The organism is Sphingopyxis sp. C-1 (genome assembly GCF_001047015.1).
Lineage (GTDB): Bacteria > Pseudomonadota > Alphaproteobacteria > Sphingomonadales > Sphingomonadaceae > Sphingopyxis.
This window is the reverse complement of the sequence record NZ_BBRO01000001.1, coordinates 2348057-2574411: the sequence shown is the minus strand read 5'-3', so window position 1 is coordinate 2574411 and position 226355 is coordinate 2348057. Positions and strand designations below refer to the sequence as shown.

Annotated in this window: 211 protein-coding genes, 7 tRNA genes, 1 other RNA gene and 2 pseudogenes (2 of these 221 running past the window's edge); 98 read left to right on the top strand and 123 right to left on the bottom strand. The window is 62.7% G+C overall.

Translation table 11 applies throughout. The annotated features are described in order from the left end of the window. Positions 1–1568, bottom strand: partial view of a S9 family peptidase gene (locus SC1_RS12135; RefSeq protein ID WP_202966797.1) — the 5' portion only. The gene continues 565 nt to the left of window position 1, outside the view; 1568 of the gene's 2133 nt are visible here — the first part of the coding sequence; it begins with the start codon at positions 1566–1568; its stop codon lies off the left edge, out of view. A 294-nt stretch (positions 1569–1862) separates the two neighbouring features. Here SC1_RS12135 and SC1_RS12130 point away from each other — a divergent pair, with 294 nt between their 5' ends. After that, positions 1863–4052: a TonB-dependent receptor gene (locus SC1_RS12130; RefSeq protein WP_062181928.1), complete on the top strand. Its 2190-nt coding sequence runs from the start codon at positions 1863–1865 to the stop codon at positions 4050–4052. A 51-nt stretch (positions 4053–4103) separates the two neighbouring features. Here SC1_RS12130 and SC1_RS12125 read toward each other — a convergent pair whose 3' ends face one another. The 3 genes from SC1_RS12125 to SC1_RS12115 are packed head-to-tail and all read right to left on the bottom strand — an operon-like array spanning position 4104 to position 6639. Beyond that, positions 4104–5111: a histone deacetylase family protein gene (locus tag SC1_RS12125; protein ID WP_062181925.1), complete on the bottom strand. Its 1008-nt coding sequence runs from the start codon at positions 5109–5111 to the stop codon at positions 4104–4106. Further along, complete coding sequence (locus SC1_RS12120; RefSeq protein WP_062181922.1) at positions 5108–5686, bottom strand: FMN-binding negative transcriptional regulator; 579 nt, start codon at positions 5684–5686, stop codon at positions 5108–5110. Before SC1_RS12120 ends, SC1_RS12125 begins: the two co-directional genes overlap by 4 nt. Then, entirely contained in the window at positions 5683–6639 is a 957-nt protein-coding gene (locus SC1_RS12115) for an alpha/beta hydrolase (RefSeq protein ID WP_062184053.1), read from the bottom strand. Before SC1_RS12115 ends, SC1_RS12120 begins: the two co-directional genes overlap by 4 nt. 176 nt (positions 6640–6815) lie before the next feature. On the opposite strand from SC1_RS12115, the gene SC1_RS12110 reads away from it, so the two are divergent. Next, positions 6816–7571: a helix-turn-helix domain-containing protein gene (locus SC1_RS12110; RefSeq protein ID WP_062181919.1), complete on the top strand. Its 756-nt coding sequence runs from the start codon at positions 6816–6818 to the stop codon at positions 7569–7571. 13 nt (positions 7572–7584) lie between these two features. Here SC1_RS12110 and SC1_RS12105 read toward each other — a convergent pair whose 3' ends face one another. Further along, on the bottom strand, positions 7585–8067 hold the full coding sequence (locus SC1_RS12105; RefSeq protein WP_083435814.1) for an Lrp/AsnC family transcriptional regulator: 483 nt from the start codon (positions 8065–8067) through the stop codon (positions 7585–7587). A gap of 188 nt (positions 8068–8255) precedes the next feature. Between SC1_RS12105 and phhA the strand changes: the two genes are divergently transcribed. Genes phhA through SC1_RS12065 form a run of 8 tightly spaced genes read left to right on the top strand, consistent with a single transcriptional unit; the run spans position 8256 to position 15725 of the window. Then, on the top strand, positions 8256–9128 hold the full coding sequence (gene phhA / locus SC1_RS12100) for a phenylalanine 4-monooxygenase (RefSeq protein WP_062181913.1): 873 nt from the start codon (positions 8256–8258) through the stop codon (positions 9126–9128). Continuing rightward, positions 9125–10030, top strand: coding sequence for a tryptophan 2,3-dioxygenase (locus SC1_RS12095; protein WP_062181910.1), 906 nt, complete (start codon positions 9125–9127; stop codon positions 10028–10030). The genes phhA and SC1_RS12095 overlap by 4 nt, the downstream gene beginning before the upstream one ends. After that, on the top strand, positions 10027–10656 hold the full coding sequence (gene kynB / locus SC1_RS12090; RefSeq protein WP_062181906.1) for an arylformamidase: 630 nt from the start codon (positions 10027–10029) through the stop codon (positions 10654–10656). Before SC1_RS12095 ends, kynB begins: the two co-directional genes overlap by 4 nt. Beyond that, on the top strand, positions 10653–11894 hold the full coding sequence (gene kynU / locus SC1_RS12085; protein ID WP_062181903.1) for a kynureninase: 1242 nt from the start codon (positions 10653–10655) through the stop codon (positions 11892–11894). Before kynB ends, kynU begins: the two co-directional genes overlap by 4 nt. Further along, entirely contained in the window at positions 11891–12904 is a 1014-nt protein-coding gene (locus tag SC1_RS12080) for a carbon-nitrogen hydrolase family protein (RefSeq protein WP_062181900.1), read from the top strand. Before kynU ends, SC1_RS12080 begins: the two co-directional genes overlap by 4 nt. Further along, entirely contained in the window at positions 12904–14037 is a 1134-nt protein-coding gene (locus tag SC1_RS12075) for a cupin domain-containing protein (RefSeq protein ID WP_062184051.1), read from the top strand. Before SC1_RS12080 ends, SC1_RS12075 begins: the two co-directional genes overlap by 1 nt. A 16-nt stretch (positions 14038–14053) precedes the next feature. Next, positions 14054–14962: a fumarylacetoacetate hydrolase family protein gene (locus SC1_RS12070; protein WP_062181897.1), complete on the top strand. Its 909-nt coding sequence runs from the start codon at positions 14054–14056 to the stop codon at positions 14960–14962. Positions 14963–14972: 10 nt separating this feature from the next. Continuing rightward, positions 14973–15725 carry an Asp/Glu racemase gene (locus tag SC1_RS12065; RefSeq protein WP_062181894.1) on the top strand — a complete coding sequence of 251 codons (753 nt, stop codon included), beginning with the start codon at positions 14973–14975 and terminating at the stop codon, positions 15723–15725. Here the strand turns inward: SC1_RS12065 and SC1_RS12060 are convergent. The 5 genes from SC1_RS12060 to SC1_RS12040 all read right to left on the bottom strand — a co-directional run bounded on the left by SC1_RS12060 (position 15719) and on the right by SC1_RS12040 (position 20548). Next, complete coding sequence (locus SC1_RS12060) at positions 15719–16975, bottom strand: dicarboxylate/amino acid:cation symporter (protein WP_062181891.1); 1257 nt, start codon at positions 16973–16975, stop codon at positions 15719–15721. The two genes, SC1_RS12065 and SC1_RS12060, sit on opposite strands and share 7 nt — an antisense overlap. Positions 16976–17054: 79 nt before the next feature. Beyond that, positions 17055–17825, bottom strand: a complete 771-nt coding sequence (locus SC1_RS12055; protein WP_062181888.1) for an ABC transporter ATP-binding protein — start codon at positions 17823–17825, stop codon at positions 17055–17057. An 11-nt stretch (positions 17826–17836) separates the two neighbouring features. Continuing rightward, positions 17837–18682 carry an ABC transporter permease gene (locus SC1_RS12050; RefSeq protein WP_062181885.1) on the bottom strand — a complete coding sequence of 282 codons (846 nt, stop codon included), beginning with the start codon at positions 18680–18682 and terminating at the stop codon, positions 17837–17839. Then, complete coding sequence (locus tag SC1_RS12045; protein WP_062181882.1) at positions 18679–19662, bottom strand: ABC transporter substrate-binding protein; 984 nt, start codon at positions 19660–19662, stop codon at positions 18679–18681. Before SC1_RS12045 ends, SC1_RS12050 begins: the two co-directional genes overlap by 4 nt. Positions 19663–19675: 13 nt before the next feature. Further along, positions 19676–20548, bottom strand: coding sequence for a TauD/TfdA family dioxygenase (locus tag SC1_RS12040; RefSeq protein WP_062181880.1), 873 nt, complete (start codon positions 20546–20548; stop codon positions 19676–19678). Between the two features lie 693 nt (positions 20549–21241). Here SC1_RS12040 and SC1_RS12035 point away from each other — a divergent pair. Further along, entirely contained in the window at positions 21242–21862 is a 621-nt protein-coding gene (locus tag SC1_RS12035) for a PilZ domain-containing protein (protein ID WP_062181878.1), read from the top strand. 4 nt (positions 21863–21866) lie between these two features. Here the strand turns inward: SC1_RS12035 and SC1_RS12030 are convergent, their stop codons facing one another. After that, positions 21867–22511, bottom strand: a complete 645-nt coding sequence (locus SC1_RS12030) for an FABP family protein (RefSeq protein ID WP_062181875.1) — start codon at positions 22509–22511, stop codon at positions 21867–21869. 135 nt (positions 22512–22646) lie between these two features. Here SC1_RS12030 and SC1_RS12025 point away from each other — a divergent pair, with 135 nt between their 5' ends. Next, positions 22647–23420 carry an alpha/beta fold hydrolase gene (locus SC1_RS12025; protein ID WP_062181872.1) on the top strand — a complete coding sequence of 258 codons (774 nt, stop codon included), beginning with the start codon at positions 22647–22649 and terminating at the stop codon, positions 23418–23420. 9 nt (positions 23421–23429) lie between these two features. On the opposite strand, the gene aguB is transcribed toward SC1_RS12025, so the two are convergent. The 3 genes from aguB to SC1_RS12010 all read right to left on the bottom strand — a co-directional run bounded on the left by aguB (position 23430) and on the right by SC1_RS12010 (position 27175). Then, positions 23430–24281 (bottom strand): N-carbamoylputrescine amidase, encoded by an 852-nt coding sequence (gene aguB, locus SC1_RS12020; protein WP_062184048.1) that lies wholly within the window; start codon positions 24279–24281, stop codon positions 23430–23432. Between the two features lie 107 nt (positions 24282–24388). Beyond that, positions 24389–25372 (bottom strand): agmatine deiminase family protein, encoded by a 984-nt coding sequence (locus SC1_RS12015; RefSeq protein ID WP_062181869.1) that lies wholly within the window; start codon positions 25370–25372, stop codon positions 24389–24391. A 117-nt stretch (positions 25373–25489) separates the two neighbouring features. Next, positions 25490–27175, bottom strand: coding sequence for a M28 family metallopeptidase (locus SC1_RS12010; RefSeq protein WP_062181867.1), 1686 nt, complete (start codon positions 27173–27175; stop codon positions 25490–25492). 190 nt (positions 27176–27365) lie between these two features. Here SC1_RS12010 and SC1_RS12005 point away from each other — a divergent pair, with 190 nt between their 5' ends. Continuing rightward, positions 27366–29282 (top strand): S9 family peptidase, encoded by a 1917-nt coding sequence (locus tag SC1_RS12005; RefSeq protein WP_238586669.1) that lies wholly within the window; start codon positions 27366–27368, stop codon positions 29280–29282. 65 nt (positions 29283–29347) lie between these two features. Here SC1_RS12005 and rpsD read toward each other — a convergent pair whose 3' ends face one another. Further along, positions 29348–29959 carry a 30S ribosomal protein S4 gene (gene rpsD / locus SC1_RS12000; RefSeq protein ID WP_062181860.1) on the bottom strand — a complete coding sequence of 204 codons (612 nt, stop codon included), beginning with the start codon at positions 29957–29959 and terminating at the stop codon, positions 29348–29350. A gap of 201 nt (positions 29960–30160) precedes the next feature. Between rpsD and SC1_RS11995 the strand changes: the two genes are divergently transcribed. Beyond that, a complete protein-coding gene (locus SC1_RS11995; protein WP_062181857.1) occupies positions 30161–30475 on the top strand; it encodes a chorismate mutase in 315 nt (104 codons plus the stop codon). A gap of 10 nt (positions 30476–30485) precedes the next feature. Here the strand turns inward: SC1_RS11995 and SC1_RS22255 are convergent, their stop codons facing one another. From SC1_RS22255 to rpiB, 7 genes are all read right to left on the bottom strand, one after another. Next, complete coding sequence (locus SC1_RS22255; RefSeq protein ID WP_193749163.1) at positions 30486–30710, bottom strand: hypothetical protein; 225 nt, start codon at positions 30708–30710, stop codon at positions 30486–30488. Between the two features lie 65 nt (positions 30711–30775). Further along, positions 30776–31492 carry an RNA methyltransferase gene (locus tag SC1_RS11985; protein ID WP_062181849.1) on the bottom strand — a complete coding sequence of 239 codons (717 nt, stop codon included), beginning with the start codon at positions 31490–31492 and terminating at the stop codon, positions 30776–30778. Positions 31493–31520: 28 nt separating this feature from the next. Further along, on the bottom strand, positions 31521–31763 hold the full coding sequence (locus SC1_RS11980) for a hypothetical protein (protein WP_062181846.1): 243 nt from the start codon (positions 31761–31763) through the stop codon (positions 31521–31523). Between the two features lie 136 nt (positions 31764–31899). Further along, positions 31900–32361, bottom strand: coding sequence for a transcriptional regulator NrdR (gene nrdR / locus SC1_RS11975; protein WP_062181843.1), 462 nt, complete (start codon positions 32359–32361; stop codon positions 31900–31902). Positions 32362–32364: 3 nt separating this feature from the next. Beyond that, a complete protein-coding gene (locus tag SC1_RS11970) occupies positions 32365–32583 on the bottom strand; it encodes a hypothetical protein (protein ID WP_062181840.1) in 219 nt (72 codons plus the stop codon). 4 nt (positions 32584–32587) lie between these two features. Further along, on the bottom strand, positions 32588–33895 hold the full coding sequence (glyA, locus tag SC1_RS11965) for a serine hydroxymethyltransferase (RefSeq protein ID WP_062181837.1): 1308 nt from the start codon (positions 33893–33895) through the stop codon (positions 32588–32590). After that, a complete protein-coding gene (gene rpiB, locus SC1_RS11960) occupies positions 33892–34344 on the bottom strand; it encodes a ribose 5-phosphate isomerase B (RefSeq protein ID WP_062181834.1) in 453 nt (150 codons plus the stop codon). Before rpiB ends, glyA begins: the two co-directional genes overlap by 4 nt. Positions 34345–34456: 112 nt before the next feature. Here rpiB and SC1_RS22250 point away from each other — a divergent pair, with 112 nt between their 5' ends. Beyond that, positions 34457–34621: a hypothetical protein gene (locus SC1_RS22250; protein ID WP_193749162.1), complete on the top strand. Its 165-nt coding sequence runs from the start codon at positions 34457–34459 to the stop codon at positions 34619–34621. Positions 34622–34664: 43 nt separating this feature from the next. Here SC1_RS22250 and SC1_RS11955 read toward each other — a convergent pair whose 3' ends face one another. After that, entirely contained in the window at positions 34665–35321 is a 657-nt protein-coding gene (locus tag SC1_RS11955; RefSeq protein ID WP_037510410.1) for an alpha/beta hydrolase, read from the bottom strand. Between the two features lie 228 nt (positions 35322–35549). Here SC1_RS11955 and SC1_RS11950 point away from each other — a divergent pair, with 228 nt between their 5' ends. The 12 genes from SC1_RS11950 to SC1_RS11895 all read left to right on the top strand — a co-directional run bounded on the left by SC1_RS11950 (position 35550) and on the right by SC1_RS11895 (position 46001). Next, a complete protein-coding gene (locus tag SC1_RS11950; protein ID WP_062184045.1) occupies positions 35550–36641 on the top strand; it encodes a cysteine desulfurase family protein in 1092 nt (363 codons plus the stop codon). Continuing rightward, positions 36638–36976, top strand: coding sequence for a 2Fe-2S iron-sulfur cluster-binding protein (locus SC1_RS11945; RefSeq protein ID WP_152682382.1), 339 nt, complete (start codon positions 36638–36640; stop codon positions 36974–36976). The genes SC1_RS11950 and SC1_RS11945 overlap by 4 nt, the downstream gene beginning before the upstream one ends. Next, the gene (bla, locus tag SC1_RS11940; protein ID WP_193749161.1) at positions 36976–37854 is read left to right on the top strand and encodes a class A beta-lactamase; all 879 of its coding nucleotides are present in this window, start codon (positions 36976–36978) and stop codon (positions 37852–37854) included. The genes SC1_RS11945 and bla overlap by 1 nt, the downstream gene beginning before the upstream one ends. A gap of 41 nt (positions 37855–37895) precedes the next feature. Beyond that, positions 37896–37993, top strand: an RNA gene (gene ffs / locus SC1_RS11935) — signal recognition particle sRNA small type. 164 nt (positions 37994–38157) lie between these two features. Further along, positions 38158–39876, top strand: coding sequence for a DNA polymerase III subunit gamma/tau (locus tag SC1_RS11930; RefSeq protein ID WP_083435812.1), 1719 nt, complete (start codon positions 38158–38160; stop codon positions 39874–39876). Next, the gene (locus SC1_RS11925; RefSeq protein ID WP_062181825.1) at positions 39873–40208 is read left to right on the top strand and encodes a YbaB/EbfC family nucleoid-associated protein; all 336 of its coding nucleotides are present in this window, start codon (positions 39873–39875) and stop codon (positions 40206–40208) included. Before SC1_RS11930 ends, SC1_RS11925 begins: the two co-directional genes overlap by 4 nt. Before the next feature lie 137 nt (positions 40209–40345). Continuing rightward, complete coding sequence (gene lon, locus SC1_RS11920) at positions 40346–42742, top strand: endopeptidase La (RefSeq protein ID WP_062181822.1); 2397 nt, start codon at positions 40346–40348, stop codon at positions 42740–42742. Between the two features lie 172 nt (positions 42743–42914). Further along, positions 42915–43187 (top strand): HU family DNA-binding protein, encoded by a 273-nt coding sequence (locus tag SC1_RS11915; protein WP_037510426.1) that lies wholly within the window; start codon positions 42915–42917, stop codon positions 43185–43187. Positions 43188–43360: 173 nt separating this feature from the next. Further along, positions 43361–43435: transfer RNA gene (locus SC1_RS11910), tRNA-Val, on the top strand. Between the two features lie 87 nt (positions 43436–43522). Beyond that, positions 43523–43831, top strand: coding sequence for a hypothetical protein (locus tag SC1_RS11905; RefSeq protein WP_062181819.1), 309 nt, complete (start codon positions 43523–43525; stop codon positions 43829–43831). Positions 43832–43931: 100 nt separating this feature from the next. Beyond that, positions 43932–44597 (top strand): response regulator transcription factor, encoded by a 666-nt coding sequence (locus tag SC1_RS11900; protein WP_039573238.1) that lies wholly within the window; start codon positions 43932–43934, stop codon positions 44595–44597. A gap of 99 nt (positions 44598–44696) precedes the next feature. After that, on the top strand, positions 44697–46001 hold the full coding sequence (locus tag SC1_RS11895; protein ID WP_062184039.1) for a HAMP domain-containing sensor histidine kinase: 1305 nt from the start codon (positions 44697–44699) through the stop codon (positions 45999–46001). A gap of 575 nt (positions 46002–46576) precedes the next feature. Here the strand turns inward: SC1_RS11895 and SC1_RS11890 are convergent. Both SC1_RS11890 and SC1_RS11885 read right to left on the bottom strand, forming a co-directional pair. Then, positions 46577–47272, bottom strand: coding sequence for a glutathione S-transferase N-terminal domain-containing protein (locus SC1_RS11890; RefSeq protein ID WP_062181816.1), 696 nt, complete (start codon positions 47270–47272; stop codon positions 46577–46579). Then, positions 47269–47556, bottom strand: a complete 288-nt coding sequence (locus tag SC1_RS11885; RefSeq protein ID WP_062181813.1) for a chorismate mutase — start codon at positions 47554–47556, stop codon at positions 47269–47271. Before SC1_RS11885 ends, SC1_RS11890 begins: the two co-directional genes overlap by 4 nt. A gap of 108 nt (positions 47557–47664) precedes the next feature. Here SC1_RS11885 and SC1_RS11880 point away from each other — a divergent pair, with 108 nt between their 5' ends. The 4 genes from SC1_RS11880 (at position 47665) to SC1_RS11865 (ending at position 51882) form a co-directional block, all read left to right on the top strand. Further along, on the top strand, positions 47665–48678 hold the full coding sequence (locus SC1_RS11880; RefSeq protein ID WP_062184036.1) for a polyprenyl synthetase family protein: 1014 nt from the start codon (positions 47665–47667) through the stop codon (positions 48676–48678). Between the two features lie 7 nt (positions 48679–48685). After that, positions 48686–49072: a DUF1801 domain-containing protein gene (locus tag SC1_RS11875; protein WP_062181810.1), complete on the top strand. Its 387-nt coding sequence runs from the start codon at positions 48686–48688 to the stop codon at positions 49070–49072. Beyond that, on the top strand, positions 49072–51534 hold the full coding sequence (gene hrpB, locus SC1_RS11870; protein WP_062181806.1) for an ATP-dependent helicase HrpB: 2463 nt from the start codon (positions 49072–49074) through the stop codon (positions 51532–51534). The genes SC1_RS11875 and hrpB overlap by 1 nt, the downstream gene beginning before the upstream one ends. Positions 51535–51603: 69 nt before the next feature. Next, positions 51604–51882 carry an ETC complex I subunit gene (locus SC1_RS11865; protein WP_062181803.1) on the top strand — a complete coding sequence of 93 codons (279 nt, stop codon included), beginning with the start codon at positions 51604–51606 and terminating at the stop codon, positions 51880–51882. Positions 51883–51976: 94 nt separating this feature from the next. On the opposite strand, the gene SC1_RS11860 is transcribed toward SC1_RS11865, so the two are convergent. From SC1_RS11860 to SC1_RS11840, 5 genes are all read right to left on the bottom strand, one after another. Next, a complete protein-coding gene (locus SC1_RS11860; RefSeq protein ID WP_062181800.1) occupies positions 51977–52192 on the bottom strand; it encodes a DUF4170 domain-containing protein in 216 nt (71 codons plus the stop codon). 82 nt (positions 52193–52274) lie between these two features. Continuing rightward, positions 52275–52631 carry a hypothetical protein gene (locus SC1_RS11855; RefSeq protein WP_062181797.1) on the bottom strand — a complete coding sequence of 119 codons (357 nt, stop codon included), beginning with the start codon at positions 52629–52631 and terminating at the stop codon, positions 52275–52277. Then, on the bottom strand, positions 52615–53007 hold the full coding sequence (locus SC1_RS11850; RefSeq protein WP_062181793.1) for a hypothetical protein: 393 nt from the start codon (positions 53005–53007) through the stop codon (positions 52615–52617). Before SC1_RS11850 ends, SC1_RS11855 begins: the two co-directional genes overlap by 17 nt. After that, a complete protein-coding gene (locus SC1_RS11845; protein WP_062181790.1) occupies positions 52991–53455 on the bottom strand; it encodes a phage holin family protein in 465 nt (154 codons plus the stop codon). The genes SC1_RS11850 and SC1_RS11845 overlap by 17 nt, the downstream gene beginning before the upstream one ends. A 7-nt stretch (positions 53456–53462) precedes the next feature. After that, positions 53463–54011: a hypothetical protein gene (locus SC1_RS11840; protein ID WP_062184033.1), complete on the bottom strand. Its 549-nt coding sequence runs from the start codon at positions 54009–54011 to the stop codon at positions 53463–53465. A 203-nt stretch (positions 54012–54214) separates the two neighbouring features. Here SC1_RS11840 and eno point away from each other — a divergent pair, with 203 nt between their 5' ends. From eno to SC1_RS11800, 8 genes are all read left to right on the top strand, one after another. Then, complete coding sequence (gene eno / locus SC1_RS11835) at positions 54215–55489, top strand: phosphopyruvate hydratase (RefSeq protein ID WP_062181786.1); 1275 nt, start codon at positions 54215–54217, stop codon at positions 55487–55489. Then, entirely contained in the window at positions 55486–55947 is a 462-nt protein-coding gene (locus SC1_RS11830) for a hypothetical protein (RefSeq protein ID WP_062181783.1), read from the top strand. The genes eno and SC1_RS11830 overlap by 4 nt, the downstream gene beginning before the upstream one ends. A gap of 70 nt (positions 55948–56017) precedes the next feature. Further along, positions 56018–56344 carry a septum formation initiator family protein gene (locus tag SC1_RS11825; RefSeq protein ID WP_062181780.1) on the top strand — a complete coding sequence of 109 codons (327 nt, stop codon included), beginning with the start codon at positions 56018–56020 and terminating at the stop codon, positions 56342–56344. Between the two features lie 138 nt (positions 56345–56482). After that, positions 56483–57553 carry a pyruvate dehydrogenase (acetyl-transferring) E1 component subunit alpha gene (gene pdhA, locus SC1_RS11820; RefSeq protein ID WP_062181777.1) on the top strand — a complete coding sequence of 357 codons (1071 nt, stop codon included), beginning with the start codon at positions 56483–56485 and terminating at the stop codon, positions 57551–57553. A gap of 1 nt (position 57554) precedes the next feature. After that, positions 57555–58934: a pyruvate dehydrogenase complex E1 component subunit beta gene (locus tag SC1_RS11815; RefSeq protein ID WP_062181774.1), complete on the top strand. Its 1380-nt coding sequence runs from the start codon at positions 57555–57557 to the stop codon at positions 58932–58934. 120 nt (positions 58935–59054) lie between these two features. Next, complete coding sequence (locus SC1_RS11810; protein ID WP_062181771.1) at positions 59055–59696, top strand: hypothetical protein; 642 nt, start codon at positions 59055–59057, stop codon at positions 59694–59696. Between the two features lie 84 nt (positions 59697–59780). Then, positions 59781–60494, top strand: coding sequence for a serine O-acetyltransferase (cysE, locus tag SC1_RS11805; protein ID WP_062181769.1), 714 nt, complete (start codon positions 59781–59783; stop codon positions 60492–60494). Next, positions 60494–60841: a DUF2794 domain-containing protein gene (locus SC1_RS11800; protein ID WP_062181766.1), complete on the top strand. Its 348-nt coding sequence runs from the start codon at positions 60494–60496 to the stop codon at positions 60839–60841. Before cysE ends, SC1_RS11800 begins: the two co-directional genes overlap by 1 nt. Here the strand turns inward: SC1_RS11800 and SC1_RS11795 are convergent. The 3 genes from SC1_RS11795 to SC1_RS11785 form a co-directional block, all read right to left on the bottom strand. Beyond that, positions 60819–61892, bottom strand: a complete 1074-nt coding sequence (locus SC1_RS11795; protein ID WP_062181763.1) for a hypothetical protein — start codon at positions 61890–61892, stop codon at positions 60819–60821. The two genes, SC1_RS11800 and SC1_RS11795, sit on opposite strands and share 23 nt — an antisense overlap. 77 nt (positions 61893–61969) lie before the next feature. Then, positions 61970–62626, bottom strand: coding sequence for a DUF4328 domain-containing protein (locus tag SC1_RS11790; protein WP_062181761.1), 657 nt, complete (start codon positions 62624–62626; stop codon positions 61970–61972). Between the two features lie 55 nt (positions 62627–62681). Further along, complete coding sequence (locus SC1_RS11785; protein WP_062181758.1) at positions 62682–63584, bottom strand: SDR family oxidoreductase; 903 nt, start codon at positions 63582–63584, stop codon at positions 62682–62684. A gap of 201 nt (positions 63585–63785) precedes the next feature. On the opposite strand from SC1_RS11785, the gene SC1_RS11780 reads away from it, so the two are divergent. After that, positions 63786–65147 (top strand): OprO/OprP family phosphate-selective porin, encoded by a 1362-nt coding sequence (locus SC1_RS11780; RefSeq protein ID WP_062181756.1) that lies wholly within the window; start codon positions 63786–63788, stop codon positions 65145–65147. A gap of 164 nt (positions 65148–65311) precedes the next feature. On the opposite strand, the gene phoB is transcribed toward SC1_RS11780, so the two are convergent. The 10 genes from phoB to SC1_RS11730 all read right to left on the bottom strand — a co-directional run bounded on the left by phoB (position 65312) and on the right by SC1_RS11730 (position 73874). Continuing rightward, the gene (gene phoB / locus SC1_RS11775) at positions 65312–66010 is read right to left on the bottom strand and encodes a phosphate regulon transcriptional regulator PhoB (protein ID WP_062181753.1); all 699 of its coding nucleotides are present in this window, start codon (positions 66008–66010) and stop codon (positions 65312–65314) included. Further along, positions 66010–66732, bottom strand: a complete 723-nt coding sequence (gene phoU / locus SC1_RS11770) for a phosphate signaling complex protein PhoU (RefSeq protein ID WP_062181750.1) — start codon at positions 66730–66732, stop codon at positions 66010–66012. The genes phoB and phoU overlap by 1 nt, the downstream gene beginning before the upstream one ends. Positions 66733–66757: 25 nt before the next feature. Further along, positions 66758–67540, bottom strand: coding sequence for a phosphate ABC transporter ATP-binding protein PstB (gene pstB / locus SC1_RS11765; RefSeq protein WP_062184030.1), 783 nt, complete (start codon positions 67538–67540; stop codon positions 66758–66760). 5 nt (positions 67541–67545) lie between these two features. After that, positions 67546–68802 carry a phosphate ABC transporter permease PstA gene (gene pstA, locus SC1_RS11760; protein ID WP_062181747.1) on the bottom strand — a complete coding sequence of 419 codons (1257 nt, stop codon included), beginning with the start codon at positions 68800–68802 and terminating at the stop codon, positions 67546–67548. Further along, positions 68795–70171 (bottom strand): phosphate ABC transporter permease subunit PstC, encoded by a 1377-nt coding sequence (gene pstC / locus SC1_RS11755; RefSeq protein ID WP_062181744.1) that lies wholly within the window; start codon positions 70169–70171, stop codon positions 68795–68797. Before pstC ends, pstA begins: the two co-directional genes overlap by 8 nt. 163 nt (positions 70172–70334) lie before the next feature. Continuing rightward, positions 70335–71384, bottom strand: a complete 1050-nt coding sequence (locus tag SC1_RS11750; RefSeq protein ID WP_062181739.1) for a substrate-binding domain-containing protein — start codon at positions 71382–71384, stop codon at positions 70335–70337. A 194-nt stretch (positions 71385–71578) separates the two neighbouring features. Further along, complete coding sequence (gene dcd / locus SC1_RS11745) at positions 71579–72133, bottom strand: dCTP deaminase (protein WP_062181736.1); 555 nt, start codon at positions 72131–72133, stop codon at positions 71579–71581. Between the two features lie 39 nt (positions 72134–72172). Beyond that, positions 72173–72622, bottom strand: a complete 450-nt coding sequence (locus SC1_RS11740) for a cytidine deaminase (protein WP_062181732.1) — start codon at positions 72620–72622, stop codon at positions 72173–72175. Then, the gene (locus SC1_RS11735; protein ID WP_152682381.1) at positions 72619–73374 is read right to left on the bottom strand and encodes a GH25 family lysozyme; all 756 of its coding nucleotides are present in this window, start codon (positions 73372–73374) and stop codon (positions 72619–72621) included. The genes SC1_RS11740 and SC1_RS11735 overlap by 4 nt, the downstream gene beginning before the upstream one ends. 2 nt (positions 73375–73376) lie before the next feature. After that, positions 73377–73874 carry a UPF0262 family protein gene (locus tag SC1_RS11730; protein WP_062181727.1) on the bottom strand — a complete coding sequence of 166 codons (498 nt, stop codon included), beginning with the start codon at positions 73872–73874 and terminating at the stop codon, positions 73377–73379. Positions 73875–74001: 127 nt separating this feature from the next. Between SC1_RS11730 and SC1_RS11725 the strand changes: the two genes are divergently transcribed. Next, entirely contained in the window at positions 74002–75513 is a 1512-nt protein-coding gene (locus tag SC1_RS11725) for a replicative DNA helicase (RefSeq protein ID WP_062184027.1), read from the top strand. A gap of 6 nt (positions 75514–75519) precedes the next feature. Here SC1_RS11725 and SC1_RS11720 read toward each other — a convergent pair whose 3' ends face one another. From SC1_RS11720 to astD, 6 genes are all read right to left on the bottom strand, one after another. Further along, positions 75520–76320, bottom strand: a complete 801-nt coding sequence (locus tag SC1_RS11720; protein WP_062181726.1) for a phosphoadenylyl-sulfate reductase — start codon at positions 76318–76320, stop codon at positions 75520–75522. Next, positions 76313–76726 (bottom strand): DUF934 domain-containing protein, encoded by a 414-nt coding sequence (locus SC1_RS11715; protein WP_062181723.1) that lies wholly within the window; start codon positions 76724–76726, stop codon positions 76313–76315. Before SC1_RS11715 ends, SC1_RS11720 begins: the two co-directional genes overlap by 8 nt. Then, entirely contained in the window at positions 76719–78350 is a 1632-nt protein-coding gene (locus SC1_RS11710) for a nitrite/sulfite reductase (RefSeq protein ID WP_062181719.1), read from the bottom strand. The genes SC1_RS11715 and SC1_RS11710 overlap by 8 nt, the downstream gene beginning before the upstream one ends. A 1-nt stretch (position 78351) precedes the next feature. Further along, positions 78352–78648 (bottom strand): DUF2849 domain-containing protein, encoded by a 297-nt coding sequence (locus tag SC1_RS11705; RefSeq protein WP_062181716.1) that lies wholly within the window; start codon positions 78646–78648, stop codon positions 78352–78354. Continuing rightward, a complete protein-coding gene (gene cobA / locus SC1_RS11700; protein WP_062181713.1) occupies positions 78645–79442 on the bottom strand; it encodes a uroporphyrinogen-III C-methyltransferase in 798 nt (265 codons plus the stop codon). The genes SC1_RS11705 and cobA overlap by 4 nt, the downstream gene beginning before the upstream one ends. A gap of 177 nt (positions 79443–79619) precedes the next feature. After that, positions 79620–81065, bottom strand: coding sequence for a succinylglutamate-semialdehyde dehydrogenase (gene astD / locus SC1_RS11695; RefSeq protein ID WP_062181710.1), 1446 nt, complete (start codon positions 81063–81065; stop codon positions 79620–79622). 150 nt (positions 81066–81215) lie between these two features. Here astD and SC1_RS11690 point away from each other — a divergent pair, with 150 nt between their 5' ends. The 3 genes from SC1_RS11690 to SC1_RS11680 all read left to right on the top strand — a co-directional run bounded on the left by SC1_RS11690 (position 81216) and on the right by SC1_RS11680 (position 84787). Beyond that, positions 81216–82121 (top strand): alpha/beta fold hydrolase, encoded by a 906-nt coding sequence (locus tag SC1_RS11690; protein ID WP_062181707.1) that lies wholly within the window; start codon positions 81216–81218, stop codon positions 82119–82121. Beyond that, positions 82118–83299 (top strand): glycosyltransferase, encoded by a 1182-nt coding sequence (locus tag SC1_RS11685; RefSeq protein WP_062181705.1) that lies wholly within the window; start codon positions 82118–82120, stop codon positions 83297–83299. The genes SC1_RS11690 and SC1_RS11685 overlap by 4 nt, the downstream gene beginning before the upstream one ends. A gap of 84 nt (positions 83300–83383) precedes the next feature. Beyond that, complete coding sequence (locus SC1_RS11680) at positions 83384–84787, top strand: nitronate monooxygenase family protein (RefSeq protein WP_062181702.1); 1404 nt, start codon at positions 83384–83386, stop codon at positions 84785–84787. Positions 84788–84808: 21 nt separating this feature from the next. Here SC1_RS11680 and SC1_RS11675 read toward each other — a convergent pair whose 3' ends face one another. Next, on the bottom strand, positions 84809–85807 hold the full coding sequence (locus SC1_RS11675) for a D-glycerate dehydrogenase (protein WP_062181700.1): 999 nt from the start codon (positions 85805–85807) through the stop codon (positions 84809–84811). A gap of 126 nt (positions 85808–85933) precedes the next feature. Between SC1_RS11675 and SC1_RS11670 the strand changes: the two genes are divergently transcribed. Next, positions 85934–86392, top strand: coding sequence for an SH3 domain-containing protein (locus SC1_RS11670; RefSeq protein ID WP_062181696.1), 459 nt, complete (start codon positions 85934–85936; stop codon positions 86390–86392). 42 nt (positions 86393–86434) lie between these two features. Here SC1_RS11670 and SC1_RS11665 read toward each other — a convergent pair whose 3' ends face one another. From SC1_RS11665 to SC1_RS11655, 3 genes are all read right to left on the bottom strand, one after another. Continuing rightward, positions 86435–86833, bottom strand: coding sequence for a hypothetical protein (locus tag SC1_RS11665; protein WP_062181692.1), 399 nt, complete (start codon positions 86831–86833; stop codon positions 86435–86437). A gap of 129 nt (positions 86834–86962) precedes the next feature. Next, complete coding sequence (locus SC1_RS11660; RefSeq protein WP_083435811.1) at positions 86963–87433, bottom strand: hypothetical protein; 471 nt, start codon at positions 87431–87433, stop codon at positions 86963–86965. 282 nt (positions 87434–87715) lie between these two features. After that, positions 87716–88903 carry an acetyl-CoA C-acyltransferase gene (locus SC1_RS11655; RefSeq protein ID WP_062181690.1) on the bottom strand — a complete coding sequence of 396 codons (1188 nt, stop codon included), beginning with the start codon at positions 88901–88903 and terminating at the stop codon, positions 87716–87718. A gap of 160 nt (positions 88904–89063) precedes the next feature. On the opposite strand from SC1_RS11655, the gene SC1_RS11650 reads away from it, so the two are divergent. Both SC1_RS11650 and SC1_RS11645 read left to right on the top strand, forming a co-directional pair. Then, on the top strand, positions 89064–90518 hold the full coding sequence (locus SC1_RS11650) for a coniferyl aldehyde dehydrogenase (RefSeq protein ID WP_062181688.1): 1455 nt from the start codon (positions 89064–89066) through the stop codon (positions 90516–90518). Between the two features lie 65 nt (positions 90519–90583). Then, a tRNA-Leu gene (locus SC1_RS11645) sits at positions 90584–90668 on the top strand. Positions 90669–90687: 19 nt separating this feature from the next. On the opposite strand, the gene SC1_RS11640 is transcribed toward SC1_RS11645, so the two are convergent. From SC1_RS11640 to SC1_RS11630, 3 genes are all read right to left on the bottom strand, one after another. Further along, entirely contained in the window at positions 90688–91857 is a 1170-nt protein-coding gene (locus SC1_RS11640) for a benzoate/H(+) symporter BenE family transporter (RefSeq protein WP_062181686.1), read from the bottom strand. Positions 91858–91887: 30 nt separating this feature from the next. Next, positions 91888–94893: a DUF2339 domain-containing protein gene (locus SC1_RS11635; protein ID WP_062181684.1), complete on the bottom strand. Its 3006-nt coding sequence runs from the start codon at positions 94891–94893 to the stop codon at positions 91888–91890. A gap of 129 nt (positions 94894–95022) precedes the next feature. Next, entirely contained in the window at positions 95023–95859 is an 837-nt protein-coding gene (locus tag SC1_RS11630; RefSeq protein WP_062181682.1) for an alpha/beta fold hydrolase, read from the bottom strand. A 362-nt stretch (positions 95860–96221) separates the two neighbouring features. Here SC1_RS11630 and SC1_RS11625 point away from each other — a divergent pair, with 362 nt between their 5' ends. The 3 genes from SC1_RS11625 to SC1_RS11615 all read left to right on the top strand — a co-directional run bounded on the left by SC1_RS11625 (position 96222) and on the right by SC1_RS11615 (position 98839). After that, on the top strand, positions 96222–97739 hold the full coding sequence (locus tag SC1_RS11625) for a sensor histidine kinase (protein ID WP_193749159.1): 1518 nt from the start codon (positions 96222–96224) through the stop codon (positions 97737–97739). After that, on the top strand, positions 97736–98374 hold the full coding sequence (locus tag SC1_RS11620; RefSeq protein WP_062181676.1) for a response regulator transcription factor: 639 nt from the start codon (positions 97736–97738) through the stop codon (positions 98372–98374). The genes SC1_RS11625 and SC1_RS11620 overlap by 4 nt, the downstream gene beginning before the upstream one ends. Positions 98375–98461: 87 nt before the next feature. After that, a complete protein-coding gene (locus SC1_RS11615; RefSeq protein ID WP_062184021.1) occupies positions 98462–98839 on the top strand; it encodes a response regulator transcription factor in 378 nt (125 codons plus the stop codon). A gap of 45 nt (positions 98840–98884) precedes the next feature. Here the strand turns inward: SC1_RS11615 and SC1_RS21880 are convergent, their stop codons facing one another. Together SC1_RS21880 and SC1_RS22460 are read right to left on the bottom strand one after the other, a co-directional pair. Further along, positions 98885–99598: a sugar transferase gene (locus SC1_RS21880; RefSeq protein ID WP_152682449.1), complete on the bottom strand. Its 714-nt coding sequence runs from the start codon at positions 99596–99598 to the stop codon at positions 98885–98887. A 670-nt stretch (positions 99599–100268) separates the two neighbouring features. Further along, positions 100269–101531 (bottom strand): cell wall hydrolase, encoded by a 1263-nt coding sequence (locus SC1_RS22460; RefSeq protein ID WP_083435809.1) that lies wholly within the window; start codon positions 101529–101531, stop codon positions 100269–100271. Between SC1_RS22460 and SC1_RS21875 the strand changes: the two genes are divergently transcribed. Together SC1_RS21875 and SC1_RS11600 are read left to right on the top strand one after the other, a co-directional pair. Next, positions 101521–101745 (top strand): hypothetical protein, encoded by a 225-nt coding sequence (locus SC1_RS21875; RefSeq protein WP_152682380.1) that lies wholly within the window; start codon positions 101521–101523, stop codon positions 101743–101745. The genes SC1_RS22460 and SC1_RS21875 overlap by 11 nt on opposite strands. Continuing rightward, complete coding sequence (locus SC1_RS11600; protein ID WP_152682379.1) at positions 101736–103091, top strand: glycosyltransferase; 1356 nt, start codon at positions 101736–101738, stop codon at positions 103089–103091. The genes SC1_RS21875 and SC1_RS11600 overlap by 10 nt, the downstream gene beginning before the upstream one ends. 8 nt (positions 103092–103099) lie before the next feature. On the opposite strand, the gene SC1_RS11595 is transcribed toward SC1_RS11600, so the two are convergent. The 5 genes from SC1_RS11595 to SC1_RS11575 form a co-directional block, all read right to left on the bottom strand. Next, positions 103100–104008 carry a hypothetical protein gene (locus SC1_RS11595; RefSeq protein WP_238586668.1) on the bottom strand — a complete coding sequence of 303 codons (909 nt, stop codon included), beginning with the start codon at positions 104006–104008 and terminating at the stop codon, positions 103100–103102. 161 nt (positions 104009–104169) lie between these two features. Then, entirely contained in the window at positions 104170–104883 is a 714-nt protein-coding gene (locus SC1_RS11590) for a CpsD/CapB family tyrosine-protein kinase (protein WP_062181664.1), read from the bottom strand. 61 nt (positions 104884–104944) lie between these two features. After that, positions 104945–106450, bottom strand: coding sequence for a Wzz/FepE/Etk N-terminal domain-containing protein (locus SC1_RS11585; protein ID WP_062181661.1), 1506 nt, complete (start codon positions 106448–106450; stop codon positions 104945–104947). Further along, on the bottom strand, positions 106447–107475 hold the full coding sequence (locus SC1_RS11580) for a hypothetical protein (protein WP_152682377.1): 1029 nt from the start codon (positions 107473–107475) through the stop codon (positions 106447–106449). The genes SC1_RS11585 and SC1_RS11580 overlap by 4 nt, the downstream gene beginning before the upstream one ends. 124 nt (positions 107476–107599) lie before the next feature. Beyond that, positions 107600–108133, bottom strand: coding sequence for a polysaccharide biosynthesis/export family protein (locus SC1_RS11575; protein WP_370568748.1), 534 nt, complete (start codon positions 108131–108133; stop codon positions 107600–107602). Between the two features lie 463 nt (positions 108134–108596). Between SC1_RS11575 and SC1_RS11570 the strand changes: the two genes are divergently transcribed. The 4 genes from SC1_RS11570 to SC1_RS11555 all read left to right on the top strand — a co-directional run bounded on the left by SC1_RS11570 (position 108597) and on the right by SC1_RS11555 (position 113717). Then, a complete protein-coding gene (locus SC1_RS11570) occupies positions 108597–109319 on the top strand; it encodes a WecB/TagA/CpsF family glycosyltransferase (RefSeq protein WP_238586666.1) in 723 nt (240 codons plus the stop codon). A 188-nt stretch (positions 109320–109507) separates the two neighbouring features. Continuing rightward, the gene (locus SC1_RS11565) at positions 109508–110476 is read left to right on the top strand and encodes a hypothetical protein (protein WP_062181652.1); all 969 of its coding nucleotides are present in this window, start codon (positions 109508–109510) and stop codon (positions 110474–110476) included. Positions 110477–110616: 140 nt separating this feature from the next. Next, complete coding sequence (locus tag SC1_RS11560; RefSeq protein ID WP_152682375.1) at positions 110617–112146, top strand: hypothetical protein; 1530 nt, start codon at positions 110617–110619, stop codon at positions 112144–112146. After that, positions 112146–113717 (top strand): O-antigen ligase, encoded by a 1572-nt coding sequence (locus SC1_RS11555; protein ID WP_062181646.1) that lies wholly within the window; start codon positions 112146–112148, stop codon positions 113715–113717. The genes SC1_RS11560 and SC1_RS11555 overlap by 1 nt, the downstream gene beginning before the upstream one ends. A gap of 106 nt (positions 113718–113823) precedes the next feature. On the opposite strand, the gene SC1_RS11550 is transcribed toward SC1_RS11555, so the two are convergent. Beyond that, positions 113824–115197 (bottom strand): oligosaccharide flippase family protein, encoded by a 1374-nt coding sequence (locus SC1_RS11550; protein WP_238586665.1) that lies wholly within the window; start codon positions 115195–115197, stop codon positions 113824–113826. A 5-nt stretch (positions 115198–115202) separates the two neighbouring features. Continuing rightward, complete coding sequence (locus SC1_RS11545; protein WP_083435807.1) at positions 115203–116423, bottom strand: glycosyltransferase family 4 protein; 1221 nt, start codon at positions 116421–116423, stop codon at positions 115203–115205. A gap of 181 nt (positions 116424–116604) precedes the next feature. On the opposite strand from SC1_RS11545, the gene SC1_RS11540 reads away from it, so the two are divergent. The 7 genes from SC1_RS11540 to SC1_RS11510 all read left to right on the top strand — a co-directional run bounded on the left by SC1_RS11540 (position 116605) and on the right by SC1_RS11510 (position 132464). Next, positions 116605–117429, top strand: coding sequence for a 2OG-Fe(II) oxygenase (locus tag SC1_RS11540; protein WP_062181636.1), 825 nt, complete (start codon positions 116605–116607; stop codon positions 117427–117429). Between the two features lie 39 nt (positions 117430–117468). Then, complete coding sequence (locus tag SC1_RS11535; RefSeq protein ID WP_062181633.1) at positions 117469–118623, top strand: glycosyltransferase family 2 protein; 1155 nt, start codon at positions 117469–117471, stop codon at positions 118621–118623. After that, complete coding sequence (locus tag SC1_RS11530; protein ID WP_062181632.1) at positions 118620–119537, top strand: glycosyltransferase family 2 protein; 918 nt, start codon at positions 118620–118622, stop codon at positions 119535–119537. Before SC1_RS11535 ends, SC1_RS11530 begins: the two co-directional genes overlap by 4 nt. A gap of 111 nt (positions 119538–119648) precedes the next feature. Further along, the gene (locus SC1_RS11525; protein WP_062181628.1) at positions 119649–124295 is read left to right on the top strand and encodes a MupA/Atu3671 family FMN-dependent luciferase-like monooxygenase; all 4647 of its coding nucleotides are present in this window, start codon (positions 119649–119651) and stop codon (positions 124293–124295) included. A gap of 3 nt (positions 124296–124298) precedes the next feature. Continuing rightward, entirely contained in the window at positions 124299–130760 is a 6462-nt protein-coding gene (locus SC1_RS11520; protein ID WP_062181625.1) for a type I polyketide synthase, read from the top strand. Next, complete coding sequence (locus SC1_RS11515; RefSeq protein ID WP_062181623.1) at positions 130757–131740, top strand: glycosyltransferase family 2 protein; 984 nt, start codon at positions 130757–130759, stop codon at positions 131738–131740. Before SC1_RS11520 ends, SC1_RS11515 begins: the two co-directional genes overlap by 4 nt. 28 nt (positions 131741–131768) lie before the next feature. Further along, positions 131769–132464: a 4'-phosphopantetheinyl transferase superfamily protein gene (locus tag SC1_RS11510; RefSeq protein WP_193749157.1), complete on the top strand. Its 696-nt coding sequence runs from the start codon at positions 131769–131771 to the stop codon at positions 132462–132464. A gap of 29 nt (positions 132465–132493) precedes the next feature. Here SC1_RS11510 and SC1_RS21610 read toward each other — a convergent pair whose 3' ends face one another. From SC1_RS21610 to SC1_RS11495, 3 genes are all read right to left on the bottom strand, one after another. Continuing rightward, entirely contained in the window at positions 132494–132751 is a 258-nt protein-coding gene (locus SC1_RS21610; protein WP_083435804.1) for a response regulator transcription factor, read from the bottom strand. Between the two features lie 556 nt (positions 132752–133307). After that, positions 133308–133964 (bottom strand): class I SAM-dependent methyltransferase, encoded by a 657-nt coding sequence (locus tag SC1_RS11500; protein WP_062181618.1) that lies wholly within the window; start codon positions 133962–133964, stop codon positions 133308–133310. Continuing rightward, the gene (locus SC1_RS11495) at positions 133954–134976 is read right to left on the bottom strand and encodes a DUF535 family protein (RefSeq protein WP_083435803.1); all 1023 of its coding nucleotides are present in this window, start codon (positions 134974–134976) and stop codon (positions 133954–133956) included. The genes SC1_RS11500 and SC1_RS11495 overlap by 11 nt, the downstream gene beginning before the upstream one ends. 383 nt (positions 134977–135359) lie before the next feature. On the opposite strand from SC1_RS11495, the gene SC1_RS11485 reads away from it, so the two are divergent. Then, complete coding sequence (locus SC1_RS11485) at positions 135360–136007, top strand: class I SAM-dependent methyltransferase (protein WP_083435802.1); 648 nt, start codon at positions 135360–135362, stop codon at positions 136005–136007. A 75-nt stretch (positions 136008–136082) separates the two neighbouring features. Here the strand turns inward: SC1_RS11485 and SC1_RS11480 are convergent. From SC1_RS11480 to SC1_RS11465, 3 genes and pseudogenes are all read right to left on the bottom strand, one after another. After that, positions 136083–137294: pseudogene (locus SC1_RS11480) on the bottom strand (IS3 family transposase). Between the two features lie 775 nt (positions 137295–138069). Further along, a complete protein-coding gene (locus SC1_RS11470) occupies positions 138070–138618 on the bottom strand; it encodes a hypothetical protein (RefSeq protein ID WP_370568742.1) in 549 nt (182 codons plus the stop codon). 725 nt (positions 138619–139343) lie between these two features. After that, on the bottom strand, positions 139344–139913 hold the full coding sequence (locus SC1_RS11465) for an SOS response-associated peptidase (protein WP_238586664.1): 570 nt from the start codon (positions 139911–139913) through the stop codon (positions 139344–139346). Between SC1_RS11465 and SC1_RS22455 the strand changes: the two genes are divergently transcribed. Together SC1_RS22455 and SC1_RS21870 are read left to right on the top strand one after the other, a co-directional pair. Next, positions 139863–140066 carry a hypothetical protein gene (locus tag SC1_RS22455; protein ID WP_238586663.1) on the top strand — a complete coding sequence of 68 codons (204 nt, stop codon included), beginning with the start codon at positions 139863–139865 and terminating at the stop codon, positions 140064–140066. The two genes, SC1_RS11465 and SC1_RS22455, sit on opposite strands and share 51 nt — an antisense overlap. Positions 140067–140122: 56 nt before the next feature. Beyond that, a complete protein-coding gene (locus SC1_RS21870) occupies positions 140123–140314 on the top strand; it encodes a hypothetical protein (RefSeq protein WP_152682374.1) in 192 nt (63 codons plus the stop codon). A 45-nt stretch (positions 140315–140359) separates the two neighbouring features. On the opposite strand, the gene SC1_RS11460 is transcribed toward SC1_RS21870, so the two are convergent. The 9 genes from SC1_RS11460 to SC1_RS11420 all read right to left on the bottom strand — a co-directional run bounded on the left by SC1_RS11460 (position 140360) and on the right by SC1_RS11420 (position 147881). Next, entirely contained in the window at positions 140360–140785 is a 426-nt protein-coding gene (locus SC1_RS11460) for a hypothetical protein (protein WP_062181601.1), read from the bottom strand. Positions 140786–141135: 350 nt separating this feature from the next. Continuing rightward, positions 141136–141669 (bottom strand): hypothetical protein, encoded by a 534-nt coding sequence (locus SC1_RS22240; RefSeq protein WP_062181598.1) that lies wholly within the window; start codon positions 141667–141669, stop codon positions 141136–141138. Continuing rightward, positions 141653–141844: an excalibur calcium-binding domain-containing protein gene (locus SC1_RS11450; RefSeq protein WP_062181595.1), complete on the bottom strand. Its 192-nt coding sequence runs from the start codon at positions 141842–141844 to the stop codon at positions 141653–141655. Before SC1_RS11450 ends, SC1_RS22240 begins: the two co-directional genes overlap by 17 nt. Positions 141845–142153: 309 nt before the next feature. Continuing rightward, positions 142154–142229, bottom strand: a tRNA-Lys gene (locus SC1_RS11445). A 123-nt stretch (positions 142230–142352) separates the two neighbouring features. Next, positions 142353–143459 carry a rod shape-determining protein RodA gene (gene rodA, locus SC1_RS11440; RefSeq protein WP_062181593.1) on the bottom strand — a complete coding sequence of 369 codons (1107 nt, stop codon included), beginning with the start codon at positions 143457–143459 and terminating at the stop codon, positions 142353–142355. Further along, positions 143456–145363: a penicillin-binding protein 2 gene (gene mrdA, locus SC1_RS11435; protein ID WP_062181590.1), complete on the bottom strand. Its 1908-nt coding sequence runs from the start codon at positions 145361–145363 to the stop codon at positions 143456–143458. Before mrdA ends, rodA begins: the two co-directional genes overlap by 4 nt. A gap of 18 nt (positions 145364–145381) precedes the next feature. After that, positions 145382–145903: a rod shape-determining protein MreD gene (gene mreD / locus SC1_RS11430; protein ID WP_062181587.1), complete on the bottom strand. Its 522-nt coding sequence runs from the start codon at positions 145901–145903 to the stop codon at positions 145382–145384. Further along, the gene (mreC, locus tag SC1_RS11425; protein WP_062181584.1) at positions 145900–146817 is read right to left on the bottom strand and encodes a rod shape-determining protein MreC; all 918 of its coding nucleotides are present in this window, start codon (positions 146815–146817) and stop codon (positions 145900–145902) included. Before mreC ends, mreD begins: the two co-directional genes overlap by 4 nt. 17 nt (positions 146818–146834) lie before the next feature. Further along, entirely contained in the window at positions 146835–147881 is a 1047-nt protein-coding gene (locus SC1_RS11420) for a rod shape-determining protein (protein ID WP_062181581.1), read from the bottom strand. A gap of 191 nt (positions 147882–148072) precedes the next feature. Between SC1_RS11420 and mutL the strand changes: the two genes are divergently transcribed. Further along, entirely contained in the window at positions 148073–149899 is a 1827-nt protein-coding gene (mutL, locus tag SC1_RS11415; protein WP_062181578.1) for a DNA mismatch repair endonuclease MutL, read from the top strand. A 1-nt stretch (position 149900) separates the two neighbouring features. Beyond that, positions 149901–150431 carry a hypothetical protein gene (locus SC1_RS11410; RefSeq protein WP_062181575.1) on the top strand — a complete coding sequence of 177 codons (531 nt, stop codon included), beginning with the start codon at positions 149901–149903 and terminating at the stop codon, positions 150429–150431. Here the strand turns inward: SC1_RS11410 and SC1_RS11405 are convergent, their stop codons facing one another. From SC1_RS11405 to SC1_RS11395, 3 genes are all read right to left on the bottom strand, one after another. Beyond that, entirely contained in the window at positions 150432–151616 is a 1185-nt protein-coding gene (locus tag SC1_RS11405; protein WP_062181572.1) for a nucleotide pyrophosphatase/phosphodiesterase family protein, read from the bottom strand. 40 nt (positions 151617–151656) lie between these two features. After that, positions 151657–153225, bottom strand: a complete 1569-nt coding sequence (locus SC1_RS11400) for an alkaline phosphatase (protein ID WP_062181569.1) — start codon at positions 153223–153225, stop codon at positions 151657–151659. A 78-nt stretch (positions 153226–153303) separates the two neighbouring features. Then, positions 153304–154050, bottom strand: coding sequence for a MauE/DoxX family redox-associated membrane protein (locus SC1_RS11395; protein WP_370568741.1), 747 nt, complete (start codon positions 154048–154050; stop codon positions 153304–153306). Between the two features lie 32 nt (positions 154051–154082). Here SC1_RS11395 and SC1_RS11390 point away from each other — a divergent pair, with 32 nt between their 5' ends. Continuing rightward, positions 154083–154484 carry a MerR family DNA-binding protein gene (locus SC1_RS11390; protein WP_062181563.1) on the top strand — a complete coding sequence of 134 codons (402 nt, stop codon included), beginning with the start codon at positions 154083–154085 and terminating at the stop codon, positions 154482–154484. Between the two features lie 110 nt (positions 154485–154594). Here SC1_RS11390 and SC1_RS11385 read toward each other — a convergent pair. The 3 genes from SC1_RS11385 to moaA form a co-directional block, all read right to left on the bottom strand. Continuing rightward, positions 154595–154669: transfer RNA gene (locus SC1_RS11385), tRNA-Asn, on the bottom strand. Between the two features lie 61 nt (positions 154670–154730). Beyond that, complete coding sequence (locus SC1_RS11380; protein WP_062181560.1) at positions 154731–155501, bottom strand: NAD kinase; 771 nt, start codon at positions 155499–155501, stop codon at positions 154731–154733. A gap of 43 nt (positions 155502–155544) precedes the next feature. Then, entirely contained in the window at positions 155545–156561 is a 1017-nt protein-coding gene (gene moaA / locus SC1_RS11375; protein ID WP_062184013.1) for a GTP 3',8-cyclase MoaA, read from the bottom strand. A gap of 60 nt (positions 156562–156621) precedes the next feature. Between moaA and SC1_RS11370 the strand changes: the two genes are divergently transcribed. Then, complete coding sequence (locus SC1_RS11370; protein ID WP_062181558.1) at positions 156622–157818, top strand: GGDEF domain-containing phosphodiesterase; 1197 nt, start codon at positions 156622–156624, stop codon at positions 157816–157818. A gap of 97 nt (positions 157819–157915) precedes the next feature. On the opposite strand, the gene mfd is transcribed toward SC1_RS11370, so the two are convergent. Together mfd and SC1_RS11360 are read right to left on the bottom strand one after the other, a co-directional pair. Beyond that, entirely contained in the window at positions 157916–161413 is a 3498-nt protein-coding gene (gene mfd, locus SC1_RS11365) for a transcription-repair coupling factor (RefSeq protein WP_062181555.1), read from the bottom strand. Then, on the bottom strand, positions 161410–161670 hold the full coding sequence (locus SC1_RS11360; RefSeq protein ID WP_062181552.1) for a succinate dehydrogenase assembly factor 2: 261 nt from the start codon (positions 161668–161670) through the stop codon (positions 161410–161412). The genes mfd and SC1_RS11360 overlap by 4 nt, the downstream gene beginning before the upstream one ends. A gap of 204 nt (positions 161671–161874) precedes the next feature. Between SC1_RS11360 and recG the strand changes: the two genes are divergently transcribed. Then, positions 161875–163941 (top strand): ATP-dependent DNA helicase RecG, encoded by a 2067-nt coding sequence (gene recG, locus SC1_RS11355; RefSeq protein WP_062181549.1) that lies wholly within the window; start codon positions 161875–161877, stop codon positions 163939–163941. On the opposite strand, the gene SC1_RS11350 is transcribed toward recG, so the two are convergent. After that, entirely contained in the window at positions 163938–164279 is a 342-nt protein-coding gene (locus SC1_RS11350) for a PilZ domain-containing protein (RefSeq protein ID WP_062181546.1), read from the bottom strand. The two genes, recG and SC1_RS11350, sit on opposite strands and share 4 nt — an antisense overlap. Before the next feature lie 75 nt (positions 164280–164354). Further along, positions 164355–165581, bottom strand: a complete 1227-nt coding sequence (gene tyrS, locus SC1_RS11345; RefSeq protein WP_062181543.1) for a tyrosine--tRNA ligase — start codon at positions 165579–165581, stop codon at positions 164355–164357. Positions 165582–165622: 41 nt separating this feature from the next. Here tyrS and SC1_RS11340 point away from each other — a divergent pair, with 41 nt between their 5' ends. From SC1_RS11340 to SC1_RS11330, 3 genes are read left to right on the top strand one after another with little or no spacing between them, the layout of a single operon-like run. Next, positions 165623–166171: a DOMON-like domain-containing protein gene (locus tag SC1_RS11340; protein ID WP_062181540.1), complete on the top strand. Its 549-nt coding sequence runs from the start codon at positions 165623–165625 to the stop codon at positions 166169–166171. Between the two features lie 2 nt (positions 166172–166173). After that, a complete protein-coding gene (locus SC1_RS11335) occupies positions 166174–167373 on the top strand; it encodes an exo-beta-N-acetylmuramidase NamZ domain-containing protein (RefSeq protein ID WP_062184010.1) in 1200 nt (399 codons plus the stop codon). 14 nt (positions 167374–167387) lie between these two features. Then, on the top strand, positions 167388–168635 hold the full coding sequence (locus SC1_RS11330; RefSeq protein ID WP_062181538.1) for a Xaa-Pro peptidase family protein: 1248 nt from the start codon (positions 167388–167390) through the stop codon (positions 168633–168635). Positions 168636–169001: 366 nt separating this feature from the next. Here SC1_RS11330 and SC1_RS11325 read toward each other — a convergent pair. From SC1_RS11325 to SC1_RS11310, 4 genes and pseudogenes are all read right to left on the bottom strand, one after another. Beyond that, a pseudogene (locus SC1_RS11325) lies at positions 169002–169778 on the bottom strand (DUF817 domain-containing protein); the annotation flags it as partial. An 80-nt stretch (positions 169779–169858) separates the two neighbouring features. Beyond that, positions 169859–170218, bottom strand: coding sequence for a VOC family protein (locus tag SC1_RS11320; RefSeq protein WP_062181535.1), 360 nt, complete (start codon positions 170216–170218; stop codon positions 169859–169861). Between the two features lie 42 nt (positions 170219–170260). Then, positions 170261–171067, bottom strand: a complete 807-nt coding sequence (locus SC1_RS11315; protein WP_083435800.1) for a lipid II flippase Amj family protein — start codon at positions 171065–171067, stop codon at positions 170261–170263. A gap of 117 nt (positions 171068–171184) precedes the next feature. After that, a complete protein-coding gene (locus SC1_RS11310; protein WP_062181532.1) occupies positions 171185–172363 on the bottom strand; it encodes a VWA domain-containing protein in 1179 nt (392 codons plus the stop codon). 882 nt (positions 172364–173245) lie between these two features. Between SC1_RS11310 and SC1_RS11305 the strand changes: the two genes are divergently transcribed. Then, a complete protein-coding gene (locus tag SC1_RS11305; RefSeq protein ID WP_238586662.1) occupies positions 173246–174643 on the top strand; it encodes a methyl-accepting chemotaxis protein in 1398 nt (465 codons plus the stop codon). On the opposite strand, the gene SC1_RS11300 is transcribed toward SC1_RS11305, so the two are convergent. The 4 genes from SC1_RS11300 to SC1_RS11285 all read right to left on the bottom strand — a co-directional run bounded on the left by SC1_RS11300 (position 174634) and on the right by SC1_RS11285 (position 177239). Next, a complete protein-coding gene (locus tag SC1_RS11300) occupies positions 174634–175059 on the bottom strand; it encodes a GFA family protein (RefSeq protein ID WP_062181527.1) in 426 nt (141 codons plus the stop codon). The two genes, SC1_RS11305 and SC1_RS11300, sit on opposite strands and share 10 nt — an antisense overlap. Next, positions 175059–175904, bottom strand: coding sequence for a MoxR family ATPase (locus tag SC1_RS11295; RefSeq protein WP_062181524.1), 846 nt, complete (start codon positions 175902–175904; stop codon positions 175059–175061). The genes SC1_RS11300 and SC1_RS11295 overlap by 1 nt, the downstream gene beginning before the upstream one ends. 105 nt (positions 175905–176009) lie before the next feature. Then, on the bottom strand, positions 176010–176681 hold the full coding sequence (locus SC1_RS11290) for a hypothetical protein (RefSeq protein ID WP_062181522.1): 672 nt from the start codon (positions 176679–176681) through the stop codon (positions 176010–176012). A 261-nt stretch (positions 176682–176942) separates the two neighbouring features. Next, positions 176943–177239, bottom strand: coding sequence for a PspC domain-containing protein (locus tag SC1_RS11285; protein ID WP_062184004.1), 297 nt, complete (start codon positions 177237–177239; stop codon positions 176943–176945). Between the two features lie 601 nt (positions 177240–177840). Between SC1_RS11285 and SC1_RS21865 the strand changes: the two genes are divergently transcribed. Continuing rightward, complete coding sequence (locus tag SC1_RS21865; RefSeq protein ID WP_152682373.1) at positions 177841–178080, top strand: hypothetical protein; 240 nt, start codon at positions 177841–177843, stop codon at positions 178078–178080. Positions 178081–178128: 48 nt separating this feature from the next. Here SC1_RS21865 and ychF read toward each other — a convergent pair whose 3' ends face one another. Further along, the gene (ychF, locus tag SC1_RS11275) at positions 178129–179226 is read right to left on the bottom strand and encodes a redox-regulated ATPase YchF (protein WP_062181516.1); all 1098 of its coding nucleotides are present in this window, start codon (positions 179224–179226) and stop codon (positions 178129–178131) included. A 142-nt stretch (positions 179227–179368) separates the two neighbouring features. On the opposite strand from ychF, the gene SC1_RS11270 reads away from it, so the two are divergent. Both SC1_RS11270 and SC1_RS11265 read left to right on the top strand, forming a co-directional pair. Then, the gene (locus SC1_RS11270) at positions 179369–180025 is read left to right on the top strand and encodes a CAP domain-containing protein (protein ID WP_062181513.1); all 657 of its coding nucleotides are present in this window, start codon (positions 179369–179371) and stop codon (positions 180023–180025) included. A 68-nt stretch (positions 180026–180093) separates the two neighbouring features. After that, positions 180094–181245, top strand: a complete 1152-nt coding sequence (locus SC1_RS11265; protein WP_062181510.1) for a serine hydrolase — start codon at positions 180094–180096, stop codon at positions 181243–181245. Between the two features lie 43 nt (positions 181246–181288). Here SC1_RS11265 and SC1_RS11260 read toward each other — a convergent pair whose 3' ends face one another. From SC1_RS11260 to SC1_RS11220, 9 genes are all read right to left on the bottom strand, one after another. Then, positions 181289–183163, bottom strand: a complete 1875-nt coding sequence (locus SC1_RS11260) for a PhoX family phosphatase (protein WP_062181507.1) — start codon at positions 183161–183163, stop codon at positions 181289–181291. 144 nt (positions 183164–183307) lie between these two features. Further along, a complete protein-coding gene (locus SC1_RS11255) occupies positions 183308–183736 on the bottom strand; it encodes a GNAT family acetyltransferase (protein ID WP_062181505.1) in 429 nt (142 codons plus the stop codon). Next, entirely contained in the window at positions 183733–184302 is a 570-nt protein-coding gene (pth, locus tag SC1_RS11250; RefSeq protein WP_062181502.1) for an aminoacyl-tRNA hydrolase, read from the bottom strand. Before pth ends, SC1_RS11255 begins: the two co-directional genes overlap by 4 nt. A 69-nt stretch (positions 184303–184371) precedes the next feature. Continuing rightward, a complete protein-coding gene (locus SC1_RS11245; protein ID WP_062181500.1) occupies positions 184372–185007 on the bottom strand; it encodes a 50S ribosomal protein L25/general stress protein Ctc in 636 nt (211 codons plus the stop codon). A gap of 153 nt (positions 185008–185160) precedes the next feature. Further along, on the bottom strand, positions 185161–186012 hold the full coding sequence (locus SC1_RS11240; protein ID WP_238586661.1) for a TraB/GumN family protein: 852 nt from the start codon (positions 186010–186012) through the stop codon (positions 185161–185163). 44 nt (positions 186013–186056) lie between these two features. Further along, entirely contained in the window at positions 186057–186983 is a 927-nt protein-coding gene (locus SC1_RS11235) for a TraB/GumN family protein (protein WP_062181494.1), read from the bottom strand. A gap of 55 nt (positions 186984–187038) precedes the next feature. Next, positions 187039–187476, bottom strand: a complete 438-nt coding sequence (locus tag SC1_RS11230) for a hypothetical protein (RefSeq protein ID WP_062181491.1) — start codon at positions 187474–187476, stop codon at positions 187039–187041. Continuing rightward, complete coding sequence (locus tag SC1_RS11225; protein ID WP_062181488.1) at positions 187469–187681, bottom strand: helix-turn-helix transcriptional regulator; 213 nt, start codon at positions 187679–187681, stop codon at positions 187469–187471. The genes SC1_RS11230 and SC1_RS11225 overlap by 8 nt, the downstream gene beginning before the upstream one ends. Before the next feature lie 253 nt (positions 187682–187934). Next, a complete protein-coding gene (locus SC1_RS11220) occupies positions 187935–188261 on the bottom strand; it encodes a UrcA family protein (RefSeq protein WP_062181485.1) in 327 nt (108 codons plus the stop codon). 275 nt (positions 188262–188536) lie between these two features. On the opposite strand from SC1_RS11220, the gene SC1_RS11215 reads away from it, so the two are divergent. The 8 genes from SC1_RS11215 to SC1_RS11180 all read left to right on the top strand — a co-directional run bounded on the left by SC1_RS11215 (position 188537) and on the right by SC1_RS11180 (position 197634). Next, positions 188537–189418 (top strand): glycine--tRNA ligase subunit alpha, encoded by an 882-nt coding sequence (locus tag SC1_RS11215; protein ID WP_062184001.1) that lies wholly within the window; start codon positions 188537–188539, stop codon positions 189416–189418. Between the two features lie 116 nt (positions 189419–189534). After that, positions 189535–189888 carry an endonuclease domain-containing protein gene (locus tag SC1_RS11210; protein WP_062181481.1) on the top strand — a complete coding sequence of 118 codons (354 nt, stop codon included), beginning with the start codon at positions 189535–189537 and terminating at the stop codon, positions 189886–189888. Then, on the top strand, positions 189885–191975 hold the full coding sequence (gene glyS / locus SC1_RS11205; RefSeq protein WP_062181478.1) for a glycine--tRNA ligase subunit beta: 2091 nt from the start codon (positions 189885–189887) through the stop codon (positions 191973–191975). Before SC1_RS11210 ends, glyS begins: the two co-directional genes overlap by 4 nt. Before the next feature lie 112 nt (positions 191976–192087). Further along, positions 192088–194748 carry a pyruvate, phosphate dikinase gene (gene ppdK, locus SC1_RS11200; protein ID WP_062183998.1) on the top strand — a complete coding sequence of 887 codons (2661 nt, stop codon included), beginning with the start codon at positions 192088–192090 and terminating at the stop codon, positions 194746–194748. A 5-nt stretch (positions 194749–194753) separates the two neighbouring features. After that, positions 194754–195329, top strand: a complete 576-nt coding sequence (locus tag SC1_RS11195; protein ID WP_062181476.1) for a DUF1214 domain-containing protein — start codon at positions 194754–194756, stop codon at positions 195327–195329. A gap of 1 nt (position 195330) precedes the next feature. After that, on the top strand, positions 195331–195858 hold the full coding sequence (locus SC1_RS11190) for a DUF1254 domain-containing protein (protein ID WP_062181473.1): 528 nt from the start codon (positions 195331–195333) through the stop codon (positions 195856–195858). A 44-nt stretch (positions 195859–195902) separates the two neighbouring features. Further along, a tRNA-Arg gene (locus SC1_RS11185) sits at positions 195903–195979 on the top strand. Positions 195980–196182: 203 nt separating this feature from the next. Then, positions 196183–197634, top strand: a complete 1452-nt coding sequence (locus SC1_RS11180; RefSeq protein ID WP_062181470.1) for a CHAD domain-containing protein — start codon at positions 196183–196185, stop codon at positions 197632–197634. An 86-nt stretch (positions 197635–197720) separates the two neighbouring features. Here SC1_RS11180 and SC1_RS22560 read toward each other — a convergent pair whose 3' ends face one another. Both SC1_RS22560 and SC1_RS11170 read right to left on the bottom strand, forming a co-directional pair. Continuing rightward, positions 197721–200573 (bottom strand): TonB-dependent receptor, encoded by a 2853-nt coding sequence (locus SC1_RS22560; protein WP_062183995.1) that lies wholly within the window; start codon positions 200571–200573, stop codon positions 197721–197723. A 173-nt stretch (positions 200574–200746) separates the two neighbouring features. Beyond that, positions 200747–200837: transfer RNA gene (locus SC1_RS11170), tRNA-Ser, on the bottom strand. Positions 200838–200914: 77 nt separating this feature from the next. On the opposite strand from SC1_RS11170, the gene SC1_RS11165 reads away from it, so the two are divergent. Next, positions 200915–201931 carry a peptidylprolyl isomerase gene (locus SC1_RS11165; RefSeq protein ID WP_062181467.1) on the top strand — a complete coding sequence of 339 codons (1017 nt, stop codon included), beginning with the start codon at positions 200915–200917 and terminating at the stop codon, positions 201929–201931. A 4-nt stretch (positions 201932–201935) separates the two neighbouring features. Beyond that, a complete protein-coding gene (locus SC1_RS11160; RefSeq protein ID WP_062181464.1) occupies positions 201936–202250 on the top strand; it encodes a DUF1905 domain-containing protein in 315 nt (104 codons plus the stop codon). Here the strand turns inward: SC1_RS11160 and SC1_RS22555 are convergent. After that, positions 202240–202368, bottom strand: coding sequence for a hypothetical protein (locus tag SC1_RS22555; RefSeq protein ID WP_274520245.1), 129 nt, complete (start codon positions 202366–202368; stop codon positions 202240–202242). The genes SC1_RS11160 and SC1_RS22555 overlap by 11 nt on opposite strands. Before the next feature lie 117 nt (positions 202369–202485). Between SC1_RS22555 and SC1_RS11155 the strand changes: the two genes are divergently transcribed. Further along, positions 202486–202560, top strand: a tRNA-Thr gene (locus SC1_RS11155). A 198-nt stretch (positions 202561–202758) separates the two neighbouring features. Beyond that, a complete protein-coding gene (locus SC1_RS21860; protein WP_152682372.1) occupies positions 202759–204423 on the top strand; it encodes a hypothetical protein in 1665 nt (554 codons plus the stop codon). Between the two features lie 11 nt (positions 204424–204434). Here the strand turns inward: SC1_RS21860 and SC1_RS11145 are convergent, their stop codons facing one another. Then, positions 204435–205313, bottom strand: coding sequence for a LysR substrate-binding domain-containing protein (locus SC1_RS11145; RefSeq protein ID WP_062183992.1), 879 nt, complete (start codon positions 205311–205313; stop codon positions 204435–204437). A 153-nt stretch (positions 205314–205466) separates the two neighbouring features. Between SC1_RS11145 and SC1_RS11140 the strand changes: the two genes are divergently transcribed. Further along, entirely contained in the window at positions 205467–207788 is a 2322-nt protein-coding gene (locus SC1_RS11140) for a CDC48 family AAA ATPase (protein ID WP_062181458.1), read from the top strand. On the opposite strand, the gene SC1_RS11135 is transcribed toward SC1_RS11140, so the two are convergent. Further along, entirely contained in the window at positions 207785–209104 is a 1320-nt protein-coding gene (locus tag SC1_RS11135) for an MFS transporter (protein WP_062181456.1), read from the bottom strand. The genes SC1_RS11140 and SC1_RS11135 overlap by 4 nt on opposite strands. Positions 209105–209251: 147 nt before the next feature. On the opposite strand from SC1_RS11135, the gene SC1_RS11130 reads away from it, so the two are divergent. Next, the gene (locus tag SC1_RS11130) at positions 209252–209890 is read left to right on the top strand and encodes a class I SAM-dependent methyltransferase (protein ID WP_152682371.1); all 639 of its coding nucleotides are present in this window, start codon (positions 209252–209254) and stop codon (positions 209888–209890) included. Between the two features lie 10 nt (positions 209891–209900). On the opposite strand, the gene SC1_RS11125 is transcribed toward SC1_RS11130, so the two are convergent. After that, positions 209901–211091: a phosphatidylserine/phosphatidylglycerophosphate/cardiolipin synthase family protein gene (locus SC1_RS11125; protein WP_062183986.1), complete on the bottom strand. Its 1191-nt coding sequence runs from the start codon at positions 211089–211091 to the stop codon at positions 209901–209903. 139 nt (positions 211092–211230) lie between these two features. On the opposite strand from SC1_RS11125, the gene rpoZ reads away from it, so the two are divergent. Then, the gene (gene rpoZ / locus SC1_RS11120; RefSeq protein ID WP_062181454.1) at positions 211231–211575 is read left to right on the top strand and encodes a DNA-directed RNA polymerase subunit omega; all 345 of its coding nucleotides are present in this window, start codon (positions 211231–211233) and stop codon (positions 211573–211575) included. Between the two features lie 53 nt (positions 211576–211628). Here the strand turns inward: rpoZ and SC1_RS11115 are convergent, their stop codons facing one another. From SC1_RS11115 to SC1_RS11080, 8 genes are all read right to left on the bottom strand, one after another. Beyond that, entirely contained in the window at positions 211629–212234 is a 606-nt protein-coding gene (locus SC1_RS11115; RefSeq protein ID WP_062181451.1) for a DUF3800 domain-containing protein, read from the bottom strand. A 9-nt stretch (positions 212235–212243) separates the two neighbouring features. Then, positions 212244–212726, bottom strand: coding sequence for a DUF11 domain-containing protein (locus SC1_RS11110; protein ID WP_062181448.1), 483 nt, complete (start codon positions 212724–212726; stop codon positions 212244–212246). Positions 212727–212763: 37 nt separating this feature from the next. After that, a complete protein-coding gene (locus SC1_RS11105) occupies positions 212764–213087 on the bottom strand; it encodes a hypothetical protein (RefSeq protein WP_238586660.1) in 324 nt (107 codons plus the stop codon). Between the two features lie 124 nt (positions 213088–213211). Then, complete coding sequence (ftsH, locus tag SC1_RS11100; protein WP_062181442.1) at positions 213212–215155, bottom strand: ATP-dependent zinc metalloprotease FtsH; 1944 nt, start codon at positions 215153–215155, stop codon at positions 213212–213214. Between the two features lie 84 nt (positions 215156–215239). Further along, positions 215240–216244 carry a tRNA lysidine(34) synthetase TilS gene (tilS, locus tag SC1_RS11095; protein ID WP_083435798.1) on the bottom strand — a complete coding sequence of 335 codons (1005 nt, stop codon included), beginning with the start codon at positions 216242–216244 and terminating at the stop codon, positions 215240–215242. Next, positions 216198–217148 carry a tol-pal system YbgF family protein gene (locus SC1_RS11090; RefSeq protein ID WP_062181439.1) on the bottom strand — a complete coding sequence of 317 codons (951 nt, stop codon included), beginning with the start codon at positions 217146–217148 and terminating at the stop codon, positions 216198–216200. Before SC1_RS11090 ends, tilS begins: the two co-directional genes overlap by 47 nt. A gap of 116 nt (positions 217149–217264) precedes the next feature. Continuing rightward, a complete protein-coding gene (locus SC1_RS11085; RefSeq protein WP_062181436.1) occupies positions 217265–218128 on the bottom strand; it encodes a helix-turn-helix domain-containing protein in 864 nt (287 codons plus the stop codon). 123 nt (positions 218129–218251) lie between these two features. After that, positions 218252–219664 (bottom strand): ISL3 family transposase, encoded by a 1413-nt coding sequence (locus tag SC1_RS11080; RefSeq protein ID WP_083435797.1) that lies wholly within the window; start codon positions 219662–219664, stop codon positions 218252–218254. Between the two features lie 755 nt (positions 219665–220419). On the opposite strand from SC1_RS11080, the gene SC1_RS11075 reads away from it, so the two are divergent. From SC1_RS11075 to SC1_RS21600, 5 genes are all read left to right on the top strand, one after another. Then, positions 220420–221100: a hypothetical protein gene (locus SC1_RS11075; RefSeq protein ID WP_152682370.1), complete on the top strand. Its 681-nt coding sequence runs from the start codon at positions 220420–220422 to the stop codon at positions 221098–221100. A gap of 201 nt (positions 221101–221301) precedes the next feature. Continuing rightward, a protein-coding gene (locus SC1_RS11070; RefSeq protein ID WP_370568740.1) for an IS5 family transposase occupies positions 221302–222154 on the top strand; the annotation gives its coding sequence in 2 pieces (ribosomal slippage) (positions 221302–221459 and positions 221458–222154; 855 coding nt in all). Between the two features lie 358 nt (positions 222155–222512). Then, positions 222513–222653, top strand: coding sequence for a hypothetical protein (locus SC1_RS22235; RefSeq protein ID WP_193749156.1), 141 nt, complete (start codon positions 222513–222515; stop codon positions 222651–222653). Positions 222654–222709: 56 nt separating this feature from the next. Then, complete coding sequence (locus SC1_RS11065; RefSeq protein WP_238586658.1) at positions 222710–223360, top strand: lasso peptide biosynthesis B2 protein; 651 nt, start codon at positions 222710–222712, stop codon at positions 223358–223360. Continuing rightward, the gene (locus SC1_RS21600) at positions 223360–225081 is read left to right on the top strand and encodes an asparagine synthase C-terminal domain-containing protein (protein WP_083435796.1); all 1722 of its coding nucleotides are present in this window, start codon (positions 223360–223362) and stop codon (positions 225079–225081) included. Before SC1_RS11065 ends, SC1_RS21600 begins: the two co-directional genes overlap by 1 nt. Before the next feature lies 1 nt (position 225082). Here SC1_RS21600 and SC1_RS11050 read toward each other — a convergent pair whose 3' ends face one another. Further along, positions 225083–226355, bottom strand: partial view of a prolyl oligopeptidase family serine peptidase gene (locus tag SC1_RS11050; protein ID WP_062181417.1) — the 3' portion only. It continues 908 nt past the right edge of the window; only the last 1273 of its 2181 coding nucleotides appear in the window; its start codon lies off the right edge, out of view — the gene reads right to left on this strand; it ends in the stop codon at positions 225083–225085.

The window sequence follows — 226355 nt, the reverse complement described above, 5'->3', positions numbered from 1 at the left end:
CGCCCTTTTTCGGATCCACCGCGCACATGCGCGATCGCATAGCGCCAGCCGCGATCGACAAGCGCGAGTGCGGGAATCGAAAATTCGGGATCGCTCGGCACGCCATAGGAGCCATAGCCATATTGCAGCAGCGGTGCCTTGCCGTCCTTTGGTGCGCCGCGGCGCGAAAGCAGCGTGATCGGCACCATTTCGCCATCGGGGGCAGGGGCGAACAGGCGCTCGACCTCATAATCGCCGGGGTCGAAGTTTGTCACCTTCTGTTGCTGCAGGATGGTCTGTTTGCCGCTCGCAAGGTCGACGCGAATCCAGCGCCGCGGCGATTTGGGTGATTGGTGGACGATCATCACTGATGAGGCGGCATAGCTTTGCTCGGGCGGGAGCTCGATCGCATAGGCGGGATCGTCGAAGCCGATCGCCTGTTCGGAGCCGTCGGGGCGAAGGATCACAAGCCGGTGGAGGCCGTCGACACGTTCGAGCCGCACCAGCGCGCGCTTGAAAGGCTGGATTTGCAGAATCGGTGTTCCCGCGCGGTGTGGCACGAGCGTCGCCGCGGTGTGGAAATCGCTCGGGTCCAATCGCACCAGCGTCATGTCGAATGCGCCGTCGATGTCGGTCAGCGCGATCAGACCGCCGTTCCACTCTTCGATGTCATAGAGAACCCCGGCCTTGCGGGGCCAGACTATGATCGGAGCGGCGGTTTCGTCGGTGGCGGATACCAGCCGGACTTCGGCGGTCTCGGGACCGGCGAGGGTCAACGCGACGAAGCCGTCGGCCGCCGTGCGCTTCACCTGCATGAAGATCGCAGGATCCTTTTCCTCATAGACAAGGTCGGTCACCTTGCCGTCGACCGAAGTGCGGTAGAGGCGCGTTGGACGGTTACGCGCGTCGCGCCATATCCAGAACAGCCAAAGCGAAGAGGGCGCGAAGGCGAGCCCGCCATAGCCATAGGCATCCTTGTCGACGATCGTGCGCACCTCGCCGGTCAGATTGTCGCGGATACAGATACGGTGGCGGTCGTTGCCGATGACATCTTCGGCCCAGGCGAAATAGCGATGGTCGGGGCTCGGCTGGTGCCCCGTACTGCGGAAATAGGGTTGGCCTTCCGCGCGCGCTGCCTCGTCGATCAGTTGCTCCGGTTTTCCGCCCTTCCGGCTGCGCGTGTAGATCGCATGGGCCGCCCCGGCGGGGCGCACCGATCCATAATCCCAGCCGTCGCGTTCGAGCGCCGGGGCCGCCATGTCACCCGACGCGCGTGCGAGCATCGCGTCGAGCAGTTTTGCGCGTTCGCCGGTTAGCGGCGCAAGGATCGCATCGGCATAGTCGTTCTCGGCCTTCAACATCGTGCCGACCGCTTCGGGCAGATTTGCACGCGTGCGCTCTCCCGCAGCGGGAATGAATTTCATCCAGCTATAGGCGTCGTCGCGCGTGCGGCCGAGTTGCTCGATCACATGCGAGATACGCGGCGATCGCGGTGGCGCTATCTTTGGCCAGCGTGGGGTAGTCCCGTTATCTGTCGCCCAACTCGCGCGATTTCCAAGCAGGAGTGCCGCGAGCGCGACGCTGCTCATGAACATTCTCCGGCTCTTGTTCTCGATGTCTTGCATGCGACCCTCTCTCGCCCGGTGGGGATGTCGCGTCCAGTGTATGTCGCGGCGATTGGCTTACTGCGCCGATCAGGCCGCCCAATCCACCGATCGGGCAATTTGGTCTCAGCTTCCCGCTAAACGGCGGTTTCTTGCGCGAACGCGCTGGCCCGATCCAACTGGAATATGGCCCGACCATCGCCGACACGCCAGCTTCGCATGATAGCTTGAGCATCGGATTTTCCTACCAATAGGCAATATCAAAATAGGGAGGCAAAAATGGGCTTTGCATCGATCAGGCGGGTCGCCGCATGTGGCATCTCGATCCTGGCGTTGGGTCAGGCATCGGGCGCGTTGGCGCAGGAGGTCGACGACAATGAAATCGTCGTCACCGCGGCGAAGCGCGAACAGTCGGTTCGCGATGTCAGCGGTTCGGTGTCGGCGGTCAGCGAAGCGACGCTGCAAAAGCTCAACGCCCAAAGCCTCTCCGACTATATCACCCGCGTCCCGGGCGTCGTGTTCAACGACTATCAGCCGGGCAATTCCGAAGTCGTGATCCGCGGCATCGCCTCGACCACCTATCATGAAGCGAACCAGGCGACGACGGGCTATTATCTCAACGAACTGCCGCTCGGCGAACCGGGCTTCCCGCTCGTCATTCCCGACATCGACGCATTCGACATCAGCCGCGTCGAGGTGCTGCGCGGACCGCAGGGTACATTGTTCGGATCCTCGTCGCTCGGCGGCGCGATCAATTATGTCGTGAATGAGGCCGACCCGTCGAAATTCGACGCAGGTTTCGAAGGCATGGTGTCGACCACCAAGCGCGCGGGCGAGGCGAGCTATGCGGTGAAGGGAATGGTCAATGCCCCGCTGGTGACGGACAAGCTCGCGGTGCGCCTCGTCGCGCTCCAGCGCGTCGACGCCGGCTATCTGAACAGCCCCGGCATCGGCGACAAGGGCAGCAACGATTTGCGGGTTCGAGGCCTGCGCGGGTCGATCGTCTTCACTCCGACCGAGACGACGCGCATTTCAGCGCTCAGCATGTATCAGGAATATGATCTCGACGATCAGACCTATGTCTTCATCATCCCGGGCACCCGCAACTATACGCGGCCGAATACCGAGCGCGAGTATCAGGACAGCGATTTCCAGATGCACAGCCTGCGCGTCGAGCAGGATCTGGGGTTTGCGACGCTGACCGCGGTCGGCAGCTACACGAAGAAAAAGGCTAGCTCGCTGTTCGATTATGGTCTCGGCGCCTTTGATCCGCGTACCGGGACGCCGCTTGTTGGCATCGGCTTCGGCAATTCGAACACTCGCTATGCCGAGGTCCGTCTCGCCTCGCCCGATGGCGGCCGTTTCCGCTGGCTCCTTGGCGCCAATTACACGCGCCTGAAGGGCTATGGCAACGATCGGCTGCGGTTGGAAGGCATCGCCGATTATGTCGATGCGAACCCCGGCGAGTTCGGCGGCCAGCCGAGCAGCGTGATCACGCCCGAAGATTTCACCAGCCGCTCGACCTATCGCAACCATGTTACCGAAAAGGCGATTTTCGGTGAAATCAGCTATGACATCATCGACCAGCTGACGCTGACCCTCGGTGGCCGCCTGTTCGAATATCGCACACGGGCGGAGGCGACTCTGGCGCCGAATATCGATCTTGTCCCGGCGTTCGACTATGCGCCGGCGGCGGACAAGCAGTCCGACTTCATTCCCAAGGCGTCGCTGACTTACAAGCCGAACGACGACTTCATGGTCTATGCGCTCTATTCGGAGGGCTTCCGTATCGGCGGGCTCAATGTCTTCGCATTGCCCTATCCCGACCTGCCGCAGTCGTTCGGCAGCGACACGACCAAAAACTATGAAGTCGGCACGCGCTTCGACCTGATCGACGGCACGCTGTCGGTCGATCTCACCGCCTATCACATCGATTGGGGCAATATCCAGGCACGCCTCTTCACGCCCGATATCCGCGCCTATACCGTGAATGGCGCCGGGGCGAACATCGACGGGGTCGAACTGAGCCTGACGATGCGCCCGACGCGCGGCCTGACCTTCACTTCGAACGTCTCGTACAATGATGCGCGGCTGTCGTCGCTGTTGCCCGACAGCTTCGCGCCCGGCGGCGGTTATGCCAAGGGATCGCGGTTGCCCGGTGCATCTGAATGGATTCTGTCGAACTCGGTCGATCTGACCCTCCCCGATTCGCCGCTGAAGCCGCGGATCGGCCTGTCGCACCGTTATATGTCGAGCGCCCCGGTGGCGTTCGGCGCGACGCTGGAAAAGGGCGATTTCCACGTCATCGACCTCAATGCCTCGGTGACGGTGAGCGACCGGATAGAACTCGGCCTGTTCGCGAAAAATCTGTTTAACCAGTATGGCATCTTGAACGCGCCTTTCTCGTTCGCGGGATCGGTCGCCCGTCCGCGCACGATCGGTGCGAGCGTAAGGTTTAGCCTGAACTGAGAATGAGAAAGGGCCGCCCTGCTCGGTCGAGCGGGGCGGCCTTTTTTGTCTTCAGAAACCTGAGAGGAAAGCGGCGACGTTCTTGCCGAGATCGCCGACGGCATAGCCGCCTTCCATCACGATCAGCGTCGGAATACCAAGGGCTGAGATACGCCCCGCCAGCCCGACATAATCCTCACGCTCGAGCGCGAAACTCGAAATCGGGTCGCTGCTGTGCGTATCGGCTCCGAACGACAGGACGAGGAACTTCGCCCCCCAATTCGAAATCGCCGCCAGCGCGGTGTCGAGTGCGGGAGCATAGCTGTGCCCGTCGGTGCCGCGGGGGAGGGGGTGGTTTTGGGTGGTGCCATGGCCTTCGTTGTCGCCTATTTCGTCGGCGTGGCCCCAATAGAAGGGATAGTCGGTGCGCGGGTCGGCGTGGATCGAGGCGAAGAAGATGCTGGGATCTTCGTAGAAGATGTCCTGCGTGCCATTGCCGTGATGATAGTCGATGTCGAGGATCGCGACCGGCCCCAGCCCCCGATTATGCGCCTCGCGCGCGGCGATCGCCGCGTTGTTGAGGTAGCAATAGCCGCCCATATAGTCGCGCCCGGCATGATGGCCCGGCGGACGGCACAGCGCAAAGGCATGAGCATCGCCGCTGGTCGCGAGATGATCGAGCGCGGTGAGCGCGCCCTGCGCCGACCAATAGGCCGATTCCCACGTGCCCGCCGCAATCGGCGTTCCGGCGTCATAGCTGTAGGCGCCGAGATCGGCGTCGATGCGCCCGAAGCCCAGTGGACGCCGGCGCCGGATCGGGAAGGTGTAGCCGATGGCGTCGCCATTGCGTCCGGCGGCGAGCCAGTCGCGATGCGCGCGTTCGAGGAAGGCGAGATAATCGGCGTCATGCACCGCAAGCAGCGGTGCCATGCCGAAATCGCGAACAGGGTTCCAGTCGGCGAATTGTTCGACGATCGAGCGCGGCCGTTCGACATTCTCGGCATAGGGCACCCAGTCGCCGTTGTGCAGTTCGCGCAGCGGTGCGTGGGCGGTCTGACGATCATCGAAGAAAAGCTTCACGTCCGGGCCTGTCCTTCCATCCATTCCACCAGCGTCCGGTCGGCGTGACCTGCGACGATTTCACCAAAGCCCTGCGGGCTTTCATCCTGACCCAGCTTGAAGCTGTGCTCCGCCGAACGGACGTGAGCGCGAAAGGCGATGATCTGGTCGAGCATCGTCTCATAGCGTCCGCCAAGGCTCGCTGTCGACCAGGCGCCATCCTCCAGCTTTTCGACGAGCCGCTCGATTGCAGTGCTCGTTTCGCCCTCGACGAACTCGATGTCGACGGTGAAGCGCAGCACCGCATAATTCCAGGTCGGCGCCCAGTCGGGTTTCGACAGCAAATTCGTCGGCACGTAGCCGGCGGGCCCGTTGAAGAGGATCAGCCCGCGCGGATCGGCGGTAAAATCGGCGACGAGCGGATTGCGGCGCGCGCAATGGCCGAAGAGCGCGACGACCGCGCCGCTGTCGTCAGTCTCGGCGATCAGCGGCAGCGGGCTCGCGTGGAAATCGCGCGAGACGAGCCAGGCGAGCGGGTAGTCGGCGACCAACTGCGCGATGTCGGCAGCGCCGCGCGGGGAGTAGAGGCTTGTCATGCCCCGACGATATCACGGATCCAGGCGGCCTGCTCGTCGAGCGCGCGGCCCGCGAGCGGGGCGATCGATGCGGCTTCCAGAAAGCTGTGCGTGGCGCCGCGATAGGTGACGGCGCGCGTCGGCACGCCGGCGGCTTCAAGTTTGCTTGCGAAGGCGTCGTTGCAGTCGGCGAGGATGTCGCAGTCGGCAATGGCGAGGAAGGACGGAGGCATGCCCGACAGATCGGCGCGCAGCGGGGCGACGAGCGGATCGGCGAGCTGGTCGGGCGTGTCGATGTAGTTGGCCCAGAATATGTCCATCTCGTCGGCTTCCAACGAATAGTCCCCTGCGCCGAAGCGCGCGTAGCTGGGGGTATGTTCGGGGGCGAAGGCGCCATAGTTGAGCAGCATGGCGATCGGGAGCGGGCGCCCGCGCTGGCGCTGCAAAAGGCAGGTCGCGGCCGACAGGTTGGCGCCGGCGGAGTCGCCGCCGATCAGGACGCGCCCGGCATCGAGGTTCAGCGCGTCCGCCTGGGCCGCGATCCAGTCGAGCGCCGCCGCGCATTCTTCGAGCGCGACCGGGAACTTGCTCTCGGGCGACAGGCTGTAATCGATGCCGAGCACCGCGATGCCCGCGCGCGCGGCATATTCGCGCATCAGCCGGTCGTGCGTGTCGATGCTGAACAATGTCCAGCCGCCGCCATGAATATAAAGCATGACGGGCAACTTCACGTCGGCGACCGGCCGGTGAAGCCGCAGGCGGACGCCGCCCATGTCGATTTCGCGACGCTCCGCCATTATCGGGCCACCCTCACGCCATGGTTTGCGGACGCGTTCGGCGACGGCGCGCCGCGCGGCCATGCTCGCGCCTTCGGGCGCGCCATGCTCTGCATAAGCGGCGTTGATCGCGTCGACAAAGCGCCGGATATCGGGGTCGGCCATGTCGTTCTGCATGGCATCCAGGCCCTTTGACATATTTCGCAAATCCTTCTCGAAACGATCCTTGATCGCCTGATAGCTGCTACGCACACGCATCTATCGCACGTTCGGGCCAATCACCGCGCCGGACAGGCCAGTGGACGCATCGCCGCTGGTCAGGGGCACGCGCGGCCTATATTGTACATTTGACTAAGGCTTGCGAGAATTGGGCCATGAAGCATAGTGTCGATGTTCTGACGAACGACCGTCCGGTCATTGCGCTGCAGGATGAATATCCTGCGGGCTTCGTCGATCCAATGCACAGCCACGACCATATTCAGATCCTCTATGCCTCGGCCGGAGTCATGTCGGTCCGTACGCCCGAAACCAGCTTTGTGATCCCGCCGCAGCGCGCGGTATGGCTGCCCGCGGGAACAAGGCACGAAGTCGCGTGCCGCGGCCCGGTGTCGCTTCGCACGCTTTACCTGCCGTGCAGCGGCGAGACCGGGCACGAGTGCCGCGTCTTTGAAGTGTCCAACCTGGTGAAGTCGTTGATCCTCGAGGTTGTCGATTTCCCCGCACTCTATGACGTCGATGGGCGCGAGGGGCGGATTATCGGCCTGCTGCTCGACGAAATCGGCCGCATGCCGAACGCGCCCTATCAGGTTTCGATGCCGTCGAACCCGCGCCTTCTTCGCGTTTGCAACGCGATCATCGCCGACCCGTCGGACCCGCGCGACATCGACGATTGGGCCGCGCTCGCGGCGATGGGGCGGCGCACTTTCACGCGCAGTTTCAAGCAGGAAACGGGAATGGGGCTTGCCGTCTGGCGGCAGCAGGTCCGCCTGATGGAGGCCTTGTCGATGCTCGCCGCGGGCGCGTCGATCACGCAGGTCACCTATGACGTCGGCTATGACAGCCCCAGCGGGTTCGCCGCGATGTTCCGCCGCGCCTTTGGCGTGCCGCCGAGCCAGTATCTGAAACACTGACGCCGCTCCGGCGTCAGGAGGACAGGGGGGCACGCTTCTCGGTCGTTCGCGCCCACTCGGCAAGGTGCCCATGCCGTTTGATCGTCTTGAGGCAGACGACCGTCTTTAACCGCTGGACACCGGGAAGCTTCGACAGATTGTGACGCAGCAATTCGTCGAGATGGTCCGCCGAGCGCGCGAATATCTTGAGCAGATAGTCGCTCTCGCCCGCAGTCGTGTGGCATTCGACGACGGCAGGGTGCGCGAGTACCGCCGCTTCGAACTCGATGTGCGCGTCGAAGCGGATCTGTACCTCGACGAAACTTTGAACCGCGAGTCCGATCGCGATCGGATCGACCCGCGCGGCATAGCCCTCGATCACGCCGCTCTCTTCGAGATTCTTGACCCGCGACCAGCAGGGCGATTTTGACAGGCCGATCTGCTCGCCCAGGTCGGCGTAGGATTGCCGACCGTCGCGTTCGAGTTCAGCAATGATCTTCCAGTCCAGCTTGTCCATGCGTTCCGCCCTGAATCGGTTTTTGACGATAATCAGGATAGACCATCCTCATGTTAAGAACAATTTCCTGACATTTTTATATTTTGAAGAACGATTGCCAATTTTCCGTGATCTCTTCGCGTGAAATCCGCACAATGTTCGCGCGGCGCCGCGCTATCTCTTCGATCCGAAGGTTTGGAGAGAGACCGATGGCCGCGACACATATTTTCGATGCACCGCCCGAAGGTGTCGCGGCCGATTGGACGATGCCGCAAAACTGGCGTGGCTTTACCGCCGGGCAGCATGAAACCTGGCGGACCCTGTTCGACCAACAGTCGGCGGCGCTGGATGGCTATGCATGTCGGTCGTTCCTCGAAGGCCTTGAGATTCTGCGCGAGCTGAAGCCGGGAGTTCCCGATTTCGCCGAACTCAACGCGTTGCTGAAACCGGCATCGGGATGGGAGGTGGTCGCGGTGCCGGGCTGGATCCCGAACGAACCCTTTTTCGAGCATCTTGCCAACAAACGCTTTCCCGCCGCCAATTTCGTCCGCCCGCCCGAGCAGATCGCGTACAGCGAAGAACCCGATATGTTTCATGACATATTCGGGCATATTCCAATGCTGACCGATCCGGCGTTTTCAGATTTTCTGGTCGCTTATGGCCAAGCGGGGCTACGTGCCGAGAAGCTGGGGGCGGCGGATTATCTTGGGCGCTTGTGGCTCTATACGGTCGAGTTCGGCCTGGTCGTCGAAGACGGCGAGCTCCGTGCTTTTGGCGGCGGCCTGATGTCGAGCCTTGCCGAGACGGTGTCGGCGCTGACGTCGCCCGAACCGCAACGCATCTGGCTGGATATCGAACGCGTGATGCGTACGCGGTACAATTTCGATGAATTCCAGCAGACCTATTTCGTCGTCGAGGGTTTCGAGGCGTTGCTGCGCGCGACCGAGGAAACCGACTTCGCCGGCATCTATCGGAAAATTGCCGGCGAACCGGCGCTTGACCCTGGGGATGCCTGGCGCAGCGATGTCGCCTATGAAGGGGATCGGCCGGCCGCGCCGGCAAGCGGAGAGGCATCCCTATGATCAGGCAGACGAGCGACGGCGGCACCGATATTTTCGAAACCGAGATCGACGGCGAGACGATCCAGTGGGACAATGGCCTGACCTATGCGCGGCACCTGCAGACCGCGCAATTGCTGTCGGCGCAAGTGCCGGTGTCGGACAAGCCCGACGAGATGCTGTTCATCATCATGCACCAGACGATGGAGCTGTGGCTGAAGCTGGTACTGCACGAGGGGCGGCTGGTTTATGATGCGATCAAGGCCGACCGGCTGGAGATTGCGGGCAAGGGGCTCGACCGGATCGCGACGATCAAGCGGCATATGATCCATAGCTGGGAAGTGCTCGCGACGTTGACCCCGCACGATTTCCTGACCTTTCGCGGTTTCCTGCGCCGCGCCTCCGGGTTCCAGTCGCAGCAATATCGCGAGCTTGAATATCTGCTCGGCAACAAGCGCGAGGATATGATGATCGTCCACAAGGACGATCCGCAAGCGACCGCGCGGTTGCGCGCCGCATTCGAGGCGCCGTCGCTCTATGACGAGTTGCTGAAGCTGCTCGCGCGGCGCGGGTTTGCCATTCCCGCCGATCATCTGGAGCGCGACTGGACCAAGCCCTACGAAGCCTCTGATGCGGTCGAGAAGGCGTGGCTTGCGATCTATACCGATCCCGAGCGACATTGGGATCTCTACACGCTCGCCGAGAAGATCACGGCGCTCGAATATTATTTCCAGGAATGGCGCTTCAAGCACATGAAGACCGTCGCGCGTGTGATCGGGCACAAGCCGGGGACGGGTGGCTCATCGGGAGTTAATTATCTCGTCAAGGCGCTGAGCCTCAGCTTCTTTCCCGAGCTCTGGTCGATGCGAACGGAGATGGCCGCGCCGCGTGAGGGCGGTGATTATGCCGAAGGGAAGGGCGCATGAGCCGGATCTGGGATATTTCACAGCCGCTGCACGACGCGGTGCCGGTGTGGCCGGGCGAGCCGGCCTTTGCGCTCCACAGTCATGCGGTGATCGGCGACGGCTGTCCGGTCAATGTCGGCGGCATGTTCACGCCGCTGCACGCCGGGACGCACGGCGATGCGCCGCTGCATTATGCCAATGACGGCGCTTCGTCGGCCGATTGCGATCTTGATGCCTATATCGGCCCATGCGTGCTGCTCGACATGCGTCATGCGCGCGGACGGGTCGAGATTGCCGACGTGAACTGGAGCGCGATCGACGGCGCCGAGCGCGTGTTGCTGCGGACCTATGAGCAATTCCCGCACGACCATTGGGATTCGGATTTCACCGCCATCGCCAGCGACGTGATTGCGCGGCTGGGTTCGATGGGGGTGCGGCTGATCGGCACCGACGCCGCCTCGCTCGACCCCGAACAGTCGAAGACGCTCGATGCGCATCAGGCGGTGAAGGCGGCCGACATGCGGATATTGGAAGGACTGGTGCTCGATGACGTGCCGCCCGGCCGGTACGAGCTCGTCGCGCTGCCGCTCCGCATCGTCGGCGCCGACGCCAGTCCGGTGCGCGCCATCCTGAGGGAAATCGCATGACCGACACGATGTTTGCCGCCGATGTATCGGCGCTCGACGCGGCCGATCCGCTTGCGCCGTTCCGTGAGCGCTTCCATTTGCGCGAAGGGTTGATCTATCTCGACGGCAATTCGCTGGGTGCATTGCCCAAGGCGACGGGCGACCGGCTGGCCGAGGTTGTCGGCAGCGAATGGGGCGAGGGGCTGATCACCTCGTGGCTCGGGGCCGAATGGTCGACAGCGCCGCGGCGCATCGGGGACAAGATCGGGCGACTGATCGGCGCGAAGCCGGGTGAGATCGTCGCGACCGATTCGACTTCGGTGAATATCTTCAAGGCATTGACGGCCGCTCTTTCGTTGCGGCGTGAACGGACGGTGATCCTGTCCGAAGCCACGAACTTCCCGACCGACGTCTATATGATGCAGGGCATCGAGGCCTTTTCGGGCGGGCGCGTGAAGGCGGTGACCGTCGCGCCCGACGATATCGTCGAGGCGCTGAACGCGGATGTCGCGGTGCTGCTGCTCACGCAGGTCCACTATAAGTCGGGGCGCGTGCGCGACATGGCGGCGATCACGCGCGCTGCGCATGATGCGGGCGCGCTCGTCGTCTGGGATTTGAGCCACAGCGCGGGCGCGATCCCGGTCGACCTCAATGGCACGAATGCGGATTTCGCGATCGGGTGCGGATATAAGTTTTTGAACGGCGGCCCCGGTGCGCCCGCCTATCTGTTCGCGGCGGCGCGGCATCATGCGGCGACGCCGGTGCTGTCGGGCTGGTTCGGGCACGCGCGGCCGTTCGCTTTCGAGGAAGATTATGACCCCGCCGCCGGGATCGAACGCTTTCAGTGCGGTACGCCGCCGGTGCTCGGGCTGTCGGCATTGGAAGTCGGCGTCGACCTGATGCTCGAAGCCGACATGGCCGAAATCCGCCGCAAGTCGCTCGCGCTGGGCGATCTTTTGATCGAGCGGATGCAGCCGCTTTGCGACGCCTATGGCTTTGAACTGGTCAGCACGCAGGGGCATGCGGAGCGCGGCAGCCAGGTCGCTTATGCGCACCGCCAAGGCTATCAGATCGTGCAGGCGCTAAAGGAATATGACGTGATCGCCGACTTCCGCGCGCCCGATATCCTGCGCTTTGGGCTGACGCCGCTTTACCTGCGGTATCAGGACATTGTCGAAACCGTCCGGCGGCTGGAAAAGGTCTGTACGACGCGGGCGTGGGACAAGCCGCAATATCATCAGCGGGCGGCGGTGACATGAGCGACGTGTCGGCACCTTTCCTGCCCAAATCGAGGGTGGCCGCGGTGCAGGCCGCGCCGGTCTTCCTCGACACCGCGCGCACGGTCGACAAGGCGTGCGCGCTGATCGCCGAGGCGGCGGGGAATGGCGCGCAGCTTGTGGCGTTCCCTGAGGTGTTCGTGTCGGCCTATCCCTATTGGAACTGGCTGATGACGCCGATCGAGGGCGCCGAATGGCATGAGCGCTTGTATCGCACTTCGGTGCTTGTCGAGGGGCCCGAGGTCGCCGCGCTGTGCGCTGCGGCGCGGGATCATAGCTGCACCGTCGTTATCGGGATCAACGAGCGCGATTCGGTGAGCGTCGGGACGCTCTATAACACCAACCTCATCATCGGCGCCGACGGCAGCCTGCTGGGGCGCCACCGCAAGCTGGTGCCGACCTGGGCGGAGAAGCTGACCTGGGCGGGCGGCGACGGCAGCTCGATCCGCGTCTATGACACGCCGGTCGGGCCGCTCGGGACGCTGGCGTGCGGCGAGAACACCAACACGCTCGCGCGCTTTGCGCTGCTCTCGCAGGGCGAGCTGGTGCATGTTGCCAATTATATCGCGCTGCCCGTCGCGCCCGCGTCATACAATATGGCCGAGGCAATCAAGATCCGCGCGACCGCGCACAGTTTTGAGGGCAAGGTTTTCACGATCGTCGCCTGTTCGGCGGTGAGCGCCGAAATCATCGACGCGATGAGCGCCGACCGGCCGCAGAACCGTGACCTGCTGTCGCGGCCGAACAGCGCCTTTTCGGGCATCATCGACCCGCACGGCAATCTGGTCGGCGAGGCGCTGATCGACGACGAGGGCATTGTTTATGCCGATATCGATCTTGGCGAGTGCATCCGGCCCAAGCTGATGCACGACATCATCGGCGGCTATAACCGCTTCGACATCTTCAACCTGACGGTCGACCGGACCACGCGCGCGTCGGCCCTGTTCGTCGACGAGCCGCGGCCCGTCGATCCCGACGAGGAGACGTCATGATGACAGTAAACAGCACGATCATCGACCCGCGCGACGATGTTCTTGGGCGAGCACGCGTCACCGACACGCCCGAACTAGAAGCTTTTTATCAGGAGCTTGCGGGACATAATGCAGGCGCCTTCTGGAAGCGTGCCAATGCGATCGAGCCGTGGGAGCCCGAGACGCGCTATCGCCCGACGCTGTGGCGCTATGCCGAGATGCGCGACATGTGCCTGCGCGCGCTCGACCTGGTGAAACCCGAGGAGGCCGGGCGCCGCGTCGTGACCCTGCTCAACGACAGCGATGCAGGGCGCGAGAATGTCGCGGTGTGCGGCTGGCTGTTCAGCGGGATGCAGGCGATGCGGCCGGGCGAAATCACCCCCGCGCACCGTCATACCGCGTCGGCGCATCGCTTCATCATGGAGGGGAAGGGCGCCTATACCGTCGTCGATGGGCACCACATCACCTTGGGCGCCAACGACTATGTGCTGACCCCGAACGGCGCCTGGCACGACCATGGCGTCATGGCCGAGGGCGAAGTGTCGATCTGGCAGGACGGGCTCGACATCCCGCTGATGAACAGCCTCGAGACCAATTTCTACGCGGTCTATGACCAGCCTGCCCAGACCGCCGCCTTTCCCGCCGACGACCTGCCGCTGAGCTATGGCGGCGCGGGGCTGCGGCCCGAGGGCGTGCCGGCGTGGGAGAAGCCCTATTCGCCAGTGATGGTCTATCGCTGGCAAGCGACGCGCGACGCGCTGTGGAACCTCGCGAAAGTGTCCGACGGTACCCCGTTCGACGGGCATATGGTGCGTTACTCGAACCCGCTGACCGGCGGCTGGGCACTCCAGACGATGGGCGCGCATATGCAGATGCTGAAGCCCGGGTTCCGAGGCAAGGCGCACCGCCACACGGGCAATGTCGTCTATAATGTCGCGGGCGGACGCGGCTATTCGATCATCGGCGGCGAGCGCTTCGACTGGGGCACGCACGACATTTTCTGCGTGCCCGCGTGGGTTTGGCACGAACATGTCAATCTCGACGCGTCGGAGGAGGCCTTCCTTTTCTCGTTCAACGATTTCCCCGTGATGGAGGCGCTCGGCGTCCGGATCGAGGAGCCCTATTCCGAAAATGGCGGTCACCAGCCCGCCTGAACAGACAGGATTATCTATGCGCTTCGTGACTTATCGCACGCTCGAGACCGAATCGCGGCTCGGCCTTCTCCACGACGGGATGGTGATCGACGTCGAATATTTCGGCGATGCGATCGGCAATGATCTGCCTTCGACGATGCTCGATTTCATCGACCTGGGCCCGATCGCGCTTCGCTTCCTGAAGGAAGCGGTAGCAGCGGCGACCACCGCCGACCTGATCGGCACCTCGCTGCCTGTGGGCAATGTCAGCTTGCTCGCGCCGATCCCGCGCCCGCGCAAAAATATCTTTGGAATCGGTCTCAACTATACCGAGCATATCGCTGAATCGGCGCGCTCGCTCGATACGTCTAACGATCTGCCGCAGCAGCCGGTGATCTTCTCCAAGCCGCCTACCGCCGTCGTCGCGTGGAACGACCCGATCCGTCACAATGCGAAGGTGACGCAGCAGCTTGACTGGGAAACCGAACTGGCGGTGGTCATCGGCAGCACCGCGCGCCGCGTCGCCGAGGGTGACGCGCTGAACCATGTGTTCGGCTATACCGTGATCAACGACGTGTCGGCGCGCGATTGCCGCCGCGCGGGGCAGTGGATCGTGTCGAAGGGGCAGGATAGCTTCGCCCCCATGGGGCCGTGCATCGTGACACCCGACGAAATCGGCGATCCGCACAACCTCAACATCCTGACGCATGTGAATGGCGTCGAAAAGCAGAACAGCAACACGCGCTTCATGCTGTTCAACGTGCCCCAACTGATCGCCGACATTTCGAGCGTGATGACGCTTGAGCCGGGCGATATCATTGCGACGGGCACTCCGGCGGGCGTTGGTGCGGGGCGTGAGCCGCAAGAGTTCATGTGGCCGGGCGATGTCGTCGAATGCACCGTCGAGGGCATCGGCACCCTGCGCAACCCGATCATCGCGGTCTGAGGCGCGCGATATGACACGACCCATCCGCATCGGGCAGATCGTGCCCAGTTCGAACGTCACGATGGAAACCGAGATTCCAGCGCTGCTCCGCGCCCGCGAAACCATCGCGACCGAACGCTTCACGTTCCACTCGTCGCGCATGCGGATGAAAAAGGTAACGAAGGAAGAACTTGCGGCGATGGACGCCGATTCCGATCGCTGCGCGCTCGAACTGTCCGACGCCGCGGTCGACGTGCTCGGCTATGCCTGCCTGGTCGCGATCATGAGCATGGGAAAGGGGTATCATCGCGTATCGGAAGCGCGGCTGCACCAACGCACGGTCGATAATGGCCGCGCCGCGCCCGTCGTCACCAGCGCCGGCGCATTGATCGAGGGGCTGGCGGCACTGAAGGCGAAGCGCATCGCGCTCGTCGCGCCCTATATGAAGCCGCTGACGCAAATGGTCATTTCCTACATTCAGGATGAGGGTGTCGAGGTAAGCGACTGGCTTGCGCTGGAAATTCCTGACAATCTGGAAGTCGCGGCGCAGGATCCGGCCAACCTGCTCGATCATTACAAAAGGCTGGACCTGACCGGTATCGACGCGCTGGTGCTGTCGGCGTGCGTCCAAATGCCCTCGCTGCCGTCGGTGCAGAAGATCGAGGATGCAATCGGCTTGCCCGTCGTCTCCGCGGCGATCTGCACCGCGCACCAGATGCTCACACGGCTGGGGCTGTCGACACAGGTTCCGGGCGCCGGGGCGCTGCTGTCCGGCCGCTATTGATCCGCCGCGACGGGCGGCGCAATGGTTGCCGCGGCGGCGACATCATGCGTCACATTGGCGACCGTGCGGAACATGTCGGGGATGACGTCGATCGCGAGCAAAATCGGTAGCAGTTCGATCGGCGCGCCAATTGCGATGGCAGTCGGTGCGACCGACGCATAGAAGCTGATCTGGCCCGGCATGCCGAGGATCGCCAGCGACGACAGCACAGCGAGCGGCAAGGCGACCGCGAGTTGCAGCGGCGAGACTTCGACGCCCGCCATCCACGCGAGCGCCAGCGCCATCATCACCGTGTTCGACGGAGCCGTAATCTTGAACGTCGCGACCGCCATCGGCAGGATCGCCGCGGCGTTGCGCTCCTCGATGCCGACGCGATCGGCGCTGACCATCATCGCGGGCAGTGTCGCGATCGAGGATTGGGTGCTCGCGGCAATCGCCTGCGCCGGGGCCATGGCGCGCGCAAAGCGGCCGAGTGGAATGCCTCCGGCGAAGCGGGCGATAGCATAGCCGAGGACGATCAGCACCAGCGTCACCGATATCGAGATGGCGAGATATTGGGCGAGGATCGCGAGCACCGCGGTGCCGACGGTCGCGCCGATCGCCAGTGCGAGCGCGAAGATGCCGATGGGCGCGACGCGGAGCACCCAGCCGACGACGACGATCATCGCATCGGCAAGACCGCGGAGCGGCTGGATGACCGCCTCGGCGCGGTCGCGGTCGATCTTGCCGACCGCAAGGCCCAGCACGAGCGCGAAAATGACGAGCGGCAGGACCGCGCCTTCGGCCGCCGACGCCACGACATTGGTCGGGATCATTGCGCGTACCGTCTCGGCCGCTCCGGGAACCGCTGGCGCGGGCGGCGCCGGGAAGAGGGTGCGAAGCGCGGCGATATCGGCGGGTGCGATCGCGACGGCGCCGAGCAGCGGCGGGACCATCAGGGCGCCGATGACCGCCGAGACGATCAGCAGGCCGATCAGCACCAGCGGCAGGCGGCGCCCGAGCCGTGCGGCTTTATGATGGTCGCCCATGCCAAGGCTGGCGACGCCGGTCGCGACGAGCGCGAAGATCAGCGGGACGATCGTCATGCGCAGCCCGTCGAGCCAGATGCCGCCGACCAGTTGCGCCGCCTCTACCACCGGCGAAGATGTCGCAACGAAGGTGCCGATCGTGAAACCCGCGACGAGCGCGACGATCATCCAGCCCGATCCGGGCATGCGCGTGGCCCAGGCCCGCGCGCGCGAAATTACCATGAGTCGAAATCCCCCTGACCCCAGCATGCCGATGCATGCTGGGGCGGTCAAAGCCTTTGCTGTGTTCGGTAGCCGAGCGTCAGTGCGCCTGCGGCACGCCCAGTTCGGCGAGCAAAGTATCGCGCAGCGCATCGAACTCGTCGCCGCCCGCGCGGCGCGGATGCGGCAGGCGGACGCGCGTGTCAAAGCCGATCTGCCCTTCCTTTAGCACGAGGATGCGGTCGGCGAGCAGGATGGCTTCCTCGACATCGTGCGTGACGAGCAGCGTCGCGGGGCCGTGCGCCTGACATAGTTCGCCAATCAGCCGCTGCATCTTGAGCCGCGTCAGCGCATCGAGCGCCGCAAAGGGCTCGTCGAGCAGCAGCAGACGCGGTTCGCGCACCAGGGCCCGCGCCAGCGCGGCACGCTGCGCCTCGCCGCCCGACAGCGTCGCGGGCCAGGCATCGGTGCGATGGTCGAGCCCGACCTCGGCGAGCGCGGATTCGGCGCGTTCGCGCGACGCGTCGTTGCCCGACAGGCCGATCACGACATTCCTCCACACGCTCTTCGACTGGACGAGGCGCGGTTCCTGGAACACGACGGTGCGCGCCTCGGGAACCCAGGCTTCGCCGCCGTCGGGGGCATCGAGCCCGGCGAGAATGCGCAGCAAGGTCGTCTTGCCGCTGCCCGATGCACCGAGCAGCGCGACGAATTCGCCGCTGTGGATCGTCAGGTTCAGGCTATCTAGGACGTTGGCACCGGTGAAATTGCGGCTGACGTCGCTGACCTCGACCGCAACCGGGCGGTGCGAAAAGTCGGGAGCGGCGACACGCTCGGCGGCGGCGAAATCGATCGAGAGAACGGCGGACATCGATAAGTCTCCTATCGGATTGCGACACCCGCGCGCCACGGCATGAACAGCCGTTCGAGCGAGCGGACGATCAGGTCGGCGCTGAGGCCGAGCACTGCGTAGATGGCGATGCAGATCAGGATGACGTCGACCTGCTGGTACATTTGCGCACTGTTGAGCAGGTAGCCGAGGCCGGCCGAGGCATTGATCTGTTCGGCGGCGATCAGAACGAGCACCGAGACCCCGAGCGCAAAGCGCAGCCCGGTGAAAATCTGCGGCAGCGCGAGCGGCAGCACGACTTCGAAGATCAGGCGGCCGCCCCCGAGACCGAAGCTGCGCATCGCCTCGATCACCTTGCGGTCGACGTTGCGCACTCCGGCATAGGTGTTGAGATACATCGGGAACATCGTCGCGAGCGCGATGAGGAGCAGCTTGGGCGCCTCGCCGATCCCGAACCAGACGATGAACAGCGGGACGAGCGCGAGAAAGGGGATGGTGCGTAGCATCTGGAGCAGCGCGTCGAACAGTTCCTCGCCGAGCTTCGACAGGCCGGCGATCGTCCCGAGGATGAGCCCGAAGATGATGCCGACCGCGCCGCCGACGAGCGCGCGGGTGAGCGACGTCGCAATCTGTGAGGCAAGCGCTTGTTCGGTCCACAATTGCTGCCACCCCGCCACGAGCCCGGCGGGTGAGGGGAGGATCGACGGATCGATCCACCCTGCGCTGGTCGAGACTGCCCACAGCGCGACGATGATTAGCGGGCCCGTTGCGCGGCGCGCGAAGGAGAAGCGTTCCGAGCGGGTTCCGGCCTTGCGGACAACCGGCTGTACCAGCCTGCCGGGATCGCCGGCGAGGGCGATGGGCGTGGGCGCGTTCACTTCGCCGCCTCCTGCGCTATGACAATATCGTCGTAGCGCTTGTCGAAGATTTGCGAGGCGTCGAGCTTCTTGCGGATCAGCCCTTCCTTGAAGAACAGATCGGCCTCGTCCTGATGCGCCGCGATGATCGCGTCGCTGATCGGCGCATAGCTGGCGGGGGCGCGCGTGATGATCTTTTCCGCGATCTTTGCGTCGACATTGTAGCGTTTGGCGAGGGCGGGCGCCGCCTTGACGGGATTCTCACGCTGCCAGCGGGTCGCGCGCGCGGCGCGTGCGACAAGGTCGCCGATCGCCTTTGCCTTCACCGGATCGGCGAGCGCTGCGTCGGATGCAACGAGGTAGAAGAACCCCGGCGTGTTGGGCGGCGCGCCGCTGGCGAGCACGCGCACCTTACCGGCGTCGAGCGCCTGCGTCAGATAGGGCTCGCCGATCGTGATGGCGTCGGCCGAACCCTTGTCGAGCAGCCCGGTGCCGAAGCCGGTCGCCTGCACTGGCTTGATGTCTTTCAGCGACAGGCCTTGTTTATCGAGCAGCCGCGCGACGAAATAATGCAGCACCGTGCCCTTCATGAACGACACCGACTTGCCTTTGAGGTCGGCGATGCTGCGGATCGGCGAGTCCGGTTTTACCACCAAAGCATATGGCGATCCGCCGCCGTCGACGGTCTTGCTGACCGCGACGACCTTTACCGGGCTGCCCGCGGCCTGCGCAAAGATCAGCGGGGTTTCGGCCATCCAGCCCACATCGAGCGATCCGCCCGTCTGCGCCGCGATGATCGGCGGGCCGCCGACGAAATTGGCCCATTCGATCTTGTAATCGGTCGGCTGGCCTTCGCCCGAAACGTCGAGCGAGGATTTGAGCGCGTGGAGCTGGTCGCCGATCTTGATCGTCGTGCCGCCATCGGGCGCGCCGCCGCAGGCCGCGAGCGACAGGAAGGCGCCCGCGACTAGCGTGCGAAAGGGGGTGAGGGAGAGTTTCATCTGGGGCGCCGGATCAGGCCGCACTCGGGCCGACCGGGCGGTCGCCGACGATCGTCACACGCTCCATGTGGCGCGCTTCGCTATAGTCGGGGACGGCATAGTGCTGCGTTGCGCGATTGTCCCAGAAGGCGATCGATCCGGGCCGCCAGCTCCACCGCACCTGGAATTCGGGACGCTTGACCTGGTCGAACAGGCGCGTCAGCAGAGCCTTGCTCTCATCCTCGGGCAGTCCGACGATGTAGCGGGTGAACACCGAATTGACGTAGAGCACCTTCTCGCCCGTTTCGGGATGGATGCGCACGACGGGGTGTTCGACCGGCGGGAAGCTGTTGCGCAGGGCGTCCTTTTTCTCCTCGGTATCGAGAAACTGGATGAAGACGCTTGGATCATGGATCGCGGTGAGGCCGTCGATCCGTGCCTTCGTCTCCTCATCGAGCGTCTCGTAAGCCGCGACGGCATTGGCAAACACCGTATCGCCGCCGAGCGAGGGAGAGACGCGCTGGATCAGGATCGACGCCGCCGAGGGTTCGGTGCGGAAGGTCGTGTCGGCGTGCCAATTGCTGTCGGTCGACTGGCGGTACTTGCCCTTCAGTTCCTGCGAGATCAGCGGCAGGATTTGCGGATAGTCGGGCAGCGAAAAGACCGGATGTTCCTCAAGGTCGCCAAAGGCCGCGCCGAGCGCGATATGCTGTTCGCGCGTCAGATTCTGATCGCGGAAAAAGAGCACCTTATACTGGAGGAGCGCGGCGCGCAGCGCGTCATAGGTCGGGCGGTCGAGTAGCTCTGTGAGGTCGATTCCGCTGATTTGCGCGCCCAGGCTCGGCTGCAGCGGAGTGATGTCGAAGAGGGTGGTGGCGGTGTCATGCTCAAGCGTCTGGACTGTCATGGATTTATCCTCGTTGCGGGATGGCGCCGGCGGGGCGCGCGAAAGGGGCGGCGGTCGCGCGGCGGCGATGCCGGGAGAAGGCTGGGCTATGGCGAGCGCTCAGGGCGAGAGTGGCGCGCCTTTGTCGGCTCGCGGTCGCTATCGCGGCTGGAAATATTGCATCGTATCGCCTCATCGAATGAGGGGAACACGATACCTGGCGCTGTCGCCTGAGCATCGCGCGCTTTAGCCGTTGGTAACGCGGAGCAAGCTGCTTCCCGGTCAAAAGCCGCGGATCCCGGGAAAAATGCGCTGCCGGTCGGGATCAGAGCCGGCAACTCAACTTGATCGGTAGAGTTGTTGGCGTCAAGCGTAGTTTCGCTTTCATGGCGAAAAGCGCCGCTCGGTTCGACCGGCCTGTCGCGATGGGGGTGAAGGGCCTCGATCCCACCATCTGAAAGACGTCATTTTGGCACTTAATCCGGGCGGGATCGCACCGTAAATTGTGTAAATACGAAAACTTCGCTGTCTAACGACCACCGGGACCGCGGATGCTTTCGTATTTTTCTGACCGAGGTGGGGTTAACTATGATCCGCGCTATCATTGAATTATAAGTCTAATTCAAGTAATGCGGCGTGGTGGGGATTGTGTATTTCGCAGTATAGATAGGAAGTTTTGCTTCCGTTCGGTGCTGCTTCGATAAGGTATATGACATGAACCAACGTCGCTTCTCCGATCCGATTGAGGAGCAGCAGAGCGAGGCGGACGGCGATCGTCGTGGCGGCGATCGTTATCGTACCGTCTGGCGGATCGCCAAAGTGGTGCGCAACGGCGATGCAGGATTGTGGCGGGTGCGGAATATTTCCGACAAGGGCATGATGCTCGCCGCCGACGTTCCGATCAATATCGGCGAAAAGCTTGAGATATCGCTGTCGGATACGGTCGTGATACGCGGCGAAGTCGTCTGGTCCGATGCCGGCCGCTGCGGCGTTGCGTTCGACAAGGAAGTCGATGTCGCCGACGTGCTGAAGCAATTGGCGGCCGAACAGCGCGGGTCCGGCTATCGCCAGCCGCGTCTGCCGGTCAGCACAAGAGCGCAGGCGATCAACGACGAGGGCACGAGCCAGATCGAACTCGTCGATCTCTCGCAAAATGGTGCGGGCTTCATCCACGACGGCCATCTGGAGGTCGGCAAGGAGTTCGACCTGGTGCTCGCCGGCGGGGTCAAGCGCCGTGCGATCGTCCGCTGGTCACGCGCCGGGCGCGGTGGATTGTGGCTGACGCAGCCACTCGACCGCTCCGACTTGGAAAGTATCCACCGCTTCGACGGCTGATGCCTCAGGCGGCGCCCCGGACGATCTTCGCCCAGGGATTGAGATCGGGCTCGGCGACCTTCACCAGCATATTGCGGTCGCGATGCAGGAAAGGCTCGTCGCGGCCCTTCACCATCAATGTCGTATCCGACACATAGCTCCACGATCCGTCGTCGTGGAAATCGATCATCAGCTGATAGGCGTCGGTGCGAAAGGCGAGGTCGAGGAAACTCGTCGAGCAGATGCCATATTCGGTCTGGCCGCGCTCCGCCTTGACGACGAGCCGCTTCGCGTCGGGCTCGGCATGTCCCGACGCAATCGCGATCTGGCCGCGCGGGATCGCCAGCGTCTGCAAGATCAGCCCCGTCGATGCTTCATAGAGCCAATAGCCGACCTGGTCGTGGAAGCTGATGTCTTCTTCGCGCGTGTTGACGTGTTGATGGTAGCGCAGGCCATAGAATAGCTGGGGCCCGTTCGCCTGCGGGTCGATCGGCTGCATTTCGATCCGTTCGTAATATTTCCGCGTCTCCGGACCGTCCGCCTTGGGATTGATATCGACGCCGCGCTCGCCTTCCCAGATTCCCGCAAGCCGCGCGAGCGGACCGAGATTTGCCAGCGTCTCGGGATCGACGTCCTCGGGCTCGGTGAAGATGTCTTCCGGAATATCCATGTTGTTTCCCCGCTCTTGTCTCCATCCGCTATTGCCCGCGTCGGCGGCTAAAGCAAACCAAACCAAGGTGTGGGTTCGCAGGAAAGGTGCCGCCGTCTATCCCGTCCATATCGATCGTGCGTCGGGAGAGAGGCCATGATGAACCGCCGTGATTTTTCCGCTGCCGTCATCGCCGGTGCGGCTGCCCCGCTCCTGATGGGGGCCACGCGAGGGGCCACGCCGCCCGGGGTCAAGGCACTCAATATCGTGTTCGTTCATGGGCTCTTTGCCGACGGCTCCTGCTGGACCGACGTGATATCGCGGCTGCAGGCGCTGGGCTTCAACACGACCTCGGTGCAAAATCCGCTGACGACGCTCGACGAGTCGGTCGCTGCCGCCGAACGCGTTCTGGCGCGGCAGGACGGGCCCACGGTCCTCGTTGGCCATAGTTTCGGCGGCATGCTCGTGACGCAGGCCGGCGTGCATCCGAATGTCGCTTCGCTGGTCTATGTCGCGGCGCGGGCGCCTGACGCGAACGAGAATTATGCCGCGCTGGCGAAGGAATATCCGACGCCGCCGGCGACGGCAGGCATCGTCTATGACGGTGACGAAGGGCGGTTGAGTGAAGCGGCATTCCTGCGCGATTTTGCCGGCGATCTGCCGGAAGCGAAAGCGCGGCTGCTCTATGCGGTGCAGCAGCCTTTTCAGCGGGCGTTGCTGAGCGGGCAAGTCACGCAGGCGGCTTGGCGGTCGAAACCCAGCTTCTATGCCGTGTCGAGCGAGGACCGCACGATCAATCCCGATCTCGAACGCTTCATGGCGAAACGGATGGGTGCGAAGACGATCGAACTCAAGGCGAGCCACCTGTCGATGATTTCGCAGCCTGAGGCGATCATGAGGCTGATCGTCGAGGCCGCGAGCGCCGCCTGACGCCGCGGGTCAGATGTCCTCGACCAGCCGGCCGTAGAGCTGTGGTCGGCGGTCGCGGAAAAAGCCCATGCCTGCGCGATGCTTCGCTGCGCGGTCGAGGTCGATCGTCTGGGTCAGGACTCCGGTTTCGGCCGCACCGAACGCTTGCGTCATGTCGCCCCATTCGTCGGTGATGAAGCTGTGGCCATAGAAATTGGCGTCACCCTCTGGCCCGATGCGGTTTGCAGCAATCACCGGCATGCAGTTCGACACGCTATGCCCCTGCATCGCGCGGCGCCACATGCGGCTGGTGTCGAGGTCCGCGTCATAGGGCTCGCTTCCGATTGCGGTCGGATAGAACAGCAATTCGGCGCCCATCAGCGCCATCGCGCGCGCGCATTCTGGATACCATTGATCCCAGCAGACGCCGATGCCGATGCGCGTCCCGAAAACGTCCCACACCTTGAAGCCGGTATTGCCGGGGCGGAAATAATATTTTTCCTCATAGCCCGGACCGTCGGGGATGTGGCTTTTGCGATACGTCCCCATGATCGCCCCGTCGGGGCCGATCATCGCGAGCGTATTGTAATAATGCGGCCCGTCCTTTTCGAAATAGCTCGTCGGGATCGCGACCTTCAGCTTTGCCGCAAGCGCCTGCATCGCGAGGACGCTGGGGTGCTCGGCGGTCGGTCGGGCGTTGGCGAACAGCTCTTCTTCCTCGACCTGACAGAAATAGGGGCCTTCAAAGAGTTCGGGCGGCAGGATGACTTGTGCGCCCTTCGCGGCCGCTTCCTCGACGAGCGCGGTGACGGCCTCGATATTGGGCTCGACGGGGCCGGGCAGGGGAAGCTGCAACGCGGCGACGGTGATGGTGCGGGTCATGGGGCGGATATAAGCGAGCCTGCGCATCTTGCCAGAGCAAAAGCTGCGTTCGGGCGCCACCTTCTCCCGTCATCCCGGCCTTCGCCGGGATGACGATGAGAATGATATCAGCTTGGAAGCTGCTGGCTCGAGCAATGGAAGCTGCCGCCGCCGACGATGATCCCGCGCGCCGGCACACCGACAGCGCGGCGGTCGGGAAAGAGTGCCGCGAGCGTATCGACCGCGGTTTGGTCGCTCGAAACGCCATAGGTGGGCACGACCACGACGCTGTTGCCGATATAGAAATTCATATAGCTTGCCGCCGCGATCTCGCCGTCCACTTCGACGCGACCGGGCGAGGGCAGGTCGACGATTTCTACCCCGCCGAACGCCGCGGTCCGCGCGCGCGCATCGGCATAGATATGCACGTTGGGGTCGTCCGCTCCCGCCGCGACAGGCAGCGCGAGGCGACCCTCGCCGACAAAGCGCGCGAGATTGTCGACATGACCATCTGTGTGGTCACCGACAAGCCCGTTGCCGAGCCACAGCAGCCGGTCGATGCCGAGCGACTGGTGCAGCCGCACCGCGATATCCTCGCGCGTCAGCGTCGGGTTGCGGTTGGTGTTGAGCAGGCATTCCTCGGTGGTGACGCAGAGGCCGGTTCCGTCGACGTCGATGCCGCCGCCTTCGAGCACCCAGTCCTGATCGTCGACCGGCAGGCCCGATCCGGCCGCCAGCGCCGCGCCAACCTCCTGATCGCCCGGCATCACGAATTTTTCGCCCCACCAGTTGAATTCGAAATTGCGTGCGCGGCGTGCTGTGCCCGTCCCGGCGATGATCGGCCCGGTATCACGCAGCCAGATATCGCCCAAAGGCTGGATCAGGATGCGGACGCCCGGATCGACGAGCGCGGCGGCGATGTCCGCCTGCCGTGCGTTGTTGACGACCAGCCGCACCTCTTCGCCGCGGCCGCCGTCATGGACGGCGTTGGCAAAGGCGGCGACGTCGCGCCGCCCTTCTTCGATCGCGCCCGCCCATTCCTCGGCGAGGTGGGGGAACCCGATCCAGACGGCATCGTGCGGCGCCCATTCGGCAGGCATGCGTAGGCTCACGGCGCTTGTCCTTTCTCTCGTCATTGCGAGGACCCCGGCGAAAGCCGGGGGACGCGGCAATCCAGAGCGGCTCAGAACCGCTCTGGATTGCTTCGCTTCGCTCGCAATGACGAAACCTTATTTGGCCGCAGCGCGCGACTTGTCGCGGGCGGCGCGGAATTCGTCGCCCTCGACCCAGTTCGGCCATGCGTCGGTCATCGCAAGCATGCGGCCCGCAGCGTAATAGAGGCGAAGGTCGGACATCATGCCGCCCCAGTTGGTGATCGCCTCATATTCGTCGCCCGGCGCGTGGTAGCGGTTCTTTTCATAGTCTTCCGACGCCTTCTTGCCGGCTTCGACGCCACCCTCGACCAGATCGTCGCCACTGCCGAAGTTGAACATCGGCACGCCGAGCTTGGCGAAGCTGAAGTGATCCGAACGATAATAGAAGCCCTTTTCGGGCGTCGGCTCGTCCTTGATCACGCGCTTGTCCATCTGCGCGAGCTTGGCGACATAGGCATCGAGTTCGGACTTGCCGCGGCCAACGACCACGATGTCCTTCGTCGGGCCGATCGCGTTGAGTGCGTCCATGTTCACGCCGCCAACGGTCTGCGCGAGCGGGAAGATCGGGTTTTCGGCGTAATATTTCGAACCGAGCAAGCCCGATTCCTCGGCGGTGACGGCAAGGAACACGATGCTGCGATCCGGCGCGCCCGCTTTGTGGAACGCCTGCGCCAGCGTCACGAGGCCCGCGATGCCGCTCGCATTGTCGACCGCGCCGTTGCAGATGTCGTCGCCCGCGACGGGCGTGCAGCGGCCGAGGTGATCCCAGTGGCCGGTGTAGAGCACATATTCGTCGGGACGCTTGGCGCCCGGCAGAATGCCGACGACGTTACGCGACATCTTCTTCGCAATCTCGTTATCGAAGCCGAAGTTCGCCTTCACGCCGGTGAGCGCGACAGGCTTGAAACCCTTCTTGCCCGCAGCGGCGCGCAGCTTGTCGAAATCCTGTCCGGCGCTGGCGAAGAGTTCCTTTGCCTTGGGGAGTTGGATCCAGCCGTTCGCGACGGTCTGGTCGGCGCCGCCATTCTTGCTTTCGGCCAGATATTGCGTGCCGGTGTTGCTGCTTTCAACGACGTTCCAGCCATAGGCGGCGGGTTTGGTATCGTGGACGATCAGCACTGCCGCTGCGCCCTGCCGCGCGGCTTCCTCATATTTATACGACCAGCGGCCATAATAGGTCATCGCGCGGCCGTTGAATTCGCCCTTGGCTTCCTTCGTCTGCCAGTCGGGGTCGTTGACGAGGACGACGACGGTCTTCCCCTTCACATCGAGCCCGGCATAATCGTTCCAGCCCTTTTCGGGGGCATTGATGCCGTAACCGACGAAAACGACGTCGCTGTCCTTCACCTCGGTCTTCGGCTGGACGCGCCAGCTGAACGCGACATAGTCCTTCGCATATTGCGCGGTTACCGGGGCCTTGCCGCCGGTGAAGCTGATCGGCGTCGCGTTCTTCGCGGTGATCTCGACCAGCGGCACGTCCTGCGTCCACTTGCCGTTGTTGCCGGGCTTCAGCCCCGCTTCCTCATATTTCTTGATGATATAGGCGATGGTCTTTTCCTCGCCTGCCGTACCGGGCGCGCGGCCCTCGAAGGCGTCCGACGACAGTTCCTTCGTCACCTCCTGCAGCGTCGCGAGCGACAGTTCGGGAATCTGGACGTCGGGGATGGCGACCGGAGAAGTCGCCGCCTTGTCGGAGCTGTTGCATGCCGCAACGGTCAGGAGGACCGCAAGGGCTGCGGTCGAGCGGGGGAAACGAAGCATGGAATGTCCTTGGATATGGGAATTCGACGGACGGGTTTGTGCCAGTCCGCCGGGCCTACGGCAAGTATCGCGTTGCAACTGAAACCAATTTCGCTTGGCAACAGAAAAAGCGCAATTTAGCTATTGAAACCAGGCAATAATACGGGGGGACGGGATGAAGGGGCGATTGTTACTGCTTATTGGCGCTTGCGTGACCGCACCGGTTGCGCATGCGCAGAATGACGACGTCGCGCGGCGGTTCGGGACATTGGCGGGCGCGACGCAGGTCAGCCTGTCGCCCGATGGCGAGAAGCTGGCATTTCTAGCGCCCAGCAAGGGCCAGGGGAACGACCTGTATATCGTCGACATCGGCGAGGGGGCGGTGCCCCGGCGCATTTTGCGTTCGAGCGGCGATCCCGAAATCCTGTTCTGGTGCAAATGGGCGACCACCGCGCGTCTGGTCTGCGAAATCGGTGGCCGGGAAAATGTCGGCGGCGACATCATGGGCTTTACGTCGCTGCTGGGTGTCGACGCGTCCGGCGGCAATGTGAAAACGCTCAGCGCGCGACGCGGGGCGAACGCGATCGGATATGATTTCCGGGGCGGCGAGGTGATCGACTGGCAGCCGAGCGCTGAAGGGGATTTGCTTATAACGCGCAGCTACGTTCCGGAAGCCGGCTCCACGGTGATCCGGAAAGACGGCGAGGGACTCGGCGTCGATCTGGTGAAGGCTACCGACGGATCGGCCAAAACGGTCGAAAAACCGCGCCGGGATGCGATAGAATATGTATCGGACGGGAAGGGGCAGGTTCGGATCATGGGCCTCAATAGCCCGACCACATATCGCGGCTATGCAGACCCGCTGGTGCGCCACATGTTCAGGCGTAAAAATAGCCGGGATTGGGAACAATTGTCCTCGTACGACACCCTGTCAAGGAAGGGCTTTTATCCCTATGCTGTTGATATCACCACGGATCGTGCGATTGGATTCGCGAACGTCGACGGACGTAGAGCCATCGTTGCGCTAAGTCTGGATGGAACCGGAAAGACCGAGGCACTGTTCCGCCATTCCGAAGTGGATGTCGACGAACTGGTTCGCGTCGGCCGCGATCAACGCGTTGTCGGGGCGACTTATGTCACCGAGCGGCGCCACATGGAAATCACCGACCCGAAAGTGGCGGCAATGGCGAAGTCGTTGTCTGGTGCTCTTGGCGGAAAGGACGTATATTTCATCGATGCCTCGGCTGATGAGGCGCATTGGTTGGTTTGGGTCGGCTCCGACATCGATCCAGGCAGATATTATCGTTATACCCCATCGTCGAAGCAGCTTCGTCCGCTGCTTGACGAGCGGCCTTTGCTCGCGGACCAAGCCCTGTCGCCGGTGAAGCCTATCCGGTATCCCGCATCGGACGGCACGATGATCCCCGGCTATCTGACGCTGCCGCTTGGTAAGGTCGATGCCAAGGGGCTGCCAGCAATCGTCATGCCGCATGGCGGACTAGCTGCGCGCGACGAATGGGGATTCGATTGGCTTGCTCAGTATTTCGCCCGGCGCGGCTTCGCCGTGGTCCAGCCCAACTATCGGGGGGCGGCGGGTTATGGCGATCAATGGTATATGGATAATGGCTTCCAGTCGTGGCGAACGGCTATAGGCGACGTGAACGACGCGGGGCGCTGGTTGCTGACCGAGGGGGCGGACCCTGCGAAGCTGTCGATCGTCGGCTGGCACTATGGCGGCTATGCCGCGCTGCAGTCGGGAGCGACCGAGCCCGGCCTGTTCCGCTCGATCGTGGCGATCGCGCCGATTACCGATCTTGCGCAGTTTAAGAGCCGGGCGATGAAATTTGCATCAGGCGCCGTTCTTCGCGATTTTGTCGGTTCGGGGCCGCATATCCGCGAAGGGTCGCCGGCGCAGAATGCTGCTAACATCAAGGCGCCCGTGTTGATGTTCCACGGCACTTTCGACCAGCGCGCCAATATCGAGCAAGCGCGGATCATGCGCCGTGCGCTTGCCGACGCGGGTAAGTCGGTCGAACTGATCGAATATCCTGGACTGGCAACCAGCCTGAACGACAGCGAGGCACGCACCGCTATGCTGGCACGGATTACGCAGTTCCTGCCGCACTGACGCGCAAAGAAAAGGGGGCGGCCCGTTGCCGGACCGCCCCCTTTTGAATTCGATAGCGAACTCGATCAGCGCGAATAGAATTCGACGACCAGGTTCGGTTCCATCTTCACCGGATAGGGCACTTCGTCGAGCGTCGGGACGCGGACATAGGTTGACTTGGTGCCGTCGACGGCCAGATATTCGGGCAGGTCGCGCTCGGGCAGGCTCTGGGCTTCGGCGACCAGCGCCATTTCCTGTGCCTTCTTGCCGAGGGTGATTTCATCGCCCGGCTTCACGAGGCGGCTGGCGACGTTGCACTTCACGCCATTCACATAGACGTGGCCGTGGCTGACGAGCTGACGCGCCGAGAAGATCGTCGGGGTGAACTTCGAGCGATAGACGACGGCGTCGAGGCGGCGCTCGAGCAGGCCGATCAGGTTCTGGCCGGTGTCGCCCTTCATGCGCGATGCTTCGAAATAGTTCTTCTTGAACTGCTTTTCGGTGATGTCGCCGTAATAGCCCTTCAGCTTCTGCTTCGCGCGGAGCTGGATGCCGAAGTCCGACATCTTGCCCTTGCGGCGCTGACCATGCTGGCCGGGGCCGTATTCGCGGCGGTTGACGGGGCTCTTGGGGCGACCCCAGATGTTTTCACCCATCCGGCGGTCGAGTTTATACTTGGCGCTCTGGCGCTTCGACATATGTCGTCTCCAATATGCTGTGTGCCGAAGGATTTCGGCTTGTTCCCGGGTCGCACCATATGGAGATTTCCATATGCGACCGCCGCTTCACCGGGGTGCGGGGTCCATTGCGAAGGCGCGCGGTTAGACGGGCAGGGGCGTAAAGTCAAGCATCGAGCGGCCCGCTCGACAGCGGCGAAAAAGCCGCTAAAGGCAGCGCGCATGACGTCCGCCAAACTTCCCGAACAATGCGAAACGATGATCGATGTCCGCGCCGGCGTCGACGAGGTCGACCGCGCGCTCGTCGCGCTGCTCGTCCGCCGCTTTGGCTATATGGATGCCGCAGCGCGCATCAAGCCCGATCGCAGCGCCGTCCGCGACGAAGTGCGCAAGGCCGAGGTGCTCGACAATGTCGCGCGCGCGGCCGAGATTGCAGGGCTGGAGCCCGAGCGGCTCCGCGCGGTGTGGAACGAACTGGTCGAACAGTCGATCGCCTATGAGGCGGTCCGTTGGGAACAGCTTCGCGCCGATAGCTGATCTGTCCAGCTTAGTCGGTGTTGCTTGCCGCCGGCTTTTCGCTGCTTGCCTCTACAGCCTCTTCTTTCGGCTTCGCCGGTTCGACGACACGGCATACACGCTGCGAGAGGCGACTGCCTATGCCGCCTTCCACCTGCTCGCAGACCTTTCTGGGCTTTGCGGGCTTGGCAGGGGGTTTGTCGGTTCCGTTCGCTGAGGCCGATGCCATCGCCAGCGAAATTAATATGGAGAACATAGGGTTATTCGCTCCTTAAAGGATGCGACTTTCTATGCGCATTTTGGGGCGCGGCCAAGAGGCTGTTATCGCGCCCTTGGCGTGCGGCCCAGCGATGTAATGATCCCGTGCATCATCCGGATGTCGTTATACGACCAGCCGGTCTTGGTGAGCGCGGTGCGCAATGTGCGGAGCGTCATTTCCTTGCGCTCGGGCGGGAAAAAATAGCCGCTCTTGTCGAGGTCGCGCACCAGATGCCCGATCAGTTCTTCCATTTCGGCGTGCGGCGCGGGCGGGTCGAGCGGCACTTCGGGCGGGCTGGCAAGCGCGACGCCCTTCGACCATTCATAGGCGAGCAGGATCACCGCTTGTGCGAGGTTGAGCGAGGCGAATTCGGGATTGATCGGCACGGTCACGATCTTGTGCGCCAAGGTAACATCGTCGGTTTCGAGCCCCGAGCGTTCGGGGCCGAAGATATAGGCGGAGCGCCCCGCGCTGGCGTGCACCTCGCGCGCGGCGGCTTCGGGGGTCAGCACCGGCTTGGTCACGCCGCGCTTGCGCACTGTGGTCGCATAGATGGTCGTGCAGTCGGCGACCGCGTCGGCGAGGGTGTCGAAAACCTGCGCCTCGGCCAGTACGACATCGGCGCCCGACGCTGCCGGCCCCGCATCGGGATTGGGCCAGCCGTCGCGCGGGGCGACGAGGCGCAGTTCGGTCAGCCCGAAATTGAGCATCGCGCGCGCTGCTTTGCCGATATTCTCACCCAATTGCGGGCGAACGAGGACAATCAGGGGTTTTTGCATGGCGGGACTCAGGACAGCCGTCGGCCTGTCAGTGCGAATTGCGCGTTTGCGGTGCGCGTGTCCGTTCATAATCTTTGCGCGCTTCCTCTTTCTCCGCCTCCCATTGCGCGCGGGTCCGGCACACACGCTTCGAGCGGGCGGGTGAGCCCGTCACGACAGATTTGGTGCAGATCAGCTTTTCCTCTTTTGCAGGCGGCGTCTCGCCCGCTTCGGTCGGCGCGGCGGCTGGGGTGGTGGCCGCCGTCATCAGCGCCAGAAAATATATGATCATGAAAAATTCCCGCGCTCGAAAGCGAATGCAAAAAAGATGAGGCCCAATCCTGATGGGACGCCGTTTAACGCAATATGAGGCGTGATGAAATCGGCCAATCCGCAGGAAATAGCGTTCCTATGTCGGGCGCCCCCGCTTAACCGTTACCGAGATCGCCGACCTGACTTGCAAAATCCTCGAAATCCTTGGCTTCGGTAAAGTCCCGATAGACACTGGCAAAGCGGATATAGGCCACATTGTCGAAGCCTTTGAGGGCCTCCATCACCATCGCGCCGATCTGCTGCGCGTGCACTTCGCTCTCGCCCGATGTTTCGAGCTGGCGCTGGATGCCCGACACCAGTCGTTCGATGCGCGCGCCGTCGATCGGACGCTTGCGGCACGCGATCTGGACGCTGCGCATCAGTTTCTCGCGGTCGAAGGGCTCGCGCCCGCCGTCGGCTTTCAGCACCGCAACTTCGCGCAGTTGGATGCGCTCGAACGTCGTAAAGCGCGCGCCGCAATCCTCGCACTGGCGCCGCCGGCGAATCGCTGCGCCGTCCTCGGTCGGACGGCTGTCCTTCACCTGACTGTCTTCATGTCCGCAATAGGGGCAGCGCATAAGTTAGCGTTTCACCCGCATCAGCAATGCGATGAGCGCGCCGCCGAACAGGCCGACGGGCCAACTGAGCGCGTCGAGCAGCAAGCCGATTGCCGCGCCGACCGCACCGCCGATCAGCACCGGACGCGTCGAGGGATGGGCCATGCCTTGCTTGCCCATCGCCTTGATCTCTTCGATCGAAAGTTCGACCAGCGTCGGTTCCTCGGGGTGCTGCCGCGCCATCGCCCTATCCCTGATAAATGGGGAAGCGTTCGCAAAGTGCGCGAACGCGGCCGCGGACATTCGCCTCGACATCGGCGTCGCCATGTTCGCCCTTGTCGCGCAGCGCTTCGAGCACGTCGGCGACCATGTCGCCGATTGCTTCGAATTCGGCGATGCCGAAACCGCGCGTCGTGCCGGCGGGCGAACCGACGCGAATGCCGCTGGTCTTAACCGGCGGCAGCGGATCGAAGGGGATGCCGTTCTTGTTGCAGGTGATCGCGCTGCGTTCGAGCGCCTCGTCGGCGTCGCGGCCGGTGACGCCCAGCGGGCGCAGGTCGATCAGCGCGAGGTGCGTGTCGGTGCCGCCGGCGACGACATCGGCGCCGCGCGCCTTGAGCCGGTTTGCGAGCGCCTGCGCGTTGGCGATCGTCGCCTTGGCATAGTCCTTGAACTCCGGGCGCAGCGCTTCGCCGAACGCGACTGCCTTTGCCGCGATGACGTGCATCAGCGGACCGCCCTGCAGGCCAGGGAAGACCGCCGAATTGATGCGCTTCGCGATCGCTTCGTCATTGGTCAGGATCATGCCGCCGCGCGGACCGCGCAGCGTCTTGTGCGTCGTCGTGGTAACGACATGCGCATGCTCCATCGGCGAGGGATGCGCCCCGCCAGCGACGAGGCCGGCAAAATGGGCCATGTCGACCATCAACAGCGCACCGACATCGTCGGCAATCGCGCGGAAACGTGCAAAATCCAGCGTGCGCGGATAGGCGGAGCCGCCTGCGATGATCAGCGTCGGGCGATGTTCTTTCGCCAGCGCTTCGACCTGGTCGAAATCGACGAGATGGTCGTCGGCGCGCACGCCATATTGCACGGCATTATACCATTTGCCCGACATGGCGGGCGGCGCGCCATGGGTCAGGTGGCCGCCGGCGTCCAGGCTCATGCCCATGATCGTCGCGCCGGGCTTGGTCAGCGCCAGCATGACCGCGCCGTTCGCCTGCGCGCCCGAGTGCGGCTGAACATTGGCATAGCCGCAGTCGAAGAGCTGCTTTGCGCGGTCGATCGCGAGGGTTTCGACCTCGTCCGACGGCGCGCAGCCCTGATAATAGCGGCGGCCGGGATAGCCTTCGGCATATTTGTTGGTGAAAACGCTGCCCTGCGCCTCAAGCACCGCCTTGGAAACGATATTCTCCGACGCGATTAGTTCGATCTGATATTGCTCGCGTTCGAGTTCATGCTTCATCGCCGCAGCGACTGCGGGGTCGACAGTGCCGACGCCGTCGGTGAAATAACCGGCCGATTTGATGGGCTTGTCGAGCGTTTCGGTGGTCATCGGCTGGTCTCCAGTTGCGGCGGGTTGGAAAGTTTGTCGACGCGGCGCGCATGGCGGTCGTCGGCGAATTCGGTGGTAAGGAAGGCGTCGAGGCAGGCCTTGGCCATGTCGATGCCGGTCAGGCGCGCGCCCATCGCGATGACGTTCGCGTCATTATGCTCGCGCGACAATTTTGCCGACAGCGGCTCCGACACGAGCGCGCAGCGTGCGGCTGGGTTGCGGTTGACCGAGATCGAGATGCCGATACCCGATCCGCAAAGCGCGACGCCGCGTTCCGCGCGGCCGTCGGCGATCGCTTCACCGAGCTTGTAGCCATAATCGGGATAATCCACGCTTTCGGGGCCGTTGGTACCGAGATCTTCGACCTCATGCCCCTTTTCGCGCAGCCAGTCGGCAAGCACTGCTTTCAGCTCGTAAGCGGCGTGGTCGGAGGCGATGGCGATGCGCATGGTGCGGCTCCCGCGGGGTCTAAGGGAATCGATGTCGGCCCTTTAGGCGAAGCCGCACGGATTGGCCATAAGCGAGGTGGCAAATTTGTGACTGCGCCGATAAAGGCCGGCTATGTCCGACACGATCATCTCCATCCTGATGCTGACCGGCGTGCTTTTGACCGGCGGCGCTGTCATCGTTTTTCGCAAGGGCGACCGTCGCCGCGCGCTGCTGATGCTCGTCGCGGCGTTGGTGATGTTCGCGAATGTCGCGATCTGGCTGGTGCCGGTAAAATAGCAATGCCCGCCGCCCCCGCGAAGGCGGGGACGACGGGTTTGTCTCAGCGGATCGGCGAGTCGGGCGCGAGCCGCATATCCAGATAGTTATCGAGCGACTTCATCAACTGGTCGAGCTCATGCTCGAAAAAGTGATTGGCGCGCGGAATCTCGTCGTGATGGATCGTGATGCCCTTTTGCGTGCGCAGCTTGTCGACCAGCTTCTGCACCGCGCTGGGCGGCACGATCTCATCCTGCCCGCCCGCGACGATGATGCCCGACGAGGGGCAGGGCGCGAGGAAGCTGAAGTCATACATGTTCGCCGGCGGCGCGACCGACAGGAAGCCGCGGATTTCGGGGCGGCGCATCAAAAGCTGCATGCCGATCCACGCGCCGAAGCTGAAGCCCGCGATCCACGTTGTCTGCGCTTCGGGATGGATCGACTGGACCCAGTCGAGCGCCGATGCGGCATCGCTCAGTTCACCGATGCCGTTGTCGAACGTGCCCTGGCTGCGGCCGACGCCGCGGAAATTGAAGCGAAGCACCGCAAAACCGCGCGCGACGAAGCTCTTGTACATCGCCTGCGTGATGCGGTCGTTCATCGTGCCGCCGCCCTGCGGATGCGGGTGAAGGATCAGCGCAACTGGCGCGCGCGGACGCGGCGGCGGCGAGAATCGGCCTTCGATGCGGCCTTCGGGGCCGGGGAAAATGACGTCGGGCATGGGCGCACCTTTATGTTTTGAGGCTTGCCACCGATTCGCCGAAGGGCGGGGTGGCGGAGCGAAGTTGGCGCCTATACAGATAAAAGGTCGCAATATGCAACTTTTGCGAATGATTCGCAATAAGGCGTTCAATCCCTCCCTCTCAATCGTCACCCTGAGCTTGATCCGGGGTGACGATGATGTCGAGCGCCGCTCGACATCCGCGGCTTTAGCGGGCAGATGCGGCGGATGATTTATCTCGATTATCAGGCCACGACGCCGCTCGCTCCCGAGGCACGCGAGGCGATGCTGCGCTGGCTGGAGGAGCCGGGTGAGGGAGAGGGGTTCGCCAACCCATCAAGTACGCACAAGGCTGGCCGCGCCGCGGCCGCCGCGGTCGAGGTCGCACGCGATCAGGTTGCGGCGCTATTACCCAAAGGAGGCCGCGTTTTCTTCACTTCGGGTGCGACCGAAGCGCTTAACTGGGCGCTACTGCGCGGGGCGGATGCGATGCCGGGCGGTGTCGCGGGTCTCAGCATCGAACATGCCGCCTCGCTGCAATGTCTTGAACGGCTGAACGCCACCATCCTGCCCGTCGATGGCGCTGGGCTGGCGCTGCCGCCCGATGACGCGTTGATCCCCGAGGGCGGCATCGTCGCAACGATGCTCGTGAATAACGAGGTCGGGACGATCCAGCCGGTCGACGACTTCGCCGCTGCCGCGCATGCAAAGAACAGCCTGCTGCTCTGCGACGCGGTGCAGGGTTATGGCCGCGTCGCGATTCCCGAAGATGCCGACCTGATCGCCATCTCGGCGCACAAGATCCACGGGCCGAAGGGGATCGGCGCGCTGTGGATCAAGGATGGCGTCGACCTGCCGCCGCTGATGTTCGGGGGAGCGCAGGAGCAGGGGATGCGATCGGGAACCGTGTCGCCCGCTCTGTGCGCCGGTTTCGGCGCAGCCGCGGCGCTTGCGGCCGAACGCTTCGATGCCGATGCGGCGCATGTTGAGCGACTCTGGTCGCTTGCACTCGACATGCTCCCCGAATGGACGATCAACGGCGATGCGACCCGCCGTTATCACGGCAATCTCAACGTCCGGCGCAAAGGCGTGAACGGCCTGCGCCTTATGTCCGATGCGCGCGAAATCGCCTTCTCGCTTGGCAGCGCATGCGGCAGCGGGTCGGGCAAGGTGAGCCATGTGCTGCGCGCGATGGGGATCAGTGAAGCCGATGCCCGCGCCTCGATCCGTCTCGGCTGGGGGCGTTATACGAGCGAACAGGAATTGCGCGATGGTCTCACCGCGATCCGGGAAGCCGCACGGCTGCAGGGTGTGAACTGATGCGCGTCACCTTCATCCACGCCGACGGCAAGGCGCGCACGGAAGCCGAGGCCGAGCCCGGTTCAATCCTGCTCGACGTCGCGCAGGCGCATATGATGCCGCTTGAGGGGACCTGCGAGGGTCAGATGGCCTGCTCCACCTGTCATGTCATCGTCGCCAAGGAGGATTTCGACCGCCTACCGCCCGCAAGCGAGATGGAAGAAGATATGCTCGACCTCGCCGCCGGCGTGCGGCGCACGAGCCGCCTGTCGTGCCAGATATTGCTGACCGCCGACCTCGACGGCCTCACCGTGCACATTCCCCCCGAAAGCCGCAATATGCAGGGACCCCGATGATGCGGATGACGCTCGCGGCAATTGCGCTGCTCGGCTTATCCGGCTGCGCCACGGTGCCCGGCGAACCACTGGGCGATTCCGTGATCGCCGCCAAGGCGATCCGCGATGTCGAACGGCGGAGCGGCGGTCGGCTCGGGATCGCGGTCGTCGATGCTCGCGGAAAGCTTGTTTCGGCGGATCGCGGACACGAACGCTTCGCCATGTGTTCGACGTTCAAGCTGCTGCTGGCGGGGCAAGTGTTCGAGCGTGCGGCCGAGGGCGTATCGTTGCGCACACCGCTGCCCTTTGAGCGCGGCGAGCTTGTTTCCTATTCGCCGGGAACCGAAAAGCTGATCGGGCCGGACGGGAAGGGGGAGCAACGGCTCGGCTTTGCTGCGCGCGATGCCGTGGTTCTCAGCGACAATATGGCAGCGAACCTGATCCTGGAGCAGATCGGCGGTCCCGCCGCTTTCACGGCGGCGCTGCGCCGTTCAGGTGACGCGGTGACGCGGCTCGACCGGATCGAGCCCGATCTCAATGAAAATGCGCCGGGCGACGAGCGTGACACGACCAGCCCGATCGCGATGGCGACGAGCGCTGCGGCCTATATCTACGGCAGCCGGCTGAAACCCGACCATCGCACGCAATTGCGCGGATGGATGATCGAGAGCGCGACCGGGTTGAAGCGCATTCGTGCAGGATTGCCGCAGGGCTGGATCGCCGGTGACAAAACGGGCACATGCGGCACCGCTTACAATGACGTCGCCTTTGTCGAGACGCCCGGCGGGCGAAAATATGTCATTGCCATCTATCTCGATCGTCCGGCGGTCGAGGGCGATGTCGCCAGTGCGGTCATCGCCGAGGCGACGCGCATCGTTGCGGCCGATCTGCCCAACTGAGCAGGCCGCTTGCATTTCACGGCATCCGCCGCCATATGCGCCGCGGGAGTCGGGCGGACGCAGTCTTCGCCAACCCGGTCAGGTCCGGAAGGAAGCAGCCGCAACGAATTCGCTGCGGGTCGTTCCGGCTCCCACCCTAACCATATCATCGCGTTAATTCGCATCGTCACCCTGGACTTTATCCGGGGTCGCGCTTTTCCGACTTCGCTGAGCGGGACCCGGATCAAGTCCGGGGTGACGCGATATTGGAAGCTTTTGTATTCCCCTTCGACAAGCGCGCTGGTGCCTCCTAATACGGACAGCATGAGCGATTCCGCCGACGACGAAACCCCGATGCTGGGAATGGACCTGCCCGAGACGGCGCCGCAGCCGTCGAGTGGGCCATACCGCGTTCTTGCCCGCAAATATCGCCCGCAAACCTTTGCCGAACTGATCGGGCAGGATGCGATGGTGCGCACGCTTGGCAACGCGATCGCGCGCGACCGGCTGGCCCACGCATTTCTGATGACCGGGGTGCGTGGGGTCGGCAAGACATCGACCGCGCGCTTGATCGCCAAGGCATTGAACTGCATCGGTCCGGACGGGCAGGGTGGTCCGACAATTGACCCGTGCGGCGTGTGCGAGCCGTGCCGCGCGATTACCGAGGGGCGCCATATCGACGTGATCGAAATGGACGCCGCATCGAACACCGGCGTGGATGACGTGCGCGAGATTATCGAGGCGGTGCGCTATGCGGCGGTCTCGGCGCGCTACAAGATCTACATCATCGACGAAGTGCATATGTTGTCGCGTAACGCGTTCAATGCGCTTCTGAAAACGCTCGAAGAGCCGCCGCCGCACGTCAAATTCCTGTTCGCGACGACCGAAGTCAACAAGGTGCCAGTGACGGTGTTGTCGCGCTGTCAGCGCTTCGACCTACGCCGCATTACCCCCGACATGCTGTTCGCGCATTTCAGCGCGATTCTGCAGAAAGAGGGCGTCGAGGCAGAGGCGCCTGCGATCTGGCTGATCGCGAACGCCGCGGAGGGCTCGGTACGCGACGGGCTGTCGATCCTGGATCAGGCGATTGCCCACGCGGACCTCGATGGCGGCGGGATGATCGGCGCGGCGCAGGTGCGCGTGATGCTCGGACTGTCCGATCGCACGTCGATCGCGCAGTTGATGGCAACGATATTGGAAGGCGATGCGGGCGGCGCGATCGATCTGGCGCGTGCACAATATGCGCTGGGGATCGAGCCGGTTGCGATGGTGCGGGGACTGATGGACCTGACCCATGCGATCACTCTCGCCAAAGTCTCACGCCACGACGATCCAGCGCTTGCCGAGGCCGACCGCGAACGCATTGGCGACTGGGCGAAAAAACTAGGTTTCGCGCCGCTCAACCGGCTGTGGCAATTGCTGCTCAAGGGGCATGACGAAGTGCTCCGCGCGAATAATCCGCTCGAACATCTCGAAATGCTGTTGCTGCGCGTGATCTACGCCGCTGCGATGCCCGATCCCGGCGAGCTTGCAAAATTGCTCGAAAAGGGCGGGGTGCCGACGATGCCGCTCGCCGCGCCGGCGGCACCAGCGTCGCAGGAAAACATGGCGGCCGAACCCGTCGCTGCGGCCCCCATGCCGACGGCCGACACGGCCCAGGTGCCCGCCTCGGCACTGACCGTCGCGCAGATTCACCAGCTCCTCGAAAGCACCGGAAATCATCGTCTTGCGGTCGATGTCTATGATCATATGCGAATCATCAGCCTCGAACCCGGAAGCCTCATTTTTGCCCCCGTCGCGGCGCTCGGCGCGGCGTTCGCGCGCGATCTGGGTGAGGCGTTGCTTGCGGCGACGGGCAGCCGTTGGCAGGTTCGCGCAGGCGAAGGGGAAGGGCGGCCGAGCCTTGGCGACGTGCGCACCGCGAAACTGGCCGACAATGACGCGCGAATTCGCGAATTGCCTGTCGTAAAGGCCGCTTTGGCGGCTTTTCCCGACGCAAGGCTTGTCGAGGACGACGACAATCGGCATAGGTCGAACCCATGAAATCGATCGAAGAAATGATGAAGGCGGCGCAGGAAGCCGCAGCCACCGTGCAAGCGCAGATGCAGGAGGCGCAGGCGAAGCTCGACAGCGTCGAGGTCGAAGGCGTTTCGGGCGGCGGTCTTGTGAAAATCACCGCGACTGCGAAAGGCCGCATCAAGGCGATCCACATCGACGATAGTCTCATGGTTCCCTCGGACAAGCAGATGCTTGAAGACCTACTTGCCGCCGCGTTCAATGACGCGCGCGAAAAGGCCGATGCGGCGAGCAACGAGGAAATGGGCAAGATGACGAGCGGCTTGCCGCTCCCCCCGGGCTTCAAGCTGCCGTTTTGAGCCGGCCCCCGAATCCCTCTGGGCCCGCGCTGTTCAGCGCAGTGACATTGAATGCGTGCGAAGTTACGCCATATTAGCGATGAACCACCTATAAGAAGGGCGGTGCGCCCGGTCGCGGGGCCCGTCCAGGAGCCGTAATGACGCAATCTTATCCCCTTCTTCCGCTGCGTGACATCGTCGTTTTCCCGCACATGATTGTGCCGCTCTTTGTTGGACGCGACCGTTCGGTCGCCGCGCTTGAAGCCGCGATGGAATCCGACAAGGAAATCTTTCTCGTGGCGCAGCTCGATCCGGGCGAAGACGATCCGCAGCGCGACGATCTTTATGATGTCGGCGTGATCGCCACCGTGCTCCAGCTTTTGAAGCTGCCCGACGGCACCGTCCGCGTACTCGTCGAAGGCAAGGAGCGTGCGAAACTGCTCGGCCTCGCCAACGAAGACAAGGCCGTGATGGCAAGCGTCAAGCCGATCGGCGACACGGTTGACGACAGCGTCGACACCGCCGCACTGATGCGCTCGGTCGTCGACCAGTTCGAAAATTACGCCAAGCTCAACAAGAAGATGCCCGCCGAAACCGCGGTGCAATTGTCGCAGATTGAGGATGCCTCGCGTCTTGCCGACTCCGTTGCAGGCAATCTCAACATCAAGGTGTCCGACAAGCAGGCACTGCTCGTCGAGGATGCGCCGTCGAAGCGGCTCGAGATGGTCTTCGCGTTCATGGAGGGCGAGCTTGGCGTTCTGCAGGTCGAAAAGAAGATCCGCGGCCGCGTGAAGCGCCAGATGGAAAAGAGCCAGCGCGAATATTATCTCAACGAACAGTTGAAGGCGATCCAGCGCGAGCTCGGCAACGATAATGGCGAGGGCGGCGACGATCTGGCCGAGCTGCAGCTCAAGATCGACAGCCTCAAAATGTCGAAGGAAGCCAAGGCCAAGGCGAACGCCGAACTCAAGAAGTTGCGCGCGATGGCGCCGATGTCGGCCGAAGCGACCGTTGTCCGCAACTATCTCGACACGCTGATCGGCCTGCCGTGGGGCAAGAAGTCGAAGCTCAAGAAGGATATCGCGAAGGCGCAAGCCGTCCTCGACGACGACCATTATGCGCTCGAAAAGGTCAAGGACCGGATCGTCGAATATCTGGCGGTTCAGGCGCGTACGAACAAGCTGAAGGGGCCGATCCTGTGCCTCGTCGGCCCTCCGGGCGTCGGCAAAACCTCGCTCGGCCGGTCGATTGCGAAGGCGACGGGCCGCGAGTTCGTGCGCCAGTCGCTTGGCGGCGTGCGCGACGAGGCCGAGATTCGCGGCCATCGCCGCACCTATATCGGCTCGCTGCCGGGCAAGATCGTGACGAACCTCAAAAAGGCCGGCACGATGAACCCGCTGTTCCTGCTCGACGAGATCGACAAGCTGGGCCAGGATTTCCGCGGCGATCCGGCATCGGCGCTGCTCGAAGTGCTCGACCCCGAACAGAATGGCAAATTCCAGGACCATTATCTGGAGGTCGATGTCGACCTGTCGGACGTGATGTTCGTCACGACCGCCAACTCGCTGAACCTGCCGCAGCCGTTGCTCGACCGCATGGAGATCATCCGGCTCGAAGGCTATACCGAGGATGAGAAGGTCGAGATCGCGAAGTTGCATCTGATCGCCAAGCAGGTCGAGGCGCATGGCCTGAAAGCGGGCGAATTCGAGCTGACCGAAGAAGGGCTGCGCGACCTCATCCGCTATTACACCCGCGAAGCCGGCGTCCGCACGCTCGAACGCGAGATCGCGCGTCTCGCGCGCAAGGCGCTGCGCCGCATTCTCGAAGGCAAGGCCGAAACCGTCACCGTGACGCCGGAGAATCTCTCCGAATTCGCGGGCGTGCGCAAATTCCGCCACGGCATGGGCGACCTGGAAGATCAGGTCGGCGCCGTGACAGGGCTTGCATGGACCGAGGTCGGCGGCGAATTGCTGACGATCGAAGCCGTGACCGCGTCGGGCAAGGGGCAGGTGCGCACCACCGGCAAGCTTGGTGAAGTGATGACCGAGTCGGTACAGGCCGCGCTGTCGTTCGTGAAGGCGCGCGCGCCGGCATACGGCATCAAGCCCAGCCTGTTCGCGCGCAAGGACATCCATATCCACTTGCCCGAGGGTGCGGTGCCAAAGGATGGCCCGTCGGCCGGCGTTGGTATGGTCACCGCAATGATTTCAACGCTGACCGGCATTGCGGTGCGCCGCGACGTTGCGATGACCGGTGAAGTCACGCTGCGTGGCCGCGTGCTTGCGATCGGCGGGCTCAAGGAAAAGCTGCTCGCAGCGCTGCGCGGCGGCATCAAAACGGTGCTGATCCCGGAAGAGAATGAGAAGGACCTCGTTGAAATTCCGGCGAATATCACGAGCGGGCTCAAGATCATTCCGGTCAGCCATGTCGATCAGGTCCTTGCCGAGGCGTTGGTCTCACCCGTTGTGCCGATCGAATGGACCGAGGCCGACGAACTGGCGGCATCCCCGCCGATCGCGTCTGGAAACGACCCCGAAACGACGATTCGTCACTGAGTCGGCACCGCTTCACGGTAATTCGCCCCAAATTCGTCGCAAAATCGACGTTTTGGGGCGTTTTTCGTCCTTTTTTGCTTTGACAAGGCGGGGTCAAACATCGTTAGTGACGCGCCATGGCTTCGGGCCATGAGAATCATTTAACCAACCATAATGCAGGGGTTCCTTAGGCATGAACAAACAAGACCTGATCGCCGCCGTCGCTGACTCGAGCGGCCTGACCAAGGGTGACGCGAGCAAGGCCGTTGAGGCCGTGTTCGACGCAATCACCGGTTCGCTGAAGAAGGGCGGCGAAGTCCGTCTCGTTGGCTTCGGCACCTTCGCGGTCAGCAAGCGCAAGGCATCGACCGGTCGCAACCCGCGCACCGGCGAAACGATGACCATCGCGGCGTCGAACCAGCCGAAGTTCAAGGCCGGTAAGGCCCTTAAGGACGCCGTCAACTAAGTTGACAGGCACCTTCTGGTGAATACATTTCGGGCCGTGGCGTAAGCTGCGGCCCGATTTGTATCCGCCGGATGGATTGTGCGTGAAGATTGAACAAATGTCCGTTGCAATCACCGTCGCAGCGGCTATGGACGTCCGACTTTCGGACGCCGGGCTCCCGGCATGCACCGGACGGGCGCGTAGCTCAGCGGTAGAGCACACCCTTCACACGGGTGGGGTCACAGGTTCAATCCCTGTCGCGCCCACCATGGCTTCCCGGCCATGGCGGAAACCGAAACCGGGGCTGACCCGGCCATTCATCGCCTATTCAATGCCTTCGCGTTAGAGAAGCGGCCATGATCCGTACCTTGACCCTTTCCCTCGTTTCCGCGCTGCTGATATCGGCAGGCGCGCCCGCCTTCGCGCGCGGCGATCGTGACCAGGACAATCTGCGCGAAGCGGCGGCGCAGGGACAGGTCATTCCGCTCAACCGGCTGATCGCCGATGTCCGTTCGCGCGCGCCCTATAACGAGATGACCTATCTTGGCGGCCCGCAGTTCGATGCAGGACGGATGATCTATGCCCTGAAATTCATGGACGGCAGCCAGGTGGTCGTTGTCTATGTCGACGCCCGCACCGGCCGGATCGTGGGGCGGAAACCCTGACATTTTGCCCGCAACGACATTTTGCGATGATCGTTCGGACTTGATACACAGTCGATACATGCGGCCGACATCGTGCGGCGCGCAAAGGAAAGGCGCCTGAATGCGGATTTTGATTGTCGAAGACGAACCCACGCTGGGCCCGCAGCTAAAGGCGACGCTGGAAGGCGCTGGCTATGCCGTCGACCTTGCGACCGATGGTGAGGACGGCCATTTTCTAGGCTCCACTGAAAATTACGACGCGGCGATCCTCGATCTCGGCCTGCCCGAAATCGACGGGCTGACGGTGCTCGACCGCTGGCGCCGCGAAAAGCGCAATTTTCCCGTGCTCGTTCTCACCGCGCGCGATAGCTGGTCGGACAAGGTGGCGGGGCTCGATGCCGGCGCGGACGACTATCTGGCCAAACCCTTTCAGACCGAAGAGCTTATCGCCCGGTTGCGCGCGCTGATCCGCCGCGCCGCGGGCAATGCGTCGAGCGAACTCATCGCGGGCCCGGTTCGGCTCGATACGCGCTCGGGCCGTGTCACGCTCGACGGTGCGCCGGTGAAGCTGACCGCGCAGGAATATAAACTGCTGTCGTATCTGCTCCACCACAAGGGCAAGGTCGTGTCGCGAACCGAGTTGATCGAGCATATCTATGATCAGGATTTCGACCGCGATTCGAACACGATCGAGGTTTTCGTAACCCGCATCCGCAAAAAGCTCGGCGCCGATATCATCACGACGATCCGCGGGCTCGGCTACCAGCTCGACGATCCGCAGGGTTGATCCGTGGCGGAGGCCGACGCCCCGGCCGTCGTCGCGGATACCGACGCGGACAAGCCGCAGGCGCTGACCAGCCGTATCACCGGCTCGCTTGCGCGCCGCATGATCGCGATCGCGGCGCTGTGGATTTCAGTGCTGCTGATCGGCGGCGGCTTCGCGCTCGACCGGGTGCTGACCGGCGCTATCACGCGCAACTTCGATTCGAGCCTCGAATATGTGCTGATTGCGATGATCCGCTCGTCGGAGATCGGCCCCGACGGAGAGGTGCGGCTGGTCGAACCGCTAGGCGATCAGCGTTTCCTCGAACCCTATAGCGGCCTTTACTGGCAGATCAGCGGCGGCAATCAGGAACCCTATCGCTCGCGTTCTCTGTGGGAGCGCACGCTGAAGGCGCCGGTGCCGCATATCGACAACCAGATCCACACCTATGACAGCAATCAGTTTCCCGAGGAGGAACTGCGCGTACTCGAACGCAACGTCATCCTGCCGGGCAGCAAGACCAACTGGCGGTTCCAGATCGCCCAGTCGCGCGAAGCGCTCGACACCCAAAATCGTGCGGTGCGCGCCACGTTGATCCCCAGCCTTGCGCTGCTTGGGCTCGGGCTGATCATCCTCGCGGCGCTCCAGACCTTTTACGGGCTTTGGCCGCTCCGACATATTCGTCGCGCGATCGCGGCGATGCGCGGCGGCCAGAATCGCAGGGTCGATGCGCCCCTGCCGCTCGAAGTGCAGCCGATGGTCGACGAGCTGAACGCGCTGCTCGCGCATAACGAGAAGCAGGCCGAAGAGGCGCGGCTTCACGCGGGCAATCTCGCGCATGCGCTGAAAACCCCGCTCACCGTGCTCGTCAACAGCGCGACGAGTTCGACGTCGGAGCTTGCCGAAACGGTGCGGCGCGAGGCGGCGACGATGCAACGGCAGGTCGACCACCACCTCGCGCGCGCGCGCGCCGTCGGGCGCCGCGGCGCGGCGCAGGCGAGGGCGGTCGTCTGGGACAGCGTCAACAGCGTGTCGCGGGCCGTCGCCGCGCTCTATCCCGATGCGCGCCTCGACGCCGAGGGCGACAAGACGCTGATCGTGCGCGTCGAGCGGCAAGACCTTGATGAGCTTGTTGGCAACCTTCTCGAAAATGCGGCCAAATATGGCGGCGGCAGTGTCTTCGTCACCGTCCAGCGCGATGGAAATATGGCCGAAATACTGGTCGAGGACGACGGTCCCGGCATCTCGCCCGACGACCGGGTCCGTGTGATCGATCGCGGAGTGCGGCTGGACAGCGGCAAGCCGGGAACCGGACTTGGCCTTGCTATCGTACGCGACGTCGCCGAAATCTACGGCGGTAGTGTCACGCTGGAGGAGAGCGAGGATCTCGGCGGCGTGATGGTGCGGTTGAGATTGCCGGCGGGTTAGGGGTGAATGCGGCTTTGGGGTCTGAGCTGTCGTTGCCCTCTTTGAACATCGCCCGGCTGGCTCTGGGATCGGAACGGCGCAAGGGCCGCGCAATATTTCAAAGTTCAGGAAAGTTCAGCCCTATGCGCGCCCCGATTTGCAAGTCGCGGAGCGCTGGATGTGCGCGGCACGTCCGATCGTGGTCGTACCCGTAAGCCAGGCAGCGACCACCTTTTTTGTTCACCGAATGAAAGAGCCGGATGAAGGCTGACACAGCCGGATAATGTAGGAAAGACCTATTTGAAGGCGATGTCTGTTTTAGGGTGGTGAGCTGTCGCTCGATCCCCACCCTCGTCACCCCGGACTTGATCCGGGGTCCATGACGATGGTGCGGTTATGGATCCCGGATCAAGTCCGGGATGACGAAGAAGGATGGGGGGCTTTCGGTCGATACCGACCTTCCGTCATCCTGGGCTTGACCCGGGATCCCGCTTTTTCGACGTGCTCACGGACTTCGACTTCAAGCGGGACCCCGGATAAAGTCCGGGGTGACGATGCAAGAAAGGGCAGCTTCCGGCCGAAAGCCGTCGCTTGCCTTAAGCCGCCGTTACTTCCAGGCCACGCTGTACGCCGGGACGTGCCAAGCCGGCATCGAGCCAGCGCTGGACATGACTGAACCGGTCGAAGCCGACGATCTCGCGCGCGTCGTAAAAGCCGATCAGATTGCGTACCCAGCCGAGCAGCGAGATATCGGCGATGCTGTAGTCGGCGCCCATGACCCACTCGCGCGTCGCCAGCCTTTCGTCGAGCACGCCGAGCAGACGCGCCGATTCCGCCGCGTAACGATCCCGCGGGCGCTTGTCCTCATATTCGCGGCCGGCGAATTTGTGGAAGAAACCGAGCTGGCCGAACATCGGGCCGACGCCGCCCATCTGCCACATGACCCACTGGATCGTCTCGTACCGCTCCGCCGGATCGGCCGAAAGAAACTGCCCGCTCTTGTCGGCCAGATAAATCAGGATGGCGCCCGATTCGAACAGCGCGAGCGGCTTTCCGCCGGGGCCCTGCGGGTCGTAGATCGCGGGGATCTTGCCATTGGGGTTGAGCGCGAGGAACGCCGGGTCATGACTTTCGTTCGCCATGATGTCGATCCGGTGCGGTTCGTACGCGAGACCCGTTTCCTCCAGCATGATCCCCGCCTTGACCCCGTTCGGCGTCGGCGCAGAGAAAAGCTGTATCCGGTCGGGGTGCTTTGCCGGCCAGCGCGCGAAGATCGGATGGGCCGTGCTCATGCGTCCTGCTCCCGCTTGGCTTGCTGGTGGTGGCGGATTACTTCGTCGATGATGAAGCGGAGGAATTTCTCGGTGAAATCGGGATCGAGATCGGCGTCGCGCGCGAGTTCGCGCAGCCGTCCGATCTGGCGTTCCTCGCGGCCGGGGTCGGCGGGGGGCAGGCCTTCGCGGGCCTTGAGTTCGCCGACCGCCTTGGTCACCTTGAACCGTTCGGCGAGCATATAGACGAGCGCCGCGTCGATATTGTCGATGCTCTGGCGGTAGCGGCTCAGTTGGTCGTCCATGGGTGCGCGATTCCTCTCTTCTCCGGCACGCTTGGCACCGGGCGGGGCTTCAAAGCAAGCCGAAAGTCGTTGCAAAATCGCGACCGCGGCGCCAAGGCTCGCCGCGTTATGACTGCGGAAATCCATCAGCTCCACGGCGACCGGCCGCCCTCGCTCGACCCGATGATGGCGCTCGTCGCCGCCGATATGAACGAGGTGAATTCGGTCATTCTCGACCGTATGCAGTCCGAAGTTCCGCTGATCCCCGAACTCGCGGGGCATCTGATCGCGGGCGGCGGCAAACGGATGCGCCCGATGCTGACGCTCGCGTGCGGCAAGCTGCTCGACTATCCGGGCCGCCGCCACTGCAAGCTCGCCGCCGCGGTCGAGTTCATTCACACCGCGACGCTGCTCCACGACGATGTCGTCGACAAGTCGGACCTGCGCCGCGGCCGCAAGACCGCGAACATCATCTGGGGCAACAGCGCCTCGGTGCTCGTCGGCGATTTCCTGTTCAGCCGCGCGTTCGAAGTCATGGTCGAGGACGGATCGCTGAAGGTGCTCAAGATCCTGTCGCGCGCCTCGGCGGTGATTGCGGAGGGTGAGGTCAATCAGCTCTCGGCGCAGCGCCGGATCGAGACGAGCGAGGACCAGTATCTCGCGATCATCAATGCCAAGACCGCCGAACTCTTCGCCGCCGCGTGCAAGATCGCAGCGGTCGTTGCCGAGCGTGACGAGGCGACCGAAGCTGCGCTCGACGCCTATGGCCGCAACCTCGGCATTGCGTTCCAGCTCGTCGACGATGCGATCGACTATGTTTCGGACGCCGAAACGATGGGCAAGGGTGTCGGCGACGATTTCCGCGACGGCAAGGTTACGCTGCCCGTCATCCTCGCTTATGCGCGCGGCAGCGCGGAGGAACGCGATTTCTGGAAGCAGGCCATCGTCGGACATCGTACGTCGGATGAGGATCTCGCCTACGCCACGTCGCTGCTCCACAAACATGACACGATCACCGACACGCTTGCCCGCGCGCGCCACTATGGTCAGCGCGCCGTCGATGCGATCGGGGGTTTCAGTGCCAGTCAGGCGAAGTCGGCGCTGACCGAAGCGGTCGCGTTCGCGGTCGCGCGCGCCTATTGAGGCGGACATGGCGATGATGGGCCCAGCGGCGGAAAGCCCCGGCGCCTATATCGCCGCGCTGTCAGGCTGGCAGCGCGAACGCTGCGAAATGATGCGCGCGACAATCATGGCCGCGGCACCCTTTGAAGAGACGATCAAATGGACCAACCTTGTCTTCATGACGAATGGTCCGTGCATCCTGATCCGCGCCGAGGAGCATCGGGTGCTGCTCGGTTTCTGGCGCGGCAAAAGGCTGCGCGAGCTGGAGCCGCGGATCAAGGCGAGTGGCAAATATGAACTCGGCAATCTGGTGATGACCGAAAGCACCGAGGTCTCGGCCGAAACGGTCGCGGCGCTCGCCGCCGAGGCTTTTCGCCTGAACGCCCAACTGGGCAACCCTGCGGCGCGCACCTGATGCAATCGCTTCCGATCGATGTCGTGCTGCCCGATATCATGGCGGCCCTGGTGCTAAAGCCCAACGCCGTCGTCGTGGCACCGCCGGGGGCTGGCAAGACGACGCGCGTGGCGCCCGCGATACTCGACCAACCGCGGTGCAAGGGCGCGGTGTGGTTGCTCTCGCCCCGCCGCCTTGCCGCACGTGGCGCGGCCGAGCGCATCGCCGAGGAAATGGGCGAAGCGGTTGGCGGCAAGGTTGGCTATGCCACGCGGCTCGACAGCAAGCAGTCGGCGGCGACGCGGCTGCTGGTGATGACTCCCGGCCTGTTCCGCAACCGCATCCTCGCGGATCCCGAGCTTCGGGGCGTGTCGGCAGTCCTCTTCGACGAAGTCCATGAACGCAGCCTCGACGGCGACTTTGCGCTCGCATTGGCGATCGATGCGCAGCAGGGTCTTCGCGACGATCTTCGCCTCGTTGCGATGTCGGCGACGCTTGACGGCGTGCGCTTTGCCGCCCTCCTTGGCAATGCGCCGGCGGTGAAGAGCGAGGGCAAGATCTGGCCGCTCGAACTGCGCCATATCGGTCGCCGCGCCGAGGACCGGCTGGAGGCTTCGATGCTCGCGGCGGTGCGGCAGGCGCTGGTCGACGAGGTTGCGGGCGACATGCTTGCTTTCCTGCCCGGCGCCGCCGACATCGAGCGCACTGCAGCCGCAGTCGAAGAGGCGCGCTTGCCGCTCGTCGTCCATCGCCTCCACGGCCAGATCGATCCGGCGCTACAGCGCAAGGCGCTCGTCCGCGATGCTGATGGACGGCGCAAGTTGATCCTCGCGACGAGCATCGCGGAAACCAGCCTGACGATCGACGGCGTGCGTATCGTGATCGACGCCGGCCTGTCGCGGCGTCCGCGCTTTGACAAGGCGGCGGGCATCGCGCGCCTCGTCACCGAGCGCGCGAGCCAGGCGTCGGCGACGCAGCGCGCGGGCCGCGCCGCGCGGCAAGGGCCGGGCGTTGCCTATCGATTGTGGGAAGCCGCGGCGACCGCAGGCATGCCGCCGTTCGATCCCCCTGAAATCCACGAAAATGATCTGATGCCCGTCGTCCTCGATTGTGCGAGTTGGGGCATCATCGACCCGCGCCAACTGGGCTGGCTCGACCCCCCATCGCCCGCCGCCATTTCGGAAGCGAAAAGCCGGCTTCAGGCGATTGGGGCGCTGGCCGACGATGGCCGCATCACCGCACACGGCAAGGCTCTCGCCGCGATCCCGCTTCCCGTTCCGCTCGCGCACATGCTGCTCGACGCGGCGCGCGCGGGGGAGGCGGAGATGGCGGGGCGGCTTGCCGTGCTGTTGACCGAGCCGGGACTTGGCGGGCGCGGCGTCGATGTCGAAGCGCGGCTGTCGCGTTGGCGTGGGCAACGCAACGAACGCTCCGACGGCGCCTGGCGTCTCGCGCGGCGGCTCGCGACCATCGGCGAGAAGCTGGCGGCAGAGACCGATAGCGTTCCAACGCGCTCGATCGGCGGTTGGATTGCGACCGCGTGGCCCGACCGCGTTGCGCGGCAGCGAGCAGGGCAGCGCGGCGAGTATCTCAGCGTCGGCGGACGCGCCTATCGCATCGACCCGGTCGATCCGCTCGCGGGCAGCGAATGGCTCGCGATCGCTGACGCGCAGGGCCATGCCGCGGGGGTGCGCATCCTGGCCGCGGCGCCAATCGAACAGGCCGAGGTCGAGGCACTCTTCGCCGACCGCATCGTCCAGCGTTCGGCAAGCAGTTATGACGGCGCTAACGACCGCGTCGATCATCGCCGCGAACGGCGGCTTGGTGCGATCGCACTGACGAGCGGGCAGGCCGGGCGCAGCGAAAATTCGGAGGACGATATCGCGGTACGCATGGCTGCGGTGCGCAGCAAGGGACTGGGACTGATCGGTTGGGGACCGGCGTCGCAGGCGCTGCGCCAGCGCGCTTCCTATGCGGGGATCGACGCGCTCTCGACCGGCGCGCTCGCCGATAGTCTCGAACTCTGGCTGGAGCCGTTGCTTTCGGGATGCCGGGGCCTTCGCGATATCGGCGATCGCAAGCTGACCGATGCGTTGATGGCGACCCTCGACTGGCCGGCGCGGCAGTTGCTCGAAAAGCACGCGCCCGCCGACTATGCGACACCGGTCGGCGGCCGGCATCCGATCGACTATGGCGCCGACGGTGGGCCGACGGTCAGCCTTCGCGTGCAGGAATTGTTCGGGCTGGCCCGCCATCCGACGATCGGCGATCCGCCGGTGCCGCTGGTGCTCGCCCTGACCTCTCCCGCGCATCGACCGATTCAGACGACGCGCGACCTCGTATCCTTCTGGAGCGGTAGCTGGCATGATGTGGCGCGCGAGATGCGCGGGCGCTATCCCAAGCATAATTGGCCCGACGATCCGGCAAATGCGCGGCCGAGCCTGATGACCAAAGCGGCACAGGCGCGCCGCGATGCGCAATAGGCCCCTTTTCGCAGGCGCCGCTTGGCGCTAAGGCGGCGGCTCAGGCCCCGGTTAAACAGGACGACCCCGATGAAAGCGCGTATTTTCCAGAAGCCCAAAAATGCCATGCAGTCGGGGCGTGCCGGGACGCAGCGTTGGGTGCTTGAATATGCGCCGGTCGAAGCGCGCAAGGCCGATCCGCTAATGGGTTGGGCCGGCAGCGGCGACACGCAGCGCCAGCTCCGCCTTGGCTTCGCGAGCCAGGAAGAGGCCATTGCTTATGCCGAGCGTAACGGCATCGAAGTCGAAGTGACCGCGACGCCGGTGCGGACGCTCAAGATCCAGGCTTACGCCGACAATTTCCGGTAAAGCGTCGCCCCCGCGAAGGCGGGGGACGCTGGCAATCTCGCGCTACGTCGATAGCGGCCCCACATCTTCGCGGAGGGCCGACGATCCTTCTCGATTATTCGCTGTCGGGCTGCAGCAATTTGTGCAGGTGGACGACGACATATTTCATTTCGGCGTCGTCGACCGTGCGCTGCGCGGCGCTGCGCCATGCCTTTTCCGCCGACTTATAGTCGGGATAGAGGCCCACGACGTCGAGGTTGTGGAGGTCGACGAAATCGAGACCCTGCGGGTCGGCGACGCGTCCGCCGAACACGAGATGCAATTTGCTCATGGTTGCTTTCCTTGCGGGTTAGCGCGGGGGAGGGGAGAAGCCGCGGCCCCTACCAGCGCTTAGCCCCTACGGCAAGTGCGGCTCAGTCTTCTTCCTTGCGGCCCTTCGGCAGCAGCGATCCGAGCAGCGCGCCGATTGCGACCGCGCCCGCGACGAGCGCCAGCGGCTGCTTTTCGGCAACGTCTTTGAGTTTGCTGTTCGCGCGTTTGGCCTGCGCCTTGCCCTTTTCATAAACCTCGCCAGCCGCTTCGCGGGCGACGCCGGCTTGCTCGCTGGCCTTCGCCGCGAGATCTTCGGTCGCGGCGCGGGCGCGACCATAGCCGTCCTGAATGCGCGCCTTTGCCGCTTCGGCGGTCAACCGGGCATTTTCGGCGGTTTTCTCCGCAAGTTCACTCGCTTTTGCACGCGTATCGCGGGCGGTTTCACCGAACGGCTTCATTATCTTCTTCCTCCAGAGTTTCGATCTCATCTTCGTCCGCCGGATCGTCGGTGGACCGAAAATGATCGGCGACGTCTGCCGCCAGGTCCTGAATCTTTTGCACCAGACGCGGGGCATGTTCCTTGATCGGTTCGCGCAGCAACCAGGCGACGCCCGCCGCAGCGGCGATCGCGATCGGAAGGCGGTTGCTGCGAAACTGTTCCTGTACGGCATGCGCAGTATCGTCGACGACCTCGCCAATCCGGTATTTGCCGCGATCAACGAGCGCGCCGGGTTTGAATGCAGCGCGCGCGACGTCGAGCCGGCGGTACAGTTCGGCGCGCTGGAGCATCGAGCGGCGCGCAGCGACGATCAGGCGATTACGCGTCCGCGGCATCGTCGATCCCTTCGTTCGTAAGGTCGCGCCGCAGCGCGGTGCGAATGTCGCCATAGCTGCGCTGCGCGCGCCACCCGGCAAAGGCGGCGATGATGAGCAGAACGGCGACGACAATCAGGGTTGCGACAAACGGGCCGACATGCGGCGCGAGCGCCAGGATCGCCCCGAACGCCAGCGCAAGCATTGCGATGCCCAAAGCCGAGGCGGCAACGGCGCCCCAGCCCGCCGTCCAGGACACGCCGTGCAGGGCGAGTTCGGTACGGGCTTCAAGCAGCGCAAGCTCCGCCTTGGCCGTCGCCGAAAGATTGTCGACGACATCGCCGACGATCTTTTCGAGCGGAACGGGAGGCGGGGCAAGCGGACGTCCGTCGGGAGCGTAACCGTGACTTATGCCGTCAAAGCTGCGCGCGTCGGACGCTGGCGGGATCTTCGGATCGGAAGGTGGCAAGGCCCTGTCAATCGTTCGAGTTGCCCTTGAGCATCCGGGCAAGGACGAAGCCGATCACCGTGGCGGCACCAACGGCGATCGCGGGGTTCTTTTTGACCATGTCGCGCGTCGAGGCAGCAAGCTCGTCGAGATCTTTCTTGTCGAGCGTCGTGGCCAGGCCGGCAACGGTGGTCGCGGCCGAGCGGGCATAGTCGCCATATTGTTTGCCGAACTTGCTGTCGACGGTGCCGGCGCTGTCCTCAAGCAGCTTGGCGAGGCTGCCGACGGCTTCGGCGGCCTTGTCCTTGCCCTTGTTCGCGGCGTCGCGCGCCTTGGTCGAGGCTTGATTCTTGAGCGTCGTCGCTTCCTGTTTCAGCGACGCAGCCTTTTTGGACGCTTCGGATTTGATGGTGTCGCGCGTCGCGGCGATCTGGTCGCGGATCGGATGATCCTTGGCGGCGGCCTTCACGGTGGCGGGCTTGCGGGCGGGCGCGGCCTTGGTGGCTGCGGCCTTCGCGGGGGCCTTGGGACGGGGAGCTGCGGCTTTCTTCGTCGCGGGAGTAGCGGCTTTGGCCATCATTTAGTCCTCTTCTGTCGTGTCGGGCGCCGCGCGAGCGGGCGGCCTCTCTTGGTCCTGTCAGAATATATAGCAAGGCGAGCCGAATGGTTCCATCCCTCCGCAAAATTCCTATGCAGCGGTTGCACTAACGTCACCCTCCCGATAACAGGCGGGCGCCTTTCTCCATCGGCCAATTTGCGGCCGCCAGCAGGACATTATCCATGACCGCCATCATCGACATTCACGGCCGCGAAATCCTCGACAGCCGCGGCAACCCGACCGTCGAAGTCGATGTGCTTCTGGAAGATGGCAGCTTCGGCCGTGCGGCCGTGCCCTCGGGTGCCTCGACCGGCGCACATGAAGCGGTCGAACTGCGCGACGGCGACAAGAGCCGTTATCTCGGCAAGGGTGTGATCAAGGCGGTTGCTGCGGTCAACGGCGACATCGCCGAAGCGCTGATCGGCCTCGATGCAGAGGATCAGCGCGAACTCGATTCTGCGATGATCGACCTCGACGGCACGCCGAACAAGAGCCGCCTCGGCGCCAACGCGATCCTCGGCGTCAGCCTGGCCGCCGCCAAGGCCGCGGCGGACGCGCGTGGCCTGCCGCTTTATCGCTATGTCGGCGGCGTCTCGGCGCGCACGCTGCCGGTGCCGATGATGAACATCATCAACGGCGGCGAGCATGCCGACAATCCGATCGACGTGCAGGAATTCATGATCATGCCCGTCGGCGCCGGCAGCATTGCCGAAGCAGTCCGTTGGGGCAGCGAAATCTTCCACACGCTGAAGAAGGGCCTGTCGGCCAAGGGGCTCGCGACCGCGGTCGGTGACGAGGGCGGCTTTGCGCCGAACCTGGCCTCGACGCGCGCTGCGCTCGACTTCATCGCCGCGTCGGTCGATCAGGCGGGCTTCAAGCTCGGCACCGACGTCGTCCTCGCGCTCGATTGCGCGGCGACAGAATTCTTCAAAAATGGCAAATATGAAATCAGCGGCGAGGGGCTTTCGCTGAGCCCTGAACAAATGGCCGAATATCTTGCCGCGCTGGTGAACGACTATCCCATCAAGTCGATCGAGGATGGGATGAGTGAGGATGATTTCGTGGGCTGGAAGGCGCTCACCGACCTGGTCGGCGACAAGTGCCAGCTCGTCGGCGACGATTTGTTCGTCACCAACCCGCTGCGTCTGGAGCAGGGGATCAAGGACGGCCTCGCCAACTCGCTGCTCGTCAAGGTCAACCAGATCGGCACGCTGTCGGAAACGCTCGACGCCGTCGATATGGCGCACCGCGCACGCTACACCGCCGTCATGTCGCACCGTTCGGGCGAGACCGAGGATTCGACGATCGCCGACCTGGCGGTCGCGACCAACTGCGGCCAGATCAAGACCGGCAGCCTCGCGCGTTCGGACCGGCTCGCCAAGTACAACCAGCTGATCCGCATCGAGGAAGAGCTGGGCGATATGGCGCGCTATCCGGGATCGTCGATCTTCGGGTGACCGATTGGTCCCGAATATCTTCTGCCTTTGAGAAGGACGGTTCGCTCCGGGATATCTATATCTTGGACACCTCGCTTGCCGAGTGGGAAAAGACATGGGCGTTTCTGCTGGGGCGGCGGGCGAGCTTGACGCTGCGAGTTGGCGGCGAACCGGTTCCGTTGCCAAGCCATGCGGAGCAGATATTCGTCGCCCGTGACCGCGGGGACACTGCGACATTGTCGTGCCTGCTCGGCGGCGTCACATTGAACTGCCACTTTTTTGTAAAGGAAGAGGTGGAGTTTGATGTCGATCCAGCAGAGGTCGAGGATGCAAGAGCCGCAAATGAGGTGGCACGGTTCATGGTTGGGTTATCCAAAGCGACCGGCAGGGAGGTCCTGCTGACGGCCGAAAACAATCGCGACGGGGTTGTCGCAAAGGTTGAACCCGGCGATGGAGACGTGAGTTGGCATCCATTGTGATGCGGTGAACTGTTGAAAACCGGAGCCTGACGCCTTGACGCCGCGAATCAACTCTGATTCAAGGGCCGGAATGACGCAGCGCCACAAATTCCGCAAATCGATGCACCGGGCCGCCGGCCCCGCCATCGCGGTGATGGTGGTGCTGGCGATGATCGGCTATATCATTTTCGGCCCGACCGGCCTGTATGCCTGGGGCGACTATGGCCAGTCGGTCGAGAAGCAGCGCGTTATCCTGAGCGAACTCACCAAGAAGCAGACCGAATTGCAGAACCGCGTCAACCTGCTCGATCGGCGCCGCGTCGATCCCGATCTTGCCGAAGAATATGTGCGCGAGAAGCTTGGCGCCTATCACCCCGACGAGGTGATCATTCCGATGGAACCCGACGCGAAGCCCTGAGCTTTCGCCGCAGCGTCGCTGCGCCCATGCTGCATACGTAAGTTGGCATAACGCCCGCCCATGGTGGGCGTTGCCAAGTACGTCGCGGCTCTCCTATATGGCGGCTTGCCGTAACGGCTAAATGCAAAGGAACCCGTCTTGGCCAAAGCACCTGCGCGAACCTCCCCCGCGCCCAAAAAGACTGCATCCACCCCGGCCGCCGCGACCAATCGCGAGCAACCGCGCGACCCCGTCCCCTATGACGCGACGCCCGAAGAGCTGGAAAAATTCTATCGCGAGATGCTGCTCATCCGCCGCTTCGAAGAGAAGGCGGGGCAGCTTTACGGCCTCGGCCTGATCGGCGGTTTCTGCCACCTCTACATCGGCCAGGAAGCCGTTGCGGTCGGGCTGCAGTCGGCGCTCGACGGCGACAAGGACAGCGTGATCACCGGCTATCGCGACCATGGCCACATGCTCGCTTACGGCATCGATCCGAAGGTCATCATGGCCGAACTGACGGGACGCCAGGCCGGCATCTCGAAGGGTAAGGGCGGCTCGATGCACATGTTCAGCGTCGAGCATAAATTCTATGGCGGCCACGGTATCGTCGGCGCACAGGTGTCGCTTGGCACCGGGCTGGCCTTCGCGCACAAATATCGCGGCGACGGCGGCGTGGCGATGGCCTATTTCGGCGACGGCGCCGCGAACCAGGGTCAGGTCTATGAAAGCTTCAACATGGCCGAGCTGTGGAAGCTGCCGATCATCTTCGTGATCGAGAACAACCAATATGCGATGGGCACGTCGGTCAACCGTGCGTCGGCCGAGGATCAGCTCTATCGCCGCGGCGAAAGCTTCCGCATCCCCGGCATGCAGGTCGACGGCATGGACGTTCTCGCGGTGCGCGGTGCGGCCGAAGCTGCGCTCGAATGGGTGCGCGCGGGCAAGGGCCCCGTGCTGATGGAGCTCAAAACCTATCGCTATCGCGGCCACTCGATGTCCGACCCCGCCAAATATCGCAGCCGCGAGGAAGTGCAGGCGGTGCGCGACAAGAGCGACGCGATCGAACATCTGAAAAAGCTGATGACCGACGCCGGCATCGGCGAGGACAAGTTCAAGGATATCGACAAGGAAATCCGCCAGATCGTGGCCGAGTCAGCCGACTTTGCAGAAAGCGCGCCCGAACCCGAACTTCATGAACTTTATACCGACGTGCTGGTGGAGCAATATTGAGATGGCCATCGAATTGAAAATGCCGGCACTGTCGCCGACGATGGAAGAGGGCACGCTCGCCAAGTGGCTCGTCAAGGAAGGCGACACGGTGAAGTCGGGCGACATTCTTGCCGAGATCGAAACCGACAAGGCGACGATGGAATTCGAAGCGATCGACGAAGGTACGATCGGCCAGATCCTGGTTGCCGAGGGCACCGACAATGTGAAGGTCGGCACCGTGATTGCGACGATCACGGGCGATGGCGAGGAAGCTGCCGCTCCGGCGCCTGCAGCCGCACCGGTTGCTGCTCCCGAACCGAAGGCCGAAGCACCGGCTCCGGCGCCCGCTGCTGCTCCGGCTGCAGCCCCCGCGGCGGCCGAGCGCGCTTCGGATCCCGCAATCCCCGAAGGCACCGCGATGGTCCGCCTGACGGTCCGCGAAGCGCTGCGCGACGCGATGGCCGAGGAAATGCGCAAGGACGACCGCGTCTTTGTGATGGGCGAGGAAGTCGCCGAATATCAGGGCGCGTACAAGGTCACGCAGGGCCTGCTCCAGGAATTCGGCGCGCAGCGCGTCGTCGACACGCCGATCACCGAATATGGCTTTGCCGGCCTGGGTGCGGGCGCGGCGATGGGCGGGTTGAAGCCGATCATCGAATTCATGACCTTCAACTTCGCGATGCAGGCGATCGACCACATCATCAACTCGGCTGCCAAGACCAACTATATGTCGGGCGGCCAGATGCGTTGTCCGATCGTTTTCCGCGGACCGAACGGCGCCGCGGCGCGCGTCGGTGCGCAGCACAGCCAGAATTATGCGCCCTGGTATGCCAGCGTCCCCGGCCTGATAGTGATCGCGCCCTATGACGCCGCCGATGCCAAGGGGCTGATGAAGGCCGCGATCCGTACCGAAGACCCTGTCGTCTTCCTCGAAAACGAGCTGCTCTATGGCCGCAGCTTCGACGTGCCAGAGGTTGAGGATTTCGTCCTGCCGATCGGCAAGGCGCGGATCATGCGGCAGGGCAGCGACGTCACGATCGTCAGCTATTCGATCGGCGTCGGGCTCGCGCTCGAAGCCGCCGACCAACTGGCGGGGGAGGGGATCGACGCCGAGGTGATCGATCTGCGCACGCTGCGTCCGCTCGATACCGCGACGGTTCTCGCGAGCCTCAAGAAGACCAATCATCTGGTCATCGTCGAGGAAGGCTGGCCGACCTGTTCGATCGCCAGCGAACTTGCGATGGTCGCGATGGAGCATGGCTTCGACGATCTCGACGCCCCCGTCATGCGCGTGTGCAACGAAGATGTGCCGCTGCCCTATGCGCATAATCTGGAAAAGGCCGCGCTGGTCGACACGCCGCGCGTTGTCGCAGCCGTGAAGGCGGTTCGCAATCGGGCTTGATCTCTTTCACCTCGTCATTGCGAGGAGCGATGCGACGAAGCAATCCAGGGCTGTGTAAAGCCGCTCTGGATTGCTTCGCTCCGCTCGCAATGACGGCATGGTGATGCTAGCCGCCTGCATATGACCACTGAGGCCGATCTCGAAACCAGCTTCTATCCCGACCTGCGCGATCCGCGCGTGATGGTCTCGGTGCCGCACGCGCGGCGTGCCGCGATGTCGGCGCTGTGGGGATTGGCGGCGCGGCTGACCAAATTGCTGATCGATGCGCGCGAGCCGTTGATCGGCCAGATCAAGCTTGCCTGGTGGCGCGACATGGCGGCGATGATCGAAAAGGATCCCGGGGCGTTGCCGAAGGGCGAGCCGCTGCTCGCCGAACTTCAGGCAACGTGGGCCGGAAGGACCGGTCTCGACGCGCTCGTCGATGCGGCCGAGGCGATGCTGCTTGCGGAAAGCGATGCCGAACGGCGCGCCGCATCCGAGAGCTTTGGCGGGCATCTTTTCGGGCTGTCCGGCGGCGACGAAGCGGGTGGAAAACGCTGGGGCCTTCTATGGGGCGCGGGCGTCGAGGATAATGAGCGCGAGGCGCGGGACCTTCTGGGTCATGCAAAGAGTCTTGCGCCGTCACCGCGCCGGCTTTTCGCCGGAAACCGATCGCTTCTGATGCTCGATCGCTGGGCCGCCGCGATTGCAGGTCATGACGGCGAGAGGCACCTGCGCGGTGAGGGTCTGCTGCTGTTGCGCCTCGGCCTTTTCGGCCGCTGACGACTAAAAGCGCGTCGGGGGTGGAAATACCCCTTCCAAACAACTATCTTCACCAGAACAAACGGGGTCGCAGGGGATAATGCGATGTTCAATGGGCTGGTCGCCTATCTCGATTCGATCAAGGCGCGCGACCCTGCGCCGCGGTCGCGTTGGGAAATTCTGCTTTATCCGGGTCTGCTGGCGGTCGGCATGCACCGCATCGCACATTGGCTGTTCGAGGCGCGGCTGTTCTTTCTTGCGCGCTTCGTCAATCATCTCTCGCGCTTCCTGACCGCGATCGACATTCATCCGGGCGCGCAGATCGGCGAGCATCTGTTCATCGACCATGGTTTTGGTGTCGTGATTGGCGAAACCGCCGAGATCGGCGACAATGTCTCAATCTATCAGGGTGTGACGCTCGGCGGGACCGATCCGGCAAACGGTATCGGCGGCAAGCGCCACCCGACGCTTGCCAATGACGTGATCGTGGGATCGGGCGCGCAGATCCTCGGCCCGGTCACCGTCAATGCGCGCGCGCGCGTGGGCGCGAACGCCGTCGTGACGAAGGACGTGCCCGAGGGTGCCGTGATGGTCGGTATCCCGGCGCGCTCGACCCTGCTCGACGCGAACGAATATGCGCGCGAGTTTGTGCCTTATGGCACGCCGTGCAGCGAAACCTTCGACCCCGCGACGCAGAAGATCGAACTGCTGCAATGCCAGCTCGACCAGATGCAGAAGCAGTTGAAGGCATTGCTCGACGAACGTGATGTCGCCGAGGAACAGGCGCCGCGGCGCAAAGGGAGCCGGACCAGCGCCTGATGGGAACCGTGACGCCCTTGCCGTTCGCAGGCCGTACGGTATCGCAGCAGACCGGTTTCGAGCGCCCCGAACTTATGCGTATCCTCGACCTCTATGGCCGGATGGTCGCGGCGGGACACTGGCGCGACTATGCGATGGATTTCCACCGCGACGCGGCCATTTTTTCGGCCTTCCGCCGCGCCGCCGAGCGGCCCGAATATCGCATAGAAAAACGCCCCGCCTTGCGGAGCAGGCAGGGCATGTGGGCCCTTGTCTCCGAAGCCGGGGCGATTTTGAAGCGCGGAGACGAGCTTTCCAACGTGCTCGCCCCCGTCGAACGCAAGCTTATGAAGTTGGTTGGAGACTGACCGTACGGGTCGTCGCGGGCAGTTGGTTCGCGAGATTGTCAGGCAGGAAGCCGACCACCACCGCCCGTGCATTCTGCCAGAAGGCAGACAGCAGCAGCAGCGCCGAGCCGATCACGAACGCCGTCAGCGCGACATTGAGCTCGACCGCGCCAAAGGTGTTGAATAGCTGCGTCATCGCGAACAGCACATAGGCGAGGGCGGAGACGAGCAGGGCGCGGCGGTCGATCGCGAGCGCAATCAGGCCGAACAGGACATAGACGCCGATCACCATGACCGCCGCGGCGCTGCCGATGTCGTCACCGCGCGTAACGCCGAGCAGATGGAAGATCGGGTGCGCGATCATCGGCGCGGCGAGCAGGTGGAGCCAGAAGGCGACGTCGCTGCGGCGCGTCTGACGCACGCGGTCGCTGCGGTCCCACCACATCGCGAGGGTGAAGACGCCGAGCCCGGCAATCAGCACCAGCGCCATCGGCAGCGTGCCGTCGGGGCTGGGCATTCCGGTGATGGCGAGCACGAGCGCGACCGCGGTCGCAGCGAGTGCGGCGGTGCCGGCGGCAACGGTGATGGGCACCATGAAACGCTTCCAATGCGCCCATGTCGCTGCAGCCGTGACGAGCGCCATCGATCCGATCAGGATTGCGCCGGTCGTTTCGCCCGGGTCGTTGCCGAAGATGGACTCGCCATGCTTGACGAGAACGCCGACCATCGTCGCAAAGACACCGCCCGAAAAGGCGAGAACAAGGACGATGCTGGGCAGCGCCATGCGGCGTTTCCGCGTGAAATATTCGGCGAGGAACCACGCCGACGCGGCGACGAAAGCGCCGCCGAGCGCGGGATGGATCGAGGCGCCGATCCAGCCGACCGCGACGAGCAGGATGACCGCCGCGATGCTCACGAAAATATCGTTGAAACCCGTGATGAGGCGAAATGATTCCTCATCCGCTCCGGGGGTGGCGCGCACCGATGCGATATGCGACCGGAAAGCCAATGCGGCCTCCGGCGTGAGTATCTTTGCATCGACCGCGGCTTGCAGGTCGCTTTCACTGTACATCGGGGTCGTCCTTCTGTCCGATCCCCTTGCCCCGAAGCGGTTGTAGCAGCGCTGTATTAGTGATGCAACACAATAAGTCAGGAGAAGATGTGGGCGGAGGTCAGCCGCTCGCGCTGCGCGGCAGTGATCCGGTCGACTAGGCGGTACGCCGCTGGATAAAGCGCAAGGCTGACGAGCGAAGCAAAGATACCGATCTGTTGCCCGGTCTCGAGTTCGGCGGGCGAGGCGGGGTTGATCGTCAACCGCAGCGCGATGTTCGATGCGATGTTTGCGAGAACCCACGTCCCCCACCAGATGGCGAGAAGGCCTTCCGGACGCTCAAGCTCGTCTCCCTGTCCGCCGTGACTGGCGTTCCAAATCTGCCGCATCGCGGCATAGGGTTTGAAAAGGTTGGCGATGGGGACGAAAAACCACCCGACTGCCCAGCCCGGCGTATAGTCGAAGCCGATCGTCCCCGCGGCGACAATGTTCGCCGCGGCACGGTAAATCCACATGCTGAAAAAAACGACCGTGACGAGTGTCAGCAACAGGTCTGCCAGTCCGGCCGCGATGTAAGCCGCCGCTGCCCCGGTAAGCGGGGCGCTCTCTTCGAGTGAAATTGTACCGCGAAGCTCGGCGATCTGGCCGACGAGACTTGCCGCAATCACGGCGAGCCCCACGATCAGCAGGAATTTCAAGAGCTTTGCGCGCTGCGCCAGCCGTTCGATCCCCTCGGCAAGCCCCATGATCGCCATATCATTCCCCCACGGGGACGCCGCCCCGGCGCACCCGTGGGGAAGTGTATCAGGCTCAGCCCAGTGCCATCAATGCTTTCATGACGTTCATCGACTGCTCGCTGCCCGACTGGGGCACGGTTTCGCCGTTGCGGTCGATGATCTTCTCCCATGCCGCGGCGACCCCCTCGGGAGTGCGCTCACCTTCGGGAAGGGCAACGCCAGGCGTCATCGTGACATAGGCGGCGTGGAATGCACCCGCGCCCGCGCCGACGATCATGTTGGTCGGAGCGTCCTCGCTGACCAGATAGAGTGCGGCCGGAACGACATTTTCGGGGGTGAACTTCTCGAACAGTTCGGCGGGGAAGATGTCTTCGGTCATGCGCGTGCCCGCGACCGGTGCGATCGTGTTGCAGCGGATGTTATATTTCGCGCCTTCAAGGTGAAGCGTCTTGGTAAGGCCCGCGAGGCCCAACTTTGCCGCGCCATAATTGGCCTGGCCGAAATTGCCGTAAAGGCCGGTCGACGACGCCGTCATCAGGATGCGGCCATAGGCCTGTTCGCGCATCAGGTCCCAGCATGCCTTTGTCACATTGGCGCTGCCGCTGACGTGCACCTTCAGCACCAGATCGAAATCGGCGGGCTCCATCTTGGCGAAGCTCTTGTCGCGCAGGATTCCGGCATTGTTGATCAGGACGTGGACGCCGCCCCATTCTTCCTTCGCTTTCGCCACCATTTCGACCATCTGCTCATATTCGGTGACGCTGCCTCCGTTCGAGATGGCGGTGCCGCCCGCAGCGCGGATTTCCTCGACGACCTGAAGTGCGGCGTCGGAATGGCCGGTGCCATCGCGCGATCCGCCGAGGTCGTTGACCACGACCTTTGCCCCGCGCCGCGCGAGTTCGAGCGCATAGGCGCGGCCAAGCCCGCCGCCGGCGCCGGTAACGATAGCAACGCGGCCGTCAAATTTGATCGTCATGATGGTCTCCCGAAAGGGGCTGCCCCGAAAGATAGGTTGCCCGAAAAAACTGGACCGTCCTTAGCCGTTCGCGCCTTGCTGGCAAGAGGGTGAAAAAATGACGATTGAAACATAAATGTCACGCAAATGACGTGCATATGTCACGTAAGCGTCATAGCAGCGCCTCGAGCTTGTCACCTTTCGCAACGGAGCAAATCCATCATGCGCCATGCCTTCACCATCGCTCTGCTGGCGACGTCGATGTTCAGCCTGCCGACGGCGGCCCGCGCCCAGGCGATGACTGCCGAAGAGGCAGCGCAGCTTCGCGCCGAACTTGCTGCGCTGAAGGCGCAGGTGCAGGTGCTCGAAACGCGGCTCGATGCCGCGACCGCCCAGCAGCCGGCACCCGCGCCGGTCCCGACACCCGCGCCGCCATCGGTGACCGCGAAGCCGGCGACCGAAATTAGCTGGAAGGGCGCCCCCGAGATCAAGACAGCCGATGGCTGGAGCTTCAAGCCGCGCGGGCGGATGCAGTTCGACGTGGCCAGCATCGATGCGCCCGCGGGCGTGATGGGAACGCACGGCGGTTTGACGACGGAAATCCGACGCGTATTCTTGGGGGTAGATGGCAAGATTCCGGGCGGTTTTTCGTACCGGGTCGAAGCCGACTTCGCCGGTGGCTCGGCTGAACTGACCGACGTCTATCTGACTTATGGCCAAGGGCCGCTGTCGGTCACGGTGGGGCACATAAGACATTTCACCTCGCTGGAAGATGTAACCAGCGACTTGTTCACCAGCTTTACCGAGCGTGCGGCCTTTGTACCGGCCTTTGGCTTTGAACGCCGCGTCGGATTGGGAGTACAATATAAAGGGAAGCAGATCCTCGCGCAGGCGGGCGTGTTCGGCGACAATGCAAACGATCTTCTGAACGATGCGAACAACAGCATCAGCGCCGACGGGCGGTTAGTGTGGATGCCCAAATTCGGCAAAACCCAACTGCATCTGGGCGGGTCGGCCCATATTCGCGATTTCAACGACCAGTCGCCCACTGCACGCTATCGCGCTCGGCCCTATGTTCACACGACCGACGTACGTCTGATCGACACCGGCAACATCGATGCCACGGGTGAGCGTGGTTATGGGCTGGAGGCTGCGGTGGTATCGGGGCCGTTCCATGCATCGGGTGAAGGTTTTTGGCAGACGATGAAGCGCCCCGGCGTCACCGACCCGACCTTCTTTGGCGGTTATGCAGAGGTCGGCATGGTGCTGACCCCTGGGGATAGCCGCAGTTACAGGGATGGCGCCTTCGACAGGCTAAAGCCGTCGAAATCCATCACCGACGGCGGCATCGGTGCGATCGAGATCAACGCGCGCTACGACCATCTAGATCTCAACGACGCCGGAATCGTTGGCGGTCAGCAAAGGGCGGCGTTGATCGGCATCGTCTGGGCGCCGATCGACTATATCCGGATCACCGCCAATTACGGTAAATTGTGGATCGACGACGCGCGTATTCCGACCGCGGCGGGTGATCGCAGTTATACCGCCGATACGTTCGGGCTGCGCACGCAGATGGATTTCTGATCGCGGCGTTCGTTTTGGGGTAGGGGACTGGCTCCCTTTTTAGTCATCCCGGGCTTGACCCGGGATCCCGCTTTTTGACGCATTTACTGACGTCGACATCGAGCGGGACCCCAGATCAAGTCCGGGTGACGATGAAAGATAGGCCGCTTGCCCCGTCGTCTGGATCAGATGCTCTTGCCTGCATCCAGTGCATAGCCCGCCGACCGCACCGTCCGGATGATATCGCTCGTACCGGGCAGGTTGATCGCCTTGCGCAGGCGGCGGATATGGACGTCGACGGTGCGCAGTTCGATATCGCTGTCCTGGCCCCAGACGCTGTCGAGCAACTGCCCGCGTGAGAAGACGCGGCCCGGATGCTCCATGAAATGGCGGAGCAGGCGGAATTCGGTCGGCCCCATCGCAACGATCTGGCTGTTGCGCACGACCTTGTGCGCCACCGAGTCCAGTTCGATGTCGGCATAGGTCAGCATCTCGCCGGCGAGCGCGGGGCGCAGGCGGCGGAGCACCGCCGATACGCGCGCGACCAGTTCGCGCGGGCTGAACGGCTTGGTGACATAATCGTCGGCGCCCGTTTCGAGGCCGCGGATACGGTCCTCTTCCTCGCCGCGCGCGGTGAGCATGATGATCGGGACGTTCGCCGATTTCGGGTTGCGGCGCAGGCGCCGGCAAACCTCGATGCCCGGCAGGCTCTCGATCATCCAGTCGAGCAGGACGATGTCGGGCACGCGTTCCTCGACCAGGACGAGCGCCTGCTCGCCATCGGGAGTCTGGCGGACCGAAAAGCCTTCGCGGGCGAAATGCCAGACGATGAGCTCGGCAATCGCCTCGTCATCTTCGATCAGCAGCAAATCGGGCTGTGGCATCAGCCTTGCTCCTGCTCCGCTGACGCGGCGCCTTCCGGAGTCTCGCCGCGTTCGCGTTCCTCCATATGGTCGCCGGTGACGACATAATAGACCATCTCGGCGATGTTCGTCGCATGGTCGCCCATGCGCTCGAGGTTCTTGGCGACGAACAGCAGATGCGCGCTTTCCGAGATATATTTCGGATTTTCCATCATGAAGGTGACGAGCGTGCGGAAGATGCTGTTGTAGAAATCGTCGACATTCTTGTCGCGGACGGTGACGCGCACCGCGAGTTCGGCGTCGCGCGCCGCGAAGCTGTCGAGCGCGTCATGGATCAACTCGACGACGATGTTCGACATCGACATCAGCAGCGGGATCGCCTCGATCGAGCGCGTCTGGTCCATCAGTGCGACGCGCTTGGCGATGTTCTTCGCATAATCGCCGATGCGTTCGACCACCGACACGATCTTCAGCGCCGCAATCATTTCGCGGAGGTCGTCGGCCATTGGGGCGCGGAGCGCGATCGTCTGGACCGCGAGTTGTTCGACTTCGCTTTCGAGCGCGTCGATCTTCTTGTCGTCGCGCACGACCTGCGCCGCGAGTTCGAGGTCACCCATATTGAGCGCGGTCATCGCCTGGAGCAGCGCCTGTTCGGCGCGCCCGCCCATTTCGCTGATCAGTCCGCGCAGGCGGTTCAGATCCTCGTCGAAAGCCTTGACGGTATGATCGTTGACTACTGCCATCGTTCTTGTCCTTTTGCGCTGCGGCTTAACCGTAGCGGCCGGTGATATAATCCTTGGTGCGTTCCTGCTTCGGGTTGGTGAAGATGTCGGTCGTCTTGCCGTACTCTACCAACGTTCCGAGGTGGAAAAAGGCGGTGCGCTGCGACACGCGGGCCGCCTGCTGCATGTTATGCGTGACGATCACGATAGCATATTTACCGCGCAGTTCGTGGATCAGTTCCTCGATCTTCGCGGTCGCGATCGGGTCGAGCGCCGAGCAGGGCTCGTCCATCAGGATGACTTCGGGGTCGACCGCGATCGCGCGGGCGATGCACAGACGCTGCTGCTGGCCGCCCGACAAGGCGGTGCCGCTTTCCTGAAGGCGGTCCTTGACCTCGTCCCACAGGCCCGCACGCACCAGCGCACGCTCGACGATTACATCGAGGTCGGCCTTGTTCGGCGCGAGGCCGTGGATGCGCGGGCCATAGCCGACATTGTCATAGATCGACTTGGGGAAGGGGTTGGGTTTCTGGAACACCATGCCGACGCGAGCGCGGAGCTGCACGACGTCCATCGAGGGCGCATAAATGTCCTCGCCGTCGAGTTCGATCTGCCCCGTAACGCGCGCGCTGGCGACGGTGTCGTTCATGCGATTCAGCGAGCGCAGGAAGGTCGACTTGCCGCAGCCCGAGGGGCCGATGAAGGCGGTGACCAGGTCGGTGCCAACGTCGATAGACACGTCGTTGATCGCCTGTTTTTCGCCATAGAAGACGTTGACGCCGTGCGCCTTCATCTTGGGGTCGGCGATGGTAAGATCGTCTTGGGTCATGAAGGTCACCAGCGTTTTTCGAATTTGTTGCGAAGATAGATCGCAAAGGCGTTCATCGACAGCAGCACGATAAGCAGCACGATGATCGCGGCGGAGGTTTTCTCGACAAAGCCCCGGTCGACTTCGTCCGACCAGAGGAAAATCTGCATCGGCAACACGGTCGAGGGCGAGCAGATACCGCCCGGAACGTCGCCGATAAAGGCACGCATTCCGACGAGGAGCAGAGGTGCGGTCTCGCCCAGCGCGCGCGCCATGCCGATGATCGTGCCGGTGAGGATGCCGGGGAGGGCGAGCGGCAGGACATGGTGGAACACGACCTGTACCGGGCTGGCGCCGACGCCGAGCGCCGCGTCGCGGATCGACGGTGGCACCGATTTAATCGCGTTGCGGCTGGCGATCACGATCACCGGCATCGTCATCAGCGCGAGCGTCAGGCCGCCGACGAGCGGGCTTGCCTGACACAGCCCGAACCAGTTGATGAACACCGCGAGCGCGAGCAGGCCAAAGATGATCGAGGGCACCGCGGCAAGGTTGTTGATCGACACTTCGATAAGGTCGGTCCAGCGGTTCTTCGGCGCATATTCTTCAAGATAGAGCGCCGCGAGCACGCCGGTCGGGAAGGCGATGAGGAAGGCGATGAAGATCGTCAGCACCGAACCCTTGAGCGCGCCCCAGATGCCCGCAACCGCGGGGTCGGTGGCGTCGGCGTTCTTGAAGAAGGGCCAGTGGATGCCGGTCGACAGCTTGCCGTCCTTCTCCAACGCATCGACCTTCGCGCCGAGTGCGCCCTTCGCGCCTTCCTTGGCGGCGATGTCGACTTCGGACGAAGCGGGCAGCTCGAACACCGTCTTGGCGTTAAGCAGTTCGGGATCGTCCTTGATCGCGCTGCGCACTTCCTTCCACGCATTTTCGGAAATCAGCTTCGATCCGTCGGTCCCCAGCGCCTCGTCGGCGGCAAAGGCGACGATGTCGGCGAGCCCTGCATTCGCGATCACCTGATCGGCGTCGGCATCGCCGAGGCGCGAGGTATCGATCGTCAACGGCATCGCCTTGAAATCGACGGGCACCGCGACATGCGTATACATGAATCCACGCGCGCCGTTGCCGACCATCACGAAGAGCAGGAAGGCGAGGAAAGCGCCCGAGAGCAGCACCGCGCCCAGCCCCATCAGCTTGAAGCGGCGTTCGGCGGCGTAGCGCTTCGCGATGCGGGTCTGCATCACGGAGCCTTTCCAGTCGGTGGGGGCGGTCTGCCTATTCATAAGCTTCACGATACTTTTTGACGATGCGCAGCGCGACGATGTTGAGGAGCAGCGTAACGATGAAGAGGACGAGGCCGAGCGCGAAGGCGGCAAGCGTTTTCGCGCTGTCGAACTCCTGGTCGCCGGTGAGCAGCTTGACGATCTGTGCGGTCACCGTGGTGACGCTGGCAAAGGGGTTGGCGGTCATGTTGGCCGACAGCCCTGCGGCCATCACGACGATCATCGTCTCGCCGATCGCGCGGCTGACCGCGAGCAGGATGCCGCCCATCACGCCCGGAAGCGCGGCGGGGATCAGCACCTGGCGGATCGTCTCGTTCGGCGTTGCACCGAGAGCCAGCGATCCGTCGCGCATCGCCTGCGGTACCGCGTTGATGCTGTCGTCGGCCATCGAGGAGACGAAGGGGATGATCATCACACCCATCACGATACCCGCCGCAAGTGCGCTTTCGGTGCTTGCGTTGGGAATGCCGAGCATCACCGCAAATTCGCGCAGGGCCGGGGCGACGGTCAGCGCGGCGAAATAGCCGTAAACCACCGTCGGCACGCCGGCGAGAATCTCGAGCAGCGGCTTCACCCATTTGCGCACCGTCGGCGCGGCATATTGGGTAAGGTAGACTGCGGTCATCATGCCGATCGGAATGGCGACGATCATCGCGATGATTGCGCCGATCAGGATCGTACCCCAGAACAGCGGAATGCCGCCGAATGTGTCGGGCTGCGGCGCGCCGCTCGTCGGCGCCCATTCGGTGCCGAACAGCAATTCGGCGGGCGAGACGAGGCGGAAAAAGCGGATCGATTCGAACAGCAGCGACAGCACGATGCCAAAGGTCGTGAGGATCGCGACCAGCGACGCGAGCAGCAGGAACAGCATCACGATCTTTTCGACGCGGGTGCGTGCCCGGAAATCGGGTTTGATCCGCGTGAAGGCGTAAAGTCCGCCCGCCAGCGCCAGCGCCAGCATCGCGGCTATGCCGATCCACGCATATTTGTGGCTCGCGTCGGCGTAGGGCTTCACCAGCGGCGCGGCGGAGGGCAACCGCACCGCGGCCTGCTTGCCCTCGGCAACGCTGCGCGCGTCGGACAGGATTGCACCGCGCTCGAACCCGAACGACGGCAGCGATTGCGCCGCCTCGGTCGCGAGCACCTGGTTGGTGATCAGTGCGGGTGAGACCGACGACCAGACGGCAAGGAAAAGCGCGGCAGGGGCAAACAGCCACAGCGCGACATACCAGCCATGATATTGCGGGCGCGAATGGAGCTTTTCGCCGGCGCGGCCGGCCAGCAGGTTCGACCGCGCGCGGCCGGCCAGCCAGCCGATCAGCGCGAGACCCGCGATCAAAAGCAAAAGGGCGGCGGCGTTGAAGGTCACGCAGTCCTCATTAAATCATTCCCGTCATTGCGAGGAGCGAAGCGACGCGGCAATCCAGAGTTTGCGTATACCGCTCTGGATTGCTTCGCTTCGCTCGCAATGACGATCAAGAAAAGACGGTGGCCGGTAGGGAAAACCCGCCCGGCCACCAGCGGGAGGAAACTTACTTGAGCTCGGCGCCGTTCAGCGCGGTCATGCCCTTGCCATTCGCTGCCGCCGTCGCCGCGATGTCCTTCGGCGACACGATCAGGCCCTTGACGTTCAGATAACCGCCTTCGCCCGCGCCCTTCAGAAACTCGGCGACATATTCGGCGAGGCCGGGGACGACGCCGACATGCGCCTTCTTCACATAGATGAACAGCGGACGCGAACCGGGATAGCTGCCGTCGGCGATCGCGGCATAGGTCGGGGCGACGCCCTGAACCGGGACTGCCTTGATCTTGTCCTTGTTCGCATCGAGATAGCTGAAGCCGAAGATGCCGAGGCTGGTCGGATTCTTGTCGAGCTTCGAGATGATCAGGTTATCATTCTCGCCCTGCTCGACATAATAGGGCGCGCCGCGCAGCGTGGTGCAGGTCGCCTCATGCTTTTCTTTGTCGCTGTCCTTCAGCGCCTTCATCTCTGCATTGGCGTCGCAGCCCTTGCCGAGGATCAGTTCCTTGAACGCGTCATAGGTGCCGCTGGTCGACGGCGGGCCGAATACCGAAATCGCGACCGCTGGGAGGGCGGGGTTCACGTCTTTCCACGTCTTTGCGGTGTTGGGCTTGCCATAGGGGTTCGCCGCAAGTGCCTTATAGACATCTTCTTCCGACAGCTTGAAGCCGGGGCCGCGCTGCGCTTCGCCAAGTGCGATGCCGTCGATGCCGACCTGGATTTCGACGATGTCTTTCACGCCATTCTTGGCGCAAGTGTCGAATTCCTTCTTCTTGATACGGCGCGACGCGTTCGCGATGTCGGGGGTGTCGCCGCCGACGCCTGCGCAGAAGCGCTCGAAACCGCCGCCGGTGCCCGTGCTGTCGATCTTGGGGGTCTTGTTGCCGGTCGCTTCGGCGAACTTCTCGCCGACCGCGGTCGCAAAGGGATACACTGTGGACGAACCGACCGCGCTGATATAATCGCGCGCCCCGCCGCCCGAAGACGCCTGATCCTGACACGCGGAAAGCGCCAGCGCGCAAGTGGCGGCGCCAGCGATAAGGGCGAATTTCTGCAGCATGGGGTAATCCTGTCGGGGGTCGTTACCGAACCAAGCCGCCACCCCCGCGGCGACTCGCTGAGCCGCCAATGAGGGAGTTGTGTGACGCGTTTGTGACATTTGATGTCATATAAGTGTAACGGTCGGTCGCGGCCAAAGCTGCTGGCACGGTCCCCGCGCATAGCCTCGACTTTTCGACGTCGAGGACGAGCGGCTTAGAGCTTGGGCAGCGTGACGCCCTTTTGCCCCATATATTTGCCCGCGCGGTCGGCGTAGCTGGTCTCGCACGGCTCATTGCCCTGCAAGAAGAGGAACTGGCACGCGCCTTCATTTGCATAGATTTTGGCGGGCAGGGGGGTCGTGTTCGAAAATTCGAGCGTCACATGGCCTTCCCAGCCGGGTTCGAGTGGGGTGACGTTTACAATGATGCCGCAGCGCGCATAGGTGGACTTGCCGAGGCAGATCACCAGCACGTCGCGAGGGATGCGAAAATATTCGACTGTCCGCGCCAATGCGAAGCTGTTCGGCGGAATGATGCAGACGTCGGTTTCGCGATCGACGAAATTCTTCGGGTCGAAATCCTTGGGATCGACGATCGTCGAATCGACGTTGGTGAAGATTTTGAACTCCGGGGCGACGCGCGCGTCATAGCCGTAGGACGAGAGGCCATAGCTGATGCAGCCATCGCGGCGCTGCGCCTCGACGAACGGTTCGATCATACCCTGCGTCTGGGCGGCTTCGCGAATCCAGCGATCGGAAAGAATGCTCATGCGTGTCTCTTGTCGGTCCTGCGGGGGTTGCGCAAGCGGTCAGTCGATGAGGCCGAGGTCCTTGGGCCCGAAAGCCGCGGGGAGCAGTTCGCTGAGCTTGTAGGTCCGCACCGCGCTGCCGTCGCCGGAGGCGCAATGGACGAGGATGTCGGTCCGCGACCGCTCGGCCGCTTCATTGAGGATCTGGCGGCAGCGTCCGCAGGGATTGACGGGCTCGGTGCCGAGCAAGGCATCGCCGTCGGGGCGTCCGCCGACGATCGCGACCTCGACAAGCTCTCCGATCCAGCCCTCGTTCGCAATCTTGGCCAGCGCTGCGGTCTCGGCGCAGAGGGTAAGGCCATAGCTTGCATTCTCGACATTGGCGCCGGTGACGACATCGCCGTTCTTAAGCAGCAACGCCGCGCCGACGTGAAAGCCCGAATAGGGTGCATAGGCGCGGCTCGCGGCATCGCGCGCGGCGTCGATCAGGGCATCTCGAGTGTCGGTCATCGCATATCTCCTTTCGGGCGCAGCGCGTTCCAGCCGACGGTGCCCTCGGCACCCGACAGGCGGACATAATCATTCGCCTGCCACATCGCCCAGGGATGTGCGCCATAATCGGGTTCGAAAAAGTCGCGGCGCAGCCAGGTGGTGCGCGCGATCCCCTGTGTCACCCTGTAATCGCTCTCGAACGCCGGCCCCGGTGCGATCACGCTCTGCTTACCCATATGCGCCTCGATCTGCGCGAGAAATGTCGCGAGTTCGGAAAGCAGAAGCGCGCGCGTCGGGCGGTCGGGGCAGCGATCGTCATAGTCGAGCCAGACGACGGCGGGCAGCGCGTCGGCGCGGCGCGGCACATGGCGGATGAAATTGGCGGCCTGATCGGTCGCAAGCTGGCAGAGGCTGTAGCGGTGGATGGCGCCCGCCTGTACGCCAGCTTCACGTGCGGCGGTCATATTGCGTGCGAATTTCGGGTCGACCGCCGAAGAGCCGTCGGTGCCCATGATATAAGCGAAATCGGCGCCCGCCGCTTTGATCGAACCCCAATGGACATCGCCATTGCGCGCGTCGATCGTAACACCCTGCGTCGGATAGAGGGCGCGGTCGGGGATCCAGCGCGCGGCCCACCATAATGCGAGGCCCGCCGCGAGCAGTAGCAATACGAGGGCGGCGCCGATCTTGCGCAGCGTACGCGCAATCGCGGCGCGCCAATCGCCGCCGGCTTTCCCCGGTCGTTTGCTTCTGATTGCCCCCGTCGCCATCATCAGCCCTTGATGTGCAGCACGCAGATCAGCGTGAACAGCCTTCGTGCAGTCGCGAAATCGACGGCGATCTTGCCGTCGAGCCGATCCATCAGCATTTCGGCCGCTTCGTTGTGCAATCCGCGACGCGCCATGTCGACGGTTTCGATTTGCTGCGCGGTCGAGGTCTTGATCGCCTGATAATAGCTGTCGCAGATCGCGAAATAATCCCGGATCGGACGACGGAAACGGCCGAGGCCCAGAATGATGGCTTCGAGCGGCGAGCCATCTTCGCGGCTGATTTCAAATATCAACCGGCCATCCTCGACGCGCAACATGAGGCGGTATGGGCCGGCATAGCCATCCTCATGCCCGCGCTGCGGTACGAATTTATTCTCCTCGATCAGGTCGAAGATCGCGACGCGACGTTCCTGCTCGACATCGGGATTGCGCCAGACGATCGAACCCTCGTCGAGTTCGATCGAAATGATCCGTTGTTTCGAAGGGTCTGCGTCGGCCATGCTGTTCGTGCTTCTACTTGGCCGGGGGCGAAGGGCAAGCCGACTTATTCACAGCATTCCACAGTTATGATATGCCGGACGACATAGCCGGTTGCACCGATGGGGTCGCGGCCGCATGAAGACAGCGATGCCCGAACTAGCCCTTATCCCGACCGCCGTCGCCAGTGGCGACGAGCGCCAAATGCCGCGCAATATCGAGGCCGAGGCCGCGTTTCTCGGCGCGATCCTGATCGACAACCGAGTCGTCGAAGATTTGCCCGTGGCGCTCAGCCCCGACCATTTCTTCGAACCGCTGCACGGCCGGATCTTCCAGCAGACAATGGCGCTGATCGAACGGAACAGCATCGCGACGCCGGTGACGCTCAAGCCCTATTTCGAGGCCGACGAGGCGATGAAGGCGGTCGGCGGCGTCGGCTATCTTGCGCAGCTCACCGGCAGCGGTGCAGGGCTGATCGGCGCGCGCGACTTCGCGCGACAGATTTTCGATCTCGCGCTGCTCCGCGAACTGGCGGGTGTCGGGCGGACGCTCGTCGACAATGCGCTCGACACGAGCGAACGCGTCGACCCGCAGGCACAGATCGAGGAGGCCGAAACCGCGCTCTATCGCGTCGCCGGCGGTGAGGCCGAGATGGGGTCGGTCAAGAATTTCAGCCAGGCGAGCCTTGTCGCGCTGCAGGCGGCCGAGCGCGCGCTCAACTCGGGCGGTCATCTGTCGGGTATCACGACCGGCATTGCGAGCATGAATGCCAAGATCGGCGGCATGCACAATTCGGACTTGATGATCCTTGCCGGACGTCCGGGCATGGGCAAGACCTCGCTGGCGACGAATATCGCATATAACGCAGCCGAGCGTTTCCGCCGCGACGAAGATGACGGCATCCCGCCCGAAAAAAACATGGGTGCGAAGGTCGCGTTCTTCAGCCTTGAAATGTCGGCCGACCAGCTCGCGACGCGTGTGCTCGCCGAACAATCGGGGGTGTCCGGCGAAGCGCTGCGCATGGGCAAGATCAGCAAGGAACAGTTCCAGCAATTGAGCCGCGCTGCGCAGCAGCTCCAGACCTTGCCTTTGTTCATCGACGATACGCCGGGCCTGACGATCGCGGGTCTGCGCACCCGCGCGCGGCGGTTGCAGCGGCGCCACGGCATCGGCTTCATCATCGTCGACTATCTCCAGCTCTTGCAGGGCTCGTCGAAAAGCGGCGACAATCGCGTGCAGGAAATTTCGGAAATTTCGCGCGGTTTGAAGACGCTGGCCAAGGAGCTTCATGTGCCGGTGATGGCGCTGTCGCAGCTTAGCCGTCAGGTCGAAAGCCGCGAGGACAAGCGTCCGCAGCTCTCCGACCTTCGCGAATCGGGCTCGATCGAGCAGGACGCCGACATGGTGCTATTCGTGTTTCGCGAAGATTATTATGTCGCGGCGAAAGAGCCCAAGCGGCCGGTCGAGGGCGACGATGTCAAGATCCACGCGCAACATGAGGAATGGGCGGCCGAAATGGAGCGCGTCTTTGGTTTGGCCGAAGTGATCGTCGCAAAATCACGCCACGGCTCGACCGGCAAGATCCGCATGCACTTCGAGGCGAAGACGACGAAGTTCAGCGACCTCGCCGACGACAGCATGGCGTTCGAGGATTATGAATAAGGCGCTTTAGAAAGCGGGGTCGTTCGCCGGATCGTCGTCGATCGGCGTGACCGCGGTGTGGATGCCGCATTCGGTCTTGTCCCAGCCGCGCCAGCGACCCGAGCGCGGGTCTTCGCCCGGCTTGACCTTCGATGTGCAGGGCGAGCATCCGATCGAGGGATAGCCCTCGGCCTCCAGCGGGTGGCGCGGCAGGTCGTGAGCCTCGAAATAGGCGTCCAGTTCCTCGCGCGTCCAATTGGCGAGCGGGTTGAATTTGAGGCGGCCGGTATTGCCGTCGAGTTCGAAGCGCGCGAGGCCCTGGCGTGTCGAAGACTGGAAACCCTTGCGGCCCGTGACCGAGGTGTCGAAATCGGTCAGCGCCTTTTCGAGCGGCTTGACCTTGCGGATTTCACAGCAGCCGTCGGGATCGTACGACCAGCGCAGCTCAGTCGCGTCCTTCGCGGCCAGTTCATCTGCATCGGGCGTCAGGTTGACGATATTGAGACCGAGCTTCGCCGCCAGTTCGTCGCGATAGGCGAGCGTTTCGGGAAAATGCTTGCCGGTATCGAGAAACAGCACAGGCATGTCGGGTGCGGCACGGCTCACGAGGTGCAGCAGAACCGCGCTTTCGGCGCCGAAGCTCGAGACGATTGCAGTTTCGCCGAGCAGCCCCGCACCGATCACGCTCGCGACCACCTCGGCGGCATCCTGGCCGCGGAAAAGGTTGTTGAGGCGGATGACGTCGGCCTGCGTAAAGCGCGGCGCCACGTCGATCCGGTCGCGGGTGCGATCACCAGCTTGAGAGGGAGAGGCTTTCACGTCAGCCATGCCTTAATTTCCATATCGGCACCGCGCCGTCGGCGGCGCCTTGATAATGTTCAGGCCAACGCGTCAGCGCCGCCTCTACATCGGCAGGATTGAGCTCCTTTTCGGGCGCGAACGTGTCGAAGCCGCAGCGCTTCATATAAGCGATCTGGTCTACCAGAACGTCGCCCTGCGCGCGCAGTTCGCCCGTGTAACCCGCCTCGCGCAGGATGCGCGCCGACGAATAACCACGGCCGTCGCGAAACTTTGGGAAGGCGACTTCGATCAGCGCGAGCCGGTCGAGATGCGGGATCAGCGCGCGCGCATCCTCATCGGGTTCGAGCCGCACCGCAGTCGCGTTCGATTGCTGGAGGAAGGCGTCGAGCGTAACGCAGGGTTCCTCGCCGTCGCTGTGCAGATGCTCAACCATAGATCGCCTCCTTGAAGGGGGCCATGCCGACGCGGCGGAAAGTATCGACGAAACGCTCGCCCTCGGTGCGCTCGGCGAGATATTTGTCGGTCACGCGCTCGATCGCGTCGACGATGCCATCCTCGTCGAAACCGGGGCCGGTGATCGTGCCCAGGCTGACGTCCTCCGCGCCCGACCCGCCGAGCAAAAGCTGGTAGTTTTCGGTACCTTTTCGGTCGACGCCGAGGATGCCGATATGTCCGGCATGGTGGTGCCCGCAGGCGTTGATGCAGCCCGAAACCTTGAGTTTCAGCTCGCCCAGTTCCTTCTGGCGGCCGAGGTCCGAGAAGCGCGTCGCGATCTTTTGGGCGACCGGGATCGAGCGCGCATTCGCGAGGCTGCAATAATCGAGCCCGGGGCAGGCGATGATGTCGCTGATAAGATCGAGGTTCGGCGTCGCGAGTTCCGCGGCGTCGAGCGCCTGCCAGATCGCATAGAGATCGGCCTTGCGGACGTGCGGAAGCACAATGTTCTGGGCGTGGGTGACGCGCAGTTCGTCATGGCTGTATGTCTCGGCAAGATCGGCCATCAGGTCGATCTGCGCCGAGCTGGCGTCGCCGGGGATCCCACCGACAGGCTTCAGGCTGATGTTGACGATCGCATGGCCCGGCACCTTGTGCGCGGCGACATTCTGGTCGACCCAGACCGCGAAGTCGGGGTCGCTGCGGTCGATGTCATCGGGCGCCGAGGCGTCGAGCGCGGGCGGAGCAAATTGCGCCGCGATGCGGTCGAACTCGGCCTTCGGCGGGTCGATGCCGAGCGATTTTACATGCGCATATTCTTCCTCGACCTGGCGGCGATATTCGTCGGCGCCGAGTTCGTGGATCAGGATCTTGATGCGCGCCTTGTAGATATTGTCGCGGCGGCCATGGCGATTATAGACCCGAAGGCATGCCTCGGCATAGCTCAGCATATCTTCGAGCGGTACGAAATCCTTGATCAGCGGCGCGATCATCGGGGTCCGGCCCATGCCGCCACCGACGTAGAAAGCGGCGCCATGGACGCCATCGCGCTCGACGATCTGGATGCCGATATCGTGGAGGCGCATTGCGGCGCGATCCTCGTCGGCGGCGATCACCGCGATCTTGAACTTGCGCGGCAGATAGCTGAATTCCGGGTGGAAGCTCGACCATTGGCGGAGCAGTTCGGCCCATGGACGCGGATCGGTAATCTCGTCGGCGGCCGCCCCGGCCCACTGATCGGAGCTGATGTTGCGGATGCAATTGCCGCTCGTCTGGATCGCGTGCATCTCGACCGATGCCAGATCGGCGAGAATCGCGGGCGCGTCCTCCAGCTTGATCCAGTTATACTGAAGGTTCTGGCGGGTGGTGAAATGGCCGTAGTCGCGGTCATATTTGCGTGCGATATGCGCGAGCATCCTCATTTGACGGCTGTCGAGCGTGCCGTAAGGCACCGCCACACGCAGCATATATGCGTGAAGCTGGAGATAGAGGCCGTTCATCAGTCGCAGCGGCTTGAACTGGTCCTCTGTGATTTCCCCGGCGAGGCGGCGGCGCACCTGGTCGCTGAATTCGGCAACGCGGGCGTCGACCATCTGCTGGTCATATTCGTCATATTTATACATGTCAGATCACCCAGTCGCCGGCCGCGGGATCGGCGGGTTTCAGTGTCAGGTCGGGGCGCACGGTCGGACCCAAGGCGCGGATGCGGTCCTTGATGTGCGCGGGTCGCGGGCCTTCGGCGGTTGCTTCGCCTGCGATGATATAGGGGGCGTTGACGCGGCGCGCGCCTTCCTCGGCGGCGAGGATCGCTTCGCCATGCTCGCCGACGTCGGCTGCGTCTTCGATGTGCAGCGACCAGTCGGCGCCGGTCCACCAGGTGACAAATCCTGTTTTCAGGTCGTTGCCCGTGAGCAGTTTCATGTGAAGTCCCTTATGTTTTCGATGTTTTCAGCGACGCCTGGCGTGCCGAGGCAGTCGAGCGCATCGGCGCGCGCTGCAACCTTGCCGACGATGATCAGCGCCGGACTGGCGACCTTCTCGCGCGCAACGAGGTCGCCGAGATCGGTCAGAAGCGTACGCAGCACCCGCGCGTCGGCGGTGGTCCCGCGTTCGACGATGGCAACCGGCAGATCGGGCGACACGCCGTCGGCGATGAGCTTGTCGGCGATGGCGTTGGCCGTCGCGAGGCCCATATAGATAACCAGCGTCCGGCCATGGCCTGCGAGCCCCGACCAATCCTGATCGGTCAGATCCTTGCACTGCCCCGCGACGAAGCTGACCGCGCTTGCATCTTCGCGGTGGGTCAGGGGGAGGCCCGCCTGCGCGGCGCAGCCCGCCGCAGCGGTGATGCCGGGGACGACCTCGACCGCAGCGCCGGCTTCGCGTGCTGCGTCGAGTTCTTCGCCGCCGCGGCCGAAGATGAAGGGATCGCCACCCTTCAGGCGCACGACCTGCTTGCCGGCCAGCGTTTCGCGGACGATCAATTCGTTGATGAGTTTCTGCTTCATCGTGTGGCGACTGCGCTGCTTGGCGACGCTGATCCGTTCGACATTGGGCGGGATCAGCGCCAGCACGCCTTCGCCGACCAGCCCATCGTGCACGACGAGGTCGGCGCTTTCCAGCAATCGCGCGGCGCGCAGCGTCAACAGGTCGGGGTCGCCGGGGCCGGCGCCGACGAGCCAGAGCTTGCCCGCAGGAGGAAGAGTCTTTGCCATGCAGGATAGATGATCGCGGCGGTCGCGATTGGCAAAGCAGGCTTTATTGACGCTGGTGAAGGTAAAATTGGGTGGCCAACATCACTTCGTCATTGCGAGCGGAGCGAAACAATCCCGAGCAATCCGCGCACGCTCTGATTACCGCGTCGCCTTCGGCTCCTCGCAATGACGAGTGGGCTATAGATATTTCTTCGTCACCAGCTGTGACCCTTCGGGATCGCGCAGGCCGACACCAATCGACGCGCGGATCGAATCGCTTTCGGCCGATGCCACCGGATAGGCGCAATAGTCGGCTGCATAGAAGGCGCTGGGCCGATGATTGCCCGACAGTCCGATGCCGCCGAACGGAGCCGCCGACGAGGCGCCGTTGGTCGGTCGGTTCCAGTTGATGACGCCCGCACGCGCATTGGCCCAGAACTGGTCGTAAAGTTGCGGTGTGCCGCCGATCAGCGATGCCGACAGGCCAAAGGCAGTGTTGTTCGCCTCGGCGATTGCCGCCTCGAAGCTGTCGACGCGAACAACCTGCAAAAGCGGACCGAACAGCTCGATATCGGGACGTTCGCGCATGGCGGTGACGTCAATGATACCGGGCGTCAGGAAGGGGCGCCCGGCGATCGGCCGCGTCATATGGCGGATCACCTTGCCGCCGTTCGACATCAGGATCAGGAAGCTTTCGGTCAGACCGTCGGCCGCCTCATTGTCGATCACCGGCCCCATATAGGGTGATGGATCGGCGTGCGGATGGTCGACGATCAACCGGTTCGCGATCTGGCAAACCTCGTCGACCAGCGCATCGGCGAGACTGTCCCTGACGATCAGCCGGCGCGCATTGCTGCAGCGCTGCCCGGCGCTGAGAAACGCCGACTGGACGACGATGATCGCGGCGGTGCGGATGTCGGCGGTGTCCCACACGACGATCGGGTTATTACCCCCCATTTCGAGCGCGAGCATCTTGCCCGGCTTGCCCGCAAACTGACGATTGAGCGCAAGTCCGGTGCGCGCCGATCCGGTGAAGAGCAGCCCGTCGATGCCTTCATGGCCCGCGAGCGCCTTGCCCGTTTCGGGGCCGCCGATGACGAGGCGAAGCACCTCCGGCGGGACGCCGGCGCTGTGAAACAGTTCGACCAGCTTCGCGCCGACAGCGGGCGTCTTCTCCGACGGTTTGAACAGCACCGAATTTCCGGCGATCAGCGCGGGGACGATATGGCCGTTGGGCAGGTGTGCAGGGAAATTATAGGGGCCGAGCACTGCAAGCGCGCCGTGCGGCTTGTGCCGCACCGCGTTGCGGAGCCCCATCGCGCCCTCGATCCGCCGGTTGGAAGTGCGTTCGGCATAGGCTTTGACCGAAATATCGACCTTGTTCGCGACCGATTCGACTTCGGTTCGCGCTTCCCAAAGCGGCTTGCCGGTTTCGCGGGCGATCAGATCTGCAAATGCTTCACCCTCGGCCTTTACGCGGTCGACGAAGCGGCGGAGTGTTTCGGTACGGAAGGTGACGGGTTTCGCCGCCCATTCAGGCCAGGCGCGACGGGCAATTTCGACCTCGGTATCGATGTCGCTGACCGGCCCGCGCCAGAGCTCTTCGCCGGTTGCGGGTTCGAAGGAAATCAAGGGCTCGCTCATGGTCGTCCGCGTCTTATCGGTGAAAGCGGGCAGGGGCAACCTGCGCCGCGTCGGCGCCACGGATTGCTTGCGCCGCGCGGCGCGGTTGGCGATAGACGGGGGCGAGTCCCGCGTCGGGGCATTTGAGACGAAGCAAGGGGACGTGCCATATTGGCCCAGCAGGATGCAAAGCAGGATGGGCGCCGCGACTGGTCGGACCAATATTGGTGGTCGCACGACGGCGTCCGGCTGCACGCGCGCGTCTATGCAGGCCCCGACGGCAGCGAAACTGCTCCGCCGGTGCTGTGCATGCCCGGGCTGGCACGCAACGCGCGCGATTTCGAGGCGCTGGCCCCGCATGTCGCACAATATCGCAAGGTAATCGTCATCGAGTTTCGCGGGCGGGGCGAGAGCGCCTATGCCAAGGATCCGATGACCTATGTCCCGCTGACCTATGTGCAGGACGTGGTCGCGCTGCTCGACGAACTCAAGATCGTGCGTTTCGCGGCGATCGGCACGTCGCTCGGCGGACTGGTCGCGATGCTGATGGCCGCGACGCTGCCGGGGCGTCTTGTCGGCGTGGTACTGAACGACGTCGGTCCCGAACTCCAAGCGGCCGGGCTCGAGCGCATCCGCGATTATATCGGCGCCGGCGGCAGCCAGCCGACGTGGATGCATGCTGCCCGGGCGTTCGCCGAACTTAACGGTTCGGTCTACCCGGGCTATGGCATCCACGACTGGCTGCGGCTGACCAAGCGCACGCACAGACTTACGCCCGAGGGCAGGATCGTCACCGATTATGACAAGCAGATCGCGGCGCCGCTGCGCGTGCCGAACGGTGGCGATGCCGGGGTCGATCTGTGGCCCGCATATCGCGCGCTCGGCGACGTTCCGCTGCTGATCCTGCGCGGCGCGCTTTCGGACATATTGGCGCGCCCGGCGGGAGAGAAAATGGCAGCCGAATTGCCGCGCGCACGGCTGATCGAAGTGCCGGGCGTCGGTCATGCGCCGACCATGGACGAACCCGAGGCGCGTGCGGCGATCGACGCGTGGGCCGCGGAGCTTCCGCAGGCGTGAGCGCGGACGAGCCTGCGCCACCCTGGCCGATCCGCATTTTGCACCTCCATTCGAGTTTTTCGCTTGGCGGAAAGGAGGCGCGTGCCGTCCGGTTGATGAACCTGATGGGGGACCGCGCGCATCACACGATCCTCTCGGCAATGCCCGAAGCGCTCGGCGCGCGAGAGGCGATCGATCCTCGAATTGTGGTCGATTTTCCGAAGGATGCGCCGCCCCTTCACGGCAAGCCCTCGCTCGGCCGATACCGCGACCTCGCGCATTACATGCTGAATTTCGAGCTGGTGCTGAGCTATAATTGGGGGGCGATGGATGGGGTGATGGCGCATCGCCTCCATTGGAACCGACTGTGGGACCATATGCCGCCCAGCCTTATCCATCATGAGGACGGGTTCAACGAGGACGAAAGCGTCCGGCGCAACTGGAAACGCAACCTGTTCCGCCGCGCGGCGCTGAAACACACGCTCGGCGTCGCGGTGCCCTCGACAATTTTGCAGCGGATCGCCGCCGATGAATGGGGCGTCGGACCCCGCACCCACCTGATCCGCAACGGCATAGACGTCGCGGCTTACGCGACGGGGCCTTCGACGCGGATCCCCGGTTTCCAACGTCGCGACGGGGAGGTCGTGATCGGCACGGTGGCGGGGTTGCGCAAGGTCAAGGATTTGCCGAGGCTGGTGCGCGCCGTAGCGACCTTGCCGCCGCATGTCCGGCTGGTAATCGTCGGAGAAGGTCCGGAGCGCGCGGCAATCGAAGCCCAGGCAAGGGCGTCGGGCATGGCGGATCGGCTGGTCATGCCCGGCTTCATGGCGGAGCCTGCGCGCTGGATCGGGCATTTCGACTTGCTCGTGCTATCATCGCTGAGTGAACAGGCGCCGATCGCGGTGATCGAGGCGATGGCCGCGGGGCTGCCTGTCGTGAGTCCTGTGGTTGGTGATGTTGCGACGATGGTGTCGGATGCGAACCGGCCATATATCGCTGGCGACGAGGGCGCTTTTCGTGTGGCGCTCGCGGAAGTTGTAGAAAGTGCCGCGCATCGTGCCGATGTCGGCGCCGCGAACCGGCGGGTGGCGGCGGAACGGTTCGACGAATCTATTATGGTCGACGCTTATGAAAAGCTCTATGCTCGCGCGCTTGAAGGTTATGGGCCGTTCAGCGGCGGATGGGTCGGCTTCGATTGACAAAAGAGCCGAATTTCCGCTTACGCAAGCGGCAACGGGGGCCGGTTCGCAGGCGCGGATCGGCGGAGAGAGAGAAGGTCTAGAGTGTTCAAAGGTTTGAAGCCCATCCTTTATGGCGGGCGTGAAGTCTGGCCGCTGGTCGAAGGCGGCAAGGGCGTGTCGGCGACCAACCATATGTCCAGCGGCGCCTGGGCCGCGGCGGGCGGGATTGGCACCGTGTCGGCGGTGAACGCCGACAGCTATGACGCCGAAGGCAAGATCATTCCGCAAATCTATCGCGCGCTGACGCGCAAGGAGCGTCACGAGGAGCTGATCCAGTACGGGATCGAAGGTGCCGTCGCACAGGTCAAGCGCGCGTATGACGTGTCGGGTGGCAAGGGTGCGATCAACATCAACGTGCTCTGGGAAATGGGCGGCGCGCAGCAGATTCTCGAAGGGGTGCTGGAACGGACCAAAGGTCTTGTCGCAGGCGTCACCTGCGGCGCAGGCATGCCGTACAAGCTGAGCGAAATCGCCGCGCGGCACAATGTGCTGTATCTGCCGATCATCAGCTCGGCGCGCGCCTTTCGCGCGCTGTGGAAGCGCGCGTACAGCAAGGTTCCGCATTTGCTTGGCGCGGTGGTGTACGAAGATCCCTGGCTTGCTGGCGGGCATAACGGCCTGTCGAACGCCGAAGATCCGCTGGTGCCACAGGACCCCTATCCGCGCGTCGCCGCGGTGCGCGAAACGATGCGTGCCGAGGGGATTGCGGACGATGTGCCGATCGTGATGGCGGGCGGCGTCTGGTATTTGCGCGACTGGGAAAACTGGATCGACAATCCTGAACTCGGTCAAATCGCGTTCCAATACGGCACGCGGCCGCTGCTGACCGAGGAAAGCCCGATTCCGCAACAGTGGAAGGATCGCTTGCGCACGCTCGACGACGGTGACGTGCTGCTGCACCGCTTCTCGCCGACGGGTTTCTACTCGAGCGCGGTGCGCAACCCGTTCCTCCGCGATCTCGAAGCGCGGTCGGAGCGGCAGATTCCCTATTCGAAGCAGGAAGCGGGCGATCACATCGTCCAACTTGACGTCGGAGTGAAGGGCAAGAATTTCTGGGTCACCCCGCACGACCGCGCCCGCGCGCGCGACTGGTTCGCCGAGGGCTACACCGAAGCGCTTAAGACCCCCGACAACACGGTAGTCTTCGTGACCGAGGTGGACAAGGCGATGATCCGCAAGGATCAGACCGATTGCATGGGCTGCCTCTCGCATTGCGGTTTTTCGTCATGGAAGGACCATGACGATTACACCACCGGCTATCTCGCCGACCCCCGCAGCTTCTGCATTCAGAAGACGCTGCAGGACATCGCGCACGATGGCGATACCGAGCAGAATTTGATGTTTGCGGGCCATGCCGCATTCAATTTCAAGACCGATCCCTTTTATTCGAACAACTTCACGCCGACGGTGAAGCAACTCGTCGATCGGATTTTGACGGGCGATTGATGGATTTGGGAGGGGTGGGGCTCAGGCCCAACCCTCCAGCACCTGATCGGGCGGACGGTGGCCGTCGCACCAGGCGCGGATGTTGGCGATAACCTTTTCGCCCGACGCCTCCCGACCCTCGATCGTCGCCGAACCGAGGTGCGGGAGCAGCACGACATTGTCGAGCGCGAGCAAGGCCGGGTCGACCGCGGGCTCATGCGTATAGACATCGAGCCCCGCGCCGGCGATGCGGCCGGTCTGGAGCGCCGCGACCAGCGCCTTTTCATCGACGATTTCGCCGCGCGCCGTGTTGATCAGATAAGCGGTCGGCTTCATTGCGCCGATCCGCGCCGCATTGACCATCTCGTGCGTCTCGCTGGTGTGCGGGCAGTGGATCGTGACCACGTCGCTGATCCTGAGCAGCGTGTCGACGCTCGCATGATAGCTTGCGCCGAGTTCTTCTTCGATCGCTTCGGGCAGGCGGCGACGGTTGTGATAATGGATCGACAGGCCGAACGCGCGGGCACGGCGTGCGACCGCCAGGCCGATACGGCCCATGCCAATGATGCCGAGCAATTTGCCGCCGACGCGGTGCCCGAGCATCGCGCTCGGCGCCCAGCCGGCCCATTGGCCCGAACGCATCAGTTTCTCACCTTCGGCGAGCCGGCGCGGGACGCTGAGGATCAGCGCCATCGTCATATCGGCGGTATCTTCGGTGAAGACGCCGGGCGTATTCGACACCATGATGCCCTTTGCCCGCGCGGCGGCGAGGTCGATATGATCGACTCCCGCGCCGAAATTGGCGATCAGCTTCAGCCGGTCGCCCGCGGAATTGATGATATCCGCGTCGATCTCGTCGGTCACCGTAGGTACGAAGACGTCGCAGTCGGCGACGGCCGCCTTCAACTGGTCGCGCGTGAAAGCCTCATCGCGCGCCGACAGCGACACGTCGAACAATTCGGCCATGCGGCCTTCGACGTGCGGCATCAGTTGGCGGGTGACGATGACGCGCGGGCGTTTGGGACGTGATGAATCGGGCATGGCGCCGATAGAGCGCGCCGCGCCATGGCGGTCAAGAGCGTCCGAGATGAAAAAGGCTGGGGACGAACGCAGCCTTTTGCACGGCGAACGGTTGAAATGCGGGTATGAGTTTGACAAGGCAGAGCGATGACCTGCCGCCATATCTTGATCGCCGCCGTGCTGATGGCCACCGTGGGACCGGCCACAGCCCAATCCGACGTCGAATTGCCCTATTGGGCGTCGATCAACGTCGACGAAGCGCGGATGCGCAAGGGACCATCACCCGATGTGCCGGTAATCTGGGAGTATCGCCGGAAAGATTTGCCCGTAAAGGTCGTCGCGCGATTCGAAACATGGCGCAAGATCGAGGATCCCGACGGGACGCAAGGCTGGATGGCAGCGCGGCTCCTAAGCCGGACACGCACCGCGATAGTGATCGGTGAAGTCCGTCCGATGCGCGAAGACGCGAGTGCGTCGGCGGCGGTCGCCTATCGCGCCGAGCCCGGCGTGGTCGGTCGGATTACCGACTGCAAGAACGGCTGGTGCCTGTTCGACGTGAAGGGCCGCAAGGGCTGGATCCAGACCGACCATATCTGGGGCGACTGATCGCTCCCGGATATTCGGCGAATACCGCTTCCTGACGATTGTTTAGCTCTTCTTTGGTGTAACCGTTACAGCGGTTCCGTCGGGTGCCGTAGCGGTGAAGCTGCCGTCGGCAGCAACGGGCGAGAGCGCCCAGCATGCCTCAGCCTCATCGCCGTCGGGATCAAAACAATCCTTGCCGTCCTTGTGCGCGAACTTGCCCTTTTTGACGGTTTTTCCGGCCGCGTCGGTGTCGACATAGGTTCCGTCGGCGTTGATGACCGTCGAAGCCGTCGTGCCGTCGGCCATTTTGACGTCATAGCTGCCCGGAGCGGTTCCCGGATTGGCTGCGGGTGCAGGCGCTGCGGTTTCAGTCGGGGTCGCTGCGGGTTCTTTCGACTTCTCGGTTTTTTGCGAACAGGCCGACAGCGTCGCGAGCGTGGCTAGCAGAACCAGTTTTTTCATGTCGATTTCTCCCCACAAGAACGGCCGCAGGCTATGCCCTTCGCGGCCAAGTCGCAACGACAATCGCCGACCGCAAAAAGGGCCGATGGTTGCCCATCGACCCTCTTTGAAACGAAAGGATATTATCGTTTAGCGGCGCCAGTTGAAGTGGTTCCGGTAAACCTTGACCACCCGGCCATTCCGCTCGTTGACGAGCAGCAGGTCGTTGTAGTGGCGCACGTAAGTCAGGTTGCGACCGGCGCGCGGCACACCCCAGCGGCTGTCCCAGGTCGGGCGATAGCTGGGCGCGTAATAGTTCGAACGCAGGGTCGAACCGACACGGAACGACTGATATTTGAACGGCGCGCGATAATTCTGGTAGCGCGTGTCGCGGCGCCAGTCGCGCTGGCTTTCGCGCAGGTCCTTCCGCGCGTCGCGGACGTCATGGCGGGCATCGCGGACGTCGCGGTGGTCGCCGTAACGCTGAGCGTTACGCAGGTCGCGCTGTTCTTCGCGCAATTCCTTGCGATCATTACGGATTTCGCGATTCTGCGCCTGCGCGACAGCCGGAACCATCATCGCGGCGATCAGGCCGGCGGTGAGAAATTTCATCTTCTTCATTGTGCCATTCCTTTGCATCGTCAGGGGGGAGGGGATTTCGCCCGATGACAGGAATGGTTTAGGCGAGTCGGTTTGAACCGAACCGGAATGCCGCGTTTATTTTCAGGTCATTAGTGTCGCAAATTGTCGCCGGAATGCGATCGGGCGTCGTACTTGCGGGTTTGATGCCGGGAACGCTTCAATTTCGTCATTGCGAGCGGAGCGAAGCAATCCAGGGCGGTGTGGTCACCGCACTGGATTGCCGCGTCGCTGCGCTCCTCGCAATGACGAGGAGTGATAGGTTCAGACGAGTTCGATCGCCACCGCGGTCGCTTCGCCGCCGCCGATGCAGAGGCTCGCGATGCCGCGCGTCTTCCCGTGACGCTGGAGCGCCGCGATCAGCGTCGTGATGATGCGCGTGCCGCTGGCACCGATTGGATGACCGAGCGCGGTTGCGCCGCCATGGACGTTGATCTTTTCATGCGGGATGCCGAGGTCGTGCATCGCGAACATCGCGACGCAAGCGAAGGCTTCATTGACTTCGAACAGGTCGACATCGCCGATCGTCCAGCCGGCCTTTGCCAGCACCTTGTTGATCGCGCCGACGGGCGCGACGGTGAAATCCTTGGGCTCCTGTGCATGCGCGGCGTGCGCAACGAGCTTTGCGACCGGCTTCGCTCCCTTGGCTTCGGCAACCGACTGGCGCGTCAGCACGACGGCTGCGGCGCCGTCCGAAATCGATGAGCTGGTCGCTGCGGTGATCGTGCCATCCTTGGCAAAGGCGGGCTTCAGCGTCGGAATCTTGTCTGGCATGCCCTTGCCGGGCGCTTCGTCGGTGTCGACGATCACGTCGCCCTTGCGACCCGAGATGGTGACGGGTGCGATTTCATTGGCGAAAGCACCGTCGGCGATCGCGGCCTTGGCGCGGCTCAGCGATTCGATCGAATAGTCGTCCTGCGCCTGCCGCGAGAGCTGGTATGCGTCGGCGGTGTCCTGCGCGAAGGTGCCCATCGCGCGGCCCGCTTCATAAGCGTCTTCCAGTCCGTCGAGGAACATATGGTCATAGGCGGTGTCGTGGCCGATGCGCGCGCCGCCGCGATGCTTCTTGAGCAGATAGGGGGCGTTGGTCATTGATTCCATGCCGCCCGCGACGACGAGGTCGATGCTGCCAGCGGCGAGCGCCTCGGCGCCCATGATCACGGTCTGCATGCCCGAACCGCACACCTTGTTCACGGTCGTTGCCTGAACCGACTTGGGCAGGCCAGCCTTGATCGCGGCCTGACGTGCCGGTGCCTGGCCAAGCCCCGCGGGAAGCACGCAGCCCATATAGATGCGCTCGATATCGTCGCCCGACACGCCCGCGCGCTCAACCGCCGCCTTGACCGCGGTCGCGCCGAGATCGGTCGCGCTGGCGTCCGAAAGGCTGCCCTGCATGCTGCCCATCGGGGTGCGCGCGTAGGAAAGGAAAACGACGGGATCAGTTGCGGTCATATCGAGAGACTCCGTAGGGGAAAGATACGTCGGCGGGTCGCTTAGCGCCTTTGCTGCACTTGCGAAAGAGGTACGGCCTAGATGGGCGGCCGGTTTCATCTTGCAACCCGCCGCGCGGCATGATCAAACGACGGCCGAACAGATATAGGGGAGACGGGTCATGGCCACCGCAATCAAGCAGGACATCGCCGGCGAAACGGCACGGATGCAAGAGGTGCTCGCAGCGCAAAAGGCGAGCTTTACCGCCGCCATGCCCGAAAGCCTGAGCGTTCGCACCGACCGCATCGATCGGGCGATCGCGCTGCTCGTCGACAATGCGGAAGAATTCGCGAAGGCGGTTAGCGAAGATTTCGGCCACCGCAGCCGCGAACAGACGCTGATGACCGACATCATGCCCTCGGTCAGCGCGCTCAAACACGCGAAAAAGCATATGGCGAGCTGGTCCAGGGGCGAGAAGCGCAAACCGACCTTTCCGCTCGGGCTTCTGGGCGCCAAGGCCGAAGTCGTCTATCAGCCGAAGGGTGTCGTCGGCATCGTCGCGCCGTGGAATTTCCCGGTCGGCATGGTCTTCGTGCCGATGGCGGGCGTGCTGGCGGCGGGCAACCGCGCGATGATCAAGCCGTCGGAATTCACCGAAAATGTCTCGGCGCTGATGGCGCGGTTGGTGCCCGACTATTTCGACGAAAGCGAGATGGCGGTGTTCACCGGCGATTCCGACGTGGGGGTTGCCTTCTCGAAGCTTGCCTTCGACCATATGATCTTCACGGGCGCGACGAGCGTCGGGCGTCACATCATGCGCGCCGCGGCAGACAATCTGGTCCCGGTGACGCTGGAACTCGGCGGCAAATCGCCGACCTTTATCGGGCGCAGCGCGAACAAGGATCTCGTCGGCCAGCGCGTCGCGCTCGGCAAGATGATGAACGCCGGGCAGATATGCCTTGCTCCCGACTATCTGCTCGTCGCCGAGGATCAGGAAGGCGAAGTGATCGACAGCGTCACGAAGGGCGCGACCGCGCTCTATCCGACCTTGCTCGCCAACGACGACTACACGTCGGTTGTTAACACGCGCAATTATGATCGTTTGCAGAGCTACCTCGCCGATGCGCGCGAGAAGGGCGCCGAGGTGATCGAGGTCAATCCCGGCGGCGAGGATTTCGCCAGCTCGAACGGGCACAAGATGCCGCTCCATATTGTGCGCAACCCGACCGACGACATGAAAGTGATGCAGGAAGAGATTTTTGGCCCGATCCTGCCGGTCAAGACCTACAAGACGATCGACGACGCGATCGACTATGTGAACGCGAACGATCGCCCGCTCGGCCTTTATTATTTCGGACAGGACAAGAGCGAGGAGGATCGTGTGCTGACGCGCACCATTTCGGGGGGTGTCACGGTCAACGACGTTCTCTTCCACAATGCGATGGAGGATTTGCCCTTTGGCGGCGTTGGGCCGTCGGGGATGGGCAATTATCATGGGGTCTACGGTTTCCGCACCTTCAGCCATGCGCGCGCCGTCTATCGCCAGCCCAAGCTCGACGTTGCGGGTCTTGCGGGGTTCAAGCCGCCCTATGGTAAGGCGACGGCAAAGACACTTGCGAAAGAGCTCAAGAAATAGCTTGGCAAGATGCGGCGCTTCGCCCTAGGGGATGCGCCGCGCTTTTGCGCGCCCGTGTTTTCGGGGCCCCTGTGGTGAAATTGGTAGACGCGCTCGACTCAAAATCGAGTTCCGCAAGGAGTGCTGGTTCGAGTCCGGCCAGGGGCACCAACTGATAACCGGCAAATCTTCAGGCGCGCGCGGCCAGCCATCTGCCCGCGGCTAGCGCCAGAAATCCGACAACGAGACCCCAGAAAGCCGAACCCAGCCCAAACAGGGTCAGCCCAGATCCGGTCGCCAGAAATGTCAGGATGGCCGGATCGCGGTCCGCCTTTGCAACGAACATCGCCTCCATCGCGCCGAGTAGCGCCGGGATTAGCGCCACGCCGGCCAGCGCCGCGATGACCGTGGGCGGCAGGGCCAGAAAGACACGGACGAGCAGCGGCGAGAAGATCGCCAGCAGCAGATAGAAGCCAGCATAGAGCATGCCGACGATCCACCTTTTCGCACGATCGGGATGCGCTTCCTCGGCCGTGCAGATCGCCGCCGTGATCGCCGCGAGATTCAGGCCGTGGGCCCCAAAAGGCGCCGCGGCGAGCCATGCGACACCGCTGCCGATGATCAATGGGCGCGGCGGCGGTGCGTAGCCGGCGCTGCGCAGCACGACGAGGCCGGGCAGGTTCTGCGACACCAGCGTAACGAGGAACAGCGGCACGCCGACGCTGAGAATCGCGCGGACGTCGAAAGCTGGTGCGACGGGCACGAGCGTACCGAACGTCGCGCCAGGCGCCAGCGGGCCGATGTCGCCGCGCAGCAGTGTAAGCGCCATGCCCGCCGCAAGCGCAAGGAGCAGGGCGTAGAGCGGAAAGCGCGCCCGCGCCGCGACAAAGATCGCGACGAGCAGCGCAACGAGCAGCGGGTCGGCGGCGCCAAGGGCGAAAAGCTTGAGGCAAAAGGGCAGGAGGACGCCGGCGAGCATCGCCGAGGCGATCGAGGGCGGGATGCGCTCGGCAAGCCTCCCGAGCGCCGGTACTATGCCGAGCAGGATCATCATCAACGCGGCTGACAGGAAGATGCCGATCGCGACCGGCCACGACAGGCCCGATGCCGTGGCGGCGAGCAGCGCCGCGCCCGGAGTCGACCAGGCGAGCACGACGGGCATACGCAGCCGCCAGGAAAGCGCCGCGCCGGCGAGCGCGATGCCAAGGCATAGCGCCGTCACCGCCGATCCCGTCTGGCCGGCCGAAGCCCCGAGGTTGCGCATGGCCTGGACGACGAGCGCGATTGTCCCGCCGAAGCCCACGAGTGCGGCGATGAGCGCCGACGACCAGGCCGGGACGGGGGGAATGCTACGCAGCATTATTTCTCATTCTATGATTATTCGCGCGCTTCAGGTCGAAGCGGGGGCGGAATTGTCGCGGTCGGGGGCAAGCTGGCGACTATAGAGCCAGCCGATCCCGATCAGGCTGAAACCGAGCGCGACGAACGAACCGATCCGCGCAAGCCCCTCGAGCCCCGATGCGTCGAAGAGGAAGACCTTGCCCGCGGCACCGATCATCAGCACCAGCGAAGCGATGCGCCAGTCGTGGCGCCTGGTCCGGATACCCCACAGAAGGAAACCGAGTGCAAGCGCAAGGATGAGGATCGAGCGCAGGATATTCTCGGCCTCGGTGACGCCCGGCTGGGCGAGGAGCGACCCGTGGAAAAGCTGGCGAAGCGTTGCCCAGGCGAAGCCCGCGATGAGGAGCATCGACCCGATCTGGACCGCGCGCTCGATCGGAGCGGACGTCTTGCCGAACAGCATGGGAAGGCGTGTCAGCCCCAGCCATGGCAACAGGTACAGCGGGACGAGCAGATTGATAAGCGGCCAACTGCCCACTGCCTGCGCCGACCACAAGGGATTGTGGAGTATCAGGCCATAGAACAGGGCATGCGCCGTACCGGCAACGATCAGCGGACGCGCCGCGGCGATCATTCCACGGGTCATGGCGGACCATCCCGCGCCGATCAATAGCGTCTCCCAGATCAGCCGCTGAAGAATGCCCGTCGCGGCGAAGTCCGTGCCCGCCGTTGCGGCGAAACCGAGACGATAGAGCGAATGGATAGCGATGCCGGCGATCAGCGCGGCGAGGGTGATCGCAGCGATCCATAGCCAGCGGGGCAGCGTGTCGCGGATCAGCCACGTCGGCACGCCGAAAAGTACCGCGGGAAGCAGCAGGCGTAGCAGCAGCGGTTCGGCCATGATCGGTGCTGCATCGAACTGCATCGGAATGGCGACAAGCGACAGCAGGGCTTTCGTCGACCATATGAAAAGTGGAAGCGCGGCCCACGCGAGGCTGGCCGCCGCAAGGGTTGCTGCGGCTGCGTCTATTCGGCCGAATGGAACGCGCCTTGTGGCAAGAAGCGTCGCCGCTCCGCCTAGTGCCGGGACAAGCATCAACGCGCCGGCCGATATGATCTGCGCAAAGGCCCCATATGCGAGCACGGCTGCGGCGACCTGGCCGAGCCGGCGCATGACGGCGCCTTCGCCGCGAACCGCGAAAAGCAGCGCGGCGGCCGCGAGACCTGCCCAGCGCAGGATCGCCAATCCATCGGGGCTGTCCGCGCCCTCGACCAGCCGCGGCAGTTCGGCAAGGGCTCGTGGCGGTGCGACCAGCGCGACGAGCGCGGCGCCGACGAATCCCGCCGCGACGCGTTCGATACGCCGATCATGTGCGGCTTTCCCAAAGAAGAAGAGTAGCGTTGTGACCGCCGCGATAACGAGCGGTGCCAGCCAGGCGGGCAGGACAAGCAATAGAGCGAGCGCGAACAACCCGCCCGCTGTCGCGGCCAGCCATGCGACGCGACTGTCATCTGTGCGTCCCTCTACGCTCCAGCCGCGCGCGATAACGGCTGCGGCCAACAGCGCGCCGCCCAGCGCCACCAGTGCGAGCGATCCGTCGGCGATGCCCCAAAAATGCCATTTGGTGAGCGGGACGCCCGCGATCGCGATGACGCAGAACTCGAGCGTCGGGCGCAGCTTTTTGGGGATCGCCCACATCCGAACGAGGAGCGGAGCGGCATGGATAACGAGGAGCGACAGCCCGATCAGCGCGAACCAGAAGGGCGTGGGATCGGGCCAGGCGACCAGCAGCGCGAGCGACAACAATAGGCTGATCGTGGGGACGATCGCGAAATTGCGCTCGCGCCACGCCAGCCATTGGCCGGCGCCCGCGATCAGCGCGAACAGGCCCCAATGGAGCGGCGTAAAGCCGCCATAGCCGACAAGCAAAGCCAACTGAAGCGCACCAACCACGGCAGAGGCGGTGCGCAGCGCGGTCGAGCGCGGCCCCTCGAACGCCATCATCGGCAGCGCGATGGCGAGAAGAAGTACGAAGCCGCCGATCGAGAGCGACGCGACCACGTCGAGTGCAGCGCTCGCGACGACCATCCAAATTCCCCAGCCGATCCCGCCGATCAGCGCCGCTAGCGCCAGCCACGGCCATCGCCTGGCGCGCGCGACGCCGGCGAGCCCGGCGATGGTCAGCGCCAGATAGACGGCGAGCAGCGGTACATTGGGCTCGACGGCGCCGACCATGGCGGGCGCAGCTAGCCCGCCTGCGAGCCCGAGCAACGCGCTCGGTGGGCCAAAACGGAGCGAGAGGCCGAGCGCCGCGGCCGTGACGAGCGCGAGAGCGACGAAGGCGAACAGCGGTCCGATCAACTGATAGACGTTGGCGGCGACCATGATGGCCGCATAGAGCGTCGCTATGCCCGCGCCCGAGAGCGCCTGCGGCACGCGCACATCGCGCAATTTTTCCTCGTTGCGCCAAGCATATTCGGCGCCGCCGATCAGCCCAAGGCCGAAGATCAGTCCGGCAATGATCTGCACCCCGGGGGTGAAGATGCGCGCAAAGAAGCCGGCATCGATCGCATAGCGAACGATCAGTACGCCGGCGATGGCAAGCGTCAGCCCACCGGCCCAGATCGGCAGCGTCTTGCCGAACAGGTTTTCGAAGCGTGAGGCGAGACTGAGTTGGGGTTCCGATGCGGCGGGCTTCGCCGCCGGTTTTGGAACCGGCGCGGCGGCGTGAAGGGGAGCAGGTGCGGGTTCGCGCGCCTCGGCTGGCTCGGGCGCCTCGGCGGGTTGGAGCGCGGATATTGCGGATGGGGGAGCCGCGGGAGCCGCGACGGCTTTAGTTCTGGCCGGTGCAACAGGGGGAGCGTCGGGGACGTCCGGTGCGACCTCCCCGGGGCGCTCGATTTCGTTCAGCGATCTGCCAGCCCCGCGTTGTAGCGCGCCGATCCGCTTTGCCGCTTCGAGCAGGGTCGCCTCGGCCCGTTTCAACCGGCCGCGCGTGTCCATCAGCATGATGAACAGGATGACGATGGCAAGAAACGCGAAGAAGTCGAACACGTTGATCCCTTCAGCCTGCCTCCCTAGCAGGCTGCGGGAACAATTTCGAACTGTTTGGCAAGCGGGTCAAATTCCGGCTCTTCACCGTTCGTGGCGGCGGCGGACACACGCCCGTCGCCGCCGTGACCGTCAGCTCCGGATGAACGCGAGCAAGTCGGGGTTGATGACGTCGGCATGGGTGGTCAGCATGCCGTGCGGAAAGCCGGGATAGATTTTCAGTGTCGCATTCTGCAGCAGTTCGGCCTGTAGCAGGGCGGCGTTCTTGTACGGTACGACCTGATCGTCGTCGCCCTGCAGCACCAGCGTCGGAACGGTGATAGCCTTCAGATCGCCGGTCTGGTCGGTTTCGGAAAAGGCCTTGATGCCTTCATGGTGGGCGAGTGCGCTGCCCATCATGCCTTGGCGCCACCAGTTGCGGACGATGGCTTCCGATACCTTCGCACCTGGGCGGTTGAAGCCATAGAAGGGGCCCGAGGCCACATCGAGGAAAAAGCCCGCGCGATCGGCGGCGAGCGCCCTGCGGAAATCGTCGAACACCTCGATCGGCGTGCCGCCGGGGTTGCTTTCGGTCCGGACCATGAGCGGCGGGACCGCGCTGACCAGCACCGCCTTCGCGACGCGGCCCTGCGGCTGGCCATATTTGGCGACATAGCGTGCGACCTGTCCGCCGCCGGTTGAATGGCCGATATGCACTGCGTTCTGGAGGTCGAGATGTTCGACGACCGCCGAGGCGTCGGCGGCATAATGGTCCATGTCATGGCCTATGTCGGTCTGCGACGAACGGCCATGCCCCCGGCGGTCGTGCGCGACGACGCGATAACCGTTGGCGAGAAAGAAGAGCATTTGCGTGTCCCAATCGTCGGAGGACAGCGGCCAGCCGTGATGGAACATGATCGGTTGGGCATCCTTGGGACCCCAGTCCTTATAGAAGATTTCGTTGCCGTCCGAGGTGGTGACAAAAGCCATGAGCATTCTCCGTTGCAGAGGAACCGGGCTGGATACCCGTCCGACGACTGGAGCATCGCCGTTACCGTCCAGCGGCGCCATTATACGCAGGTTTCGGATCGCACCCATCGGATTAAACTTGCGTATGATGGCGCTGCGCCGCGCGATCGGAGATCACCGGAGGACAGTCTCGCTGCCAACCGGAAAGAATGCCCGATGACCTTTGTGCAGCCCGCAGCCATTGCCGCAGACGGCACCCCGCAAGTGCGCCGCATCTTCAGGGCGTGAGTCCGCATATGCCATCGCTGTTGCGCTCTCCTTCCGCCTCGTCCAGCCTGCCGTCGCCCGGGCATTTCGCATTAGGGCGTTTTCGGGCTGTAATGATGCGCGAGGATGCCGAGGGTCAGCAGCTGTCGAAGCGCCTGCACGGCGTCGCGGCGCTGCTGTTCGCGCTCGCGATCTTCGCGCTCGATGTCCTGACGCCGCTGCAAGGCGCTGTCGCGGTGCTCTATACCGTCGTCGTACTCATCATGGCGCGCGCGCATCATCGTGGTTCGATGATGCTTGCCGGTATCGTTTCGGCGCTCCTTGCGATTGGCGGCTATTATCTCAGCCATTGGGGCGACCCGCCCGGCTCGGCGACGATGCGCCTCGGAGTCAGCCTTGTGGCGATCGGCATCACGACCTTGCTGTGTGTCCGTCATCAGGTCGCGATCGAGGAACGCCGCCGGTCCGACGAGCGCTACCGCACCATTTTCAACGCGGCGGGACTGCCGATCTGGGAGGGCGACTGGTCGGAAGCCCATGCCGCAGTCCGCAGCGGCGCTACGCTCGATCCAGATGCGGTCGACCGGATCGCGCGGGCGGCGACCATCCTCGACGCCAATGATGCCGCCGCACGGTTGTTTGGCCTGTCCGATCGAAGCGCGCTGATCGGCGGCACGATCGTCGACCACCACACCCCGGCGGCGCAGGCGACGTTGGGGGTGATCGTTGCCGCGCTGGGGAGGGGCGACACGCTGATCGAGCAGGAAACGCAATTTCTTTCGGCGTCCGGCGACGTTGTCGATGTGGTGCTTCACGTCACCTTGCCGCCGGGTGACGGTGGCTGGAAACGCGTGCTGGTGATGGCGCTCGATGTGACCGAACGGAACCGGGCGCAGGCGCGGCTCGCCCAGTCGCAGGCCGAACTGACGCATGTGTCGCGGGTGACGACATTGGGGCAACTTGCGGCGTCGATCGCGCATGAAGTCAATCAGCCGCTGTCGGCGGTCGTGACCTATGCGAAGTCCGGCAAGCGCTGGCTTGCGCGCGAGGCTCCCGATGCGCCCGAAGTGTCCGAATGCCTCGATCAGATCGCGGCCAACGGCACGCGCGCCGCCGACGTGATCGCGCGGATCCGCGATATGGCGCGCAAGGCCGATCCCGAACGGGGAGTGATCGAACTGGTGCCGTTGATCGATGAGACCGTCGCTTTGTTGCGGCGCGACCTGCAGACGCACGGCGTTGCAATCCGGGTCTCGATCCCGGAAGGATTGCCACCCGTCGCGGGCGATCGCGTCCAAATTCAACAGGTGCTGATGAACCTGATGCTCAATGCCGAACAGGCGATGGCGGACACGCCGCTCGACCAGCGCGAACTGTGCGTCGATGCGATGCGGGGCGACCATGAGGTAATGATTGCCGTGCGCGATTGCGGCACCGGTATCCTGGTCGACCCCGAAAGCCTGTTCGCACCCTTCTTTACGACCAAATCGACCGGTCTCGGCATGGGGCTTTCGATTTGCCGGTCGATTATCGAGCAGCATGGCGGATCGCTGTCGGCCGCCAACAATGACGATCGCGGCGCGACCTTTCGGTTCAGCCTGCCGATCGCGGGTGCGAAGGAGATGGGGGCATGACGGGTGCTGCACTGGTTCATGTGATCGACGACGATGCCGGGATGCGCGGTGCACTGGGCAGCTTGCTGCGTTCCGCGGGTTTCGAGGTCGCGCTTCACGCCTCGACCGATGCGTTTCGGGCGGCGGCCGTCGTTGATGCGCCGTCCTGCCTGATACTCGACATCCGTCTGCGAGGTGAAAACGGCCTCGACTTTCAGGATTGGCTTGCGGCTGAACGGCGCGAGATTCCGGTGATCCTCGTCACCGGGCACGGCGACATTCCGATGACCGTGCGCGGCATGAAGGCGGGCGCGATCGATTTTCTGCCCAAGCCCTTCAGCGATGAGCAACTGCTTCGCGCGGTCGCGAACGGGATAGAAAAAAGTAGGGAGCGGCGCGAAGCGGGTGCCGAGACCGCCAGGTTGAGGCAGGGCTATGCCAAGCTGACCCCGCGCGAGGCCGAAGTGATGAGCCTTGTCGTCACCGGCCTGATGAACAAGCAGGTCGCCGCGCGGCTCAGCCTGTCGGAAATCACTGTGAAGATCCACCGCGGTAACGTGATGAAGAAGATGGAAGCCCAGTCGCTCGCCGACCTTGTCCGAATGGCCGAACAGCTCGGCATTCGCGACGAGAGCATCCACCGCTTTAACATCTGAGTATGATAGCGGAACCGGACGCGATGCTTCAGACGGGGGCGATGGGATGGCGCGTCGCGCCATGATTTTGCCGGAGTGATTGGGTTCGTGTCTGTTTCCCGCGCCATCGTGCCCACTATCGCGATCGTCGACGATGACCCCGACGTCCGGGGCAGCATCGACAGCCTTCTTCGCTCGGCGATGATGAACCCGCGCTGTTTTGCCAGTGCCGAGGAGATGTTGGCAGCGGGGATCGAGGATGATCTCGCCTGCATCGTCACCGACCTGCATATGCCCGGAATGACCGGGCTGGAACTTCAAGCCGAAGCCGGCCGTCGCGGCTGGAGCGTCCCGATAATCATCATGACCGCCTATCCGACCGAGATCGTCCGGGGACAGGCAGAGAAGGCCGGCGCGGTCGCTTTCCTGACCAAGCCGGTCGATCCCGAGGGCCTGCTCGATGCGATCGAGAGGGCGGTCCGCTAGCCTGCGGTTCGAAGCGGGGGGCCCGATTATGGCTTACGTCCGCCGTCAGAAAGTATTGACGTGCACGATGACCTTGAACGTTTGAAACACGATCCTGATGTCGTTCCAGAAAGACCAGGACTGCAGATATTGCAGGTCGGCTTCGACGCGGTCGACGAGATCCTTTACACAGGCGGTCGCCCCGCGCAGCCCCTGAATCTGGGCAAGACCGGTCAGGCCAGGGCGGCAGGCGTGTCGGTGCCAATATCGGTTGTCGATATCCCAGAAGAGCCGGTCTTCGGCCGTCGAGCTGACGGCGTGCGGACGCGGCCCGACAACGCTCATGTCGCCTTTCAATATGTTGATGAACTGTGGCAGTTCGTCGATGCTTGTCCGTCGAATGAAATTGCCGATCCGCGTTACGCGCTGATCCTGCCTGCTGGTTGACTGGGAACCGGCCTTGTCACAGCAGTCCTGGCGCATGCTGCGGAACTTGATCAGGCTGAAGAGCTGATTCTGGCGCCCGATCCGCGGCTGAACGAAAAACACGGGTCCGGGACTGTCCAGCCTGATGGCGATGGCGGCGACCAGCATCACTGGTGTGAGCAGAATCAGTGCAGCGACAGAAAAAGCGATATCGAAGCTGCGCTTGATGATGCGATCGTGCAGATTGAGCGGGCCCCGCGCGACGACGACGGTGCGGCTGCCATTATGCTCTCCAATGCCCAGGGGCCGTATATCGGTCCATTCCTTTGCTATGAACTCGGCGTGGACATTCATTCCTTGAAGCACGTCCGCCCATGCCGCGCGACGCTGGGTGGAGCAATGTACGATCACGCGATCGACGCGGCCGATTATGTGCGACAGCCGGTCAAAGCTCGCGGGCGAGGGATTGACGGGATCAAAGAAGAAGTTGGAGTCGACCTCGATATCGTCGTCGGTCCGAGGAAGCGGGCCATCATAAAGTTCGATGACCGAATAGAGCGAGCCGTCGAGAATCTTGTTCGCGTATCTGGCATGGTAATAGTGGACCGCCGACATCATCACCGCCGCAAGCGCGAATGTCGTCGCAACCCCGGGGCGGGATATATGCGGTCCGGCGCCCAGGGAGAAAATCATCAGCCCGAGCACGGTTGCGCTGATCATCAAGGCCAACAGGACACCGCCGATCGAGGCGCTTGGCCGTAAGATACCAGGCCCCGAGTAGGCGCGCACCATGAACGCGCTGATCAGGAAGATCGGAATGACCGAACCCACCGCAAAGCCCAGCCCACGTAACATGGTGGTTCCGATGAACATCTGGTTCACGGCAACGAATACAAGCTGGATCGACAGGATATCGAGAATCACAAGAAGCGCGATCAAGCGCAAGCGGACCATCTCTTTGGACGGCTTGCTCTGGAAATGAACGACGACGGAATTGCGAAAATCATGCGCGATCGTGTTCATGTCACCCTCCGCGCCGGAGGCATTGGGCGCGGTCGCCGCGCGGAAATTCGTTACAGTTCCAGCGTGCTTTGCCGGCGTCGCTTGCCCCCTGCCTGACGTAACTGAACGACAGCGTGTCGATCGCCCGGCCCGAAACCGGGAACTGGCTGGCTTTGTAAGCGGGGTTCGTCCACCCGAGGAAACGGCAGGTCGTTTTGCCGGCACATGCCAGTTCGGCCTGGCGGGCAAAGCCGTCGGCACCCGCTTTGTCGAGCGTTACGAGGAAAACGTCGGCGTCCGGCGCGCGCGCTTGATCTGGCAATATTTCGCGTGCGGCCGTCAGCGCATTTTCCGGCCGCATGGACGGCAGGGCGGCGGCTCCAAAAGGCACGACCGGCAGAGGCGCGTCGGCCGTCAACAGACCTTCGCGATGCGCGATCGACAGACCAGCCAGCCTGGCGATCAGCGGCTCCGATCCCGAATAGCGCGTGGTGAACGACTGAGGTTCCCCGATGTTGCCGCGCCAGCGGAAAAACAGATGCGTGTCGATAGCGGCGATCTTGTTCATCTGGCTGCTCCACGCCGGATGAACCCAATCGGTGTGGTAATGGGTGGCATTGCCAACGGCCGGTTCGATCTGTCCGGTGAGCATTTCCGACGCAGTGATGCGCGCCTGGCGCCAGATAGCGGCCGATGGTTGACGGCGCGCCATCGAACCATCGCACGCAAAGGTGAACTGGCAGCCGGTCTTGCGTTCCGCGCCCTGGAAGACGACGCCGCAAATCGAGTGCGGGAAGGCGGGATGCCGGACTCTGTTGAGCACAACCTGCATCACCGCGCGCTGATCCGCCGCACGCGTGCCGGCTTCATAATAGCCTGTGGCGGCAAGGCAATCGGTCGCCCGCTCGCGGTCCGCCATGTTCCCGGCCCAAAAGAAGGGCTTGGCCGCAACACGTCCAGCCGGCACGATCGCTATGCTGTCGTTGATGAGCCGCGCCATTTCGGCCTCGGGCCCAGTCGTCGCGGCCGGTTGTACTCCCGGTGGGAGGAGGGGCGCCGCTATTCCGGAGGCGGACTGACCGGACGATGCGGACTTAGAGTGATCCTCCGGTTTTCCTGTGCCCTGGTCGGCGAATATGAGGACGAGGCCGATGCATGCCAGCAGAACGATAACCGTCGTTCGGACCGTCAGCAGCGCGGATAGCCATCGGGAGATCGCAGCGACAATGTCGAGCGAACCGCCGGCTGATGGATCGGGAGGCGCAATACTAGCCATGACCCGCATTCACTCCGGCTGGTCAAACTTGGCTTGCATTGGTCCAAAGCAAGAAGTGCAGGTCATTGATGGCTCCGATACTGCTCAAAGCCTGCGCCAGACGGCGCGTCATTCCTATCGTCAAAAACTAGGCTGGGATTTGCGTCATGAGTTTCGGCTAGGGAATAATCATAAGGGGAAAGCAGAACACGAAACTGGTTGGATGAAGGGGGAATGCCCCTGACATCCGCTTTGCTCCATAAGCGTGCCGGGCAGGATGGGGACAAGATGCTGACCGGGTTTCAGACAACAGGGCAGGCGACGACAAGCGGCATGAAGAGGCCAAGCATCGCCGTGTCCGCGAGAGCCGACGAAAGCGACGGCATCTCGCCGACATCGCGCAAAGTCGCTTATCTGGTGAATGTTTATCCCAAGGTCAGCCATAGCTTTATCCGCACCGAAATCATGGCGCTGGAACGACTGGGCATCGACGTTTCCCGCTTTACGATCCGCCGGACGCCCGAGAGCTTCAGCGATGCCGAAGATCGGGCCGAAGCGGCGCGAACGACGGCGCTTCTCGACGGGAATTGGTGGCTGCTGGCGGGCGCCGTCCTGCGCAGTTTTTTGAAACGTCCGGGCAAAACATGTTCCGCGCTGGTTCGATCGCTCAGAAAGACCGAAAGCCGCGTGCGCGCCATCGCCTATTTTGCGGAGGCGACGATGCTGGCTGAGCAGATGGAGCGCCGGAACATCCGGCATGTTCATGTTCACTTCGGTACCAACCCGGTGGCCGTCGCGCGATTGGCCGCTCGGCTTTCGGCGATCAGCTATAGCTTCACGGCGCACGGTCCGGACGAATTCGATGCCCCGCTGCTTCTTGATCTGCCTGGGAAGATTGCCGACGCGGCTTTTGTCGCCGGAGTGTCAAGCTTCGGCAGGAGCCAGCTTATGCGATGGTCCGACCCAGCACATTGGGACCGGATTCAGGTGGTGCGCTGTGCGGTTGCGCCGCATTTCCTGCAGGAGGAGGCAACCGATCCCGCCGGGCTTGAAAGCCGAACGCTCACTTGTGTCGCGAGGCTGAGTGCACAAAAGGGGTTGCCGCTACTGGTCGCCGCGGCGGCGCGGATCGCCGGATCGCATGATTTCACGATCGATATCATCGGTGACGGCGACGGGCGGGCAGTGCTGGAAGAGCAGATCGAGCGCCTGAATCTGACGCACCGGATCCGGTTGCTGGGATGGCGTTCTTCCGAGGATGTTCGCAAATTGCTGGCTGCCTCGCGCGCGCTGGTTCTGCCCAGCTTTGCTGAGGGTTTGCCCGTTGTTCTGATGGAAGCGCTTGCGCTTGGCCGGCCGGTGGTGTCGACGGCGATTGCGGGAATTCCCGAACTTGTGGACAACGAAAATGGTTGGCTGATCCCCGCGGGATCCGTCGATGAGCTGGCCGAGGCGATGAAGGCGGTTCTCGACGCGCCGCGAGACCAGCTTGAGGCGATGGGGAGAACGGGCAGGGCGCGCGTGCTTGCGGCGCATCATCCGGACATCAATGCGCGCGAACTCGCGGCGCTTTTGGATGCCTGTCTTTAGCGCCGATATCAGAGCGATGCGGGAGGAATGATCCGCAGCGCTATCGAAAGATATTGTCGCCAAAGTGCAGCGCGCTGCTGTCGTGGCGGCAGGGGTTTGGCCAGCCGCGAGATATCGCTGCGCTGCATCCCGGTCCGCTCACACAGGAACGGATGGCGCGGCCTCTGGGCAAAATAACTGTAGAATACGGCCATCCGATCGCGCGCGGTGGCCGGCTTGCCGCGGTGGAAGAAGCGAGCCGTATCGGTGAAGATCACCGTTCCGGCCGGGCCGCAACAACTGACGATGTCATCGGCATATGTGGCGCCGAGCGTTTCCGTCAGGGCCGCGTCATCCACCAGTTCATAGTTGAACCCGGCCTCGTCGCTTTGCAGCATATCATGCCGCCTGATCATCTGGAACGGGCCGCCATCCTCGTCCACGTCGTCCAGATATATCGCGACCTTGAGCATCCTCCGATCTTCCCAATCGCGGTGCCATTTGCGGGTGGAAACCTCGCGGCCGTCGGCGACTGTGTAATTGATCGTCACGCCGTCATAGGCTGGCGGCAGCCCGATATAGCTTTCGGCGATATCCAGTAACCTGTCCTGAAGGCCAAAGAGATAGATTGAAGGGTGATCGATAATTCGATCCGGGGGCACGATCACGAAGACCTCACCATTCGCCACCCGCGCTCGCGCTTCGTCCGCAAACGCTTCGCTCAGTGTCCGGGCCTCTTCGATCACGGCATTTGCGTCCGCCAGTCCCAGGGCATCGACCGTCGTGATGTACACACCGTCCCTTTCCAAGGCATCGACAATTTTTGCGTCGATTTCGGAAAGTCGGGGCAGGATCGGCTGGTGGATACGAATTGCATCGCTGTACTTACGACCAAGCAGGATACGCACACCTGGCCGGTTGAAGAGTTTCAGGGCCATGCGGGCAGGCATGCCCCTGAGCCACCGTCGGCGTTGTTCAATGATTTGACTGAGCATCGCGAACCCTTCTCACAAGCCAACAGATGACCGACGTGGCGCGGGCAGAAAACCGATGTGGGGATCGGGCAAAAGAGACACGGTTCAACGACCGGCGGATCTAGCTAGGGTGATTGGGGCTCCGACATGGCATTGTAGTAATATTCATATTCGTTCATTTGGAGCGGACTCGACAAGGAACGGTTCAGCACTGCGCCGATGACGGGCGTCGGGCTCAGCGATTTGATCATATTGACCAGCGCGCGCTTGGAAGTCCGCGCTTCTTGAACGACGATGATGACCCCGTCGACCGCCGGCGCAATCAACATAATGTCGTCATGGATCACGGCTGGCGGTGTATCGATGATACAGATTGGCTGATCGTCGGAATTGCGGATAGCGTTGGTCAACGCCGTCAGCTTGTCCAGGGAAAGAAGCCCCTCCGGATTGGCCTTTGGCGTGCGCACGCGATGGACGGTCAATTTGGTCCCGTCGATACGCATTCCGGTGTCCTGCAGCGTAGCCAACTCGCCGAGGGCGTCGTCGATGCCAGGCCGAATGGGCGAAAGGCCAAGGGTCTGACCAATCGACGGTCGGCGCAGGTCCAGTTCGACGAGCGTGGTAGGATGAATGCGGCTGAGAGCCGCCGCGAGATTGACGGCAACGTGGGTCTTGCCGTTGCCCGGCTGGACGGACATCACCGCAAAAACGCGGGAACCTGTCGCGCGGACGTGCTTCAGCAACTGCGAACGCAGGACGGAAAATGGGTGGACATTCTCGCTGTCGGTGGACTCGAAGCCGACGATAAGATTGCGTCGCAGCAGTTCGGGATCCAGCATTTGGTCGGCTGTTGGCGTATCCCCGCTAACGGGAGGAGCGATCGATACGATTTTGCCCGTTTCAGCTTCTGCTCGCATGGCTACCTCGCTTTTGGATATAATTGGACATCTGACCCGCATAGGCATGCGACTTCAGCTGGTCGAAAACAGCCGTTAGACGCGTCAGAGGCTGCGGACGGTTCGCTTCGGGAATAACCGTTAGCGGCGGGGAGTTGAGCAATCGGGTGAGCGTTTCCGCACCATGTATTTTCCCGGCGACAAGCTCGTAACCCAGGATGGTACCGATCCCGACCACAAGCCCGGCGATCAGCCCAGCGAAGAGGATGGTGATCGGATGCGCTCCGAGCGCGTGGTGCGGCATGCTCGATTCATCGACGACGGAGAAGCGCTCGCCCTTGTCTTCGGACTGAAGCGTCACCGACACCTGAGCGTCTAGCTGCTTCTCACGCAAAGCCTCATATTGCCGGCGGATATTTTCATATTCGCGCTCGATCATGTTCAATTCATAGGCGGCCTGCGGCGCCTGCGCTGCGCGGCGTTCCATCTCGGCGATGGATCCCACAAGTTCGGCGCGGCGCGCCGCAAGCATGCGCGTGCGGGCATGGCTGGCGCTGATTTCGCGTTGGACGACGCTGCTGCCCTGCGATGCCTGTGAATCGCGCAAAGCGGCGCGTTGCTGGCTTACCGCTGCGCGGGCGGAGATCACTTCCGGATAGTTGTCGGCGTAGACCGCACTCAACTGGGCCAACCGTTCTTCGGCGCGGCGCAACGCTTCCACGCCCGGTGGGGTACGCGCATTTTCGTCGGCTTGGGCCGCGAGAAGGCTCGCCTGTTGCGAAAGACCCTGTGATTCAGCGTCGATCCGCGACACCTCTGCGCGCAGCGCGGAGTTCGATTGCGCGCTCATCGCGACATGGTCGGGTAAAGCGCCGGCGTAACGCGCTTCGACTTCGCGCCGCTTCTCTTCGAGACTTCCCAACTGGCGTCGCAATTCATCGGCGCGCCGCGCCAGAAATGCTGCCGTGCCGGTAGCCTGCTCGGTGCGGAAGCGCTTGTCTTCGACAAGGAAGGTGTCAGTCAACTGACGCGTTACGGCCTGGGCTTTCACCGGATCGAAGTAGGTGAAGGACAGGGAGAATGCGATGGTCGAGCCGCCGCCGCCAGGCTGGCCCTCGTTCGCGCCGACCAGTTCGACGGCGATCGCCTTACGGACAACCTCCAGCACGTCGTCGATCGGCATATCCTTGCGTTCGTCGGGGAACAGGTTGTTTTCCTGGACCAACTGCGAGAGGCGCTCGCGGCTCAGTATCTGCTGACGAATCTTGGCGATCCGTTCGTTCGCGACATGTGCGAGCGGCGCGGCAACCACGGTTGTCGGAATCTGCTGCGAATCGATCAACAGCGTCGCGGTCGAGCGATACTGTGGCTTTTGAAGCAGGATAGCGGTCGTGGCGATCAGCAGCCCAAGAAGGACTGGCAAGATGATCCATTTGCGCTTGCGATAGAGGGCGGCCGCGATCTCGCGCGGATAAATGCCCAGACCTTCGCTGTCGTGGTCAGCGCTCATTCGCCTGCTCCTCGTAATGATAGGCCGATCGAAAAAACAAATGCGTCGGCCTTCTCGTTTGCCCGCCGGTTGCGCTGCAAATAGGCTAGGTTGGGTGTCAGATAGAGATTACGCCCGATCCGGTGCTCATAGCCAACCGCACTGCGGAAAACGCGTGCCGGCGTGCCATCGCCGGGAAGGCGGGCGCGGCGATAGTCGACTTCCGAACGGATGGTTCCGAATTCGGAGATTCTGTGCCGGATTGCGGTGCCGACCGAAAATTCGCGCTGAAGGCCGCCCAGGCCGCTGACTTCGCTTTGAAGTGCGCTTCTGAGGCAGACTGATGTGCCGTCGGGTTCATAGCAAAGATTGGCGCTGCCGTTGAAACGGGCGCGGCTTTCACGGGACAGGGTGACGGGGTCTCGCAGCCTAGTCCATTCGACACCAACCTGCGCTCCGCCGTACCAGAAAGTTGCGAACCGGCGGGTCGCGGTGAGGTTCAGCGAGTTTACCGATGTGTTGTCGCCGTTGACGATCCGGCTCGAAGTATGATTGCCTTGAACGCCAACCGTCAGCTTTTCGCTGAGACGCTTATTGACGCCTACGCCGAAGTCATAGGCTTTCGTCGTCTCGAGCAGATCGGAGTCGGGATATCGCAGCCGTTGCCATCCGCCCTCGCCGGTGATCGTCGTCGTGGCGTTCGGGCTCCAAGCCACCGATCCTCGCCCCTCGACGCTCTCGCGTATGCTGCGGGGATCGATCGCGAAGTCGATGCTGTCGGTCAGTGCGTCCGATACAAGATCGCGCCGGTACGACGCCCGGCCGGCGACGGTCAGATATTCGTTGCGGCGATGACGGATTTGCAGGTCCGACCGCCCGGTGACGAAATTGCCATAACGCCGCGAATATTGGCGGAGACCCACTTCCCCCGTGAAGTCGACATCGGTCCGCGGGTCGATCTGCCACTCGACGCGAGGGCGCGCGACGAGTTCGACGGCACCCGTCGCCTTCTTTTTTTCTGTCGTCAGGAAAGGATTGTCTGACACCAGCACGGACGTATCAACCTCCAAGGTTACAGTCGGTTTCGCTTCGCTCCTGGCTGCAAGGACAAATGCCATCGCTACGGCAAATAATCCGATCGCAAACAGGCGCAGGCTTCCGGAGACATGTTCAAGGGATAACGAGAACATCGCCGCTCAGAAGCATGGGTAGCGGGCTGCTCAATACGCCGGCGTTCATCGCGCGGCCGCCCTTGAGAATAGTAGAGAGCTTGACCGGTTCCACGACTTGGCCATTCGGCGTCTGGCGCAGGATCACGGCGTTCTTGATGTCTGCGAACTCGGCTGTGCCGCCCGCGACGCTGAGCGCCTGAAGAATGTTGACGGGTGTGCCGCTCGTGAAGCTTCCGGGCGTCCGAACCTTGCCGACTACATAAAAGCGCATGCCGGTCGCTTCGCGGACCGATACCGTTACATCGGGGACCGATGTGCGATAGTTGACCGAAATGCGTTCGCGGATTTCAGCGGCGATGTCGGACACGTTGCGGCCTGTGGCCTGCACGGTGCCGGCGAGCGGAAAGGAAAAAGTGCCATCCGGCTGCACGCGCACGGCGCGCTGCATCCGTTCTTCGCCCCAGACGAACACGTCGAGCTCGTCGCCCGTGTTTACCTTATACTGGCTGTTAGCCGTAGCATCGGCGGTGATACTGGCCGCTGCCTCCTGCTGGGCGACTGCCGGGGTCTGGAGGACCAGCGCAGCACATGCAATTGCGCCAAAGCCCTTTCCTGCAAGGGCGCCGCAACGGCTTCCTGATATTTGGCGGCGTGTTGAGAACACGATTTCGACTCCCCGAACAACTAAGTGGACAGCATCCTAGTTCTCCGCGCCGCGAGCCGAAATTCGCTGATTGCGGTCCTTCCTATGGGGGTGGGATATTTCAGATGCCTTTTTACGCTGGGGAGCGTCGCTCGGCGCATAGATCATTGGGTATATTCGGAAGGGATTTCGCCTAGCAGAATTGAACGATCATATCTGCATAATGCGGGGCGGCTCGCAGGCATCCTACCGGCGTTCCCGATTCCGTTTCGCAAGAAGGTTCGCCGCTTTGGCAACGTTGCCCGCCTCGTCACCCTCGTCCGAGCTTGTGGACCTTGATGCTGGTGTCTTCATGGACATCGCTTTCACGCGCAAGACGATGGCTTCCGTGCTGAAAATGCTGGTCGAGCGGCAAGAGGATGCCCCGTTCGCCTATGTGGTGACGCCCAATGTCGATCATGTTGTCCGCTTGCAGCGTGTCCGGTCGGACTTGTGGCCGGTTTACCGGTCGGCGTGGGCGACGTTGTGCGACAGCAAGATCCTTGCGATCCTTGCCCGCGGGATGGGGGTCGTGTTGCCGGTGATTCCGGGCAGCGACCTGACCCAGCAGATTTTCGAGCAGGCGATCAGGCCTGCGGACAAGGTTGCGATCATCGGCGGCAACGCCGAACTCGTAGCGGGTATCGCCGACCGCTATGGGCTGCAGAATGTCCATCACTATGATCCGCCGATGGGGTTCATCAAGGATCCCGCGGAAGTGGCTCAGGCCGTCAGGTTCGTCGTCGAAACGCGCGCGCGCTATTGTTTCCTGGCTGTCGGATCGCCGCAGCAGGAAATATTGGCTTATCGGGTGAAGCAAGCAGGCGGCGCGTGCGGCATCGGTTTTTGCGTCGGCGCAAGCCTCGATTTCCTGACCGGCGTCCAAAAGCGCGCGCCGCGGTTCATGCGTGTCCTGGCAATCGAGTGGCTCCACCGGCTGTTGTCGGATCCGGCCCGCATGTGGCGCAGATATCTATATGACGGCCCGGGCATCTTCCAGATCGCGCGCGACTGGAAACGCGATGCGCGGCCGTGATGTGGCGCGGCTCACGCAATGGAATTGCCGCTCGCGTGCTCTTGGCATTGTCGCTCATCGGCCTGACCGGATGTATGACTGAAGAGAAACCATCCTCGCCCACGGCCACTTTCTCCGCCGCTTTCGGCTCTCAGTCCGATGCGCCGAAGAGGCTGTTCATTTCAGGCCACAGCCTGACTGACAGGCCTTTGCCGGACTATCTGGCCGCGATCGCCGACGGCACGGGCAACACGCTCGAATGGAATATGCAGCATCTCGCAGGATCGTCGCTGCGCGCGCGGACGCAAGGGGACGGTTCTGCGTCGGGGAGCGGCTATCGCGCGGGGACCGATCGGGATGGCCGGCCGATTAACGTGCTGAAAGAACTGGCGCCCGCGCCCGCAGGGCACGCGTATGACACGCTTGTGCTCAACGAAGTGCACACGCTTCTGGAAAGCCTGATCTGGAACGACACGATTGGCAATGCGGTCGATTATGAAGCGCGCTTCTTCGCCTCCAATCCCAACGGCCAGACCTATCTCTATGCGGCGTGGCTCAATGTCGACGACCTAGACGATCCCGCGGGATGGGTTGCGTATGAAAAGGCGGCAACGCGGGCTTGGCAATGCACGACAACGACGATCAACGATAAATTGGTCGAAAAGGGACGGACGCGGCCGGTACGATTAATCCCAGCTGCTCAGGCGCTTGCCGCGCTGGTCGAGCAGGCGGCTTCCGAAACGGGGGTGAGCGGCTTGAGCGCCGCGACGACCCGCGTGACGATGGAACGGCTGTTCGCGGACGATGTGCACCTGACACACCTCGGCAATTACTACATCGCGCTGATAAGCCATATCGCGCTGTACGGCAGCCTGCCTTCCGACCCTTGGGTCGCGGACGATCTCGATCCGGAACAGGCGCGGGCGCTCCAACAGTTCGCGCGGGATTTTATGGGCCGTTGGCGCCAGCAGCAGGCGAAAGTAGCGATCGATTGCCCCCGATATCTCGCGGACGAGTTCGCAGGAATATATCTAGCTTACGTCAGGGATACGAAGTGGCGGCAGGACGATGGGCGATTGCGAGCCTATTATAAATGGGCGCGTTTCTCGCGGGCTTGGCCAAAGATCCTGCGTGGAGACGGCGCGGACAATCCCTTCCGGCGCGGAGAGACAGCATGATCGATGCCACCGGTTCCTTCTTGGCGTCGGCCGCCAAAGATGCTGCGGCCGCGATGCCTGTCGGCTCGACGAACGTCAGAGGTCAAGACATGTCGCATCCTGAAGCCAGGCGCCGCTCGCTTTTGCCGCGGGACAGCAGGTTGTTGAAGGTCGGTCTGCTATTTTTCGCTGTCGTCGCCGCTGCCATCACCATCTTTGCGGCGACCGGCCAGGCGGATTCTGCCGATCAGATAGCGCCGGCCGCACCTCCGCCACCGGATGCGCGAACCGAACTGGGTATCAATCTGTTCGGACTAGCCAATTTCAATCGACACCAGGTCTATCTGAACCTGATAACACAAAGCGAATGGTTCTCGTCGCAGGGGCAGGGCTGGAAGCTCATGCCGGCGGCGCAGCTCGATCGGAACGGTTGGGTACGCAGCCTCCAGCCGGGGCAGACCGCGCCGCGCCCCCTTATGCTCCCTCCCGCGCCGTTTCGTACGGTGGACGTGCGCTGCGAATATCATGGTCGCGGCGAAATTTCGTCGGGTGGCGTCGCACGCGTCAAGGATCGCGGTGAGGGCTGGCTGACACTTGAACTGTCCCCAACCGGTGCGGCGGACGAGGGGGCATGGATCGAGCTCATCAGCACCGATCCAGCGAACCCCGTCCGCGATATCGACTGCCGCGACCCCGCCTTTCCCCGCGATGCGCGCTTTCATCCCGATTTTCTGAAGTTCGTGAAGGATTTCAAGGTCGTGCGTTTCCTCGACTGGCAGAAGACAAATGACAATATAGATGTGAGTTGGGAGACGCGCGCCCGGCAGTCCTATTCGAGTCAGGTGACGGCCGCAGGTGCTTCGATCGAGGATATGATCGCGGTAGCCAACGAAACCGGTGCGGATCCCTGGTTTCTCATGCCGTACAAGGCCGACGAAACTTATATTCGCGAGTTTGCCCGGCTGGTTCGCGCAAAGCTGAATCCCGACCGGACCGTCTATGTCGAGCTGGGCAACGAAGTGTGGAACGACATGTTCGACGCGGCCCAGCAGGCGCAGCGTGAAGGCATGATGATGAAGCTCGGCGGCGGGGACGCAAAGCGTGCGCAGATGATCCGCTATGCCCAGAAAACGCGCGCGGCAATGAAGATCTGGACCGAGGTCTATGCCGACCGGCCCGAACATCTCGTTCGTATCGCCGCCAGTCAGCATGCCTGGTCTGACCTTGCGAACATCATTCTCGACGATGCCGATACGGCGCGCTGGGTCGATGCCTTGGCAACGGCGCCATACATATGGTTCGACTTGAACGGCTTCGGCAGCGGCGATCTCGACCGTATATTTGCCGGGATGCCAAAGGCGATCGAGCATACGATGAAATTCGCCGATGAGAACCGGGCTATTGCGTCGAAACATGGTAAGCGGTTCATCGCTTACGAAGGGGGACAACATCTCGTGACTTCCGACCTTGCGCTGGCCCGCGCCCTGCAGCGCGATCCGCGCATGGCTGAGGTGTATCGACGCTATCTGGCCGAGTGGGACAGGCGAATTCGAAGTACGCTGATGCTCTACGCGTCGACCGCGCCGATCGCGGATTATGGTTCGTGGGGACTGATGGAATATGCGGGGCAACCAGTCGACCAGGCGCCGAAATTGCGCGCCGTCCGGCAATTTCAAGCGGGAGCGCGCTAATGCCTGCCATCCTAATCCTAGTTGCCGGTCTTGCGCTCACATTTCGCCTCGCGGCGGGTGACTATCTTATCGTGAAGCCGAGTTTTTTCGTTGGGACGGTGAGCGCCGCGGCCATCCTGCTGTTTCTATTCAGTTTGAAGCACGACGTCCGCAAGCCGATCGAGACGCGCATGCTGGCGATCGCGGTGACGATGCCGGTGCTCGCATGGTCTGTTCCAAGCCTTGGCCTGTTGTTCGTGATCATGTGTCTTTGGGTGCCGGTCGCCGCGCGGCGCTTCAATCTGATCGCGCCGGTATATCTGTTCAGCCTGCTGCTTTTGCCGGGCCTTGACTACACGCTCGAGCTTGGCTCACTCAAGCTCGTCGAATTCGGCGTGCACGATGCTCTGGCAATTGGTGCGGCATTGGCCATCTTCGTGAACCCCGCCAAGGGGCGGTGCCGTATCGAATGGGATTTTGCCGTCCTGCTGGTTGTGTTTACAATTGCGATGGCCGTGGCGCGCGAGACGAGCGTCTCTCACCACTTGCGTGCGCTGACCGAAGTTTCGCTGGAACTTGCGCTACCTTACTACATCGTGAGCCGCGGTGTGCGTACCAGCGATGAGTTGAAGTCGGCGATGCTGTGGCTGGGCGCGGGCGGGGTCGTGATCGCGGCGCTTCTGATCTTCGAGGTCTGGAAGGCATGGCCGGTATATCAGGAACTCTATCGGCTCTTCGAATTGCCGACGCTGATGCTGGTAAAGGTGCGGGCGGGCTTGATCCGCGCTGGCGGGCCGTTTGTCGAACCGACCTCGGTAGCGATGGTGTTGGCGATTTGCATCATGGCTCTCCATCTGTCGCGCGATTTCATCCGTGGCCGCCGCTATTATCTGTTGTTGATGGCAGTCGCGGTGGCCGGGCTGGTGGCGCCGCAGTCACGTGGCGCGTGGGTCGGCTTGTTCATCGCGATCGTCGCGGCAGATGCGCTCCGCGGCCGCTATGCCCTGCTGGGGCAGAAGTTTTTTGTGGCGGCCGGCGCTGTCTCCCTGCTGTTTCTTGCCGCGCAGTTTCACCCCTATTTGTCGGAGACTCTAGGGCTGTCCGGCGGGTCGAGCGCTTCGTCGGATTATCGGCGTCAGCTATTGAGCCGCGGGTTCGAGGTGTTCGCCAATCGCCCGATAATGGGCTATTCGACGGCTGAACTGCACCACTTGCTGCCCGATCTGGTGCAGGGGGAAGGCATCATCGACTTCGTCAATACCTATATGTGGATCATGCTGATTGCGGGTCTGTTCGGCCTTATCGTTTTTGTCGCGCCGTTCGTTCTTTTCTTGACCGGTATCGTGCGCAAGGGGCGGTTCCAGGGCGCGTCGAAGCGCGACGTGGGTGCCGGAGCATTCGTCTTTGGTTGTCTTCTGATGATGATGGAGATGCTGTTCTTTACCTCCTTCGGAACACGACCAGCCTTCTATCTGTTCGCCCTGTTCGGCTTCGCCGCAGCGTTTCTGCGTCTGCAGCGCGAATCCAAGGTGGTAACAAGCCCGGCCGAGGCTGATGATAAACCGGAGCTTCTGCTTTTCTACAGGACATGAGGCGCCGCGCGCCTGTCCTTCCCGGGTAAGGGGAGCCGTCCGAGAACAGGCGACGAAATTGCGTGGGCCGCCCTCGGTTCTTCCGGCTCTTCGTCGATGCGGGTTCTCAGAGAAGCGGGCGGATTAGCCAGTCGCCTACGGCTCCGACGATGATGCCGGCACCGCCTGCCCCAAGGAAAAGCAGCTCCTGGCGAAGGTCAAGATATTGCAGGCGATGCATCTGAACCCATTTGAGAAGGACGGCCGGAATTTCCATCAGGCCGATCGCGATGACCAGCCCTAGGACACCGCCAAGCGCATAGCCCGCGGGCCCCGCGATACAAAACCACATCAGCTTTGCGACGCTGGCTTGAAAGGTCACCTTGATGTGCCCCGTCGCGGTCAATGTTTCGTTGCCGCTGTTCGACGCGAGCGCGAAGAGCGGTGCGATCGCCAGTATCTGTAGATAGATTGCGGACGTCGAATAGCGAGGGTCGTACAATATTTCGATCACCAGCGGAGCGGAACCGATCAGGCCGCCCGCTGCGAAACAGTAAAGGAGCGACGGCAGGCGGCGCTTAGCATAAAATAGCGCGCGCAGATTCTCTTCGCCGTCACGCCATGCCTGTGAGTAGGCTGGGAAAAGGACGCGGCTGGCGTATGCTGTGGCAAAGGCGAGCGGGGCGGTGGCGAGGTTGCTGGCCAGAATGTAGAATCCGAAATGGTCGAGCGACATCAATCGCCCTAGCGCGAACTTGTCACTTTGCAGAAGCAACAGGGTGATGATGCTGGAGCCGGTAACGAAGCGCGCAAAGCCCCAGAGCTCTTTTATATATTGCCGATCGAAAGCTGGTTTACGCAGCGAGTTCGGAAAAAGCAGATAGCTGAGCACCGATTTGAAGGCGCTTCCCGTCAGCATACTGGCCAATATCGCCCAATAGTTTCGCCAATAATAAGCGAGGACGAACGACAGCAATATCTGGAGAACCATGACGGAGAGTTCGAGCAGCGACAGCCGCAGGACCATCCGATGTCGCAATGCCGTCAAAAGGGTAAGCGAGGCGACCCCTTCGAGCACGAAAGTCAGCGATGCCGCGGCGATCAGCGGTGCCAACTCATGCTTGCCAAAGACACCTGCAATTGTCGGTGAAAGCACGAACACGACACTTGTCAGGACGATCGATCTGAGCACCGCCATCGTCCAGATCGTATCGAGAAAGCGCGGTTTTTCGCCGTCTGGGTGACGGACAACAAAGGCCTGGAAGCCAAGGTCGGATATCATGCCGAACGCAAAGACGATCGAGGCGATGACACCTGAAATGCCGAACACTTCCGGCACCAGCAGGCGCGTAAGGACGACGCTGCTGAAGGCGCGGAGCAGATTGCCGAGAACCACGGAAACGACGACGACGTTGGTGTCGCGGAGTGCAATGTCCCGAAACCGGTGGATGCGCGAGGAGGGCCCTGGCGGCGGGGCATCGACCAGCGCGGACACGGGCACTGAGGTCACTCCGCGCTGTTCCGGAGCGTGGCCTCATAGCATTCGACGAGCTTGGCTCCGACCGTTTCGACGGAAAAATGGCTGGCGCAATGATGTCCACCGTTCTCAGCCGCCCGTGCGGCCGCTTCCGGATAGTCGAACATCCAGACAAGCCGCTGCGCAAGCGCTTCAGGATCGCCGATCGGCGTCAGGAAGCCTGATTCCCCGTGCTGGATGATCTCGTCGCACCCAGGCCAATCGGTCGAGATCATCGGGCTGGCCGAGGCAAGCCCCTCAAGCAGGGCATAAGGAAAATTCTCCACCCGCGAGGCGAGGACAGTGACGAAGGCCTGCCGACGGAGCACGGCGATTTCGGAAGGCTTCAGCGTCCCGGTCAATTCGACGCGTCGTGCTGTTTCCGGTGAGAGGTTCGCACGCGCATATGCCTCGAAATCGGCGAGCTGCCCCGGGCCCGTCTCAATGCCGATCACCGGCCCGACCAGCGTCAACCTGGCATCGGGATGTTCACGCAGTAGCTGCTCGAAAGCCAGCAGCATGGTGTCGGCGCCCTTCCAATAATCGAAGCGTCCGATCATCAGGATACGATTGCGATCACACGTTGCAAGGTTCCAGCGTTCGCTTTGGGCAGGCAGGCGAATGGGGTTCGGGATGACGGCGTCGCGTTCCCGAACCGGGCGCCGGTAATTCTCGCAGGTGACCTTCATCATCGCGCGGGTTGGTGCGGTCAACGTATGTGAAGTCCGCACCGCGCGTCCTTCGGTATGGCAACGCTGCAGGTCGTTCAGCTTGTCGCGAGCCGTTCGCGGCTTGGGAGGCTTCAGAAAGTGAGGGCCATGCAAACGCGTCACGACCGGAATTCCGGTGAGGCGCTGCACCGTGTGCGACCAGCCGAAGCTTTCTTCCATTTCGAGGATGTCGATGGGGTCGGCGCGATGGGCTGCACTGACCTGCGCAGCCAGTTGCTGACCCAGGCGTGGCAAGCCGCCGTGATAAGTGTCTATGCGGCGGGAAATCCGCCGTTGCAGCCGACCGAATCCGCCGAGTGTCTCGATTGGCGCGAGCAGCGGCATGTCGACGCCATCACTCGGATAGCGTCGCCCTTCGGACAATATCGTGACCCTGTGCCCCTGGGCGATAAGGTATTCCCTTACCGTAGAGACATAGCTGACGATTCCGTTCGCTGCCCCCGCAGGCGGCCAATGAGGAGAGTAAAGTGCTACATGCACTGGTGTTTTCTCCGGGAGTTTCCATCTGCTGTTTTAGCCCCGGCACTATTTTCTGTCGATTATAAGAACTCCCAAGGTGATTTCCCCGGCTTGCTCCGGCCCCGCCGAGCGTGTTTGATAATGGTAAGAAAGACCGGCCCCTTCCGTCCCGGGGTCTTGTCGACGTTCGGACGAGATAGGAATGCATGTACTCCGTTTAAAAGACCTGGGGGGATACCGGTGCTTCGATGCTGAGCAGTGCCATGCTGCGGGCGTGTTGTGGGCGGAGACGTATCAAGCGAACCAGCCGTTTCCTCACATCGTTCTCGATGATTTTCTCGATCGCGATTTTTTGCGCGGCGTGGCTGAGGAGTTCCCGGACAATGGGGAACAGGACTGCTTCATGCGCGAGCAAGAGCGGCTGAAATTCCAGTTTCGACCTGACCAATGCGAAGGGCCGCTGACGCGAATGTTGTTCGCCGAGCTGAATTCGCGGGCGTTTATGTCGTTCCTTTCCGGGCTCACGGGCATCCAGGGGCTGATCCCCGACCCCTATCACGCAGGCGCCGGGCTTCATGAAACCAAGCGTGGCGGTCATCTCAGCATCCATGCCGATTTTCCTCGGCACAAGGAAATGGGCGTGACGCGCCGGCTCAACCTGCTCATCTATCTGAACGACGATTGGCGCGACGAATTTGGCGGCGCGCTGGAGTTGTGGGACAAACGGATGCGGGCGGCCACGCAGCGGATCATGCCGCTCTTCGGCCGTGCGGTAATCTTTTCCACGGATCGCGACACTTTTCATGGTCATCCCGATCCGTTGTCGTGCCCGGAAGACCGATCGCGACGTTCGATCGCAACCTATTATTACACGGCCGGCCTTGAACAGGACGATGGCCTGATCGAACGCACGACGGATTTCCGGCAACGGCCGGGCAGCGCTGACAAGCGCGATTGGCGAGTCCTGTTCCACCATCTCAAGGCCGACTGGTTGCCTCCGGCGCTGCAACGGCGAAAGAACGGATAACGCCATGCGGAGGGGGGGACGCTTCGGAGGGGCAGGGCGATGATAATCGCTTCGCTCTGTATCTGCGCCGCGGTGTTGGTGGCTTTTCTTGCGCTTCAATGCTTGCTGGGATCGGGCGCGCAGAAGTCCACATTGCTCCCAGAACGGGAAGGGCGGCCGCATTTCACGGTACTGATGCCCGCCCATGACGAGGCGGGAGGAATCGCCGCCGCCGTCCAGTCGATATTGGATCAACTGGGCGAGGGCGACAGGTTGCTGGTCGTCGCCGACAATTGCAGCGACGATACGGCGCCTATCGCCCGAAGATTGGGCGCCGACGTCATCGAACGCTTCGATTCGTCTTTGAGGGGCAAGGGACATGCGCTCGAGTTCGGTCGCGCCTTTCTCCGCGACCAGCCGAGCGATATCGTGATCATTGTCGATGCGGATTGCCTTGCGGAGCCGGCCGCGCTCGCGAAACTCGCTTCTGCCGCCGCCATGGACGATGCGGTTGTGCAAGGCGCCTATCTTATGGCTCCGCCCATCAACGCGTCGGCCCGGGTACGCATTTCCTGCTTCGCTTTCCTGATCAAGAACCTCGTTCGCCAGCGTGCCTTGCAACGCTTGGGCGGCTCGGCACTGCTTCAGGGATCGGGCATGGCCTTTCCGCGCCGGATTTTTGATGCGATCGAGTGGCGGGCGGCGTCGCTCGTCGAGGATCTCGATATGGGGCTCGATCTTCTGCTGGCCGGGGAACGCGTCACATTTGAGGAAGACGCGCTGTTCGTCAGCGCCGCGAGTTCCGAAAAGGGCACGGCCGGTCAGCGACGGCGCTGGGAACATGGCATGCTGCACTCCATGGGGCGCTATGTTCCCGCGCTGCTGGGGCGTGCGATCGGCGGGCGCTGGCGGCTCGCTCTCGTGGCTTTCGACCTGATGGTCCCCCCCACCGTCATGCTGCTCGTCGTCTCGCTGCTCCTGCTTGCGGTCGGAGTTGCGGTGCAGGGCGCGAGTCTTTCGGTTCTGCTTCTTGCACTCGCATTGGCCTTGCTCTGTCTGGGGCTTGCGCGAGCCTGGCGGGCAGAAGGCCGCGACATATTGCCGTTGCGAACTGTGGCGCAAATTCCGGCCTACATGCTCTGGAAGCTGCCGATCGCGGCACAGTTTCTTGTCCGCCGCGAAAAGCAATGGATACGCACGGAGCGCGAATCATGACCAACACGAATGCCGCCGCCACGCGAACGGGCGAAGTCGGTTTCGTCATTATCGGTCGCAACGAGGGCAGTCGGCTGGTGACCTGCGTCGACAGCGTGCTGAGGGAGACGTCGCTCGCGATCTATGTCGATTCCGGTTCGCATGACGGGAGCTGCGACTTTGCCCGCGGTCGCGGTCTGCCGGTCGTCGACCTGGACCGGGCCTTGCCCTTTACCGCTGCGCGGGCGCGCAACGCCGGGGCCAAGTGGATGATCGAGCATTATCCCGATCTGGAATATCTCCATTTTATCGACGGCGATTGCGAACTGGTCGCGGGCTGGCTGGACAAGGCGATGGACGCGATGCGGGCCGAGCCCGATCTGGCGTCGGTGTGCGGCCGTCGGCGCGAACGTTCGCCGGATGCCAGCCCCTATAATCAACTATGCGATCAGGAATGGAACACGCCCGTCGGTATCGCCGAAACCTGTGGCGGCGATGCGCTGTTTCGCGTCAAACCCTTCGTCGAGGTCGGCGGTTTTTCGGAGGATCTGATCGCGGGTGAAGAGCCCGATCTTTGTCATCGTATCCGGCTGAACCACTGGCGGATCCGCCGGATCGGTCATGACATGACGATCCACGACGCCGCGATGACCGAGTTTCGGCAATGGTGGCAACGCAGCCGGCGCAGCGGCTATGCGACCGCGGAAGCCTATAGCCGCCGGGGCGAATATAATCCGCGACTGGGTCACCAGGTCGCGAGTAACCTCTTGTGGGCGCTCCCAATCTTCTGGCCGCTGTGGCCGCTGCTGTGGCTACGTGTCTATTTCAGCGGCGGAGCTTTGCAGGCCAGCTTCATCACGCTGGGCAAGCTCCCGCACCTGCAGGGCCAGATCGACTATTGGCGCAGGCGTCGCAGGCTGATCGAGTATAAATGACCGGGGGTGTGATTTCGTCATTCCCCATTTTTACCACATGATTTGCCTACGGAGTTGTTGAAGTAGTTGCGCCCCCGCTTCCGCCCTACGATGTGCTCAAAGGAGAACATCATGGCGGGACCGGCTCCGTCCAGCGAATCCAGCGTGCATCAGGGTAAGCAGCGCAGCATCCTCATCGGACGCGAAACCTTGCTTGGGGCATGTGGCGGGCTGCTGCTCGAGCAGCAGCACGAGATTGTCGCGGTCGTCGCACCCGAAGGGCCGGCTGCCGCCTGGGCGCGCCGCGCCGGCGTGCCCCTCTTTGGACGTTCGAAAGATTTGCTCGAGGCCGACCTCGGTCCGATCGACTATCTGTTCAGCATCACCAATCTGACCGTCTTGTCGCCGGATGTGCTTGCACTGGCGTCACGCGCCGCGATCAATTTCCACGATGGCCCGCTTCCGGCCTATGCCGGGCTCAACACGCCGAGCTGGGCGTTGCTGGAGGGCGAATCCGAACATGGCGTAACATGGCATCTGATGACCGACGCGGTCGATTGCGGCGACATTCTGGCTAGCGAAACCCTTGCGATCGAAGACGGCGAAACGGCGCTGTCGTTGAACACCAAATGCTTCGAAGCGGGACTGCGGACTTTTGCAGCATTGGCTGAAGATTTGACGGCTGCGGTCGAGCGCCGCCAGCCCGTATCGAGCCCGCCGGAACGCTTCTACGGCAAGGAAGCACGCCCCGTCGCCGCCGCGACGATCGACTGGGACGCGCCTGCGCACGAAATTGCTCGCCGGGTTTCCGCGCTCGATTTCGGTGCCCATCGCAACCCCCTTGGCGTTGCGAAGACATTGTTGGGCGATCGGTTGATCCTGGTACATGCTGCAACTGCGCTGGACCGGGCCAGCGGTGCAGCACCGGGGACCATCATTGATGGCGGCGAGTCCCCAATTGTCGCCACGGGCAGCGGCGATATCCGACTGGATCGGCTGACCGATGCCGACGGCGGACCTCTGGCGTTCGCGCCTTTGTCCGCGGGCCAACGCTTCGAATCGATCGGCGGCGACCGCTTGGACACGCTTGGTACGCTGGACAGCGCCTCGGCGCACTACGAAGGCTGGTGGCATCGCCGGCTTGCCGGTCGCGATGCGCTGTTGCTCCCGCAGTTTCAGGCGAAAAGCGGTGATCGGTACGAGGCGCCCATCGTGTCGGACCGCAAGGCTCCCGCCGGACGGGTCCCGTCGGACCTGCTCGCGGCATGGGTTGCCTATCTGGGTCGCGTCGCGGACCGCGATACCGTGGATATCGGATATGTTGATCAGGTTTATCTGTCCCGGCTCGAGGATGTCGCGCCGTGGTTCGCCGATCAAATGCCGCTGCATGTTGCGATCGACTGGGGGCAACCGCTCGGCGTCTTTGCCGACCGATTGGCGAACGAGGTCGGCGCCATGCACAAGCGGATCGCGATCGCACGCGATCTGATCGCACGGATGCCGGACCTGCGCGGATCGGACGGCTTCGGCTTTCCCGTCTCCGTGCAGTTGGTCGATCGGCTCGATCAGGCCGTCTCCGCGCAGGGGACGGTACTCCATCTGGCCATTGCCGGCGATGGCAGCGGCTGCCGGTTGATCCATGATCCGGCCCGGATCGACCATGCCGCGCTCGCGGATTTGTGGGTCGGGTTCGAAAGGATGCTGGCGGCGGCCGATGCCGCGCCCGAGACACCGGTCGGCCGCCTTTCGTTACTCGATGAGGCCGAATATCACCAGGTGATCCGGGTATGGAATGCCGAAGCGGGCGAAACCTCGACCGCGTCGGGCGTCCATCACATGATCGCGGACCAGGCGCGCCGGACTCCCGACAAGGTCGCAGTTACCGCGCGTGGTCGCAGCATGACCTATGCCGAACTCGACGCACGCGCGAATCGGCTCGCCCGTTATCTGCATGGTCTGGGTGTCCGGCCCAACGTCATGGTCGGCCTCAATGTCGAACGATCCGTCGAGCTCGCTATATGCGTGCTGGCGATCCACAAGGCGGGCGGAGCCTATGTTCCGCTCGACCCCGCCTATCCGCGCGACCGCCTTGCGCACATGATCGCGGATTCGGGGATGCCGGTAATCGTCACCCAGTCGTCGTTGGTCGGCGACCTGCCCGCCGCCGGGGCGCATCTTGTGTGCATCGACCAGCTTGATGGCGAGCTCGCCATGCTGTCCGATGAAGCTTTCGACGGCGGTGCGACTGGCGAGGATCTCGTCTATGTCATCTACACCTCCGGTTCGACCGGCCTGCCGAAAGGCGTGATGATCGAGCACCGGCAACTCGTCAATTTCTTCGCAGGGATGGACCGGCAGCTCGAACCCGACGGGGTCTGGTTGGCGGTGACGAGCCTCAGCTTCGATATCTCGGTTCTCGAAATCTGCTGGCCGCTCACGCGTGGCTATCATGTGGTGGTCGCTACAGAGCGTGAGGTGCGCGGCGATGTCGTATCGCGCGATGGAGGCAAGGCACCGGAATTCAGCCTCTTCTATTTTGCGAGCGCGGATGGCGCTAGCGCCGCCGACCACTATCGGCTGTTGATGGAGGGCGCGCGCTTTGCCGACGCCAATGGTTTCGAGGCGGTTTGGACGCCGGAACGCCATTTTCACGCCTTTGGCGGACCTTATCCCAATCCGGCCGTGATTTCCGCCGCGCTTGCGGCGTCGACTTCGCGGCTCAAGATTCGCGCGGGGAGCGTGGTCGCGACATTGCACCATCCGGCGCGGATTGCCGAGGAATGGGCGTTGGTCGACAATCTGTCGGGCGGCCGCGTCGGTATCGCTTTCGCCTCCGGATGGCAGCCGAACGACTTCGTGTTTGCTCCCGACAATTTCGCCGATCGCAACGGTGCGCTGAAGCGCAACATGGACGATGTCCGTGCGCTGTGGCGGGGCGAGGCGCGCAGCTTCCCGGGACCGCTCGGCGATGTCGAACTGATGACCTACCCGCGTCCGGTGCAGCCGGAACTTCCGGTGTGGATCACATCGGCCGGCAATGTGCAGACATTCGAGGAAGCAGGGCGGTCGGGCGCCAATGTGCTGACGCACCTGCTGGGGCAGAATGTCGAGGAAGTGGCCGCGAAGATCGCCGCCTATCGCCGTGCCCGGGCAGCCGCCGGCCATCAGGGCGAGGGGCTTGTCACGTTGATGCTGCACAGCTTTGTCGGCGAAAACGCCGACGAGGTGCGGTCGATCGTGCACGGGCCGCTGACCGAATATCTGCGTACTTCGACCAACCTCCTCAAACAATATGCCTGGTCGTTCCCGACCTTCAGGCAGCCGGTTGGCGCCGAGGCGGGCAAGGAAATCGAATTGTCGGGGCTCAGCGACGAGGAAACCGACGCGCTGCTCGATCATGCCTTCGATCGCTATTTCGAGACCAGCGGCCTTTTCGGGACGCCCGAGGATTGTTTGCCGTTGATTCGGCGCCTTCAGGCGATCGGGGTGGACGAGATTGGCTGCCTGATCGACTTCGGCATCGCCACCGATACGGTGCTTGAAAGCCTGCCTGCGCTCAACCGTCTACGCTGCCTTGCCGCGGCAGAGGCGGAGGGCGCCGAGAACAGCCTGCCGGAACTGATGGTGCAGCACGGCGTCACGCATCTTCAATGCACGCCGTCGCTGCTCAATGTGCTGGCGAGCGATGGGGCGGCGCGTCCGCACCTGTCCGAACTCAAGCGCCTGATGGTCGGTGGAGAGGCTTTCCCGCCGCACCTCGCCCGCGACATGTTCTCGCTTGTCGATGGTGCCGTCATGAACATGTACGGCCCGACCGAGACGACGATCTGGTCGGCGACCCATGTCTTGCAGGCCGATGACGACGTACCGCCGCTTGGCCGTCCCTTGCTCAACCAGCAGGTCTATGTTCTCGACCGGCGGATGCAGCCGGTCCGCCCGGGTACGCCCGGCGAACTGATCATCGCCGGCGACGGCGTGGTGCGGGGTTATCTCGATCGCCCCGAACTTACCGCAGAGCGCTTCATCGCGGATCCGGTCGCATTCGGGGGCCGGGCATATCGCACGGGCGACCTCGTGCGGCAGCGTTCCGACGGAACGCTCGAATTCCTCGGCCGGCTCGATCATCAGGTCAAGGTTCGCGGCTATCGCATCGAGCTGGGCGAGATCGAGGCGCGGCTGGCCGATCATCCCGATGTTGTCGAGGTGGTGGTCGTCGCGCATCGCGCGGAGGGAGCCGCAGACTCGCGCCTGATCGCCTATCTGGCGGCGACCGGCGTGGCGTCGAACGACGTGCTACGCGATCATCTGCGGGCAAGCTTGCCCGAATTCATGGTGCCGTCGGCCTTCATTCAGGTCGACGCATTGCCGCGGACACCGAATGGCAAGATTGATCGTAAGGTGTTGCCCGACCCCGCGCGCGTCGCGATCGAGGTGCCGGCGAACGAGGTGGTCGAGCCGGCCAGCGGCATGGAAGCACAGATTCACAAGATCTGGTGCGACCTCCTCAACCTGTCCAATGTCGGTTTGCGCGACAATTTCTTCGATATCGGCGGCCACTCGCTGCTTGCAGTGCAACTCCACCGCCGCCTTTCGGGGGTATCGGAAAAGCCGGTATCGCTGACCGACATCTTCCGGTTCCCAACCGTTGCCACGCTCGCGGCGCATCTGTCGGTGTCGCAGCCGCAGGTCGCGGCCGCGCGCGAGGGACAGGATCGCGCGAACAACCGGCGGGCCGCGCTTCAGCGCCGCGGCGCTGCACGTGCGCTCGCGAGGAGCTGATCGATGGAACAGAATCACAGCTCCTTCGGTCCCACCAGCGAAGCGGATCTACCCGAGGCGGCAATCGCGATCGTGGGCATGTCGTGCCGGTTCGCCGACGCGCGGGGAATCGACGACTATTGGGATCTGCTTCAGGGTGGCCGCGAGGCGATCCGTACCTATTCGGACGAGGAGCTGCTCGCAGCAGGGGTCAGTCCGGCGTCGCTGCGCAATCGCAACTATGTCCGCCGCGGCGCTCCGCTCGAAGATATGGAATGTTTCGACGCGACGCTGTTCGGAATGAGCCCGCGCGATGCGGCAATCATGGACCCGCAGCACCGCCATTTCCTGGAATGCACGTGGGAAGCGCTCGAAAATGCCGGCTACACGCCGCAGCGTTTCGATGGCGTGGTCGGCGTCTTCGCCGGTTCGGGCCACAACGCCTATATGCCGTATAACCTGCTGACCAATTCCAAACTGGTCCGCGACGTCGGCCTGTTCTTGTTGCGGCATACAAGCAACGACAAGGACTTCCTGACCACACGCGTCTCCTATCTGTTCGATCTCAAGGGGCCGAGCATCAACGTGCAGACCGCGTGCTCGACCTCGCTTGTTTCGATCCATATGGCGGCGCAGAGCCTGCTCAACGGCGAGTGCGACATGGCAATCGCCGGCGGTTCGTCGATCGAACTGCCGCACCGGCAGGGCTATATTTACGAGGAGGGCGAAATCCTGTCGCCCGACGGCCATTGCCGTCCCTTTGATGCGGCATCGCAGGGTACAGTATTCGGCAGCGGGGTCGCGGTGTTGGCGTTGCGGCGGCTCGAGGATGCGGTGGCGGCGGGCGATCATATCTATGCCGTGCTGCGCGGGTCGGCGATCAACAATGACGGCGCCGGCAAGGTCGGATATCTGGCTCCCAGCGTCGACGGGCAGGCCAAGGTGATTGCCGAAGCACTGGCGATCGCCGACATTGATGCCGGCTCGATCAGCTATGTCGAGGCGCACGGTACCGGCACGCCGGTCGGTGATCCGATCGAGCTCGCTGCGCTGACCGAGGCCTTTCGTCAGTCCACCGACAGCGTCGGTCATTGCGCCATCGGGTCGGTAAAGGGCAATATCGGGCATACCGACACGGCGGCCGGCGCTGCCGGGCTGATCAAGGTCGCGCTGGCGCTGCACAATGGAGAGCTGCCGGCTTCGCTCAATTTCGATGCGCCCAATCCGGCGCTGGGCTTGGAAGGCAGCCCGTTCCGCATCCAGGCCGAGCGCTCGCCCTGGACGACGTCGCCCGGCGGGGCACCCCGTCGGGCGGGAGTCAGTTCGCTCGGCGTGGGGGGCACGAACGCACATGTCGTGCTCGAAGAAGCGCCGCCGCGCCCGGCCAGCGGACCGAGCCGGCGTCGCCAGCTGCTTCTTTGCACCGCCAAATCGTCTGCCGCCTTGCAGGCGAATGCGGCCGCGCTCGCCGACTTTATCGAGACTCGCCCGCAAGCAGGTCTGCCCGATACGGCGTTCACGCTGTCGATCGGACGCCAGCACCTGCCGCAACGCCGCTTCGCCGTGGCGGCGTGCAGCGAGGAGGCGGCCGCCCGGCTTCGTGAGATCGCGGGGCAGGAGGTTTCGCAACCGAAGCCGGTCGCCGAGCGCTCGGTGGCGTTCCTCTTCTGCGGTGCCGGACCGCAACACGCCGACATGGCGCGCGGACTCTATGATACCGAACCGCTGTTCCGACAGGCTGTCGATGACGGTCTCGCCATTCTCGACCGGATCGGCGTGGCGAACGTACGGCGCTGGTTGTTGCCGAACGACTTGGACCGCGCGCAGGCGGCCGCCGAATTGGAGCGCCCATCGATCGCGCTTCCCGCATTGTTCATCATCCAGACTGCGCTCGCGCGACTGTGGATGTCGGTCGGCGTCCAGCCGTCGGCGATGATCGGTCACAGCTCCGGCGAATATGCCGCCGCACATCTCGCAGGCGTGATCGACATGGAAGCGGGGCTGCGGATCGTGTCGACGCGCGGCCGGCTGTTCGAGACGGTTCGCGATGGCGGTATGCTGAGCGTGCCGCTTTCGGAGGCCGAACTGCTGCCGTTGTTGCCGCCGGAACTGTCGATCGCCGCGATCAATGCGCCCGGGCTTTGCGTCGTGTCCGGCCCGGCTGCCGCCATTGCGGGTTTCAACGACCTGCTTGCCGCGCGCGAGATCGAAGCGCAGGTCGTCCGTATTTCGGTCGCGGCACATTCGCCGATGCTCGACCCGATCCTGCCTGAGTTCCGCGCGCTGATGCGGACGATCGATCTTCGCGCGCCGACGATCCCCTTCGCTTCGAACCTGACGGGTGACTGGGCGACGGCGGCGGACGTCACCAATCCCGAATATTGGGTGCGGCATCTGCGCGAGACCGTACGCTTCACCGACGGGCTGCACCGCCTGCTCGACGATCAGGAGAGGGCGCTTCTCGAAGTCGGTCCCGGCCGCGGGATGGCCAGCCTGGCGCGGCAACATCCCGACCGCGCGCGCGAGCAGCCGGTCATCAGTTCGATGCGGCACCCCGACCAGCGCATCGATGACGATGCGGCCTGGCTCGACGCGTTGGGACAGCTTTGGGCGGCGGGTGTCGAGATCGACTGGGACGCGTTCTGGCAGGACGAACAGCGCCTGCGCATTCCCTTGCCGACCTATCGGTTCGAGCGTCAGCGTCACTGGTATGACGCAGGTGCGCAGCTCGCCATGTCCGACGGGGCAGGGGACGCAGCGGACCGATCTGACGATCCCGCCGAATGGCAATATGAGCCCGTCTGGACGCGTTCCTATCTCGATGCCTCCGCGATGCCGGAAGGCGTGGCGCTGGTCATGGAGGATATGCGAGGGCTGGGGCGCGAGATTGCCCGTCGTCTGCGCGAAGCGGGACGGGAGGTCGTTGTCGTTCGTGCCGGCGATCGCTTCGGACGGCTGGGCGAGGGGCTGTTTTCGGTCAATCCTGCCAGCCAGGGCGATTATGGACGGCTTTTCGATTTGCTGGGCGCCGAAGGCCGCCTGCCGACGCAAATCTATCATTGCTGGCTGGTCACAGGGACCGGCCGCAAGCAGCCCGATGTCCGCAGATTGCAGGACCTCGGCTTTTTCAGCCTGATTGCCTTGTCCCGCGAGCTAGCGCACCAGACCGGCGATGAGCCGGTCGATATCGCGATCCTGACCGATCGCGTGCAGCGGATCGGCGGCGACGGCAATCTGATGCCTGCCAAGGCGACGGTCGTGGGCGCCGCAAGCGTGGTTCCGGCCGAATATCCCCATCTTCGCATTCGGTGCGTCGATGTGGCTTTGCCGACACCAGATTCGGTTTCGGTGACCGCCGAAGCCGTGGTGAGCGAACTGGCAGCGGAGTGGCGCGACCGGGTGGTCGCCTATCGTGGCGGCGAGCGCTGGGTTCAGAAATTCAGCCAGATCCCACCGGCGCAGGCTGGATTGACGTCGCCTGCAGCCGCGCTTCGCCCAGGCGCTACCTATCTCGTGACCGGTGGACTCGGCGGACTCGGGCTCACGATCGCGCGGCATATTGCCGACCGCGGCGATGTCCGCATCGCGTTGCTGGGCCGGTCGGCATTGCCGCCGCGAGACAATTGGCCGGATATTCTGGCCGACGGAACCGCCGATCCTGCAATGCAGGACCGCATTCGTAAGGTGATGGGGCTGGAAGCGTCCGGCGCAACCGTGGAAGTTGTCGCCGCCGACGTCGGCAATGCGCGCGCGATGCGTGATGCCATACGCCGGATCACGGCAAAACTCGGGCCGGTGACGGGCGTTTTCCACGCTGCCGGTGCGCTGGACGATGGCCTCATCGAAACCAAATCGCATGCGGCGATGGCGGCCGTCCTACGTCCAAAGGTGGCCGGCACATTGGCGCTGGAAGACGCATTGGCGGGGCAGAAGCCCGAATTCATCATGCTGTTCTCCTCGATCAGTGCGTTTGCCGGCTTGCCGGGCCAGGCGGACTATGCGGCCGCCAATGCGTTTCTCGATGCCTATGCACAGTCGCGCCACGGGGTGGGCGGTACGCGCGTCCTGGCTGTTGACTGGAGCCCGTGGCGCGAGGTCGGAATGGCAGCGGCGCTGGATAGCCGCCCGGACGACGGGCTCGCCGATCAATTGCCTGAGGGCAAGGCCGTCGACCACCCGTTCCTCGACAGCCTGCATATCATTTCGCCCGACGAGTTCGTCGTTTCGGCGATGCTGTCGCCGGACCGGCATTGGCTGCTCGACGAACATCGGATCGCCGGGGCGGGCGCCGTTATTCCGGGCACGGGCTTTCTCGAACTTGCGCGCGCCTCTTACAGTCTCGTTCATTCGGGAATGGTTGTGCTGTCGGACGTCCGGTTCCTGACGCCATTCGCGGTCGAGGACGGTCAGGCCCGCGCCGTGCGGGTCCATCTGAAACGCCGCGTCGGCGAAGATTGGGGCTTCACGATTCTGGGCCGACCGGCGGATGCCGCGTCGAATTGGATCGAGCACGCCAGCGGTCAGGTGTCTGCACCAAATTTGCTGGCGGTTCCGGATCCTATGGACATCGAAGGGCTTGAACGGCGTTGTCCGCGCGTGATCGACGGCAAGGAGGCCTCCAGCGTGGCGCTCCAGTTCGGTCCGCGCTGGTCGACCGTCCAGCGTACTGCCTACGCCGAAAATGAGGCGGTGTTGCACCTGGAGATGGACCCTGCATTCCATGAGGAGTTCGCTCGGGTGCACCTGCATCCCGCCTTGCTCGACTTCGCCACCGCGGGCGCGCAGGCGCTGATTCCTGATTATCGGCCCGGCCAGGATTTCTTCGCGCCATTCGCCTATCGGCGGCTAGTGATGCACGCGCCGCTGACTCCATCGGTCGTCAGCCATATCCGGCATCGGTCCGGAGCACACGCCAATGTCATGGCCGTGTTCGATGTGACGATTGCCGACCAGAATGGCCGGGTGCTGGCTGAAATCGCTGAATTCACCATGATGCGCGTGCGTGACACGGGCCTGTTGCCACAAGGCGGCAATGGTGCGGCGTCGTCGAGCCGAGAGGCGACTGGTGCTCTGGCAGAGCGCGTCAATGCCATCCTGCCCGAGGAAGGCATCAAGGTTATCGAAGCACTGCTTCATGGGCATGCGCGTCCGCAGGTGATCATATCGCCTTCGGATATCGATGCCGCGCTTACACAGCTACGCGCACCCGTGCGAGCGGTGCGGCGCGATATCTCGGCGGACGGCGAGGCTTCCGTCGATCTGCCCGTGACGGCGATGGAACAGGTGATCGCCGATCTATGGTCCGACTTGCTGGGCGTGCAGCCGATAGGCCGCAATGACAATTTCTTCGACCTTGGCGGCCATTCATTGCTTGCGGTGCAATTCACCAACCGGCTCCGCAAAAAGACCGGCAAGATGCTGCCGCTCGCATCCTTGCTCGATATGCCGACGGTGGCGTCGCTCGCTGCCGAACTCGACCCGGATGGTGCGGCCTCCACACCCGATTGCGATGAGGCAGCCGATGTCGGCAAGGCCACCACGCGTGAGGTCGTGAACATCCGGAGCGGTGGCAGCGGCACGCCGATCTTCTTCGTCCACGACGGTTTGGGCGAAACATTGCTCTATCGGGGGCTTGCTCTTCGGCTCGATCCGGACCGGCCGATCTATGGCATCGAGCCACTCAGAAACTCTGCGGGCGGCTACGCCCACACGCATATTCGCGAGATGGCGACGAACTATGTCGAGCGTATCCGAATGGTCCAGTCGCACGGCCCCTATTATCTCGCGGGGCTATGCGCCGGCGGCGTCATAGCGTTCGAAATCGCCCGCCAGTTGCAGGATGCGGGTGAGCGGGTCGCCTTTGTTGGGATCATCGACGCGGCCGACGTGGCGGCGGCGAAACGGCGCTTCTACATCACCCGGGCACGATTTGGCCGGGTGCAGGCGCTGATGCAGGACGAAGGCGCCGCAAGGCTGGTCCCGGCACTGGCACGCAAGACGGTCAACGCCGTCCGGTGGGAAGTCGAATCGCGCGCGGCAAAGGCGCGCGACCGGCGCGCCGTAAGGCAATTGGGCGCGGTCAATGCCGCGCAGTCATCTGTCAGCGAACGGACGGACAGCGAACCGGCAATCCCGTTCTTGAAACTTTATGAGGTGGCGCACACGCTTCATCGGCCAGAGGGCCTTTTTGCGGACGGCAGCGTCGTGATCTTTAAGGCGAGCGGCGGAAATGGGGAAGTTGACGACATGCCCTATCAGGAAATCTACAGCGACGTTGCGCTAGGCTGGGGGAAACGGGTGGCCGAACCGGTCACGCTCGTTCAGGTCCCGGGCGGACACAGCAGCGCCTTGCAGGAACCGCATGTCGGCATATTGGCCCGTCATTTCCAATATGCCCTCGACGGCGCGGCGGAGCGGGCCGACCGGAGCAATCCCGGTGATCAACAGGACCCGAACGGCGGGCGAGATATGGTGGCGGCAGAATGAGCACGAACAATCGAAACCCCCAAGCGACGGTCGATGTCATTGTCGTCAACTACCGCACCGGCACGCTCGTAACGCAATGCCTCGAAAGCCTCGAGGCGGATCGGGAAGATTGCCCGGGCCTGCGCGTGATCGTCATCGACAATGCATCGAACGATGGCTCGGCCGACCTGATCGAGGAAGTAATCCGGGCGCGCAACTGGGATTGGGTCACGCTGATGCGATCCCCCGAAAACCGGGGTTTCGGTGCAGGCAGCAATCTGGGCATCGCCTGGGCGCTGGATCGACCCGATCCAGCCGATCTCGTCTGGCTTCTCAATCCCGATACGCGGGTGATGCCCGGCGCCGCGAGCGCATTGGCGCGCTTCATGGCCGCTCATCCCAAGGCGGGAATCGCCGGTAGCGCGTTACTCGACGCCGACGGCCAGCCCTGGCCCTATGCCTTTCGTTTTCCCAGCCTGCTCGGCGAAATCGAGCGGGGATCCCGCCTGAATCTGGTATCCCGGCTGCTGCGCGGGAGCGCCACGCTACGCCGGATGGGATCGCGCAGCGAGAAAGTCGATTGGGTTTCTGGCGCCAGTTTCATCATCCGCCGCGAGTTGCTCGAAGACGACATGCGGTTCGACGAGGAATATTTCCTCTATTATGAGGAAACCGATTTCTGCCTCCACGCGACGCGCAGGGGATGGGAATGCTGGTACGTCCCCGATGCGGTGGTGTTGCACATCGCGGGCCAGAGTACAGGCATCACCGGCAAGCAGATCAGGTTGCGCCGCCTTCCGGCCTATTGGTTTCATTCCCGCCGGCGCTACTTCCTCAAAAATCACGGACGCGTTTACGGCATTCTGGCTGATTTCAGTTGGATCGTCGCGCATGTCCTTGCGCGTTTCAAGCAGCTCGTCAGAAAAGTGGCCGAGCCAGACCCGCCCTATCTGTTCCAGGATTTTATTCGTCACGCGGCTTTTCTGCCTCGGCGTCGCTGATCGTCACCGTCCGATGGTCGCGAAAACTGTGCTGGAATTTGACGCCGCGCTATGCGGGCAGGGGCTCGACGCGCGACGTTTGCCGTCAACGGCCAGCGGCTTTCCGATGTGGCTTGTCGATACCGAGCAAAGCAATGTCGAAGCCTTCGAGCATCTGCTGTCGAGCGAAGAGATGGAAACGGCAAATCGCTTCCGCTTTCGCGCGTTGCGTCACCGTTATATCGCCGCCCACGGAGCGTTACATATGCTGTTGCGGGATCGCTACGGCGTCCCGGCCGACGCTTGGGACATCGGCAAGGACAGCTTTGGAAAGCCGCATCTGATTCGGTTCCCACAGATAAACTATAGTCTGAGCTATAGTGGTGGCTTTGCGATGCTGGGCATAAATGAGAGCGAGCCCGTCGGCGTCGATATCGAGGTTCTTCGGACCGTCGAAGATGCGGCCGAACTGATGGATCTGCATTTTACCGAGGCAGAGCAATCCGTGGCCATGCGAACGAGTTCGCCGGATGCCTGCTACTCCAAGGAGTTTTTAGAGATATGGGTCCGCAAAGAGGCCTGCGTGAAGGCTTGCGGACGTGGCTTGAGCATTCCGTTGAAAGATGTGGAATGCGTATCTGAAGACCAAGTGACGACGGTGCAGTTCGGTGGAGGCCGTTACCGCACCGGCGCCCTAGAATTGGGCGACCCGATTATGGCTTGGTCTCGTCGTACAAGCCTGTAATCCCATTTGCGCTCTCCCAGCGCATCTGGTTAGTGAGCAGCTGCTGCGCCAATGTCGGTTGTATACCGTTCTTGGGGTAGCAGCCCTTCCCTGATCACATGAGCGATCAGATGTGCGCGGTTTCGCGTTCTTGTCTTGAGACGAACGTTTTCGACATGACGTTCAACCGTGCACGGTGCGATGTCCAGTTCCAAGGCCGCTTCTTTGGCGGAAAGTCCAAGGGCTACGAGACGAAGCACCTCATATTCGCGATCTGTAAGTCTGATTCCTTCCGTATATTTGGACATGGGTCCCTCCCTCTGGTGATAAAAAAGAAGTTAATTTTGCCCTCGCTGAAACAGAATGTCTTAATCAGGGGGAGGGAGTCACGAAAAAAATTTTGGCGGCTGTGGGCGTTTTCGATCGCTTGAGAGCGGATCTTAATGTTATTGGTAAATTTTCCGAATCTCATGTTGACTCTGTGAAAATACGAAATTCGGGTGATTCGCTAGCTCGCCCGGCCTCGTGGGGCGGCTCGAGGCAAGCTGTAACAGGCTAAATCGGGGCTACATTTAGCGGTGGATAAGTTTTCCTTGCCCACAGATTGTTTCAATCTGGGAGCAGAAATAATGGTTAAGCTGGCCCGGAGCGTGGAGTCCCGCAACCAGATATGTCGCGATCCGACCAAAAAGGTTGCGGAGTGATTCGTTTCTTGGGTGTGTGAGGCAGGAGTCGCAGCCGCTCAGCGAGTCGGCCGCGACGACAAATCCGTTGATATGAACAGGCCCATTTTGGGGTGATCCCAACCGGCGCTAAGTTTCTGAACGGTGTTTGATGGGAAACCGAAACTCGCGAATACTCGTCTCAGGCGTCCGTGGATTCCCAGAAGGCGGTGCGATAGTGCAGCGCGTTCGAAAATCGCTCGGGCTGGGGATGCGTGTCGCCGGTGGGGCGCAGCCATCCCGCCTCATTCAGCACGGCTTCTCCGATCGGATTGACATAGGCTATGCGCAGCGGTCGCCGAATGCCCGCAACTCGGCGGTCTTTTCGCGCTTTTTCTATCACTTCGCCCAATATCTCGGGGCCGAACGGATGGAAAAGATAGAGCAGGCTTGTATCGCCGAGGTCGTGATCGAGCGCGTTGCGTGCATGGAAGCGGATATTGCGACTCTTCAATCGGCTGCGCGCCAGGTTGGCGTTGGCCGTTTCGATCAATGACGGGATAAGATCCACGCCTTCCACCCGCGCGGCGCCGCGGTGACTGGCCGCGAATGCCACACGGCCGAGTCCGCACCCCAGATCGGTCACGACATCGTCAGGGCCTAGTCCGGCCCGATCGAGAACGGCGAATACGTCGCGGTAGGACGACGGAATATAATGCATATACCATTCGCGATCGCCGGGCGCGCCGCTGCCTGGATGGTGGCCGAAGGTGCGCACACCGAGATAGCGATCCCAAAGCTCGTCGACGGGCTGGCGAACGCGCGCCGTCAGATTGCGGTTGCGCAGACTAGTCAGCAAGGTCCTGCCCCTTCGCGTGGGAAGCAGCTATGCCGCCGTCCCGCCGTGCGCCAAGTGTCATGGCGATATGTTCCGACGCGGCAGCGAGCATCGCATAGCGGCGCTCATATTGCCGGCGTTTACGTTGCGGGATGTCGGCCGCGTCGCGACGCTTGGCCCGGAGCGGCAGTTCGAACGTCGATTCGTCCAATCGCCATGCCCCACGCTCAATCCATATCGTGTCATAGTTCGCGTGCACCTTGTGCCGCGCCACCGTGAAAAACGCATCCCGCCGCTGCTGATGTTCGCTGGAAACAAGAAAGATCCGTTCCACACCGATATGCTGGCAAACGAGTTGAAAGGTTTCGATAAGCAGGTCGCGGGGGCGCATGCCAAAGGCCGTGCGCGTCAATTCGCGATAAATGTCCTTCACATCCGGCAGGTCGACATCGTTCCGTCCCTGCACGGCACCCACATGCGCGATCAGGTTGCCCTGTTCGAAGCGCAATGCGAATGCGAGGGAGAATATCCGGGTATCGTCCAGAAACAGATTGAAGACGAGAGGCCCCTCGTCTTGAAACCAAATCGCGTCGTCCAGGACGAGGCGCAAATCGGGATGTGCGGCAAGAAGTTTGCAGAACTCGACCTCGCGCTCGACAAGCGGGTCGAACACCCAGTCCAGTTCCTCCATCGTCCTGTAATGGGCATGGAGCTTGTTGAGGCGCGTGCGGACGTCCCAGTTGGTCGACTGATAGGGGGCGACCAGTACATTGAGAACGTCCGGGCGTTCCGTGACCAGTCGTTCAAACAATGGCGTGCGCCGGTCGCCGAGAAATCGTTCCAGAAGATCCTGATGCTTCCAGCCAAGGTACAGAAAGCGGGCGCGCTTGATGAAAGCGCCCGGGGAATGTCCGCTGGCGATTTCTGCTGAGTGACGCCATAGCCAGGCAACATGGTGGGACCGGGCGGGCGTTTGGTCCCGCGCCAGCCTGCGCTTTATCATCACATTTTGTACGAAAGCTGGAAAGCCCATGCTTCGCTCAAGCCCCTGATCCCGGGAAGGCAAATGGCGTTGCGGAGTGCTAACGCGCCCGCCCGGCTATTCTTCCCACGAAAAAGGTGACACAAGCCGGCGGGCTCCGATATCCCGAAAAAACCAAAGGGAATTGCAGGAACTCCAAGAGGATTCGTCTCATTCTGACGACCGAAAAACGGGCCGCACAAGGATAGACCTCCCGCGACGGTATCGACCGAAAGAAATTCCGCCAAATATCGGGTAATTTGCACAATCAAAAATAGGCAGTTCAAAGTGCCAATGGACCGCGGAACGCCCACGATATATGGCTGTTCAGAATGCGGCACCCGATCGTCAATCGCTGCTGATGTCCCCGGACGTCGGCGGAGCGAGGGATTAACATGCTTCGATACGCTCGTATAAAGCTGTTCTATTTCCTGAAAGGGCTTGTCGCTCCTCATGCCCGGCGCGGTCGGATGCAAGATTTCGAACGATTGCTGCAGCCATCGTCAGGAACCCGCATCATCGACCTGGGAGGGACACCGCACATTTGGGAATTCGTCGACACCCCGATGGACATCACGATTGTGAATTTGCCCGACTCAAATATGCGCGAAGAGACGGATAGCCATCATAATTTTACCTTCATCGAAGGAAGCGCGACCAATCTTCCCGATTTCGCGGACAATCACTTTGATATCGCATTCAGCAACAGCGTTATCGAGCACGTCGGCGGACCGGAAAATGAGAAGCTTTTCGCGCAGGAAGTACGCCGATTGGCGCCATCATATTGGGTGCAGACGCCATCCATATGGTTTCCGTTGGAAGCCCATACGGGAATTCCGTTCTGGTGGTGGATTCCAAAGCGCGTAAAAGATATGCTGCATAGGAGATGGGAAAAAATACTTCCCGACTGGAATCTCATGATTTTGGGGACTGTGGTAATCAAGAAAACAGATCTGAATTCATATTTCCCTGACGGAACATTGAAAACGGAAACGATGCTGGGCCTGCCGAAGAGCTATTATACCTATCGCGTGCAGCGGTAATCGCATAAATTCGACATGAACTTAAAGAGGAACGCGCGTTCTTTGACGTGACCCCCTGGTTTCCACCAGCCGGGATTAGAGCCCAGCGGCTTTGTTGCGCATGAGCGCGGTTGAAGCAATGGCCTGCGTAGCGGAGCCCGTAGGGCGGAGCGAAGCAGGCCATTGCTGATCCAGTTCGGCGGCGAACGCCGCCGGGGTTGCGTAGCCAAGGGATGAGTGTGGTCTCTCCCGGTTGTAATCATCCACCCAAGCAGCGATCTCGCCCCTGGCATGGGCGAGGCTCATGAACGGCGTCTCGTTGAGCAGTTCATCGCGCATCCTTCCGTTGAAGCTCTCGACGTAGCCGTTCTGCATTGGTCTTCCCGGAGCGATGTAGTGCCACTCCACGCCGATCTCCCCGCACCATGCCAGCACAGCATTACTGGTGAGCTCGGTTCCGTTGTCGCTGACGATCATGCCGGGCTTGCCACGCCGGGCGATCAGCTCGGTCAGCTCGCGCACGACACGGCGCCCCGAGATCGAGGTGTCGGGCACCGCTGCCAGGCACTCCCGGGTCACGTCATCGACCACGTTGAGCACGCGGAATCGCCTGCCCGACGCCATCTGATCATGGACGGACTCGGAGCGTAGCGTATAGGGGCAAGCGCAGCGCGCCCTACTCGAGGCTCCAGCGCTGGTTCGGCAGCGCCAGAACCGGAGCAGGTGCCCTCGTGCCGACGGCTCGCTTGCGGCTCCGTCGCCGCCTGACCGCCAGCCCTTCCTCACGATAGAGCCGCTGGGTTTTCTTGCGGTTGATCATCACGCCATCCCGGCGCAGCAGGATATGAAGACGACGGTAGCCGAAGCGGCGCCGCTGGTTCGCCAGCTCGCGCAGCTTCTCGCGAAGCTCGGCATCGTCGTCCCGTGTGGAACGGTAACGCACGCTTCTGCGATCGGCATCGATGACACGGCACGCCCGCCGTTCGCTCATCCCGTGGCAAGCCTGGAGATGAGCCACAGCTTCCCGCTTGGCAGCGGGCGTCAGAACTTTTTTGTCAGGAGATCCTTCAACGCAGCCTGGTCGAGCATCGCATCGGCCAACAGCCGCTTGAGCTTCGCGTTCTCGCTCTCGAGTTCCTTCAGTCGCCGGGCATCGGATACCTCCAGCCCGCCATACTTCGACTTCCAGTTGTATATCGTCGCTTCAGATACCCCATGCCGCCGGGCAAGGTCACCGGTCTTAGCGCCAGCTTCCGCTTCCTTCAGCACGCCGATGATCTGCTCTTCCGAAAACCTCGTACGCTTCATCTGTCCGTCCTTCCTTCAAGGCCGGACTCTAATCAATGTTGGAGGAAAATCAGGGGGTCATGTCAGTGCCTGGCACAACCACCGAAGTGCCCGAATCCGATTGGTTCGAGCAGGCAATCAAACAGGCAACAATAGCGAGCGCCGAAAGTCTCATAGACCCGCCTCTCCACCGAGTAATATTTTGAATTTCCCCATCGCGATAATATTGCGATTCGAATATTTTGTACCATTCATTCGATCGTCGAACAATTTGGGTAAAACTACATACGAAAAACCAGAATGAGCGAAATTTATCATTTATTGCACAATTTTGGACGTGGGTTTTGCGATCACGTCGTCAAATAGCCGCCTTGCGCGCTCGTCCGTACTTGGCCGTGATTTTCACCAGCACCCAGCAAAAACCCCGCCACACGAGGGCCGCGTGACGGGGTTCGACTCTCGGGTCGCCGAAAGCTGGATCGGGATAGCTAGCGGTGGTGAAGATTAGGTTAGGCGCGCAGAAAAGGCCCCATCCTCCGACAGGGCCTCCTCTATCCTCTGCGGTCGTGACCAAAGGAAGCCCCATTGGCTCTCACGAGGGTCGCCGTAGAGAGCCTTTGCCGACAGAGCCTAGGCTTATCCGCGCGAGAGTCGAGGATATAAAAACGCCGCCTGGATAAACCGCGAGTCAACGGCGAGTGCTGCATGGCAGAAGTTGCAAGGACTTCATTGCTGATTATCCCATTCGCCAATGTCCTGAGCGGGGCAGATCGGACACCCACACCGCTCGGCACATTTAGCTGCCAGGCGTGACCGATGCCGCAACGGGTTCAGCCTGCACAGCAGCAGGCGCGGGTGCAGCCACCGGTACCGCCATAGCTGGCGACGGCGCTGGAACTTGCAGCGGCGCTGGCGCGGCATTTGCGAACGAAAGCTCAACGTCTTCGTCAATGAACCCACCAACCGTGCCGCCCTTCGGAAGTACCGCGCTGGTGCCCGTCACGAAGAAGCCGACGACCGGTACCAGGACGACGGCGCCGACAACCCCCGCAGTTCCAGTGACGCCCTTGTCATCGAACGTACCGGTCAGGCGGATCTGACGCCCGTTGATACGCATATAGAGGACGCGGGCGTCGAGCTTGCCCGACTTTCCCCACATGCCCTTGTTGCGGACGTTCGTTATCTCGCCCCATGCCGGCGTCCCGCTCGGCACAACGGTGACGTTGTTGACCACCACCGGCTCGGCGACTTCCATCATGAAGCGCTGTCCGACGCGTGCCGCTTTTTTCTGCGTGGTGATCTCTTCCATCATCCGCAACACCACCGGCGTACCAGCGCGAAGCATGGCGTTGTTCGTTGGAGCTTGCAAGATAGCGGCTGCGGCTGGCGCTACGACAGCCTCTTGCGCGTGACCTGCGGGCGCAGCGAGAATTGCGGCCGCAGTCGCGACCATTGTCATGTACTTCATGTTGCCCCTCTCCCCATTAGGAGTTGGGAGCTTTAATGACGTGAAATTGTTGAGCAACGACAATCAAATCCAAGATGGCAATTGTATGGTTTGCCACTGAATTGGCGTGCGACGTGGATGCCGTTGACTTCGCATCTGTCATCAGGCGACTCCCCGTGCGCCGCAGTTGACCTGTCTCAATATGGTTCGAATGCGAACAATCTGATCGTTGACTCAGATTCACTTCGGCGTAGCCTCTCAGCTCTGACGCCCAAGGCGACCTCCTAGGGCGGAGGGGGCTTTTCCTGCACGACCCACTAGCGGGAGAACGAGAAGGCCGCGTTCCACTGGCGCGGCCTTTTTGGCATCGCAAACCAGTTCGGCGGCTATGAAGGAGTTTCCGCCCTTCGAAGTCTTCGCGCTGTCCGTTCATGCTTGATGGCCTGCTCCCGAAGCCGGACGGCGAGAACTGGATCCGCGCATTGGGCGGCCTTTACCCGTGCGACACGGGCAAGTTGCTCAAAATATATGGCGTCGCGCGGAATCTCCATGCGTCTCTGGTAGCATGGACAAATCACCAAAACGCTAAAGTGCCTCGAAACGGGGCACTTCTACCGCATGGCTCAGAGAAGCGTCGGCCCCTCTGGTTGTTTCGACCGGGGCTTGAACCAGCGTTCGTCAGTGCGATCGACGACAAGCCTGCTCGCCGGATATTTGCGCACCAATGCGATTGCATCTTCCGCTGGACAGTCGAGCCAGGCGTCGTGCTCGTCGGGATGCAGGTTGACCGGCATCCGGTCGTGGATGTCGAACAGTTCCTCAGTCGCGTCGACCATGACGCCGGTGTAGCAATTGCCCCATTCATCCGACGGGCGCCACAGTCCCGCCCAAGCCGCAGTCGGTTGGTCCTCCACGCTGATCCACGTCCGCGTCATCTTGCCCTTCGGTCCCTCAGCCTCCGCGAAGGCGGTGAACGGGATGAGGCAGCGGTGTGTAGGCGTCGAGAACCAATACTTCCAGAACGGCGACAGCAGCTTGTCGTCGCGTGCGTTGTTGACTGGCTTCGGCTTGCTGGTGGGCTTCATGCCCTTGAGGCGCACCGGGAAACCCCAGGTCATGGATTGAACGACGCGGGCGCCTTCATGTTCGCGGACGACAATACCGGGATAGCCGGGATAGACTTCTTCGGCCACATTATACCCGCGGTCGGCTCTGGCGCCGAACAGGTCCGCTATTTGGGCCGCACGATCGAATGTCAGGGATGCGGCGAGACGATCAAGCTCGAAGATCACACGCCGATCGCCGCGGTGCAGCGGCTGATCGATGAAGCAGGCGATGGCGGCTAACGACTGATTGCGGACGCCACCGAAAGCCTTATGATCGAGGCTGGAGGAGCATCGCTATGGGTTTGGTTGAGCGCCTTGAAAACCTAGGAAAAATCGCTTTGGGTGCATCGCTTGCATTCTACGTTTGTCACTATGTTTGGGAAGTCGGAACCGCGGGCGGCGCAGGCATGCTTTCCGGTTTGATTTTCGTGATTTGCTACTTTGGGTCGCGCCATCTGCGCAACAGGGCTTCTGCGACAGGCCGTTAATTGTGATGTCTGAGCGGCCGGAAACGACCGGGAGCGGACTTTGGTTCAACCCGATACAGCGTCAGCAAAAGCTTTCATGTTCCCAGCTTCATCAGCATTACGGGCGATGTGAACGAGGATTAGCAGGTCAAGTGGGACGTCGGAATGCGCGGCTCCGTGAGCGGCAAACCATAAAACCTCGGAAAGTGGTTCGTTGTCGTGCCACGTCGTCATGACGAATTTGTCGTCCGGTATGTCGCCATAATCGAACACATCGAGATTTGCGTGGTCGACGCTGTCATCCCATGAGCTGCACTCGTGCCCCCAAGCAAGCATGAATAAGCATCCGCTCGCCACCAGCCACTCGCTGACTAGTTTCTGCCATTCAGCTGTGGACGGTTCCTCAACAATTACGACCGCCTTGAATGGCCGGCCAGGTCCGTCTGGCAATTTTTGATTGGGAGCAAGGTGGATATATTCGGTTTCGACCATTGCCCGAGCTTAACAGGCGCGTTGGAGCGGTCCAGCATTGACCGCTCCCCACCCCATTTCGGTCATTCCGACCCCGGACAAGGAAGACCCCGCCGAAGCGGGGCCAGTTTAAAGGAGGGGGTTTCCAAGATGCCGCCGCCACGTGGCATGTCAGGATGCCGTGCGGCGGGACAAATAGGTAACGTCCGCCTGGCCTAGCCGTTCCAAGCGAAGACGCTAACCTTGACTCTCGCCTTTCCAATCATATTATCTCTGCATGAGCGCCACCTCGCAAGCGAGATGGCCGACAGGATTCCTCTAGCGTAGCCATACCGAGAGGACGGAAGGGCTTCCTCTTTGGCGGGGCCCTTCTAGGTCGGAGCGAAATAGTGATCACCGCTGAGCGAGAGCTTTGGGCGTGCGCGTTGCTGGTCGAGCGAGAGCAGGGTGACAACGCTGCGATCTACATTGCGGAGCGCATAGGCGCCCTTGCATCGGAAGGTGACGCCGCTGGCGTGGCGAGATGGAAGGCGATTGCTGAGAAACTGTCGCTGCTTTGGACTGGCGAGCGACCAATGCCGATGTGAAGGCCGCGCTTGGCTACCGCCAATGAATATCGGGCTCCGAACAAATGTCACGTTTTGCTTGGCTTTGATCTCGTCGCAGATGAAGTCCGCCCCCGCTTCGAAATCTCGTTCAAGATAAGCCGGCGAGCCTGGGCGGAATGTCTCCGGGTACATTGCTTCCATCGCGCCGTTGTTGACCACTGCGCCTTCATCTTCAGCACGCTGAGCCTCGTCGACGATCGCGGAATCGCAGGCGGACGTCAGCAGGAGCAGCGGAATGCAGAGCCGCAGGATTGGCGGTGTCCTGCGAGAGGCGCGCTGGTTAGCGATATGGTTCACAGGCAATCCCGTCGTTGTCGCCGTCCATGCTTTCGCGATAGCCGGGCTCCCCGCGATAGATGGGGGCGGTGCCAGCGGCGCGAGCGTCGTCGCAACCTCGCCAGTGATCGCCAGCCTGCGGTGCCCGCTCGCGCATCATGCCGACGTCAATTGCGACTTCCTTCGCGTTGCTCATGAAAGCCTATTGCTGCTCAGGATCCGTCATTGCCCAGCAGCCACCCACTACTGCCCCGATCAGACCAGCTGCAGCGAAATAACCGCCGACAGGCGAGGATCGCCCTTGCGGGCGCCATGCCGCCGCAGCGTAGCGTCGTGGCTCATGGTAGCGTCTGCGCCCTCTCATGGCGTCGATATACCGCCGACAGGTAAACGACGGGTGAGGGGAAGGCCGAAACTAGCTCGGTCGATTACGTGGCGATTACGTGAACCCGAAAGCAACTCCCGAGGGGTGGCGCTTGATCGGTCAAAATTGGCGGAAAAGTTATGGTGGACGCACTAGGGCTCGAACCTAGGACCCGCTGATTAAGAGTCAGCTGCTCTACCAACTGAGCTATGCGTCCACTGCCATTTTCAGGCGCGCTTTGCAGTGAAGAGAAGCCCTCTTTGCTGCGAAGCGAGCGGCCCGCTATCATGGCTCTTGGGGGATGGCAATGCCCCCGATGCTTTTTTGCCAAGTTTTTTTCTCAATGAAATCGGCGCGTGCCCGTTTTGCTGTCGTTTTCGATCGCGAGCATGATTCCGACGCAGGTCATGATCGTCAGCATCGACGAGCCGCCATAGGAGAAGAGCGGCAACGGGATGCCGACGACAGGGGCCAAACCCATCACCATCATCAGGTTAATCGCGATGTAGAAGAAGATCGTCATCGTGAGACCCGCGGCGGTGAGCTGGCCGAAGCGCGTGCGCGCTTTGAGTGCCACGCGGGTCGACCAGCGCAATAGCAGGAAGAATCCGAACAGCAGTGCAAGTCCACCGATCAGGCCCCATTCCTCGGCCATCGTGGCGAAGATAAAGTCGGTGTGGCCCTCGGGGAGGTAATCGAGATGGCTTTGCGATCCGTTGAGGAAGCCCTTGCCGCCGATCCCGCCCGAGCCGATCGCGATCTTCGATTGGCTGATGTGATACCCGGCACCGAGCGGATCGCTTTCGGGGTCTAGGAAGATCAGCACGCGCTTTTGCTGATAGTCGTGCAGGAATGAAAAGAGGACCGGTAGCGCCGCGAGACCCGCGACCGCCGTGCTACCGAACCACCAGAACGGCAGGCCGGAGCAGAACATCACGACGACGCCGCCGATGCAGATGGCAAGTGCGGTGCCAAGGTCGGGTTGCAGCATGACAAGCGCGGCGGGGAGGCCAATCATAACCAGCGCTGGCCATAGAGCCGTAAAGGTCCGCGTCTCGCCGGGCGGAAGCTGCGTATAGAAACGCGCAAGCGCGATGACGATCGCGACCTTCATCAATTCGGACGGCTGGAGGTTCATGAAGCCTAGGTTGAGCCATCGCTGGCTCCCTCCGCCGACGAAGCCCAACAATTCCACCGCGATCAGCAGTACGAGCACGCCGATATAGGCGATGTAGGCGAAATCCTCGAAGATGCGGATCGGGAAGCGCCCGATCACCAGTGCCACGCTGAGGAAGACGAGAAAACGCACGCCCTGATTGAGCGCCCACGGCGTCCAGCTACCGCCCGCGGCCGAATAAAGCACGAGCAGCCCGAAACCGGTTATGCCGGCAAGGATGCCGATCAGTTTCCACGGGATACGCTGGATGGCGGGTGGGACGGGGATCATTGCGCGAGCTCCGGATCAGGCTTCGATGCGCCTGCCTTCCACGCCGCATAATCGCGGTCCATGCGTTCCTTGATCGTGCCGCCCCAGCCGGCCTCGAAGGTTTCGAGCGCCTCCATCGCCTTTTCGCGGTCGAAGAGGAAAGTCATGAAATCCTTGGCCACGGGCGCCGCGGCGCGCGATCCGCCCATGCCATGCTCGATCACAACGGCGGTCGCATAGCGCGGATTGTCGACCGGCGCGAAACCGATGAACAGGCCGTGGTCGCGGAATTTCCATGTTCCGGCCTTGCCGTTGCCGGTGTTAAGTCCGCGTACCTGTGCGGTGCCCGTCTTGCCCGCCATCGCGATGCCGTCGAGCGGCAATTTGCTGCGCCCCGCGGTGCCGCCCGGCCCGTTGACGACGAGGTCCATACCATGGCGCGCAGTCGCGAGCGCCTCGGCGGAAAAGGGAAGGGCCTCATTCTTGAAGTGCCGATTGACGAGGCGTGGATAGAGGCGGCGGCCCGATGCGATGCGCGCCGCCATCACGGCGAGCTGAAGCGGGTTCACGCTGACATAGCCCTGGCCGATGACTGCGTTCAGCGAGTCCGACGCCGACCATGGTTGGTCGTATTTCTTCATCTTCCACGCGCTGTCGGGAATGGTGCCGAAACGCTGGTTGCTGCCTGCGAGCTGGAACTCTTCGCCAAGGCCCATCAGCTTTGCGGTGGGAGCGATGGCATCATAGCCGAGCCGGTGCGCGACCCAATAGAAATAGCTGTTGCAGCTTTTCATGATCGCGGTCGCCATGTCGACGCTGCCATGCCTGCCGAGGCAGCGGAAGAAACGGCTGCCGAGCCGGTAGCCGCCGATGCAGGTGTGGCGTTCGCTCGGATCGATTCCATGTTCGATCGCGGCGATCGCGGCCATCGGTTTCAGCGTCGATCCGGGCGGATAGAGGCCGCGCGTCGCCTTGTTGATCAGCGGCTGGTGATCGTCGGCGCGCAACCAGGCATATTCGCTGCTGCTGATCCCGTCCGAAAAACTGTTCGGATCAAAGCTTGGCATCGAGACGAAGGACAGGATGTCGCCATTGTGGCAGTCGATCACGACCGCCGCGCCGGACTCGCGCCCCATGCGCCGGGCGACAAACTCCTGCAGGTCGGCGTCGATCGTCAGGTGGACCGTCTTGCCCTGTACGTCGGCCTGCGTCGAAAGATCGCGGACGACCTTGCCGCGCGCTGTGACCTCGACCCGGCGGGCGCCGGGTTGGCCTTTCAGCATATCCTGGAAATATTTCTCCAGCCCGTCCTTGCCGATCTTGTACCCCGGCGTGATGTAGAGCGGATCCTTGACCTTCTGATATTCCTCGGCGTTCGGGGCGCCGACATAGCCGATCAGATGGCCGACCGCCGCACCGGTCGGATAGTTGCGGGCAAAACCGCGCTGCGGCGCGATACCAGGAAGTTCGGGCAGGCGGACAAGGATCGAGCTATACTCGGCCTCGGTCATGTCTTCCTTGATCGCGACGGGCTGGAACCCCGACGCGGCCTTCAGGTCGCGGTTGATCCGTTCCATCGTGTCGCCGTCGAGCCGCAACAACGTCTGGAGCTGTCCGAGCACGATTTCTTTATTGTGCAGGCGATCGGGAATGATGTCGATGCGGAGGCTGACGCGGTTGTTTGCAAGCGCCTTGCCGTGACGGTCGACAATCCAGCCGCGACGCGGCGGAATCAGCGTCAGGTTTACGCGATTGCTTTCCGATTCAAGGACATAACGATCATTATCGACGACCGAAATATACGCCATGCGCGCGGCGAGCGCGACGCCGACCGCCGCCTGCGCGCCGCCGACGACCAGCGCGCGGCGAGTGAAGGTAAGGCCCCTCCAGGCTTCGGTAATCGGCGGACTCTTCTTCTTCGGCATTCGGGGGTTGGAACCAGTCTATCGGCGTTTCAGGCGGAAATTGTCAAATTTGCCGGTCAGGCGCATGAACAGCGGCACGAGAAGCGCCGAGATGATGATCTGCGGCACCACAAGGCCCAGCACGCGGCCGGTCGCGGCGTGCGGGTGGGTGATCAGTGCCGCGAGCGACTGGATAATTGCCACCGACGCTGCGGCAATCGCCCAGTCGTGAAAGAAGCCGCGCCAATAGATGCGCTGCGACGAATAGGCGATCGCAATGCTGGCGATCGTCCACAATCCCATCGCTGTGCCGATCGGTGCCCCGCTGAACAGATCGTCCCACAGGCCAAGCGGCAGGCCGATCCACACCGGCCACATTTCGGCGCGAAGCAACTGCCAGCACAGGAAGAACAGCAGGCCTAGCGGCGGCAGCACCGGCGAGTTGGCGATCAGCGGCAGCATCAGCGGCAACGCCGAGGCGAACATCACGCTCGCAATCGGAACAAAGCGCATCCGCCACAGCGATGCGGGTTCGCCGAGGCGCGGCCCCTTCTGGTTCATGGCGCTTTGGTGGGGGCCGGGGCGGCGGCAGAAGGGGTCGCGGGGCCGGGCAGGCCCTGCGCTTCGATATTGTCCGGGGTGTAGGGGCGCAGCACCGACACGGCATCGACCTTGCCCGGGTCGGCGAGCGGGCGCGCGAGCGCGCCGTCGTCCTGGCGCCGTACGACAATCGCGACCGGGATATTGGGCGGATAGAGCCCGCCGGTGCCGGAGGTGACAAGGATGTCACCCGGCTTGAACGGGTTGTTCGCGATGTTGAGCGTGCGGACGTCGAGGTCGCCATTGCCCCGCCCGCTGGCAAGCGCGGGCAGGCCGTCGCGCGCGCGGCGTACAGGGACGATATTGTCGACGTCGGTAAGCAGCAGGACCTGCGACACCGACGGCCCGGCGCCAAGTACGCGGCCGATGAGGCCGTCGGCACCGCGTACCGGCTGGCCCGCAGCGACGCCGAGGTTGCGCCCGATGCTGAGCAGCGCGATGCGCTTGCTGCTCGTCGAGGTCGAGGTCAGCAGATAGCCGTTGGCGAGCGCGGTCTTGTCCGTTTCCTGCAGCTTGAGGAGCGTCTTGAGCTGGCGATTCTCTTCCTGCAGCGAACTGGTCGCGACGAGTTCGCGGCGCGTGTCGGCAAGTTCCTTGCGCAGACGCCGGTTTTGCGTGCCCGCGCTGACATAGGCGCCGACGGTATCGTCGATGCCCGAGATCGACCCGATGACCGAACGCGTTCCGCGCGCGATGGGCGCAGTGATTTCCTGGCTCGCCACGCGCAACTGCGCGAAGCCGACAGGGTCAACGACCGACAGGATCGCCAGCAACAAGCCCGCCACTGCCCCTGTCACCGCGATGACATAGGCAACGAACAGGCTGTACTGGGCCTTTCGGGATTGCCCCGGACGCCGATGTGCCGGGCGGACCATGGTTCAGCGCCGGAGTATCAGGCTTGCTGCAACACGCCGCGGAAAGCGGGGTCTTCCATCGCACGGCCGGTGCCGATCGCGACGCAGGTCAGCGGATCCTCTGCCACCGTGACCGGCAGGCCGGTCGCGTCGCGCAGCAGTTCGTCGAGTTCGGCGATCAGCGCCCCGCCGCCGGTGAGGACGATACCCTGATCTACGATGTCGGCCGCAAGTTCGGGCGCGGTGTTCTCGAGCGCGATGCGCACGCCCTCGACGATCGTGCCGATCGGTTCGGACAACGCTTCGGCGATCTGCGCCTGATTGATCGAGATTTCCTTGGGCACGCCGTTCACGAGGTCGCGGCCCTTGATGTGGATCGTCAGGCCGGTGCCGTCGGCGGGAATGCGCGCGATGCCGAAATCCTTCTTGATCCGCTCGGCGGTCGATTCACCGATCAGCAGATTATGGTGTCGGCGGACATAAGAGACGATCGCTTCGTCCATCTTGTCGCCGCCCGCGCGAACCGAAGTGGTGTAGGCAAGGCCACGGAGCGACAGCACCGCGACTTCGGTCGTCCCCCCGCCGATGTCGACGACCATCGAACCGATCGGCTCGGTGACGGGCATGTCGGCGCCGATCGCGGCGGCCATCGGTTCCTCGATCAGCCACACTTCGCTGGCGCCGGCGTTCGACGCGGCGTCGCGGATCGCGCGGCGCTCGACGCTGGTCGAGCCGGAGGGAACGCAGATCACGATTTCGGGGCTGCGGAACGCGTTGGGCTTGCCGCCATGCACCTTGGTGATGAAGTGCTTGATCATCTGTTCGGCGACGTCGATGTCGGCGATGACGCCGTCGCGCAGCGGCCGGATCGCCTCGATGCTGTCAGGGGTCTTGCCCATCATCAGCTTCGCGTCGTCGCCAACCGCCTTGACCCGCTTGATCCCGTTCAGCGTTTCTACCGCAACGACTGAGGGCTCGTTCAGCACGATTCCCTTGCCGCGCACGTAGACGACCGTGTTAGCGGTGCCGAGGTCGATAGCCATGTCTTGGGAATTGAATTTGAACCAGCGGGAAAAGAAGGACATCGATACTGCTTCCTGTCATCGAAGTCGCGCCCTTGATGGACGCGCCCTGTCGTGATTTACCGGCGCGCCCGGCCGGCGACAGCTACAATCAGGGGGAGATTCCGGCTCTTCCTTTTGGGGTGGCTGGACAAAATGATCAGGGCTGTGCGGATGGGTCGCGATTTGCGTTCGACTGCGCTAGGAGAGCGGCCATGTCAATACGTCGCCTGCCGGAAACGCTAGTAAATCGGATCGCAGCCGGTGAAGTGGTCGAAAGACCTGCCGCGGCGCTCAAAGAACTGGTTGAAAATGCCATCGACGCCGGTTCGACTCGCATTTCGGTGCGAATCGCCGAGGGCGGAGTATTGCGGCTGGAAATCGAGGATGACGGCTGCGGTATGACCGCCGCCGATATGGCGCTCGCACTCGAACGCCACGCGACGTCGAAGCTGCCCGATGACGCGATCGAGGATGTCACGACCCTCGGCTTTCGTGGAGAGGCGCTGCCGTCGATCGCCAGCGTCGCGCGGCTGACGCTCGAAAGTCGGGTGACCGGCGCCGACGGCTGGAAGCGTGTGGTCGACAATGGCGCGGTCGTGGCCGAGGGACCAGCCGCGCTTGCGAAGGGCACGCGTGTGATGGTCGAGGACTTGTTCGCGCGCGTTCCGGCGCGCCGCAAATTTCTGCGCAGCGGGCGCAGCGAATATGCCGCATGCCTGGACGTGGTAAAGCGGCTTGCGATGGCGCGGCCCGATATCGGTTTTACTGTCGAGCATGACGGGCGCCGCGTGCTCGACGTGCAAGGCGGGCAGGATCAGCTTTCGCGCGTCGCGGCGTTGACCCAGCGCGATCTGGCCGCGAACAGCATCGGCGTCGATATCGACCGCGGCGAGGTACATCTGGGCGGCGTGATCAGCCTGCCGACCTACAATCGGGGCATCGCCGACCATCAATATCTGTTCGTCAACGGACGCCCGGTGAAGGATCGGCTGCTCGTCGGTGCGCTTCGTGGTGCCTATGCCGACTTGCTCGCGCGCGATCGCCATCCGGTGGTTGCGCTGTTCCTCGACGTGCCGACGAGCGAGGTCGATGTGAACGTCCATCCGGCCAAGACCGAAGTGCGCTTTCGCGATCCGCAATTGATCCGCGGCATGATCGTCGGCGGCCTCCGCCGCGCGCTCGACGAACATGGTTTTCGTAGCGTCCAGCGCCCGGCGGAAGCTGCGCTTGCCGCTTGGCAGCAGGAACCAGTCGCGCCGCAGCCGACGACGCCATCGCTGTTTGCTGTTCCGCCTGCGTATAGCCATTCTCCGGCGGCACATTCCTTCGGAGACGCGGTCGCCGGCGCGTCGACGACGGCTTTGCTGCACGATCGCATCATCGATTTTGCGGCTCCGCGCGATGCCCTGCCGATGGGCCGCGCCGAACCGGCGACCTCTCCCGTCCCGCAGGCCGAGGCGCATCCGCTAGGCATCGCGCGCGGGCAGATCGCGAAAACCTATATCGTAGCCGAGGCCGAGGACGGCCTCGTCATCGTCGACCAGCACGCTGCGCACGAGCGGCTGGTACTCGAACAGTTGCGCCACGGAATGAGCGGGCAAGCGGTGCCTTCCCAGGGCCTGCTGCTTCCCGAGGTGGTCGAACTCGATGAGCCCGCGTGCGACCGGCTCGAAGCCGCCGCGCCACAGCTTGCGGCGCTCGGCGTCGAACTCGAACGCTTCGGCCCCGCCGCAGTCATGGTCCGCGCGACGCCTGCGATGCTGGGCGCGATCAACTGTCAGAAGCTGGTCACCGACATCGCCGACGATCTGGCGGGCTATGACGCGGCATTGGGTTTGAGTGAGAAACTCGAACTCGTCGCGGCAACGATGGCGTGCCACGGCTCGGTCCGCGCGGGCCGGACGCTCAGCGTCGCCGAAATGAACGCGCTGCTTCGCACGATGGAAGTGACACCGCATTCGGGTCAGTGCAATCACGGGCGGCCGACTTGGGTGAAGCTGGCGATGGACGATGTCGAAAAATTGTTCGGGAGGAAATAGGATGACGCTTCGGATCCTTGCCATTTCGCTGGCGGCTATCTTGCCCGCGACGGCGTTCGCGGCGCCCGCCGAAAAGGCCGCCACCACCTGTCCGGCCGCGCCCGTGCTGCCGCCTGAACTCGCCGATTGGGCGAGGGCAGCGTCGAGCAAGACGATCTATGCCTATGGCGACGATCTTGGCGCCGACTGGTCGCCGCTGGGCGCTGCGCGCACCGCCTTGCCGCTGCACAAATTCGAAAGCCTGCGTTACGGCGTCGCGCCCGACCGCAAGCCCGACGTCTATAAATTCGGCGGCATGATCCCGATCGACGTCAAAAATCCGGGGCGGCTGGTGGTCGCGCTCGACGCCGGGGCGTGGATCGATCTCGTCCGCGACGGCGTCGTCGTAAAGTCGATCACGCACGGCCATGGCCCCGCCTGTTCAGGCATTCGCAAGATGGTCGAGTTCGACGTGACGCACGGCCGCTATCTGCTTCAGATCGTCAACGCGCCGACCGCTTCGATCGACGCAATGGCACTGCTGCGCGACTGATCAGCGCAGGCGTTTCGCCAGCACGCCCGTCGCATCGCTGGGCAGCGGGGCGACGCCGATAAGCCGCATCAGCAGCGGGTAGACCTCGATATTGTCGACGGTGCCGATATCGCCTTTCAGCCCGGTGCCGCTGGCGACGAACAGCGCGAGCATCTCGGGGTCGGCATTGTCATAGCCATGCGCGCCGCCGGTGACTGGCCAGCTTGGCGGCCCCGCGAGGATCGTCCAGCCCGGCTCGGCGATACAGATGATCGCGGCAACGCGCGGGTTCTGGCCATAGTGGAGCCGCTTGGGCAGCTCTTCGCGGCGGTTGCAGACCATATGCTCATGCGGTTCCAGCAGCGCCTTATACACACGCTCGTCGGTCGCGGCGGCGGGCTCGATCGCCGCATAGGGGCCGGTCTCGACCGCAATGATGCTCGGCAAGTCGATCAGGTCGGCAAGCTGGATCACGCGGCTCTCGTCGATCGCGCGCATTCCATGGTCGGCGACGACGATCATCTGTGCGGATTGCCCCATCGCGGCCAGCCTCGAAACAAGCTCGCCGACGCGGGCGTCGACTTCGGTAATCGCGGCATTGACCTCAGCGCTGTCGGGGCCGAACTTGTGCCCTGCATCGTCGACCGCCTCGAAATAGAGCGTCATGAAGGCCGGGCGAATGTCTGCGGGACGCCGCATCCAGTCGAGGATCGTGTTCGCACGCTGCGCATATCCGACATCGGCGTCATAACGCAGCCAGTCGGGCGGGCGGTTCTCGTGGATCGCGACCTCGCTGCCCGGCCAGAACATCGTTGCGCTGCGCACGCCGGCCTTGCCTGCGGTGATCCACGCGGGCTCAGCCTCGTCCCACCAAAAGGGATCGAGCGATTGCTTCGGATCGCCGAGGCTGAACTTCACATTCGGTCGCCGCGGGTCGATCATATTGTTGCCGACGATGCCGTTCGTGTCGGGACGTTTGCCCGTGACGATCGCATAATGATTGGGGAAGGTCTTGGTCGGAAACGACGGGCGCAGCTTGCCGCGCGCTCCTTCGGCGGCGAGCCGCGACAGGTTTGGGGTGATGCCGCGATCGAGATAATCGGCGCGAAAGCCGTCGATCGAGATCAGGATCGTCACGGGCTTCCGCTCGCCCGCCTCCTGCGCCTGAATAGCGAGGGGGAGGAAAAGGGCGAGCAGGCGGGTCATGCCGGGTCCGCTATGGCGCTTATGTGACCGTCCGACGACACTAGGCCATCTTGATCCCGGCGACGTCGCGCTCCACCACGCCCGTCGCGCGCTTCGACAGCGTGTTCACCGGCGTCGTCACCTTGTCGACGACCATGAAATGCGTCTGCCAGGCATCGCGATTGACGTCGCACACGACATAGCCGCGCTGGTCGTTCGCGAATTTGAGCTCGGGATTCTGGCTCAGAAACACGTCGGTGCCGTTGCGCTTGTCGCTGCCGTCGCCGCCGCTGGAGATTGAGGTCGCGACGAACTCGGCGCCAACGACCTTGTCTTTGAGAACCAGATCGCCGCAGAAATTCTGATGCTCGTCGCCCGTCAGCACGACATTGTTCTTGAGTCCCGCCATGCGCGACAGGATGCGCTCGCGCGGCGCTTCATAGCCCGCCCAGCTGTCGAGATTGAGTATCTTCTTCGGCTCGTCGGTCTTCCGCCGCCGGTCGAGCGACATCATCGTGATCTGCTGCGCAAAGGCATTCCATGTCGCGCCGCCCTTTGACAGATTGCGCCCAAGCCATTCCTCCTGCGCTTTGCCAAGCACCTCGGCCTTTTTGTCGAACACGCCGGGGCAGGCGGGCTTAAAGCCGTCGTCGCACGGTTGGTCGCTGCGATATTGCCGCGTGTCGAGCAATTGCATCGCCATCAGGTCGCCCCAGCGAAACTCGCGGTTCATCGCGACCATGCCGCCGCGCGGCAGCAGCGCCTTGCGCACCGGCATATGCTCGTACCACGCCTGCATCGCCGCCTGCTTCTTCAGCATGAAGACTTCGGGCGGCGCGGCTTCGGGATCGTTGACGTCGAGCCCGAGCTTCCAATTGTCGATGTCGGAGACCCAGTCGTTGCGGATCTCATGATCGTCGAAGCTCGACAGAAAGGCGTGGACCGAGCGCGCCGCCTGCAGATCGATGTCGCCGAGTTGCTGCGCATAGGCATTGCGGAAATCATTGACGTCGACGAGCGCGCGGAAGGCGTGTTTGCGCACCGGGCGCGTCGGCAGCCCGGTGTTGAACAGATAATCCTCGCTATATTCATAGATGAAGTCGCCATAATGATAGACGAAAGCGAGGTCTTCGCGGGCCAAGTGGCGATAGGCGCCAAAAAAGCCCGCTTCGAAATGCTGGCACCCGGCGACGCCGAATTTCAGTGCATCGGTTTTCGCGCCGGGCGCGGGCAGGGTGCGCGCACGGCCGCGCAGGCTGCGCTCGCCGCCCGCGGTGAAGCGGTAATAATAGGGACGGTCGGGCAGCAAGCCCGCAACTTCGACATGAACGCTGTGCGCAAGCTCGGGCCGCGCAAGTTCGGTGCCCTTGGCGACGACATCGCGAAAGCCGCTGTCGCTCGCGATTTCCCAGTCGACCGGATAATTCGCCAGCGGCATCCCGCCGTGACGCTCCATCGGTTCGGGGGCGAGACGCGTCCAGATGACGAAGCCGTCGCTCGCGGGATCGCCCGCCGCGACGCCTAGGCTGAACGGGAATTCGCGAAAGATTCCGCCCTCGGCGCGCAAAATAGCGGGGGCGGCAAGACCGGCGAGGGTGGCCCCGGCAAGAAAGTGACGGCGGTTGAACATGGCTGGGCTCCGTGGGGACGAATCGAAGCCCCTGATAGCCCAGCCATATGTTTCATCAATGACCGATGCGGAACGGCATCAGAACCACATGCGCGCCATCCACAGCGCCATCGCGACCATCATCACATTTTCGGTGAGCGAGACAAAGCCGAGGGGCACCTTGCTGCTGCCGCCGACGCACGCGCATTTGATGTCGCGCTTATCGATGTAAACCGCCTTGAACACCGACACCGCGCCGATGCCGCCGATGAACAACGCGATCGGGATCGACAACCAAGGCAGGATATGTGCCGTCATCAACACGCCCGCCAGACCCTCGGCAAAGGGATAGATATTGCCATAGGGCACCCATCGCTTGGCGAGCAGGTCATAGTTCAGGAACATCGTCGCGAATTTGTCGACATCCTGCAGCTTGAGGAGTGCGAGCACGATCATGCTGAACGAGATGAACCATTCCGCCGCGCGCAGCGTGAACGCGCTGCCTTCGACGGCAAAGCTGGCGGCGAGTGCCATCAACGCGGTCATCGCGAACAGCGCGATCACAGGCGTGTAGCTTGTCGCATTGGGGTCAGCGACCTTCAGCCCCAAATGGCGACGCAGATCGTCGTGACCGCCGATACGTGATCCGTCGATGAAGGTCTGCGGCGTCGTCTTGACGTCGTGCTCGGCCTTGAACGCGTCGACCGCCTCGCGGGTCGTCAGCCATCGGTCGTCGATCGTGTAACCGCGGCTTTCCAGCAGATGTTTTGCCTTGAGGCCATAGGGACAGATATGTCCCGGCATGACCATGCGATGGAGTGTTGCTTGCTTCGTCATGCGCCCCATATAGCGTCCGTACCATGGTACGGAGTCAAGCGATGCAACTCACGATCGGCAAATTGGCGCAGGCCGGCGATGTCGGGGTCGAAACCGTCCGATACTACCAGCGCCGCGGCTTGCTGGGCACCCCCGCGCGGAGCGGTGGAGACGGGTGGGGCGGAGGAATCCGCCGTTACGGCGACGACGATCTTCGCCGCCTGAAATTCATCCGTTCGGCGCAGGCGTCGGGTTTTACCCTAGACGAGATTTCGGAACTGCTGGCGCTGGAAGCGAGCGACGATCGCATCAGCGTGCGCACGCTTGCGCGTCAGCGGATCGAGGCGCTCGACGAAAAGATCGCCCAAATGACCGCAACCCGCGCCGCGCTCGCACGCCTCGCCGACCAATGCGCGGCGAGCGATAAAGGGCCGTGCCCGATATTGGCGGCGTTCGAGCCTTAGTGCGGAGACGGCCGCTGGCGGCCGTCGGCCGTCGCTTATTGGCTTGGCGGCTCAGAAGCTACGCCAGCGCAAAGTGCTTTGGCGCAGGCTTTCGTATGTCTGGAAAAGAATGGCTCCCCGGGTAGGATTCGAACCTACGACCGATCGATTAACAGTCGATTGCTCTACCGCTGAGCTACCGAGGAACACGCCGCCGATGCGGGCAAGGCGGCCCCTTTGCCGCCGGTTGCGGGATTAATCAAGCCCTCAAACGATAAATTGTTCCATTGCGATGCGTTCGTCCAATCCCTGATCGGGATCGAACAGCAAAGTCAGCGGCCGACTGCGGTCGGTGGTGACTAGCACCGTCTTCACATCACGGATCTCGCGCTGGTCGGCAACGGCGCTGACCGGGCGTTTCGCTGCCTCGCGAACGTTGAAACGGATGCTGGTCGATTCGGGGACGAGCGCGCCGCGCCAGCGACGGGGGCGAAAGGGGCTGATCGGCGTCAGCGCCAGCATTTCGGATTCGAGCGGCAGGATCGGGCCGTTGGCGCTGAGATTATAGGCGGTCGATCCGGCCGGGGTCGATACGAGCACTCCGTCGCATGCCAGTTCCTCAAGCATCGTCTTTTCGTTGATCATCACCTCAAGTTTCGCCGCCTGACGTGTCTCGCGCAGCAACGAGATTTCGTTGATTGCCGGCAATATATGCCGTTCGCCGCTGATCGTCGTGATGTCGCCGCTTAGCGGATGGATCAGGAACGGGCGCGCAGCGGCGAGGCGGTCAACAAGGCCCTCGATCCGAAACTCGTTCATCAGAAAGCCGATCGTGCCGCGGTTCATGCCAAAGACGGGCAGGCTGCGTCGCTGGTCGAGCAGCTGGTGCAGCATATGCAACAGGAAGCCATCGCCGCCCAGCGCGATCAGCAGGTCTGCCTCCGCCAGATCAACGAAGTCATAGAGCGGACGCAGTTCGGCTTCCGCCTCCATGGCCGCGGGCGCGTTCGATGCGACTAGCGCAATCTTGCGATGCATAATGGTCCGGTTCCCCCGTGCCTTCAAATAACGGGATAGCCTGTCAGCCGCCCGTTGCACTCATATGACGCGCGACCGCCGGTTTGGACTTTCGCTCGATATGAAAGTCATGCGCGCGGGGTTTGCCAGCCAAAGCCGCATCAATCAAGCAGTCGACATCACCGCGCTCGCGCAACGCCGCGCGCAGGTCGACATGGTCGTCCTGGCCAAGGCACATATAGACGCGTCCCTCGACCGTCAGGCGGATACGGTTGCAGGTCGCGCAGAAATTGTCGCTGAGCGGGGTGATCAGTCCAAGCGTCACCGGGCTGTTCTCGATCGCGAAATAGCGTGCGGGGCCGCCGGTGCGCTGGTCGATAGGATAGATGGCCCGCGTTTCGCGAAGCGGCGCGATGAAATGATGGAGCGGTATATAGTGGTCGCTGCGGTCGTCCTCGACTTCGCCGAGCGGCATCGTCTCGATCAGCGTCAGGTTGCATCCGGCCGCGGCGCAATAATCGAGCATCGGAAGCAATTGATCTTCGTTGAGCCCGGCGAGCGCCACCATGTTGATCTTGACCGCCAATCCCGCACGGCGCGCGGTGTCGATCCCGCGCAGCGCAACTGCAAGATCCCCGACGCGCGTGATATGGCGAAAGGCGTCGGTGTCGAGCGTGTCGAGGCTGACGTTGATGCGGCGGACGCCCGCCGCTGCCAGCATCGGGGCGTGCTCGGCAAGCCGCATCGCATTGGTGGTCAGCGTGAGTTCGTCGAGGCCCTGGCCAATCAGCGCGCCCAACCGCATTGCGAGCGTGTCGATTCCGCGTCGGACGAGCGGTTCGCCACCCGTCAGTCGGATGCGGCGAACCCCGCGCGCAACGAAGCGCTCGGCAAGTTCGCCCATTTCCTCTATGCTGAGCACCGCCGATTTGGGTAGGAAGGTCATGTCTTCGGCCATGCAATAACGGCAGCGCAAGTCGCAGCGGTCGGTGACCGACAGGCGTAAGTAACTGATCCGTCGGCCAATGCCGTCGATCAAAGGGGCCGTCGATGCGGCGCTGTGGGAAAATGTAACAGCCACGCGCGCATTGTGATGCAAAAGGGAAGCGCTTGGCAAGCAAAGCCTGTTAGAGGGACCGCCATGAATCGCCTGTCCGAATCTCTTTCCGCCTGCGCCCGCAAGCTTGAAACCCTGCACGCCCGGCACGACGCCGATGTCGGGGTCCTCCTGGTGCAGGTCGACCAGATGGCCCGCATCAACAACAGCGCTGGCACGGCGACGGGCGACTCGGTGCTCGATGAAATCGGGCGCCGCCTCGAAAATTTCGCGAGCGACGAGTTCGGGCAGGGGTCGTGCGTCGATCGCCTCGACGGTCCGCGCTTCCTCATCGTGCCCGCGACGCCGATGTCGCTGGGCGCGCTGCGGGCGCAGGAGCGCGCGCTGCACGTCGCGCTCGCTGAGCCGATCGTCGGCGATCCGAACGGTCGCCTGTCGATCCGCATCGCGGCCGCCCTCATAACGCGCGACGAGCCCGTCGACGAACAGCTTCGTTCTGCGGGCGACCAACTGGCGCGACCAGCGTCGGCGCGCGACGGGGTGATGGTCCACGCCGCGTTGTCGCGGAACGAGGTGGTGATCCACTATCAGCCCCAATATGACGTCGCGAGCGGCGAGATGACCGGGGTCGAGGCGCTTCTACGCTGGCAGCATCCCGAACTTGGTCTGCTTGGCGCGGGACCGTTGGTGACAGCGGCGCGCGCGGCGCGGCTCGAATGCGAGCTCACCGAACATGCGCACCGTGTCGCGCTGGCCGAAATGGCGACTTGGCCAAAAGCGCTGGCGAAGCTGCGCGTCTCGCTCAACATAACCGCCGCCGATCTCGGTGACCCCGAATTTGCCGGGCGTTTTGCGGAGATGGCAAAGGCCGCGAAAATCGATCCCGATCGGTTGACGCTCGAGCTGACCGAGCAGGCGATGCTGAGCGATCCGGCGAGCGCCGCCGACCAGCTCGCGCAGATCCGCGCGCTCGGCGTCGCGGTCGCGATCGACGATTTCGGTACCGGCTATTCCAGCCTGTCGCTGCTCGCGCGGTTGCCTATCGACTATCTCAAGATCGACAGCGGCTTTACCCGCACGATCGACGGCAGCGACCGCGACCGCATCGTCGTGCGCGCGATCGTCGATCTCGCGCGCGCGCTCGGCCTGCTGGTGGTGGCCGAAGGGATCGAGAATATGCGCCAGTTGGAGCGTCTCTCCGACCTCGGCGTCGCGACCTGGCAGGGCTTTCTGAAATCGGGGCCGGTGCCCTCGGATCAGTTGCTGGCACTGATGGAATAGTCCGCCGTCATTGCGAGCGAAGCGAAGCAATCCAGAGCGGTTTACGCGACTCTGGATTGCCGCGTCGCCTTCGGCTCCTCGCAATGACGACCTCTAGTTATCCCGCCACTTGCCGCGCCAGCTTCCCCAGACCCTTCGATAGCTGCAGCGCGCCGTTGAGGCGCGCGCCCGTGCTCACCCAGTCGCCGCTGATCGAAAGCTTGTTGTCGGGGCGGATACGCGCACGACCTTTAAGCCGTTCGACATAGGCGATGAGCCCAGGGACGTTGGCGAACTGGTCGCCATGGAAGCTCACGAGTGCGCCCTTGGTTCCGACGTCGAGCTTGGCGATGCCCGCCAGCTTGGCGTTCGCCTTGATCTCCATAAGCTGGATCAGGTTCGCGGTCTCGGGCGGCAGCGGACCGAAACGGTCGATCATCTCGGCGGCAAAGGCATCGAGTGCCGGGCGATCCACGGCTTCGTTGAGGCGGCGATACAGCGCCATGCGCAGCGGCAGGTCGGGGACATAATCCTCTGGAATCAGGATCGGCGCGTCGACCGTGATGACGGGGGAGAGCGCTTCGCGCGGCGGCGCGGCGCCCATGCCCTCGGCCTTCGCGACCAGGATCGCCTCTTCGAGCATGGATTGGTAGAGTTCGAAGCCGACTTCGCGGATATGCCCCGACTGTTCGTCGCCGACGAGGTTGCCCGCGCCGCGAATGTCGAGGTCGTGGCTCGCAAGCTGGAAGCCGGCACCCAGCGTATCGAGATCGCCAAGCAGCTTGAGCCGTTTTTCGGCGGTGTCGGTGATCGCGCCGCCTTCCATCGTCGTAAGATAGGCGTAGGCGCGCGTCTTCGACCGCCCGACGCGCCCGCGTAGCTGATAGAGCTGCGCAAGGCCGAAGCGATCGGCGCGGTGGACGATCAGCGTATTGGCGCTCGGGATATCGAGCCCGCTTTCGACAATCGTCGTCGAAACGAGGACGTCATATTTGCGGTCATAGAAGGCGCTCATCCGCTCCTCGACCTCGCCGGGCGCCATCTGTCCATGCGCGACCACATATTTGATTTCGGGCACCCGCGTGCGCAGGAATTCCTCGATGTCGGGCAGGTCCTTGATCCGCGGGGTGACGAAGAAGCTCTGGCCGCCGCGATCATGTTCGCGCAGCAGCGCTTCGCGGATCACTACGGGGTCCCACGGTGCGACATAGGTGCGGACGGCAAGACGGTCGACCGGCGGCGTTTGGATAACGCTGAGTTCGCGGAGGCCCGACATCGCCATCTGAAGCGTGCGCGGGATTGGAGTAGCGGTGAGGGTCAGCACATGAACGTCGGTCTTGAGCTGCTTCAGCCGTTCCTTGTGGACGACGCCGAAACGCTGTTCCTCGTCGACGATGACGAGGCCGAGGTTCTTGAACTCGACCGATTTCGCGATGACGGCGTGCGTGCCGACGACGATATCGATCTGCCCGCTCGCGAGACCGTCGCGCGTCTTTTGTGCTTCGCCCGCCGGGACGAGGCGCGACAGGCGGCCGATGTTGACCGGGAAGCCTTTGAAGCGTTCGACGAAATTCGTGTAATGTTGACGCGCGAGGAGCGTCGTCGGCACGACCACGGCGACCTGTACCCCCGCCATAGCGGCGACGAAAGCAGCGCGCAGCGCGACCTCGGTCTTGCCGAACCCGACGTCACCGCAGACCAGCCGGTCCATCGGCCGCCCGGACGCCATGTCGGCGAGCACGTCGCCGATCGCGCGGTCCTGATCGTCGGTTTCCTGATAAGGGAAACGGTCGGCAAAGGCGGGATATGCCGCATCCTGCGCGAGTAGTTCGCCCGAGCGGAGCGCGCGCTGCGCCGCAGTCGCGAGCAGTTCGCCCGCGATCTCGCGGATGCGCTCCTTCATCCGCGCCTTGCGACGTTGCCAGGCTTCGCCGCCGAGCCTGTCGAGGCCGACACCGTCGCTCTCGCCGCCATAGCGTGAGAGGACGTCGAGATTTTCGACGGGGACGTAGAGCTTGTCGCCGCCGGCGTAGGTCAGCGCGACGCAATCGTGGGGGCTGCTCCCCACCGGGATTTGTGTCAGCCCCTCATAACGCCCGATACCATGGTCGAGATGGACGACAAGGTCGCCGACGCTGAGCGTCGCCAGTTCGGCGAGGAAGGCATCGGCGCTCTTGCGGCGTTTCTGGCGGCGGACGAGACGTTCGCCGAGGATGTCCTGTTCGGTGAGCAGGCTGATCGCGTCGGAGGCGAAGCCATGATCGAGCGGCAGCACCACCATTGCCGTCGCGCCGCCGCTTTCCGACGAGGCGGTGCCGAGCGCATCCTGCCAGCTATCGGCGGGCGCAAGCGAGGTGACGCCATGGTCGCGGAGTAGCCCCGAAAGGCGCTCGCGTGCGCCGCCCGAATAGCTGGCGATGATCGTGCGCCGGCCCTTGCGGCGTTCATCGCTCAGATGGTCGGCGACCTTCGTATAGACATTCTCGTCAGCGGTACGCTCGGGCGTGAAATCGCGTGCTGCGAAGGTTTCGAGGTCGATCACCGTTGCGGATGGCGGAACGTCGAACGGCGTTACGATATGGACAGGGCGCCCGGACGACGCTTCGGCCCATTCGCTATTCGTCAGATAAAGCGTTTCGGGTGCCAGTGGGCGATAGCTGCCGGGCGATTCGCGTTCGGCGGCGACACGGTTCGCATGATAGTCGGCGATCGCGGCAAAGCGCGTTTCGCCGGTCGCCTCGGTGCGGTGGCCGCGCAGCACCGGCGCCGCGGGATCGATATGATCGAACAGCGTCGCCAGCCGTTCCTCGAACAAGGGCAGCCAGTGGTCCATGCCGGCCTGCCGCCGACCGTCGCTGACTGCCTGATAGAGCGGGTCACCGGTCGCCTGCGCGCCGAACAGATCGCGATAGCTGGAACGGAACCGTTTGATCGTGGCTTCGTCGAGCAGGGTTTCGCTGGCGGGCAGCAGTTGCAGCGCCTTGGCGGGGCCAAGGCTGCGTTGGTCGGCGGGGTCGAAGCGGCGAATGCTTTCGATCTCGTCCCCAAAGAAGTCGACGCGCAGGCCGTTTTCCTCGCCAGCCGGAAATAGGTCGAGAATGCCGCCACGTACTGCGAACTCGCCCTGATCGGCGACGGTGTCGACACGGCTGAAGCCGTTCGACACCAGCAGTTCGGCCAGGGCGTCGCGATCGATTCGCTGACCCGGCGCGAGCGTCGTCGCGAGCTGGCGGATGCGAAAGGGCGTCAGCGTCCGCTGGGTGATTGCGGCGACGGTGGTCAGGATCAACTCGCCGCGCTTTGCGGGAAGCTGCAGCGCGGAGAGCGTCGCCAGCCGGTCGGCGCTGACCCGCATCGACGGTCCCGCCCGGTCATAGGGCAAGCAATCCCACGCGGGGAATCGGTGGACGATCAGATCAGGCGCAAAGAAGGGAGCCGCGTCGGCAATCGCCTGCATCGCCGCATCGTCGGTCGCTACATAAACGAGGCGCTTGTCGCTTGCCCGCGCCAGGTCGGCCAGCAGCAGCGGCAGGAAGCCGTCGGCCGCGCGCGCCAGCGTGAGCGGCGCCGACGCCGATCCGATGGCGGCAAAAATGTCGGCGGCGCTTAAGGTCATGGCAGCGGGATATAGTCCAGCCGGCGCATCGCGGCGATCATGTCGGGACGGTCGAGATGCGCGGGTGGTTCGCCGGTGCCGAGCGCCCACGCCATGATGTCGACGTCATCCTCTTCAACGACGATCTCGTACCAAGCGACCTCTTCCTCGCTCCAGCCCGCCGAATAACGATCGAAAAAACCGCCGATCATATAATCGGCCTCGCGCGTGCCGCGGTGCCAGGCACGGAATTTCATGCGTTTGAGGCGGTCTTGCATGGCGGGCCTTTTAGACAAAACGGATGATGTAGCAACCAGCCGTTCCCCTTCATCCTTCGCCCTGAGCTTGTGGAAGGGACCGTTCTTCCCCGGCAGCGTTGGATTGGGAAGAACGACTTTTCGACAAGCTCGGCACGAACGGACCCGAGGTTGCGTTCCTTCGCTCGACACGAGCGGAAGGGCGAGGCTAGAGATGCCCTAGCGATGCGACCCGAGATACTCAATCCGCTCTTTGCTGCGCTCACCGACCTGAAAGGCGTCGGGCCGCAGCTTGCCAAGCCGCTCATGCGGCTGGGGCTCGAACGCGTGGTCGACGTACTGTTTCATTTGCCGACGGGATTGATATCGCGTTTTCCGGTCGAGCGGCTCGATCAGGCGCAGGCCGGACAGACGATCATCGTCGAACTGACCGCGCAGTACTATCGCCCGGGCCGCAGCCCACGTGCGCCGTTCGGGGTCGAGGCGTTCGACGATGCGGGCGATCATGTCCGGCTGGTCTATTTTGGGCGCACGTTCGGGCTTGCACGCAAGCTTTTTCCGCTCGGCGAGAAGCGTCGCGTATCGGGCCGCCTCGACCTGTATGGCGACATGCGTCAGATCGTACATCCCGATCAGGTCGTCGAACCGGGCGACGAGGGTGGTATCGCCGAACATGAGCCGGTCTATCCGCTTACCGAGGGGCTCACCAACGCGCGGCTGTCGCAACTGGGACAGGTCGCGCTCGAACGTCGGCCCGATCTTGCCGAATGGATCGATGCGCCGCTGCTCGCCAGTCGTGGCTGGCCCGCATGGCGCGAGGCGATGGAACGCGCACATGCAAGCCCGCGCGACGAACCCGCACGCGACCGGCTCGCCTATGACGAGATTTTCGCGAGCCAGGTCGCGCTGATGCTGATCCGGCAAGGGCTTCGGACACGCAAGGGCAGATCAATCGTCGGCGACGGCCGGCTGACCGATGCGCTTAAGCTGCCTTTCGGACTGACCGGAGCGCAGGAACGCGTCGGGCGTGAGATCGCGGGCGACATGGCACAGGACACGCCGATGCTGCGGATGCTGCAGGGCGATGTCGGTTCGGGCAAGACGCTCGTCGCGTTGCGCGCGATGCTCGCGGCGGTCGAGGCTGGGACGCAGGCGGCGTTGCTCGCGCCGACCGAAATCCTGGCGCGTCAGCATTTTGCGACGTTGCAGCGGATGCTTGGCGGACTGCCGGTCAACATCGCGATCCTGACCGGGCGCGACAAGGGCAAGGTACGCGAATCGACGCTGATGGGGCTTGCCGACGGCACCATCGACATCCTCGTCGGTACGCATGCGATCTTCCAGCAGGCGGTAAATTACCGGGACTTGGCGCTTGTCGTCGTCGATGAACAACATCGCTTCGGTGTCGCGCAGCGGTTGATGCTGACCCAAAAGGCGGCGCGTCCGCCGCATTTGCTCGTCATGACCGCGACGCCGATTCCGCGCACGCTGCAGCTCGCCAATCATGGCGAGATGGACGTGTCGCAGATCGACGAGATGCCGCCGGGACGCACCCCGGTCGATACGCGCGTCATTTCGCTCGATCGGCTCGACGACGTCGTGGACTCGCTCGATCGGCACCTTGCAACGGGCGCACAGGCCTATTGGGTTTGCCCGCTTGTCGCCGAAAGCGAAGGGAGCGAACTCGCCGCCGCTGAAGATCGGGCGGCGTTGCTCCGCGCGCGGTTGGGCGATCAACGGGTCGGGCTGGTTCACGGGCGGATGAAAGGCCCCGAGAAAGACGACGTCATGGCGCGCTTTCAGGCGGGCGAGATCGGGGTTCTTGTCGCGACGACGGTGATTGAGGTCGGGGTCGATGTGCCTGCCGCCAGCCTGATGATTGTGGAACATGCGGAGAATTTCGGACTTGCCCAGCTTCACCAATTGCGTGGCCGGGTCGGGCGCGGCGCGGCGAAGTCGGTCTGCCTGTTGCTACGCTCGCAGAATCTGTCGGAAACGGCGCGCGAGCGGCTCGCTCTGATGCGCGATACGAACGATGGTTTCGTGATTGCGGAGAAGGATCTGGAATTGCGCGGCGGCGGGGAACTGCTCGGGCTCAAGCAGTCGGGCGACGCCGATTATCGGCTCGCGACGCCCGAACAACTCGTGCGCCTGCTACCCGTCGCGCATGACGACGCACGGCTGTTTGTCGAACGCGATGGCGGTATGGAGGGCGCAAGGGCAGAAGCCGTGCGCCTCTGCCTCTATCTGTTTGAACGCGATGCGGCGGTGCCGCTGCTGAGAAGCGGTTAGTTTGCGTCGCCGCGAGCGCCCATGGCGCGGATCATCGGCAGATAATCTTCAACAGAGATCGACTTGTCGAACTGGACACCGGTCTTGCCGCCGAGCGACCAGACGACCTTTGCGGCAGTGCGGCCGATGATCGGCATACGGAACACGACAAGGTCGCCGGGCTCAAGCCCACGCTCGAAACGCATCAGCAGGCCGTCGGCGCTGATATTGACGCATGTGCACATTTCCTGCCGTCCGTCGGGCATGACGAATGGCAGACGGCAATAGACGTCGCTACGCGGCGCGATCCGCTGGTCGAGGCCGACATAATGGGCCTTGCTCGTGTCAATCTTGCGCATATCTGTGGACCTTGTTGATTTGGCCATGAACGATCCATCCGATTGCTGAAGAAGTAGTAAATGCGTTTGTGGCCGTTACCGCGTCACAAGGCCATGTTTTTTTGAGCCGAGGCTCAGCGGAATGGGGTTCGCGCCCGGCTGGATCAGGTGCTGCGGGTCGCGAACGACATTGCCATCGACTTTCACGGCGCCCTCTTCGAGCTTGCGGCGCGCCTCCTTGTTCGACGTCGCAAAGCCGAGTTCGCGCAGCGCATCGACGACGCTGATCCCTTCGGCGGGCGCGACAACTTGCGGAAGGTCGCCGCCTATCTGCCCCTTTTCAAAGGTTTGCGTCGCGGTCGCCGCCGCCGCCTTTGCGGCCTCTTCGCCGCGGCACATTGCGGTAGCCTCGTTGGCGAGGATCTTCTTCGCCTCGTTGATCTCCGCGCCCTCGAGCGCTTCGAGCCGGGCGATCTCATCCAGCGGCAGGTCGGTGAACAGCTTCAGAAACTTGCCGACATCGCGGTCGTCGCAGTTGCGCCAATATTGCCAGTAGTCAAAATGGGACAGTTGTTCCGGATTTAACCAGACGGCTCCGGCAGCGGTTTTGCCCATTTTTGCTCCCGCGGCGGTGGTCAGCAGCGGAGTCGTGAGGCCATAGAGATCGGCGCCGTCCATGCGGCGGCCAAGCTCCATTCCGTTGACGATATTACCCCACTGGTCCGATCCGCCCATCTGCAGCCGGACATTCATGTCCTTCGACAGGTGGCGGAAGTCGTATCCCTGCAGGATCATGTAGTTGAATTCGAGGAAGGTCATCGGCTGCTCGCGCTCAAGCCGCAGCTTGACGGAGTCGAATGTCATCATGCGGTTGATCGTGAAATGCGTGCCTACTTCTTGCAGCAGTTCGATGTAACCGAGTTTGCCGAGCCAAGACTGATTATCGACCATAACCGCGTCGGTCGGACCGTCGCCGAAGGACAGAAACTGCTGAAAAATGCTAAAGATCGACGCGATGTTTGCGGCGATCGTCTCGTCCGACAGCATCTTGCGGCTTTCGTCGCGCCCGGTGGGGTCGCCAATCCGCGTCGTCCCGCCGCCCATCAGCACGATCGGCTTGTGCCCTGTCTGTTGCAGGCGCCGTAGCATCATGATCTGAACGAGGCTGCCGACGTGCAGACTGGGCGCGGTTGCGTCGAAACCGATATATCCGGGGATGACCTGTTGGGCGGCAAGTGCATCGAGCCCTTCCGCGTCGGTCGTCTGATGGATATAGCCTCGCTCGTCGAGCAGGCGCAGCAGGTCGGATTTGTAACTGGTCATAGCGGGCGGGCGCTTAGCATGGGGTTTGATATTTGGATAGCATGCGCAGGAACCTCATCTGTCACCCCGACGCGCCGGCGAAGGCGGTGCGGGCGGTTGCGGTCGAAATCACGCTGTCGTTCGACGATGGCTTTGCGCTGCGCTATCTCGTCGAAGGCAGGATTGACGAACTCGTCGTGCCGAAGGGGGAGGGCGAATTGGTCATTGCCGATAGCGCGACCGACGGGCTCTGGCAGAGCACTTGCTTCGAAGTCTTCCTGACCGAAGAGGGACAGCCCGACTATACCGAATTCAATTACAGCCCCGACGGGCGCTGGGCCTGTTACCAGTTCGACGATTATCGCTCGTTACTGCGTTCGGATGAACTCGCGCCATGGGAAATCTCGGCCGAGCGTGGTGAGCAAAGCTATGCCTTGCGCATTGAGCCCGGCATCTTTCCCGACATGGGCGCGAAGCTCGCACTGTCGGCGGTGATCGAGGAACTCGACGGTACCAAAAGCTATTGGGCGCTCGCGCATCCGCCGGGCAAGCCCGACTTTCATCATCCCGATTGCTTTGCGCTCACGCTTGGGGCACCCGACGCGGCATGACAGTGAACTTCGGTATCGACCGCCTGCTCGCCGACCCGGCGCTTCGCAAACCGCTCGAAGGCAAGCGCGTAGCGCTACTCGCGCATCCCGCCTCGGTCACCGCTGACCTGACGCACAGTCTCGACGCGCTTGTCGCGACGGGTCTCGATATCACCGCGGTGTTTGGGCCGCAGCATGGCGTTCGCGGTGACCTTCAGGACAATATGATGGAGTCGCCGGACTTCACCGATCCGACCTATGGCATGCCGGTGTTCAGCCTTTACGGCGAGGTGCGGCGCCCGTCGGGTCAGTCGATGCACACCTTCGACGTGATGCTCGTTGACCTGCAAGACCTTGGCTGTCGCATCTACACCTATGTTACGACCTTGCTCTATATCCTCGAAGCCGCGGCGCAGCATGGCAAGGCGGTGTGGGTGCTCGACCGTCCCAATCCGGCGGGGCGCCCCGTCGAGGGCACGCGGCTTCTGCTCGGCTGGGAAAGCTTTGTCGGTGCCGGGCCGATGGTGATGCGTCACGGTCTCACGATGGGTGAGATCGGGCACTGGTTCATCCGCCATTTCGGCCTCGACGTCGATTATCGCGTCATCGCAATGGACGGCTGGGACCCCAAAGGCCCCGGCTTCGGCTGGCCTGAGGATCGGGTGTGGATCAACCCCAGCCCGAACGCCGCGAACGTCAATATGGCGCGCGCATATGCGGGCACGGTGATGGTCGAAGGGGCCACGCTCAGCGAGGGAAGGGGGACGACGCGCCCGCTCGAACTGTTCGGCGCGCCTGACATCGATGCGAAGGCGGTGATTGCAGAAATGCATCGTCTCGTCCCCCAATGGCTCGGCGGATGCAAGCTGCGCGACATCTGGTTCCAGCCGACTTTCCACAAACATGTCGGCCAGCTCAACAGCGGCGTTCATATCCATGCCGATGGTCCCTGGTACGACGACGATGCGTTCCAGCCCTGGCGCGTGCAGGCGCTGGGGTTCAAGGCGATCCGCTCGCTGTACCCCGATTATCCGATCTGGCGCGGCAAGGATTTCAAATATGAGTACACCGACGATGTCCTCGCGATCGACGTGATCAACGGCGGCCCCGGCCTGCGTGAATGGGTCGACGATGCAGGCGCGGCGGCGGGCGATCTCGATGCGCTGGCGCAGCCCGACGAGGCCTCTTGGCGCGAGGAAATCGCCGATCTTCTGATTTATTGACGAAGGGGAAAATGATGCATCGACGGCAATTTCTGGGAACGGCGACGCTGGCTGGCTTGGCGGCGACTTTGCCGGCACCCGTGTTCGCCGCCGCTGATACCGCCGGTCTGCCCAACCTCGCCGCCAAGGCCGTCCCAATCGGCAAGGCCGAGCGCGTAGCGCGGATCGCCAAGGCGAAAGAGCTGATGCGCGCGAACGACATTGGCGCTTTGTTGATCGAGCCTGGATCGAGCCTCATCTATTTCACCGGCGTCGAATGGTGGCGCAGCGAGCGGCTGACCGCCGCGGTGCTGACGCGTGAGGGCGAGGTTGCGATCGTCACGCCATTTTTCGAGGAACCGTCGGTGCGCGAAAGCCTGGGCATCGACGCCGAGGTGCTGACATGGAATGAGGATGAGAATCCGCTTGCTGCGGTCGCCGCATGGCTCGGCAAGCGCGGCCTTGCCAAGGGCCGCATCGGTGTCGAGGAAACGGTCCGCTATTTTGCGATCGATGGGCTGGAAAAGGCGATGCCCGGCGCGACGGTGGTCAATGGCGCGCCCGTCGTGCGCGGCTGCCGGATGCACAAATCCCCCGCAGAAATCGCGCTGATGCAGATCGCCGCCGACATCACGGTCGCCGCCTATCGCCACACCGCGCCGCGGGTCCAGGTTGGAATGACTCCCGCCGACATCGGCGCGATCATGGCCGCCGCGACGAGGGCGCTCGGCGGCAAGAACGAGTTTGAGTTGATCCTGCTTGGCGAGGCGAGCGCTTATCCGCACGGATCGGGCAAGCCGCAGGCGGTGAGGGATGGGGAGGTCGTGCTGATGGATTGCGGCGCGACCGTGCATGGCTATCAGTCGGACATCTCGCGGACCTTCATTCACGGCAAGGCATCGGCGCGCCAGCGGCAGGTGTGGGATCAAATGCGCAAGGGGCAGGATGTCGCCTTTGCCGCCGCGAAGCTCGGCACGCCCGCGGGCAAAGTCGATGATGCGGTGCGCGCTTATTATGAAAGCCTCGGTTGGGGCCCGGGCTACAAGCTCCCCGGTACTTCGCACCGCACGGGCCACGGGATCGGCCTCGATGGGCACGAGCCGGTCAATCTGGTGCGCGGCGAAACGACGAAGCTGGCGCCCGGCATGTGTTTCTCGAACGAGCCGGGCATCTATATTCCGGGCGAGTTTGGCATCCGCCTCGAAGATTGTTTCTACATGACCGACACCGGCCCGAAATGGTTCAGTGAGCCGCCGCCGTCAATCGACCGGCCGTTCGGCTAAGGGCTCTTCTTGCTCCCAAACGATAAAATTAGCGTTGTCGGTAGACGCCATCGCTTCGATCATTTTCGCATGGTCGAAGCCACGTAGCTTAGTGATCCGATCGAGGATGAGGGCTTCGCCCCTTGCGCCTTGCGGGTACGCTAATGTTGGCTGACCATCCGACCCGAAGAACAGCCACCAAACATCGGCCCCCCAAGGTCCGCTGTCGTTGGTTTCGATCGCGATCCCCGCGATGTCCGATAGCGCGCAGGTGCTTCTCCCGCCTGTGCCATCGATTACCGTCAACACATCATCGTCGATCGCCACAAGCCAGCGAGCTTCCGGATGAAGAGCGGGTGCGATCTCTGCACTGCTCGCATCCGGCACCTTCGGCCGCTGAACCAGACTGACCAGCACGAACGAGATGATCATTAGCAGATACCAGCTACCGAGCTTTTCCAGCCCGACCATGTGCCAGCCGTCGTCCTGGCTCGGATAGGTCCAGGCGCGCGCGAAGGTGCCGATATTTTCGGCGAACCAGATGAACAGCGCAACGAGGCCCCAGCCGACGAGCAACGGCATGCGGCGATGGATGTGGAGCGGGCGGAACCACACCTGACAGCGCCAGAAAAGCAGCGCGGTTGCCATGAACAGCATCCATCGGATGTCGTACAGCCAATGATGCGCGAAGAAATTGACATAGATCGCCGCCGCCAGCGCATAGCTTGTCCAGGCAGGCGGATAGCCGGAGTAGCGAAAGTCGAAGATACGCCAGACGCGCGCGATATAGCTGCCGACCGCGGCGTACATGAAGCCCGAAAAAAGCGGCACGGCGCCGATGTGGAGCAAGCTTGCTTCGGGATATTGCCACGATCCTGCGGCGGTCTTGAACAGCTCCATCACCGTGCCGACGATGTGGAAGATCAGGATGACCAGCGCTTCTTTCGGCGTCTCCAGCCGGAAGGCGAGCATGCCGAGCTGGATTAGCACCGCACCGATCGTGATCGCGTCATAGCGGTGGAGCGGCGCGCCATCGGGCCAGAAGAGATGCGTGCCGAGCAGCAGCGCAAGCATTAGCCCGCCGAACAGGCACGCCCAGCCCTGTTTGAAGCCGAAGACCAGAAATTCGAGAAACCAGCCCCGCGGTCCGGGCTCGATCGCCATCGCCTCCAACCGCGCCCGGACGGCATGAAAGCGGCTGTGGCTTTGTGGAGATTCAGGCACGAAGGGCAACCGGCATCGCGTCAGTCCGGTTCCGAGTGAAGAGCGATACGGTTTCCTTCGCTATCCTCGATTTCCGCGACGAACCCGGCCATTCCGATCGCCGTTTTGGGATACAACACCGACCCACCCTCCGCCTCGGCTCCCTTTAGCGCTGCATCGATATCGTCCACCGTGAAGTAGACGATGGCGCCCGTCTTTGACGGTATATAGACGTCGCCCCTGGCTAGAGCGCCGCTTGCCCCCGGGGCATCATCGCTCCGGGGGAACAGGGCCATGTCGTAACCGTCGATTGTCTGGCGTTCGAACCGGAGCCCGAAAACAGCGGTGTAGAAGCCTATCGCTCTGTCCAGATCAACCACGGGGATTTCGAAATAGCCCACCGGGTTGCGGCGCCTTTCTCCTGCGGTCACGCGCCTCGGCCCTCAGACATAAACGGCGACGTAGGCGATCAATGCGGCAGCGGGCAAAAGGAGCGCTTGCGCGAGGACCGTGCCGGCGAGGCGGCTCAGCGAAATGAAGGTGATCGCGCGGCGGAAATCGGCCTCGTCGACTTTGCCCTCGACCGCATCGTCGGTCATCACCGACAATTGCGGGTCGATGAAGGCGAAGAGCAGGATGGTCGCAAAGCCGTTGATCAGCGCCGAGAGCTGCGATGCGGTGACGCGGAATTCGGGGGCGAGATACCCGGCGTAGAGCGAGGCGACGACGCCGACCGCCAGCAGCGACTGCGCGAGGCAGTTGGCGATCAGCACGCCCCAACCAATACCTTTCGGCATCTTCCAGCTTTTGAGGTGCGAAAGGCTGGGGATGGTCAGCGACCGGCCCAATGTGCGCAGGCCGCTCGGGCTGGCAGCCTTCAGCGCCAGCTTCGTCGTCGAGCGATTGTTCTGATACCAGCCGATCGCGGTGGCGAACATGCGCTGCCCTGTCGGCACGAGCAGGATACCGATCAGCGTCGCGACGCTAGCCGCAGCAAGCACGAACTGCATGTCGATGAACAGCGAAGCGCCGCTGCCGTCGTGGATACGCGTCTCGATCCGCTTGGCGAGGAAGGGGCCGAGAAAGCTGTTCGAGGTGCGCGAGAAGAGTACGAGAATGTTGAACAGCGCGAACGACATTGCGATGCGCCGGGTGCGAACGCCGGCGATGCGCGCGGCATAGGCGAGCGCGCCGATCAGATTGATGAAGCCCGTGAGGAGCAGGATGGTGACGAGGGGGAGGTCGATCATTGGTGGCCTAATTTCCCGTCATTGCGAGCAAAGCGAAGCAATCCAGAGCGGGTTTGCGCCGCGCTGGATTGCCACGGGCCTGCTGCCCTCGCAATGACGATTATATAAAACGGTGCCTCAATGCTTTCGCGTCAGCTCGCGCATCGCATCGTCCAGTCCGGCGAGGGTCAGCGGGTACATGCGGTCGTTCATCAATTGTTTGATCAGCTTTACCGACTGGGTGTAGCCCCAATGCGCCTCGGGCACCGGGTTGAGCCAGACTGCGGCGGGGTAGACATGGGTGATCCGCCCGAGCCAGACCGCGCCGGACTCTTCGTTGAAATGTTCGACGCTGCCGCCCGGATGCGTGATTTCATAGGCGCTCATCGACGCGTCGCCGACGAAGATCACCTTATAATCATGGCCATATTTGTGGAGGATGTCCCACATCTGGTGGCGTTCGGACCAGCGGCGCTTATTGTCTTTCCACACGCCTTCGTAGGGGCAGTTGTGGAAATAGAAGAATTCGAGATTCTTGAATTCGGTCGTCGCGGCGCTGAATAGCTCCTCGCAGAGCTTGATGAACGGATCCATCGATCCGCCGACGTCGAGGAAGAGCAGCAGCTTGACCGCGTTGCGCCGTTCGGGGCGCATCTTGATGTCGAGCCAGCCCTGCCGCGCGGTGCCGTCGATCGTGCCCGGAATGTCGAGCTCGTCGGCCGCGCCTTCGCGCGCGAATTTGCGGAGGCGGCGCAGCGCGATCTTGATGTTGCGGGTGCCGAGTTCCTTGGTGTTGTCGAGGTTCTGGAACTCGCGCTTTTCCCAGACTTTCAGCGCGCGCTTATGCTTGCTCTCGCCGCCGATCCGTACGCCTTCGGGATTATAGCCCGAGTTGCCGAAGGGCGAGGTGCCGCCGGTCCCGATCCACTTGCTGCCGCCTTCGTGGCGCTTCTGCTGTTCCTCGAGCCGCTCTTTCAGCGTCTCCATGATCTTGTCCCAGTCGCCGAGCGACTCGATCGCGGCCATTTCCTCGGGCGTCAGGAATTTCTCGGCGACGGCCTTCAGCCAGTCGGCGGGGACGTCGACGGGGTTCTGGCCGTAATCGGAGATGATGCCCTTGAAGACCTTGTTGAACACCTGGTCAAAGCGGTCGAGCAGGCCTTCGTCCTTCACGTAAATCGCGCGGGACAGGTAATAGAATTGCTCGGGACTGCGATCGATCACCTCGCGGTCGAGCGCCTCGAGCAACATGAGATGTTCTTTCAGGCTGGCGGGAATGCCCGCAGCGCGAAGCTCGTCGAGAAAGCCGAAAAACATGGGACATGACTATCCTGTCGGGCGCGCGGGCGCAATCACTTTACGTTTACGGAAAGTGACGGGCGGGGCGGTGAATAACTGCGCGACCTTACGCGCAAATCGCAATTCAGGACCGGGGCGTGGTCCCGCTTAAAGCCACAAAAGCCTCGCATGCACGAACCAAAATCGAGTCCTTTGTGGCTTCAAGAACAAGGGATGCGCATGAGCTCAGCGCAAAAGTCTTCTTTATCACATCAAGCAGCGGACGGCTTGCGGAGAGCTGCGGGAGATAGGTCGAGGTAAGCGAGCGTCGCATCTGGCAGGATAGATCATCGCCCGGCCTTTTTTGGAAAGCGGTTTTTGCGTTGATGGAGGGGCGGCGAATTTCGACCGGTAGCGGACAGATTATCTCCTCGTCACCCCGGGCTTGACCCGGGGTCCCGCTTGAGGTCGAAGCCAGTGAGTGCGTCAAAAAGCGGGATCCCGGGTCAAGCCCGGGATGACGGAAGTGGGTGACGGAATGTCAGCTTCCCACCCCAAAAAGACATCGCCTCCAAAAAGGTCTTTCCTACATTATCCGGCCGTGCCAGCCTTCATCCGGCTCTTTCATTCGGTGAACAAAAAGCGGTCGCTGCCCGGCTTGCGGGTGCGGCCATGATCGGAGGTGCCGCGTACATCCAACACGCCGCGACTTCCAAATCGGGGCGCTCATAGGACTGAACTTTCCTGAACTTTGGAATATTGCGCGGCCCTTGCGCCGACCCGATCCGGATCCCGCCGGGCGATGCCCAAAGAGGGTAACGTCCGCTCCCACCCCAAAACTCCGTCCATTCCTACCCATTGACCCGCCGTTAACCAATGTTGGGCATAGCTTCTCGATCATTCAGGGACGCGGGCAAACCAATGAAATATGATCCGATCAATCCGTCGGCGCAAATCCTCGATCAGTCGGTTGCGAGCGATTGCGGCGAGCTGGCCGTGGGGTGCAGCGATGCCGCGGGGCGGATCAAGCTTGCGACCGACCAGATGGATCGTCAGATCGGCGAGCTTGGCCGGCTTGAGGAATATGTCGTCAGTCTTGAAGCGGACCAGCGTCAGATCGCCGATTCGACCGACGAGGCGAAGATATTGTCCGCGCGCGCATGCGAGCAGCTCGACGCCGGGGCCGAACGCGTCAACGCTGCGGTCACCGAATTCCGCTCGGTCATCGACCTGGTCGCGCGGCTCGGCACGCATGTCACGAATTTCGCCGCGGTGATGGAGCAGGTGCAGCAGGTGAGTCAGTCGATCGAGTCGATCGCCAAGACCACCAACATGCTCGCATTGAACGCAGCGATCGAAGCTGAGCGCGCCGGCGATGCCGGACGTACCTTTGCTGTGGTCGCCGCCGAGGTGAAGAAGCTGGCGCAGAATACGCGCGGTGCGACCGACGAGATTCGCCGTTCGATCGGCAGCCTCGCCGCCGAGGCGAGCGGGCTCGTCACCGAAATCCAGTCGGGGGTCGAACAGTCGAGCCGCGCCGAGGCGCAGTTCGAGACGATCACCGATGCGCTGCACGACGCAACGCATCTTGTCGCCCTGCTAGACGATCAGAGCGATCGCATCGCGCAAAGCTCCGCGATGGTGCATGCGAATGGCGCGAAAGTGCGCGAGGCGCTCGACAGCGTCGTCACTTCGGTGCGCGACAATAGTTCGACGCTGGAAGGTACGCGCGATTCGATCCTGTCGATGGAGCATGTGTCGAACCGCATGTTCAACGCCGTGATTTCGGCAGGAGTGTCTCCGCAGGATTCGGCGATCGTCGAATTGGCGGCAAAGGTACGCAATGAATTCGTCGGCCTTGCCGAAGCCGCGATCGCGCGCGGCGAACTGACGATGGAGCAATTGTTCGACGCCAATTATGTTCGCGTGCCGAACTCGAACCCCGAACGTTTTCGCACGACGCTGTGCGACTGGGCCGATGACAACTGGCGGCCGCTGTTCGATCGCATCGTCGCCAGCCATCCGGAGATCAAGATGTCATCGGCGGGCGACATGAACGGCTTCCTGCCGACGCATATCACCGACTGCTCGCGTGCGCCGACGGGCGACATCGAACATGACACCGCCCACTGCCGCAACGGCCGCATTCTCTATGACGAGACCGATGCAGCGGCGAAGCGCAGCACCGCGCCCTTTTTCATGACCGTCTATCGGCAAGAGGGCGATGGCATCAACTATCTGACCGTGCGCAACGTCTATATGCCCGCGGTAATAGGCGGCCGCCGCTGGGGCGACGTCGAGGTTGCCTATCAACTCTGAGGGCTGGGCGGTGCCGGCGGCTGCGCCGGAAAAGCTTCCATCGCGGGATCGATGATCGCCCATTCGGGCGCCTCGCTCGTCCAGATCGCCATGGTCGGCTTGAGGTCGTGCGGCTGGTCGAGCACGCCGAGGCGCACAACGCGCATCTGTGGCCGCGCCGAAGATCCACTAAACATCGGGGTGCCGCATGTGGGGCAGTGCGAGCGGGTCAGCGTGTTACCGCTGTCGGCGACATAGCTGTCCGACGCCGTGACGCCCTCGACGACGATATCGTCGGTCCGGAAAATGGCGTTATGCGTAGGTCCGCCCGCCGCGATCTTCTGGCAGCGTCCGCACCAGCACTGGCGCACCGCGATCGGCTGGCCATCGATGCGCACTTCGACCGCGCCGCACGAGCAGCGTCCGGTATAGCCCATCAGCTTCCCTGACGGCGCGCCATGAAGGCCAGCTTTTCGAACAGCATCACATCCTGCTCATTCTTGAGCAATGCGCCGTGGAGCGGCGGGATCGCCTTGCCGACGTCGCGGTTCTGGAGCACCTCAAGCGGCATGTCCTCGTTGAGGAGCAGTTTCAGCCAATCGATCAATTCGCTCGTGGACGGCTTTTTCTTGAGGCCGGGAACTTCGCGGACCTCATAGAAGATGTCCATCGCGCGGCTGACCAGCGTTTTCTGGATGCCGGGGAAATGGACGTCGACGATCGACGCCATCGTGTCGCGGTCGGGGAATTTGATATAGTGAAAGAAACAGCGGCGCAGAAAAGCGTCGGGCAGTTCCTTTTCATTGTTCGAGGTGATGACGACGATCGGGCGTTCCTTTGCGGTCACCGTCTCGTCGGTCTCGTAGACATGGAAGGCCATGCGATCGAGTTCCTGAAGCAGGTCGTTCGGGAATTCGATGTCGGCCTTGTCGATCTCGTCGATCAGCAGCACGGGCAGCTTGGGCGAGGTGAAGGCTTCCCACAATTTGCCCTTGCGGATGTAATTGCGGATGTCGTGGACGCGCTCTTCGCCAAGCTGGCCGTCGCGCAGGCGCGCGACCGCGTCATATTCGTACAGGCCCTGCTGCGCCTTCGTCGTCGACTTGATGTTCCAGGTGATCAGCGGCGCATCGAACGCCTTGGCGATTTCCTCGGCCAGCACGGTCTTGCCGGTGCCGGGCTCGCCCTTCACGAGCAGCGGACGGCGGAGCAATGTCGCGGCATTGACCGCGACCTTCAGGTCGTCGGTCGCGATATAAGCGCTGGTACCTTCGAAACGCATGCGTCGCAGCCTTCCCTTAACGTGAACGTCAAGCCGGCATAGCGGGCGCGGGGGAGCGGTGCAAGCCGGAGGGAGAGGCAGTGGCTATCGCTGACGGCGTCAGGGTCAGGGATGCGCGCGGCTCGCGGCGCGCGCCGCCATCAGATCCCAGAGGCCGCTGTGCTGGGTAACCAGCTGCTGCGCCCCGAAAACCATCGCGCGTTCGACCGCGGGCGTGCCTGCGACCGTCGCGGCGAGCCTGGCCGTGTCGCGCAGGTCGGGCAGGGTGCAAGTCGGCGGGGTCAGGTCGAGCCGCTGCGCACTGATGTCGAGCAATACCCGGATCGTGCGCCAATCGAGGGTAAGTGCGATCGCGGCGCCGACAGCGCAGCCGTTGCGATCCGATTCGGCGAGCATGTCGATGGCCTTGCGCTGCGCGGCGACCGCGGCCTCGCATTGCGCCTGGCCCTGCGTACTCGGTACGGGGCCGACGGCGGACGCGATCTTGGTCAGGAAGGCTCGCTCCTGGACAAAGGCTTCGGCGGCCTGGCTCATCCACTGACGCGTAGTGGGGTCGACTGTCTTGCGCGCGGCATTGTCGATCACGCCGGGATAGCGTCCGTGGAGCAGGCAGAGGAAATGGACGGCGTCGGCGAGGTTGCGCATCGCGTCCGGCCCGTTCGACAGCGCGCCAGAGCGGACGTGCGGATGCGCGCCGGTGCCGTCGCTGGCGACCAGCGAATCGAGCAGTTCGGCGACGCCGCGCGTCTGCGCTAGGGGCTGGGTCGACTGGCTCAACGCTTGATCCTCGCTGGGGCCGGGGCGCTGGGACCCAAGCCGATGGAATTACAGCGATCGGTTATAGAACGACGTCGTAAACGACGCGTTTATAGAGGGCGGTTTGATTTGCCGCGGGTCTGTTCCAGTCAGGGACAAGGAGCTCGAAAACGAAGAGACCGGCAAGCCCCGGGGGAAGCTTGCCGGTCCCGTCGATGCGGCGTCCGAGGACGCCGTTAAAGCGGAGGGCCAGACGGGGAGAGGGTGCCCGGCCGGTACCGCTCAAGCTGCGAGCGCGAGTTCCTCGGCCTTTTCGGCTTTGGGTGCATCGGCCTCGACCGTGCTCAGCGTCGGCTGGGCGGCGGCGGCCGTCTTCGCGGGGAAGATCAGGCGCGAGGCGAGGACGACAAGACCGAGGGCGAAATAGCCAACGAAGGTCTCTGCCGGAAAGAAGAAGAGCGGCGCGACGAAGGCGAGGCGCAGCCACAGGGGATTGAAGCCAAAATCCTGGCCAACGGCCTCGCAGATACCGAAGAAGGTGTCGCGGCGGCGGAAGAGGTTGGTGGTTTCGTTTTCCATCTTTTTTGTCTTTCCCTTTGGCTGCAGGCACTGCCCTGCGCCGATGCCCAATGCATCGCAAAGGCCGTGCCAATTTTCGCGAGCCCCGGATTTCTGAGCTTTTTTGTGTCAGCCGCGAACGGCCGCTGGCTCTCTGTCCTGAATCAATTCCCACTCTGTGGGAACGATTGCCATTTGGTGGGTGGCGCCTGAACCGTTCATGAAGCCCCCGCATCCCGATGACGAGCGCTATCTGGGCGTCAAAGATGAAGATTTAAAGAGCGTCGGTGAAAAAAATTGTGCGCCGCAACATTGATGCAAGCATTTGTTTTCGCGGCAAACGGCCGATTGCTGACATAGTTTATCCTCGTCACCCCCGACTTGATCCGGGGTCCCGCTTGATATCGAAGTCAATGGGTGCGTTAAAAAAGCGGAATGCCGGATCAAGTCCGGGATGACGAATGGAGAAATCTGCCGGGAGCTGCCGCTTCTTCTCCCCTCCCTAAAAGGGAGGAGGGCGTCGGCTCAATACCCCGCAGACGACATTACGCTTAATGTCTGTTACAGATATCGCGGGGCTGTCGGCGCCGGTCGCGCGAAAATCGTGAGGGAGCAGGGCGACATGACGGAGAGTTTCGGGGCACTGGTTGGCTGGACACACCATGATGCGGGCGACCGCATCATGCTACGGCTCGAAAGCGTACAATCCCCGGAAGCGGCCAAGAAGCACGATCCCGATTTGTTTCGGTGCCTCATGACCAAGCAGCAAGCCGCCATCCTGGGCAATTATCTGGTGCAGCTTTCCGGTCAGCCCCCGCTCGTGCCGAAAAAGCGGAGTTGGTTTCGTCGTCACTTCGGTTGACCGGATACGCTTTCAGCATCCAGCCACCTTGCAACGACGAATTCCCGATCAGCTGTGCAGGAAGTGCATCACGTCGCCATCGTGGACGACATAGGCCTTGCCTTCGGCGCGCAGCTTGCCCGCCTCGCGTGCCTTCGCTTCGCCGCCCAGCGTGACATAGTCGTCATAGGCGATCGTTTCGGCGCGGATGAAGCCCTTTTGGAAATCGCTGTGGATTTCGCCCGCGGCTTCGGGTGCGGTGGCTCCGGTGTGAACGGTCCACGCGCGCGCTTCCTGCGGCCCGACGGTGAAGAAGGTGATGAGGTGGAGCAGCTCGTAACCGGCGCGGATGACACGCGCGAGGCCGGTTTCGTGCAAACCCATTTCTTCGAGGAACTCAAGCCGGTCGGCCATGTCCATCGTGACCAATTCGCTTTCGATCGCCGCTGACACGACGACGGCCTGTGCGCCCTCCGATGCAGCCTTGGCGAAGACCTTTTCGGAAAAGGCGTTGCCGTTCGCGGCGCTGCCCTCGTCCACATTGCAGACGTAGAGCACCGGCTTTGACGTCAGGAGCTGGGCGGTGCGCAGCACACGGGCTTCCTCGTCATCCTTCGGCTCGACGAGCCGTGCTGGCTTGCCTTCGCGCAGCAGGTCGAGCGCTTGCCCGAGCACCGATGCGGCAATCTTCGCTTCCTTATCCCCCTGCGCGGCCTTCTTGGCGAAGGCGGGAACGCGCTTTTCGAGGCTTTCGAGGTCGGCGAGCAGCAGCTCGGTTTCAACGGTTTCGGCGTCGGCGACCGGATCGACCTTGTTTTCGACGTGCTGGATGTCGTCATCTTCGAAACAGCGCAGCACATGGACGATCGCGTCGACTTCACGGATATTGCCGAGGAACTGGTTGCCCAGGCCTTCACCCTTCGACGCGCCGCGAACGAGGCCCGCAATGTCGACGAAGGCGAGCTGGGTTGCGATGATCTTCTTGCTGCTCGCGATCGCGGCGAGCTTTTCAAGCCGCGCGTCGGGCACCGCGACGTTGCCGATGTTCGGCTCGATCGTGCAGAAAGGATAGTTCGCCGCCTGCGCTGCTGCCGTTTCGGTCAGCGCGTTGAACAGGGTGGACTTGCCGACGTTGGGCAGGCCGACGATCCCGCATTTGAAACCCATAAAAACTCCGTGAGGTTCGGCGCATTGTTGAGTGGGCGCCGGTGTTGCAGCGCCCCTAGCGCCAGATTGCTCTGTGCGCCAGTCTTTGCGGGCGGTTTCGCCGTTGCGCGCCGTTCAGATTTGCGGCTCTATCGCTGCGGCCATGACGAAACCCCGCTTCCTTGTTGCCGCCGGCGTTCTTGTGTTTTTCGGCGTATCCGCCGCGGCTACTGCACAGAGCCGTTTCGAAGAGGGCGTCTTCACCGAACTCAACCGCTTTCGGAGCGACCCGGCTGCCTATACCGACTATCTGCGCGACTATCGTCCGCGCTTCGAGGGCAAGCTGCTGGTCGCTGAAGACGATAGCGAGATCGACATCATGACGCGCGAAGGCGTTGTCGCAGTCGATGAGGCGATCCGCGACCTCGGCCGCGAAAAGCCGCTGCCGACGCTGGAATGGAGCGACGCGTTGTCGCGCGCCGCGGCCGATCATGTCGCGATCCAGTCACGGTCGGGGGCGGTCGGCCACTATACGAAGGGGCGCGGCCCCGGCGAGCGCATGAAGGCGCGCGGCGGCGGGCCTTATGTGAACGAAGTCATCACCTACGGCCATCACACACCCGAAGGCGTGGTCGACCAGTTGCTGATCGACGACGGGGTTCCCGATCGCGGGCACCGCCACAGCCTGCTGCGTTCGACACATCGCTATGCCGGCGTTGCATGCGGCTCGCATCCCGCGCACCGGACGATGTGCGTCATCTTGATGTCGCAGACGCGCGACGGATCGCCGCCGCCGCCTCCACAAAGAAAATCGCCCTGACGGCAGCATCTTGCATGGTGTATTGCTATAATATAGCAGTCTCTGTGTCTTGATATCGGGAGGTCGCGATGCGCGGTGCGAAACTTGGCTGGTTGCTGCCGTTACTGATGGCGACACCCGCAGCGGCCAAATCTATCCCCGACCGAGAGGCTATTGCCAGGACTGCGCAAAAGGCGATGAGCGCGACCGGCGCACGCGGCCTCGCGATCGCGACGATCGACAGGGGCAAGGTCGTCTCGGTGCAGGCGTTCGGCGAGCGCAACGCCAAAGGTGACCCGCTCACACCTCATACGATCATGTATGGCGCGTCCCTGACCAAGGCGGTCTTTGCCTATAGCGTGCTGCGGCTGGTCGACGAGGGCAAGGTCGATCTCGACAAGCCGATCGCCGGCATGTTGACGAAACCGCTGCCCGACTATGGCAATCTCGACGCCTATGGCAATTGGGGCGATCTCGCGGGCGACGATCGGTGGCGGACGATCACGCCGCGCATCGTGTTGAACCACAGCACCGGTTTTGCGAATTTCCATTTCCTCGAACCCGATGAAAAGCTGCGCATCCATTTCGACCCCGGCAGCCGCTATGGCTATTCGGGTGAAGGCATCATGCTGCTTCAGTTCGGCATCGAGAAGGGGCTCGGCCTCGACGCGGGCAAGGAAATCCAGCGGCTTGTATTCGATCCGCTGAAAATGCCGAACAGCAGCCTCGTCTGGCGCCCCGATTTCGCGGCCAATCTGGCCGATGGCTGGGAGATCGACGGCAAAGCGGTGCCGCACGACGAGCGCGGCCGCGTTCGGGCGGCCGGGTCGATGGATACGACGATTTCCGATCTGGCCAATTTCGCGGCGGCACTGGTGTCGGGGCAGGGGTTGTCGAAGGCATCGCGCAATGAACTTTTGCGGCCGGGCCTTGCCATCCGCTCGCGAACCCAATTCCCGACGCTGGACGGGGACGCCCCGGCGGGAGAGCAGCCGACGGGCGTCGCATCGAGCGTCGGCTTGATCACTTTTACCGGACCGCAGGGTGCCGCCTTCTTCCGCGGCGGGCACAATGATTCGACGGGTAACACCCTCGTCTGCCTTGAAAAGGGTCAGCGCTGCGTGCTGATCATGTCGAACGACGTTCGCGCCGAGGCGGCGTTTCCGATGATCGTGCGCGATATATTGGGTGAAACCGGCGCGCCGTGGCGCTGGATCTTCGGCGATATGAAATTCGTATGAGGCGGCCGCCCGCTTCCATGGCGGAAGCGGGCGGCGCGCGATATCAATTCCCGACAGGCTGATTGTCGGTCCGCCGCACGACGATCGTCGACGAGCGCGGTTGCTGTCCGGCAACCGGCCAGTTTCCGGTCGGGTGCTGGATGTTGACGAAGAAGGTGCGCAGGTCGGGCGTATAAGCAAGGCCCGTGATCTCGCAGCCGAGCGGTCCGACGAGGAAGCGCTTCGACTGCTTGCTCACCTGATCGACATAGAACATCGCATTGTGGCCAAAGGCCTGATCGATCGTTCTGCCAGCCACGCCCGAATTGCCCGGGACGCTGTGGTCGGTCTGCACCCACATACGGCCCTGCGGGTCGATGCGGAGACCGTCGGGGCTGGAAAAGGTGTCGCCGACGATGTTGCCGACCAGATTGCTGCCGCCAGCCGAAAGCGACGGGTCGCCAGCGGTCAGGAAGATTTCCCATGTAAATTTGGTGGCCAGCGGCGAATCGCCTTCTTCACGGAACTTGATGATGTGCCCGTGCAGGTTGGTGACACGCGGGTTGGCGGGGTCGACGACGCGGCGGCCGCTATTGTTGGTCAGCGTGCAATAGACCGCCTTGTTGTCGGGAGCGACGGTCAGCCATTCGGGACGATCCATCACGGTGCCGCCTGCGACGCGCGCTGCCGACTGGCAGTTGAGCAGCACATCGGCCTGGTTGTTGAAATTGACGATCGTCGGGGTGGGCGGCGTCGTGCTCTGGCTGACGTTGCCCGGATCCGACGCGGCTGCGGTCAGGCCGTTCTGCCCGGCGATCAACGCGCGCCATTCGCCCGTGCCGTCGGCATTGAACCGCGCGACATAGAGCGTGCCATTGTCGAGCAGGTCGGTATTCGCTGCGCGGTTCGTGGTGCTGTACGCCTGGGCAGGGATGAACTTATAGATGCAGCCCGGCGTCGTGTCGTCGCCCATGTAGAAAGCGACGCGATTGGCGCTGTTCGTCATGTAGGCCACATTTTCGTGGTTGAAGCGGCCCATCGCGGTACGCTTCGTCGGCTGCGCCAGTTCGCGCCGCGGGTCGATCTCGACAACCCAACCATAGTCCGTGGTCGGCTGCGTCGGGTCGAAATAATTGTCCATCGTCTCTTCACAGGTGAGATAGGTGTCCCACGGCGTGCGGCCGCTCGAACAATTGTTGAGCATTCCCTTGATCGAGGACGACAGCCGGCTGGCGGCCGGGCCGCTCGGCCGATAGCTGCTGTTGCCCGTATAGCGGCGGTTATAAGTCGATCCGGCCTGGACCGCCCATTTTCCGTCGCTGCCCTTGGCGATTTCGACGACGCCGATGCCGACGGCCGAGAGTGCGATCGCCTTCTGGTCGGCGGTCGCGGTTGCCGCGTTGTACGTGCCTGCCATCAGGATGTTGAAGTCGGGATATTCATAGTTCATCGCCAGGAGGCCGCGGTTGTTCGCGTCGACGCCCGGAAAAGCGAAATATTCCATGCCGTCGTGATTTCCGCCGGCCCATTTCTCGGCAATCGCGGGGGTCGGGAAGCTGCCGGTATAGGGCGCACCCGCCTCGACCGAATCGCCCGCTTTCAGCAGCACGTCGACGGTGTAGCCCGCGGGCACGGTCACGGCGTCGTTCTGGTTCGCAGCGACCGCGGCGAAGCTGGCTGCAAAGCTCGGCGGCGGGGTCGGCGTGGGGGTCGGCGTCGGGGTCGGGTTGGGCGGAAGGGTGACGGTCGGATCGCCGCTGGTGTCATCGCAAGCGGCGAGGGCCATGACGGGGAGGATCGACAAGCCGAACAGGCCGTTTCTCAGCAGCGTACGGCGCGTCGGATTTTGGGCAACGATGGCCTCGAGACTGTCCGGCCCCGGCAGGCCGTCAGTTTCGCCGCGAAAAGGCGCGCGGGCTTCGTCGGTAAGATGTGACAATGCAGTTCCCCTGTTTTCGGTTGAGCTCCGGACTCGTTGTCCGGATGAGGTGGCGCACCGATTGCAGAGGGAGGTGTCAGCTAGATGGCTTCACCAAGTCGGGAGAGTATGATTCATATGACGCTTCAGTGACATGGTGAGCGGTCAGTTATGCCCATCTTCACCAGCGAGCCATCGGGCGAAGACGCGGACGTCCTGGGGTTTCCAGCCTACATGCTCGTAAAGGCCCGCTGCGGGATTGCCGTCGCGAAGCATCAGTTCGACCTTTGGGCAGCCACGCAGCCGCAGCCATTCGCATGATGTGTCGAGCAACTGGCGCGCGATACCCTGACCCTGTTGGTCCGGGGTGACGCCCAGATAATAGATCCATCCCCGGTGCCCGTCGAAACCCGTCATGGCGGTGCCGATAATGCGCGTATCGCGCTCGGCGAGGATGACGGTCGACGCATCATGACCCAGCGCGCGAAGGAAGTCCGCTCCGGGGTCGTTCCAGGGCCGCGTCAGGCCGCATGCTTCCCAGATTGCGACGACCGCATCGCGGTCGGCGACGGTCGCAGTGCGCGTCGCGATCACGCCTGCAGGCGCAGCGCGAGGTCGCTCTGGAAGCGAACATCGTCGCCGTCGGCGAGCCACTTCGCTTCGGCAGCGATCGCACCCAAAAGGTCGATCAGCGGTTCCATTTCGCTTTTGTGATAATTGCCGAGCACATGACCGGTGACGCGGTCCTTGTGGCCCGGATGACCGATACCGATGCGCACGCGGCGGAAATCCTCGCCGATATGCTGGATCATGCTGCGAATGCCATTGTGGCCGGCGGCCCCACCGCCTTGCTTCACCTTGACCTTCATCGGCGCGAGGTCGAGCTCGTCGTAAAAGGCGGTGACGTCCTGCGCGGTCAATTTATAGAAATCGAGCGCGGCGCGCACGCTACGACCGCTTTCGTTCATGAAGGTGCCGGGTTTCAGCAGCAGGATGCGCTGCGATCCGATACGGCCTTCCTGGACCCAGCCCTGAAACTTCTTGGCTGGCGCGGGAAAGTCATAAAGGTCGGCGATGACGTCCGCGGCCATGAAGCCGACATTGTGACGGTGCATCGCATATTGGGGCCCGGGATTTCCGAGGCCGACCCAGAGCTGCATGAGACTGCCTTTCTCAGGGTCTGTCGTTGGCGGCCCCCTCCGATCGAGGAAGGGGCCGGCCGAACGGGATTAGGCTTCGTCGCCGCCTTCGGCAGCTTCGCCTTCGTCCTTCGTCGTGTCGCCGTCGCTCGACTTGAGCGCCGACGGGGCGACGATGGTGGCGATGGTGAAGTCGCGATCGGTGATCGCGCTTTCGCTGCCCTTGGGAAGGGTGACGTTGCTGATGTGGATTGAATCGCCGACGTCGAAACCGGTGACGTCGATCGTGATCTCGTCAGGAATCTTGTCCGCGTCACAGGCGATTTCCAGCTCGTGACGGACGATGTTCAGCACGCCGCCGCGCTTCAGGCCCGGCGAGGCTTCTTCGTTCGCGAACACGACGGGAACTGCCACGGTGACCTTGGCGTCCTTCGAGATGCGGAGGAAATCGGCGTGGATCGGACGATCCTTGACCGGGTGGAAAGCGACGTCCTTGGGCAGGGTGCGGATGGTCTTGCCACCCACGTCGATCATCACGACCGAGTTCATGAAATGACCCGTCATGAGCTGCTTCATCAGCAGCTTTTCTTCGACGTGGATCATCAGGGGTTCTTCTTTGCCGCCATAGACAACGGCGGGGACGCGGCCATTACGACGCAGGTCACGCGAGGCTCCCTTGCCTCCGCGTTCGCGCGTCTCGGCCGTCAGCGTCAGCTGATCGCTCATGATATTTCTCCGAGAAACAGTTACACAGTTCCGCCACGCCTCCAGGGATGACCATGACGGAAGCCGGGGCGCTTAGCGGGGAAGCGGCGGAAATGCAAGCGTGAGTGATTTCCGGCTACGCTTCTCTTGCTTCGTCATGGCTGGTAAACCCGCTTATTGTACGCGCGTAACCTTCAGCCCTTCGGCCTCGAGCATCGCAGGTACGCCTTCGGACCCAACCAGATGCCCCGCGCCGACTGCCATCAGTACCGTGCCGGGCTGCTCCAGCCGCTTTTGCACCCATAGGCTCCAGCGCCGGTTGCGGTCGGTGAGGATCGCCTTGCGCGCTGCGGGGACGGCATCGACATCTTCGTTGATGACCCGCTCCAGCGCCGCGACATCGCCGCGGCCCCACGCGGTGGTGAGGGCGCCGACGTCTTTCACGGCATTGCCCGCCTTCTCGGCCGCGTGGGTCAGGAGCGTACGCTGCGTCGCCGGGTCGAGCGTTTCGAAGAACATGAGCTGTTCCTGCGCCGTCTCTAGGCCGCCAATTCGCTTTCGCGCGTCCTTGAATTGCGCGGTCAGGCGCGTTTCGACGCCGTTCGACGAATCAAGCTCGGCTTTTTGCGCCACCCGCTGGCCCATCATCACCATCACCGCCCAGTCGTCGAGTGCGTCGCCGCCGAAATCGCCCCCGGCGGCCTCCAGCGCGCGGTAACCGGAGAGCGCTTCCGGCGGGAGCCGTTTCGCCATTGCGAGCGGCTCAGTTCGCGGGGCGAGCGTCTGAAAGACGGCGCCCGCATTCGCGAGTTCGGCGGGCGACAATTCCATCACCAATTCGTCGGCCGCGGCGATGGCATCGGCAACCTTGCCGCCATCCCATTCCGTGCCGCGCGGCAGCGCGTGCATCGCGCCGAGCATATAGATTTGCGTGTCCTCGTCGGCGACCAGCCACATTGCGGGACGCGCCTGTTGTGCCGGGTCTGCGGTACCGCATGCGGCGAGCAGGCACGGCAAAAGGGCCACCGCAAAGCGGCGACCCCAATGCTGCGAAGGGCGCGATGCTCCCTTCAATATTTGACCCGCTTGGCGATGAGCCCATTTGCCTTGAGGTAATCCTGGACGCTCTTCTCGCCCGCGAGATGGCCTGCTCCAACGGCGACGAACACCGTGCCGGGCTGATCCATCCGCGCCTTCAACTGATCGGCCCACCGCGCATTGCGATCCCAAAGCAGCACCTTGGCGAGTTCAGGCGTCTTGGCCAGGCTTTCGTTCATCGTCACGGCGAGCCCCTCGGGATCGCCCTTCGCCCATTGCACGACCATCTTGTCGAGCTGCGGCCCCAGCTTGTCGAGATCACTGACAACCGAATTCAGAAAGCTGATCTGCTGGCTTTCGGGAAGTGTATCGAAATAGCCGAGTTGCTGGTTCAGCGTTTCGAAGCCAGCAATCGGCTTGCCGGCCTTCTTGGCGGAGCTCGTCAGAAGTTTTTCGACGCCCTGTTCGGGGTCGTAACCGAGTTTGGTGACGGGCAGCACCGACAGGGTCATTGCGGCAAACCAAGGCTCGAACAAATCGAACTGCGCGGGCGCTATACCAAGGCTCGCGAGCGCGGCCTGATAAGCCTTGAGCTGTTCGGCATCGAGACGGGAGGAGAGTGTCTTGCCGCTCTGGTCCATCGCCAGCGGCATCATTTCCTTCGCCATCGCCGCCTGGTCCTCGGGCATCACCATTTCGAGCATCAGCTCATCGGATTTGTCGAAAGCCGTCTTCACCGCTTCGTCGAACCAACCGAGGCCGGGTTTCAGAACATGGACGGTGCCGAAGAGATAAATCGTCGTGTCATCGTCCTTGACGACCCACAATGCGGGGTCGGCATCGGTCGTCGGCGTGGCCGCTGCCGTCGCGGGTTCGGCGGCGTGGACGGAAAAAACCGCAGCCGGGGTCAGCGCGGCGATCGCGCATCCGGCGGTAAGCGTCTTGAACCAGGTCTTCATCGGAGAATTGCCTTTCTTGAGCGGCTTAAACATTTGCGCGGAAAGCGGAAAGGGGTCAGCGAAACTTCAGCCATAGATATACGATGCAGTTCGCCACCAGTGAGAAGACGAACAAAATCATCGCATCGACGGGCGGTGCCATGCCGGCGCGGTGGAGGACCCACCAGACGGGAGCCGGAAAGATAAAGGCGTACCATCCGGCCATGCTGGCCCAGAGCCAGGCGCGTTCCTCATGATCGTCGATCGCGCGGTGATAGATGATCATGCAGATCGCGAGGCCGATTGCCCATGCCAGCGAGGCGCCGATGGCGAAGCCCGGCGTCAGCGCGCCGCTGAACAGCGTCGCGGCGGAATGCGGTGCATCGGCCTGATCGGCGACCATCCAGCCGCCGACGATCCCGCCGATCACCGCGGCGAGTCCGAGCGAGGTCCAGTAGCGCTTTTGCCGGGGAGACATACGGCGACGGGGCTTCGAAACATCGGCATCAGTCATTGTCATTTCCTTCGTGGCCGTCGTCGAAGATTTCCTCGATCGGCATGTCGAACAGGCGCGCGAGCTTGAAGGCGAGCGGCAGCGACGGGTCATATTTCCCCGTTTCGATCGCATTCACCGCCTGCCGCGAGACATCGAGCCGGTCGGCAAGCTCCGCCTGGCTCCAGTTCCGCATCGCGCGCAGCACTTTCAACTTGTTGTTCATCGGCGCCTCGCCAGTTTTTCCGCCCGAAGGATCATCGACATCCCATAGCCATCAAATTGGCGGCGAAGGGGAATATTTTGTCGAGCCTCTTTGGGTGGTCGGAGTTGGAGCGACAGGGGCGGATAGGCTTCGCCAGACAGGAAATTGGGGAACAAGGGACTGGAGCGCCGCCACCGGGGGGAAGGGCGCTCCAGCCCAAGTCGCCTGCCGCCACCGGATCGGAGCGGCGCGAACGAAGCCGTTGCTTCCGCACTTATCGAGCGGCGCTGACCATCAGCAGCGCAAGCTGCGTGCCGCCTTGCGCCTGAGCGATCGCGCGCTGGGCGTGGCTTTCGGCCTGTGCCAACGCTGCGGACACACATACCGCGCGGCGGCCGTTTTCTGCGGCGCCGCGAGTCCGGTTGTCGCAGACGCTGCGCGCGGCGCTTTTCAGGCGGGTGTTCAACTGGTCGCGATCCGCGGCGCGAGCCAGATTAAGGTCGTCGATACGGACGACGGCCGTCTCCTCTTTTGCCTGCGCTGTGGCGGGCATTGCGACCGCGGTGAGCGAGAGGGCGAGGATCAGCGTGCGGGTCATCATGTCTTGTCTCCTTGGATCGATGGGTCTTGGTCAACTGAACCTGTCTTGATGTCAGGTATGCATGACTATATGTCGCGATTCGCTGACTGTGTCAATAACACCTTACAAAAAGTTCTGAAGACCTGACTAAAGCGAGCATTTTCGCGCCGTGGCGAAGGGATGGGAGCCTTGACCATGCGCCGCCGCTGGGCCAATGCGGCGGCGATTTTTGCACCTGCGAAGGAATTGCGGCCGTGGCCGACGGGGCGGACAAGACACCACTCAGCTTTCAGGACATGATCCTGACGCTGCACGCCTATTGGGCGGCGCGCGGTTGCGCGATTTTACAGCCTTATGACATGCGCGTGGGGGCGGGGACTTTTCACCCGTCGACAACGTTGCGCAGCCTCGGCCCCGAGCCGTGGAACGTCGCCTATGTGCAGCCGAGCCGCCGTCCGACCGACGGTCGCTATGGCGAGAACCCGAACCGGCTCCAGCATTATTATCAATATCAGGTGATTTTGAAGCCGTCGCCTGCCGACCTGCAGGAACAATATCTGGGCAGCCTCGCCGCGATCGGTATCGATCCGCTGCTCCACGATATCCGCTTCGTCGAGGATGATTGGGAATCGCCGACGCTTGGCGCATGGGGTTTGGGCTGGGAAGTCTGGTGCGACGGGATGGAAGTCACCCAGTTCACCTATTTTCAGCAGATGGGCGGCTTCGACTGCAAGCCCGTCGCGGGCGAGCTCACTTACGGGCTCGAACGGCTGGCCATGTATATTCAGAATGTCGACAATGTGTACGACCTGCGCTTTTCCGACGCGGTCGGCGATGTCGCGGCGGTCAGCTATGGCGATGTGTTCCTCGAGAATGAAAAGCAGTTCTCGAAATGGAATTTCGAGGTTGCCGACACCGATACCTTGTTCGCTGGCTTCAAGGCCGCCGAGGCCGAATGTCAGCGCGCGATTGCGGCGAATGTCCCGCTTGCGGCTTATGATCAGGCGATCGAGGCGAGCCACCTCTTCAACCTGCTCCAGGCGCGCGGCGTGATCAGCGTGCAGGAACGCGCCAATTATATGGCGCGCGTGCGCGACCTCGCAAAAGGCAGCTGCAAGGCGTGGATCGACAGCCAGTCCGAACGCTGGACCGCCAAATATCCGGGGTGGACGCTGTGACCGCGCTATCCAATCCTCCCCGGAATGGGGAGGGGGACCGCGCGAAGCGTGGTGGAGGGGGGGCGCGGAGCCTCCAACGGCCACGGGTCTACACTGCACGTAAACTTCGCCGTGAGATGACGTTGCCCGAGGTGCTTTTGTGGGAACAATTGCGCGGACAGAAGCTCGGGGTAAAATTTCGCCGTCAGCATCCCGTCGGCGCTTATGTTGCTGACTTCTGCGCCACGGCGATGAAGCTGATTATTGAAATCGACGGCGAGGCGCATAGCCGTGGGACGGCTCCGGTCCGCGATGCCACCCGAGATGAGTTCCTCATCGCGCAAGGATTTGAGGTCGTCCGCATTGCGGCGAAGGATGTGTTGGAAAATATGGACGGCGTAATTGCGCTGCTTAGGTCGAAGGCCGATAGCCCCCTCCACCATGCCTCCGGCATGGTCCCCCTCCCCGCAAGCGGGGAGGATTTGCAATGACCGATTTTCTTCTTGAACTGCGCAGCGAGGAAATTCCGGCGCGGATGCAGGCTGGCGCGCGCGCCGAGCTTGAAAAGCTGTTCCGGGCGCAATTGTCGGCCGCGGGACTGGAAGCGGCTGATCTCACCATCTGGTCGACCCCGCGCCGCCTTGCGCTAATCGCCAAGGGCTTGCCCGAAGCGACGGCAGCGGTCAGCGAAGAACTCAAGGGCCCGCGCAGCAGCGCGCCGCCGCAGGCGCTCGAAGGCTTTTTGCGCAAGACGGGCCTGACGCAGGACCAGCTTGAGGACCGCGACGGCGTCTATTTCGCCGTGATCGACAAGCCCGGCCGGGCCACCGCCGATGTGCTCGCCGAAGCAATTCCCGCGATCGTCCGAGCCTTCGCTTGGCCCAAGTCGATGCGCTGGGGCAAGGAAAGCGCGAGCAGCGAAAGCCTGCGCTGGGTGCGCCCGCTGTCGGGCATCGTTGCGATCTTTGGCGAAGAGCTGATCGCGTGTGAAGTTAGCGGGATTTCCGCGGGTTTCGCGACGCGCGGCCACCGCTTCCATTGCCCTGGCGAGATCACGATCGGCTCGGCATCCGACTATGCCGAAAAGCTGCGCGCGTGCCATGTCATCGTTGACCATGAGGAACGCCAGTCGATCATCCGCGACGGCGCCGCCAAATCCGCGGCCGACGCCGGGCTGACGCTGGTCGAGGATGAGGGACTGGTGATCGAGAACGCCGGTCTGACCGAATGGCCGGTGCCGTTGCTCGGCCGCTTCGATGAAGCGTTTCTGGAAGTGCCGCCCGAGGTCATTCAGCTCACGGCGCGCGTGAACCAGAAATATTTCGTCGTGAACGACGCGGCGGGCAAGCTGGCGAACGGCTTCGTCTGCACCGCGAACATCGACGCGGTCGACGGCGGCGCCGAGATCGTTGCGGGCAATCGCAAGGTTCTGGCGGCGCGGCTTTCCGATGCGCGCTTCTTCTGGGAACAGGATCAGAAGAAGACGCTGGCGCAGCACGCCGAGAAGCTCGCGAACATCACCTTCCATGAAAAGCTCGGCACCGTCGCCGACAAGGTCGAACGCGTCGCGAAGCTCGCGCGCTGGCTGGTCGAGGAAGGTGTCGTCACAGACCGTACCCCGGCGAAGGCCCGGGCCCAGAGCGGTACAGAGCAAACGGCAGCGTCATCCAGCCCTGGACCCCGGCCTTCGCCGGGGAACACGGAAGAGCTGGCCGACCAGGCCGAACTCGCCGCGCGTCTGGCAAAGGCCGACCTCGTCACCGAAATGGTCGGCGAATTCCCAGAACTGCAAGGCCTGATGGGCGGATATTACGCCCGCGCCGAAGGCCTGCCTGACGATGTCGCCAACGCGATCCGCGACCATTACAAACCGGTCGGGCAGGGCGATGACGTGCCGACGGCGCCGGTGACGGTGGCTGTGGCGCTTGCGGACAAGCTGGATACGCTGCGCAGCTTCTTTTCGATCGATGAAAAGCCCACAGGGTCGAAGGATCCGTTCGCGCTTCGCCGAGCGGCGCTGGGCGTCATCCGGACCCTGACCGAAAATGGGCTGCGCTTTGCGGTCGCTGACGGCGATTTGCTCGACTTCTTCGCCGACCGCCTCAAGGTCCAGCAGCGTGAAGCCGGCGTCCGCCACGACCTGATCGACGCGGTGTTCGCGCTCGGGGGCGAAGACGATCTCGTCCGCCTGCTCGCTCGCGTGAATGCGCTTCAGGCGTTCATGGCGACCGAGGACGGCACCAACCTGCTCGCTGGCTACAAGCGCGCGGCGAATATCCTGAAGCAGGCAGGCGAGGTGAGCGCCGCCGCCGCTTCGACGCCGCCGACCGATGCCGACGCGATCTTGCTCAAGGCCCTCGACGCGGCCGAACCCGCAGCCTCTGCGGCCGTCGCCGACGAACGCTTTACCGATGCCATGGCCGCGCTTGCCAGCCTCCGCGCTCCAATCGATGCCTTTTTCGATGGCGTGATGGTCAACGATGCCGACGAAGCAATCCGCGCCTATCGCCTTGGATTGCTCGCCCGATTTACCGGCGCGGTGCATGGCGTGGCCGATTTCTCGAAGATCGAGGGCTGACGTTACGGCTATGCGCCTCTCTTTATACCGCACGAAGTAAATCTGAATCGACGATAACAACTCTCCACCCTATCCAGCCGCAACCTCCTCCCCGGGGCAGCAGGAGTATATGATGACGAAGATGGTGCATTTGTTCGGCGGCGCGGCCACGACGGCCGAGCGCTCGAAGGAATTGCTGGGCGGCAAAGGTTCGAACCTCGCCGAAATGGCCTCGATCGGCTTGCCGGTGCCCCCGGGCTTTACGATCACCACTGACGTCTGCACCGCATATTACGCCAATGGCGAGCAATTCCCGGCCGGGCTGGTCGCGGATGTCGCGGCGGGTATTGCGCATATCGAGGGCATCACGGGCAAAAAGTTCGGCGATGCCGCCGACCCGCTTCTTGTGTCGGTCCGTTCGGGCGCGCGGGTGTCGATGCCTGGCATGATGGACACCGTGCTTAACCTCGGGCTCAACGACCGCACGGTCGTCGGCCTGTCCGAAGCCTCTGGCGATCCGCGCTTCGCATGGGACAGCTATCGCCGCTTCGTCCAGATGTACGCCGACGTCGTCATGGGGCTCGACCATGCCGAGTTCGAAGAGGCGCTGGAAATCGCCAAAGAAGACAAAGGCTTTTACCTCGACACCGAGATGTCGGCCGAAGACTGGCAGGCGCTGGTCAAGGAATATCAGGCGATCGTCGAGCGCGAGACCGGCGCACCATTCCCGCAGGAACCGAACGACCAACTTTGGGGCGCCGTCGGCGCCGTCTTCGCAAGCTGGGAAAGCGACCGCGCGAAAGTCTATCGCCGCCTGAACTCGATCCCCGGCGAATGGGGCACCGCGGTCAATGTGCAGGCGATGGTGTTCGGCAACATGGGCGACACCTCGGCAACGGGCGTGGCGTTCACGCGCGACCCGGCGACCGGTGAGCGCGCCTGGTACGGCGAATGGCTGATCAACGCACAGGGTGAGGACGTCGTCGCGGGCATCCGCACGCCGCAATATCTGACCAAGATCGCGCGCGAGAATGCCGGTGCCAAGCCGCTGAGCATGGAAGAGGCGATGCCCGAGACCTTCACGGAACTCGGCCGCGTCTTCGATACGCTGGAAACACACTACCGCGACATGCAGGACATCGAGTTCACCGTCGAACGCGGGACGCTTTGGATGTTGCAGACGCGCTCGGGCAAGCGGACCGCAAAGGCCGCGCTCAAGATCGCGGTCGATATGGCGGCCGAGGGGCTGATCACCGAAGAAGAAGCCGTCGGCCGGGTCGATCCGGGCGCGCTCGACCAGCTTCTCCACCCGACGCTCGACCCCAATGCATCGCGCGACGTGCTGACCAAGGGGCTTCCCGCAAGCCCCGGCGCCGCATCGGGTAAGATCATGTTCGACGCCGACAGCGCCGAAAAGGCGGCCGCGATGGGCGAGGCGGTGATCTTGGTTCGCGTCGAAACCAGCCCCGAAGATATTCACGGCATGCACGCCGCAAAGGGCATATTGACCGCCCGCGGCGGGATGACCAGCCACGCGGCAGTCGTCGCACGCGGCATGGGGCGTCCCTGCGTCTCGGGCGCAGGCGGGCTGTCGATCGACGGCAATGCGCGCGTGTTGCGCGTTGCGGGACGCGAACTGCGCGAGGGCGACATATTGACGCTCGACGGTTCGACCGGCGAAGTGATGGCGGGCGAGGTTCCGACCTTGCTCCCCGAACTCGTCGGCGACTTCGGTACCTTGATGGGCTGGGCCGACAAGGTCCGCCGCATGAAGGTGCGCACCAACGCCGAAACGCCGCAGGATGCGCAGGTCGCGCGCGATTTCGGCGCCGAGGGTATCGGTCTGTGCCGCACCGAGCATATGTTCTTCGACGCTGCGCGCATCACGGCGGTGCGTGAGATGATCCTGGCGGACAGCGAGGACGGCCGCCGTGCGGCGCTCGCCAAGCTGCTGCCCGAACAGCGCGGCGATTTTGCTGCGATCTTCGGCGTGATGGCGGGGCTTCCCGTGACGATCCGTCTGCTCGATCCGCCGCTCCACGAATTCCTGCCGACGCGTGAGGAAGATTTCGCCGATGTCGCTGAAGCGGCAGGCGTGGGGATCGAAGCGCTGAAGGCGCGTGCGAACGAACTTCATGAATTCAACCCGATGCTCGGTCACCGCGGCTGCCGCCTCGGCGTCACCTATCCCGAAATCTACGAGATGCAGGCCCGCGCGATTTTCGAGGCGGCGTGTGACGTTGCCGCCGAAACGGGCGCTGCGCCGATTCCTGAAGTGATGATCCCGCTGGTGGCGACGCGCCGCGAATTCGACTTGATGAAGGCAGTCGTCGACACCCAGGCGAAGGCGGTTTTCGCCGAAAAGGGGCGCGAGATCGCCTATCTCGTCGGCACGATGATCGAACTGCCCCGCGCTGCGCTGATGGCTGGCGAGATCGCGGAGACGGCCGAATTCTTCAGCTTTGGCACCAACGATCTGACGCAGACGACGATCGGCATCAGCCGCGATGACGCCGGGCGTTTCCTCACCCAATATGTGGACAAGGGGATTTTCCTGACCGACCCATTCGTCAGCCTTGACGTCGAGGGTGTCGGTCAGCTCATCGAGATCGCGGCGGATCGCGGCCGCGCCACGCGTCCGGCGGTCAAGCTAGGCATTTGCGGCGAGCATGGCGGCGATGCGCCGAGCATCCATTTCTGCGAAAAGACGGGCCTCGACTATGTCAGTGCCTCGCCCTACCGTGTGCCCATCGCACGTCTGGCGGCAGCTCAGGCGGCGCTTAAAAGGGGGTAGGGCGCATGAAGAGCTGGCACCGCTATGCGATCACTCTGGTGGGCGGATTGGCGGTGGGGCTCGGGGGCGCATGGGCGCTTACCAACGGCGGCCTTGGCGACGGAGGAATCCGGAACGGGCCGTGGACGACTTCGCTCGGTTACGGCACGAAGGCCACCGACCCGCTGACGCGCGCCATGGTCGCGCGCTCGGGCCTGCTCGCGCTGCCGGCCAAGGAAACCATCTATTGGATGGCGAAAAGCGATGCGGCCGGCGCGGCGCTCGACGGCAATTGCCGTTACAGCCTGTCGGGCAAGCCGCTCGACGCGCGCTGGTGGAGCGTGACGGTTTATGACGACAAAGGCTATCTCGTCGATAATCCGGGGCGCATATGGTCGGTCAACGGCGCCAACGTCGCGCTCGACGGCAAGGGCGAGTGGCGCGTCACCATATCGCCCGACAAGCCCGCGGACGGTGCCTGGCTGCCCGGTATAAAGAGGCAGCCCTTCCAACTGACGCTTCGTATGTATAATCCCGGCAAGGCATTCCGTGCGAACCCGGCGAAGGCCGCGCTGCCGCGCCTCGTCAAGGAGGGATGCTGAGATGCTCAAATGGCTTGGTCCCATCCTCCTTGGCCTGGTCGTCGCAGCGGCGACGGCATGGGCGGCGATCGCATATATTCCCTATGGGCTGATGAATGTCGCGATGGACCGGCTGGGGCAGGGGGGCGTCAACAGCATGTCCTACGGCAATCTCGCGACGCCCGAGCGCCAGCCCGTCGTGCGGCCCAGTCCCGACCTTGCCTATTCGAGCTGTCCCTATGATCTGTCGAAGGGGCCGGTGGCCATCGACGTGGCGCCGGCACCGGGGCGTTACAGCTCGCTCAGCCTGTTCGACGCCGCGACCGACGTCATCTTCGTGCGCAACGATGTCGAGGCGGGCGGCAAGCCATATCGAATCATCGTCGCACGTCAGGGGCAGGCTGTCCCCGCGGGCGCCGAAATTGTCCGTACGAGTCATGATCGCGGGATCGCGCTGATCCGGCTTCTGCTGAAAGACCCCACGGAAATTGGCGCCCTCGACGCGGTCCGCCGCCAATCGTCGTGCCGGACGGTCACAAATCCGAAATAGGGGGTTGCGCCCCCGCCAAACGGGTCTTAAAGGCGCCTCTCCACGCACCCGTAGCTCAGCTGGATAGAGCATCAGACTACGAATCTGAGGGTCGGACGTTCGAATCGTTCCGGGTGCGCCATTCCCCTCCTGCCATTGTCCCATGCGGTCGGAAGAGCGGGTTTCTCACCATCCATATAGAACGAAGCGGACTTCGGGTCGGCGTCAGCTTGACGGCGTCGGCGAGCGGCCGTGTCAAACACTGTCAGCGGGCCGCATCTTGCTATAAAGAGCCGCCGGATCGTCAAATTCGCAAGATACACCCGATATCCGGAGACAGTGCAGATGGCGGACGAGGTCGAGCTGAAACTCGAAATTGCGAGCGAAGACGGGGAAAAATTCGCCGCGTCGGATTTGCTGGCGGGCGCCGCCAAGAGCGTGCGCCAGATATCGATCTATTTCGATACGCCCGATCATGACGTCGCGAACGCTGGCTTTTCGCTCCGTATCCGCCGGTCGGGAAAGAAGCGGATACAGACGATCAAGGCGGATGGTGTCAGCGCCGCCGGCCTTTTCATTCGATCCGAATGGGAGCGCGCGGTGGCAAGCGACACGCCGGTCCTCGACTATGCGACGCCGCTTCCATCGCTGCTCGCCGACAAGGTCGATGCCATCATCCCGGCCTTTGAGGTGGAGATCGACCGCCGAAAATGGAACATCGTCGAAGGCGACGCGATCATCGAACTGGTCCTCGATCGCGGCCAGATCATGGTCGGCGATCGCCGGTCGCCGGTGTGCGAGATCGAACTTGAGCTGAAGGCGGGCGATCCCGCCGCGCTTTTCGCTTTCGCACGCCGGATCGACGCTATCGTGCCCTTACGCCTTGGGGTCCTGAGCAAGTCGGAGCGCGGTTATCGGCTGATCCAGACGGCACCGACAAAGGTTTCGGCGCATGCCGTGACACTCGGCGGCGACACCACGGCTGGAGAGGCGTTTGGGCTGATTGTGCAATCGTGCATCCGGCAGTTCCGGCTCAACGAAACCCTTCTGCTCGCCAACCGGAATGCCGACGCGTTGCATCAGGCACGCGTGGCGCTGCGCCGCCTTCGGTCGGCCTTCTCCATCTTCAAGCCGATGGTCGGAGATGCGGCCATGGATTTGCGAGCGGAATTGCGTTGGCTGGCATCGGAACTGGGCAACGCGCGCGATCTCGACGTGCTGTTGAAGCGCGCCGAGGGTGGACCGTTGTACGAGCGGATAGCGGCGATGCGCGAAACCGCCTACGATCAGGTGTGTGAACTCCTCTCTGCCACGCGGGCGCGCTCGCTGATGTTCGATGTGACGGCGTGGATCGCTACGGCGAATTGGCAGGAGGAGGCTGGCGGTGAGCGTCAGGCCAACCGGCCAGCGCGCGACTTTGCGGCGAAGGCGCTCGATCGGTTTCGGCGAAAGGTCAAACGCAAGGGACGCAATCTCGCCGCTCTCGATGATGAAATGCGGCATGAGGTCCGGAAGAGTGCGAAGAAGCTGCGTTATGCAGCAGAGTTCTTCGCCCCTTTGTTTGAGCGCAAAGGCGAGAAACGGCGGTACAAGCGCTTCATCAAGACGCTTGAGGCGTTGCAGGACCAACTCGGCGCGCTCAACGATCTTGCGACCGCACCTGCTCTGTTGACCAGGCTTGGCATTGCGGAAAGCCCCGGCGCGGACGAATTGGGCGGCAATGGCAAGCGAGCAAGGCTCGTCGAAGCCGCAGCCGATGCGTATGAGGATTTCATCGACACCAAACGGTTCTGGTAAGCACGCCGAACGTGACGGCTGACACGCATACCACAGCGTTTTGAAACGCGGCGGCATGCGTGCCGAGCTTTATCCCGGAGTTGCGCCTACATCTTGAAGCTGGCGCGAACGTAGTAGTAGCGGCCAGGCAGGTCGTAAGCGGTCGGATCGAAATTGTTGAGGTCGCAGCTGATGCAGCCGGGCGCCTTCACGTTGAACAGATTGTTCACGCCGAGCGCAAAACCGAATGCGTCGGGCGCATCTTCCGGAAACCAGCGGAGCTGGAAATCGGTGTAGAAGCGCGCCTTCATCTTGTTGTCGTCGGCGAGCGGTTCGCGGATCGCCGAAACGTAGCGGCCGGTCAGCGTCGCGCCGATCGATTTGCCGTCCCAATCGAGGATGCCGACCGATTTCCATTTCGGGAAAGTCTGGCTGGGGCTGCCCTGTTCGGTCCCCTCGCGGCTGACGACGAGGCGGCCGTCGGCGGTTGGCACGATCACATCATATTTGGTCAGGATCGTGTTGTTCCAGGTAAAGCCGAACCGGCCGGCGGACGTCTCCTGCGTCCGATATGTCAGGTTGAGGTCGATGCCTGTGGTTCGGATTCCGGCGATATTCTGGAGCAACCCTTCGACAAAGGTAAGCTGGCCGCCCGGCGCGCGGGTAACGAGCGCGCAAGCATCGGAGTCATTTTGTCCGACGCATTGCGCCAGCGTGATTTCGGCATTCACCGACTGGATCGCGCCCTTGATCTTGATGTCGTAATAATTGCCCTCGAACGACAGGCCGGGAACAAAACCCGGACTATAAACGCCGCCGAAGATCCAGCTACGCGAGCTTTCGGGTGCCAGATCCTGATTGCCGCCGACAAGGACCGAGATTTGCGGGTTGGCCTGCGCATAGCCTGCGGTCGGTACGCCTTGCGCGATGCAGTTGGCGCGGACGGTCGTGTTGTTACTCCAGTTCTGGCCCGCTGTGGTGGAGGTCGAGCAGGGATCGTTGATCGACTGGTCGAAGCGCGACTGGGTACCGAACAATTCGCCGATCGATGGCGCTCGGAAGCCCTCGGCATAAGAAGCGCGCAGGCGCAGATCCTGTACCGGTTTCCAGTTCACGCCGCCCTTCAGCGTCGTTGTCGAGCCCGAGGTCGAATAATCCGACCAGCGCACCGCGCCGGTCAATTCGAGCAGGTCGAAGAAGGGCGTATCGGACAGGATCGGCGCGCTGAGTTCGGCATAGGCTTCCTTGACATTATAGCTGCCGCGCGTCGGCAATGCCGGGATATCCGAGCTGAAGCCCGCCGCGACGATCGGGTCGGGGTCGAAGCTGCCTTTCAGTTTGCGATATTCGACCCCGATCGCGACCCCGAGCGGGCCGCCGGGCAGGTCGAACAGGCTGCCCGTCACGTTCGCCGAGGCGCTGAAGGTCGACTGGCGGCTGCGATCACGCTGGTCGAACATGACATAGTCGAGCATCGGCTGCGTGATCGAGCCGACCCCGCCGAAGATGTTAAAGGGCACGCATTCGCCGGTACAGTCGGCGACCGGCCCGAGCGCGCGGCGCAGGCGATCGGAGTTGATATTGCCGTACATCGTCTGTTTGGCCTTGTTGCGGCCATAGGCGGCATTGACGTCCCAATACCATTTGCCGCCGCCGACATCGAAGCTGCCATCGAGCGTCGCGACGCCATAGATCGTCGTTACCGACTGATTGAACCGGCGCGGGCCGCCCTCGACGAAACGGCGATAGACGAAATCGGTGTTGGTCGAATCGAGCGTTACCCCGAATGGATTATAGGGGTTGCTGGCGTCGACGGTGATCGCGTCGAGCACCGGCGTCAGCCCCGCGGCAACGCCGAAGCCGAAGGGCAGGGGGGCCGCCTGGTTCTTCGACTTGCGCTGATTCCATATGCCGCGGACCGAGAAGTTGATGCTGTCGCTGAGTTCCTGCCGGGCATTGACGAAGGCGCCATATCGCTCGACCGGGATTTGCAAATAGTTGAACGGGCCGAAATTGAAGCGGTCCGCATCACCGAAAGCCTTGAAGTCGCTTGCCGGATCGGTCGGATTTCCAGCGTTATAGACCGGATTGCGGCCGATTACCGGGCCGCGCAGCGTCAGGTCGTTGCCGAAAACTGCGAAGCGGCCGAGCGGGACGAAGCCCGAACAGCCGCCGTCAAGGCAGGTGTCCGAATAGGGCGCCGGGAAGCGCGAGATATCGCGGCTGCCGGCAAGGACGCCGCTTTGATGGACATAGTTTGCGCCGACGACGATCTGTGTCGGCCCACGGCCGTTGCCCCAGCTGACCTGCGCGCTCTTGGTAAAACCATCGCCTTGGCCATAGCCGCCGACCTGCGCGCTGGCGCGAAGCCCTTCCTGGTTGCGCTTGGTGATGATGTTGACGACGCCGGCGATCGCGTCCGAGCCGTAGATCGCCGAAGCCCCGTCTTGCAGCACTTCGATCCGTTCGATCGCGCTTTCGGGGATTGAGTTGAGGTCGGTCGAGCCAGGGACGCCGCTGGCCGATGCGCCGTTCACATAACGGATGCCGTCGACGAGCACGAGGACGCGGCGCGAACCGAGATAGCGCAGGTCGATTTCGGCCGCGCCGGCGCCGACGCCGCCGCCGTCGGGCGGGTTGCCGAGGTTGCCGCTGTTGTTGAACTTGCTGTTGAGACCGCCGCCCGAACTCGGCAGGCGCTGGAGCACGTCGTTGACCGAGTTGAGGCCGGTCTTTGCGATATCCTCCTGACCGATGTGGGCGATCGGAGCGTCCTGATCGAGCGGGTCGCGGCGGATGCGCGAGCCCGTGACGACAATGGTTTCGCCAGACGCTTCCGCCGCACTATCCTGCGGTATTTGTTCCGATTGCTGTGCGTTGCCGGGCGAAGCCCCCGCCAAGGCCGCTGCGATGGCAATGCCGGCCGTTCCCGACCGGGCAAAAAGCTCGAACTTGGTCATCATCCTCTCCTCCTGTTATTTTTCAGGCATATGTCGTGGGTCGGCGGACGGAGTCCGGCGACCGCATCTGCAACGCTTGCGAAAAGGATTAGGGTGAGCGGAAAGCGACGGCGCGACACGAATCGCGCAAGACTGTGGCCTGAAGGTCACAGTGTGCCGGGCTATTGGATGGATGGCGGAGCGGGAGGGATTCGAACCCTCGATACGCTTTTGACGTATACTCACTTTCCAGGCGAGCGCCTTCGACCACTCGGCCACCGCTCCGCATGCACTGGATGAAGGCGCGCCCTAATCGCTTGGCGGGGCTTTCGCAAGCCGATTGGGCATGGCAGACAATGGCCATGAAACATCTGCTCCTGACGGCCGCCGCCGCCGTGTCGCTCATCCTGCCCGCTTTCGCCGAAGAGCCGGCGGCAATTCCGTCGCCGGGAGAGATCGTAGCCGCGGCGCCGGCAAGCGACTGGGTCGCTATCGCCCCGTCCGATCTTCTCGTGATGGACCTTGCGCCCGATGCGAAGGGCAAGGCGCGCCGCGTCATCATCCAATTGATGCTCGCGCCCTTCAGCCAAGGATGGATCGGCAACATCCGCAAGCTCGCCGCCGCGCACTGGTGGGACGGAACGAGCGTCAACCGCGTCCAGGACAATTATGTCGCGCAATGGGGTGACGCGACCGAGAAGAAGGCGTTGCCCAAGGGGTTGGCGGTAATGAGCGAAGATTCCTATTCGCTGGCGTTGGACGGAATCACCTACTGGGAGAGTCCCAAGACCAACACGACGACCCTCAAAGCGGCATGGCGCAGTCCTGAGCGCTTTGAGGGAGGACCCATTATCCGCGACGATTCCTATGCGGATGGCACCATGTTCTGGAAAGGCTGGCCTGTGGCGATAGCCGGCGACACGAAAGCCGATGAAATATTTGACCGCGGGAAATATGTCTGGCCCGTCCATTGTTATGGCATGGTCGGAGTCGGCCGTAACATGTCGCCCGACACTGGGTCGGGAGCGGAGCTTTATGCGGTTATCGGTCATGCGCCGCGGCATCTGGATCGCAATATCGCGGTTGTCGGCCGCGTGATCAGCGGGATCGAATATCTGTCGAGCCTGCCGCGGGGAACGGAGGCACTCGGCTTCTATAAAACTGACGCCGAGCGTACTCAGATCGCCTCGATCCGCATTGCCAACGAGTTGCCCACGGCCGAACAGCCCAAATTCGAGTATATGTCGACGAAAAGCGACAGCTTCGCGCGTTACGCCGATGCGCGGCAGAACCGTCGCGATCCCTTTTTCATCAAGCCCGCGGGCGGCGCGGATATCTGCAATATCCCCGTGCCCGTGCGCCCAGTCCCCGCGAAATAACGCCTTGGAGGATTTTACCGTCACGACGCCGCTCTGGCGCTGGCAGTCGGCGACGGCGCCCGCCGCCTGGTTTTTCGTGACGATCGCTGGCGACGTCGCCGACGGCATCCGGCTGGCCGCGATCTCGGGCCAGTGGCTCGATGGACGCAAGGGATTCGGCTCGGCAAAGGTCTTGGCGACGATCGGTGCCACAAGCTGGAGTACGTCGGTGTTCCCGCACCGCGAAAGCGGCGGCTGGCTGCTCCCGGTCAAGGGCGCGGTGCGCAAGGCCGAGGGAATCGTCGAAGGCGACGAGGTGACGGTTACCGTCAGTCTTTAGGCGTATCGTCCACCTTCGCTTCGCGCGCCTGCGCCTTGCGTTTGCGCAGATTGGCGCGCAGCGCCTCGGCAAGGCGGCGTTCGCGTTCGATATCGGCGGGGGAGGGCGTCTTGCTCACGCAAACGGCCATGCCCGCCAAATCGCCACATCGTCAAGCCTCGCAGCTTGACAGGCGGAGGAGGTCCCGCCATAGGCCGCGCCTGCCCAGCGAACATGCGTCGGGGGCATATCGGTTGCTGCTGTAGCTCAGTGGTAGAGCGCGTCATTGGTAATGACGAGGTCGACAGTTCAATCCTGTCCAGCAGCACCATTTTCTGTCGGCGATCGTTGCTGCGGGTATCCCTTCTTCGCGTTTCGGGCACCTGTGACGAATATTTTGTTGCATATCGTTCAGCATGAACTTCATCGGACGCCCGACTGCTTCTCCACCATTTTAACGGGCCGTCTCATTGGAAGTTGGTGCCTAGCGCCAGCTCGTGCATGATGGCGACCGAAGGGAGCTCTCCTCATGTCCGATCGCCATAATCCTGGCCGGCGCCGGCTTATCGTGGGCGCTGCCGCGCTGACCGCTGTTACGCCCGCCCTGCTGCCGAAACGAAGCTCATCGACCGTAGCCGCGGAAAGAGAGGTGGATGGTATCGGAGCGGCCCCATTTGCAGACGATCAGAATTCAATGGTCATAACACCCCAGCAGTTTGGTGCTCGGGGAGATGGCAAAGTGGATGATGGAAGCGCGCTTGCCGCCGCTCTTGCCGCTATTGCTCGGCGGCCCTATCCCGGAGGAACGATCACCTTTCCGGGCATGAAAATGAATCTCGGTACCAGCAGCTATGTGGTTACCGATGAGGTGGATCTTGATATTCGGAGAACTTGGATCGAGGCCAATCCCGCCGAAAGATTATTTTCTTATGGCTGGGGCACAAGGGGCGCCAATCATGCCATTGCTCGCCCTCGCGTTACGGGAGGCAATATCCGACTCTCGGGAATTGGACGCACAGCGTTCGCTTTCCAGAACTGTGACAGTCCATTGCTTCGCGATACATCAATCGATCTGCTGGAAGGTGCGCAGATAGGAATCCATGTAAAAGGTCTGGATGACCCTCCTTGCCCTTATTATGGGGTTGTGGACAATGTTCGCTTGTCGGGCGGAAGTAATCCGGTTCCGAGAGACGGGAGGATCGGTATCTTGTTCGAATCCTTGCCCGTTTCCGGAAGTATCGCACCTAACCGCTGGATATTTAGCAATTTGCGCCATATCGCTTCGGTCGATTATGGGCTCGATATTCGTGGCGCCGCCGGAATGGTTGGCAGCAATATTAATCTGGAAATTTGCTATAAGGCGGCAATTCGTTTCGGACATGGCGCGAGAAGTTATACCGGGCCGATCACTAGTCTTATAGGAGCGGGAGCGGGCGGGTTCAAAGTTCGCGGTTTGGCAGGAACAAAATTGGAGGGTTCCGGGGCCATAACAGTTAATACGGGAGCCAACGCAGGATATTCGCTTCCTGTCATAATGCTCGACACTGCAACCGGCGACGTCATTTTGCCGTACGGCTTGCCATATAGCTTTGCACGGGGCGACAGCATCACCTATACCGAGGCGCGGGCCAACTCTATCCGATTTGACAATGTTACTTATGAGGGGTCCGCAGAGGCGGAAGACTTTGTCACGTTTGCCGCTGGGGCTCGAAATTGCCGTGTTGTAACCGCGTTTCTGACTATGGGCACCGGGAACGCGTTTCAACGGGCGATCGAGGATGTCAGCAATTCCATTGCGGCGAGGCACGAGACCTACTTCTATGAAATGGAGCTTTCCCCAACGGACGGCAAGCAGTGGCTCGATCCATCACATTTGTCGTCGGTTCAGGGCGGCTGGTCTATCCCCGAGGGCAACTCTTGGATCGATAGTGTGACGATAACGGGGAGCGTCCGATCTCCCGGTAGCCACGTGGGGACGATCGAGGCTGATGTGTTCGTCAACGGCGTTTCGCAGAATCTGAAGCCGAGGCTGACGCATGTATCTCCGAATTTTGCGATTCGGGTCCAGAAGTCCGTGCGAACTGCCGATTTCCTTCGTCCCGGCCAACCGATCAAGATTCTGGTTACGAAAAGCGGAGGATTGCGCGTAAGCGAACGTGTCCGTGTTGCGGTTCGCGTCGGTTTTGTCGGATAGCCCTTAAATCCCTATATCTTCGCCGCCAGCAACCAGTCGTGGAAAAGCTTCACCGCCGGCTGCCTTAGCGCGCGCGGGCGGCACACGAACCAATAGCTGTACGGGCTGTCGACGTCGAAATCGAACAGGCGGACGAGGCGCGGATCATGCGCGTCGTCGAAATGGTGGCCGTGCATGAAGGCGACGCCAATGCCCTGCGCCGCGGCCTCCAGCATCAGCGGACCCGAATCGAAATAGTCGATCCCTGCCGGCTCCAGATAGGGCATGCCGATCGCCTTCTTCCACTCGGTGAACGTCTCGGGCATCTCGCGGTGGAGCAGGATGGTCATCCGCTGCATCTGTTCGGGAACGGCGATCGGGCGGTTGCCGTCGGTCAGCGTCCGTGACGCAATCGGGAACACCTTGTCCTGATCGAGCCGCGCCGCATAGAGCACGGGATCGATCGAGCGGGCGAGGGCGATCGCGGCATCAATGCCTTCGCCGAGCCGTGCTTCGGCATGCGACATGGTGTCGATATCGATATGCAGTTCGGGATGCTTGCGCCGCAATTCGGGAAGGCGCGGAAATAAGCGCTGCTGCGCAAAGAGCGGCAGGACGTTGAGGTGCAGGCGAAGCGACGCGTCGGGGCTGCCGACCTGTTCGATCACCGTGCGCAGTTCGTCGAGAATCGGCGACAATTGTTCGTGCAGCGCGCGGCCGGTTTCGGTCAGGCTGAGCCCGTGATGATGGCGGTTGAAGAGCGGTCGGCCAACGGCATGTTCGAGCGTCTGGATCCGACGCGATAGCGCGGGCATCGACAGGCCCAGCTCAATCGCCGCCGCCTTGACCGTGCCATGGCGGGCAACCTCCAGAAAGGCTTCCATGCTGCTGATAGGAGGAAGGCGGGGCATATCGGTCGACGATGATGGCATGGGCTCGGCGCACATGCCAGAATTTTGTGCGGTGCGTCATAAAATGGCGGGGTTCGCGGAATATTGGGGGGGTCGCAAATCGGGAACCGCCGCCCTATCTTCGCATTCTGACTATTTTGCGGGAGACGCGTATTGGCCGACGCAGCGGTAAAGGAAAAACTGGTGAAACTGCAGGTGGCGAACGCCCGCGCCGAGGAAAGTGGCGGCGGGATCGCGCGCATTCCGCGCTCGGCGATGGCCGAATTGGGTGTCACCGAAGGCGATATCGTCCAGATTAGCGGCAAGCGGCAGACCGCCTCGCGCGTCGTGCTGCCCTATGCTGAAGATGAGGGGCTCGAAGTCATTCGCCTCGACGGTCTGCAGCGCGCCAATGCCGGTGCCGGTGCCGGCGATATGGTCGAATTGAGCCGCGTCGAAGCGCGCCCTGCTGCGCGCGTCGTGTTCGCGCCGGCACAGGAGAATTTGCGCCTACAGGGTTCGGCGAATGCGTTGAAGCGCAGCTTCTTTGGCCGCCCCATCGTCGCGGGTGATACGGTCGCGACCGCTGGGCAGCAGCGGCTTGAATCAGGGAATATGCCGCCGCAACTCCGGCAGATGCTCAACGCGCCCGCCTATGCGCTGGCCGAAGTGCGTCTGCTCGTTGTGTCGGCCAGCCCCAAGGGCGTGGTCTTCATCGACGAGAATACAGAAATCGAGCTGCTTCCCGAATATCAGGAACCGCAGGACGCACGTAGGACCGATGTCACCTACGATGATCTTGGTGGGTTGGGCGAGACGATCGACCAGCTGCGCGAGATGGTCGAGCTGCCGCTGCGCTATCCCGAACTATTTCGTCGCCTTGGCGTAGATCCGCCGCGTGGCGTGCTACTGCACGGCCCGCCGGGAACTGGCAAGACGCGGCTCGCGCGGGCGGTCGCGAACGAAAGCGAAGCGCAGTTCTTTCTGATCAATGGCCCCGAGATCATGGGCAGCGCCTATGGCGAGTCCGAAAAGCGGCTGCGCGACATTTTCGAGCAGGCGACCAAGGCCGCACCTTCGATTCTGTTCATCGACGAGATCGATTCGATTGCGCCGAAGCGCGGGCAGGTACAGGGTGAGGCCGAGAAGCGGCTCGTGGCGCAATTGCTAACGCTGATGGACGGGCTGGAGCCGCGAACCAACCTGGTCGTGATCGCTGCGACCAATCGCCCCGATGCGATTGACGAGGCGCTGCGTCGTCCTGGCCGTTTCGACCGCGAGATCGTGATCGGCGTTCCTGACGAAAGCGGCCGCCGCGAAATTCTGGGCATCCACACTCGGGGCATGCCGCTAGCCGAAAATGTCGATCTTGCGGAGCTTGCGCGCACAACGTTCGGCTTTGTCGGCGCTGACATGGCAGCGTTGACGCGTGAAGCCGCGATCGAGGCGGTGCGGCGGATCATGCCGAAGCTCGATCTTGCTGAAGGGACGATCCCGGCAGAGGTGCTCGAAGAGCTTCGCGTGACGCGTGAGGACTTCAACAATGCACTGAAGCGCGTCCAGCCCTCGGCAATGCGCGAAGTGATGGTGCAGGCGCCAAAGACGCGTTGGAGCGACATCGGCGGGCTCGACGCCGCGCGCGACAAGCTGATCGAAGGAATCGAACTGCCGCTGAAAAATCCCGAGGCGTTCCGCCGGCTCGGCATCCGCGCCGCCAAGGGCTTCCTGCTCTATGGTCCGCCCGGGACCGGCAAGACCTTGCTGGCAAGGGCGGCGGCGCGCGAATCCGATGCAAACTTCATCTCGATCAAATCGTCGGACCTGCTTTCCAAATGGTATGGCGAGAGCGAGCAGCAGATTGCGCGCCTGTTTGCCCGTGCGCGGGCGGTGGCACCCACGATCATCTTCATCGACGAACTCGACAGCCTGGTGCCCGCACGCGGCAGCGGGACGTCGGGCGAACCGCAGGTGACCGAGCGCGTCGTCAACACGATCCTCGCCGAAATGGACGGGATCGAGGAGATGCAGTCGGTGGTCGTCATCGGCGCCACCAACCGTCCGAACCTCATCGATCCGGCGTTGCTGCGTCCCGGGCGGCTCGACGAACTAATCTATGTGTCGGTGCCGAATGCCGAAGGGCGTAAGCGGATTCTTGAAATCCAGACGGGCAAGATGCCGCTGGCGAAGGACGTCGACCTTGCGGTCCTGGCCGAGAAGTCCGATCGTTTCACCGGCGCCGATCTGGAGGATTTGACGCGCCGCGCCGGTCTTGCCGCGCTCAAGCGTTCGCTCGACAGCGATACGGTGACGATGGAAGATTTCGAAACCGCGCTGAAGGACACCCGCGCCTCGGTTACCGAGGCGATGGAGAAGGATTATGAGAAGATCCAGGGCGAGATCAAGCAGGCTGCGATGAGCGCCGATCCGATCGGCTTTTTCGCACCCGGCATGCTCAAGCCCGTTCGCGAGCGCAAGCACGACGACACGACCGACTAAAGCGTTTGTTCCTTGGGCTGGTTCGGTTTCAGCGCCGACCAGCCCCACAGGACCAGCCAGCCACAAAAGCCCGCCATCAGGCCGTACGCGACCATCGGGTGCCAATTATAGAGCAGCACGCCGACCGCAGGCGATACGATATAGGCCGACCCGTTGATCGACGCGGTCATGCCCGCGACGCTGCCTTGATCGCGGCGCGGCACCGATAGCGACGCGCCCGCGGTAAAGCCCGGACGGAACAGCCCGAAGCCCAGAGAGGCGAGCGCGAAGCCGATGATGATCCCGTGGAAGTCATAAGACAGACCGGTCATCACCGTCCCCAATCCGCCAAGACTGGCACCGCAGAGGACGGCGGTGCGCGGCGACATTTTGAGCAGCGGGATCAGGCCCCATTGCGAAAGCAGGGTCGCAAAAGCGCCCGCCATCAAAACGATCCCCGTCATCGCCGCGCCTTCGTCGGGACGCAGGCGCAGGTGCAGGCGGTCGAGGATCAGGAAGCCGATCACGCCCAGCACCATCGCCTGTGCCTGCCCGCCGAACAGCCCGGCGAGCAGCCATGGGCGGACGCGCGTATCGGTCCAGCGAAGCGGAGGGGCAGCGGCTGCCGACGGATCGACGACCTCCTCTTCGCTCTCGTCGGTTGCGGCTTCGGGTGAGCCCGCGGCGGCAGGATAGGCTGCGATATTTCCGCGCGCGGCATAGCGGGGCATGTCGTCGGGCAGGCGCCAGCGCAGCATGACGAGCACGCCAAGGCCGATCAGCGCAAAGACGAGCAATGGGCCGGCGAGGCCGACGATAGGCAGGATGAAGAAGGGCGCGATCGCCGGCCCGATGACGGTGCCGAGCCCGAACGACGAGGAAACGAGCGAAAGGGCCTGCGTCCGCTGCTCAGGATCGGTGCGAGCGGCGACATAAGCCTGTACCGCAGGAGGCGACGCCGAACCGAAGCCGCCGTAAAGGCTGCGAAACACCGCGAAGACGATGAAGGTGACCCCGGCGGCAAGATAGCCCTGAAGCCCGGCCCAGAGAGTCAATCCGCACAAGGCCATCGACGACAGGAAGCCGACCACCCCCAGCGCCATCAATGCCTTGCGACCGCGCTTGTCCGACTGGCGCGCCCAATGCGGCGCTGTGAGCACCCAAAGCAGCGCCGACCAACTGAACGCCAGGCTGACCCAGACGTCGGGGATGCGCAATTTGGCACCGATAGAAGGCAGGATCGATTGCATCGCGGTGTTGCCCGCGGCGGCGACCAGCATCACCGCAAAAAGCACCGCCATGCGGTCGGAGGGGATGGAATGCGATGTCGTCGCCATGTTCGCCCCCTCCTAGTTCATGGTCGGTAACGCCGCCTTCTCCTACACGCGGGCGCCCCGCTGTCCAGAGTCAAGACAGACTCTTTCCTTGCGCCCACGCGTCGTTTTTGCCACGCCTTTGGCAACCGCAACAACGCGAAAGCCATCATGACCAATCCGCGGGCGCAGGCCCAAGAAACGAAAGCTCCGCTGGCCCGTCGGGTTCGCGAGGGCTTTAAGCGCTTTTTCGGGCCGTGGGGCATGTTCGTCCGGGGCTTTATCAAGCACCCGGTCATGGTGGGATCGATTGTGCCGTCGTCGCCGACGCTGATCCGTCACATGTTGCGGCCGGTGGACTGGAAAAACACGAAGCTGTTCGTCGAATATGGCCCGGGGGTCGGCACCTTCTGCCGTCCCGTGCTCGAGCGGATGGCGGGCGACGCAACGCTGATCGCGATCGACACCAACGAGGATTTCATCGAATATCTGCGCAAGGATATTCGCGACAGCCGCTTCATCGCGGTCCACGGCTCGGCGGCTGATGTCGAGGATATCGTGCGTGCGCACGGCTTTGAACAGGCGGACTATGTCCTCTCGGGCCTGCCATTCTCGACCTTGCCCGCGGGTGTCGGCCCGGCCATCGCGGCCGCCACGCACCGCGTGCTGCGCCCCGGCGGCGCTTTCCTGGTCTATCAGTTCCGTGCCCGCGCGCGCGACTTCCTCGCGGCGCATTTCAATCGCATCGACAATGCGTTCGAATGGGTCAACGTCCCGCCGTGCTTCCTTTTCTGGGGCTGGAAAGACTAAGCTGCCGCGCTCAGACTTCGGGATCGGGGTCGCCGAGCCCGAAGTTGAGCTTTCGCGATACCGTATAGTCGACGAAACCGACGACAAACCAGGCAAGCGTCCAGCGGATGCGCGTTAGCCAGGTGCCGCGCGCCTTGTGCGATTCCGGCGTGATCACCTCGCAATCGGGACGAAGACCCGCGAGGAAATTGCGCATTTTTTCGGCAAAGCCCGCGTCGGCGACGCGCACCATCACCTCGACGTTCACGAACAGGCTGCGGACGTCGAAATTGGCCGATCCAATATAGACGACATTGTCGATCACGATCAGCTTCATATGCAAGCGGCACGGCTGATATTCCATGACAGCGGCGGTCTTGCGCAGCAAATAGCCATAGAGCAGGCGCGACGCGCCGATCGTCGCCGGATTGTCAGACTTTCCGGCCATTATAAATCGCGCCCGACCACGCTGCGCCACCCGGCCAAGCCGGCGGAGCATCCCTTGACCCGGGGAAAAATAGGCCATGGCCATGTCGAGTTGCCGCGCGTTTTCGAGATCGGTTCGGACCGCGCGCGCCCAAGGCGACAGCCGCTGGGTTGGTCCACCGACGAGCCATGATACCGCACCACCGTCGACCGGCCATTCGCGGATCAGCCGCCGCAGCATCAGCAGTTTGCCGTCGTCGTTGACGGCATAATCGTGAATTTCCTCGAACCATTGCGCCGCCCGCGCGATGGTCGGCCCCTTGATGATCATGCCTATATCGAACCAACAGTCGCTGCGCGGTGGGCTCAGATAGTCGTCGGCGATGTTGAAGCCGCCGGTCACCGCAATATATTCGTCGATCAGGATCAGTTTCTGATGGTTGCGGATCAGATATGTCGAGCGCCAGCGGCGCGAGAAGAAGGTCACGCTGCCGCCGGCGTCACGCAGCGGTACGAAAACGCTGTCGGGTGTATCCCCCGATCCGAAACTATCGATGACGGCGCGGACGCGGACACCGCGCCGGGCGGCGACCGACAAGGCGTCGAGAATGCGTCGTCCCGCCGCATCGCCCTCGAAAATATACATGATGATATCGATGCTGTGTGCGGCGCCGTTGATCAGGTCGAGCAGCCGCGTCAGCCGATCGCCGCCGTCGAAGAGCAATTCGAGCCGGTGACCCGCCACGTCCGCCGTCAGCCTTTGGTCGAGTGCGGCGGAAGGGCAGGCGTCGGTCATGACATGCTCATAGGCTGGCATCTGCAAGCCCCGCAAGGGCGGCCATTTGATTGACATATCGGGCCGGGGCTGCTAGCGCGCAGCGCTTGCCGCCACGCCCCTCCAAAGGGCTGGCCTCTCCTATACCTAAGGAAACAATATGGCCCGCGTTACCGTCGAGGATTGCGTCGACAAAGTTCCCAACCGTTTCGACCTGGTTCTGCTGTCGGCACACCGCGCCCGCGAAATCTCGGGTGGTTCGGAGCTGACCGTCGACCGCGACCGCGACAAGAACCCCGTCGTGGCGCTGCGCGAGATCGCCGAGCAGACGATCCGTCCCAAGGACCTCAAGGAAACGCTCGTCGGTTCGATGCAGAAGGTCGTCGTCGACGATGACGATACGCCCGATGAAATCAGCTCGATCAGCCGCTCGGCCGAAGCGCTTCGCCTCACCGCCGCCGCGCCGCCGCGCAGCCCCGCCGGTGGCGGCAGCGACTTCGAATAAGCGTTTCGAAAATCAAATCGGCAAAAGGGTCGCAGGAAACTGCGGCCCTTTTGTTATGGGATTTTGGTGAGCTCGGCGACGCGGATCGCCTTCGACGCGAACATCGGTTCGAAAATGCGTTGGATGCGGTGCGCGCGCGGAGAACCAATGGTGATATTGAACAGACTGTTTGCGATTACATCGGCGATCTGGACGCCGTCGCTGCGGCGGCTGTCGGCGAGCGAGGCGCGCCCCCATTGGCCGAGGCCTGCCTGAATCTCTTCGCGAACATGCGCAAGAATCTTTGGATCATAGCGTCCGTCGTCGATCACCACGTCGGTACAGACGCCGCCGGTTTCGGGAAGCCAGTGGCCGACGGCGCTGTTCAGCAGCGCGCCATAGAGCGCGAGATCGCTGGGCAAAGTACCGCCGGGATTCTGCGCCAGCTTGTCGCGTTCGGCGACGGCGACCCAGGCACGGCCGCCCGCGCGGTCGAAGAGTTCGAGCAGATAGGCGCGCTCGACGATGCTGATGCGGCTCCCCTTGAGCTCTCCGCGCAGCCCGGTCACGCCGCGAAAACGCTCGTGAATTTCGGTTGCAGCCTTGGGTGTCAGCATCACCGCAGAGAAGGTCATTACCCCCGCGTTGAGCCCACCCGATTCATCGCAATAGATCGTCATTCCGCGGCGTTACCGCACGCGGCCGAAAAAGGCGACCGAGCGGCTCTGGCCGGGTGCGATCGCGTCGGGCCAAAGCCAGCGGACATGTGTGACATCGGCGGCGGTCGCCGCGCGGGGCGCTGCGCCTTCAACCGGAATGGTCAGAGCCGCAAGCGCTGCGAAAATCTTGCCGCCGTCGGCCGAAACGCCGAATCCGGCGGGGTCGGCGGTGTCGTCGAACATCAGGCCTTGCGGGATCGGGTTGACGAGGATGACGCCCGACGCGGGTTGGGCCCCGTTGTTGGTGAAGGTGAGGGTTACGCGGACGCGGTCGCCGGGGACGACGACATCGGGTGCGATATAGGTCTTCTGCGCTGGCTGGTCGGCGGTCGCGGGCACCGATTTCTCTAGCTCGATCTTGCTGGTCAGCGCGCCGCTGCCCTGCGCTGCTGCGGGGACGCCTGCGGCGAGCAACGCCGCGATCGCCATGCTCTTCCACGCTTTACCGATCATTGCGGTCTCCCTCGGTCCTTTCCGCTCCTTTGGCGCATCAGGCGGGGCAGGGATAGCGTTTCTTCATCAGCGCATCGAACGCAGAATAGACGCTGACTGACTTGCGCGACGCAACGGGATAGCTGCGAAGGTGAGCGAGCCATTGATCGGGGGTCAGGCTTCCAGATTCGGGGGGGCAACTTGTCGTCTTGCGGCCGGCGCGGCGTTGGGCGTCGATCCGTGCCTTATAGCGTTTGCCCGCGGCCACCACTTCGCCCTTGAGCTGATTGCCCTGCGGGGTCGCCAGCGCGAGCGGGCCGAGCCGTTCGAGCGACGACGCACGCGCCAGAAACGCGGCGACGCTCATATCGCCTGGAGCCATCGCGCACAGAAGGGGCGCGGCCAGCAGGGCGGGCAAGAGGCGTGCATATGTCCCTTTGGTCATATGCCGCAACTTGCCCCCATCCAATGAATAGTCCCTGAATCGAGGGGGCTAGGCCTGAAGCCTATGCCCCCTGGGGATTGGCATCGCCGAAGGGTCGGGGCTTGCGCTTGATCTGGGGGATGCCGCCGGCGTGGCCCGAGACAGGCGTACCGCGCTTGGTCGCATCGTCCTCGCGGCCGATGTCTTCGCCCTTGATCGCCCGCTTCGCTTCTTCACCCGACAGCGTCTCATATTCGAGCAGCGCGCCGGCGAGCAGGTGCAGTTCGTCGAGATGGTCGGTCAGCACCTTGCGCGCGACCTTTTCGCCTTCTTCAACAAGGCGGCGAACCTCGGCGTCGATCAGCTTTGCCGTCTCTTCCGACATATTCTGTGCGCGCGATACGCTGTGACCGAGGAAGACCTCGTCCTGGTTGTCGCGGTAGCGCAGCCAGCCGAGCTTGTCCGACATGCCATATTCCATGACCATAGCGCGCGCCATGTCGGTGGCCTGCTGGATGTCGTTCGACGCGCCGGTGTTGAGCTCGTCCTTGCCATAGATCAACTGTTCGGCAATGCGGCCACCGAAGCACAGCGCGAGACGCGCCTTCATCTGCTTCATATTATGCGAATAACGGTCGCGCTCTGGCAGGTTCCACGTCACACCCAGAGCGCGGCCGCGCGGGATGATCGTCACCTTGTGCAGCGGGTCGTTGTGTTCGACGTGAAGCGAGACGAGCGCGTGACCGGCTTCGTGATAGGCGGTCGCCTTCTTCTCATCCTCCGTCATGACCATCGAGCGGCGCTCGGCGCCCATCATGACCTTGTCTTTCGCCTCTTCAAACTCGTCATTCGCGATCAGGCGCTTGCCCTTGCGCGCCGCGAGCAGCGCCGCTTCGTTGCAAAGATTGGCCAGATCGGCGCCCGAGAAGCCCGGCGTACCGCGCGCTACGCGGCGCAGGTCGACGTCGGGAGCGAGGGGCTTTTTGCGGGTGTGGACTTCGAGGATCTTTTGGCGGCCCTCGATATCGGGACGCGGCACCACGACCTGGCGATCGAAGCGGCCCGGACGGAGGAGGGCGGGATCAAGCACGTCGGGACGGTTCGTCGCCGCGACGATGATAATGCCTTCGTTCGCTTCGAAGCCGTCCATTTCGACGAGAAGCTGGTTCAGCGTCTGCTCGCGCTCGTCATTGCCATTGCCGAGGCCGGCGCCGCGATGGCGACCGACAGCGTCGATTTCGTCGATGAAGACGATGCAAGGCGCATTACGCTTCGCCTGTTCGAACATGTCGCGGACGCGGCTTGCACCCACGCCGACGAACATCTCGACGAAGTCCGAACCCGAAATGGTGAAGAAGGGAACGCCAGCTTCGCCCGCGATCGCACGGGCGAGCAGCGTCTTGCCCGTGCCAGGCGAACCGACGAGCAGCGCGCCCTTCGGGATTTGACCGCCGAGCTTCGAGAATTTGGTGGGGTCGCGAAGGAACTCTACGATTTCTTCCAGCTCTTCGCGCGCTTCGTCGATGCCGGCGACATCGTCGAAGGTCACGCGACCCTGCTTTTCCGTGAGCATCTTCGCGCGCGACTTGCCAAAACCCATCGCGCCCGAGCCGTTGTTCTTCTGGACTTGGCGAAAAACGAAGAAGGCGATGCCGAGAATCAGCAGGAACGGCAACGACTGGACGAGCATATACATCCAGAAATTGGGCACTTCCGTCGGCTTGCCGTCATATTTGACGCCATTGTCGTTAAGCATCTTGAGCAGTTCGGGGTCACGCACGACATTCGCGGTGAAGCGGTCGCCGTTTGACAGCGTGCCTGTTACCTTGTCTTCGGAAAGGACGACGTCCTTGACCGCGCCTTGCTCGACCTTTTGCCGGAACTCGGAATAAGCAAGGGGATTGCCGACCGGCTGGGCAGCACCGCCGAACATCGAGGCGACAAGGAGCATAGCAAGCAATATGCCGCTCCAGATCATCACGCTCTTCATCCAGGGGTTGCCCTGCGGTTCCTTGTCGTCCTGCATTCGGAATCTTTCCTATCGTCGCGCACGCATGCGAAGCTGATCCAGGACAAGATAGGATAATCCGGTTAAATGACAATGAGGCAATCAGCCCTTTTTCGCCGCTTTCCGGCGTGGCGCCGCGGAAATGCGCCAAATCGTCCCTTCGAGGCCGCGAACGGCGTCGATCAGTAGCGCGCCGACCATCGCGCGGCGACCTTCGTGCATGGCTGCGATCACGCCGTCGAGAGAAGCGCCGCGGAGTACGAGTTGCGGCGCGTTGGCGCGCAGGCGAAGCGCGACGATGCGGCGAAACATCTCCGGCGGATAGTCGTCGTTGCGGATGACGGCGATATCCGAGGCGTCAGGCCAGGACGCGATCAGCCGCTCGACCGCCCAATCCAGGGCTTCGTCCGCCTCGGCGAGCCAGGCGGCCGATTTCGCCGCGGCGGAGGGGTCGAGTGCTGTCTGCGACTGAAGCGCATGGCGCAGCCGCGCCCGGTCAAAGCGATTGTCGCTGTTCGAGGGATCGTCGACGAAGGGCAGGTCGTTTTCGAGCGCCAGTTCGACGAGTTCGCTGCGCCGCCAGTGGAGCAACGGACGCAGGATGACGCCATTCTTCGCGCGGATCGCGGCAAGCCCGCCGACACCGCTGCTGCGGTTGAGCCGCATGACGATCGTCTCCAGCTGATCGTCAGCATGATGCGCGGTGATGATATGGTTGAGCGCGTTTGCCTCGCGCCATTGTTCGAGCAGGCGATAGCGTTCGGTGCGCGCGGCCGCCTGCTGAGAGCCTTTGATCGGCGACGGCGGGCGCAGGGTCGAATGCGGAATATGCTCGCGCTCGCAGAACCCCGCAACCATCCGCGCCTCTTCGTCAGAGCCCTTGCGTAGGCCATGGTCCACAGTCGCCCCCCACACCTGCCCAGGGAGAAGCGAGGCCATCATCCAGAGCAGCGCCATGCTGTCGGGTCCGCCCGACACAGCGACGCCATAATGGAGCCGGTGCCAGCCTGGGCCCAAGAGCGCGAGAAGATCGCCGGCCAGTCGGCCGGCGACGTCGCGATCAGCAGCCTGCTTTTGCTTTTGCGGCGGCAGCATCGGTCCGGACATCCTGTGGCGCCTTGTCGCCATAGACTTCGTCGAGTTCGCGGAACGCCTTGCAGGCGTCGGCCTTGCGCCCAAGCTTGTCGAGCGCAACACCCATATACATCAGGCTATGCGGTGCGCGCGCGCCGCTCGGGCGATCCTTGTAATTGTTATAAAAGGCGACTGCGGCCAAGCTGGGCTTGCCTTCGTCGAGATAGGCGCGGCCAAGCAGATTCTGCGCAAAGCTCGCCTGGCTGCTTTTCGGCCATTTGGCGACCACAGTCTTTAACTGCGCCTGAGCCTCGGGGTAGAGCTTCGCTTCCCACAAGCGATAGCCATAGTCATAAGCATCCTTGGTCTCGTTGCCGCTTGCCGGAACCTCGACCTTCTTGACGAGTGCGAGCCGCGCCGCGTCGGTGGCCGCGGGTTTCGCAGCAGGTTTGTCGGCCGGCTTCTTCGTCGGCGCGGCTGCAACGGTCGTCGCGGCGGCGGGGGGCTTCACCGTCGGGGCGAGGCTTGCGGGTGTCGCGGCCGGTTCGGTAACCGCTGCTGCCGGATCGGCGAAGCGTTTGTCCATCTCAGCCTTGTATGCGGTGAACTGCTTTTCGAGTTCGCGCAGATGGAAGGCATTCTGTTCGGTCTGGCCGGTCAGCGCCTGCAACTGGGATTCGAGCGCGTCGACGCGCGCTGTCAGGTCGATAACCGGGGCGTTGGTGCGAGCCCGTTCGCCGGGCGTGTTGTCGGGGGCGATCTCGCCTTCAAAAAATGTCGGGCTGCCGCCGGGGAAGACCGACCGCTGAACCGCGCGCATTTCCTTTTCGAGCCGCTCGACCCGCTTGACGACGGTATTGTCCTGCGCCGCTGCGGGCATTGCCGTCGCAAGCGCGACCGTTGCCGCTCCAAGGAAAGTGATCTGACGCATTATCATCTGCCGTTAGGTCCTCGACTATTAACCAATTAGGCCGTCCATAACGCGGCAAAGCGCCGCAGCGCAAACCCATTTCGGCGCGCTGCGGCTTCAACCGGCCCGAAAGACTGGACGGTTCAGCCCTTGGGGCGTGGGGCCGTGGCCGGGGTAGCCGTGCCTGTCGGGCCATTGCCACCGGCGCGCGCGATCAGGTCGGCAGGCTTCAATGAGACATTTTTGACTAGCGTATCGGCGGCGCCGATCGGTCCCACATCGCGGCCGCCGACAGTGACCTTGAGCGCCTGCGGGATACTGGTACGCAGCGTGAATTGCTCGATATATTCGGGGGGGACCTGATAGGTTTCGCCGGCATCCAGCGTTCGCCAATTCTCGGTCTTGCCCTTTGCGTCGTCGAAACCGATCCAAACTTCCGAAAGGCCGGTGAGGACCACGGGCGCGTTTGCCGCAACGGCGGCCTGGTTGCCGTTCTTGGTAGACGGCGCTGTCGCAGCGTCGTTCTGCGGCGCTTCAGACTCATCGGCGGCGCGATTTTGCGCAGCGATCAACGCTTCGTCCGGCTCGACCGAAAGGAAACGCCAAACGCCATAGGCCGAGGCCAGCAACAGAGTGATGATGACGAGCGTCCAAGTCAGTCGCGCAGTCGGCAGGCGTGCTGGATCGGTCGGCTCATAAGCCTCGTAAAGCGGGCGCGAACCGTAGGCATCCTCTTCAAGTTCCCGACGAATCGCGGCACCGATTTCAGCCTCGGGAAGTTCGACAGCTCGGGCATAGGCCCGAGCGAAACCGGTGACATAAGTGCGGCCCGGAAGTCCCGAATAATCAGACTTTTCTATGGCGGCGAGATGGCGCTGGGTGATCCGCGTACGTGTCGCGACATCGGCAAGCGACAGCCCTGCAGCTTCCCGCGCGAGCCGAAGCCGATCGCCGGTACGCGTGATCGCCAGCTCGCCCTGTTCCGGGGCGACGTCCTCATCTGCCATTACTGTCTCCGTGCCGGTCGTTTGACCCAGATCGACCGTGTCACCTGTTCATCGCACCGACGGCGCGCGCGAGTCAAATGAAGTTCGGTAAACAGACGGCCGAATGGGTGTGACGCCTCCCGATCAGCTATCCCGAACTAGGCCAAGAGAGGCATGGGATTTCTTACGTGCACCGTCCATGCATGGATGGCACAGTCTGTTTTGATGAAAATAAGGCGGTGGCGTCATGTGCGGTGCGAGAAATGCCTTCCAACCCTCCATCAGGGCCGACTCGTCGAGAGGCTGTCTGCATAAGGCGCAGACAGGCTTTTTCGCCCGATAAGCTTTGTCCTTCGCTTCCGCTTCCTGCTTTAGCCTTTCCGGACGCTTCCCAAAAAGGGCGCGCGCTCGGATCGATTGAAAATCATAGCTTCCGCTATAGTTGTAGATCCGCTTTATTGCTCCGTTCCTAGCTTCGGTCGGACCATTTGTGAGCCGCCCGTGGTCGAAGAAGTTCAATATCTCAGTGCGCCAGTTGTCGATTGTGGTCGCAACGGCTGCGAAAACGTTCATGTTATCGTCAGCTATGGACGCGCGCCATTCATCAAGTGCTGCTTCTGCGGCGGCGCGATCATGTAAATCCCAGATGCTCAGCAATGCCTCTTTGGCCGCATATGCCGAATATAGTTCGGATGAGTTGGCCAACCAGCCTCCGAGCTCTAACTCCTCACTAGCGCTTAGCTCGGCCCTTCGTTTGAGAAAAATTCCATTCACGGATTTGAGAGCCGTTCGCCGGTCGAGGTGAATTTTCCGCTGATAGCGGCGACGCGCTTCATTCATAGCGTCGTTCACTTTATCCGCCATGTGCCATCGGTCGGCGATGACGGCTGCCTGCGGCATCGTTCTCTTTACTGCGGTCCTATATTGGTCCCACATGTCCATCGTGACCGTCTCGACATCTTGCCGGTTGGGCAGCGTCATAAGGAAATTCTGCACGGACTGAAGGCTTCGGTTCGGAAGCATTTCGAACGGCCAGCTATCCTCCAGGTTAACGAAAATCGCCCGCAATTGCTTCTTTCCAAGCGTCAGCTCGTCGATGCCAATGTGACGAGGTGCCCGCAAATTGCGCTCATGTTTTTCCAGCATATATGTGAAAAGTGCCTTGCTGATTTCTCGGACGGTTCCTTCAGCCACGCCTGTGTCTTCGGCCACATGAGCGATCGGCTTCAGTAGCGATTGCTTTTCGATATATTCGACCAGGCGTTTGGTCATCCGGCGGGTGCGGTGCATTCCGGGCAGGGACTGCATGACGCAAGCGCCGCACTGGGGACAAGTATACCTATTTCGGCGGACATGGATATAGGTGTGTCGGCCATGAACCGGGGCATCGACATATGTTCTGGTTACTGTCCCACGCCTAATTAATCTGCAAATAGTTTTGCACTTCTTGCAAGCATGAGATTCGAAATCGTAGGCAGCGGTGATTTGGTAAGTATCATGCTCATCAACAATGACATTGGAAACTGACCAATTGGGGATAAGGAGTATGTTTGTCATGCTCAATGAATGAGTTATAAGTTACTAACAAAGTATTTACGGAACGGAGAAATTACTGCAGATATGGTTGTATTGCCATATCTTCATATTCACTGTTCGGATAAAATCGCAAACTGACGAACTGTGTTCACAACCTTATCTGATCAGTCAGTCTTCGATAACGGAGATACCTTAACTGATAAGCTGACGTGCTTGACAGCCTGAGAAAAATTCCCGCCTGTCTGCCGGTGGTTCGTTTGGGTTGCACGATATCAGCTTGAAAGCGCGGAGATTTACCTATTTTTACGATCCCCGACAACCATTAAAAGTTGAATATACTGATCGGACAGACAGAGAAAATTGAGTTTTGAGTCGGATACTGGCTATTCACGATATTGATTTTTTCGGATCTTACTATTTGCATCATATGGTGCGATCTTCTCGCCCCACCTGCCCAAGGTCGGTAGAAAAGCGTCCCATTCTGCCAATTTCGCCGACATTATCCAATTTACCTGCCGAAACCAATGGGAGAGTTATTGGCCAGAATGTTTAATTGGTCCATTTTGGATTGTATAAAGTCGGACGAAATCGAATCATCACGAAAATAAGCTGACATGTCTTGAGAAGCGAAACATCAGGACTGGATTTTGCATCAGAAGCGGTAGCGGACGACACGTTAATTTGCGGGTCCTGCTTGGCAGATCGATATTTAATTGATCGCCAGGAAATCAAAAATTTACCTCCGACGTTCAGGCGTAACCAGTAACGGAGGCCCAATGACAGCTCTTAATTTTGCAATCACCGATGAAGGCATTTTTCTCGCAACCGACACGCTCGTCAGCCGTGATGGTCGGCCATCGATGTTTACAGCCAAAGTTCTGGCTCTGCCGCATTTGCACGCACTGATAACCGGGTCTGGCTCGATGGTGCTGTTTCAACGCTGGTCACTCGCGGTCCTTAGCGAGATTCTGGCAGTTCATATGCATCTGCTCGATATTGATACGCCGAAGAGGCTTCGGAAAATTTGGGCCGAAATGTCGGACGGCGAGCGCGGCGACGGGTCTGCCTATATTTATCACCTATGCTATGACCCCGACGTCGATCATTTTGGAGGTTATGTATATCGGTCATCGAACGATTTCGAAAGCGAGCCACTCGGGCACGGAATCTACCGCGAGCCAGCGTTGGATTTCGAGCCAGCTTCGCATCGCGAATTTCTGACCGAGGACTTCCCAGGGGAACTCGTGAGAGCATGTCGACGCCTGCGGTTCGCGCAGGACAGGTTGGATCTCGACAAGCGCCAACATATTGGCGGCCAGGTTATCGCGTACATGATGCAGCGCAATGAGGCTGAAGGACAATCTATGTCCACGCTGACGACGGCGCAGACGGCTTACGTATTCGAAGATTTCGGTAGCACTTACGTCGAATGCAACGATCGAACTTTTGACGATTAGTAGGTTGAGGGCGGCGAACCGAAAACCTCCACTCTAGAGCGTCAGTAACATGATCGGATTCCGTCTCCGGCTCCTCGTCAGCCGCGACGTGTCGTCTAAGAGCCTGATCCGAAATTAAGTTGAGTGGTGTCAGCGAGTTGGCTTGACGCTAGCGCAAGTCGTTGATTCGAGGGTTTTGCATCAAACTTCCGGAGACCGATGATGTGGACCGATACCACTCGGGCGCAACATGCCCGTGCAGACCTGACTTTGCCGAGCGATTTGACCGATGCCGAATGGGCGGTGCTGGAGCCCTTCTTTCCGCCGCCCTCGTCTGTGGGGCGTCCGCGCAAATGGCTGCTCAGGCGCATTGTCGAGCAGGCGCATTGTCGAGGCGATTTTGTGTTTGCTGCGCGGCGGGCTGCCGTGGCGGATGCTACCGCCGTGCTTTCCGCCCGTCTCGACAGTGTGGCGCTGGTTTCATCTGTGGCGCGACAACGGCCTGTGGCTCTCGCTCAATCATCCGCTACTGTTGATCGGGCGGGAAGCTGAAGGCCGAGAGGCTTCGCCCAGCGCCGGCGTGATCGACAGCCAAAGTGTGAAGACCTTGGAAAGCGGCGGGTCTCGCGGCTATGGCGCGGGGAAGAAGATCAAGGGACGCAAGCGCAACATCCTGACCGACACCGATGGCAATCTGGTCCATGCCGCGATCCATACTGCCGATATCCAGGATCGAGATGGCGCGCCGTTGGTGCTGGCCGAGATCGTCCGCCGCTTCCCGTGGCTGCGGCATGTCTTTGCCGATGGTGGATATGCTGGCGAAAAGCTCAGGGATGCCCTGCGCCGCACCGGCAAATGGACACTCGAGATCGTCAAGCGATTGGATACTGCAAAAGGCTTCGTCGTCCTGCCGAGGCGCTGGGTCGTCGAGCGAACGCTGACTTGGCTCAATCGAAACCGGCGCCTCGCCAAGGACTTCGAACAGACGATCTCATCCGCAACTGCATGGCACTTCATTGCCTCCATCCAACTCTTCACCCGCAGAATCGCAAAGCTATCAAATCACGCCGGATAATTACGAATCCGACCCTAAGCGGGCAATGATGGAAGGGCGTCTCGACGCCAGTACGGCTCGGAAAAGCTGAACGCCAAGAATTCGTTGGCGAAGTTGACTGCCGCCAGGGCAGCGGCCCACTGCCGAAGCTCAGTTTCAGTTTATCATCGGACAAAACTTCCGCGATCGATATGCAGGAAATTTCAGCGGAATGCGCTGCAAATATATTTGGAATGTTTTCTGAGTATATTCTGTATACAGTTGTAATATATTCTATCGTTACGAGAGGTGTATTCAAATATATGGTTGCGTTCCTATTCTGTGGAGAATATTATTTGATTGCTACTCGAACTTGTCGCATATTGAAAGGAAAAGTACGATGACGATCTTGGACAATGACGAAATGATTGATCTCGGTGCCATCAGCGTCGAGACACGCGGCATCAAGCAACTCGGCGAGCCCGATTTCGAAGATGGCGATCATTACGGCCTCGTCGGCGCAATCAGCACCGACGATTGAAAGCGTTCGGCGTGCCGCCGGACGGGGGCACGCCGACCGCGGTCGTTATCGCACCAATGCCGATCATGTCATCTTACCTGCGCCCAGGCCTTCACCATTGTAGGATCGGTGGCGATCACATCTTCTTCGATTTACCGGCGGACCGCTATTTTCTCCTTCCGCCCCATTTTCACTTCGCCTTCGAAAGTTATTTGAGCGGAGCGCCAAGCGGCGATGCGCTCTCCCAGCTTCTTGTCGCCGGTCTGATTGGGCCGGTCCAAGCCGACGATTTGTCGGTGCCGCCCACCTTCCCGCTTCCTACTGCCAGCCTGGTTGATTGCCCGCTCGGCATTGCCTCTATGCCGCACACCATGCGAGTAATCTGGATGCAGCGCCGTGTGCGCTCCGAGCTTCGTCGGGTCGGTATTATCGATATCATGGCGCAACTGGAGCGAAGTCGTCCCCGGAACACGTCTTGCGATGAGCGTGTCAGTCAGAATATCGCCGCGGCTTTTCTCCTCAGTCGACGGCTGGTCTCCGCTGAGGACCAATGCCTCGTGCGCGGGATTGCGATGAAACGCCTCTTGGCGCAGAGGGGCTGCGACGCCAGACTCGTGTTTGGGGTCACGATGCCGTTCTCGGCGCATTGCTGGGTGCAGGCCGAAGACGTCGTTCTTACCGATGCTCTCGATATCGTCCGTCGCTACCAGCCAATATTTGCTGTCTGATGGCTGGCGGTTTCTACATCGACGTCAATGTCGCATCCGGGAAGCCTTCGGAGGGGCATAGAATCTTCGGGCGCCCTCCAGACTTCAACGTCGCACATGTGATGCTCTGGTCGGATGAACCGATGATCGCGATCGACGCCAGGACCGTGGTCTTGGGATACTTGTTCCGAAAGGGGCCGCCGAGCGTGCGCGTGCACGAAGGGGCAGGGACAGACGGGAGCGCGCTCGCTGCTGCCAACGGACGAGCCCTGCTTACCGGCTATTGGGGCGGTTATATTTTCGTCCATGTTACGGAGGGCGGCGCGCTTTACGTGCTGCGGGACCCGTCCGGTCTATTGCCTTGCTATACCCGGCGCGCGGGGGTGGAGACGGCGCTGGCTGGCGATATCACCGATCTGGCAGTACCCGGGGCGGGCAGAATCGACTTTGAAGAAATCGGTCGCATCTTGGCGTCAGGAGATGCTCGCGGCCGAAAAACCTGCCTTGTCGGCGTTGAGGAACTGATTGCGGGAGAGTGCCTCATTGTGGACCGGCTGGGCGCGACGATCGAGCCATGGTGGTCACCGTGGGACCATGTGGCTCCCCGAAAAATGTCCATCGAGGAAGAAGCGAGCCACCTTCGCCATACGATTGCGGATTGTGTAGGCACTTGGTCTAGCTGTTTTCCGTCGATCCTGCTGGGATCATCTGGCGGTCTGGATTCCTCAATCGTTGCCGTGGCGGCCACGCCGCGATCGGAACGACTGACAACCCTAACGCTCGTCAGTCCAGGCGTTGCTGGCGATGAGCGTCCTTATGCGCAAGCCGTCGCTAGTTCGCTCGGAATCCGTCTACGCGATGCGCCGCTCGACCTTGCTGACATCGACGTTGAGCGTGCTGTCACGCCCCACCACCCGTGGCCAATATCTCCGATATTCAAACAGGCAGTCGGCGCCGTCCATCGGCGATTGCAGTCTGAGATACCTATCGATGCTCATTTTTCCGGCAACGGCGGCGACGGAATATTTTGCAGCATTCGCAGCGCCGTTCCGCTGCTCGATCATTTCCTGTCCGAAGGACCAAGTATTGCTCTCGGCGAAACAGTTCGGAACATATCGGATCTCACCGGCGCAGACTTCCTCTCAGTTTTTAGGCATGCTTGGACGCGGTACAGGCGCTCGGGCGGGATACATTTGCCCCTCTACAACGAGCTTGGCCTTGAAAGGGAGGTTTTGGCGCAGACCCAGGCGCAGGGCTTCTCTCATCCCTGGCTCTTGCCGCCTGCTGACGCCCTCCCCGGGAAGACAGTTCATGTCGCGTTTCTAATGCGCGCGCAAAAAAGCATCGAGCTTTATCCGCGGCGCAGCGCGCCGCCGCACATCGCGCCATTGCTCTCCCAACCGATCGTGGAATTGTGTCTCTCTATTCCGACTTGGCACTGGATAGCCGACGGACGCGACCGCGCCGTCGCCCGCGCCGCCTTTTCAAACCGGCTTCCGAAACAGATCATTGACCGGGTGCAAAAGGGCGGTCCGGCTGAATTCAATCTCTCGATCTACAGCACACACCGCGACCACCTTCATGAAATGCTTCGTGGCGGCGTCCTGGCCGCCGCCGGCATCATCGATTTATCCTTCTTGGATGTGCGCGAAGATATTTCCTGGCGGGGTAATGCGCGGGAGCAACGCATTCTTTCATTCGCGGCGGCGGAAAGCTGGGCGCGGCACTGGAATGGCGGTTGAGCTAGGGCGCAGACTTGGTGGCGTCACATCGCGGCTTTCCGTTCTCGGCCATGCGATCCCACATTGCGAGGCGCTCTGGGAACGGGGCGTCCGCATCGCGCTTGCCCTGCAGCCAATAGTCGAACCATGCCATATTCTCGCGCATGGCCAGCATCCGATTCGAGGGAATATGAAAAATGTGCGTCTCGTCGGATGCCGGGCTGGCGCCAAGATAGTAGGTTAGCTGGGTCGGCACTTTTGCTGCTCGGAGTGCATCGAACAGTTCGGCCTGCGACGGGGAGGCGGCCGCGACCTGCTGCAAGACCGGTGTGCAGACTTTCGTGGCGTTGAGAGAGGGAGCGAAGCGGCGATATTGTTCCCAATGCTCGCTCATCGGGGACCCGCCATAGACGGGGTCGTAGCTCGCCGGCCATCCGGCGTAGCCGGAAGGCTCTAGGAAGCCGCCATCGCCGCTCGACGCAGCGCTGAAGATTTCGGTCCGCGTGACAGCGACGTTGACCATCTGGGCGCCGCGACTGTAGCCCGCGATGCCAACGCGGGCAGGGTCGATGAGGCCCTCCGTCGCAAGGTCGTTTACCGCGTCCACGAGGCTATTGACGCCCTCAATCCAGATGAGCTGCCGCACTGTCTCCGGATCGGGTGGGCCGCTACCTCGAGACCAAGCACTGTAGGCGGCGCGCAGATCTGCCGACTGATATGGCAGCGGATCGTTGATTAACAGCACGATATAGCCGCGCTCGGCAAAGAGCTGAGCAGGATAGTTCCATTGGTTTTCCGCCTTGGCAAAGCGGTCGTCGGCGTCAAAGCCATGCGTGATTACGATTGCAGGATAACGTGTGTCGGGACGAATGTTGCGCGGGTAGAGTATATAGCCCGTAGCCTTGTACCCGTTACGATTGGTCCAAGTTTCGGCCCGCACCTGGAGTGGCATGATCTCCTCATGGCGTGGAGATACCGTCACAATGGGCTCGATGGCGCCGCGGGCAAGGTCCACACGAACAAGTCTTGGCGGCGTCGATATGCCTTCCTGCACGCAGATCGCAAGACGGAGCCAATTATCGAAACTGCACTTGGTGAGGCTGCCGGTGCCCGTGATTTCGCGCACACCGGTTTTTTCCACCAGCGCAAGGCCATAGCGCGATGTGCCGAGGTTGCGTGTGCCCACGATCGTTTTCCGCCCATCGCGACTAGCCGCGTAATTGCTGTCGCTGATAGTGAAAGGGAAATGGCCGTAGCGGTGGGGCTCTTCACCCGGGCCGCTTTCTATAAGTTCG

What these genes read in the sequence shown, in the direction of transcription:
- SC1_RS12130 (WP_062181928.1), top strand. Translation starts at nt 1,863, where the DNA reads ATGGGCTTTGCATCGATCAGGCGGGTCGCCGCATGTGGCATCTCGATC.
- SC1_RS12120 (WP_062181922.1), bottom strand. Translation starts at nt 5,686, where the DNA reads ATGACAAGCCTCTACTCCCCGCGCGGCGCTGCCGACATCGCGCAGTTG.
- SC1_RS12115 (WP_062184053.1), bottom strand. Translation starts at nt 6,639, where the DNA reads ATGTCAAAGGGCCTGGATGCCATGCAGAACGACATGGCCGACCCCGAT.
- SC1_RS12110 (WP_062181919.1), top strand. Translation starts at nt 6,816, where the DNA reads ATGAAGCATAGTGTCGATGTTCTGACGAACGACCGTCCGGTCATTGCG.
- SC1_RS12105 (WP_083435814.1), bottom strand. Translation starts at nt 8,067, where the DNA reads ATGGACAAGCTGGACTGGAAGATCATTGCTGAACTCGAACGCGACGGT.
- phhA (WP_062181913.1), top strand. Translation starts at nt 8,256, where the DNA reads ATGGCCGCGACACATATTTTCGATGCACCGCCCGAAGGTGTCGCGGCC.
- SC1_RS12095 (WP_062181910.1), top strand. Translation starts at nt 9,125, where the DNA reads ATGATCAGGCAGACGAGCGACGGCGGCACCGATATTTTCGAAACCGAG.
- kynB (WP_062181906.1), top strand. Translation starts at nt 10,027, where the DNA reads ATGAGCCGGATCTGGGATATTTCACAGCCGCTGCACGACGCGGTGCCG.
- kynU (WP_062181903.1), top strand. Translation starts at nt 10,653, where the DNA reads ATGACCGACACGATGTTTGCCGCCGATGTATCGGCGCTCGACGCGGCC.
- SC1_RS12080 (WP_062181900.1), top strand. Translation starts at nt 11,891, where the DNA reads ATGAGCGACGTGTCGGCACCTTTCCTGCCCAAATCGAGGGTGGCCGCG.
- SC1_RS12075 (WP_062184051.1), top strand. Translation starts at nt 12,904, where the DNA reads ATGACAGTAAACAGCACGATCATCGACCCGCGCGACGATGTTCTTGGG.
- SC1_RS12070 (WP_062181897.1), top strand. Translation starts at nt 14,054, where the DNA reads ATGCGCTTCGTGACTTATCGCACGCTCGAGACCGAATCGCGGCTCGGC.
- SC1_RS12065 (WP_062181894.1), top strand. Translation starts at nt 14,973, where the DNA reads ATGACACGACCCATCCGCATCGGGCAGATCGTGCCCAGTTCGAACGTC.
- SC1_RS12060 (WP_062181891.1), bottom strand. Translation starts at nt 16,975, where the DNA reads ATGGTAATTTCGCGCGCGCGGGCCTGGGCCACGCGCATGCCCGGATCG.
- SC1_RS12055 (WP_062181888.1), bottom strand. Translation starts at nt 17,825, where the DNA reads ATGTCCGCCGTTCTCTCGATCGATTTCGCCGCCGCCGAGCGTGTCGCC.
- SC1_RS12045 (WP_062181882.1), bottom strand. Translation starts at nt 19,662, where the DNA reads ATGAAACTCTCCCTCACCCCCTTTCGCACGCTAGTCGCGGGCGCCTTC.
- SC1_RS12040 (WP_062181880.1), bottom strand. Translation starts at nt 20,548, where the DNA reads ATGACAGTCCAGACGCTTGAGCATGACACCGCCACCACCCTCTTCGAC.
- SC1_RS12035 (WP_062181878.1), top strand. Translation starts at nt 21,242, where the DNA reads ATGAACCAACGTCGCTTCTCCGATCCGATTGAGGAGCAGCAGAGCGAG.
- SC1_RS12030 (WP_062181875.1), bottom strand. Translation starts at nt 22,511, where the DNA reads ATGGATATTCCGGAAGACATCTTCACCGAGCCCGAGGACGTCGATCCC.
- SC1_RS12025 (WP_062181872.1), top strand. Translation starts at nt 22,647, where the DNA reads ATGATGAACCGCCGTGATTTTTCCGCTGCCGTCATCGCCGGTGCGGCT.
- aguB (WP_062184048.1), bottom strand. Translation starts at nt 24,281, where the DNA reads ATGACCCGCACCATCACCGTCGCCGCGTTGCAGCTTCCCCTGCCCGGC.
- SC1_RS12010 (WP_062181867.1), bottom strand. Translation starts at nt 27,175, where the DNA reads ATGCTTCGTTTCCCCCGCTCGACCGCAGCCCTTGCGGTCCTCCTGACC.
- rpsD (WP_062181860.1), bottom strand. Translation starts at nt 29,959, where the DNA reads ATGTCGAAGCGCCAGAGCGCCAAGTATAAACTCGACCGCCGGATGGGT.
- SC1_RS11995 (WP_062181857.1), top strand. Translation starts at nt 30,161, where the DNA reads ATGACGTCCGCCAAACTTCCCGAACAATGCGAAACGATGATCGATGTC.
- SC1_RS22255 (WP_193749163.1), bottom strand. Translation starts at nt 30,710, where the DNA reads ATGTTCTCCATATTAATTTCGCTGGCGATGGCATCGGCCTCAGCGAAC.
- SC1_RS11985 (WP_062181849.1), bottom strand. Translation starts at nt 31,492, where the DNA reads ATGCAAAAACCCCTGATTGTCCTCGTTCGCCCGCAATTGGGTGAGAAT.
- SC1_RS11980 (WP_062181846.1), bottom strand. Translation starts at nt 31,763, where the DNA reads ATGATCATATATTTTCTGGCGCTGATGACGGCGGCCACCACCCCAGCC.
- nrdR (WP_062181843.1), bottom strand. Translation starts at nt 32,361, where the DNA reads ATGCGCTGCCCCTATTGCGGACATGAAGACAGTCAGGTGAAGGACAGC.
- SC1_RS11970 (WP_062181840.1), bottom strand. Translation starts at nt 32,583, where the DNA reads ATGGCGCGGCAGCACCCCGAGGAACCGACGCTGGTCGAACTTTCGATC.
- glyA (WP_062181837.1), bottom strand. Translation starts at nt 33,895, where the DNA reads ATGACCACCGAAACGCTCGACAAGCCCATCAAATCGGCCGGTTATTTC.
- rpiB (WP_062181834.1), bottom strand. Translation starts at nt 34,344, where the DNA reads ATGCGCATCGCCATCGCCTCCGACCACGCCGCTTACGAGCTGAAAGCA.
- SC1_RS22250 (WP_193749162.1), top strand. Translation starts at nt 34,457, where the DNA reads ATGTCCGACACGATCATCTCCATCCTGATGCTGACCGGCGTGCTTTTG.
- SC1_RS11955 (WP_037510410.1), bottom strand. Translation starts at nt 35,321, where the DNA reads ATGCCCGACGTCATTTTCCCCGGCCCCGAAGGCCGCATCGAAGGCCGA.
- SC1_RS11950 (WP_062184045.1), top strand. Translation starts at nt 35,550, where the DNA reads ATGATTTATCTCGATTATCAGGCCACGACGCCGCTCGCTCCCGAGGCA.
- bla (WP_193749161.1), top strand. Translation starts at nt 36,976, where the DNA reads ATGCGGATGACGCTCGCGGCAATTGCGCTGCTCGGCTTATCCGGCTGC.
- SC1_RS11930 (WP_083435812.1), top strand. Translation starts at nt 38,158, where the DNA reads ATGAGCGATTCCGCCGACGACGAAACCCCGATGCTGGGAATGGACCTG.
- SC1_RS11925 (WP_062181825.1), top strand. Translation starts at nt 39,873, where the DNA reads ATGAAATCGATCGAAGAAATGATGAAGGCGGCGCAGGAAGCCGCAGCC.
- lon (WP_062181822.1), top strand. Translation starts at nt 40,346, where the DNA reads ATGACGCAATCTTATCCCCTTCTTCCGCTGCGTGACATCGTCGTTTTC.
- SC1_RS11915 (WP_037510426.1), top strand. Translation starts at nt 42,915, where the DNA reads ATGAACAAACAAGACCTGATCGCCGCCGTCGCTGACTCGAGCGGCCTG.
- SC1_RS11905 (WP_062181819.1), top strand. Translation starts at nt 43,523, where the DNA reads ATGATCCGTACCTTGACCCTTTCCCTCGTTTCCGCGCTGCTGATATCG.
- SC1_RS11900 (WP_039573238.1), top strand. Translation starts at nt 43,932, where the DNA reads ATGCGGATTTTGATTGTCGAAGACGAACCCACGCTGGGCCCGCAGCTA.
- SC1_RS11895 (WP_062184039.1), top strand. Translation starts at nt 44,697, where the DNA reads ATGATCGCGATCGCGGCGCTGTGGATTTCAGTGCTGCTGATCGGCGGC.
- SC1_RS11890 (WP_062181816.1), bottom strand. Translation starts at nt 47,272, where the DNA reads ATGAGCACGGCCCATCCGATCTTCGCGCGCTGGCCGGCAAAGCACCCC.
- SC1_RS11885 (WP_062181813.1), bottom strand. Translation starts at nt 47,556, where the DNA reads ATGGACGACCAACTGAGCCGCTACCGCCAGAGCATCGACAATATCGAC.
- SC1_RS11880 (WP_062184036.1), top strand. Translation starts at nt 47,665, where the DNA reads ATGACTGCGGAAATCCATCAGCTCCACGGCGACCGGCCGCCCTCGCTC.
- SC1_RS11875 (WP_062181810.1), top strand. Translation starts at nt 48,686, where the DNA reads ATGGCGATGATGGGCCCAGCGGCGGAAAGCCCCGGCGCCTATATCGCC.
- hrpB (WP_062181806.1), top strand. Translation starts at nt 49,072, where the DNA reads ATGCAATCGCTTCCGATCGATGTCGTGCTGCCCGATATCATGGCGGCC.
- SC1_RS11865 (WP_062181803.1), top strand. Translation starts at nt 51,604, where the DNA reads ATGAAAGCGCGTATTTTCCAGAAGCCCAAAAATGCCATGCAGTCGGGG.
- SC1_RS11860 (WP_062181800.1), bottom strand. Translation starts at nt 52,192, where the DNA reads ATGAGCAAATTGCATCTCGTGTTCGGCGGACGCGTCGCCGACCCGCAG.
- SC1_RS11855 (WP_062181797.1), bottom strand. Translation starts at nt 52,631, where the DNA reads ATGAAGCCGTTCGGTGAAACCGCCCGCGATACGCGTGCAAAAGCGAGT.
- SC1_RS11850 (WP_062181793.1), bottom strand. Translation starts at nt 53,007, where the DNA reads ATGCCGCGGACGCGTAATCGCCTGATCGTCGCTGCGCGCCGCTCGATG.
- SC1_RS11840 (WP_062184033.1), bottom strand. Translation starts at nt 54,011, where the DNA reads ATGGCCAAAGCCGCTACTCCCGCGACGAAGAAAGCCGCAGCTCCCCGT.
- eno (WP_062181786.1), top strand. Translation starts at nt 54,215, where the DNA reads ATGACCGCCATCATCGACATTCACGGCCGCGAAATCCTCGACAGCCGC.
- SC1_RS11825 (WP_062181780.1), top strand. Translation starts at nt 56,018, where the DNA reads ATGACGCAGCGCCACAAATTCCGCAAATCGATGCACCGGGCCGCCGGC.
- SC1_RS11815 (WP_062181774.1), top strand. Translation starts at nt 57,555, where the DNA reads ATGGCCATCGAATTGAAAATGCCGGCACTGTCGCCGACGATGGAAGAG.
- SC1_RS11810 (WP_062181771.1), top strand. Translation starts at nt 59,055, where the DNA reads ATGACCACTGAGGCCGATCTCGAAACCAGCTTCTATCCCGACCTGCGC.
- cysE (WP_062181769.1), top strand. Translation starts at nt 59,781, where the DNA reads ATGTTCAATGGGCTGGTCGCCTATCTCGATTCGATCAAGGCGCGCGAC.
- SC1_RS11800 (WP_062181766.1), top strand. Translation starts at nt 60,494, where the DNA reads ATGGGAACCGTGACGCCCTTGCCGTTCGCAGGCCGTACGGTATCGCAG.
- SC1_RS11795 (WP_062181763.1), bottom strand. Translation starts at nt 61,892, where the DNA reads ATGTACAGTGAAAGCGACCTGCAAGCCGCGGTCGATGCAAAGATACTC.
- SC1_RS11790 (WP_062181761.1), bottom strand. Translation starts at nt 62,626, where the DNA reads ATGGCGATCATGGGGCTTGCCGAGGGGATCGAACGGCTGGCGCAGCGC.
- SC1_RS11785 (WP_062181758.1), bottom strand. Translation starts at nt 63,584, where the DNA reads ATGACGATCAAATTTGACGGCCGCGTTGCTATCGTTACCGGCGCCGGC.
- SC1_RS11780 (WP_062181756.1), top strand. Translation starts at nt 63,786, where the DNA reads ATGCGCCATGCCTTCACCATCGCTCTGCTGGCGACGTCGATGTTCAGC.
- phoB (WP_062181753.1), bottom strand. Translation starts at nt 66,010, where the DNA reads ATGCCACAGCCCGATTTGCTGCTGATCGAAGATGACGAGGCGATTGCC.
- phoU (WP_062181750.1), bottom strand. Translation starts at nt 66,732, where the DNA reads ATGGCAGTAGTCAACGATCATACCGTCAAGGCTTTCGACGAGGATCTG.
- pstB (WP_062184030.1), bottom strand. Translation starts at nt 67,540, where the DNA reads ATGACCCAAGACGATCTTACCATCGCCGACCCCAAGATGAAGGCGCAC.
- pstA (WP_062181747.1), bottom strand. Translation starts at nt 68,802, where the DNA reads ATGAATAGGCAGACCGCCCCCACCGACTGGAAAGGCTCCGTGATGCAG.
- SC1_RS11750 (WP_062181739.1), bottom strand. Translation starts at nt 71,384, where the DNA reads ATGCTGCAGAAATTCGCCCTTATCGCTGGCGCCGCCACTTGCGCGCTG.
- dcd (WP_062181736.1), bottom strand. Translation starts at nt 72,133, where the DNA reads ATGAGCATTCTTTCCGATCGCTGGATTCGCGAAGCCGCCCAGACGCAG.
- SC1_RS11740 (WP_062181732.1), bottom strand. Translation starts at nt 72,622, where the DNA reads ATGACCGACACTCGAGATGCCCTGATCGACGCCGCGCGCGATGCCGCG.
- SC1_RS11735 (WP_152682381.1), bottom strand. Translation starts at nt 73,374, where the DNA reads ATGGCGACGGGGGCAATCAGAAGCAAACGACCGGGGAAAGCCGGCGGC.
- SC1_RS11730 (WP_062181727.1), bottom strand. Translation starts at nt 73,874, where the DNA reads ATGGCCGACGCAGACCCTTCGAAACAACGGATCATTTCGATCGAACTC.
- SC1_RS11725 (WP_062184027.1), top strand. Translation starts at nt 74,002, where the DNA reads ATGCCCGAACTAGCCCTTATCCCGACCGCCGTCGCCAGTGGCGACGAG.
- SC1_RS11720 (WP_062181726.1), bottom strand. Translation starts at nt 76,320, where the DNA reads ATGGCTGACGTGAAAGCCTCTCCCTCTCAAGCTGGTGATCGCACCCGC.
- SC1_RS11715 (WP_062181723.1), bottom strand. Translation starts at nt 76,726, where the DNA reads ATGGTTGAGCATCTGCACAGCGACGGCGAGGAACCCTGCGTTACGCTC.
- SC1_RS11710 (WP_062181719.1), bottom strand. Translation starts at nt 78,350, where the DNA reads ATGTATAAATATGACGAATATGACCAGCAGATGGTCGACGCCCGCGTT.
- SC1_RS11705 (WP_062181716.1), bottom strand. Translation starts at nt 78,648, where the DNA reads ATGAAACTGCTCACGGGCAACGACCTGAAAACAGGATTTGTCACCTGG.
- cobA (WP_062181713.1), bottom strand. Translation starts at nt 79,442, where the DNA reads ATGGCAAAGACTCTTCCTCCTGCGGGCAAGCTCTGGCTCGTCGGCGCC.
- astD (WP_062181710.1), bottom strand. Translation starts at nt 81,065, where the DNA reads ATGAGCGAGCCCTTGATTTCCTTCGAACCCGCAACCGGCGAAGAGCTC.
- SC1_RS11675 (WP_062181700.1), bottom strand. Translation starts at nt 85,807, where the DNA reads ATGCCCGATTCATCACGTCCCAAACGCCCGCGCGTCATCGTCACCCGC.
- SC1_RS11670 (WP_062181696.1), top strand. Translation starts at nt 85,934, where the DNA reads ATGACCTGCCGCCATATCTTGATCGCCGCCGTGCTGATGGCCACCGTG.
- SC1_RS11665 (WP_062181692.1), bottom strand. Translation starts at nt 86,833, where the DNA reads ATGAAAAAACTGGTTCTGCTAGCCACGCTCGCGACGCTGTCGGCCTGT.
- SC1_RS11660 (WP_083435811.1), bottom strand. Translation starts at nt 87,433, where the DNA reads ATGAAGAAGATGAAATTTCTCACCGCCGGCCTGATCGCCGCGATGATG.
- SC1_RS11655 (WP_062181690.1), bottom strand. Translation starts at nt 88,903, where the DNA reads ATGACCGCAACTGATCCCGTCGTTTTCCTTTCCTACGCGCGCACCCCG.
- SC1_RS11650 (WP_062181688.1), top strand. Translation starts at nt 89,064, where the DNA reads ATGGCCACCGCAATCAAGCAGGACATCGCCGGCGAAACGGCACGGATG.
- SC1_RS11640 (WP_062181686.1), bottom strand. Translation starts at nt 91,857, where the DNA reads ATGCTGCGTAGCATTCCCCCCGTCCCGGCCTGGTCGTCGGCGCTCATC.
- SC1_RS11630 (WP_062181682.1), bottom strand. Translation starts at nt 95,859, where the DNA reads ATGGCTTTTGTCACCACCTCGGACGGCAACGAAATCTTCTATAAGGAC.
- SC1_RS11625 (WP_193749159.1), top strand. Translation starts at nt 96,222, where the DNA reads ATGCGCGAGGATGCCGAGGGTCAGCAGCTGTCGAAGCGCCTGCACGGC.
- SC1_RS11620 (WP_062181676.1), top strand. Translation starts at nt 97,736, where the DNA reads ATGACGGGTGCTGCACTGGTTCATGTGATCGACGACGATGCCGGGATG.
- SC1_RS21880 (WP_152682449.1), bottom strand. Translation starts at nt 99,598, where the DNA reads ATGAATGTCCACGCCGAGTTCATAGCAAAGGAATGGACCGATATACGG.
- SC1_RS21875 (WP_152682380.1), top strand. Translation starts at nt 101,521, where the DNA reads ATGACCCGCATTCACTCCGGCTGGTCAAACTTGGCTTGCATTGGTCCA.
- SC1_RS22460 (WP_083435809.1), bottom strand. Translation starts at nt 101,531, where the DNA reads ATGCGGGTCATGGCTAGTATTGCGCCTCCCGATCCATCAGCCGGCGGT.
- SC1_RS11600 (WP_152682379.1), top strand. Translation starts at nt 101,736, where the DNA reads ATGCCCCTGACATCCGCTTTGCTCCATAAGCGTGCCGGGCAGGATGGG.
- SC1_RS11595 (WP_238586668.1), bottom strand. Translation starts at nt 104,008, where the DNA reads ATGGCCCTGAAACTCTTCAACCGGCCAGGTGTGCGTATCCTGCTTGGT.
- SC1_RS11590 (WP_062181664.1), bottom strand. Translation starts at nt 104,883, where the DNA reads ATGCTGGATCCCGAACTGCTGCGACGCAATCTTATCGTCGGCTTCGAG.
- SC1_RS11585 (WP_062181661.1), bottom strand. Translation starts at nt 106,450, where the DNA reads ATGAGCGCTGACCACGACAGCGAAGGTCTGGGCATTTATCCGCGCGAG.
- SC1_RS11570 (WP_238586666.1), top strand. Translation starts at nt 108,597, where the DNA reads ATGGACATCGCTTTCACGCGCAAGACGATGGCTTCCGTGCTGAAAATG.
- SC1_RS11555 (WP_062181646.1), top strand. Translation starts at nt 112,146, where the DNA reads ATGCCTGCCATCCTAATCCTAGTTGCCGGTCTTGCGCTCACATTTCGC.
- SC1_RS11540 (WP_062181636.1), top strand. Translation starts at nt 116,605, where the DNA reads ATGCATGTACTCCGTTTAAAAGACCTGGGGGGATACCGGTGCTTCGAT.
- SC1_RS11535 (WP_062181633.1), top strand. Translation starts at nt 117,469, where the DNA reads ATGATAATCGCTTCGCTCTGTATCTGCGCCGCGGTGTTGGTGGCTTTT.
- SC1_RS11530 (WP_062181632.1), top strand. Translation starts at nt 118,620, where the DNA reads ATGACCAACACGAATGCCGCCGCCACGCGAACGGGCGAAGTCGGTTTC.
- SC1_RS11525 (WP_062181628.1), top strand. Translation starts at nt 119,649, where the DNA reads ATGGCGGGACCGGCTCCGTCCAGCGAATCCAGCGTGCATCAGGGTAAG.
- SC1_RS11520 (WP_062181625.1), top strand. Translation starts at nt 124,299, where the DNA reads ATGGAACAGAATCACAGCTCCTTCGGTCCCACCAGCGAAGCGGATCTA.
- SC1_RS11515 (WP_062181623.1), top strand. Translation starts at nt 130,757, where the DNA reads ATGAGCACGAACAATCGAAACCCCCAAGCGACGGTCGATGTCATTGTC.
- SC1_RS21610 (WP_083435804.1), bottom strand. Translation starts at nt 132,751, where the DNA reads ATGTCCAAATATACGGAAGGAATCAGACTTACAGATCGCGAATATGAG.
- SC1_RS11495 (WP_083435803.1), bottom strand. Translation starts at nt 134,976, where the DNA reads ATGGGCTTTCCAGCTTTCGTACAAAATGTGATGATAAAGCGCAGGCTG.
- SC1_RS11485 (WP_083435802.1), top strand. Translation starts at nt 135,360, where the DNA reads ATGCTTCGATACGCTCGTATAAAGCTGTTCTATTTCCTGAAAGGGCTT.
- SC1_RS11470 (WP_370568742.1), bottom strand. Translation starts at nt 138,618, where the DNA reads ATGCTTCGCGCTGGTACGCCGGTGGTGTTGCGGATGATGGAAGAGATC.
- SC1_RS22455 (WP_238586663.1), top strand. Translation starts at nt 139,863, where the DNA reads ATGTTCGCGGACGACAATACCGGGATAGCCGGGATAGACTTCTTCGGC.
- SC1_RS21870 (WP_152682374.1), top strand. Translation starts at nt 140,123, where the DNA reads ATGGGTTTGGTTGAGCGCCTTGAAAACCTAGGAAAAATCGCTTTGGGT.
- SC1_RS11460 (WP_062181601.1), bottom strand. Translation starts at nt 140,785, where the DNA reads ATGGTCGAAACCGAATATATCCACCTTGCTCCCAATCAAAAATTGCCA.
- SC1_RS11450 (WP_062181595.1), bottom strand. Translation starts at nt 141,844, where the DNA reads ATGAGCAACGCGAAGGAAGTCGCAATTGACGTCGGCATGATGCGCGAG.
- rodA (WP_062181593.1), bottom strand. Translation starts at nt 143,459, where the DNA reads ATGATCCCCGTCCCACCCGCCATCCAGCGTATCCCGTGGAAACTGATC.
- mrdA (WP_062181590.1), bottom strand. Translation starts at nt 145,363, where the DNA reads ATGCCGAAGAAGAAGAGTCCGCCGATTACCGAAGCCTGGAGGGGCCTT.
- mreD (WP_062181587.1), bottom strand. Translation starts at nt 145,903, where the DNA reads ATGAACCAGAAGGGGCCGCGCCTCGGCGAACCCGCATCGCTGTGGCGG.
- mreC (WP_062181584.1), bottom strand. Translation starts at nt 146,817, where the DNA reads ATGGTCCGCCCGGCACATCGGCGTCCGGGGCAATCCCGAAAGGCCCAG.
- SC1_RS11420 (WP_062181581.1), bottom strand. Translation starts at nt 147,881, where the DNA reads ATGTCCTTCTTTTCCCGCTGGTTCAAATTCAATTCCCAAGACATGGCT.
- mutL (WP_062181578.1), top strand. Translation starts at nt 148,073, where the DNA reads ATGTCAATACGTCGCCTGCCGGAAACGCTAGTAAATCGGATCGCAGCC.
- SC1_RS11410 (WP_062181575.1), top strand. Translation starts at nt 149,901, where the DNA reads ATGACGCTTCGGATCCTTGCCATTTCGCTGGCGGCTATCTTGCCCGCG.
- SC1_RS11405 (WP_062181572.1), bottom strand. Translation starts at nt 151,616, where the DNA reads ATGACCCGCCTGCTCGCCCTTTTCCTCCCCCTCGCTATTCAGGCGCAG.
- SC1_RS11400 (WP_062181569.1), bottom strand. Translation starts at nt 153,225, where the DNA reads ATGTTCAACCGCCGTCACTTTCTTGCCGGGGCCACCCTCGCCGGTCTT.
- SC1_RS11395 (WP_370568741.1), bottom strand. Translation starts at nt 154,050, where the DNA reads ATGGGGCGCATGACGAAGCAAGCAACACTCCATCGCATGGTCATGCCG.
- SC1_RS11390 (WP_062181563.1), top strand. Translation starts at nt 154,083, where the DNA reads ATGCAACTCACGATCGGCAAATTGGCGCAGGCCGGCGATGTCGGGGTC.
- SC1_RS11380 (WP_062181560.1), bottom strand. Translation starts at nt 155,501, where the DNA reads ATGCATCGCAAGATTGCGCTAGTCGCATCGAACGCGCCCGCGGCCATG.
- SC1_RS11370 (WP_062181558.1), top strand. Translation starts at nt 156,622, where the DNA reads ATGAATCGCCTGTCCGAATCTCTTTCCGCCTGCGCCCGCAAGCTTGAA.
- mfd (WP_062181555.1), bottom strand. Translation starts at nt 161,413, where the DNA reads ATGACCTTAAGCGCCGCCGACATTTTTGCCGCCATCGGATCGGCGTCG.
- SC1_RS11360 (WP_062181552.1), bottom strand. Translation starts at nt 161,670, where the DNA reads ATGCAAGACCGCCTCAAACGCATGAAATTCCGTGCCTGGCACCGCGGC.
- recG (WP_062181549.1), top strand. Translation starts at nt 161,875, where the DNA reads ATGCGACCCGAGATACTCAATCCGCTCTTTGCTGCGCTCACCGACCTG.
- SC1_RS11350 (WP_062181546.1), bottom strand. Translation starts at nt 164,279, where the DNA reads ATGCGCAAGATTGACACGAGCAAGGCCCATTATGTCGGCCTCGACCAG.
- tyrS (WP_062181543.1), bottom strand. Translation starts at nt 165,581, where the DNA reads ATGACCAGTTACAAATCCGACCTGCTGCGCCTGCTCGACGAGCGAGGC.
- SC1_RS11340 (WP_062181540.1), top strand. Translation starts at nt 165,623, where the DNA reads ATGCGCAGGAACCTCATCTGTCACCCCGACGCGCCGGCGAAGGCGGTG.
- SC1_RS11330 (WP_062181538.1), top strand. Translation starts at nt 167,388, where the DNA reads ATGCATCGACGGCAATTTCTGGGAACGGCGACGCTGGCTGGCTTGGCG.
- SC1_RS11315 (WP_083435800.1), bottom strand. Translation starts at nt 171,067, where the DNA reads ATGATCGACCTCCCCCTCGTCACCATCCTGCTCCTCACGGGCTTCATC.
- SC1_RS11310 (WP_062181532.1), bottom strand. Translation starts at nt 172,363, where the DNA reads ATGTTTTTCGGCTTTCTCGACGAGCTTCGCGCTGCGGGCATTCCCGCC.
- SC1_RS11305 (WP_238586662.1), top strand. Translation starts at nt 173,246, where the DNA reads ATGAAATATGATCCGATCAATCCGTCGGCGCAAATCCTCGATCAGTCG.
- SC1_RS11300 (WP_062181527.1), bottom strand. Translation starts at nt 175,059, where the DNA reads ATGGGCTATACCGGACGCTGCTCGTGCGGCGCGGTCGAAGTGCGCATC.
- SC1_RS11295 (WP_062181524.1), bottom strand. Translation starts at nt 175,904, where the DNA reads ATGCGTTTCGAAGGTACCAGCGCTTATATCGCGACCGACGACCTGAAG.
- SC1_RS11285 (WP_062184004.1), bottom strand. Translation starts at nt 177,239, where the DNA reads ATGGAAAACGAAACCACCAACCTCTTCCGCCGCCGCGACACCTTCTTC.
- SC1_RS21865 (WP_152682373.1), top strand. Translation starts at nt 177,841, where the DNA reads ATGACGGAGAGTTTCGGGGCACTGGTTGGCTGGACACACCATGATGCG.
- ychF (WP_062181516.1), bottom strand. Translation starts at nt 179,226, where the DNA reads ATGGGTTTCAAATGCGGGATCGTCGGCCTGCCCAACGTCGGCAAGTCC.
- SC1_RS11270 (WP_062181513.1), top strand. Translation starts at nt 179,369, where the DNA reads ATGACGAAACCCCGCTTCCTTGTTGCCGCCGGCGTTCTTGTGTTTTTC.
- SC1_RS11265 (WP_062181510.1), top strand. Translation starts at nt 180,094, where the DNA reads ATGCGCGGTGCGAAACTTGGCTGGTTGCTGCCGTTACTGATGGCGACA.
- pth (WP_062181502.1), bottom strand. Translation starts at nt 184,302, where the DNA reads ATGCAGCTCTGGGTCGGCCTCGGAAATCCCGGGCCCCAATATGCGATG.
- SC1_RS11245 (WP_062181500.1), bottom strand. Translation starts at nt 185,007, where the DNA reads ATGAGCGATCAGCTGACGCTGACGGCCGAGACGCGCGAACGCGGAGGC.
- SC1_RS11235 (WP_062181494.1), bottom strand. Translation starts at nt 186,983, where the DNA reads ATGAAGACCTGGTTCAAGACGCTTACCGCCGGATGCGCGATCGCCGCG.
- SC1_RS11230 (WP_062181491.1), bottom strand. Translation starts at nt 187,476, where the DNA reads ATGACTGATGCCGATGTTTCGAAGCCCCGTCGCCGTATGTCTCCCCGG.
- SC1_RS11225 (WP_062181488.1), bottom strand. Translation starts at nt 187,681, where the DNA reads ATGAACAACAAGTTGAAAGTGCTGCGCGCGATGCGGAACTGGAGCCAG.
- SC1_RS11220 (WP_062181485.1), bottom strand. Translation starts at nt 188,261, where the DNA reads ATGATGACCCGCACGCTGATCCTCGCCCTCTCGCTCACCGCGGTCGCA.
- SC1_RS11215 (WP_062184001.1), top strand. Translation starts at nt 188,537, where the DNA reads ATGATCCTGACGCTGCACGCCTATTGGGCGGCGCGCGGTTGCGCGATT.
- SC1_RS11210 (WP_062181481.1), top strand. Translation starts at nt 189,535, where the DNA reads ATGACGTTGCCCGAGGTGCTTTTGTGGGAACAATTGCGCGGACAGAAG.
- glyS (WP_062181478.1), top strand. Translation starts at nt 189,885, where the DNA reads ATGACCGATTTTCTTCTTGAACTGCGCAGCGAGGAAATTCCGGCGCGG.
- ppdK (WP_062183998.1), top strand. Translation starts at nt 192,088, where the DNA reads ATGACGAAGATGGTGCATTTGTTCGGCGGCGCGGCCACGACGGCCGAG.
- SC1_RS11195 (WP_062181476.1), top strand. Translation starts at nt 194,754, where the DNA reads ATGAAGAGCTGGCACCGCTATGCGATCACTCTGGTGGGCGGATTGGCG.
- SC1_RS11190 (WP_062181473.1), top strand. Translation starts at nt 195,331, where the DNA reads ATGCTCAAATGGCTTGGTCCCATCCTCCTTGGCCTGGTCGTCGCAGCG.
- SC1_RS11180 (WP_062181470.1), top strand. Translation starts at nt 196,183, where the DNA reads ATGGCGGACGAGGTCGAGCTGAAACTCGAAATTGCGAGCGAAGACGGG.
- SC1_RS22560 (WP_062183995.1), bottom strand. Translation starts at nt 200,573, where the DNA reads ATGACCAAGTTCGAGCTTTTTGCCCGGTCGGGAACGGCCGGCATTGCC.
- SC1_RS11165 (WP_062181467.1), top strand. Translation starts at nt 200,915, where the DNA reads ATGAAACATCTGCTCCTGACGGCCGCCGCCGCCGTGTCGCTCATCCTG.
- SC1_RS21860 (WP_152682372.1), top strand. Translation starts at nt 202,759, where the DNA reads ATGTCCGATCGCCATAATCCTGGCCGGCGCCGGCTTATCGTGGGCGCT.
- SC1_RS11145 (WP_062183992.1), bottom strand. Translation starts at nt 205,313, where the DNA reads ATGCCCCGCCTTCCTCCTATCAGCAGCATGGAAGCCTTTCTGGAGGTT.
- SC1_RS11135 (WP_062181456.1), bottom strand. Translation starts at nt 209,104, where the DNA reads ATGGCGACGACATCGCATTCCATCCCCTCCGACCGCATGGCGGTGCTT.
- SC1_RS11130 (WP_152682371.1), top strand. Translation starts at nt 209,252, where the DNA reads ATGACCAATCCGCGGGCGCAGGCCCAAGAAACGAAAGCTCCGCTGGCC.
- SC1_RS11125 (WP_062183986.1), bottom strand. Translation starts at nt 211,091, where the DNA reads ATGACCGACGCCTGCCCTTCCGCCGCACTCGACCAAAGGCTGACGGCG.
- rpoZ (WP_062181454.1), top strand. Translation starts at nt 211,231, where the DNA reads ATGGCCCGCGTTACCGTCGAGGATTGCGTCGACAAAGTTCCCAACCGT.
- SC1_RS11115 (WP_062181451.1), bottom strand. Translation starts at nt 212,234, where the DNA reads ATGACGATCTATTGCGATGAATCGGGTGGGCTCAACGCGGGGGTAATG.
- SC1_RS11110 (WP_062181448.1), bottom strand. Translation starts at nt 212,726, where the DNA reads ATGATCGGTAAAGCGTGGAAGAGCATGGCGATCGCGGCGTTGCTCGCC.
- SC1_RS11105 (WP_238586660.1), bottom strand. Translation starts at nt 213,087, where the DNA reads ATGGCTCCAGGCGATATGAGCGTCGCCGCGTTTCTGGCGCGTGCGTCG.
- ftsH (WP_062181442.1), bottom strand. Translation starts at nt 215,155, where the DNA reads ATGCAGGACGACAAGGAACCGCAGGGCAACCCCTGGATGAAGAGCGTG.
- tilS (WP_083435798.1), bottom strand. Translation starts at nt 216,244, where the DNA reads ATGTCCGGACCGATGCTGCCGCCGCAAAAGCAAAAGCAGGCTGCTGAT.
- SC1_RS11090 (WP_062181439.1), bottom strand. Translation starts at nt 217,148, where the DNA reads ATGATAATGCGTCAGATCACTTTCCTTGGAGCGGCAACGGTCGCGCTT.
- SC1_RS11085 (WP_062181436.1), bottom strand. Translation starts at nt 218,128, where the DNA reads ATGGCAGATGAGGACGTCGCCCCGGAACAGGGCGAGCTGGCGATCACG.
- SC1_RS11080 (WP_083435797.1), bottom strand. Translation starts at nt 219,664, where the DNA reads ATGACAAACATACTCCTTATCCCCAATTGGTCAGTTTCCAATGTCATT.
- SC1_RS11075 (WP_152682370.1), top strand. Translation starts at nt 220,420, where the DNA reads ATGACAGCTCTTAATTTTGCAATCACCGATGAAGGCATTTTTCTCGCA.
- SC1_RS22235 (WP_193749156.1), top strand. Translation starts at nt 222,513, where the DNA reads ATGACGATCTTGGACAATGACGAAATGATTGATCTCGGTGCCATCAGC.
- SC1_RS11065 (WP_238586658.1), top strand. Translation starts at nt 222,710, where the DNA reads ATGCCGATCATGTCATCTTACCTGCGCCCAGGCCTTCACCATTGTAGG.
- SC1_RS21600 (WP_083435796.1), top strand. Translation starts at nt 223,360, where the DNA reads ATGGCTGGCGGTTTCTACATCGACGTCAATGTCGCATCCGGGAAGCCT.